The following is a 230,686-nucleotide window of genomic DNA, read 5'->3' as shown; positions in this document are numbered from 1 at the left end:
CGTTGCCGGTGGCGACGAGCATCTTGCGGAACGTCTCGGGCTCGGCGGCCGCCCCGTAGTCCACCTTTTCCAGCTTGGTGACGCCGTCCACGAGATAGCAGACCTCGTCGCCGAACTCCTCGCGTACCTGATCGAGGGTCACTTCCGTGTCCTCGACGGTGTCGTGGAGCAGGGAGGCGGTCAACGTCGTGGTCTCCGCGCCAAGTTCGGCGAGGATCAGGGTCACGGCGAGCGGGTGGGTGATGTACGGCTCACCGCTCTTGCGCATCTGGCCGCGGTGCGAGGACTCCGCCAGTACGTAGGCCCGGCGCAGCGGTTCCATGTTCGCGTCGGGGTGGTGCGCGCGATGTGCCTCGGCCACGTGACCGATCGCGTCGGGCAGCCGGTCGCGGGGCGTCGTACCGAGCAGCGCGGCGCGGCCGAGGCGGCGCAGATCGATCCGGGGACGGCTCTTCCTGCGGTGCGATGGGGGTGCCCCCTGCTCATGGGGGTCCCCCCGCTCGAGCGAAGTCGAGAGTGGGGGAGAGGCCGAGAGCTCGGGGGAGGGCGTTGCAGGGGCTGGCGTCGCGGGGTTCGTCGCCTCCGCACTCATGGGCACCTCCGGCTGCGTAGACCGGCGGACGGGGCGCCCCATGGCGTACACGGCTCAGGGGTTGGTCCCGATTCCCCCGTCCGGGCCGGTGCTTGATGCTACCGAGCCCATCACGCCCGGCTGACCGCCTCTCGCCGAGCGTGAAACGGATCACCCATTCGAGCGAAGGTTCAGGGGGTTTACGGACGCGAGGTTTTGGAAGGAACCGGGGTTACGACATCGTCCGGGACGTCCATTCAGAAGACGTCCGTTCAGAAGACGTCCATTCAGAACGGGACGGTGCCCAGCCACTCCGCGTCGAACTCGCCCTCGGCGACGATCACCGCGGGGCCGGTCATCTCGATCTCGCCGTCCGGGCGCTCGGTGATCACCAGACGGCCGCCGGGCACGTCGACGGTGTACGTCGACGGAGTCCCCGTCACAGCCGGGTCGGCTCCGTCACGACGGGCCGCCGCGACGGCCACGGCGCACGCGCCCGTACCGCACGACCGGGTCTCCCCGGAGCCGCGCTCGTGGACGCGCACGGCGACGTGCTGCGGCCCCCGGTCCACCACGAATTCGACGTTCACCCCGTCCGGGTAGGCCGCGGCCGGAGCGAACGGCGGCGGCGTGAACAGGTTGCCGGCGTGCGCGAGGTCGTCCACGAAGGCGACGGCGTGCGGGTTGCCCATATTGACGTTGCGCGCGGGCCAGCTGCGCTCGCCGACGCTCACGGTGACGTCCCCTTCGGGGAGGACCGCCTTGCCCATGCCGACGGTGACGGCGCCGTCACCGTCGAGGTGCACGCTCTTCACGCCCCCGCGCGTGGCGACCGCGATGTCTCCCTCGGCCACGTGTCCGGCACGCTGGAGGTAGCGCGCGAACACCCGCACTCCGTTGCCGCACATCTCCGCGACCGAGCCGTCGCCGTTGCGGTAGTCCATGAACCACTCCGCTTCGGCCGCCATCTCCTTGGCCTCGGGGTGCGCGGCGGACCGAACGACATGCAGCAGACCGTCGCCGCCGATGCCCGCGCGGCGGTCGCACAAAGCGGCCACGGCGGTCGGGGGCAGGTCGATGGCGTTCTCCGGGTCCGGGACGATCACGAAGTCGTTCTCGGTCCCGTGACCCTTGAGGAAGGCGATCCGCGTGCTCATTCCTCGATCCTAAGGGGTCGGTCCGACACACCCCGGTCCCGGCAGGGGGCCCAGGTGAAGGCGGACCTCAGCGGAGGCGGGCGACGCGCCCGACGGCGAGTACCGCCACCGCCGCGACCACCACGACGTACGCGAGCACGACACGCCAGTCCAGACGGCGGCCGGTGCCCCGCGGCGGCAGGCCCGGCCAGACGTAGCCGACCCGGCGGGCGGCCATCATGCCCCAGCCCGCGGCGCACGAGCAGATCAGCAGGCCGAGCATGGCGACCACCGCGCCGCCGTCACCGAACTCGAAGGCGAGCGGGAAGGCGAACATCAGGGAGCCCGTCGCGGCCAGGATGACGATCGGCGCGAGCTGCCAGATCCGCAGTCGACGCTGCGGGCGCAGCTCGACCTCGACCTCGGGCGGCACCATCTCGTCCGGTGCCGGCCCGTCGGCGCTCACACCGCCGGAAGGCTCGTCGGGCCCGTCGGAGCTCAGTGGAGCGGCGTCGCCACCGAGCCGCTCACCGTCGCCGCCCAGCAGGTCCCCGTCAGGGCCCAGTCGATCTCCGACGAAATCCTGACGTTCCAGCGGTTCCAGCCGTTCGTGCGGTTTCTGCTGCTCCTGCGCGGTGTCGTGCTCCGCGTCCTGTGCGGTGTCGCGAGGGCCGGCCTCCATCGCCACGCGCCCTCCCAACTCGGACTCCACTTGGTCGATCGAAGCTCGATGATGGCACGGCGCCGAAGGCCCGGACGGCGGCCGGAGCGTCCCGATGCCATGACGTGATCAGGCTGTGACCGGTCGTTCGACCAACGCCAGGGCGAGCTGCGGGAGTTCTGTGAGATCCGCCGCAGCGCCGCTCAGCCAGTGCACCCGGGGATCGCGCCGGAACCAGGAGTCCTGACGCCGCGCGAAGCGTTTGGTGGCGCGTACGGTCTCGGCGCGCGCCTCGGCGTCGGTGCACTCCCCGGCGAGCGCCGCGAGCACCTGCTGGTACCCGAGCGCCCGCGATGCCGTACGCCCCTCACGCAGTCCGTGCGCCTCCAGCGCACGCACCTCCTCGACGAGCCCCGCCTCCCACATTCGGTCGACGCGGCGCGCGATGCGGTCGTCGAGCTCGGGGCGCGTGACGTCGACGCCGATCTGCAGGGTGTCGTAGACGGAGTCGTGGCCGGGGAGGTTCGCGGTGAAGGGCTTTCCGGTGATCTCGATGACCTCGAGGGCGCGGACGATACGGCGGCCGTTGCTGGGCAGGATCGCGTGCGCGGCCTCCGGATCGGCCGTGGCCAGACGCGCGTGCAGCGCTCCGGGGCCACGCAGCGTGAGCTCCTCCTCCAGCCGGGCCCGCACCTCGGGGTCGGTGCCGGGGAACTCCAGATGGTCCACGGCCCCACGGACGTACAGCCCGGAGCCGCCCACCAGGATCGGCCAGCGGCCGTCGGCGAGCAGCGCGTCGATGCGGGCGCGGGCGAGCCGCTGGTACTCGGCGACGCTGGCCGTGACGGTCACGTCCCAGATGTCCAGGAGGTGGTGCGGGATCCCGCCGCGTTCCTGCGGCGTCAGTTTGGCGGTACCGATGTCCATCCCTCGGTACAACTGCATGGAGTCGGAGTTGACGACCTCGCCGCCGAGCCGTTGGGCGAGGTAAACGCCCAGATCGGACTTTCCAGCGGCGGTCGGTCCTACGACGGCGATGACCCGGGGGGCGGGGGGTGCGCTACTCACCACCCCAGTCTCGCAAACCTCGGGGCCTCTCCTCGAACGAGCTACGTGACGCCACGGGCCCGGGGTCGTTGCCTGTTGCGAGGTTCCAGCCGCCGGTTTTCGAAAGCCGGTGACCCGTGCGTCGCAATGGGACGCACCGGGTGACGCGGAATTTCGCCCTCACGAGTACCGTATGGAGTGGATATGGGCGTTTTTGCACGACTTCTTGGAAGGTCGAAGGCTACGGAGGAGGCGTCAACCGCCGCGGTGCAGGCCGACACACAAACGGCCGATACCGAGGTGGAGGTGACGGAGGAGGCGAAGGGTTCGTCCGAGAAGTCCGAAGGCTCCGAGAGCCCGGGAGGCCCCGAGAGCGATGGCGGGCCCGCGGCGACCGAGCCCGCGGAGGCCACCGCCAAGGATGACGTCGAGATCCCCCAGCAGCAGACCGCCGAAAAGGCCGCGGACAACGAGGCCGGCGAAAGCGCCCGCACGTAACTGTCCCGCGAGGGAAGGTGGACCATGAGTCTCCTGGACAATTTGAAAGCCAAGCTGGCACCCGCCAAGGACAAGGTCTCGGACCTCGCGCAACAGCACGGGGACAAGGTCACGCACGGTCTCGACAAGGCCGCGAAGGTGGTCGACGAAAAGACCAAGGGCAAGTACAGCGACAAGATCCAGACGGGCACGGGCAAGGCCAAGGGCGCCATGGACCGACTCGCGCACAAGGAATCCGACGGCGCCACGCCGCCGCCGGACGTGCCCCCACCGCCTCCGACCCCCTGACGGGCACACATCGGCACACATCGGCGGACGGCCGCGGAGCACATCGGGCTCCCGGCCGTCCGCCGTGTCCGGGGGCCGCTGTATCCGGGCCACCTTGTCCGGGCCACCTTGTCCGGCCGACCGTATCGAGGCTCGGCTCTGTCGGCCGGCGGCCTGCTCGGGCGCAGCCCCAGGACCGCTCGGACCACCAGGACCGCTAGGACCCTGGGACTCCCAGGCCCCTAGGACTCCCAGGGCCTCGGGGACCGCCCCCTAGGACCAGGCCGCCACCAGGTACCCCACCCCGTACGGCGCGTCCTCGTACAGCAGGGCCCCGCCCAGATCCGCGCCCTCGGCCGCGCCCGCGAGGACCTGCCAGGGGGCCCGCCCCGAGACCTTCAGTTCGTACGCCAGCTCGGCGTCCAGCGCCTTCAGGGCCGCCACGTCCGCCGTACCCAGCGCCCGCGCGACCTCCGCGTCGAAGCCCGCCGCGCGTTCGTCGAGATAGCCGGGTGCCTTGAGCGTCCGGCACGCGCTGGCGTCGCCCATCACCAGCAGGGCCACCCGGTCGGCCCGAGCGACGATCCCCGCCCCGGCCTGGACGCACCGCTCGACCTCGAGAGGTTCCCCCACTCCAAGGCCTTCGACGGGGGCGTCGGACCAGCCCGTGCGCTCCAGCAGCCAGGCGGCGACGGCGAGCGAGGGCGGAAGCGGACGCTCCGGCGACCCGGCAGGCGACGCCCCTCCCCCGAGGCGCACGTCGAGGTCCACACCGAACCCGCGGAAGGAGCCCGGCGTCCCCTCCGGGAACGGCCCGCGCCCGCTCTCCTCGGCCGGCCCGACGACGACCAGCAGGTCGGGGCGCGAGGCTGCCAGCACCCCCAGAGCGTCCGTGCAGGCCGCGCGCGCGGCGGCCAGTTCCGGTGCCGCACCGGCGGCGACCTCGGGGACGAGCAGCGGCGGACAGGGGCAGACTGCGGCGGCTACAAGCATGATCGGCAGCGTAACCCCGCGCGGCCGGTCCAGGAGCCCCCCGTCCCGGGGTCAGTCGCAGCCGCACCCGCTGCCGGTGGCGACCGGCAGCGGCTCCGGGGCACCGATCTTCGGCAGCCCCAGCATCACACCGGCGGACTTCGGCGCCTCGGCCGCGTTGCGCTTCCCCCAGGCGTCCCCCGCGCGCGTGCGGCGCACGTCCAGGACGGCGCCCTCGGCGAGCAGGTGGTGCGGGGCGGCGTAGGTGACCTCGACGGTGACCACGTCGCCGGGGCGTACTTCCCGGTCGGGCTTGGTGAAGTGGACCAGGCGGTTGTCGGGGGCACGACCGGAGAGGCGGTGGGTGGCACCGTCCTTGCGGCCCTCGCCCTCGGCGACCATCAGCTCCAGGGTGCGGCCGACCTGCTTCTTGTTCTCGTCCCAGGAAATCTGCTCCTGGAGGGCGACGAGACGCTCGTAGCGCGCCTGGACGACCTCCTTGGGGACCTGGTTCTCCATGGTGGCGGCCGGGGTGCCGGGGCGCTTGGAGTACTGGAACGTGAACGCCGCCGAGAAGCGGGCCTCCCGCGCCACGTGCATGGTCTGCTCGAAGTCCTCCTCGGTCTCGCCGGGGAAGCCCACGATGATGTCGGTGGTGATGGCGGCGTGCGGAATGGCGGCGCGCACCTTCTCGATGATCCCGAGGTAGCGGTCCTGCCGGTAGGACCGGCGCATCGCCTTCAGGATCGGGTCCGAACCGGACTGCAGCGGCATGTGCAGCTGCGGCATCACGTTCGGAGTCTCGGCCATGGCGGCGATGACGTCGTCGGTGAAGTCACGGGGGTGCGGGGAGGTGAACCGGACCCGCTCCAGGCCCTCGATCTGCCCACAGGCCCGCAGCAGCTTGCTGAACGCCTCGCGGTCGCCGATGTCGCTGCCGTACGCGTTGACGTTCTGCCCGAGCAGGGTGATCTCGGAGACGCCCTCGCCGACCAGTGCCTCGATCTCGGCGAGGATGTCACCGGTCCTGCGGTCCTTCTCCTTGCCGCGCAGCGCCGGGACGATGCAGAAGGTGCAGGTGTTGTTGCAGCCCACGGAGATGGAGACCCAGGCCGCGTACGCGCTCTCGCGGCGGGTCGGCAGCGTGGACGGGAACGCCTCCAGCGACTCGGCGATCTCGACCTGCGCCTCTTCCTGCACGCGGGCGCGCTCCAGGAGGACCGGCAGCTTGCCGATGTTGTGCGTACCGAAGACGACGTCCACCCAGGGCGCCTTCTTCACGATGGTGTCGCGGTCCTTCTGGGCCAGGCAGCCGCCGACGGCGATCTGCATCCCGGGGCGCTTCGTCTTCATCGGCGCGAGGCGGCCGAGGTTGCCGTACAGCCTGTTGTCGGCGTTCTCCCGGACGGCGCAGGTGTTGAAGACGACGACGTCCGCGTCCCCGTCGGACCCTTCGGGCGCGCGCACGTAACCTGCGCCTTCGAGGAGCCCGGAGAGCCGTTCGGAGTCGTGGACGTTCATCTGGCACCCGTAGGTGCGCACCTCGTAGGTCTTGGGTTCCTGAACGTCCACTGCCTGACTCCGGTCGCTGCTGCTGGTCATGCCTCCAAGGGTAGGCGGTTTCGGGAGAGCCCCCGCCCGAGGGTTTCGAGGAGCGGGCCGAGCCCGACCACGAGGTCGGCGGCCGTCCCCACCGGGCCGGGGCGGCCCGTGATGCAATGGGGCACCACAGAACTGATCTCGGGGTGGAGTGGGGCGTGTTGAGCGACGGTGGGGCCGATGTGGAGAGTTTCCAGCCTCTGGAGGACGGTGATCCTCGGGTCGTCGGCGGCTACCGGCTGGTGGCACGGCTCGGGTCCGGGGGCATGGGACGGGTCTATCTCTCGCACACGCCGGGCGGGCGGGCCGTCGCGGTCAAGGTGATCCGGCCGGAGCTGGCCGAGAACGCCGAGTTCCGGAAGCGGTTCCAGGCCGAGGTGGCCGCCGCGAGCCGGGTGCACGGGCTCTACACGGCTCCGGTCGTCGACAGCGACACCGGGGGGTCGATCCCGTGGTGCGCGACCGCCTATGTGCCGGGGCCTTCCCTCGCCGACGCGGTACGCGATCACGGGCCGCTGCCCCTCGACACCGTGCTGCGACTGATCGCCGGTGTCGCGGAGGCCCTGCAGGCGGTGCACCGCGAGGGCATCGTGCACCGGGACCTCAAGCCGTCGAACGTGCTGCTCGCCGCCGACGGCCCGCGGGTCATCGACTTCGGTGTCGCACGGGCCGCGGACGCCACGTCGGTGACGATGAGCGGCACGGCCCTCGGAACCGTCGCCTACATGGCGCCGGAGCAGGTGCTCGGCGGGGATGCCATGCCGTCGGCCGACGTGTTCGCGCTGGGGCAGACCGCGGTGTTCGCGGCGACGGGCGGCGCCGCCTTCGGGGACGGGGATCCGCACGCGGTGCTCTACCGGGTGGTCCACGAGGAGCCCGACCTCAGCCGCGTGCCGGCGGAGATACGGGAGCTGGTGGCACGGTGTCTGCGCAAGCCCGCCGCCGAGCGACCTTCCGTCGAGGAGGTCATACGCTCCGTCCAGACGATCCAGGCGGATCTCGGTGCCGAAGCGCGGTCCGCGTCCGGGGCGTGGCTGTCGGGTGAGCTGGCGGCGGGTATCGCGGCTCGGGCCGAAGGCGCCGATCGGGCCAGGGCGGAGGCGGTTGCGGACGCTCACGCTTCGGGGACCTCCGGGGCTGCGGAGGCCGCGGGGGCTTTCGGACCCGCTGGATCCGGCGCCTTCGCTCCCGCCGGTCCCAGCGGTCCGGCCGGTCCCAGCGGTCCCGGCGTTTTCGGGCCTCCGATGGCCTACTCCCCCGCTGCGCCGTCCCATGCCGCGCTGCGCGGACCCTTCGTGAGGGGGCCGGGGGCCGCGCCGGGTCCGTACGCTCCGCACCCCTGGCAGCAGCCGCAGGAACCGGACTCCGCACAGACCTCCTCGGTGGGCACGGACGGCAACGGCCGCAAGGCCCGGGGCTGGGTATGGGCCGCAGCCGCGGTCGTACTCGTCGCCGGTGGGGCGGCCGCCGCGCTGCTGCTCGTCCCGCGGGACGGCGACAAGAACGACCACCGGGCTCAGGACGTCGCCGCGTCGCAGTCGGCCACGTCCGCGGAGGCTTCGCCGTCGGCGTCCGGCTCCCCGTCACCCCGGGCCTCGAAGAAGCCCAAGACGGCCAAGTCCGCTCTGCCGCCGAGCCCTTCGGGGCCCCCGACGCCCACGCGGACCGCTACCTCGGCTCCTCCGACCGTCGCGTCCAGCAAGCCCGCGGCCCCGACGGCCCCCGTCCCGGTGACGTACTCCGGGATCCGGATGACCGCGAGCCACGACCTGTATCTCGCGGACACTCCGGTGCGGTCCAAGGCGGACACCGGGACCTCCGACGAGGATCTGACGTACGCCGTCTACTCCTCGGGGGCGGTCCTCGCCCCCGGCACCGACTCCGGCAGCTCCCTCGCCCTGCTGCCCGTGGGGCGGCAGGGAAGCCTGGACGCGTGCAAGGCGGCGACCGGCTACAAGAGCTACATCTGGGTCAAGGACCTCACCGTCGGCCAGCAGATGTGCGTGGTCAGCGGGACGGGGCACGTGGGGCTCGTGACGTATCGGGGTTCGTCCGGGACGACGTACGCCACCTTGGACGTGAGGGTCTGGCGCAACGCGGCCTAGGAGCGGACCTCTTCATCCCGCACCGGTCGTCGCACCATGAAGACGTCGATCGGGTCCTGAACCTCCACGGTGAACCCGTGGCGCTCGTACAGTCGCCGGGCGGCGCTGCCCTGCAGGACGTTCAGACGGACGGGCAGGCGGTCGGCGTCGGTGCGGTCCAGCTGGGCGCGCAGGACGGCCGAACCGAGCCCCCGGCCCTGCAAGTCCGGGACGAGATAGAAGTGCTCCAGCCACAGCCCGTCCTCGGCCGGCCTCAGCGTGACACAGCCCGCGAAGTCGCCGTCGACGATGACGACCGACGTGTGCCCCGGGAAGAAGGACTCCCGCAGCCGCCGACGGACCCGGCACTCGTCGAACCGGCCCAACCGCTCCAGGTCCGGGCGCATCACCGTCGCCCGCAGCTCGGCGATCACCTCCACGTCCGCCTGCTCCGCGGGGCGCAGCGCCCATTCCACGGAACGGCCCGGCCCTTGGCCCGCCCCTTGGCCCGACCCGTTCCCGGGCAGCGCCCGCCCCGGCCTTGTCAGGTCCGCCCCCGCACTCGTGTCCATGGTGGGAGTCTCTCAGTGGCCTGCCGAGACGTTGAATCCTCATCCCGAAGGGGCTGAAGTGACCGAAGTACCCGAAGCACGCGAAGTTCCCGAAGAGACCGGCGACCGTGACGCGTCCCGGTGGTCGCGCGCCGAAGCCTTCCTACGTGCGCGGGGAACCGCCGAGATGCCGCATCCGGGCGGCACGCTGCTGGAGCACCTCGGCCGTGTCCGACGGCTCCTGGCCGACTGGGGCGGTGACCCCGCGATCCAGGCGGCGGGGCTGTGCCATGCCGCGTACGGAACCGACGGCTTCGACCCGTACCTGCTGCCGGTCGCCGAGCGGGCGACCCTGGCGGAGCTGATCGGCGACCGGGCCGAGGCACTGGTGTACCTGTACGCGAGTTGCGACCGCGACACCGTCCTTCCCCGGATCGGGCGCGATCGGCCCGTGGTCTTCCGTGATCGCTTCACCGGCCGCGAGCACATCCCCGCGGACGACGACCTGCGAGCGTTCTTGGAGATCACCGCCGCCAACGAGCTCGACGTACTGGCCCACAACGCGGAACTGGCCGAGCGGTACGGCCCGTCCCTGTACCGGCTGTTCACCGGAGCGGGCGACCTGCTGTCCGCCCCGGCACGGGACGCCTTCTCCCGGCAGCTCGGCCCGCACGCCGCGCTCCCGGATCACTGATCGCTCATCACTGATCACTGAGTTCGACCGACTCGTACCGACCACGGCCGTGGGCGGAGCCCGAACACTTCAGGTCAGCGAACACTTTTACCCGTCACTGATGGCATGCCCCGGTCAAATCTGCCAGGCTTCCCGCAGCCGTAGCCCTGACCACAGGGAGACGCAACGGAAATCTCACCCCAGCGATCGCGCAAGCGATGCGCGCAGCCCCCGGCTGCCCCCGGCGCACCCAGGCCGTCAGGGCGGCCACCGAGCAGGCCGGAATCCCGGCCGCCTCAAAGGAGTTTCGTGTGAGACCGACCCCCCACAAGGCCCTCGCCGCGAGCGCACTGGGCATCGCCGCGTTGGCCGCAGCCCTGCTCCCCGTCACCCCGGCGGCGGCCACGCCGCCCACGGCACCACTGGCCGCCGACTGCACTCCGGCCCAGGTGGTCACCAACGGTGGTTTCGAGAGCGGGACTTCACCCTGGACCCAGTCGTCGTCGACCGTGATCACCAGCCGTTCCGGTCAGAGCGCCCACGGCGGCACCAGCTTCGCCTGGATGAACGGTGTCGGCAGTACGCACACCGACACCCTCTCGCAGAGCGTCACGATCCCGTCCGGGTGCAGCAGCGCCACGCTCACCTTCTGGCTGCACATCGACACCGCCGAGACGACCTCGTCGACCGCGTACGACAAGCTGACGGCGAAGATCGGCAGTACGACACTGGCGACGTACTCGAACCTCAACAAGGCCACCGGTTACGTACAGAAGTCGTTCGACGTGTCGGCGTTCGCGGGCCAGACCGTGAGCCTCGCCTTCACCGGGACCGAGGACTCCAGCCTCCAGACGAGCTTCGTCCTCGACGACATCGCCCTCGACACCTCCGGCGGCACGACCCCGCCGGCGGACTCCACGCGCACGCCGGCCGCCCCCTCGTACACCGTCAGCCTGAGCAGCAACACGAGCGGCACGGTCTGGACGGGCCACGAGAGCGCGACGTTCACCAACGCCTCCTCCACCGCGCTCAGCGAGGTGTACCTGAGGCTGTGGGACAACTACCACGGCACCTGCTCCGCGATGCCGATCGCGGTCAGCAACGTCACCGGGGGCACCGCGGGCGCCCTGTCGGTCGGCTGCACCGCGCTCCGGATCGCCCTCCCGACCCCGCTGGCGCAGGGCCAGTCGACCACGATCGGCTTCGACCTGGGGATCACCGTCCCCAGCGGCGCCGACCGGTTCGGCTACGACGGCGCGTTCAGCATGATCGGCAACGCGCTGCCGGTTCTCGCCATCAAGGACGGCTCGGGCTGGCACCTGGACCCGTACACCAACAACGGCGAGTCGTTCTACTCCCTGGCCGCCGACTTCAAGGTGACCCTCGACCATCCGACCACCCTGCTGGTCCCGGCCACGGGCACCTCGGTGGACACCCCCGGCTCCAGCGGACGCACGGTCACCACGGCCACCGCCTCCAAGGTCCGTGACTTCGCGTGGGCGGCGGGCCCGTTCAGCAAGATCTCGGGTACGTCGGCGGCGGGCACCCCGATCAACATCTACTCGGTCTCGGGGATCAGTTCGTCCAGCGCACAGTCCATGCTCACCACCGCGAAGACCGCGGTGGACGCCCACGCGGGCCGCTTCGGCGCCTACCCGTACGGCGAGTTGGACGCCGTGATCGACAACAACTTCTGGTTCGGCGGCATGGAGTACCCGGGGTTCGTCCTCGACCTGGTCTCCACCACGGCGCTCACCCATGAGATCGGGCACCAGTGGTTCTACGGGATCGTCGGCGACGACGAGTACAACAGCCCGTGGCTGGACGAGGCGTTCACCGACTACGCCACCGACCTGGCGCTGGGCAGTACCGGCACGAACTGCTGGAACAGCGTCTCCTGGGCCTCGACGGCGGAGAAGATCACCAACTCGATGGCCTACTGGGACGCCCACTCGTCCCGGTACTCCACCGTCGTCTACGGCTACGGCAAGTGCGCCCTGCACGATCTGCGGCGCGTCCTCGGTGACACCGCCATGGCGAAGTTGCTGAAGGACTACGCCACGTCGCACTGGTACGGCGTCTCGACCACGGCCGAGTTCAAGGCGGCCGCCCAGGCCGCCACGACCACGGACCTGACCTCGTTCTGGACCCAGCACCGCATCGACGGCTGATTCGACGTCGGTTCGCCGCGGTCGACCCCTTGGGGTGTCGTCCGCGGCGGACCGACGACCGGGCGGGCGTGATCAGGGTCGTGACGTCCCACCACGCCCCCGTGGCCCCCGACATCGGCCAGTGCCGGAGGAACTGATGGCTCATCACGTCTCGGGCCGTCGCCTCACTCAGCGGCTGAGTGGCGCAGTTCCCGGACGACGTGACGATCGCGGCCAAGACCGGGACCCTGCCCGGGCTGTACAGCGGGAGGCGTCCGGTACCCCGGCGGCGGGAGCTACGCGGTGTCCGTCTTCGCCCGTACCCGTGAGCCGAACGCCATCCGGCCGGCGGTGGACGCCGCGATGGTCGCCGTGCCCTCCAGCACCGCCACCCACCACTACGTACCCCGGCTGCTGCGTACCCTGGGCAGCGCCGGCGTCGTCGCACCCGTCCACCGGGACAACTTCGAGGAGCCCCTGCGCGAGCCACCGCGCCGCGACCCGTCGCTGGACCTGGACGGCTTCCTCGCCCAGGGGCACCGGGAGTTTCCGGCGAGCCGGATCGTCGTCCCGGACCACCGCACGGTGTACGGCGCGGACATGCGCCGTCGCTCCTGACGTCCGCGGACGTCCGCGGACTCGTCGGCCAAGGCGACGGGGCGGGGGCGCTGCCCGGAGCGATCACCTCGGAGCGATCACAATGGACGCTGGGTAAGAAGTTGGTAACCCTCCGCAGGCGGCGCCGACCAGGCGTTTTTGTCCGATAGTGAGGGTTTTTTGACGCTTTTCCCACAAGGATCGAACCCTCGTCCGGTCGCAGGCTCGGCCCTGACGTGGATAACCTCAAAAGCGAACATTTCGCCCATACGGGCGTGATCCGTTTGTGGGGGGACCCGCCACGTCAGGAGTCACACGTGAATTCCACACTCCGCAGCCGCTGTGCCAAGGCGATCGGCGCCGGCGCGCTCTCCGTCGCTCTGCTGTCGGCCGGGACGGCGGGCGCTTTCGCCGCGTCCCCGAGCGCGGCCTCACCGAGCCCGATGCCGAGCATGACCGGCAGCGCGAAGCCGACCAGGACCGGAACCGCCAAGCCCACCAGGACCAGCACCGCGAAGCCGACCAGGACCGGCATGCCCATGGCCAACGGTTCGATCACCGCCAGGGCGAGCAAGACCCAGGTGAAGGCCGGCCAGTCGGTGACGTTCACCGGACGCGCCAAGGGAGTGAAGGTCGGCACCAAGGTGGTGCTGCTGCGCATGCACAACGGTAAGTGGACCGCTCTGAAGTCCAGCACCGTGCTCAAGAACGGCAGCAGCTACTCCCTGGTCACCAAGTTCAACAACAAGGGCACGGAGCAGCTTCGGGTCATGGCGGGCAAGGTCGTCTCGCCCACCGTCGTCGTGACGGTGAAGTGATCCGGCGGCACCACCAAGAGAGGGCCGACCCGTGCACGGGTCGGCCCTTTCCATGTCCAGTGCCTGTCCAGTTCCTGTCCGGCCCGGGTCACGGCTCGATGAGCCCGGCCCGGATCGCGTACCGGGTGAGTTCGAGGCGGTCGCGCAGGCCGAGCTTGTGCAGCAGGTTCGCCCGGTGGCTCTCCACGGTCTTGGCGCTGATGTAGAGCAGTTCGGCGATCTCCTTCGTCGTATGGCCCTCGGCGACCAGCTTGAGCACCTCCTCCTCGCGGTCGGTGACGGTCCGCACGGGCAGTGCCTCGCCGCGCCGCATCCGCTCCAGATAGGTGCGTACGAGCGCGGTCTCGGCGCCGGGATAGATGAACGGCTCGTCGCGCATCGCCGCCCGGCACGCCTCGACCAGATCGCGGTCGGCGACCGACTTCAGTACGTAACCGCAGGCCCCGGCCTTGAGCGCCTCGAAGAAGTACTGCTCGTTGTCGTACATCGTCAGGATGAGGATGCGCAGGCCGGGAAGGCGGCGGGAGAGTTCGCGGGCCGCCTGGAGTCCGGTCATCCGGGGCATCGCGATGTCGAGGACGGCGAGGTCCACGTCCGTGTCTCGGGCCCGCGCGACCGCTTCGGCACCGTCCCCGGCCTCGGCCACGACGCCCAGGTCCAGTTCGCCGTCCAGGATGAGCCGTACGCCACGGCGCACGAGCGTGTGATCGTCGGCGAGCAGAACCCGGGTGGGCCGCCCCCCACCGGGCCGCCGGTCGGGCTCGGACGACATGGCCGGAACGGACGACATGGGCGGCACGGACGTCATCGGTCTCCCTCGAAAGCGGTAGCGGCGCGGAGCTGCGGCGGTACGCCGGTCGTCGACGCGCCTGTCGTGGATGCGCAGGTCTTCGATGCCCCGGTCTTCGATGCGCCCGTCTTCGATGCGCCGGTCTCCGTCGAGATGCGCAGCCGTACGTCGGTGCCCGCCCCCGGCCCGGCCCCGACAGAGAGCGCGGCGCCGACCAGCAGGGCCCGCTCCCGCATACCGCTGATCCCCGCCCCCTCCCGCAGCCGGCCGGGGCCCTTGCCGTTGTCCCGCACGAGGAGCTCGATGCCGTCGCCACCGTCCACATCCACGACCCGCCGCAAGCGCAGTTCGGCGTGATCGGCGCCCGCGTGCCGGGCCGTGTTGGTGAGCCCTTCCTGAGCCACCCGATAGACCACGAGTTCCGTCTCCTCGGTCAGCGGCGGCAGATCTCCGTCGAGGTGGTGGCGTACGGACAGGCCGTGCGGGGTGAACTCGGCCGCCAGCGACCGCAGCGCGCTGTGCAGACCGAGTTCCTCCAGGACCCCGGGGCGCAGCCGACGGGCGATACGGCGGATCTCGTCCAGGCTGCCGCGGGTCGCCTCCTGCGCCTGCCGCACCTCCTCCCGCAGCTCCCCGGGCACCTGGTCGGCGACCCGCTTGAGCTGCAGCAGCACGGCGGTCAGGGTCTGGCCCACCTCGTCGTGGAGCTCCTGGGAGATACGTCGGCGCTCGCCCTCCTGCGCGCAGAGCGCGCGGGCCGAGCTGGTGGCGCGCTCGGTCTCCAGCCGGTCGAGCATGGTGTTGTACGTGGTGATCAGCCCGGCGACCTCCGCGGGGCCGGTGACCGGTGCCCGGGCCCCGGGATGCAGCAGGTCGGCGGTGGCCATGGCCCGGCCGAGCCGTTGCAGCGGGGCCAGTCCTATCCGCAGCACGAGGGCGTTGACGACGAGCAGCGCCGCGAGCCCCGCGACGACGACCAGCACCTCGCCCGGCAGTATTGGCGTCGACACGGTGACCGGGCCCAGCAGCAGCGCGGTGGCCACGGTCAGGCCCGCGGCATTGAGCAGGAAGATCCGCCGGAACAGCGACACGTTCTTCTGTCCGTCCCTTCCTGTCCCTCCAACCCTTCCGAGCTGCGGCGACGCCGCTGTCCCGATCAGCTTCGCGCCTGCCGAGCGGTCGTGTCCATCCGTGCCAACACCCATGTCGCCACCGTACGGGGGATGGCAGCATGACCGTTTTGCACGGGAACGCACGACCGCGACTCGACGCGAATCGACGCGACGCGACGCGACTCGACGAACGACACGACGCGATGAGCAACCGACTCGATGAACAAGGGGAGATCATGTCCACGCCACGCCTTCGGGCGACGCCACTGCCGGGCATCGGGGTCCAGTACGACCTCATGACGCGCGAACAGCGCCACCTGTCGGTGGTGGCGCACCGCGACGGCGCCCGCACCGTGAGCGTGTACCGCGCCGACGACCCCGACTCCTGCGCCCAGTCGCTGCGGCTGACGAGCGGTGAGGCGGCCTCGCTGATCGACGCGCTGAAGCCCTCCCACCACAGCCCGAGCCTGCTCTACACCACTGACCTCGGGCTGATCGCCGAGCGCATCGAGATCGCCGCGACCTCCCGCTGGAACGGCCGAGTGCTGGGCGAGACCCGGATGCGGACCGAGACCGGCGCGTCGGTGGTGGCGGTGCTGCGCCGCGCCGAGGCCATCCCCTCGCCGACGCCGGACTTCCGGCTGGCGGGCGGGGACACCCTGATCGTCGTCGGCACCCGCGAAGGCGTCGACGGCGCCGCGGCGATACTCGGACGGGAGTGAGCGGGTGCACTCTGCTGTTCTGCTGATCGAGTTCGGCGCCATCATCCTCTGTCTCGGGCTGCTGGGGCGGGCCGCCGCCCGTCTGCGGTTCTCCCCCATCCCGCTGTATCTGCTGGCCGGCCTCGCCTTCGGCGAGGGCGGGCTGCTCCCGCTCGGCGCGAGCGAGGAGTTCGTCGCCACCGGCGCCGAGATCGGCGTCATCCTGCTCCTGCTGATGCTCGGCCTGGAGTACACGGCCAGCGATCTGGTCTCCAACCTCAAGGCCCACTACCCCTCGGGCCTGGTCGACTGCACCCTGAACGCCCTGCCCGGCGCGGCCGCCGCGCTGCTGCTCGGCTGGGGTCCGGTGGCCGCCGTGGTCCTGGCGGGCGTCACCTGGATCTCCTCGTCCGGTGTCATCGCCAAGGTGCTGGGCGACCTGGGGCGGGTGGGCAACCGGGAGACACCGGTGATCCTCAGCATCCTCGTCCTGGAGGACCTGGCGATGGCGGTCTACCTGCCCATCGTCACCGCGCTGGTGGCCGGGGTCGGGCTGGCCGCGGGCAGTGTGACACTCGCGATCGCCCTGGGAGCCGCCGGACTCGTCCTGTTCGTGGCCGTCCGCTACGGCCGTGTCATCTCCCGCTTCGTCTCCAGCGACGACCCCGAGAAGCTGCTGCTCGTCGTGCTGGGCCTGACGATCCTCGTCGCGGGCATCGCGCAGCAGCTCCAGGTCTCCGCCGCCGTCGGGGCGTTCCTGGTCGGCATCGCCCTGTCCGGCGAGGTCGCGGAGGGCGCGCACACGCTGCTCAGCCCGTTGCGGGATCTCTTCGCGGCGATCTTCTTCGTCTTCTTCGGGCTGCACACCGACCCGGCGAGCATCCCGCCGGTGCTGCTGCCCGCGCTCGCGCTGGCCGTCGTCACGGCTCTGACGAAGATCGCCACCGGGTACTGGGCGGCGCGCCGGGCCGGTATCTCCGTGGGTGGCCGGTGGCGAGCGGGCGGTGCGCTGGTCGCGCGCGGCGAGTTCTCCATCGTCATCGCCGGGCTCGCGGTCACGGCCGGCATCGAACCCTCACTCGGCCCGCTGGCCACGGCGTACGTGCTGATCCTGGTCGTGCTCGGCCCGCTCACCGCCCGCTACACCCAGCCGCTGGCCGAACGGCTCACGGCCCGGTTCGGTCTCCCCGAGCGCCGGGGCCCCGTGGCGCAGCCCGAGGGGGCCGCACCGGAACAGCCCGAGGCGGAGGGTGAGGCACGACAGCAGACCGCCGTCGGGGACTGAGCCGGGCCGATCGAGCAGAGGGGTCTACGCGTCCCCGCCCCTCCACCCCTGCCCCCGCAGCACCTCCGACACGTCCGGCGCCCGGTAGTGCTCCCCCTTGAGGACCTTGCCGTCGGCCCGGCGGGCGACGCGGCCGTCGGGGCCCAGCTTCGTCATGTTGGAGCGGTGGACCTCGGCGATCACCGCGTCGAGGTCGATGCCGTGGACGAGCGCGGTGCCGTACGCCACGTACACGACGTCGGCCAGCTCGTGCGCCAGCCGGTCCAGCGGGCCCGAGACCGAGACCTCGGCGACTTCGGCGGCCTCCTCGGCGAGCAGTTCACCGCGGTGGGCGGCGAGCGCCGGGGAGACCTCCGCCGGCGTGCTGCGCGCGTCGAGCCCGAAGGCGAGGTGGAACTCACGGACCAGGGAAGCGGGGGACGGAGATGCGGGGCAGCGATCGGGAGACGCGGAAGAAGTGACCGGGGAGTCGGGCGAGGTCTGCATCCGCCGACCATACCGAGCCCGGTTCCACGCCCCCGCCGACCTATCCGAGTCCGGTTCCACGCCCCCCGCCGACCCATCCGAGTCCGGTTCCCCGCCCCCGCCGACCCGCGGCCGCTCTCGGCCCCTCTCGCCCCCCTCTCTGCCTCTCCCGGCCCCGCCCTGGTCAGGACTGCCCCCGGCTGGCAGGATCGCGCGCATGTTCCTGCCACTCCCCCGTATCGACCGGCGCCGCGCGCTGTTCGGCTCGGCCGCCGCCCTCGTGGTGTTCGGGCTGCTGTTGTGGTGGCTGCTGCCGCTGGGCGAGGAGTCGCCGGGCGGCAGGATCACGTTCAGCACGGGCACCCCGACCGGGGTGTACCAGAAGTACGGCACGCTCCTGCAGACCGCGCTCGCCAAGGACATGCCGCGCCTGGACGTCCGGCTGAAGAACAGCGACGGCTCGCAGGAGAACGTCCGCCGGGTGGCCACGGGCCAGGCCGACTTCACCATCGCGGCGGCCGACGCGGTGGAGACGTACATCCTGGAGAACAAGCCCGGGGCGGGCCAACTGCGCGGCTGCGCCCGGCTGTACGACGACTATGTGCACCTGGTCGTCCCGCGCTCCTCGTCCGTCCAGTCGGTGGCGGACCTGCGGGGCAAGAGGGTCGCCGTGGGGCCGGACGGTTCCGGGGTACGGCTGATAGCGGAGCATGTTCTGCAGGCGGCCGGGCTCGACTCCGCGAAGGACATCAAGCCGTTTCCGGACGGCATCGGCACCATGCCGGACCTGCTCGAACAACGCAAGATCGACGCCTTCTTCTGGTCGGGCGGCCTGCCGACGAGCGCGGTGCAGCAGCTCTCGAAGCGCTTCGCCGTCAGGCTGGTGCCGATCACCGGCGACCTCGTCGCGAAACTGCACGAGCAGGGCGGCGCGGCCCGCTACTACCGGTCCGCGGTGATGCCCGCCGACGCCTACCCCGAGGCCCAGCAGGGCTCGTCCGTGCAGACGCTGGCGGTGGCGAACTTCCTGATCACACGGGAGGACTCGGACGCCCGGCTCACCGAGGAGCTCACCCGCACGGTGATCAACAGCCGCGACGGCATCGGCCGTCAGGTGCACGCGGCCCAGCTGGTGGACCTGCGCACGGCCATCTACACGGATCCGCTGCCCCTGCACGAGGGCGCCCGGCGCTACTACCGCTCGGTCAAGCCGTAGCGCCGACCACCACGTCGGCCCCGGTGGCCCTGGCCGCCCCGCTCACGACTCGGGCCGCGACCTCGGCACCGTCACCGTCACCTTGAGGCCGTGCGGCTCGTGACGGGCGTACGCGATGGAGCCGCCGCCCGCCGAGAGCAGCACCCGCGAGATGGACAGGCCGAGGCCCGAGCCCTTGATGTTCTGGTGCCCCGCGCTGCGCCAGAAGCGGTCGCCGATGCGGGCCAGTTCCTCGTCGCTGAGGCCCGGACCGCGGTCGGTGACGACCACCGTCGAGACCTCGCCGTTCGACGCGACCGCCACCTCGACGTCCTCGCCCTCGGGCGTGAACTTCAGCGCGTTGTCGATCACCGCGTCCAGAGCGCTGGACAGGGTGACCGGGTCGGCCCAGGCGGTGGTGGCCGGGCAGGTGCCGGTCAGGCGTACGCCCCTGCTGTCGGCCAGTGGTGACCAGGACGCGACGCGCTCGGCCGCCAGCTCACCGATGTCGGTCAGCCGCAGGTCCGCCTCGGCGTGCTCGGCGAGCGCCAGGTCGAGCAGGTCGTCCAGGACCTCGGCGAGGCGCTTGCCCTCGGTGCGGACCGACGCGATCTCCTCGTTGTCCTCCGGTAGTTCCAGCGCGAGCAGTTCGATGCGCAGCAGCAGCGCCGAGAGCGGGTTGCGCAACTGGTGCGAGGCGTCGGCGACGAAGGCGCGCTGCTGCTCCAGGACGTCTTCGACGTTGTCCGCCATCTCGTTGAACGACCGGGCCAGGCGCCTGAGTTCCGGCGGACCGCCCGCGACCGCGACCCGCGACTTCAGCCGGCCGGTCGCGATGTCGTGGGTGGTGGCGTCGAGGACACGTACGGGCCTGAGCACCCAGCCGGTCAGCCGCAGCGCCGCGCCGAGGGCGAGGAGCATCGCCGCGACCTCGCCCGCGCCGATGATCACCCAGCCGTGCAGGATCTTCGAACGCATCTGTCCGGTGGGCGAGTCGGTGACCACGACCGCGATGACGTCACCGTCCCGGATGACCGGGGACGCGACGACGAGCCGGTTGCGCTGCCACGGCCAGACCTGCTCCGGGTCGTGGCTGCGGCGGCCCAGGAGCGCCTCGTTGAAGGCCTCGCGCCCCTCGCCCTTCGCGACCACGTACCAGTTCTCGGGTGCGTTGGCCATGGGCGCGAGGTCGCGGTAGAAGACGCCGACACGGATGCCGTACACCTCGTAGTACGCGACGAGTTCCTTGCGCAGGGTCTCCCCGCGCTCGTCCGTCGTGCCCACTCGGGAGCCGCCGGCCGGCTGGTCGGTGACGAACTGCGCGAGGGCGGCGAAGCGTGCCGTGTCGTCGATGCGGTCGACGACCACACGCTGTTGCTCGGCGGCCGCGACGCTCACGGCGAGCGGGATGCCGAGCGCGAGCAGCACGGCTGCCATCAGGACGATGAGCAGCGGAAGGAGGCGGGTGCGCACCGGTGCACGCTACGCCGTGGGAGCGACGAGCCGGTACCCCACGCCGCGCACGGTCTCGATCAGCGCCGGCATGCGCAGCTTGGAACGCAGGGACGCTACATGCACCTCCAGGGTGCGCCCGGTCCCCTCCCAACTGGTGCGCCACACCTCGCTGATGATCTGCTCCCGGCGGAAGACCACCCCGGGCCGCTGGGCGAGCAGCGCGAGCAGGTCGAACTCCTTGCGGGTCAGTTGGACCACCGAACCGTCGACGCTGACCTGGCGGGTGGGCAGTTCGATGCGGACCGGCCCGAGCCGCAGCGCGCTGTCCCCGGAGCCGCCGGCGTCGTCGGGGACGCTGCGCCGGCTGACGGCGTGGATACGCGCGAGCAGCTCCCCGGTGTCGTAGGGCTTCACCACGTAGTCGTCGGCGCCGAGGTTGAGGCCGTGGATCCGCGACCGTACGTCGGAGCGGGCGGTGACCATGATCACCGGAGTGCTGGTGCGTTTGCGGATCTTGCCGCAGACCTCGTAGCCGTCCTGGTCGGGCAGGCCCAGGTCGAGCAGGACCACACCGAAGCCGTCGCTCTCCGGCACCAGTGCCTGCAGTGCCTCCTCGCCGCTGCGGGCGTGCGTGACGTCGAAGCCGTGTCGCGCCAGCACCGCGGACAGGGCCGCCGCGACGTGGTTGTCGTCCTCGACGAGCAGCAGTCTCATTCCGGCCCCCTCCGGTTCATCGGTCGTACGGTCCGATCCTGTTGGATCGCGGCGCACACACGTGTGCACCAAGGAAGTCACGCCGATGGATCACGACCGCGTCAAGAGGCTTCGGGTCGGGGAGGGCTTCCGTTACCCAGCCGGTACGCGGCAGGTACGCCGTCGCGCAGCGGCTGCTACGACACGTGTCCGGTTGCTACCGGATCGTGATGCTCAAGTTCCCCTCAGATGTAATGACGCTGGTCGCACGGGGTCACTACTGTCCACCGAAACCGAGGAGGACGGAGCCCCAGAGCGATGACCGAAGTATCGGTGGCCAAGGATGCCGTGGCCGCGACCGAGGACCTGGTCGTCCTGAAGAGCGTCAACAAGCACTTCGGCGCGTTGCACGTGCTCCAGGACATCGACCTGACGATCGCGCGTGGCGAGGTCGTCGTGGTCATCGGGCCCTCCGGGTCCGGGAAGTCCACCCTGTGCCGCACCATCAACCGCCTGGAGACGATCGATTCGGGCGACATCACCATCGACGGCAAGCCGCTGCCCGACGAGGGCAAGGCGCTGGCCCGGTTGCGGGCCGACGTGGGCATGGTCTTCCAGTCCTTCAACCTCTTCGCGCACAAGACGGTGCTCGAGAACGTGATGCTGGGGCAGATCAAGGTCCGCAAGGCCGACAAGAAGGCGGCCGAGGAGAAGGCCCGCCGGCTGCTGGACCGGGTGGGCGTGGGCACCCAGGCGGACAAGTACCCCGCGCAGTTGTCGGGCGGTCAGCAGCAGCGGGTCGCGATCGCGCGTGCGCTGGCGATGGACCCCAAGGTCATGCTCTTCGACGAGCCGACCTCGGCGCTCGACCCCGAGATGATCAACGAGGTCCTGGAGGTCATGCAGCAGCTCGCGAGCGACGGCATGACGATGATCGTCGTCACGCACGAGATGGGCTTCGCTCGCTCGGCTGCCAACCGGGTGGTCTTCATGGCCGACGGTCGCATCGTCGAAGAGGCCGTGCCGGACCAGTTCTTCAGCAATCCCCGCAGCGACCGGGCCAAGGACTTCCTGTCGAAGATCCTGCACCACTGACGGCCTGCGCTTCGTCATCACTGAAGTTCGTTCCTGAACCGAGTTCCTGAGCCGGCGTTCATCGCTGACGTTGATCGCTTGCGTTCATCGCCGACGTTCATCGCCTGCGTTCATCGCCTGCGTTCATCACTGAAGCCCATGCCTGAAGACCATGCCTGAAGACCTGCATCTCCTCCCCACCCAAAGGATGTTCACCATGAAGCTCCGCAAGGTCACCGCCGCCTCGGCCGTCGTACTCGCGCTCGCCGTGACCGCCACGGCGTGCGGCTCCGACAACAAGAAGGACAGCGGATCCTCGGGCAGTGGCGGCGGCAAGATCACCGTCGGCATCAAGTTCGACCAGCCGGGCATCGGCCAGAAGACCCCGCAGGGTTACGCGGGCTTCGACGTCGACGTCGCCACGTACGTCGCCGGGAAGCTCGGCTACAAGCCCGACCAGATCCAGTGGAAGGAGACGAAGAGCGCCGACCGCGAGAACGCGCTCTCGCGCGGTGACGTCGACTTCATCGCCGCCTCCTACTCGATCACCCCCGAGCGTCAGCAGAAGGTCGACTTCGCCGGCCCTTACCTGCTCGCCCACCAGGACGTGCTGATCCGCGCCGACGACACCGCCATCAAGTCGCCGTCGGACCTCAACAGCAAGAAGCTGTGTTCCGTGACGGGTTCGACCTCGGCGCAGAACGTGCACGACAAGCTGGCGCCCAAGGCCCAGCTCCAGCAGTACCCGACGTACTCGGCCTGCCTGACGGGTCTGCAGAACAAGGCGATCGACGCCCTGACGACGGACGACTCGATCCTCGCCGGCTACGCCTCGCAGGCCGCCTTCAAGGGCAAGTTCAAGCTCGGCGGCTTCAAGATGACCAACGAGAACTACGGCATCGGCGTCAAGAAGGGCAGCGACCTCAAGGCCAAGATCAACACGGCTCTCAAGGCGATGGTGTCCGACGGTTCCTGGCAGAAGGCCGTGGACAAGAACTTCGGTCCGGCGAGCTACAAGAACGAGCCCGCTCCGAAGATCGGCAACATCGTCAGCTGATGTAGGGCCCGCCGGTGCGCCGCCCTCGGGGGGCGGCGCGCCCGGGCATCACCACACGCGGAAGCGCGGGAAATCGTGTTCGACTTTCTTCAAGGTTACGACCTGCTGGGAGCGTTCTGGATGACGGTGAAGCTCACCGTCCTCTCAGCCGTCGGCTCCCTGATATGGGGAACCGTGCTGGCCGCCATGCGGGTCGGTCCGGTGCCTCTCATGCGCGGATTCGGCACCGCCTACGTGAACATCGTGCGGAACATCCCGCTGACCGTGATCATCCTGTTCACCTCGTTGGGCCTGAACCAGACCCTGGGGGTGAGTCTCGGCGCGGACAAGTTCGAGACGGTCAACTTCCGGCTGGCCGTGCTCGGTCTGATCGCCTACACCTCGGCCTTCGTCTGCGAGGCACTGCGCTCCGGCATCAACACCGTGCCCGTCGGGCAGGCGGAAGCGGCCCGCGCCATCGGTCTGAACTTCACCCAGGTCCTCACCCTGATCGTGCTTCCCCAGGCGTTCCGTTCGGTCGTCGGTCCCCTGACGAACGTGCTGATCGCCCTGACGAAGAACACCACGGTGGCGGCCGCGATCGGCGTCGCCGAAGCGGCCACCCTGATGAAGTCCATGATCGAGAACGAGGCCCAACTCATCGCGATCTCGGCCGTCTTCGCCTTCGGGTTCATGTGTCTGACGCTGCCGACCGGCCTCCTCCTCGGCTGGGTGGGCAAGAAGGTGGCGGTGAAGCGATGACGTCCGTCCTGTACGACGCCCAGGGCCCCCGCGCCAAGCGGCGCAACATCCTCTACTCGGCGCTGTTCCTGGTCGCCTTCGCGGCCCTGTTGTGGTGGGTGATCACCAGCCTCAACGACAAGGACCAGCTCGCCTGGGAGAAGTGGAAGCCCTTCGTCCATGGCGAGGCGTGGAGCACGTACCTCTGGCCGGGACTGCTGAACACCCTCAAGGCCGCGGCCCTCGCCATGGTCATCGCCCTGCCGCTCGGCGCCGTCTTCGGCATCGCCCGGCTCTCCGACCACGCCTGGATCCGGATACCCGCGGCCGCGATCGTGGAGTTCTTCCGCGCCATCCCGGTGCTGGTCCTGATGATCTTCGCCGTCGCCGCGTACTCCGAGTACACGAACATCAGCTCGGACGACCGTCCGCTCTATGCGGTCTTCACGGGACTGGTGCTCTACAACTCCTCGGTCCTCGCGGAGATCGTCCGCGCGGGCATCCTGTCGCTGCCCAAGGGGCAGTCCGAGGCGGCCATGGCCGTCGGTCTGCGCAAGAACCAGGTCATGCGGTTCATCCTGCTGCCGCAGGCGGTCACCGCGATGCTGCCCGCGATCGTCAGTCAGCTCGTCGTGATCGTGAAGGACACCGCGATCGGCGGCGCGATCCTCACCTTCCCCGAGCTGCTCGCCTCCGTCGGCCCGATGAGCGCCTACTACGGCGCGAACACCATCGCCAGCTTCACCGTCGTGGCCCTGATCTACATCGCGCTCAACTTCAGCCTCACGAGCTTCGCGAGCTGGCTCGAGGGACGACTGCGGCGCGGCAAGAAGTCGACGGGCGCGGTGCTTGCGCCGGCCGCGGTCGGGGGCACGGAGTCGACCGGCGCGGGCGGCGGCATCTCCATCTGACGGATCCTCACCCTTCGTCGACGTCAACGGGGGCAGTGGCATGATCGCCACTGCCCCCGTCACTTGACGCAAGCACCGGCAATGGGTTGCATACGTTCTGTGATCGTGCACCCCGTTCCAACTGCCTGTTCCCGACCGTTCCTCAGGACACCGCTCCGGGCAGGGGGCCGCGCGCCGTGGACCCGGTGATCATCGTCGGCGCGGGGCCCGTGGGCCTCACGCTGGCCCTTGCGCTGGCCCGCCAGGAGGTCCCCTGCGTGGTCCTCGACGAGGGGCCGGGCAAGGACGAACAACGGCTCGCGCGAACGGTGGTGCTGCGCGAGGACACCGCCGCGCTCGTCGAGCGCCTGACGGGCCCGCCCCTCACCGATGCCGGTTTCCGTTGGGCCGGATGGCGGTCGATGCGACGCAAGCAGGTGATGCGCGAGATCGGATTCGATGCCGGGGGATCCGGCACGGACCCGTTGGACTTCGCATCGGATCTGCGAGGCCTCGGGGGCGCGGCGCACGGCTCGGAAAGCGGTGCGCAGGCCTCCGGGGGCGGCGCGCACGGCTCGGCGAGCGGCGCCCAGCGCTCCGAGGGAAGTGCGCGGAACCCGAAGGGAAGCGCGCAGCGCCAGAAAAGCGCCGGGGTCGGCGCGACCGGGGACGCGCAGGACTCCGACGGCGCCCACGCACCCGCCCCGCTGCACCTAACCCAGCACGCGCTGACCGGCGCCCTGCGCGAGGCCATCCTCCACGAGCGGCTGATCAAGGTCGCCGTGGGCAGCCGCCTCGACTCGATCGAGCAGGAGTCCTCGGGCGTCACGGCGCACACCCGCGGCCCCAACGGCACGTGGTGGCGCGGCAGTTACCTGGTCGGCTGCGACGGACCGCGCTCGACCGTGCGCAAGCTCCAGGACATCCGCTTCCCCGGACGTACAGCCGTCGAACGATACGCCGTGGCGGCGCTGCGTACGGAACTCCCCTGGCCCGGCCAGGCGTTGCTGCACCGGATGCCTCCGTGGCGGACGTCGGGCCCCGCGAGCGGGGAGGTGACCGCGCGCCCCCTCGCCGACGACGTGTGGCGGCTGGACTGGCTGCTGCCGCCCGGCAAGGACCTGGTCACGCCCGACCTGCTGGTGGCGCGCATCCGCGAGACCCTCGCGGGCTGGAACGCGGGCTCCACACCCCCGTACGAGCTGCTCGACACCGGAGTCCACACCGTCCACCACCGCCTCGCCCGCCGCTGGCGGTCCGGCCGGGTCTTCCTCGCCGGGGACGCCGCGCACCTGCTCGGCGCGCTCGGCACCCAGGGGCTGGACGAGGGCCTGCGGGACGCCGACAACCTCGCCTGGAAACTCGCGCTCGCCTGGCACCACGGCCCGCACGAGGCACTGCTCGACAGCTACCAGGCGGAGCGGCGGGCCGTCGTCGCCGCCCGGCTGCGCGCCGCCGACCAGGCGCTGCCACTGCTGCGCAGCGGCGGAGGCCTGCGCTCGTACGTCCCCGGGTCGGCCCGTGGCCACGACGCGCTGCTCACGGACGGCCACCTGGGACGCGGCCCGCTGGGTGCGCCGGGGGTGTACGCCGACTCGCCGCTCGCGCCCGCGCACACCGAATCGGCGACGCCTGTGGACACGGCCCCCGGTGCGCCGGTCGTCGACGTACGCGTGACCGCGGAGGACGGCTCGTTCGTACAGCTGCGGGAGCGGCTCGGTCGCGGGGTGCTGCTCGTCGTACTGATCGCTCCGGGTACGGGCGTGTGGGCGCGCAAGCACTGGGTCACGGCCGGGATCATGCCCCGGCTCGCGGCCGCCGTGACCGCGCTGCCGCACCGCGCCGAGCTGCTGGTCGCCGAGAGCTATCCCGGCGCGGCGGCACACACCGTGCTCCTGGTGCGCCCCGACGGCCACCTGGTCACCGCGCTGAGCGGGGTGCGCCCGGCCGACCTGTACGCGGCGGCCGAGACGACACTGGGCGGCCCCGCCACGGCGGAGGCGGAAGCGGAGACCGCGGCCAGTAGGACCTGACGACCCTGGTGGTCCGGCCCGTCCCGGACCACCAGGCTCAGGTAGCCGAACCCGTCCGGGGGGGCGGAGCCACGGCCAGCGCGGCACCCCCGGTCACCAGATGGTCCACATGGTGACAGTGAGTTGACCGGCCCGGACCGCCATGGTGTACTCCGGATCGTGACCGACACCTGTGTGCGCCTGTGGCGGAGGGTCCATATGGACCTCGTCCGCTACGCGGGCTGCGTGTGTCGCCCGTCCTGCTGAATTCGCAGCTGTTCTCTCCCCGCGCGCCGCCCCTCCCTGTCGGCTGCCGCGCGCACCCACGCGAACGCCCAGGACGGTACCCGTGTCTGTGTCCACCCCCTCCACCACGCCTTCCGCCTCCGCACCGGTCCAGGCCCCCGCCCAGGCCGACCTGTTCGACTTCGTGCGCCGCACCGCCGCCGACGCCGAACTGATCGCCTCCCTCCCCCTCGACCCCGAGGGCCGCACCTGGGTGCGCCTGGAGGGCCCCGGCGGCAGCGAGGCCTGGCTCATCGGCTGGCCCCCCGGCACCGGGACCGGCTGGCACGATCACGCCGACTCGGTCGGCGCCTTCGTCGCCGCCGCGGGCGAACTCAAGGAGTACTCGCTCGCCGCCCGCCTGCCCACCGACGGCTGGAAGACCCTCGAACTCTCCGAGGACGTCGACCGCGAACGTCGGATGCCGGCCGGCCAGGGCCGCTCCTTCGGCCGCCACCACGTGCACGAGGTGCTCAACGAGTCCACCGAGGAGCACGCGATCTCCGTCCACGCGTACTACCCGCCGCTGCCCCGGATCCGCCGCTACAGCCGCACGGGGCAGGTGCTGCGCCTGGAGCACGTCGAGCGTCCGGAGGACTGGCAGTGAGCGCACCCCGCCCGGTGGGCATCGACACGTTGCTGGAACGGGTCCGCGAGGGACTCGACCGGGTGGAGGCCGAGGAGGCGTACTCCGCCGCACAGGCCGGCGAAGCCCTCCTCGTCGACATCCGGTACTCCGCCCTGCGCGAGCGCGACGGACTGATCCCCGGCGCCCTCGTCGTCGAGCGCAACGAACTGGAGTGGCGGCTCGACCCCCAGGGCAGCCACCGCGCCCCGGAGGCCACGAGCCATGATCTGCGGGTCGTGGTGGTCTGCAACGAGGGGTACGCGTCCAGCCTCGCCGCCGTCTCCCTCCACCAGCTCGGACTGCACCGGGCGACCGACCTGGTGGGCGGCTTCCAGGCGTGGAAGGCGGCCGGTCTCCCGGTGACGGCCTAGCTCCGGGCTCACGATCACCGTGCGGCGGCACGTAGTTGGTCGCGGCACGTACTTGGTCGCGTTACGCACTTGGTCGGCGGTACGCAGTTGGTGGGCGCCCCCTGATGTAAGGGGCGCCCACCATCGCGTACCGCTCCTCACTCCTCCGCGTACCGCCCCCTACTCCTTGGCCGTGGCCACCGTGACCGGGCGCACCCGCAACGCCACCCGGCCCGGCAGCGCGGTGGCGACGAGCGCCAGCAGCCCGGCGAGCGCGACCACGGCGACGTACACCAGGGGGGTGACCGCCGGAGCTGCCTCGCCCGTCATGCCGACGCTGAACGCGGTGAGGACGGCGAGCGCGATTCCACTGCCGAGCGCGGTGGCGAGCAGCAGGACCGAGAGCGCCTCCGTGCGCAGCATCCCCAACACCTGGCGCCGGGTCGCCCCGGCGAGGCGCAGCAGCGCGAACTCGCGGACACGCTCCGCGACCGACATGGCCAGCGTGTTGACGACGGCGATGGCAGTGAAGGCCAGGACGAGTCCCATGGCGAGGTAGTTGACCTCGGCGTTCGCCTGCTGCCGTGCGGCCTGGATCGAGTCGGCGGCGGCCGGGGCGAGGACGTGGACCCCCGGGAACTCACGGAGGGCAGCCGCGAGTTGTGTCTGTGTACGGGCGGTGCTGACGAGGACGGAGGTCGCGAGTGGGTTGTCCACATGGCGGGCGACCAGGTCGTGGGCGAAGGTGAGGTCGCCGAAACCGAGGCCTCTGGCGTAGACGGCCACCACGGTCGGCGTGGCGGGTGTTCCGTCGCCCAGCGTGAGCTTCAGGGGACTGCCGGGCTTCAGGTGGAGCTGGTCGGCGGCGAGTTCGCTGACGGCGACGGTGTCCTCGGTGAGCTTCGTCAGGGAGCCGGCGGTGACGTCCGGGTCCCAGGTGCGGGTGAGGCCCCCGGGTGTGACGCCCTGCGCCGCGTACTTGTCGAGTCCCACACGGACGGTCGTGCGGACCACTTCGGTGACGGTGTCGTGCTGCGTACGCAGCCGCCGTGCGGCCTCGGCCGGTACACCCGGGCCCTGGGCGGCCACCACCCAGTCGGCGCGGATGCCCTCGCGGGCCTGGGCGCGGGCCGCGTTGCCCAGGGTCGGCTGGACGAAGAGAACGGTGCAGGTCATGCCGATGAGGAGGGTCAGAGGGGTGACTACGGAGGCCATCCGGGCGGCGTGGCCACGGAGGTTGGCACGCGCCAGCCGACTGCTGGGTCCGGTCAGCGCGAGCGGACCTCCGAGTACGGCTACGGCCGCTCTGACCAACAGCGGACCGAGCAGCGCGACGGAGGAGGCGAGGACCACGACGGCCAGGAAGGTCACGGGAGTCGAGGCGGGTTCCGTGCGCAGGACGCTGAGCACGGCGACGAGGGCGACACCGCCGGCGAGCAGGGCGAGACCCGCGAGGATCCGGCCCCACGCCGGGCGGGTGCGCTCGGCGTGGGCTTCGGCGAGCGCCTCGGCCGGGCGGATCCGGGCGATCCGGCGCGAGGAGATACGGGCGGCGGCCCACGCACCGAGCAACGTCGCGGCGAGCGCGGCGAACGGCGGGAAGACGCTGACGGTGTGCTGAAGCGTGGCCGGCACGGCGCCCATGGCCACGAACCGGCCGTGCAGCCAACTGCCCAGCGGCAGCCCCGCGAGCGCGCCGGCGGTGCCCGCGGCGGCCCCCACGATCAGTGCCTCACGGCCGAGGAGCGCCCGGATCTGGCCCGGCGTTGCGGCGATGGCGCGCAGCAGGGCGAGTTCGCGATGGCGCTGCTGCACGGAGAGCGCGAAGGTCCCGACCACCACGAGGACGGCCACGAGCAGTGAGGTGCCGCCCATCGCACCGCCCATGCTGACCAGCTTCGTGCGCGCGGCGGCCGCGTCCAGGAACTCCACGGGCCCTCGGCCGTCACCGGCGCTGACCTGCGCGGTCGTACCGTGCGGCGTCTTGGTTCCGTGCAGCGCCGTGCTGACCGATCGCTTGAGCACGGCCGCGTCCGTGCCCTTGGTGGGAAGCACCCCGAAGGCGGTGACCTGTCCGGGGTGGGCGGCGAGGCGGCGGGCCTCGGCGGTGGAGAAGAAGAGGGCGGTCTGGTACCGCACCTCCTGGGCGGGGGCGGCGATTCCGGTCACCCGGTAGGTCCGTGGGCTCTGCGTCGACTGGACGGTGAGCCGGTCACCGGGCTCGAGGTGGGCGCGCTCGGCGAGACGGCGGTCGATGACGAGATCGCCGTCTGCCTCGGGGGCGGTGCCGGTGGTGAGGGTGTACGGGGTCAGCGCGGCGGAGTCCCAGGCGTGCCCGTAGGCGGGCCGGTCCTTGTCGACGGCTCCGCCGGGTGCCAAGGGTTCGGCCAGGAAGGTCAGTTCGGGGATGACCTCACGTACGCCGGGCGCCTTCCGGAGTTCGGTGGCGAGGTCGCCCGGGAGCCAGGACCGTTCGGCGATCGGCTTCGCCTTGTGTTTGACCTTGGTCTTGCCCTTCTTGTGTTTGACGGTGGTCTGGTGGACGTTCTGGTCGGCGGAGACCACGACGGGCGTCGCGGCATACCGCTCGGTGGCGATCGTGCCGCGCAGGCCCGTCTCCAGGAGGGTGCCGCAGGCGGTGATGAGAGCGGCCGCGCACATCAAGGCGAAGAAGGCACCGAGGAAGCCACCTTTGCGGGCTTGGACGGTCCGCAGGGCGTAACGCAGCATCATGAGGGTTCGCTCCCTGGTCTGTCGTGGGGTGCCGGACGGTTCCCGGGCGCGGCGTCGGGCGCGGCGTCGGGCGCGGCGTCGGGGGCCGGGAAGGCGAGGAACCGGGTGAGCACGGTGCGGGCGCCGGGCGGGGTGTCGGCCTCGGGGCGCTTGTAGCGGTTGAGGAGCGCGATGTACTCCTCGAAGAACGCGCGGAGTTCGGGGAGCGTCAGCCGGATGCTGCCGCGCGAGCAGGGGAAGGCGTCGACCCAGGGATCGGCTTCGCCCACCTCCCCGTCCGCCCCCCGCGTCCGTAACTGCCTCTGCGCCTGCACCTGCATCTGCTCGAAGAGTTCGAGGTCGGCGGCGTACACGTGGTGGTTCAGCTCGTCCATGACGAGCCGCATCTCGGCGCTCTGCCGACTGCGCGGCGGGAAGCGGCGGTCACCGGGGACGGCCCGCCACCAGCGCTCCCTGCCGTGGCCGCCCGCCTCGGCCGGTCGGTCGACTTCCTCCACGAAGCCGTACCGGGCGAGCTCACGCAGGTGATAGCTGGTGGCTCCGGTGTTGAGCCCGAGTGCCCGGGCCAGCGTCGCCGAGGTGGCGGAGCCGTGCACGGTGAGGTGCTGAAGCATGCGCTGCCGACGGGGCTGCGCGAGGGCCTTGAGCGTGGCGAGGTCGGAGAGCTCGGTGGAGCCGCGCGAAGTCTCCTCGCTCCGCCTCACCAAGCGTTCCGCGCCGGGTTCCTGTGCCATGCGTACACAGTCCTCTGTGCACAGACACCTGTGCATTGCGGCAACCCGGCGTCTCCCTCCGGGGGTTAACCCCACCCTCACAAAGGGGAGTTGGACAGTCCTGGGTCGGGCGAGGGTGGGAAGACGGGAGAAGGGGAGGGCCAGGAGCCGGGTTCAGGGCCGGGTTCGGAGACCTGCCACCCCCTGAACGCGATCGGCCCCCCGTGCGCCCACCGCATTCGGTTCCCCGCCCCCACCCCCAAGGCTCAGAACCCCTCGTCCCCCAGACCCTCCGTGGCCTCCCCCTCTTCCTCCAGCGCCTGGCGAACCACGCGCAGCGCCATCCCCTCGGAGTAGCCCTTGCGGGCGAGCATGCCCGCAAGACGTCGCAGCCGCTTGTCGCGGTCGAGACCGCGCGTGGAACGGAGCTTGCGCGCGACGAGCTCACGCGCCGTCGCCTCTTCCTGCTCGGAGTCGAGCTGCCCGACGGCCTCGTCGATCAGCGTCGAGTCCACGCCCTTGGTCCGCAGCTCCCGCGCGAGCGCCCGCCGGGCCAGACCCCGGCCGTGGTGCCGGGACTCCACCCAGGCGTCCGCGAAGGCACCGTCGTTGATCAGCCCGACCTCCTCGAACCGTGACAGCACCTCGTCCGCCACATCGTCGGGGATCTCACGCTTGCGCAACGCGTCCGCGAGCTGTTTCCGCGTGCGCGGGGTCCCGGTGAGCAGGCGCAGACAGATCGCCCGCGCCCGCTCAGCCGGGTCCCCTGGGGGCTCCCCCTTCTCGGCCCTCGACGAGGAAGGAGTGCCTCCGTCCTGTGGGTCGTCGGACGGCTCACCGAAACCGCCACGCCTCCGACGCCCTCGTCCACCTCGCGGCCCCCCGTCGCCGCGCCCCCTGTCGCCGCGCCGCCCACCGCCACGGCGCGATCCACCGTCCATAGAACCGTGACCGTCCGTCAGGCCGTCACCTTCACCGTCGCCCGCCGGACCGTCACCGCCGTACGGATCCCCGCCATGAAACCCTTCGGGGCCATACGTGCCACCGGAGTACGCGGAGGAGCCGCCGTGCGTCTCGTCCCCGTACGGCCCGTCCCCGCCGTGCGCTCTTTCACCGTCTCCGGCCGAGTCGCCGTTCCCCCCGTGCCCCTGCCCCCGCGGGGGACGGGGTAGGCGTACTCGGCCCAGTCGGTTCGTCGCGTCATGGACTAGCTCTTGGCCGCCGCGGCCTTGGACTTGGTGGCCTTGGCCGCCGGAGCGGGCACCGTCTTCGCGGCCTCGTCCGAGGCGGTCGAGACCGCCGCGTCCGCGCCCGGCTCGGCGGTGGGCTCCGTCGGCCTCACACCGACGCCCAGCTTCTCCAGGATCTTCTTCTCGATCTCGTTGGCGAGGTCGGGGTTGTCCTTCAGGAAGTTGCGCGCGTTCTCCTTGCCCTGGCCGAGCTGGTCGCCCTCGTACGTGTACCAGGCGCCGGCCTTGCGGACGAAGCCGTGCTCCACGCCCATGTCGATCAGACCGCCCTCGCGGCTGATGCCGTGCCCGTAGAGGATGTCGAACTCGGCCTGCTTGAAGGGCGGCGCGACCTTGTTCTTGACGACCTTGACGCGGGTGCGGTTGCCGACCGCGTCGGTGCCGTCCTTCAGCGTCTCGATGCGGCGGATGTCGAGTCGCACCGAGGCGTAGAACTTCAGCGCCCGGCCACCCGTCGTGGTCTCCGGGGAGCCGAACATCACGCCGATCTTCTCGCGCAGCTGGTTGATGAAGATCGCGGTGGTCTTCGACTGGTTGAGCGCGCTGGTGATCTTCCGCAGGGCCTGGCTCATCAGACGGGCCTGCAGACCCACGTGCGAGTCGCCCATCTCGCCCTCGATCTCCGCGCGCGGCACCAGGGCGGCGACGGAGTCGATGACGATCAGGTCGAGCGCGCCGGAGCGGACGAGCATGTCCACGATTTCCAGCGCCTGCTCGCCGTTGTCCGGCTGGGACAGGATCAGGTTGTCGATGTCGACGCCGAGCTTCTTCGCGTACTCGGGGTCGAGGGCGTGCTCGGCGTCCACGAAGGCCACCTGACCGCCGGCCTTCTGCGCGTTCGCCACCGCGTGCAGCGTCAGCGTCGTCTTACCGGAGGACTCCGGGCCGTACACCTCCACCACTCGGCCGCGCGGCAGGCCGCCGACACCGAGGGCCACGTCGAGCGCGGTCGACCCGGTGGGGATGACCTCGATGGGCTCGTTCGGCCGCTCGCCCAGGCGCATCACCGCGCCCTTGCCGAATTGCCGTTCAATCTGTGCGAGCGCGGCGTCGAGCGCCTTCTCGCGGTCCGTACCTGCCATGGGTTCCACCCGATTTGCTTGAGTCGATCGCTTCACGTCAAAGACGCTAACGCCTGCCACTGACAATGCGCCCCGACGCCCGTCCAGCCTGTGGATAACTCGGGTACATCTCTGTGAAAACCCTGCCGAAATCCCCGCCGAGAGCCCAGCCGGAGATTCCATGAGAATGGATGTTCGATTTTGGTGTCAAGCGCACCATGCGGCACCTCCGAGCCTACGTTCGCGGACCGACAACGACCGGGATCCCCGCCTACTCCCCAGGGCGTACCACCGAAGTCTTCGGCCGTACGACGACCTCAGGGCCCTGGCCGCCGAAGCTTGGACCTCATGGAGAGCCACAGCGGAACCCCCGATCCCGCCGTGACCACCGCCGTCGCCCCACCGGCACGACCGTCTCCGGTGCGCTCCGGGTGGCGTGGGGCGTGGCGCGGAGTGCGTCCCACCGAGCGGCTCTGCCATGTGACCGGCGCCGTGCTGGTGCTCTCCGGGCTGGCGCATCTGGTCGTCTTCGCCGTGGACGGCGGCCCCTGGGACGGGCCCGTCTCCTGGCGCAAGCCCGTCACGTTCGGGCTCTCCTTCGGGCTGACGCTGATCGCGATCACATGGGTCACGTCGTATCTGCGGGTCGGAACGCGTCTGCGCTCGGCGCTGCTCGTCGTGTTCGCCGCCGACTGTGTCGTGGAGGTGGGCGGGATCACCCTTCAGGCGTGGCGCCGGGTGCCCTCGCACCTCAACATGGAGACCGGCTTCGACACGGCGGTGTCGATGACGCTCGCGGTGGGCGGCGGGGTTCTCGTGGTGCTGCTCACCGTGTTCGCGGTGGCCTCCTTCCAAAACCGGCCCACGGGCCCTCTGGGGATGCCGCTCGCGCTGCGCTCCGGGTTCGCGATCCTGCTCGTCGCGCTGGCGTCGGGCGCCGCGATGATCGCGCGCGGGGTCGTCCTCACCCGCACCGGTCACCAGGAGGCGGCGTACCACTCGACGGCCCCGCTCAAGCCGCTGCACGGAGTGAGCCTGCACGCCGTGCTGGTCCTGCCCGCACTGGCCTGGCTGCTGTCGCACACACCATGGAGCGACCGGACACGGCAGCGGGTCATCCAGGCGGCGGTCGGCTGCTACGCGGCGGCGGTCCTGGGCGCCGGAGTGTGGGCGGCCCTCACCTGGTGAACCCCGGTGAACCTCATCGGCCTCATCGGGCGAGCAGTTCCCGCAGACGGGTGCGGAAGGAGGGCGACCTCCTGGTCCGGTGGCCGTGCACCCGGGGGTCGTCCGTGACGTCGTACCGCTTCACATAGGCCCCCAGGAAGGCCTGGAGAGTGGCGACCGCGGGGATGGCGATCAGGGCGCCGACGGCCCCGAGGAGGGCCGTGCCCGCGATGACCGAGCCGAAGGCGACCGCCGGGTGGATGTCCACGGTCTTGGCGGTCAGCTTGGGCTGCAGTACGTAGTTCTCGAACTGCTGGTAGACCACGACGAAGATCAGCACCCACAGCGCGTACCAGGGGTCGATGGTGAAGGCGATCAGCATCGGCAGGGCGCCTGCGAGATACGTACCGATGGTGGGGATGAACTGCGAGACCAGACCCACCCAGACGGCGAGCACGGGCGCGTAGGGCACGCCCAGGGCCTGCAGCAGGATGTAGTGCGCGACGCCGGAGATCAGCGCCATCAGACCGCGCGAGTACAGATAGCCGCCGGTCTTGTCGACGGCTATCTCCCACGCGCGCAGCACCTCGGCCTGTCGCGCGGGCGGCAGCACCGAGCACAACGCGCGCCGCAGCCGGGGCCCGTCGGCCGCGAAGTAGAACGAGAACAGCGTGATCGTCAGCAGCTTGAAGAGACCGCCGAGCACCTGCGCGGACACGTCCAGGACGCCGGTCGCGCTGTTCTGCACGTACTTCCGCAGCCAGTCGGAGTGCACCAGGCTGTCCTGGACGTCCACCCGTCTCACGTGGGTGTGGAAGCTCGAGTTGATCCAGTTGATCACCGAGTCCAGGTACTCGGGGAAGCCCTCGATCATCTTGATGATCTGACCCGCGAGCATCGAGCCGAGCAGCGTGACGAATCCGGCCGTCGCGATCAGCAGACCGAAGAAGACGAGGAAGGTGGCCAGCCCCCGGCGCATACCGTACGAGGCCATCCAGCTCACCGCGGGCTCGATGGCGAGCGCCAGGAAGAACGCGATCAGAATGTTGATCAACAGCCCGATGAGCTGGTGGAACGCCCAACTGCCCAGTTGGAACAGGGCGACGAGGGTGAGTGCGAGCACCATCGCGCGCGGCAGCCAGCGCGGCATGCGCGCGCCCTGCCCGGAGGCGTCCCCGCCCGGGGGCGAAGGGGGCGGCGTCGTGCCGAAGGGGGATGTCTGCTGGTCGACCTGCGCGGTCTCGTCTGTCGGGGCCACGGGGCAAGTGTCGCCGACTCCACCGACAATCTGTGCCCCGCCCCGGATCTTCGGGGTTCGTCAGCGGTTCTCGTACGGAACGTTCATGGTCGCGCACACCACGCGCCACACGTCCTTGGCCTCCCAGCCGGCGTTCAGCGCCTCGTTCACGGTCCGTCCGCCGAGCTCCGTCATCACATGATCGCGCGCGAAGGTGTCGGCGTACGCCTCACCGAAGTGATCCGCCATCCGCTGCCAGAAGACCGTCAACCGCATGACTCCAGTATCCCGCCCCTGAGAGTGGGCCCGGGCCGGGACCCCTTGCCGAGACCGCTTTCCGTCCTACGGTCTGAGACATGGCCGAATCAGGAGCATCCCCACTCCCCCCGACGCCCCCGGCGCACACCCCGCTCTCGCGCGCCGAGCACTTCATCTGGCTCACCGCACGCGTGCTGGAGCAGCGCCGTTTCGCGTACCACTTCCTGGACAGCGACGTCGGCGCGGCCGACGCGGTGGAGACCGCGCTGGCCGCCTACCGCAACGACGACGAGGGATATGGTCACGCGCTCGAACCCGATCTCCGCGGCCCGGTCAGCCAGCCGCTGCACACCGGGCACGCGCTGCGCGTCCTGGACTCGATCGGGCGGTGCGGCGGACAGCGCGTGGAGCGCGTGTGCCGCTACTTGACCTCGGTGTCGACGGCGGACGGCGCACTGCCGGCCATCCATCCCAGTCAGCGTGGCTACCCGCACGCTCCTTTCGTGCCCGTCGTCGACGACCCGCCGAGTGAACTCCTCGCCACCGGCCCCGTGGTGGGCCTGCTGCACCGCAACGAGGTGTGGCACGCCTGGCTGTTCCGGGCCACCGACTTCTGCTGGCGGGCGGTCGAGTCCCTGGACAAGTCCCACCCGTACGAGATCGAGGCGGCCGTGGCCTTCCTGGACTGGGCCCCCGACCGCCCGCGCGCGGAGGCCGCCGCCGACCGGCTGGGCCGTCTGGTGCGCGAGCACCGGCTCGCGGCACTGGACCCGGCACACCTGGAGGCGTTTCCGGTGGCGCCCGGATACGCGCCGGACGAGCACCACTTCCCGCACGACTACGCGAAGGCCCCGGGGTCGCTCGCGCGCGCATGGTTCACCGACGAGGAGATGGCGCGCTCACTCGACTTCCTGGCGGGCGAGCAGCGTGAGGACGGCGGCTGGCCGATCCGCTGGCGCCAGTGGGCACCGGGTACCGCCCTGGAGTGCCGCCCCATGGTGACGATCGAGGCCCTGCGCACCCTACGGGCGTACGGACGGCCCATCGGTTGAGCGCCCCCGACGGTTCCCGGCCCGCACACACGCGTGCGGGCCGCCCGCGTACCGGGCGTCAGCCTGTCAGCGCCCGCACTCCCGCCGTCACGACCACGGCCGCGCCGACCACGAGCAGGAAGGGGGCGCGCAGGAGCAGGGCGACGGCGGCCGCGGCGAGTCCTGCGACCCTCGCGTCCACGACCAGGACGGGCCCGTCGGCGAAGGTCTGCTGAGCCGTGAGCGCGGCCAGGAGGGCGACGGGCAGCAGAGCGGCGAGGCGCTTGACGAGCGGCCGCTCCAGGACGCCGTCGGGGACCAGCAGGCCGATGAGCTTGACGGCGTAGCAGCCGACGGCGGTCGCCCCGATCGCGATCCAGATGTTCAACGGTCGTCCCTCGGTGCGTCGTTGTCGGCCTTCATACGACCGGCGGACTTCGGAGCGCGTCGCCCCTCCATGTAGAGGGCGGCGGGAGCGGCCAGCGCCGCCACCAGGACGGGGACTCCTGCGGGCAGCACCGGCAGCAGACCGAGCCCCAGAAGAACCGCGGCACCGGCGACCGCGCGCTCCGTGGTGGTCTTCAGCATCGGTGCGAGCAGCGCGAGGAAGACGGCGGGCCCGGCGGCGTCCAGCCCCCACGCGTCGGTGTCCCCGATGGCCTCGGCCCCGACGGCGCCCAGCAGCGTGGTGAGGTTCCACAGCACGTACAGGGTGAGCCCGGTGACGGTGAAGCCGATCCGGACACTGCGGCGGGAGGGCTGGGCGAGCGCGACGGCCGTGGTCTCGTCGATGACCCACTGCGCGGCGAACGGACGCACCGCGCGCGGGAGGGCCAGCAGTTGTGACAGCCGCAGTCCGTAGAACGCGTTGCGCACCCCGAGGAAGAACGCGCCCGCGGCCGCCGTGAGCGGGTTGCCGCCGCCTGCGAGCGCGCCCACGAGCGCGAACTGCGAGGCACCGGTGAACACCAGGAGGCTGAGCGCGCAGGTCTGCAGCACGGTGAGCCCGCTGCCGGCCGAGGTCACTCCGAAGGCGAACCCGGACAGTCCGACGGCGACCCCGACTCCCAGGGCGTCCCGAACGACGGCCGCGTCGGGTTTTCCGCCGCCTTCTTCACTGCGTATGTCTGCGAGAGTTGTCTGTTCTGCCACACCCCGGACGGTAGGTGCGGCCGCCCGTCGACGTCTTGTACGTTCTTGCGCTCGCGCTGGTAGGCGCCCGGAGGCACGCCCACGATCCGGGTGAAGTGACGATTGAGATGGGGCTGGTCGGTGAAGCCGACGGCGACGGCCGCCTCGGCGGGCGCGGAACCGGCATCCAGGAGGTGGCGTGCCCGGCGTACCCGGGCGTCGGTCAGCCAGGTGTGGGGCGGCATGCCGTAGGTCTCGCGGAACGCGCGCAGCAGGGCGAACGGGCTGGTGCCGAGGTCGGCGGCGAGCCGTTCCAGGGTCGGAGGCTCGGCCATCCGCTCCTCCAGCACGGCACGCGCGCGTGCGGCGACACGGGCGCCCGCGGTGTGCACACCCCGCTGCGGCAGCGGACCGCCGTTCAGGCGCAGCAGCCGGGTCACCGCAACCCGGAGCAGCGTGTCGGCCGCGAGCGCGTTGCCCTCCTCCGCGGCCCGAAGCACTTCGTGAACCAGACCCGCCGCGTACGGATCGTCGAGCACCGGGCTGACGAATCCGGGGGTGCCACGAATCGTGGTGATCTCCGCGGCGATCTCCGCCACCAGCTCGGGCGAGGGGTACACCGCCCCGTACCGCCAACCCTCGGGAACACCCGCCCGGCCCGTGTGCGGGGTGTCGGGGTTGACCAGCGCGAGCGCGCCCGGACCCGCGTACTGGTCGGCGCCGCCGTGGTGGAAGACCTCGACACCGTCGGAGATGGCGGCGATCACGAAGTTCTCGTGGGTGTGCCGCACAAATATCTTCTCGACGAACCGCGCCCGCAGCAGATCGACACCCGGCAGCTCCGCGTACCGCCAGTGCCGCGCCCGCTCCTGCCCCGAACCTGCCACCCATTCATTCTCCGGCATGACACCACGGACGACCGGCTCGGGTGGTGCACCCCCACGCCGCCGTCGGCCGCCCACGGCGGCGAGGGGTCGTGTCGGGGGGCGCCCGCAGCGGCTGGCGCGTCAACGCCGCCAAGTCGGTGATCGACCGATTCCGCGCCTGCCCGAGGACGGATACCCCCGGCGCGGCCCCGCCCCGTCACCGAGCCGCAGGCGTCCCACTAGGCCACCGGCCACATTTCCGCAGGTCAGAGCGATTGTCAGTGGCGGGGTGCAGGATGGACGCATGGTCAGCTCCGCACACCGAGCCCTGGACGGCTTCTCACCCGCGACCCGCGGCTGGTTCACGGGGGCCTTCTCCGCGCCCACCGCGGCCCAGGCCGGCGCGTGGAAGGCCATCGGCGAGGGCTCGGACGTGCTGGTGGTCGCCCCGACCGGCTCCGGCAAGACCCTGGCCGCGTTCCTCGCCGCACTCGACCAGCTGGCCTCGACCCCGCCCCCGGCCGACCCCAGGAAGCGCTGCCGTGTGCTGTACGTATCGCCGCTCAAGGCCCTCGCGGTGGACGTGGAGCGGAATCTGCGCAGCCCTCTGACCGGCATCCGGCAGGAGTCGGTGCGCCTCGGGCTGCCCGAGCCCGAGGTGAAGGTCGGCATCCGCTCCGGCGACACCCCCGCCGCCGAGCGCCGCGCGCTGGCCACCCGCCCGCCGGACATCCTGATCACGACCCCCGAGTCGCTGTTCCTGATGCTGACGTCGGCGACGCGCGACGCGCTGACCGGTATCGAGACGGTGATCCTGGACGAGGTGCACGCGGTCGCGGGCACCAAGCGCGGCGCCCATCTCGCGCTGACCCTGGAGCGCCTCGACGAGCTGCTGCCCAGGCCGGCGCGCCGCATCGGCCTCTCCGCGACGGTACGTCCGGTGGACGAGGTGGCGCGCTATCTCTCGCCCCGCCGCAAGGTGGAGATCGTCCAACCGCCGTCGGGCAAGGAATTCGACCTCTCCGTGGTCGTCCCGGTCGAGGACCTGGGCGAGCTCGGCGGCTCCCCGGTCGCCGACGGCGGCGAGGGCGCGGAGAAGCCCTCCATCTGGCCCCATGTCGAGGAGCGGATCGCCGACCTCGTCCAGTCCCACCGCTCCACGATCGTGTTCGCCAACTCCCGCCGCCTGGCGGAGCGCCTGTGCAACCGGCTGAACGAGATCGCGTACGAGCGGGCAACGGGCGAACCCCTCGCGGAGGCGCACGCCCCGGCCCAGCTGATGGGGGGCTCCGGCGCGGCCCAGGGGGCGCCGCCCGTCATCGCGAGGGCCCACCACGGCTCGGTCTCCAAGGAACAGCGGGCCCTGGTCGAGGAGGACCTGAAGGCGGGGCGCCTGCCCGCCGTGGTCGCCACCTCCAGCCTCGAACTCGGCATCGACATGGGCGCGGTCGACCTCGTCGTCCAGGTCGAGTCACCGCCCTCCGTGGCCTCCGGCCTCCAGCGCGTGGGCCGCGCGGGCCACCAGGTCGGCGCGGTGTCCACCGGCGTCGTCTTCCCCAAGTACCGCGGCGACCTGGTCCAGGCGGCGGTGGTCACCGAGCGGATGCGCACCGGCTCCATCGAGTCCCTGCGGGTCCCCGCCAACCCCTTGGACGTGCTGGCGCAGCAGCTCGTCGCCATGACCGCACTCGACACCTGGCAGGTCGACGACCTGCTCGCCACGGTCCGCCGGGCGGCGCCCTTCGCCTCGCTGCCGGAGTCGGCGTTCACGGCCGTGCTCGACATGCTCGCGGGCCGCTATCCGTCCGACGCCTTCGCGGAGCTCAGGCCCCGCGTGGTGTGGGACCGCGTCGCGGGTACGATCACGGGCCGCCCCGGCGCTCAGCGCCTCGCCGTCACCTCCGGCGGGACCATCCCCGACCGCGGGCTGTTCGGGGTCTTCCTCGCGGGATCCGACCCCAAGAAGGGCGGCGGCCGGGTCGGTGAGCTCGACGAGGAGATGGTCTACGAGTCCCGCGTCGGGGACGTCTTCACGCTCGGCACGAGTTCCTGGCGCATCGAGGACATCACCCGCGACCGCGTCCTGGTCTCCCCCGCCCCCGGTGTCCCGGGCCGGCTCCCCTTCTGGAAGGGCGACCAGCTCGGCCGCCCTCTCGAACTCGGCCGGGCGGTCGGCGCGTTCCTCCGCGAGGTGGGCTCGCTCCCCAAGGACGACGCCCGCCTGCGGCTGCTGGCCGCGGGACTGGACGCCTGGGCCGCCGACAACGTGCTGTCGTACCTCACCGAACAGCGCGAGGCGTGCGGGCACGTCCCGGACGACCGCACGATCGTCGTCGAGCGGTTCCGTGACGAACTGGGCGACTGGCGGGTGGTCGTGCACTCTCCCTTCGGCGCCCAGGTGCACGCCCCCTGGGCCCTCGCGCTGGGCGCCCGGCTCTCCGAGCGCTACGGCATGGACGCCCAGGTCATGCACGCCGACGACGGCATCGTGCTGCGCCTGCCCGACGCCGACGTGATGAGCCTGGACCTGCTCGACCAGGAGCCCATGAAGCTGGGCACGGAGTACGACACGGAGCAGGCGCCCGTCGGCGCGGCGGACGTCGCCTTCGACAAGGGCGAGGTCGACCAGATCGTCACCGACCAGGTGGGCGGCTCGGCACTGTTCGCGGCCCGGTTCCGCGAGTGCGCGGCCCGCGCGCTGCTGCTGCCGCGCCGCAGCCCGGGAAAGCGCACCCCGCTGTGGCAGCAGCGGCAGCGCGCCGCCCAACTTCTCCAGGTGGCCAGCGAGTTCGGATCGTTCCCGATCGTCCTGGAGGCGGTCCGCGAATGCCTCCAGGACGTCTTCGACGTTCCCGGGCTCACCGAGCTGATGGGCGACATCGAGTCCCGCAAGGTGCGGCTCGTCGAGGTCACCACGCCCGAGCCCTCCCCCTTCGCCCGCTCCCTCCTGTTCGGATACGTCGCCCAGTTCCTGTACGAGGGCGACTCCCCGCTCGCCGAGCGGCGCGCCGCCGCCCTGTCCCTGGACTCCCGCCTGCTGGCCGAGCTCCTGGGCCAGGCCGAGCTGCGCGAGCTGCTCGACGCCGAGGTCCTGGCCGAGCTGGAGCGGGAGCTCCAGTGGCGCACCGAGGACCGCCGGGTCAAGGACGCCGAAGGCGTCGCCGACCTGCTGCGCCTGCTGGGCCCGCTCACGGATGCCGACCTGGCCGAGCGCGGCGCCGAGCCGCAGTGGGCCAAGGAACTGGCCTCCGCCCGCCGCGCCATCAAGGTCCGTATCGCCGGCGCCGACCACTGGGCGGCCATCGAGGACGCCGGCCGCCTGCGGGACGCTTTGGGCACGGCGCTGCCCGTCGGCGTCCCCGAGGCCTTCACGGAGCCGGTCAAGGACCCCCTCGGCGACCTCCTCGCGCGCTACGCCCGCACCCACGGCCCGTTCACCTCCACCACCGCCGCCGCCCGCTTCGGTCTCGGCACGGCCGTCACGGACGGAGCACTGCAACGCCTCGCGGCGAACGGCCGCGTCGTCCAGGGGGAGTTCCATCCGGCGGGCATCGGCCAGGAGTGGTGCGACGCGGCCGTGCTGCGCAGACTCCGGCGCCGTTCGCTCGCGGCCCTGCGCCACGAGGTGGAGCCGGTCCCGCCCGCCGCGCTCGCACAGTTCCTGCCGCAGTGGCAGCACGTCGACAGCGGGCACGGTCTGCGCGGCATCGACGGACTGGTGCGCGCCATCGAGCAGTTGCAGGGCGCCTCGGTGCCCGCCTCCGCCCTGGAGAAGCTTGTCCTGCCCTCCCGCGTCTCCGGTTACGCCCCCGCGCTGCTCGACGAACTCACGGCCGCCGGAGAGGTGGTCTGGGCCGGGGCCGGGGCGCTGCCGGGCAAGGACGGCTGGGTCTCGCTCTATCTCGCGGACGCGGCCCCGCTGCTCCTCCCGGACCCGAACCCCCTGGAGCTGACCGCCCTGCACCAGTCGGTGCTGGACGCCCTCTCCGGGGGCTACGGCCTGTTCTTCCGCCAGATCACCGACCAGGTCCGCGCCACCACCCACCCCGACGCCACCGATCCCCAACTCGCCGACACGGTCTGGGACCTGGCCTGGTCCGGTCGGCTCACGAACGACACGCTCGCACCGATGCGTGCGCTCCTGGGTTCGGGTCGCACCGCCGGGTCCACGGCGCACCGCGCCAAACGCACGGTGCCGCGCGGCCGCTACGGCTCCCTGACCGGCGCCGCACGCCCCCAGTCCCGTACGGGCCCGCCGACGGTGGCCGGCCGCTGGTCGCTGCTGCCCGCCCGGGAGCCCGACGCCACCGTGCGCGCCCACGCCCTGGCCCGCACGCTGCTCGACCGGCACGGCGTGGTGACCCGGGGCGCCGTCGCCGCGGAAGGGGTCGAGGGCGGCTTCTCCGCCGTGTACCGCATCCTGTCCGCCTTCGAGGACAGCGGCCAGGCCCGCCGGGGTTATGTGGTGGAAGGACTGGGTGCCGCCCAGTTCGCGATGGACGGAGCGGTGGACCGCCTGCGCGCGGCGGCGAACGCACGGGACCGGGGCGAATCCCTGACCGCCCAGGAACCCCGGGACAGCTTCCCGGCGCCGACCGGTTTCCCGGACACTCCCGGCCGCTCCCACTCCAACGGATTCCCCGTCGGCCGCGACCCCGCGCACACCAACGACTTCCTCGACGGCCACGACGATCCCGCGCACACCCACGCCTTCCCCGACGACCTCGACCTCGACGCGACGAGCCCCCCGGGCTTCCCCGAGACCGAGGACTCCGCCTTCGCCGGCAACCACGGCTTCGCGAGCGACGCCGCGCTCTCCCCCAACCGGTTCCGAGCCCGTTCCTCGTCCCGGTCCACCTCCCAGGCCGTGGTCCTGGCCGCCGCCGACCCCGCGAACGCCTACGGCGCGGCCCTTTCCTGGCCCGAGCCCCCCACCGGCGCCGGGCACAAGCCGGGCCGCAAGGCGGGCTCCCTGGTGGTGCTCGTCGACGGCGAGCTGACGCTGTACATGGAGCGCGGCGGCAAGACCCTGCTGGCCTGGCCCTCGGACCCGGACGGCTCGATCATGGACGACGCCCGTCTGCGTGTCGCCGCCGAAGCCCTCGCCGCGGCCGCCCTCGCGGGCTCCCTCGGCACGGTCACGGTGGAGCGCGTCAACGGCGCCTCCGCCCTGACATCACCGTTCGGCACCCTCCTGGAAGGTGCCGGCTTCATCGCGACCCCCCGCGGCCTGCGCCTGCGCGCCTGAACACCCCACCCACACGCACCCCACATACCCGCATCCCACCTGACGCCGCCCCCACCCCGCCGCACCCCACCCCACTCGTGCCACCCTGGAACCCATGCCCGAAGGAGACACCGTCTGGCAAGCCGCGAGGCGGCTGCACACCGCCCTCGCGGGCAACGTGCTGACCCGCTCCGATCTGCGGGTGCCCAAGTACGCCACCGCCGACCTCACCGGCCGCGCCGTCCTGGACGTCACCCCGCGCGGCAAGCACCTCCTGACCCGGATCGAGGGCGGCCTGACCCTGCACTCGCATCTGCGGATGGACGGCTCCTGGAAGGTGTACGAGAACGGCCGGCGCTGGAGCGGCGGCCCCGCCCACCAGATCCGGGCCATCCTCGGCACCGCGGACCGCACGGCCGTCGGCTACCGGCTCCCCGTCCTGGAGTTGCTCCGCACCGCGGACGAGGACCGCGCCGTCGGCCACCTCGGCCCCGACCTCCTCGGCCCGGACTGGAACCCCGACAGCGCCTTGGAGAACCTCCTCCAAGACCCCGCCCGCTCCCTCGGCGAGGCCCTCCTCGACCAGCGCAACCTCGCCGGGATCGGCAATGTCTACAAGAGCGAGCTGTGCTTCCTCCTCCGGGTCACCCCCTGGCTGCCCATCGGTGAGCTTCCCGCCGACCGTGCCACCCTGCTCCCGCCCCTGGCCAAGAAGCTCCTGGAGACCAACCGCGACCGCCCGACCCGCATCACCACCGGCCGCCGCGACCAGAACCTCTTCGTGTACGGCCGCGCACCCCGCCCCTGTCTGCGCTGTGGCACCTCGATCCGCCGGGCCGACCAGGGCGACGGCTCCCGAGAGCGCCCCACGTACTGGTGTCCGACGTGCCAGACGGGCCCGACTCCGCCCCTGGGCCGTATCCCGCCCTCCGAGCGCCGGCCCCTCCCGTAGACCACCCGCCGCACAACTACCCGCCGTACGACCAACTCCTTGCCGTACAACTAATTGACGGCCCGTCAGAAACCCTCGTACCGTCCCTTCATGCCCGTCAAGGCGTACGACCTCACCGGACGCACCGCATTCGTCACCGGCGCCGCCAGCGGGATCGGCCGCGCGTCAGCCGTCCTGCTGGCGGAGGCGGGAGCCGCCGTCCACTGCGCGGACCGGGACCCGCAGGGCCTGCACGAGACGGCGACCCTCATCAAGGCCCAGGGCGGTACGGCCCACACACATCCGCTCGACGTCGGCGACCGTGCGCAACTCCGACAGGCCGTCGCGTCCTGCGAACGGCTCGACGTCATGGCGGCGGTCGCCGGGATCATGCACAGCAGCCCGGTCCTGGAGACCCGGGACGAGGACCTCGACCGCGTACTGGGCGTCAACTTCAAGGGCGTGCTGTACGCCTGCCAGGAGGCCGCCCTCCTCATGATCGAGAAGAGCGTCCGCGGGAGCATCATCACGATGGCGTCCGGCGCCATCGACACCGGCGGCCCCGGCCTGCTCTGCTACGGCGCGTCGAAGGCGGCCGTCGTGCAGCTGACGAAGACCCTGGCGACCGAGATCGGCCCGCACGGCATCCGTGTCAACGCGGTCGCGCCCGGCTGGACACGTACGCCGATGACCGACCGTCACGGGGACGCCCAGGCGCGCACGGAAGCGGTCATGGCCCGGCTGTCGCCACTCGGCCGGGTCGGCGAACCCGAGGACATCGCCCACGCCGTGCTGCACCTGGCCTCCGACGCTTCGGCGTTCACGACGGGGCAGATCCTGCGCCCGAACGGCGGCGTAGCGATGCCTTGGTAGCCCCCAGCAGCACCTCCACGCCGCCCCCAGCAACCCCAGCGGCACCCCCACGCCGCCACCCCCGGGCATCCGCCCTGCGGCGTCTCCCCTCTGCACCCGCCCCCGCTGAGCCCAGCCCCCTCCCGCACCGAGCCCCAGGCACCACGCGCCCCCCAACGCGCCGCACCCGTCCCCCGCCCCTTCCACCAAGCGCCCCGCCCCTACGAAGCCCCCGGCTCGCGCTCCCGACGCGCCCCACGCCGTAGCCACCCCTCCCGCCGCCCGTGCGCCCCGGCGTCGGCGCGCACGACCTCCGCCTTCGGCACACAGTGCACCGGTAGCAGGCTCAACCCCCATCCCCCGGCCACGACCGCCCCTTCCAGCGCCCCGGCATCGGGCGCCAGCGCGAGCCGGAGGACGCCCCACCACCACAGCGCACCGAGCCCCAGCACTGCCCCCCAGCGCCCTATCCGCCCTGCCATGGTGTCCACCTCCAGCCCGAAGCTAGACCCGCGCTCTCACCCACCGGCAGGGCGCACCAACGGCACAGAGGCGCACCCAAGGCACATCCGAAGCCGACCATGGCGCCCCGCGGCCCCCACGGAGCGCCCGGCGGTCACCACCGTGAGCCGCCCGCCTCCGGGCGTCACCCGTTCTCCGCCTGGAACATCCAGTGATGCTTCTCGAGGTCGGCGGTGATCTGGATGAAGATGTCCTGGCTCACCGGATCGGCTTCGCCCGTCGCGTCCACTCGCACCCGCATCCGGCTGATCACCGCGCTCAGCGCGTCCACGAGCTCCCCCACGGCGTCGGTGTCCTTGATCCAGCCCTCGGGCGTCACACCGATGCCGCTGGTGGTGGCCACGGTCGCGGCCCGTCCGTCGGGCGGGACCCCGAGCGTCGAGGCGCGCTCCGCCACCGTGTCGGAGTGCAGCCGTGCGGTGTCCACGACCTCGTCGAGCTGGAGGTGGATGGAGCGGAAACGCGGTCCGACCACGTTCCAGTGGACCTGCTTCGCCACCAAGGAGAGATCCACCAGGTCGACCAGCGCTCCCTGGAGGGCGCCGGACACGGTCTTAAGATCCGCGTCGGACAACGGGCTCTTCACGACGTACATCGGGATTCTCCGATCCACTCGGCCTCATCAACAACGGTCTCATCCATCACGACCTCATCAACCATGGCATAGACGCACAATTCGGGTCACCTGGAGCGAGTGGACCCGGAGACATCGAAAGCCCCGGCCGAAACCGCTCCAGACTTCCCTGGAGCAGCCCCGGCCGGGGCTTTCACAAGCATGCTCAGCTCATGAGCGAGAACTCGTGAGCGTCAGGCGGCGACGACGTCGACCGCCTCGGCTGGCGCCTTGATGGTGACCCGTTCCGGTGGTACGCCGGTGACCGATACGGAATTCAGCATCGGACGGCGCACCGGTGTGGGCACCGGCTCGGTGGCCGCTGCAGACTGGGCCAGCTCGGCGAGAGCGAGCTCGTCGCTCACTTCCCGCATGAGCTCGGACATCCGTACGTCCAGCGCGTCGCAGATGGCGGAGAGCAGCTCGGAGGATGCCTCCTTCTGCCCCCGCTCCACCTCGGAGAGATAGCCGAGTGAAACTCGGGCGGACGAGGAGACTTCGCGCAGAGTACGGCCCTGGCGCTGGCGCTGCCGACGCAGCACGTCACCAAGCAGGCGACGGAGCAGAATCATCGGTGGCTCCCTCCTCGGACCGCGTAGCCGCATCCTTCACGCCCCACCGTACCGCCTTGCGCCGCGGCCGTGCGGGGAGCGATGTCGTGTTCACTCAGGGCTGCAAACATCAAAACCCCCCGTTCTGTTCCGTATCCTGTGCCCGCTCATTCCCGGTCTGTTCGCCCGCCAGCTCCTTCAGGAGCAGGGCGAGTACGCTCCGTACACTCTCCATACGGATTTCCGTCCGGTCGCCGTTCAACCGCAGCGGTATCACTTTCCCGCCGCCGGCAGCATGAAAAGATGCTCGGGACGGGCCGTCGACGGCCACGAAAACCGTCCCGACCGGCTGCCCGTCCTGGGGTTCGGGACCGGCGACACCGGTGGTGGCGATCCCCCAGTCCGCGCCGAGCGCCTTGCGCACCCCGGCCGCCATCTGGGCCGCGACCTGCGGATCCACCGCACCACGCTCGGCCAACAGAGTGGCGTCGACTCCCAGCAGTTCGTGCTTGAGTTCGGTGGCGTACGCCGTCACGGAGCCCCGGAAGGCCTGGGAGGCCCCGGGCGTCGCGGTGATCTCCGCCGCCACCAGACCACCGGTCAGCGACTCGGCGACGGCGAGCGTCTCGCCCCTCACCGTGAGTAGTCGCAGCACTTCGGCGGCCGTAGAACTCACCGCTCAGCCTCCTCGGCCGCCGCCTGCCGCTCGGCGATCCCGCTCCTGCGCAGCACAACGGCCTGTCTTACGTAGTCGAGCCCGGTGACGACGGTCAGGACGACCGCCACGGCCATCACCCAGAATCTCAGGGTGGCCAGCGGCCCCGTCAGCGCCAGGACGTACATCCCGACCGCGGTGCCCTGCGCGAGCGTCTTCAGCTTGCCGCCACGGCTGGCCGGAATGACCCCGTAGCGGATCACCAGGAAACGCATCAGAGTGATCCCGAGCTCGCGCCCGAGGATCACTCCCGTCACCCACCACGGCAGATCACCGAGGTAGGACAGGCAGACCAGCGCCGCACCCATGATCGCCTTGTCGGCGATGGGGTCCGCGATCTTCCCGAAGTCGGTGACCAGGTCGTACGTACGCGCCAGGTGCCCGTCGAAGATGTCGGTGATCATGGCGACGGCGAAGGCCGCCCACGCCCAGGCTCGCCAAGCGGGGTCGTACCCGCCCTCGGCCAGCATCAGCGCCACGAAGCCCGGCACCAGGACGAGCCGGATCATGGTCAGGATGTTCGCGATGTTCCAGAGGCTGGCCTGATTGACGGCCACAGCGCCCAGCTTCCCGCCCCGCGCCGGCTTGGAGCCCCCGGGAACGCCGGGAGCGCCCGCCGCGCCGTTCGCGCTGGGGGAGCCGCCCGCCGCGGACGCCGGGGCTCCGGTCATCTGGCCGCCTCCTCAGTACACGGGAGCGAGCCCAGGAGCGGCTCGGCCACCAGGTCGACACCTTCCGTACCGACCACCTTCGCCTCGACGATACGGCCCACCGTCAGACCTTCGCCGCTCGTGAACTGCACCTGACCGTCGGTCTCGGGCGCCTGGTGCGCGGCACGGCCGACCGCCCCCCACTCCTCCCCGTCGACGGAGCCGACCGACTCGACGAGCACATGGACGGTCTCACCGACGCGCTCCTCGGCGCGCTGCGCGACCAGCTCCTCGGCGAGCCGGGACACGCGCGCGAGGCGCTCGTCGACCACGTCCTGGTCGAGCTTGTTCTCGTACGTCGCCGCCTCCGTGCCGTCCTCGTCGGAGTACCCGAAGACGCCGATGGCGTCGAGGCGCGCACCCGTGAGGAAGCGCTCCAGCTCCGCGAGGTCGGCCTCGGTCTCGCCGGGGAAGCCCACGATGAAGTTGGACCGCACGCCGGCCTGCGGGGCCTTGGAGCGGATGGTGTCGAGCAGCTCCAGGAAGCGGTCCGTGTCGCCGAAGCGCCGCATCGCGCGCAGCACGTCGGGCGCGGAGTGCTGGAAGGACAGGTCGAAGTAGGGCGCGATGTTCGGCGTGGAGGTCAGCACGTCGATGAGCCCGGGGCGCATCTCGGCGGGCTGGAGGTAGCTCACGCGCACGCGCTCGATGCCGTCGATCTCGGCGAGCTCGGGCAGCATGGTCTCCAGGAGGCGGATGTCGCCCAGGTCCTTGCCGTACGAGGTGTTGTTCTCGGAGACCAGCATGATCTCCTTGACGCCCTGCTCGGCCAGCCAGCGGGTCTCGTTCAGCACGTCGCTGGGGCGGCGCGAGATGAAGGAGCCGCGGAAGGACGGGATGGCGCAGAAGGAGCAGCGCCGGTCGCAGCCGGAGGCGAGCTTCACCGAGGCCACCGGGGAGCCGTCCAGGCGGCGGCGCAGAGGCGCACGCGGGCCGGAGACCGGGGCGACGCCCTCCGGGAGGTCCGAGGGGGCGCCGTGGCCGGGAAGGGCCACCTCCTCGCCCGCGCTCTGCCGCTCGGCGGGGCTGATCGGCAGCAGTTTGCGCCGGTCGCGGGGGGTGTGGGAGGCGTGGATGCCGCCGTTCAGGATGGTCTGGAGGCGGTCCGAGATGTCCGCGTAGTCATCGAAGCCGAGCACACCGTCGGCCTCGGGGAGGGCCTCGGCGAGCTCCTTGCCGTACCGCTCGGCCATGCAGCCCACCGCCACGACGGCCTGGGTTCTGCCATGCCCCTTGAGGTCATTGGCTTCCAGGAGGGCGTCGACGGAGTCCTTCTTGGCGGCTTCGACGAAGCCACAGGTGTTGACGACGGCGACGTCCGCTTCTTCGGCGTCCTCCACGAGTTGCCAGCCGTCCGCCTCCAAGCGGCCTGCGAGCTCCTCCGAGTCCACCTCGTTACGGGCGCAGCCAAGGGTGACGAGTGCGACGGTACGGCGTTCAGGCATGGGCTCAAGACTACTTTGTCTCACTGACAGCCCACGTCGACGGGGTTGGCCGATCTTGGCCAACCCCGTACCCGCCTGTGCGGTGAGCCCTTTGTGCGCCCGCTTCGTGAGCCCGTTGTGCGACCCTCACGGCCGTCCGAAGTCATCCGACGACGGGGTCGCCCTTCGTGTACGTCAGTCGCTCGACCTGGCCGGGCTGGAACTGGTCGTCGATCTTCTTGCCGTTCACGTACAGCTTGATGGCGCCCGCGTCGCCGAGGACCAGGTCGATCTTCGTCTTGTCCTGGAAGGTCTTGGACTCGCCCTGCTTGAGCAGACCGTCGAAGAGCAGTCGGCCGTTGTGGTCCTTGGCGGAGATCCAGCTGCGCCCGTCGGGGGCGCTCACCTGGACGGTCACCTTGTCCTGCGGGGCCGCCGCGATGGCGCTGTCGGTGGGCTCGGGCTTCGGGTCGGCGGGCTTGCTGATCTTGGAGCTGGCCGAGGTGGTGGACGTACTGGCGGTCGGTGTGGAGCCTTCGGCGACCGACGACTTCGCGTCGCTCCCGCCGTTGCCCTTGACCACGGTGAACCCGACGAAGCCGATCACGGCGACGATCGCCGCGACCATGGCGGCGGTCCAGTTCGGCCCGCGGCGCTCGGGACGGATACGTTCCGCCTCGAACATCGGGGCGGCGGGGGTGGGCGCGGGTCGCCCGCCGTGTTCGGCGTCGTAGCGGGCGAGCAGCGGGGCCGGATCGATGCGCACCGCCCGGGCCAGCGTCCGGATGTGGCCGCGCGCGTACACATCACCGCCGCAGGGGGCGAAGTCGTCCTGCTCGATCGCGTGCACGATGGCGATACGGACCCGGGTGGCGTTGCTGACGTCGTCAACGGTCAGTCCTGCCTCGATGCGGGCCTGCCGCAAGGCACGACCGACCGAGAGGCCTTCTTCGCGGTGCTCTTCGAACGGGCGCTCGTCTTCAGGGGAGTTGCCGTCAGGGAAGTTGCCGATGGACACGGGGGCGCCTTTCGAGCGTGTAGCCACCTGTGCTGGAGGTTCAGTTTAGGGGGGGTACGAAAGGGTGGGGCAACCGGGCGGTGGGACTTTGTACGCCATCAGAATGGCCGGTCACCATGATGTTGGGACAGGGACCTGTCCCCTCGCTCAACTTGACGTACGACGAAGGGAAACGGTTGCCCGTATTTCCCTTACGGGTGAGTCACGTTCGAATATCCCCGTGTCACGGAGCGAACCGTCCGCGCCATGACCGAGCCGCCGAGATCTCACCCGTACGGTGACCGACCTGTCCCGTTTCCCTCCGCCAAAAGCTCTACGCTTCAGCTTCCCCACGCATCACGGCGAGCACTCCGTCCAGCTCGTCGGCCTTCACCAGAACATCACGCGCCTTGGATCCCTCGCTGGGCCCGACGATGCCACGGGACTCCATGAGGTCCATCAGCCGCCCTGCCTTGGCGAAGCCGACCCGCAGCTTGCGCTGGAGCATCGAGGTGGACCCGAACTGCGAGGTGACGACCAGTTCGGCGGCGGCGCACAGCAGGTCGAGGTCGTCGCCGATGTCCTCGTCGATCTCCTTCTTCTGCTTGGTGCCCACGGTGACGTCGTCCCGGAAGACCGGCGCCATCTGGTCCTTGCAGTGCTGCACGATGGCCGCGACCTCGTCCTCGGTGACGAAGGCACCCTGCATACGGGTGGGCTTGTTGGCCCCCATCGGCAGGAAGAGCCCGTCACCCTTGCCGATCAGCTTCTCGGCGCCCGGCTGGTCGAGGATGACGCGCGAGTCCGCCAGCGACGACGTGGCGAACGCGAGCCGGGACGGCACGTTCGCCTTGATCAGACCGGTGACGACGTCCACGGACGGTCGCTGCGTGGCGAGCACCAGGTGGATGCCGGCGGCACGCGCGAGCTGCGTGATGCGCACGATCGCGTCCTCGACGTCGCGCGGGGCGACCATCATCAGGTCGGCGAGCTCGTCGACGATCACCAGCAGATACGGGTACGGCGTCAGCTCGCGCTCGCTGCCCTCGGGCAGCTTCACCTTGCCGTTCCTGATGGCCTCGTTGAAGTCGTCGATGTGCCGGTAGCCGAACGCCGCGAGGTCGTCGTAGCGCAGATCCATCTCCCGTACGACCCACTGCAGCGCCTCGGCGGCCCGCTTCGGGTTGGTGATGATCGGCGTGATCAGGTGCGGGATGCCCTCGTAGGCGGTCAGCTCGACCCGCTTGGGGTCGACGAGGACCATCCGGACGTCCTCGGGGGTCGCCCGGACCATGACGGACGTAATCAGGCAGTTAATGCACGAGGATTTACCGGAACCGGTGGCTCCGGCCACGAGCACGTGCGGCATCTTCGCCAGGTTGGCCATCACATAGCCGCCCTCGACGTCCTTGCCGAGCGCGACCAGCATCGGGTGGTCGTCCTCCGCCGCGTCCGCGAGGCGCAGCACGTCACCGAGGTTGACCATCTCGCGGTCGGTGTTGGGGATCTCGATGCCGACCGCCGACTTGCCGGGGATCGGACTGATGATCCGCACGTCGGGGCTTGCGACGGCGTACGCGATGTTCTTGGTGAGCGCCGTGATCCGTTCGACCTTCACGGCGGGGCCGAGCTCGACCTCGTAGCGCGTGACCGTCGGACCACGCGTGAAGCCGGTGACGGCGGCGTCGACCTTGAACTCCATGAAGACGTTCTGGAGCGAGGCGACCACGGCGTCATTGGCGGCGCTGCGCGTCTTGCCGGGCCCGCCGCGCTCCAGGAGGTCGAGCGACGGCAGGGAGTAGGTGATGTCGCCGGACAACTGGAGCTGCTCCGCGCGCGGGGGCAGGTCGCGGGGCGCGTCGGGCGCGGACTTGGTGAGGTCGGGCACGACGGACTCGACGGCCAGGGCCTCCTGCTTGGGCCGCTTGGCGCCCGGGACGACCTTGGCGCGCGCGGCCGGCACCGGGGACGTCTCCTCGTAGCCGTCACGCTCCGCCGTGACGCCCTGCGTCAGATCGGCGACCAGCGGGGAGGGCGGCATCCCATGCAGCACGGCGCCGTCGAGCGCGGCGGCGGCCGCCGCGGCGACGTCCACCGCGTCCATGGGCCGGTTCATGTCGGGCTGCTGCACACCGGGCCGCCGGGGACGGCCACGGCGCTTGGTGAGCGCCTCCTCCTCCGCGCTCTCCGCGTCGTACCCCTCAGGGGCGCGTGCACGCCGCCGGGAACGGGCGGGAAGCGCCTCACGCCACTGCTCGTCGTAGCGCTCGTCGTCCTCACCGAAGGCGTCCTCGTCGGGGTCGGCCTGGACGACGCCCAGCTTCTGACCGAGCAGCCGCAGCCGCTGCGGGATCGCGTTGACAGGGGTCGCCGTGACGACCAGCAGGCCGAAGATCGTGAGCAGCACGAGCAACGGCACCGCGAGGACGTCACCCATCATGTACGTCAGCGGCGTCGACGCCCCCCAGCCGATGAGCCCGCCCGCGTCCCTTATCGCCTGCATGCCGTCGCTGCGCGCGGGCGCCCCGCAGGCGATGTGGACCTGGCCGAGGACGCCGATGACGAGCGCGGACAGGCCGATCACGATGCGCCCGTTGGCCTCCGGCTTCTCGGGATGCAGGATGAAGCGGGCGGCGATGACCGCGAGCAGTATCGGCACCAGCAGGTCGAGGCGGCCGAAGGCACCCGTCACCAGCATCTCGACGAGGTCGCCGACGGGACCGTGCAGGTTGGACCAGGTGCCTGCCGCGACGATCAGCGCGATCCCGATCAGCAGCAGCGCGAGTCCGTCCTTGCGATGCGCCGGGTCGAGCCCCTTCGCGCCCCGTCCTATGCCGCGGAACATCGCGCCGACGGCATGCGCGAGCCCCAGCCACACGGCGCGTACGAGCTTGTACACACCCGCGGTGGGGTTGGGCGCCGACGCGGGTGGGGCCTTCTTCGCCGCGACCTTCTTGGCGGGCGCCTTCTTGGCGGCTGCCTTTTTCGCGGGGGCCTTCTTCGCCGGAGCCTTCGTCGGAGCGGCCGCCTTCTTCGCGGGCGGCTTCTTGGCTGCGGACTGACGTGAGGCCATGAGTGTGAGGTTACCGGTGGAGACGACAGCGGACACGTGTGCCTACTGCTTCACCCGTTCGTGTCGCCCGCACCAGGGACCAGAACTGACGCGCGCTCACCGCGAACGGCGGACTCCTCGGAGGTCAGTTCTGCGACGGCACCGACGGTGCGCCGCTTCCCGTGCCCGGCTCCAACGCGTCCAGCGCCCGGCGCAGTCCCGTGAGTTTGCGTTCGAGATGGGCCGCGGTCGCCACCGCCGCCGCGTCCGCCGAGTCGTCGTCGAGCTGCTTGGACAGCGCCTCGGCCTGCTCCTCAACGGCCGCGAGCCGCGCGGAGAGTTCGGCGAGGAGACCGGCCGGCTCCTTGGCCGAGCCGAGCGCCGTCTTGCCGCCGCCCTCCAGCTGCAGCCGCAGCAGCGCTGCCTGCTCGCGCAGTTGGCAGTTCTTCATGTAGAGCTCGACGAAGACCGAGACCTTCGCACGCAGCACCCATGGGTCGAACGGCTTGGAGATGTAGTCCACCGCACCCGCCGCGTACCCCCGGAAGGTGTGGTGCGGGCCGTGGTTGATCGCCGTGAGAAAGATGATCGGGATGTCCCGAGTCCGTTCACGCCGCTTGATGTGCGCCGCGGTTTCGAAACCGTCCATTCCAGGCATCTGGACGTCCAGCAGAATGACCGCGAAGTCGTCGGTCAGTAGCGCTTTGAGCGCTTCCTCTCCGGACGATGCCCGTACCAGTGTCTGATCGAGCGCGGAGAGGATCGCCTCCAGCGCCAGCAGATTCTCCGGCCGGTCATCGACCAGAAGGATCTTGGCCTTCTGCACCATGGCCCGCCCTCCTCGCCCCGGCAGTGCACCGGGCGCCGCCCCAGGGGACGACTCCCTTGCGTCGCCCGTCCTTGTGCCGGTCATGGTAGCCGCACCCCGCCTGTCGCCACACCCTGTCACCGCGATGTCACTGTGCACGTAGCAGAAACGTAGCGGGAGACCAGAAGGTTCCCCGAATCCCGCACTTCTACACGGCCTCGGCCACCGTCAGTTATACGACGTCGGACGCCCCGCGCCGCCGACTCGGCGCGCACAGCACGGCCTCCCGGCCGCCGACACCACCCGGCGACACCCATCCCGCTCACTCCTCGCGCATCCACTGCTCCATCACGGAGAGCAGATGGTCGGGATCGACCGGCTTGGTGACATAGTCGGACGCGCCGGACTCGATGGCCTTCTCCCGGTCGCCCTTCATCGCCTTCGCCGTGAGCGCGATGATCGGCAGGCCGGCGAACTGCGGCATCCGGCGAATCGCCGTCGTCGTGGCGTAGCCGTCCATCTCGGGCATCATGATGTCCATCAGGACGACCGTCACGTCGTCGTGCTGCTCCAGCACCTCGATGCCCTCACGGCCGTTCTCCGCGTACAGCACCGACAGGCCGTGCTGCTCCAGGACGCTGGTGAGCGCGAACACGTTGCGGATGTCGTCGTCGACGATCAGCACCTTCTCGCCCTCGAACCGGATGCCTCGGCGCGGCTGCGGCGCCGCCTCCTGCTGCGCCCCGGCCGCCCACTGCTCCTGAGCGGCACCCGCGGCCCCGTTCGGCCCCGGCAGCCCCGGGCGCTGCTCGGTCGAGGGCAGCGCCCTGCGGCGCCGCCTGAAGAGCGCGGCGGGCCCGTTCTGCGTCTCCTGGTACGACTTCACCTCGGCCGGCGTCTCGATGTCGACCCCGGACAGCTCCGCCTCCGAGGCGAGCAACTCCCCGGCTTCCAGGGCGGGCGCGAGCTGCCCGTAGCCCTGCGGGGGCAGTTCGCTCGGGTGCAGCGGCAAATACAGCGTGAACGTCGAACCGCGTCCCGGCTCGCTCTGGGCGTGGATCTCACCGCCCAGCAGACGCGCGATCTCCCGCGAGATGGACAGCCCCAGACCCGTACCGCCGTACTTCCTGCTCGTCGTACCGTCCGCCTGCTTGAAGGCCTCGAAAATCACCCGCATCTTGCTGGCGGCGATCCCGATGCCGGTGTCGGTCACCGAGAACGCGATCAGACCGGCGTCCGCGTCCCGCAGCGAACCCGCCTCCAGGAGCTGCTCCCGGATCGCCACCGGGACATCCGCGCCGGCGGGCCGGATCACCAATTCGACCGCTCCGGAGTCGGTGAACTTCACCGCGTTGGAGAGCAGGTTGCGCAGCACCTGAAGGAGGCGCTGCTCGTCGGTGTGCAGCGTGGCGGGCAGTTCCGGCGACACCCGGACGGAGAAGTCGAGGCCCTTCTCCGCTGTCAGAGGACGGAAAGTGGCCTCTACGTAGTCGACGAGTTGGACCAGCGCGATGCGGGTCGGCGACACGTCCATCTTGCCCGCCTCGACCTTCGACAGATCGAGGATGTCGTTGATCAGCTGGAGCAGGTCGGAACCCGCTCCGTGGATCGTTTCCGCGAACTCGACCTGCTTCGGAGTCAGGTTCGACTCGGCGTTGTCGGCGAGCAACTTCGCGAGGATCAGCAGGGAGTTGAGCGGCGTCCGCAACTCGTGCGACATGTTCGCCAGGAACTCGCTCTTGTAGCGCATGGAGACCGCGAGCTGCTCGGCACGCTCCTCCAGGACCTGCCGCGCCTCTTCGATCTCGGTGTTCTTGACCTCGATGTCGCGGTTCTGCTGGGCCAGCAGCTCGGCCTTGTCCTCCAGTTCCGCGTTGGAGTCCTGAAGGGCCTTCTGCCGGTTCTCCAACTCCGCCGAGCGCTCCCGCAGCTGCTCGGTGAGCTCCTGCGACTGCTTGAGCAGAACCTCCGTCTTGGTGTTGACGGAGATGGTGTTGACGCTCGTCGCGATCATCTCGGCGATCTGGTTCAGGAAGTCCCTCTGGATCTGCGTGAACGGCGTGAAGGACGCCAGCTCGATCACACCCAGCACGGTCCCCTCGAAGAGCACCGGAAGCACGATCACCTGCGCCGGGGGCGCCTCGCCGAGCCCGGACGAGATCTTCAGGTAGCCGCTCGGCGCGTTCTCCACCAGGATCGTGCGCTTCTCCTGCGCGGCCGTCCCGATCAGCGCCTCACCGGGCCGGAACGACGTCGGCATGGAGCCCATCGAGTAGCCGTACGAGCCGAGCATGCGCAGCTCGTACGCGTCCTCGTCGTTGCCCGCCTCCTTGCCGTCGACCAGCGGCATGGAGAGGAAGAACGCGCCGTGCTGCGCCGAGACCACCGGCGTCAGCTCACTCATGATCAGCGAGGCCACGTCGTCGAGGTCGCGGCGCCCCTGCATCAGGGCGGAGATACGGGCGAGGTTGCCCTTGAGCCAGTCCTGTTCCTTGTTGGCGATGGTGGTGTCGCGCAGGTTGGCGATCATCTTGTTGATGTAGTCCTGAAGTTCCTGGATCTCGCCCGAGGCGTCCACGTCGATCTTCAGGTTCAGGTCGCCGCGGGTCACCGCGGTCGCCACGCGCGCGATGGCACGCACCTGCCGGGTCAGGTTCCCGGCCATCTCGTTCACCGACTCGGTGAGGTCGCGCCAGGTGCCGTCGACGTCACGCACGCGTGCCTGACCGCCCAGTTGCCCCTCGGTACCCACCTCGCGGGCGACTCGGGTGACCTCCTCGGCGAAGGACGACAGCTGGTCGACCATCGTGTTGATGGTGGTCTTCAGCTCCAGGATCTCGCCGCGCGCGTCGATGTCGATCTTCTTGGTGAGGTCGCCCTTGGCGATGGCCGTCGTGACCATCGCGATGTTGCGCACCTGACCGGTCAGGTTGGACGCCATCCCGTTCACGGACTCGGTGAGGTCCTTCCACGTACCGGCCACACCCGGGACGCGCGCCTGCCCGCCGAGGATGCCGTCCGTGCCCACCTCGCGGGCCACCTTGGTGACCTGGTCGGCGAACGAACTCAGCGTCTTCACCATGGTGTTGAAGGTGTCGGCGAGCTGCGCGACCTCGCCACGCGCCTCGATCGTCACCGTACGGGTCAGATCGCCGTTGGCGACGGCCGCGGCGACCTGGGAGATGTTGCGCACCTGCATGGTCAGGTTGTTGGCCATCAGGTTCACGTTGTTGCTGAGGTCCTTCCAGATGCCCGTGACACCGGGCACATGGGCCTGCCCGCCGAGGATGCCCTCGGTGCCCACCTCGCGGGCCACCCGGGTCACCTGCTCGGCGAAGGACGACAGCTGGTCCACCATCGTGTTCACGGTGGTGACGAGTTCGAGGATCTCGCCCTTGGCGTCGACGGTGATCTTCTTCGACAGGTCGCCCATGGCGACCGCCGTCGTGACCTCGGCGATGTTGCGGACCTGGATGGTCAGGTTGTTCGCCATGAAGTTCACGGACTGCGTGAGGTCCTTCCAGGTGCCGGAGACACCCTGCACCTCCGCCTGACCCCCGAGCATGCCCTCCGTCCCCACTTCACGGGCCACCCGCGTCACCTGCTCGGCGAAGTTCGAGAGCTGGTCCACCATCGTGTTGAGGGTGTTCTTCAGCTCCAGGATCTCGCCGCGCGCGTCCACGTCGATCTTCTGCGACAGGTCGCCCCGCGCCACCGCGGTCGCGACCTGCGCGATGTTGCGCACCTGGGCGGTGAGGTTGCCCGCCATGCCGTTCACCGAGTCCGTCAGGTCACGCCACACACCGGCGACGCCGGGCACCTGTGCCTGACCGCCGAGACGGCCCTCCGTACCCACCTCACGGGCCACCCGCGTCACCTGGTCCGCGAAGGCGGAGAGCTGGTCGACCATCGTGTTGATGGTGTTCTTCAGCTCCAGGATCTCACCGCGCGCGTCCACGTCGATCTTCTGCGACAGGTCACCCCGCGCCACCGCCGTGGTGACCTGGGCGATCTGTCGTACCTGCGAGGTCAGGTTCCCCGCCATGAAGTTGACGGAGTCGGTGAGTTCCTTCCACGTGCCGGACACGCCGTCCACGCGGGCCTGACCGCCGAGGCGGCCCTCCGTGCCCACGTCCCGGGCCATCCGCGTCACCTGGTCGGCGAACGAGGACAGCTGGTCCACCATCGTGTTGACGGTGTTCTTCAGCTGGAGCATCTCTCCCGAGACGTCGACCGTCACCTTCTGAGACAGGTCACCGTTCGCGACCGCCGTCGTCACCTGCGCGATGTTGCGGACCTGGCCCGTCAGGTTCCGGAACGCCGTGTTGACGGAGTCGGTGAGGTCCTTCCACGTACCGGCCACACCCGGCACCTGCGCCTGGCCGCCCAGTTCACCCTCGACACCGACCTCGCGCGCCACGCGCGTGACCTCGACACCGAACGACGAGAGCTGGTCGACCATCGTGTTGACGGTGTTCTTCAGCTCCAGCATCTCGCCGGCCACGTCGACGGTGACCTTCTGCGACAGATCACCGTTGGCCACCGCCGTCGTCACCGCGGCGATGTCCCGTACCTGGGTCGTGAGGTTCCGGAAGACCGTGTTGACGGAGTCCGTCAGGTCCTTCCACGTCCCCGCCGCGCCCGGCACGTTCGCCTGACCGCCGAGCCGCCCCTCGCCACCGACCTCGTTGGCCACACGCGTGACCTCGTCCGCGAACGTCCGCAGCGTCTCGGTCATCTGGTTGATCGTCTCGGCGAGCTGCGCGACCTCGCCGCGTGCGGAAACGGTCACCTTCTGCGACAGGTCACCGCTCGCGACGGCCGTCGTCACCTGCGCGATCCCGCGCACCTGGGCCGTGAGGTTGCCGGCCATCAGGTTCACCGAATCGGTGAGGTCCTTCCACACACCGGCCACACCGGGCACCTGCGCCTGGCCGCCGAGCTCGCCCTCGGTGCCCACCTCACGTGCGACGCGCGTCACCTCGGAGGAGAACGAGGACAGCTGATCCACCATCGTGTTGACGGTGTTCTTCAGCTCCAGCATCTCGCCGGCCACATGGACCGTGACCTTCCGGGACAAGTCGCCCTTCGCGACCGCCGTCGTCACGAGAGCGATGTCACGTACCTGTGCCGTCAGCCGGTACGCCATGGTGTTGACCGAATCCGTGAGGTCCTTCCACGAACCGGACATTCCACGCACCCGGGCCTGCCCGCCCAGTTTGCCCTCGGTGCCCACCTCGCTGGCCACCCGCGTGACCTCGTCGGTGAACGTCGACAGCTGGTCGACCAGGTTGTTGACCGTCCGTCCGACCTTCAGGAACTCCCCGCGCAGCGGATGCCCGTTGCCGTCCGCCGCCTGCGCCCGCAGTTCCATACGCGGCGACAGATCGCCCTCCGCCACCGCGGACAGCACCCGGCCGACCTCGGAGACCGGTCGTACGAGGTCGTCGACGAGCGCGTTCGACGCGTCGATCGCGGTACCCCAGGAACCCTCGCAGGCGCCCGACTCCAGCCGCTCCGTGAGCTTTCCCTCACGCCCGACCACCCGCCGCACCCGCGACAGCTCACCCGTCAGATGCAGATTCCGGTCCGCCACCTCGTTGAAGACAGCCGCGATCTCCGACATCACGCCATCACCGGAGACCGTGAGGCGCTTGCGGAAATTGCCGTCCCGCATCGACACCAGAGCCGTCAGCAGCCTGTTCAGGGCAGCCGTATCCACCTCGGTGGTGCCATTGCGTGGTGTGCGCCGGTTGTTCAGGGACTGTCCGTCTTCTGCGCGCGTCTTACCGCCCCGCGTCGCTGCGCCAGACTCCACTGTGTCCCTCCCGCAAGGGTCGACCATTACTGCTCGGCGTACTCGGGTACTGCTTGCTCGGGTACTACTGCTCGTGCTCAGGTACTACTTGCTCGGCGAACCTGGCAGGCACTCGGCCTGTCCGACCTTCTCACTGGAGCTTGCCCAGTGTTTCACCCCGGCTGAACCAGGCCATAACAGTTCGGCAGCTTCGCACATCGTCCGCACACCGCCCGGAGGCGGGCACAGCCTCGTCAGGACGGAAACACAGGCACCTGTCCGAACGGAAACTCTGCCCCTCTCCCGACGGAAACACCGGTGACCGGCATCCGCATGGACGGCGAAGGTAAGTAACCTTGCATGCGGCTGTCCAGCCACACCGGTTTGTCCGGCCTGGGCGGTGGCACAAGAACGAGCGGGCAGGCATCGGAGGGGCACCGCACCATGACCACCGGACTGCATCCTGGGGGACAGCCCCAGGATCCTCGGCCGACGGGGAACCAGGCACTGCCCCGGCAGGAGCGGGTCGCCCACGGGGCCCCGCACGCCGACAACCGGACAAGGAGTGCTGTGATCACCGCGCGCGCGGCCGCCAGTTTCGATCCCGTCGGGCGATCGGTCGCGACCGCCAGATCCTTCGTCCGCGACACCCTCCAGGGCTGGGGCTTCGCCGACATCGTCGACGACGCGGTCGTCCTGACCAGCGAACTCGTCACCAATGCTGTCGTGCATGCGGGCACCTCCGCGGACGTTCTGTGTCTGCGCAGCGACGAAGGCGTACGCATCGAGGTGGCGGACCGCTACCCGGAACGTGAAATTCCACTCCAGGCGACGGCTGTGAATATGAGCAGCCCCGACCGTGAGGGCGGGCGCGGACTCCAGTTGTGCGCCGCCCTGGCCGGCCGCTGGGGCGTCGACTACTCCCCCACGCACAAGCAGGTCTGGTTCCACCTCGACCTCCCCGATCGCCCGGTCGGCACCCGCACCGCGGGCCCCTCCCTCCCCGCCCACCTCCTTCCGCTCGCCGACGGCCGCGTCCGCGTCGCGGTGATCCAGATCGACCGCGTCGGCGCCATCTCGGCCTGGAACGAGGACGCGGAGGACCTCTTCGGGTACGCCGCCGAGCAGGTCATCGGCAAGCCCCTCACCGACCTCGCGGCCTGGCCGCACACCCCGGGCACCAGCACCGGCATCGTCGAGGCCCTCCAACTCTCGCGCTGGGAGGGCAGTTACGGGCTCCGGGCCGCGAGCGGCCGCGTGACCCCGGTCTACGCCTCCCACCTCCGCGTCCGCGACACGGGCGGCGAGCCCTCCACGGTCTGCCTCCTCGTACGCGACCACGAACGCGCCGTGCTTCAGACCCCGTTGCGGGCGTCGGCCACCGACACGACGACCAGCTCCGAGGGCCAGGCCACGGACCCTTTCGAGGTCTTCATCGGCTCCCCCGCCCCGGACGACCTGGACGGCCTCCTCCAGCGCACGGTGGAGCGCGCCCGCGACATGCTCGACGGCGACTCCGCCTTCCTGCTCCTCGCGACCGACGACGAGACGGAGTTGGAGGTACGCGCCTCGACGGGCCTGCCCTCCGCCCGCCAGCGCTTCGCCCGCGTCCCCGTCGAGGCGGGCCCCGGCCGCTACGGCTCGGCCCGCATGCCCGCCGTCCACGAGGACCTGACGGTCGTCCCCGGCGCCGTACCGCTGCTGGCCGGCACCGGCATGCGCTCGGTCGTCACGGTCCCGCTGAAGGTCGAGGGCCGCCTCACCGGCTCCCTCGGTGTCGCGGCCGAGGGACCCTCCCGCTACTCGAACGAGGAGGCACTGCGCCTCCAGTTCGCCGCCGACCGCATCGCGCTCGCGGTGGAATCGGCCCGCCTGGGCGAGCTGGAACGCCTGCGCCGCGGCTCGCTGAGCTTCCTCGTCGAGGCCTCCGACCTCCTCGCCGGCACCCTGGACCGCGACCAGACCCTCGCCCTCATGGCCCAGATGACGGTCCCGACCCTCGCCACCTGGTGCGCGGTCTACACGATCGCCGACCAGGCCTCGGACCCGTACCTCTCGTACGTCCTGCACGAGGACGAGGAACGCATCGACGGTCTCAAGGCCCTGCTCTCGAAGATCGCCCCACCGGACCCGGTCCCCACCCCCGGCGCCCGCGTCTGGGCGGCCCCGGGCGAGGCGGCCCACCAGGCCGCCCTGCGCACCTCCATGCGCAGCCTGGGCCTCGGCGAGCCCGCCTCGGTCACCTCCGGCATCGGTACGACCCTGGCGACGGCCGCGGCGGTCGGCGGCGAGACCGTCGTCCTGCCCCTGGTCGCCCGCAACCGCGTCATCGGCATGCTGACGCTCGGCAAGCCCTCCGACGAACACTTCCGCCAGGAAATCCTGGAACTGGCCGAGGACCTGTCCCGCAGGGCCGCCTTGGCCCTCGACAACGCCCGCCTGTACTCGGAGCGCACGGCCATCAGCCAGTCCCTCCAGCGCAGCCTCCTGCCGCCCGACCTCCCGCACATCGACGGCGTCGAGGTCGAGGTCATCTACCGCGCGGCCGGCGAGGGCAACGAGGTCGGCGGCGACTTCTACGACCTCTTCCCGATCCGTGACGGCGTCTACGGCTTCGCCATCGGCGACGTCTGCGGTACGGGCCCGGAGGCGGCGGCGGTCACGGGCCTCGCCCGGCACGCCCTGCGCCTCCTGGCCCGCGAGGGCTTCGGCGGCCCCGCGGTCCTGGAGCGCCTGAACTCCGCGATCCTGGACGAGGGCGCCCGCAGCCGCTTCCTGACCCTGCTCTACGGCGAGTTGTGGCCCCAGGAGGACGGCAGCGCCATGCTGAAGGTGGTCTGCGCGGGCCACCCGCTCCCGCTCCGCCTGCGTCAGGACGGCACCGTAGAAGCGGCCGCCGAACCGCAGCCCCTCCTGGGTGTCATGGAGGACCTGGAGCTGTACGAGCAGACCATCACCCTCGACCCGGGCGACGTACTGCTGTGTGTGACGGACGGCGTCACCGAACGCCGTGAGGGCACCCGCATGTTGGGCGACGACGGCCTCGCGGACGTCCTCACCACGTGTACGGGCCTCACGGCGGGAGCGGTGGCCGCCCGCATCATGCGCGCGGTCGAGCGCTTCGCCTCCGACGCCCCGTCCGACGACATGGCGATTCTGGCGATGCGGGTGCCGGGCCTTCAGCGGGACTGAGGTCGGACGCGACTCCGGGGCACTCCCGGACATGCGAAAGGCCCCCGCCCGTAAGGGCGGAGGCCTTTTCTGCTGGAGCCCCCCAACGGAATCGAACCGTTGACCTTCTCCTTACCATGGAGACGCTCTGCCGACTGAGCTAGGGGGGCCGGTCGCCTTTTCGAGGTTTCCCTCGCGGCAACGAAATAGATCATACCCCGAACAGGAGCGTGCTCCCAACCAGTCCCGTCGGATCAGAAGGCGGGCTGCAGCAATCCCCCGAGCGCATTGCACGCGGAGACGATCCGCTGCATCTCCCGCTTCGTCAACGACGCGTCCACGGGCAGCGCGAGAGTCTCGTCGGCGGCCCGCTCCGTCTCCGGGAGGTGCACGTCCCGACGGAACCCGGGCAGCCGGTGCACGGGCGTCTTCACCGGCACCGGGCATTCAATTCCCTTGGCCCGTACGGCCCGTGCGAAGGCGTCCCGGTCCGGCCGGCCGTTGCCGGGCACGCGCACGACGTACTGCTGGTACGTGTGCCCGTCGCCGCCGTCCGGCGTGCGCACTCCGCTCAGCCGCGCGTCGAGATAGGCGGCCCGCTCCCTGCGCTGTGCGATCTCGTCGAACGGCGCCTCGGACTCGCCCAGTTCCAGCACCAGAAGCCCGTGCCGCTGCCCGACGTCCCGCAGCCGCGTCATGTCGGCCGACCGACCGAAGCGGTGTACGACGACGACAGCGGTCGACCGCGGGGTCACGGCCGCCTCGACAACGCCGGCGTCAAGGCAGTACGTCACCGGGTCTATGTCGGCGAAGACGACCGACGCACGGACCTGGGTCACGGCCTCCGCGACCTCGACGTTCCCGAACGCCGGCACGATGACCTCGTCGCCGGCTCCGACGCCCGCGGCCCTGAGCATTGCAGCTGTACCCATGCCGCGGATGCTTGTCGCGCAAAGTGAACGCAAAGTGTCGGACAACAAAAAAGAGCTGGTCCCCGAACCGAAGTTCGGGGACCAGCTCTTTTAATATGAGTTCGGCGGCGTCCTACTCTCCCACAGGGTCCCCCCTGCAGTACCATCGGCGCTGTGAGGCTTAGCTTCCGGGTTCGGAATGTAACCGGGCGTTTCCCTCACGCTATGACCACCGAAACACTATGAAACTGTGAATACCGCACCACACCCAGTGGCCCTGGGAATGGGGTTGTTCGTGGTTTCAGAACCAACACAGTGGACGCGAGCAACTGAGGACAAGCCCTCGGCCTATTAGTACCGGTCACCTCCAGCGGTTACCCGCCTTCCAGATCCGGCCTATCAACCCAGTCGTCTACTGGGAGCCTTAACCCCTCAAAGGGGGTGGGAATACTCATCTCGAAGCAGGCTTCCCGCTTAGATGCTTTCAGCGGTTATCCCTCCCGAACGTAGCCAACCAGCCATGCCCTTGGCAGGACAACTGGCACACCAGAGGTTCGTCCGTCCCGGTCCTCTCGTACTAGGGACAGCCCTTCTCAATATTCCTACGCGCGCAGCGGATAGGGACCGAACTGTCTCACGACGTTCTAAACCCAGCTCGCGTACCGCTTTAATGGGCGAACAGCCCAACCCTTGGGACCGACTCCAGCCCCAGGATGCGACGAGCCGACATCGAGGTGCCAAACCATCCCGTCGATATGGACTCTTGGGGAAGATCAGCCTGTTATCCCCGGGGTACCTTTTATCCGTTGAGCGACGGCGCTTCCACAAGCCACCGCCGGATCACTAGTCCCGACTTTCGTCCCTGCTCGACCCGTCGGTCTCACAGTCAAGCTCCCTTGTGCACTTACACTCAACACCTGATTACCAACCAGGCTGAGGGAACCTTTGGGCGCCTCCGTTACTCTTTAGGAGGCAACCGCCCCAGTTAAACTACCCATCAGACACTGTCCCTGATCCGGATCACGGACCCAGGTTAGACATCCAGCACGACCAGAGTGGTATTTCAACGACGACTCCACAACAGCTGGCGCTGCCGCTTCAAAGTCTCCCACCTATCCTACACAAGCCGAACCGAACACCAATATCAAACTGTAGTAAAGGTCCCGGGGTCTTTCCGTCCTGCTGCGCGAAACGAGCATCTTTACTCGTAGTGCAATTTCACCGGGCCTATGGTTGAGACAGTCGAGAAGTCGTTACGCCATTCGTGCAGGTCGGAACTTACCCGACAAGGAATTTCGCTACCTTAGGATGGTTATAGTTACCACCGCCGTTTACTGGCGCTTAAGTTCTCAGCTTCGCCACCCCGAAGAGTGACTAACCGGTCCCCTTAACGTTCCAGCACCGGGCAGGCGTCAGTCCGTATACATCGCCTTACGGCTTCGCACGGACCTGTGTTTTTAGTAAACAGTCGCTTCTCGCTGGTCTCTGCGGCCACCCCCAGCTCAGAGTGCAAGACTCATCACCGGTGATGGCCCCCCTTCTCCCGAAGTTACGGGGGCATTTTGCCGAGTTCCTTAACCATAGTTCACCCGAACGCCTCGGTATTCTCTACCTGACCACCTGAGTCGGTTTAGGGTACGGGCCGCCATGAAACTCGCTAGAGGCTTTTCTCGACAGCATAGGATCATCCACTTCACCACAATCGGCTCGGCATCAGGTCTCAGCCTTGATGTGCGACGGATTTACCTATCGCACGGCCTACACCCTTACCCCGGGACAACCACCGCCCGGGATGGACTACCTTCCTGCGTCACCCCATCACTCACCTACTGCAGGTCTGGTCCGTCGGCTCCACCACTCCCCTTTGCCCGAAGGCTCCGGGGCGGCTTCACGGACTTAGCATCGCCTGGTTCAATGTTTGACGCTTCACAGCGGGTACCGGAATATCAACCGGTTATCCATCGACTACGCCTGTCGGCCTCGCCTTAGGTCCCGACTTACCCTGGGCAGATCAGCTTGACCCAGGAACCCTTAGTCAATCGGCGCACACGTTTCTCACGTGTGTATCGCTACTCATGCCTGCATTCTCACTCGTGAACCGTCCACCACTGCCTTCCGGCGCGGCTTCACCCGGCACACGACGCTCCCCTACCCATCACAGCCGCCGTTGGGCGTATTGCTGCAATGACACGACTTCGGCGGTACGCTTGAGCCCCGCTACATTGTCGGCGCGGAATCACTAGACCAGTGAGCTATTACGCACTCTTTCAAGGGTGGCTGCTTCTAAGCCAACCTCCTGGTTGTCTGTGCGACTCCACATCCTTTCCCACTTAGCGTACGCTTAGGGGCCTTAGTCGATGCTCTGGGCTGTTTCCCTCTCGACCATGGAGCTTATCCCCCACAGTCTCACTGCCGCGCTCTCACTTACCGGCATTCGGAGTTTGGCTAAGGTCAGTAACCCGGTAGGGCCCATCGCCTATCCAGTGCTCTACCTCCGGCAAGAAACACACGACGCTGCACCTAAATGCATTTCGGGGAGAACCAGCTATCACGGAGTTTGATTGGCCTTTCACCCCTAACCACAGGTCATCCCCCAGGTTTTCAACCCTGGTGGGTTCGGTCCTCCACGACCTCTTACAGCCGCTTCAACCTGCCCATGGCTAGATCACTCCGCTTCGGGTCTTGAGCGCGCTACTAAATCGCCCTATTCGGACTCGCTTTCGCTACGGCTTCCCCACACGGGTTAACCTCGCAACACACCGCAAACTCGCAGGCTCATTCTTCAAAAGGCACGCAGTCACGACGCACTGAGCAAACTCAATGCGCGACGCTCCCACGGCTTGTAGGCACACGGTTTCAGGTACTATTTCACTCCGCTCCCGCGGTACTTTTCACCATTCCCTCACGGTACTATCCGCTATCGGTCACCAGGGAATATTTAGGCTTAGCGGGTGGTCCCGCCAGATTCACACGGGATTTCTCGGGCCCCGTGCTACTTGGGTGTTTCTCAAACGAGCCGTTGACGTTTCGACTACGGGGGTCTTACCCTCTACGCCGGACCTTTCGCATGTCCTTCGCCTACATCAACGGTTTCTGACTCGTCTCACGGCCGGCAGACCGTGAAAGAGAAATCCCACAACCCCACATACGCAACCCCTGCCGGGTCTCACACGCATATGGTTTGGCCTCATCCAGTTTCGCTCGCCACTACTCCCGGAATCACGGTTGTTTTCTCTTCCTGCGGGTACTGAGATGTTTCACTTCCCCGCGTTCCCTCCACATACCCTATGTGTTCAGGTATGGGTGACAGCCCATGACGACTGCCGGGTTTCCCCATTCGGAAACCCCCGGATCAAAGCCTGGTTGACGACTCCCCGGGGACTATCGTGGCCTCCCACGTCCTTCATCGGTTCCTGGTGCCAAGGCATCCACCGTGCGCCCTTAAAAACTTGGCCACAGATGCTCGCGTCCACTGTGCAGTTCTCAAACAACGACCAACCACCCATCACCCCGAACCTTCCGGATCGAGTGCACTGGGGCCGGCACTGAAGGCAGCCAACAATCGGCCGTGCCCTCAGACACCCAACAGCGTGCCCGGCAACCCCCGCCACTCATGATCAGCTTTCCACGCCCCGAAGAGCAGTACTCACAGCCTGAGATGACTGAAGATGCCGAATAATCAACGTTCCACCCATGAGCAACCAGCATCAGACATTCGCCGATGTACTGGCCTCTGACCTCACCCCGGAGGGATCGGTAAGAAGTGCTCCTTAGAAAGGAGGTGATCCAGCCGCACCTTCCGGTACGGCTACCTTGTTACGACTTCGTCCCAATCGCCAGTCCCACCTTCGACAGCTCCCTCCCACAAGGGGTTGGGCCACCGGCTTCGGGTGTTACCGACTTTCGTGACGTGACGGGCGGTGTGTACAAGGCCCGGGAACGTATTCACCGCAGCAATGCTGATCTGCGATTACTAGCAACTCCGACTTCATGGGGTCGAGTTGCAGACCCCAATCCGAACTGAGACAGGCTTTTTGAGATTCGCTCCGCCTCACGGCTTCGCAGCTCATTGTACCTGCCATTGTAGCACGTGTGCAGCCCAAGACATAAGGGGCATGATGACTTGACGTCGTCCCCACCTTCCTCCGAGTTGACCCCGGCAGTCTCCTGTGAGTCCCCATCACCCCGAAGGGCATGCTGGCAACACAGAACAAGGGTTGCGCTCGTTGCGGGACTTAACCCAACATCTCACGACACGAGCTGACGACAGCCATGCACCACCTGTACACCGACCACAAGGGGGGCACTATCTCTAATGCTTTCCGGTGTATGTCAAGCCTTGGTAAGGTTCTTCGCGTTGCGTCGAATTAAGCCACATGCTCCGCTGCTTGTGCGGGCCCCCGTCAATTCCTTTGAGTTTTAGCCTTGCGGCCGTACTCCCCAGGCGGGGAACTTAATGCGTTAGCTGCGGCACCGACGACGTGGAATGTCGCCAACACCTAGTTCCCACCGTTTACGGCGTGGACTACCAGGGTATCTAATCCTGTTCGCTCCCCACGCTTTCGCTCCTCAGCGTCAGTAATGGCCCAGAGATCCGCCTTCGCCACCGGTGTTCCTCCTGATATCTGCGCATTTCACCGCTACACCAGGAATTCCGATCTCCCCTACCACACTCTAGCTAGCCCGTATCGAATGCAGACCCGGGGTTAAGCCCCGGGCTTTCACACCCGACGTGACAAGCCGCCTACGAGCTCTTTACGCCCAATAATTCCGGACAACGCTTGCGCCCTACGTATTACCGCGGCTGCTGGCACGTAGTTAGCCGGCGCTTCTTCTGCAGGTACCGTCACTTTCGCTTCTTCCCTGCTGAAAGAGGTTTACAACCCGAAGGCCGTCATCCCTCACGCGGCGTCGCTGCATCAGGCTTTCGCCCATTGTGCAATATTCCCCACTGCTGCCTCCCGTAGGAGTCTGGGCCGTGTCTCAGTCCCAGTGTGGCCGGTCGCCCTCTCAGGCCGGCTACCCGTCGTCGCCTTGGTGAGCCACTACCTCACCAACAAGCTGATAGGCCGCGGGCTCATCCTTCACCGCCGGAGCTTTTAACCCACCCAGATGCCCGGGCAGGTGTTATCCGGTATTAGACCCCGTTTCCAGGGCTTGTCCCAGAGTGAAGGGCAGATTGCCCACGTGTTACTCACCCGTTCGCCACTAATCCACCCCGAAGGGCTTCATCGTTCGACTTGCATGTGTTAAGCACGCCGCCAGCGTTCGTCCTGAGCCAGGATCAAACTCTCCGTGAATGTTTTCCCGTAATCGGGACGACACCACGAGAGCGGAACCGAAGGGAGGAATAATCCCCACGGTTCACAGCGTCCTCGCTGTGCGCCCACCGAGACCATGCCCGGCAGGACTTTTTCAAAGGAACCTCGCCCCAGCCGATCGGCCGGAGACGGGGTATCAACATATCTGGCGTTGATTTTTGGCACGCTGTTGAGTTCTCAAGGAACGGACGCTTCCTTTGTACTCACCCTCTCGGGCTTTCCTCCGGGCGCTTCCCTTCGGTCCTGCTTTGTTCTTGCGTTTCCGACTCTATCAGACCGTTTCCCGATCCGATTTCCTCGGCGCTTTCCAGGTTTCCGCTTTCGCGTTTCCCCTTCCGGCGGCTCCGACTTTATCAGAGATTCTGAGTCGGAATTTCCGTCCCGCTCGGGGTGGTTCCTGGCACACGGTCGTGCCGGGTTCCCGTTCAGGCGGAGCCGTAAACGTACTGGAGCGGGGCGCCCCGATGCAAATCGAGGGGCCCCGCTCCGGAGTTGGCGCGTGCGAGGGGTCAGACCTCGACGACGACCGGCAGGATCATCGGACGGCGGCGGTAGTTGTCCGAGACCCACTTGCCCAGCGTGCGGCGGATGAGCTGCTGCATCTGGTGGGGCTCGACCACGCCGTCCTGGGCCGAGCGCTCCAGGACCTCCGTGACCTTCGGGATGACGTCCGCGAAGGCGGAGTCGTCGATGCCCGAACCGCGCGCGTGGATGTGCGGGCCGGCGGTGATCTTGCCCGTACTCGAGTCGATCACCACGAAGACCGAGATGATGCCCTCGTCGCCGAGGATCTTGCGGTCCTTGAGCGCCGGCTCGCCCACGTCACCGACCGAGAGTCCGTCGACGTACACGTAACCCGCCTGGACCTTGCCGGAGATCTTCGCCTTGCCCTCGATGAGGTCGACGACGATTCCGTCCTCGGCGATCACGATGCGGTCGTGCGGGACGCCGGTGAGGGCGCCGAGCTCGGCGTTGGCGCGCAGATGGCGCCATTCGCCGTGGACCGGCATCAGGTTCCGCGGCTTGCAGATGTTGTAGAAGTACAGCAGCTCGCCCGCGGAGGCGTGGCCGGAGACGTGCACCTTGGCGTTGCCCTTGTGGACGACGTTGGCGCCCCAGCGGGTGAGGCCGTTGATGACGCGGTAGACCGCGTTCTCGTTGCCCGGGATGAGCGACGAGGCCAGGATCACCGTGTCGCCCTGGACGATCCGGATCTGGTGGTCCCGGTTGGCCATCCTCGACAGGGCCGCCATCGGCTCGCCCTGCGAGCCCGTGCAGACCAGGACGATCTCGTGGTCCGGGAGGTCGTCGAGCGTCTTGACGTCCACCACGAGGCCCGGCGGGACCTTCAGATAGCCCAGGTCGCGTGCGATGCCCATGTTGCGGACCATCGAGCGGCCGACGAAGGCGACCCGGCGGCCGTACTCGTGGGCCGCGTCCAGGATCTGCTGGATGCGGTGAACGTGGCTGGCGAAGCTCGCCACGATGATCCGCTTGCGGGCGCTCGCGAAGACCGTGCGCAGTGCGTTCGAGATGTCGCGCTCGGGCGGGACGAAACCCGGGACCTCGGCGTTGGTGGAGTCGGAGAGAAGAAGGTCGATGCCTTCTTCGCTCAGACGTGCGAACGCATGCAGGTCCGTGAGGCGGTTGTCCAGCGGGAGCTGGTCCATCTTGAAGTCGCCGGTGTGGACGACCATGCCCGCTGGGGTGCGGATGGCGACCGCGAGGGCGTCCGGGATGGAGTGGTTGACCGCCACGAACTCGCAGTCGAAGGGGCCGATGCGCTCGCGGTGGCCCTCCGCGACTTCGAGGGTGTACGGGCGGATGCGGTGCTCCTGGAGCTTCGCCTCGATGAGGGCGAGGGTCAGCTTGGAGCCGATCAGCGGGATGTCCGGCTTCTCGCGCAGGAGGAACGGGACAGCGCCGATGTGGTCCTCGTGGCCATGGGTGAGGACGATGCCCTCGATGTCGTCGAGGCGGTCCCTGATGGACGTGAAGTCCGGCAGGATCAGGTCGATTCCGGGCTGCTCCTCCTCGGGGAAGAGCACTCCGCAGTCGACGATCAGCAGTCGGCCGTCGTACTCGAAGACCGTCATGTTCCGGCCGATTTCGCCAAGGCCACCGAGCGGGGTGACCCGCAGGCCTCCCCTGGGGAGCTTCGGCGGCGGGCCAAGTTCAGGATGCGGATGACTCAAAAGACTCTCCTCACCACACGCGCCACGTACCTGGCAAGGCACGTGGCGCGCATGACGTTCGTGCAGTAGCAGTTGTCTGTGTGGGGTGCAGGCCCCTGGCCTGCGTTGTCGTGCATATTCAGTTGTGAAGTCCGTATTTAGAGTTCTACCCCGCCGGCAGCAAGATCGATCTTGAGCTGGGCGGTCTCCTCGGGCGACAGCTCGACCATCGGGGCGCGCAGCGGTCCGGCGGGCAGGCCCTGGAGGGCGAGCGCGGCCTTGGTCGTCATGACGCCCTGGGTGCGGAACATGCCGGTGAAGACGGGGAGCAGCTTCTGGTGGATCTCGGTGGCCTTCTGTACGTCGCCCGAGACGTACGCGTCCAGCATGGCGCGCAGCTCCGGGGTGACGACGTGGCCGACGACGGAGACGAAGCCGACCGCGCCCACGGAGAGCAGCGGCAGGTTCAGCATGTCGTCGCCGGAGTACCAGGCGAGTCCGGAGCGGGCGATGGCCCAGCTGGCTCGGCCGAGGTCTCCCTTGGCGTCCTTGTTCGCGACGATACGCGGGTGCTCGGCCAGCCGCACGAGGGTTTCGGTGCTGATCGGTACGCCACTGCGACCGGGGATGTCGTACAGCATCACCGGCAGCTCGGTCGCGTCGGCGATGGCCGAGAAGTGACGGTACAGGCCCTCCTGCGGGGGCTTGTTGTAGTACGGCGTCACGGTCAGCAGGCCGTGCGCGCCGGCCTTCTCGGCGGCGCGGGCGAGCTCGATGCTGTGACGGGTGTCGTTCGTCCCGACGCCCGCGACGATGTGGGCGCGGTCGCCGACCGCCTCGAGTACGGCTCGTACGAGATCCGATTTCTCCGCGTCACTGGTGGTCGGTGACTCACCGGTGGTGCCGTTGATGATCAGGCCGTCGTTGCCTGCGTCCACCAGGTGGGTGGCGAGCCGCTGTGCGCCGTCGAGGTCGAGTGCGCCGTCCGCCGTGAAGGGCGTGACCATGGCGGTGAGGACCCGCCCGAAGGGGGTCTGCGGAGTGGAGGTCGGAGCCATGGGTAACACGCTACTCGCTGCTCAGGGCGGGGTCTGCCCTCGGGGGACACGACAAAGCGCGACAAATGCGGAGCCCGGCACTGCCTGCTCGGGGGTTCAAGCAGTGCCGGGTCCGTTTGATCAGGCTAGATGAACTTCTCGAAATGCCGCAATACGGACACCTCGCTCGGTCGATCCGCACATCTGTGCCGAACGGCGCGCGGGAGCGCCTTACGGCGCCACGCGCCCGTTGGCATTGAAGGCCGCGTAGGTGAGCGGCATGAGCTTGGCCCACTCCGCCTCCATCTTCTCGCCGACCATCTCGATCTCCCGCTGCGGGAAGGACGGGACCTTGGCGAGCTCGTGCTGGGTGCGCAGACCGAGGAAGTGCATCAGGGAGCGTGCGTTGCAGGTGGCGTACATCGAGGAGAAGAGGCCGACGGGGAGGACGGCGCGGGCCACCTCGCGGGCCACACCGGCGGCCAGCATCTCCTGGTACGCCTCGTACGCCTGTCGGTAGGAGTCCTCCATCACACGGCCCGTGAGCTCCTGCTGCGCCTGGGTGCCCTCGACGAAGACGTACTTGCCGGGGCGGCCCTCCTGGACCAGCTTGCGGGACTCGTCCGGGACGTAGAAGACCGGCTCGAGCTCCCTGTACCTGCCCGACTCCTCGTTGTACGACCAGCCCACACGGTGCCGCATGAACTCGCGGAAGACGAAGATCGGGGCGCTGACGAAGAAGGTCATCGAGTTGTGCTCGAAGGGGCTGCCGTGCCGGTCCCGCATCAGGTAGTTCAGCAGGCCCTTGGAGCGCTCCGGGTCCTTCTGGAGCTCGTCGAGGGACTGCTCACCGAGGGTCGAGACGCGGGCGGCGAACAGCACGTCCGAGTCGGACGCGGTGTGCTTGACCAGCTCGACGGTGACATCGCTGCGGAAACTGGGCTTGAGGTCGTCGGCGGGGGTGTCGGTCACGGTGCGGAGGGTCCTTCCCATCACATCTCTCGGGCGGCGCCCACTCTACGGCCCGCCACCGACAACGGGGCGTTCGGTGCCGTGCCGCGACATTCGTCGGCGAACTTCAGCGAATTCGGTGATTCCGGGCACCTCTTGGGGCATTCGCTCGTCTGTATTGGTGACAGTGATCCGTTCGAGCCTCCAGAGGAGAAGCAACCCCCATGTTCCGTCGGCGCGAGCCCGTACCGTTCGCCTTCATCGCAGAAGCCGACCAGTTCCGCAGCAATGTCGCTCCCCCACCCCGCCGACGCTCGTCGGCCGGCGAGATATTCGGCCGCTGGCTCCTGGGCCTCACCGTGGTCGCCGGGCTGGTGGGCGCGCTGATCGTCGGGATGCCGGCCCTGTCGCTCGACCAGTCGTCCGCGACGACCCAGCATTCCGAAGCCTCCAACGGCCGCTGACCCTCCCCCGCTGCCCCATGGGCGTGGGGGCACCCCCATGGCCCCCCAAGGGTGGTGAGCGGGGACCCCGCTCGATAGCCTCACCGGGCACAGCCCCTGCGTGGATTGAGTGAGGATCAGTCGTGCCCCTGCCCTTCCTGACGGCGGACCGTGACTTTGACGAGGTGGCGGCCGAACTCGCCCTGCCCTTCGACGACCGCGGCCGCTGGCGGCGCCCCTACCGGCCCGGGCCGTGGCGGGTGGCCCTCGCCGCGCTCGTGCTGCTGCTCGCCTCCTACGTGCTCGTCGCGGCCGTGCTCGTCGCGCTCACGGGGAGCCGCTCCGCCGCCCTGCTCTGCTTCGGTGGGTCCGTGCTCGTGATCCTGTGCGCGTTGCGGCTGCTGCGGATGGGCGTCTGGGTGAGTGCGCGGGGGCTGCGCCGCGTGGGCTTCCTGAGCACGAGTACGGCGTCCTGGGAGCAGGTCGTCGCCGTACGCACCGTCCAGCAGCCGGTGCGCTGGCTCGGGCTGCCGCGCACCGTGCAGGGACAGGCGCTGATCCTCGTACGCAAGGGTCGGGCGGCGGACAGCGTGCCGCCGCTGCTCACCTCGCACAACTCCGACTTCCTGGCGCGCCCGGAGGCCTTCGACCGGGCGGCGGACGCCGTCGAGGTGTGGGCCGACGAGTACCGGCGGGATTGAGCCCCAGCGGTCATGGCGGGGTGCCGTAGCAGGGCTTCGTGGCCGGGCATCTCGTGGCAGGGCCAAGGGGCCGGCCCGCACTCCGCGGGCCGGCCCCTTCGACGTCCTTCTCGCCGTGCGCTGGTCGCACGCCTCGTGTGCGCCGTGGCTCTCAGGCCTCGGCGGGCCGCCTGCCCTCGCGCAGGGCGATCGCCCGCTGCATCGCCTTGCGGGCGCGCGGGGTGTCGCGGGCGTCGTGGTAGGCGATCGCGAGGCGGAACCAGCTGCGCCAGTCGTCCGGGGCGTCCTCGGTCTCGGCCTTGCGCCTGGCGAAGACCTCGTCGGCCGAGTCACGGTCGATACGGCCGCCCGGGGTGCGCTTCAACTCGTCGACGGGCAGGCCGCCCTCGGCGTCGAGCTCGGCGGCGAGCCGGTTGGCCTTGCGGACGAACTGGGTGTTCTTCCACAGGAACCAGATGCCGATGACCGGCAGGATCAGCACCGCGACACCGAAGGTGACGGTGATCAGGGTGCCGTTCTCGATGAGCAGCACGCCTCGGCTGCCGACCAGGACGAAATAGACGACCAGGACGGCTGCCGTGACGGCGTAGGTGATCTTCGCACGCATGTCTGCCGGCTATCTGTTGTACGTCCCTCGGCTCAGCCGAGGTCCAGGAAGTGTTCCAGGCCGAAGGTGAGGCCCGGGGCGGTCACCACGCGGCGGACGCCGAGCAGGATGCCCGGCATGAAGCTGCTGTGGTGGAGGGAGTCGTGGCGGATGGTGAGGGTCTCGCCCTCACCGCCCAGCAGGACCTCCTGGTGGGCGAGGAGCCCGCGCAGACGGACCGCGTGCACCGGGACGCCGTCGACGTTCGCGCCGCGGGCGCCGTCCAGGGCGGTCGCCGTGGCGTCGGGCTGGGGGGCGCTGCCCGCGCGCTCCCGGGCCGCGGCGATGAGCTGGGCGGTGCGCGTGGCGGTGCCGCTGGGGGCGTCCACCTTGTTCGGGTGGTGCAGCTCGACGACCTCGACGGACTCGAAGTACGGCGCGGCGACCTCGGCGAACTTCATGGTCAGTACGGCCCCGATGGAGAAGTTGGGCGCGATGAGCACGCCCGTCTCGGGGGACGCGGCCAGCGAGGCGTTGAGCTGCGCGAGCCGCTCGTCGGTCCAGCCGGTCGTGCCGACCACGGCGTGGATGCCGTGCCGTACGCAGAAGTCGAGGTTGCCCATCACCGAGGCCGGGGTCGTCAGTTCGACCACGACCTGGGTGCCGGTGGCGACCAGCGCTTCCAGCTCGTCGCCGCGGCTCAGCGCGGCCACCAGCTCCAGGTCCTCGGCGGCCTCGACGGCTCGCACCGCCTCGGCCCCGATCCGGCCCTTGGCACCGAGGACCGCCACGCGCAACTTGCTCATTGCTTCGTTCCTTACCGAGACGGGAATTACGCGACCGCGTCGTGCAGACGGGAGGCCTGCTTGTCCTTGAGCGGGCCGATGACCGACAGCGAGGGCCGCTCTCCCAGGATGTCGCGGGCGACCGAACGGACCTCGTCCGGGGTGACCGACGCTATCCGGACCAGCATGTCGTCGACCGACATCTGCTCGCCCCAGCACAGCTCGCTCTTGCCGATACGGTTCATCAGCGCGCCGGTGTCCTCCAGGCCGAGGACGGTGGAGCCCTGCAGCTGACCGATGGCGCGGCCGATCTCGTCGTCCGAGAGGCCGTGCTCGGCGACGTGGTCGAGCTCGTCGCGGCAGATCTTGAGCACGTCGTGGACCTGGCTCGGCCTGCAGCCCGCGTACACGCCGAAGAGGCCGCAGTCGGCGAAGCCCGAGGTGTACGAGTACACGCTGTAGGCCAGGCCGCGCTTCTCGCGGACCTCCTGGAAGAGGCGGGAGGACATGCCACCGCCCAGGGCGGTGTTCAGGACGCCCAGGGCCCAGCGGCGCTCGTCGGTGCGGGCGAGGCCCGGCATGCCGAGGACGACATGGGCCTGCTCGGTCTTGCGGCCGAGGAGCTCGACGCGGCCCGCGGTGCGGATGGCGCGGCGGCCGTCGCGCGGGGCGATCGGCTCGACGGCGCTCTCCCTGAGGGCGCCGGCCTTCTCGAAGGCGGCGCGGACCTGGCGTACGACCTTGTTGTGGTCGACGTTGCCCGCGCAGGCGACCACGAGGTGCGTCGGGTCGTAGTGCTTCTTGTAGAAGCGGCGGATGCGGTCGGCGCTGAGGGCGTTGACCGTGTCGACCGTGCCGAGGACCGGGCGGCCGAGGGGGGTGTCGCCCAGCATGGTGTGCGCGAACAGGTCGTGCACGCAGTCGCCCGGGTCGTCCTCGGTCATCGCGATCTCTTCGAGGATCACACCGCGCTCGGCGTCCACGTCGCCCTGCTCGATCAGTGAGCCGGTGAGCATGTCGCACACGACGTCGATGGCGAGCGGGAGGTCGGTGTCGAGCACACGCGCGTAGTAGCACGTGTATTCCTTGGCGGTGAACGCGTTCATCTCGCCGCCGACGGCGTCGATGGCGGAGGAGATGTCCAGGGCGCTGCGCCGGGAGGTGCCCTTGAAGAGCAGGTGCTCCAGGTAGTGCGTGGCGCCGTTCAGCGTCGGCGTCTCGTCGCGGGAGCCGACGTGCGCCCAGATCCCGAAGGTGGCCGAGCGTACGGAGGGGAGGGTCTCGGTGACGATGCGCAGGCCGCCGGGGAGGGTGGTCTTACGGACCGTACCGATGCCGTTCTCGCCCTTGATGAGGGTTTGGGTACGGGCGACGGCCCGCGCCTCCGAAGAGGTGCGGGCCGTCGCCGTGGAGCTACGAGACGTCACTGGTCGGTGTCGTCCTTCTTGTCGTCGTCGCCTTCGCCCTCGATCACGGGGATGAGGGAGAGCTTGCCGCGGGAGTCGATCTCGGCGATCTCGACCTGGACCTTCTGGCCCACACCGAGGACGTCCTCGACGTTCTCCACGCGCTTGCCGCCGGCGAGCTTGCGGATCTGCGAGATGTGCAGCAGACCGTCCTTGCCCGGGAGCAGCGACACGAACGCGCCGAAGGTCGTCGTCTTCACGACGGTGCCCAGGTAGCGCTCGCCGACCTCCGGCATGGTCGGGTTGGCGATGCCGTTGATCGTGGCGCGGGCGGCCTCGGCGGCCGGGCCGTCGGCGGCACCGATGTAGATGGTGCCGTCGTCCTCGATCGTGATCTCGGCGCCGGTGTCCTCCTGGATCTGGTTGATCATCTTGCCCTTGGGGCCGATGACCTCACCGATCTTGTCCACGGGGATCTTGACGGTGATGATCCGCGGGGCGTTCGGGGACATCTCGTCCGGCGTGTCGATCGCTTCCATCATCACGTCGAGGATGTGGAGGCGGGCGTCGCGGGCCTGCTTGAGGGCCGCGGCCAGGACGGAGGCCGGGATGCCGTCCAGCTTGGTGTCGAGCTGGAGGGCGGTCACGAACTCCTTGGTGCCGGCGACCTTGAAGTCCATGTCGCCGAAGGCGTCCTCCGCACCGAGGATGTCGGTGAGGGCGACGTAGTGCGTCTGGCCGTCGATCTCCTGGGAGATCAGACCCATGGCGATGCCGGCGACGGGGGCCTTCAGCGGCACACCGGCGTTCAGCAGCGACATGGTGGAGGCGCAGACCGAGCCCATGGAGGTCGAGCCGTTGGAGCCGAGGGCCTCGGACACCTGACGGATCGCGTAGGGGAACTCCTCGCGGGTCGGCAGGACCGGCACGAGCGCGCGCTCGGCGAGGGCGCCGTGGCCGATCTCGCGGCGCTTCGGGGAGCCCACGCGGCCCGTCTCACCGACGGAGTACGGCGGGAAGTTGTAGTTGTGCATGTAGCGCTTGCGGGTCACCGGGGAGAGGGTGTCCAGCTGCTGCTCCATGCGGAGCATGTTGAGGGTGGTGACGCCCAGGATCTGGGTCTCGCCACGCTCGAACAGCGCCGAGCCGTGCACGCGCGGGATGGCCTCGACCTCGGCGGCGAGCGTACGGATGTCCGTGACGCCGCGGCCGTCGATGCGGACCTTGTCCTTGATGACGCGCTCGCGGACCAGCTTCTTGGTCAGCGCGCGGTACGCGGCGGAGATCTCCTTCTCGCGACCCTCGAACTGCGGGAGCAGCTTCTCGGCGGCGATGTCCTTGACGCGGTCCAGCTCGGCCTCGCGGTCCTGCTTGCCGGCGATGGTGAGCGCCTGGGCGAGCTCGCTCTTGACCGCGGCGGTCAGGGCCTCGAGGACGTCGTCCTCGTAGTCGAGGAAGATCGGGAACTCGGCGGTCGGCTTGGCGGCCTTCGCGGCGAGGTCCGACTGCGCCTTGCACAGGACCTTGATGAAGGGCTTCGCGGCGTCGAGGCCGGAGGCGACGACCTCCTCGGTCGGCGCCTCGGCGCCACCCTTGACCAGCTGGATGGTCTTCTCGGTGGCCTCGGCCTCGACCATCATGATCGCGACGTCGCCGTCCTCCAGGACGCGACCGGCGACGACCATGTCGAAGACGGCGTCCTCGAGCTCGGTGTGCGTCGGGAACGCGACCCACTGGCCGTTGATCAGCGCGACGCGGACGCCGCCGACCGGGCCGGAGAAGGGCAGACCGGCCAGCTGCGTGGACGCGGAGGCGGCGTTGATCGCCACGACGTCGTACAGGTGGTCGGGGTTGAGGGCCATGATCGTGGCGACGACCTGGATCTCGTTGCGCAGGCCCTTCTTGAAGGACGGGCGCAGCGGGCGGTCGATCAGACGACAGGTGAGGACGGCGTCCTCGGAGGGACGACCCTCGCGGCGGAAGAAGCTGCCGGGGATCTTGCCTGCGGCGTACATCCGCTCCTCGACGTCCACCGTGAGGGGGAAGAAGTCGAGGTTGTCCTTGGGCTTCTTGGAAGCACTGGTGGCCGACAGCACCATGGTGTCGTCGTCCAGGTACGCCACGGCGGAGCCGGCGGCCTGCTTGGCCAGGCGGCCCGTCTCGAAGCGAATGGTGCGGGTGCCGAAGGAACCGTTGTCGATAACGGCCTCGGCGTAGTGGGTCTCGTTCTCCACTAGCGTTTTCTCCTCGTCTTCGTCCCGGCCTGCCCGTGTGGCAGGGGGACGGTGGCGGAGAGGCGCTCCGTCTGGTGCGGGCCGGTCTTCGATCGAAGCACCCGGGATCTCATTCCCCCGGGGGCCACTACCGAGGACCGGCGGCGGTGCGGTGCGCGTCTCCTCGTTCGTTGACGTGACGGTCCCTACCCGGCGGGTACGGAGTCATCACGCTGTGTCGTACGTGCTGTGTCCTGCGTATTGCGTTGTGCTACCACACTACAAAGCGTCGGTGACACTCCGCACGTACAGAGACGTACGGTACTCACGGCATCGGCACGTACAGCAAAAGGAGCGGCTCCCAAGAGGTGGGAACCGCTCCCTTCACGGCGTCTTACTTGGCGCCCGCCGCACCGCGGCGGATGCCCAGGCGGTCGACCAGCGCACGGAAGCGCTGGATGTCCTTCTTGGCCAGGTACTGCAGCAGCCGGCGGCGCTGACCGACCAGGATCAGCAGACCACGACGGGAGTGGTGGTCGTGCTTGTGGGTCTTGAGGTGCTCGGTCAGGTCCGAGATGCGGCGCGAGAGCATGGCGACCTGGACCTCGGGGGAGCCGGTGTCGCCCTCCTTCTGACCGAACTCGCTGATGATCTGCTTCTTCGTAGCGGCGTCGAGCGACACGCGTACTCCTCGTAGTCTCTGAGTAGCCACCGAGTGCCCCTGGTCCACATCTCAGGGGAGCTTCCGTTACTCGGGAGGCGGGGATCCGCTGGGCGCGGCCTCCAGAGCTATGGGCTCCGGGGGTGCGTACACAAACGGCCGTCACACAGCGTACCAGCCTGGCCGGATGCGTCTGTCCGGGTCTCCGAACCTTCCTGGTGACGCGGGCCTGGCCACTAGGGTGACCGCACAGGTCATTCGTACGTGGGGAAGGGGCCGCTTGAACATGGCCGAGGCAGCGGACGCAGCGGGCGTAGCGGACGAGGACAGCGCGGCGGAGACGGCCGCCGACGTCAAGGCGCGCAAGGAGCGGGAGAAGGACGAGCTCTACGCCCTGGACATCTCCGACGTCGAATGGCACAGCGCGCCGGGCACGGAGGAACACGAGGAGCGGGTCGAGATCGCGTACCTGCCCGAGGGCGCGGTGGCCATGCGTTCGTCCCTCGACCCGGACACGGTCCTGCGGTACACGGAGGCGGAGTGGCGAGCCTTTGTGCTGGGGGCGCGGGACGGGGAGTTCGATCTGGAGCCGACGCCGCACAAGGGCGGCCTTGCGGCGCAGTAGGCGACGCGCTGAGCGACAGAGACGGGGAGGGCGGTCGGCCGGTGAGCCGACCGCCCTCCCCGTTCTCGGCCCGGTGATCAGCTGGTCATGGACCGGGCCGCGCCGTACACGTCGAAGACGGCGAGGGCCAGCGGGATCAGGGTGAGCAGGACGAAGCCTTCGGCGACTTCCAGGAAGCGGCCCCAGAACGGGGTGAGGCCGCCGCGCGGCAGGATCAGGCCGAGTGAGGTGACCAGTGCTGCCGCCGCCGCGATCGCCGCGACGAGCCAGATCGTGCGGATGTCGAGGTCCGCACGGTCGCCGGTGAGGGCGTCGCGCATCAGGGCGTGCGGCGGGTTGAGCGCCAGGCCGAGGCCGAGCAGGACGAGAGCGCCGAGGCCAGCGGCCAGGACGGGCGCGACCTGGGTGGTGTAGCGGAAGAGGTGGGCGCGCATCAGCATGGCGACGCCGGTGGCGAAGGCGAGCAGCTGTCCCCAGACGTTGTCGGAGAAGCCGAGCACCACCGAGGCGCCGACGGCGAGCAGCGCGCAGCCGCCCACGAGCCCGACGAGGAGTTCGTGGCCTCGGCGGGCCTGCGCCTCGATGCGTTCGGCGTCGACCGGCTCCGGCGGGGCGGGATCGGCGGCGTACGCGCTGCGCGGAGTGGCGTTCGGCGGGTCGAAGCCGATCGGCAGGCGGGCAAAGCGCATGGACATGCCCGGCAGGAAGGCCAGTGCTCCCACGGCGACGGGCGCGCACAGCGCGGCGATCTCGGTGGGTGTCCAGTGCACGAGCAGTGCCACGAACACCACGACCAGGGCGATGGCGGAGGCGAACACGAAGGCGACGAACGGGCCGTCGCCGCGCGGCGAGCACAGGGTGAGAACCACCGAGGCCACCAGCACCGCCGCGCAGGCCAGCAGGAACTGCAGCTTGCCGATGCCCTCGCCGCCCGCCAGCGACAGCAGCCCGGAGCCCGCCACGCCCACGTTCGGGAGCGCGCCTAGTCCCAGCGCGACGGCGGAGGCCCGGTCGTCGTAGATCCGTGCACGGATCGCGGCGAGGACGACAAGAAGTACACCGGTGACGCCCGCGAGGATGCCGGGCAGGCTGTGCATGTCGTGGCGCGGATCGGCGGTCCAGGCGACGAACGCGAGCAGCGTCGGCAGGACGCCGCCGCCGACGAGTCCCGCGGCGCGCGTCAGGTCGCCGCTCCACAGGGTGCGTTCACGGGTGACCGCGGATGCGACCGCCTCTGACACGTCGTCGAAGACGGCGGGGGGCAGCGACTCGGAGAAGGGGCGCAGGGTGAGGAGTTCGCCGTCGAGAATCCGCTGCGCGGCGAAGGAGCGCGAGCTGTCGAGGACAGTGCCGTCGCGGCGTACGAGGTGGTAGCCGACCGGAGCGCCCTGGGCGGGACTCTGCTGGGAGAGCCTGAGGATCTCCGGATAGATGTCGGCGACCGGGATGTCGTCGGGCAGTGCCACGTCGATCCGGCTGTCGGGCGCGACGATGGTGACCCGGCAGAAGCCGAGGCCCGTGTCCGCCCCGTGAGGGGCTCCGGGTCCCGGCCCTCCGGCTCCGGTGGTTGTCGCGGAGGCCGTCATGCTCACCTGCTGCTCCCCCTCAATGATGGTCCTGCGTCTGCGATTTCGGTCATGCTCGTGCGTCTGCGTCGGTTGCGCGGACGTGATGGCGCCGGCCGCGGTGGTTCTGCGGCCATGGTGTGAAGGTCCTGCGTCTCTTTGTCCGGACCGCCCGGCCGACGGTGCGGCAAGGCGGCGGAAAGAGGTCCGTGCGGCCGGTTCTCGGGTTCCGCACACCACCACATCGCGCGGAATGCCCTGATTTTCCGGCCTCGTTCGCGTGTGCTCACGCGAACATCCGGCACCCTACCGCCCACCCGTCTCCCATGAAGTCAGTAGCAAGTCAGTAGGATCACGCGGCGGCCTGCGTCCGCCTGACACGGGGCGGCGGGCGGAAGACCCTGGGGCCGGCAAGGGAATTGGTGAGCAGTGAGCCAAATCATCGTCAAGCGCCCTCCTCGGGCGCTGCCGTCCGAAGTGCCCACGGAAGAGGTCGTCCTTCAGCCGCCGCCGGAGCTTCCGCGCGGGCATCAGGAGAGCGTCCTCATGCAGCTGCTGCCGACGCTCGGCATGGGCGGCTCGGTGGTCTTCTTCTTCACGAACGGGCAGCCGTTCATGAAGATCATGGGCATGGTGATGATCGCGTCGACGGTGGCCATGTCCGTCGCGATGGTCGTCCGCTTCCGTCGCGGCTCCCAGGGCCAGCTCGCGGACTTGCGCCGCGACTATCTGAGCTATCTGTCGCAGACCCGGCGCACGGCCCTGGACACGGGGAAAGCGCAGCGCGACGCCCAGTACTACCTGCATCCTTCTCCCGAGCAGTTGTGGGCGCTGGTCGCCGAGGGCAGCCGGGTGTGGGAACGGCGGCCGGGGGACGAGGACTTCGCCCAGGTGCGCATCGGCCTCGGTCCGCAGTCGCTGGCCACTCCGCTGGTCTCCCCCGAGACAGGTCCGGTCGACCAGCTGGAGCCGCTGACCGCGGGCGCGATGCAGCGCTTCGTGGCCACCCACGGCGTCCTGGACGCGCTGCCGATGGCCGTCTCGCTGCGCGCCTTCTACCACGTCACGGTCAGCGGCGATCCGCAGTCCGTGCGTGCCTCTGCGCGTGCTGTGGCCGGTTCGCTGGCCTCGCTGCACTCGCCCGAGGACCTGGTGATCGTGGTCGCGGCCGGGCGTGCGGAGCTCTCGCACTGGGAGTGGGCCAAGTGGCTGCCGCACGTGCAGCTCCCCGACACGGTGGACGGCGCGGGCAGCCGCCGGCTGATCGGCAGCGACTCGCGCGAGCTGGAACAGTTGCTGGCCACCCGGCTGACGGGGCGCCCACGCTTCCACCCGAACGCCTCTCCGCTCCCGGACGAACCGCACATCGTCGTCGTACTCGATGGCCTGTCGCTACCACCGGACTCCGTCCTGGCCGCCCCCGAGGGACTGCAAGGGGTGACGGTCCTCGAGGTCGTCCCCGAGGAATTGTCCGGAGCGCGCGGTGACCTCTCCATCGTCGTGCAGCCGCACGCGCTGCATCTGGAGTCCGGGCACGGCATCGTCTACGAGGGCACACCGGACGCCCTCTCGTACGAGTCCGCGGAGGCGCTGGCGCGGCAGCTGGCGCCGCTGCGCATGGCCTCGGGCGGGGACGACGACGAACCGCTGCTCGCCAACCTGGAGTTCACGGATCTGCTGAACCTCGGAGACGCGGCCTCGGTGGACACCAAGCGCACCTGGCGGGCGCGCTCGCTCGCCGAGCGGCTGCGCGTGCCGATCGGCGTCGGCGAGGACGGGCGGCCCGTGATGCTGGACCTCAAGGAGGCCGCGCAGGAAGGCATGGGCCCGCACGGTCTGTGCGTGGGCGCGACGGGTTCGGGCAAGTCGGAGCTGCTGCGCACGCTGGTGCTGGGTCTTGCGGTGACGCACTCGTCGGAGACGCTGAACTTCGTCCTCGCGGACTTCAAGGGTGGTGCCACCTTTGCCGGGATGGCGCAGATGCCGCACGTGGCAGCCGTGATCACCAACCTCGCGGACGATCTGACGCTGGTCGACCGCATGGGCGACTCCATCCGCGGTGAGCTCAACCGCCGCCAGGAGATGCTGCGCGACGCGGGCAACTACGCGAACATCCACGACTACGAGAAGGCGCGCGCGGCCGGGGCCCCGCTCCAGCCGATACCGTCCCTCGTCCTCGTGATCGACGAGTTCAGCGAACTGCTGACCGCCAAGCCGGACTTCATCGAGATGTTCGTGCAGATCGGCCGCATCGGCCGTTCGCTGGGCGTGCACCTGCTGCTGGCCTCGCAGCGCCTGGAGGAGGGCCGGCTGCGCGGTCTGGAGACGTACCTCTCGTACCGGATCGGCCTGCGGACGTTCTCCGCCGCCGAGTCGCGTGCGGCGCTGGGCGTCCCCGACGCGTACGAACTGCCGAACGTGCCCGGTTCCGGCTTCCTGAAGTTCGGCACCGACGAGATGGTGCGTTTCAAGGCGGCGTACGTCTCCGGGGTGTACCGCACGGGTCCGACCCGGTCCGCGCTCGGCGGCGCGCTGCCGGTGGACCGGCGGCCGGTGCTGTTCACCGCGGCGGAGGTGCCGGTGCGGTACGTCGCCGTGCCCCAGCAGCGCGAGGAGACGCCGGAGACGGACGACGCCCTGGCCGACACCGTGCTCGATGTGATCGTGCGCCGTCTGGAGGCGCAGGGCCCGGCGGCCCACCAGGTGTGGCTGCCGCCGCTGGACAGCCCGCCGTCGCTGGACGGGCTGCTCCCGGGACTGGCGGCGGTGCAGGGGCGCGGGCTCACCCAGCCCGGCTACGAGGGGGCGGGGCGGCTCGTCGTACCCGTCGGTCTCGTCGACAAGCCGTACGAGCAGCGCCGCGACCCGCTGTGGGTCGACTTCTCGGGCGCGGCCGGCCATATGCAGATCGTCGGCGGTCCGCAGTCCGGCAAGTCGACGCTGCTGCGCAGCCTGATCGCCTCCTTCGCGCTCACCCACACCCCCCACGAGGTCCAGTTCTACGGTCTCGACTTCGGCGGTGGCGGCATGTCGGCCGTGGCCGGACTTCCGCACGTCGGCGGTGTGGCCTCGCGCCTCGACCCGGAGAAGGTGCGGCGTACGGTCGCCGAGGTGTACGGCGTCATGACGCGCCGCGAGGAGTACTTCCGCTCCTCCGGCATCTCGTCGATCGCCGAGTTCCGCACGAAGCGGGCGCGCGGCCAGATCTCCCTGACCGACCAGCCGTGGGGTGATGTCTTCCTGGTCATCGACGGCTGGGGCAACTTCCGCGCGGACTACGAGGCCGTGGAGGGCATCGTCCTGGACATCGCCGCACGGGGCCTCGGCTACGGCATCCACCTCGTCCTGACCGCGTCCAGGTCGATGGAGGTCCGGGCGAACCTCAAGGACCACCTGATGAACCGCCTGGAGTTGCGCCTCGGCGACACGATGGACTCCGAGCTGGACCGCAAGGTGGCGGTGAACGTCCCCACGGGCGTGCCCGGCCGCGGCCAGGCGCCGGGGAAGCTGCACTTCATGGGCGCCGTTCCGCGCATCGACGGTCTGATGTCGGACACGGACCTCGCCGACGCGACGGCGGCGCTGGCGACGGAGGTGTCCCGCCACTGGCAGGCGCCCGGCGCCCCCGAAGTCCGGCTGCTCCCCCGCGAGTTCCCGGCGCAGCAACTGCCTCCGGGTGACCACTCCCCGCACCGCGGCGTGGCCTTCGCGCTCGACGAGGACAACCTCGAACCCGTCTTCGTCGACTTCGAGCAGGACCCGTTCTTCCTCGTCTTCGGAGAGAGCGAGTCGGGCAAGTCGAACCTGCTGCGTCTGCTGATCAAGCAGCTGACGGAGCGCTACTCGGGCGACGACTGCAAGCTGTTCGTGGTCGACAACCGGCGCTCACTGCTGGACGTCACCCCGTCCACGCACCTCGCCGAGTACATCCCCATGTCCAACGCCATGGACCACCACATGAGCGCGCTGGCGGAGCTGATGCAACGCCGGACACCCACGGCGGACGTGACCGCGCAGCAGCTGCGGGAGCGGAGCTGGTGGCGCGGCCCGACGGTGTACGTCGTGGTCGACGACTACGACCTCGTGTCCACGTCGAGCGGGAACCCGCTGGGCGGTCTGACGGAACTGCTTCCGTTCGCGCGGGATGTGGGCGTGCGGTTCATCATCGCCCGGTCGACCGCCGGAGCGGGACGCGCCTCGTACGAGCCGTTCATGCAGCGGATGAAGGAGCTGGGTGCGCAGGGCGTGGTGCTCGCCGGCGATCCGGGCGAGGGAGACGTCCTGGGCGGAGTGCGGCCTCGGGCGATGCCTGCGGGTCGGGGCGTCTTTGTCTCTCGTAAGCGGGGAAAGCCATTGGTTCAGACCGGGTTGATGAGTGTGGAGTACTGATGAAGTGCGCGCGAAAGTCTTCGCACTCGACAGCTCCGAGGCGACAGATCTGTTCCATTGGTACGTTGAAGTAGCCCGGCGGCCGTCGGTCCGACGGCCGCGTACACGGGAACAACGGGGAGGATCCGGACGTGGCTTGGGACGAATGGGAGCAGCTGAAGAACCAAGCAGCGCAGAGGCAATCCGCGCGCATGCAGCTCAATCAGCTGCCGGCCGACGGTGGCGGTGGCAGCACCCCGCAGGGTGATCTGACCGTCGACCAAAAAGATCTCGCCGCGATCGGCGACCGGGCATTCAAGCTGTGGGAAGACTTGGGCCGGTATGGGCGTGACGCCTGGTCCAGCAGCCAGACAGCGGCGTCGGATCTCAAGACCCAGGGCTTCACGCTGGGTGGGGCGGTCGACCGCGTGCAGAGCCGCTGGGAAGAACAACTGACGTCGCTCCTCGACGCGTGCGCCCATATCTCCAACCATATGGACTTCACGAAGAAGGTCCATCAGGGCGACGAGTACTACATCGGCGGCCAGATCAGTAGCATCTCCACGCTCGACAAGGGCTTCGACGGGGGGAAGGGGCACTGATGGATCTGGATACGCTCCGTTGTGGGAACTTCGCGTCGCTCGGTACCGCCATAGCCGACTGGACTCGGGTTGTCGGGAACCTGGAGACCCTTGAGAAGAACGCCCGTGAGGGACTCAAAGGCCTGGCGGACAAGGCCAATTGGGCCGGCGTGAACGCCACCGTCTCGCGCGAGTTCATCACCAAGACGGCGGGCGAGTTCACTGACGCCCACGCCGAGGCCAGCACCATCCGCAACATCCTCAAGGACACTCACGAGGAGCTCGTCAGCTACCACGAGCAGCTCAACGAGGCGATAGCACGCGGGCTCAAGAAGAACCTCACCGTGATGGACACCGGCAACGGCTCCTTCACCGTCACCATGAACATCCATCCCGATCGTGCGGCCAGGGGAACCACGGTCCCTGACCACAGCGAACAGGATGTGACCGAGCTGCGCGATGACGTCCAGCGCATTCTCGGCAGAGCCACGCACAGCGACGAGACCGCGTCCGAGGCGCTGCGCGCAATCGTCGAGCAAGCCGAGTACGGGTTCTCCGGCGCCTCCTACATCGACAGGGATTCGGCGACCAAGGCCCTGGAGGACGCCGAGAAGTACGCGAATCTCATCAAGAACAAGGGAGATTCGATGTCTCCCCAGGAGTTCGACGAACTCAACCGGAATCTCGCCGGCTACAAGAACGACCCGCTCTTCCAGGAGAGGTTCGCCACCACCCTCGGTCCGAAGGGGACGTTGGATTTCTGGGCCGACCTCTCGGATCCCTCGGACGGCGGAGATCTGCAGCGGGCGCGCCTCGATCAGCTCGGCGAATTCCAGAAGAATCTCAGTCTCACTCTCGCAGGAGCGACACAGTCGGATTCCCCCGCGATGCGGCACTGGGAGGACGACATGGTCCAGTTGGGTGACGATCGCATCCAGACCCGTGGAACACAGGTCTACGGTTTCCAGCTGATGAGCAACCTCATGCGAGTCGGGGACTACAACGACTCGTTCTTGGACAAGTACGGTGACGCCCTGGTGTCGACCGAGAAGAAGATGAAGGTACCGGACCACTACTGGAACGGTGGCGTGGGCGGACCTGCCATGCCCAAGATGAACTTCGTGGGCGACGAGTTCGGCCGGGATCCGATGACCGGATTCATGACAGCTCTCTCGAACAGCCCTGACGCCGCGACCGACTTCTTCAACAGGACGGATCCCCAGGACAACGCCGAGTGGGTCCTCAAGGATCGCCCCACATTCGACGACACGCCCCTGAACAGCAACGATGGAAACCAGTCGCGTGACGCGACAGGGAATGCCCTCGTCGCCGCCGCCACGGGCGTCAATCCCAACGACCCCCATGCCGTTCCCGTGGAGCACACGGCCGAGAACCGGCACGTCCTCGATCGCTCACTGAAGATCATCTCGGGTGTGGGCGACGACTTCGCTCCCGAGATGCGCGATGACATGGCCAAAGTGCTGGTGAACTACGGCGACGAGGTCAATCACACCGCGAGTTCCCTCGCAGACGATCACGGCGACCCGAGACAGCTCGATCGACATCAGCTGTTGGAAGTGACGAAGCAGGTGTCACGTGATCAGAACGCCTACGGAATACTCAACGACGGCCTGAACCGGGAGATGGTGCGCGACATCTACACGGACCATCCGAGCGACCCGAAGGAAACGCTGCTCCGGGCAGGCCACACCGTCGGATTCCTCGAAGAGGCCCGCTATGAGGCCCTCAAGACGGACAAGCACGACCCTTCGTGGGACGCCAAGTGGCTGTATCACGGCTTCGGTGGTGCCGTGAACTTCATCCCGGTGGTCGGTGATGCCGCGCAGCGAGGCGTCGACGCCCTTGCCTACCAATGGCAATTGGACGAGCAAGCACGCATCAACGAGGAGACCGCCCGGCAGAACGGCGAAGTCTTCACCGCGCGGGAGAACCAACTGCAGAAGCTGGCCGACCTGTGGATGGACGCCAACCCGAACCACGGCAACAACAACAGGTACACGATTACATCGGAGATCAACGGCGCCGCCTTCGACGGCAATGGCCGTGCTCAGGGACTGGCAGGCGATCAGTGAACAACGGTACTTCTCTGCTTCCGGGTCGGCTCGCGGCACGTACGGGAGCATCTCAGCGCTGTACGCGAAGTGTCGCCGCCGCTGCTGTGACCGCAGTCCTTCTGACGGCGACAGCTTGTTCGGGATCTCGCGACTACGCGGTCCCGGACAAGGCATGCGGTGTGACCGTCGATTCCGACTCGCTGTCCCCCTCCTTCCGAACGGGAAGAAACTCACCGAGAAGTCGTACGACGCCGGCCCGGAGAGTCCCCGTTGCCGTCTGCTGGTGGACCAGAAGCTGGTCGTCTATCTTTCGGGAGATGTCGTTGCCGGCGACACCGATCCCCTCAAGGTCCAGGATCGGGCACTCGTACGCCTGGGGAGTCCCGCGGCTGCCGACATCGGCGACGACGCCGTGATCGCCGACCGTGGAGCAATGGCGGTCGCCGGCTGCGCCTACAAGGGGAAGCAGCAAAAGTTCGCCGTGCTGGTTCAGCTGCAGAAGAACGTTCCTGAGAAGGTTTCGGAACGGCGCGACGCCCTGCGCTCCTTCCTCCGTTCTTATTTCCCGAAGGCCATGGAGAAGCAGGGCTGCCGGTAGCGCGGCGCGCGGAATGCGCGGGTGTCCGGCTGTGTCCGTGTGAGCGCCCGTGGCTGCCGATGCGGGGGTCAGCGATAACGGATGACGTGCAGACCACGGATTCCGACCTGATCGAACGCCACGGCAGAATCCGTGGAACCGTCGACCAGCATCACGCCGTGCGCCGTGTGCACCGCGTTCAACAGTCGGCCGACAGACTCCCGGCCGCTCGCGTCGACTCGACGGACCCAGATCACGGCTCGGGCCTCGACCGGGAAACCCGAGAGTTCGTCCATCACCGTTGCCCAGTCCGCGTGTTCGGTCGCGGACAGGACGGACCCCAGGCCGGACAGGGTGGGTTCGAACCATGCCGCGTGACCGGGAGGCGGCGAGACGGGGAATCCCGCGGATCCGGGAGTCTCGCCGGCGTCCCAGCGTTGCAGCCAGGTCCATGGGTCGGAGTTGGGAAGGCCGAACGGAGCGGTTGCTTCCCTGGGTACGACCAGCGCGGCGTCGAGCATGGCGTCCTGCCAGCGTCCGTCGCGCAGATGGCGTTTTGTGTTGCACGCGAAGACCCAGCCTCGCCGGATCTCGTCCTGCGGTGCGGGATCGACCAGTTCGGCCTCTCCGTGATACGCCTGGTCCAGCCAGAGTTGCGCCTTGCGGAGCGCGGACGAGTAGTCGTGTGCCTCCGCTTCCCAGGGCCGGCGCGGGGGCTGTGCCCGAGGTACGGCGCGCATGAGGACCACGTCGCGCAGCGCGTCGGACGGGTCGAGCTTCGCCAGACCCCCTACCTGGGCGTCCAGGAACACGACCTGGCCCTTGTGGTTGTGCGCGTACAGCAGATTGCCGGTCGCCTCGGCGCCGCCCAGTTCCCGGCGGACCCAGACCAGGCCTCGGGTGTCCGGGCCCGGTTCGGCCACCGCCCTGATCACCGAGTCCCAGTCGCTCACTGCCACCTGCTCGAAGGCCGGGAAGTAGCGCCGCGTGAGCCTGGCCCACCACCCGGGGGCCTCGTCCGACGGCTGCCAGGGCAACGGGGTCGACGGAGCGCCGTCAATGGCGGAGTGCACGGTCACCACGCAACCGCGTGCGTTGATCCTGCGGGCCTGGTCGGCGACCCTCGCGGCCGCCTTCTGCCCGTCGGCCGGGTCCAGGTCCGCGAGGGGATCGCTGGCCGACGGGTGGAACGGCGAACTCCCGTCCTTCGGGACCACGACCGAGGCCGCCAGCATGGGCGTGGCGGGGTAGCCCGGTTGGTTCAGGGTGCGGCAGGCGAACATCCAGGCGGTGGGGGTCTCGTGCACCGGACGGGGGACAGACAGTTCGACGAGGCCGCGGTAGGTGTGGGCCAGCCAGACCGCGGCCCGCTGGTCGGGGCGGTCCATGTCAGTAACCCCCGGAGCGCCGGTCGACGCTCGGCCAGTCGCCCACCTCGCGTCGGCGCATGTACTCCGCCACCGGAAGCGCGGTCGGCGGCCAATGCGCCGCCTCACCATGGTGTGGCACGACGACGACGGAGGTGAAGGGCGCATCCACGGGATTCCCCGTCTCGAGGTGCTCCTTCCAGTCGAACCGAATGGCCCAGGCGAAGCCGTATTCCTCGCACTTGTCCGGGAGCATCACCAAGGAAGCCACCTTGTCCGGATACATCGCCTTGACGAATTCGGCGGCCAATGCGACTGCTTCGGACTTGCTCAACATTTACTTGACTCCGTCGCGATATGGAATATGGCCGATCGACGACACATTCTTTTCGAGTACTCCCAGGGTCCCGGACTGGCCGTCGAGGAAAACCACTCCGTGCGGGGTGTTCACCGCGTTGAACACATGCGCCGAACCATCGGAACGGCTGATGTACATGACGCTCCTCGAACCCTCGCCCCTGGCCTGCAGGTCGCGAATGACGTCATCGTAACTGTTGACCATGTCGTAGTGGCCCTTGGGCCTGTCCTTGAGCCCGAGCACCTCCGGCGGCACGTGATCCGGACTCTGCTTCGGAGCCGCGCCGACCTGTTCGCCGTCCAGGTTCCTGTTCACGGCATCCACATTGTGACTGCAGTTCTGGGTGTAGCCGGGATGTCCCGTCCGATTGACGTCCTTGAGCCAGGGAAACTGATCGTCGGTGAATTCCTGGGCGAGTTTCGGATCCACCGAGTCGGCGTGGATCGCCTTCTCGGACACATGGTCCGTGCTGCGGGCGAGATTGCTCCAGTCCTTCGGCGCGGCGGCGAGTTCGTCGCCGTACTTCAGCCCGTTGGTGGCCATGTTCGCCGCACCGGTCTCCACCCCCTCCCTGACCGCGGTCCGCAGACCTCCTACCGCCAGCCCCGCGCCGTCGGTGCCGATGAGCTGAGGAACGAGCCTGCCGAGGGCTTCCGAGGGGTCCTTCTTGAAGCTGTCGATGAGGGCTTCGGGAACGCGCTCCGGGTGCGCGGCCGTCGAGACCAGACCGGACAGGGTCATGCTGACGTGCTGCAGGTAATCGGCCGGGTGAGTGATGTTGTAAGGGTCTTGGGGGTTCAGACCGCGGACAAAGTTGATCAGCCCCGCGCTCCCCTTGATCACTCCGCCCGTGAAGTGGAGGACCTCGGTGTTGACCGCGCCGTAGCCGTCGAGCGCGTCGGACTCCAGCCGGTCGAGCGGCGGCGGCTCGGCCGGGGCGTGCTTCAGGGCCGCGGTGACCGCCTGCGTGGCGACACGACCGGCTTCGTCCCGCTGGCGGCGCGCGTCCGCCAGGATCTGGCGGGCGCTCTGGATGTCGCTGCGGCCGGGGTCCTTGAACTGCTCCAGAGGGGGTCCGGGGTCCTTGTCCGCTTTGATCGCGGCGTTGTACGCGTCGACGCGCTTGTTGTAGGCCTCCACCGCCTGCTCGGAGGCCTTCTTGCCCTTCTTGTAGAGGCCGATCGCCTCCTGGGCCCGACCCTGCGCCCACTTGACCGTGTCCGCGTAGCCGTCCAGCGCCTTGCCGGCGGCCTCGCAGGCGTCCGCGGCGTGCAGCCACTTGGGGGGATGCATGGCGAACTTCTCGCGGAAGGTGTCGGCGGACTCGCCCTGCCAGTGCGAGGAGTCCAGCGAGCGCATTCCCTGGCCGACCGAGTCGAAGGCGGCGTGAAAGCCCGTCAGGTGCTTGGCGGCGGCCCGGATCGACGCCGGATTGCCGTGTACCAGCTCGTTCGCCTGGTCGGTCTCACCGAGCTGCTGCTCTCCGACACTCGCGCCCAGGTCGGAGGCGATGTTGTCGCCGAGGTCCTCGACCTTGTCGGCCCACCCGTCGGCCCCGACGGCCTGCAGACCGTCCCCGACCTTGTGGGCGCCCCACTCGACGCCCTCGCCGACGAGCTTCTTGCCCGCGTCGACGCCGTCCTCAAGCTTGCCCAGCCCGGCGTTGACCAGATCCCCGAGCCCCATCAGCCGCCGCTCCCACCCTGCTGTGCCTGCTGTTGAGCCGCCGCCTGGGCCCGTTCCTCGGGCGACGGGCCGAAGGTGTCGTCGAGCACCTGGTTGTACTCGCTGTCGCTCACCCCGAACGCGCCGTGCAGGTTCTCAGGGTTCAGTCCCATCGGCCCCAGCGTGTGCGAGGTCATCACGTCCCGGCCGGCGTCCTTCCAGCCCTGCTCGCTGTTCTGCAGGGCCCGATCGAAGGACTCCTTGCTGTAGTCGGCGTGCGCGAGCGCGTTGTTCTGGGCCAGCTCGCCCCAGCTCATCCGTGTGATCTCGTCCTCGGAGGCGTTCGGGTTGCCCATCAGCGAGTTCGCGCCGATCTTCAGCGTGCCCTCGACGTACTGGTCAGTCTCGTACAAGGTGCCGGCCGAAAGACCCACGGCCTGGGCGAAGTGGTTGCCCTCTCCCACCAACGCCCGCACACCCCATTCCCAGCGCTCGCAGAACGACTTGAGGGCCGATGTCAGCCCGTCGTGGCCCAGTTCCAGACCGGACAGTTCCAGGTTGGAGAACCCTCGGCCGAACCCGGCCGCGCTGTCGATGCCTATTCCCTTGAGCTCGCTCAGGGTCAGCGTGATGCCCTGCGCGATCTCGTTCAGCCCGGTCGCCTTGATGTCCTTGCCGCCGCCGTTGTTCACCACGGTCGTTCACCGCTTCCGTTCGCTTCGGCGTCCACCGCCGCCGCGTCCGGCACGATGCCCACCACCGGCGGCAGGAGCACGCCGTCGTCGCCGCTGCCCACGTCCAGGGCGACACCGCACGGCACGCCCATCGCCGGGATCACCACGTCCAGCAGGCGCCATCCCCGCACCGCCATGAAGTCTCGCCGGGCCTTCGGGGCGTCCTGCGCCTCGTCGAACCTGGCGGCGGCCGACTCGTCGGTGAAGACATGGATCCACCGCACGCCGCCGAAGTCGGCCGTGAGGAATCCCCGGCCGCCGCCGTCGAGCGGAACAAGGGGGACCAGGACGGTGGTGTCCTGGAAGCGGTCGATCGTGTGCCTGATCCGGTCCATCCGCCGCGCTGCCCCGAGTCCGTCGGGTGCGGCCGTGTCGGAGTGGACGGGGCCGGTGGCTGCCTCGGCCTCCGGGGAGTCGCCCGTGAGGTGCGCCTTCGGCTGCCGCCGGGCGGCCCCGGGCTCTTCGGCGGTGCCGTTCCGCATGGCGCCGGTCACATGGTCCGGGCCGGGTTCGGCGCGCTCAGCGGCTTGCTTCTTCAGTTGCTCCCACTCGTCCCAAACCACGTGTGGATCCTCGTGACCTTTCGAAGGTGACGGTTTGTCTGGAAGGGGCCTCGATGACGCAACGCGGGGTGGGCACCTCCCGTGCGTGCCCACCCCGGTGCCTTTGAGCCGGCCCGTCTCAGTCGAAGAAGCTGGCCGCCTTCTTGTCGCCGCCGCGGTAGTCGCCGCCGGCCTGGTGCACCTTTTGCGTGATGGAGAGCAGTGCCTGGTGGATGGCGCTGGTGTGGTTGTCCCACTCCCTCGACTTCCGCTGGAAGGCGTCGTAGGCGTCGCCGGCCCAGCCCTCGGCCGCGTTGTGTACGCCCTGCTTCAGCTCGGTGAGATCGCTCTCGAGTTGCTTGGCCAGGCCGCCGAGTTCAGTGGCGAGCGCGTCCAGGACGCCGTACTTGACGGCAAGATCCTGGAGGTGTGGCGTGCCGGTCATATTTCCTCATCTCCTTGACGATGTGAGAGGGACCTCACGGTCCGGGGGCGCGACTCGGGGCCCGTCAGTAAAGGTTGAGCGCCGACGTCTTCGCACCGGCGTCCACTTCGATGCTGGAGATCGTGGAGTGGAGTTCGTCCTCGAGCTTGTTCTTGTCCTGCTTGGTGAGCTGGATTCCATTCAGGAAGTCGTCGAGCATGCGCCCGATCCCGGCCATGTGCTCGTTGATTTCGTGCTGCTTGGTCTTGAACGCGTTGGCGCCGAAGCCCGTCCAGTTGGCCTCGATCATGTCGATGCATCCCTGGAGCTTCTGCAGGTGCTTCTTGACGTTGTCGTACCGGTCGATGACGTTCGTCTGGAGCTTTTGTACGTGTGCGTCATCTAGCTTGCGGCCGTCAGCCATCTCGGCGCTGCCTTTCGTGAGAGGGATTGTGTTCCTGGCGCTTCACCGGGTGGTGAGGCGCTCGTTCGTCGCGCGACCCGTTGTCCATCACGGGTGGTGGGCCATGACAGTCATACGCCTCGCCGTGAGCGAATCACCGCGAAGGCCCCGCCGCCGATCACCACGACCGCCGCCGCGGCTCCGAGAGCGACCCACAGCGTGGTGTTGCCGGAGGAATCCGAGCTTGATCCTGCCGCTGAAGTCCGGCCGTCAGAAGTGGAGTTCGAGGCTTGTGACGAGGTTGATGCGGAAGCGGAGGGCGAAGCGCCGACGGACGGGCCGGGCGTCTTCTTGTTCGTGACGGGGTCGACGTCGGCGGCTCCGGGAACGCCCTTGCCCTTCAGGAGAACCTGCGCAGGACGGATCGTGCCGTAGCCGAGGTACCGGCTCGGAGTGCTCTTCGGCCAGTCCCGGCCGGCGGTGTCGATCATCACGCGGAGGACCTGGTTGGCGGTCCACTTGGGGTGGGCGGCCCAGATGAGGGCTGCGGCGCCGGAGGTGATGGCGGCGGCCTGACTCGTGCCATTGCTCTGCGCGCAGTAGGACTTGAAGGTCTTGTCACACCAGGTCGGTACGTCCACGCCCGGCGAGGCAAGGTCCACGTACGCGCCGTCCTGCGAGAACTTGGCTACCTCGCCGTTTTCGTTGATCGCCGAGACTCCGACCACGCCGGGGTATTTGGCGGGATAGCCGATGTAGTTCTTTGCGATATCGGCAGCGTTACCCACAGCGGCGATGAGCAGCTTCCCCTTGCTCTGCGCGTACTGCACGGCTTCACGTTCACCGTCGTCCTCGGAATACGTACCGAACGACATGTTGATGATCTTTGCGTCGGAATCGGCAGCAGCTCGGATGGCCTTCGCTGAAGTGTCGCCCTTCTGCTCACCCTTCTTGCCAATTCCGAGGAGTACCGTGCGGATTGGGATGATCTTGGCTCCGGGTGCCACTCCCTTGAGCCCACCACCACGGCCGGTCCCTGCGATCAGCTCGGCCATCGACGTGCCGTGGCCGGCGTAGTCGTCCGTTTCGTCACCTGTGGTTCCCGTGGCGTCGACTCCAGGCAGTACCTGGCCCTTCAACGAATTCGTGTCCGGGTTCACACCGGTGTCGACGACAGCGACCGAAATGCCCTTGCCCGTGCTGACTTTCCACAGCCCCTGGGCGTTCATCGCGTCCAAGTACCACTGCTGTGACTGGATGTCGTCGGCAGCCGCAGCGGGGGCCAGCCCGACGGACATGACGGCCAAAGCACCCAGCGTCGCGCCCACGGTGGTCACATGTCTCCGGGCATGCCTGGCCCACAGCGCGGCCCGCATACGGCGTACGCCAGTCCCTGAATTCATGCTTCTGTACGTCCTCGGTCGTTTCGGTCAGTCGGTCGCCGACGGCGCATCGCCGCGCCGTGCGTCATCACGTGAGCGCTTCTTGCCTTCGGCAGAGTGCTGCTGACGCTGCGTTCTCCCGCCGGCCGCACGATCAGGGCCCCGGCCCTCCGCCGAACCGGACACCAGGCCAGAACCACCGGACGCGGCTCCGTTGCCCCTGCCGCCGGCCCGACTCGCGGGCGCGCCGACCACACTGTCCGCACTACCGGGAGACCGGCGCTGAGACTGTCCCTGCCCCGTGCCCGACGCCGGGTTGTTCGCACCGATCACTCCGCGCTGCCCCGGCCTTTCACCCGCTGTGCGAGCGCCGGTTGCGCCCTCGCCGCCGATGACCGTGCCGCGTGGAACCCTGGCGCCAGTCGCACTCGGGCCGACTTCGGAAGTGGGCCTGCCACCGACCACGCCGCCCGTACGCGCAGCGCCCGTGGCTCCGGGGCCGGTCCGTGCCGCAGGCTGACCGGGCAGGCCGCCCACCCGCCCGCCCGGCGTGCCGCCGGTGCGTGAACCGGTCGTACCCGCGCTTCTGGGCATGCCGCCGGTGACACCCCGCCCCATGGGCGACCTGCCCGTCGCGGATGCGGGCCCACGGGTACCCTGCTGGCCCACCGCGGATGCGCGGCCGATCGGTCCCGTGGGGCCGCGTCCTGTGCGGCCTCCGGCAGTGGTTCCCTCAGAGGTGGTGACCCGCCCCTGAGCCGATCCGGGAGTCCTGCCGCCCGCTCCTCCGCCAAGTCCGACCGCGCGCGCGACCTGGCCTCCGAAGGCGGGAGGTACCACGCCTGTCCCTAGGGGCGGGAGCATTCCCCCAGAAGGCGCACCGGGTCCCGTTGCCGTGGAAGGGGGAGCACTGGCGCCGGCTTCGCGGTTTCTGGCGGCAGCGTGCCAACGCTGTTGATCTCCGTACCGACAGGGGGGCGGTGCGGATCGACACCTGTGTCCACAGCGGGATGCGCAGAGGGAAGACGGCCGTTCCCGGAATCGCTCTCGCTGTGGGACACATGGCTGCCTTCGCTCACACCCGCAACCGGCTGGTGCACTGAGCTCAGGTCGGAGTGGCGCGTGTGACCATTGGTGCCTCCACTCGGCGCCTCGTACGCAGGCGGCATCCCCACATCCGGCATCGACTGAAAGGCCGGCGGGTCCAGCTTCGCCAGTTCGGACCCGGACACCGAGTAGAAGGAGGCGAGGCGGTTCATCTGGTTGATCGCCTCTTGCCGGTCCTTCTCGACCTGGACCGCCTCGGCATACTGCTTGTTGCCCTCGAACTGCTGGAGTAGCGGGAGCTGCCCCGGCTTCTTCTGGTCGAGGGCGGGGCGGGTGTCCCGGGGCGGCAGCGAGCTGCGCACGGATGCGAGCCCCGTCGCGGCGGCCGTGACCTGCACCCCGGCGCCGTCGGCGTACGTGGCCAGGCTCTCGGTGTGCGTGGCGAGGCTCTCTCCCCACTTCTGGAAAGCCTCACCGGCCACGCCCTGCCAGTCCTCACCCGCATGCTTGAGGTGACGTCGGAGCTCCACGGCGGCTTCGTTGATCGCCTTGCTCGCCTTCGCCAACGTCTCGCCGGCGTGCTCCAGATCGGCGGGGTTCGCCTGATGGACCAGGTCGATCATGGCGTTGAGCTGGTGGTCCTCGAAGTCCGTGACCTTCCCGTACGTCAGCAGGCGGACGCGCTTGAATCCGAACGCGTCGTGCATCACGTTCGACACCCCGGACACCGCGTCGACCTGGCCGACCTGAACGTCGACGCGCTGCCGGTCAGTCAGCTCCTTCGGCGCCTTGTCGTCCCCGCTCACTACTGGAGTCCCTTCGTGGACTTCTTCGCGTCGCTCAGCTTCTTCTCACCCTCGCCGGACTTCTCCTGCTGGGTTTCGCTGTACAGGCGGTCGGTCTCGATCTGGATCTCCCAGAAACGGCGTCGCTGGTCGTCATCGAGGCTGTCGAAGCCGTTCTGCGCGCCCTGCGTCGCGATGCCCATGGCCTCGATCTGGAGCCCGAGCGTCTTGGAGAGCTGCGTGATGTGCTCGTGAACCTGTTCGTACTGAGTGAACAAAGCGTCAGCCTCATGGAAGGGGCTGCCGTGCCCGCTGAGAGAAGTACGCGAGACGCGATGCGCACCCACCTTGGACGCGCTGCCCGCCGAGTCCTCGAACTCGGACAAGAGCTTGTCGATGCGCTGCTTGAACGTCATCAGCACGTCGGCGCCGACCTTGAGGTCCGCCGCGGTGCTCGGCGACGCCCCGCCTGTCATGTCCGCAGGAAGCATGATGCCTTCCCTCCCCGTTTTCGTCGCTCGCTCCGGGCGACTGCACCCCTCAAGCGTTCATCTCCGCAACGAAATCACTCTAGTCGCTTCCTATGACAGTCCCAACTGCCATATGCAACAGGCGTGCTACCACTCAGCGAAGCTTCACTGCTTCTTCACCGCGCCCTCTCGCTCGCCCGAGCCCGTGCCGCCACTCGACACTACGTGGCCCACAGAGCGAAGGACCTGAGTACTCCTACTCATTCGGCGTTGCTGTGTAGCCATGGCGAACTCGCAAGGGACGGGCACCCGCTCGACGATCTACCCCGCACTCCCCACCCCGAGAACCAGCCACTCCCACACCTTCTTCTTGTCAGTACTCGGCCCACTCGCCTGCTTCGTGCCGAAGAAGAGCCGTCCGTTCTGCACGATGATGTCGTTCAGCGTCGGGGCTGTGAGCGTCCAGGCTTCGGAGGGCAGATCGAAGTAGAGGTACGGGGTTTCCTTGCCGGTTCGCGGGTTCAGGCTGACGAGTCCCATGGGCGAGATGTGGTCGCTGCTCTCACGAAGTGCCAGGAGCTGGTCACCGCTCATCCGCAGGGGATACAGCAATTGGTCACGACCTGATTCGAACTTCTTGACCGTCTTCCCTGTCGCGAGGTCGAATCCGATGATCCAGTTGGAGTTGTTCACGATGGTTCCGTCGGGGTCCTCCCTGCTCGTCAGGAAGACCTGGCCGTCTCCGACCACGATCGTCGGGCAGTTGTCCACCGCCCCGTCCTCCTCGCCGTCGACACAGTCGGCGACGTAGTGGCCCCCTTCGACACGAATCGTGGCGCGGTACTTGCCGTGGTCGTCGAGGGAGATCAGGTCGGTGATCTCGACGTCACCCGCCGCCACGGCGAGGACGGCGGGTTCGGCGGACACCAGGTAGACGCTCTGGACGCCCTCGGCGACCTGATACGTCCATGTGACCTTGCCCGTGCGGGGGTCCACGTTCCGGACCCGATACGACTCGGCGAGGCTCTTCTCGTCGAAGCAGTCGGTCCGGATGAGCAGGGCACGTCCGCCGGCCAGGCCCCCGTCCTTGCACTTGGGGGTAGGGGTACTCGTCCAGAGCAGTTTTCCCTGGTCCATGTCATACGCCTGCGAGCCCTTGCCCCACGCCACGACGACCGTGGCACGCGTCATAGTCACACTCGGCGTGTCGTAGAGGGCGTTCACCTTGGAGAACCGGGCCTCCCAAAGCTTCTTGCCCGTGTCGAGGTCGACGAAGGCCAGGTGGTCGCAGGGTGCATGGGTGCCGACACCGGCCCGGAACAGGACCGCCGTGCGGTCCCCAACGGTCACATGACGCGTCGTACCGCAGATCGGTCCGGCGAGTCGGATGCGCCAGTTCTCGTCGCCCGTGGTGGCATCCTTGCCGATCTTGAAACCCACGAGGGTTCTGTTGATGCCCTTGGCAAGGATCTTGTCCGTCGCCCACATGCCCGGCATCGCGTGCGATTCACCGGCCTGCATGTCATCGGCGGAGAACCGGAAGGCCATGCGTCCAGCTATGTTCGCGGGTCGGTTCTCGACCGTCTCCCTGATGTCCAGGGGGCCTTGCTTCGAGAGGGCCGCCGGTTTGCCGGCTGCCCCGGCCGAGCCGTCGTCACCGCGCCAGAGGAGCCAACTGCCCACGCACAGCGCCCCGATCAGGAGGACTGCCACCCCACCGAACCGTTTCCAGCGGCGCTTCTTTCGTATGTCGTCCGCTGTCACAGCGGACTGTGTGTACATGGAAGGAGGTGGGCCGAAGCTCACGCGGAAAGGTCCTTTCGATGACCGCGATGAATGTGTGACAAGTCAGTGGCCAGGAAACGGAGATGTGGAGAACAGCCATGTCTCAGGCCGTCACTCCGCCCCCGCCACCCGCCGCTTCCTGCGCCGCGCGTCCCGCACCGCCACCGCCGTCCCGCTGAGCCCCGCCAGCAAGACCGCCGCCCCCACGGCCACATACGTCGCCAGTCGTGCGTTCCGTTCGTCCGGGGTTTCGCCCAGTTGCAGTTTTGCCGGGGTCGGGGCCTCGGCCTTCGAGAGGCCCTCGTGAGGGTCGGGGGACTCGATGGGGTGGTCGTCCTCCGTCAGGGCGCGGACCGGGTCGACCACTCCCCAGCCGACCAGGCGGTCATGGCCCGCCACCGAGCGTTCGGCGGTCTGTTCGATCTGGGCCACGATCTGCTGTTGGGTCCAGTCGTGGTGCTTCGCCTTGATCAGAGCGGCGACTCCGGCGACGTACGGGGCCGAGAAGCTGGTGCCGTTGTCGGAGCAGTGGCCGCCCTTGGGGACGGTGGAGATCATGTCCACGCCGGGGGCCGCCACGCCCACGAAGTCGCCGGACTGCGAGAAGGAGGCGCGTTCGTTGTTGCGGTCCGAGGCGGCGACCGCCAGGACGCCGGGGTACGAGGCCGGATAGGTGTCCTTGTCGTTGCCGCCCAGGCCGTCGTTGCCCGCCGAGGCCACGACCACGATGTCGGCGGCCAGTGCCTCGTCCACCGCCCGTTGCAGGTCCGGGGCCGGTTTCACCGCGTTCGAGGTGTCCTGGGAGATGTTGATGACGTTGGCCTTGGCCCGGATCGCGTCGCGGATGGCCTCGGCCAAGGTTTTGGCCGTGCCGTGCCCCTCCGCGTCGTTCTGCTGGATGGGGATGATCGTGGACTCGGGAGCCAGGCCCACGAATCCGGTACCGGAGAGGGGCCGGGCCGCGATGATGCCCGCGACGCGGGTGCCATGGCCGACGGTGTCCGTCGTGCCGTTCTCCTTGCCGCGTGGGATCGGGTCTCCGTTGTCGTCCTTCAGTTTCTTCGGGAGGAGGTTGAGACCGGCCGCCGTGTCCACGGCGTGGGTGAGCTGCGGGTTCTTCACGTCCACGCCCGTGTCGATCACGGCCACCCGTACGCCCTTGCCCTTTGACTGGCTCCACAGTTCGTCCAGCAGGACGCGTTGCAGCGCCCAAGGGCGGCCCGCGTACTTCTTGTTCGGGAAGGTGCACTGGTCCGTGGACGTGTCCGCGGCCGCGAGCGGTGCGAGGGCGACGCCGGCAGTGGAAGCGAGCAGTGTCGCGGCCATGACGACCACGGTACGAAGAGGCCTTGCGGCCGGTGCGTACGACATGGACTCCCCCTACGAGCCCTGCGGCTGGCGTGCCGCCGATGTCGACAGACGGGGGCCGGTGGGCAGGAACTGGGACCAGGCGGCCGGGATGGGCGCCGGGTCCACGTCGGAGTAGCCCAGGCTGATCTGGGCCAGGCGGGCCTCCTGCTCGAGTTGCTTGCGCTCCTTGGCCGTGGTGCCGATGCCCGCGTCGTTCGTGGCGCTGTCGTCGTTGGACTGCATCGCGTAGCGCAGTCCGGTGTCGGTGACCAGGAAGACACCGCCCGCCGTGGTCTCCTCGCCCTGGAACTGGCGGTAGAGCTGACCGGAGCCAGGCGTGACGTACGCGCTGGAGGACCCGGTCGGGAGGGTGGCCGGGAATTCCGTGCCCGCCCAAGTGCTGAGCGTCGTCCTGCCCTTGTCCTTGTCGACGTCGCGCAGGACGTTGCAGACGGTGTTGCGGTGCCCGTCCGACGCGTCCGCCTCGTTGACGGGGACGGGCATACGGCTCGGCCAGGTGTGGTCCGCGGCGAACCCGGCCGCACTGGGCACGAAGGCTCCGGCGCTGACATCGAGGGCCGTGCCGGCCTGGCCGAGGCCGACCAGGTCACTGCTGTTCAGAAGCAGTTTGGCGGTGAAGTCCGAGACGGGAGCCACCTTGCCCCGCTCGACGAGGTAGTACTGCTCGCTCGCGCCGTTGGGCGCCTTGAGCACCATGCCGACCTTGTTCGCCTCGGCGGACAGGCTGCCCTGGACACCGGCGGCGGTGCCGATCTGCCCCTCGACCTTCGGGAAGGTGATGGGGTCGCCCTGATGCAGGGTCTCCAGCCACTCCTTGGACACCCGCTGCGGTTCGCGGCCGGAGCCGACGAGCGTGCGCAGCAGCAACTCGTCGTTCTTGTCGACCTCGTACGACGTTCCGCTCGCGTCGACGATGTAGCGGGTCTTGTCCGGGCCTACGACGTACAGCAGTTCGCCGCCCCCCAGCTTCTGCTTGCTTCCTTCGGTCTTGTCCATGTCGCGTGAGGCCAGGACGAACGCGGCCTTCTGGATGGACCCGCCGCCCGCGCTGGGGCGTTCGCAGACGGCCCAGCGCTTCGCGGAGCCCGCCTCGGACGCGGCGGGAAGCCGGTCGGGGGCGTAGGGGATGCCGATGGTGACCCCGCGCGGGATGGTGCCCCTGTCGAGGATCGACTCGTCGACGGTGACGACGTCACCCTTGCCCGTCTTGAGCAGGAGCTTCGCGGAGGCCATGTTGAGGACCGGGTGCAGTTGGACCTTGCCGTCGGTCTTGAGCACCACGTAACGGGTGGTGGACTTGCTGGCGATGATCACCTTCTCGCCGACGGCGTTCCAGCCTTGCGGCGCGGTCGGTTTGAACATCCCCCACGCTCCGAACGCGGCCATGATGATCACGCCGACGAGGGTGCCCGGCAGCACGGCACGCAACGGGCGCGGTGCCCCTTCCTCCGAACCGTCGGGAGACGACTGGACGAAGGACGCCAGCATGCGTCGCTTCGCGAAGGTGTAGGCGTTGAGCTGGTCCCGCCGAGATGCCATGTGTGCCTGTTTCTCCCCGTGTATCGCCCGGCGGCGCTGGGGGGTACACCGTCCCCCGCCCTCCGTTGTCAGACCGGCCCCCTACTATGCCTGGTAAGGGATCGGTCTTGTGGAGCGGGTAGGGTATCGGGGCCCTCAAGGGCCCTGTGTGGTGGCGTTGTTCCAATGAGTTGTGAGGAAAACGGGGGGATGCAGTGATGGCTTCCGGAACGCGGTTCCGGTCGCGTGACCGGTCGCGGGAGCAGGGCTCCTCGGCACCCCGGTCGCAGCGGTCCGCGCCGCCCGCGCGGGCGCAGGGACAGACGGGGGCGCTGCATCTCAAGGTGCGTCCCGGGCAGTCGGGGTCGTTCCGGTTGCAACGGATCGTTCTGTTGGAAATCGCCGCCGCCGCACTGCTCGTCGGGTGGATCGTCGGTCCGTTCGCGCTGATGCCGGCCGCTGTCGTCGCGGTCACACTCGTCCTCCTCGCCTTCGTGCGGCGCCGGGGCCGCTCGTTGCCCGAATGGCTCGCTACGGCAAGGGCGTTGCGGGCGCGGCAGCGGCGCGCGGCGAGTACGCCGATACCGCCCGGGACGGAGCCCGGTCTCGCCCCCGCCGTGGAGTGCGATCCGGGCCTGCGGACCTCCGCGTACAGCGCCCGGGACCGACGGCCCGTCGGCGTGATCGGGGACGGTACGTTCGTGACCGCCGTCCTTCAAGTGGAGGCCGACGCGACCGCGTTGCGCGCCGAGCGAAGCCGGCAGCCGCTTCCCCTGAGGCTGGTGCGGGACACGCTGGACGTGGACGACATCCGTCTGGAGTCGGCGCAGATCGTGCTGCACACACAGCCCGCGCCCGCGCTGCACCTGCCACAGCAGTCCGTGGCCGTCAGCAACTACGCGCCGCTCCAGGAGCAGACCGGGGCACCCGCCGTGCGCATCACCTGGATCGCCTTGAAACTCGATCCGGAGCTGTGCCCGGAGGCGGTGGCCGCGCGCGGGGGTGGACTCGTCGGTGCGCAGAAGTGCGTCGTGCGCGCGGCGGACCACCTCGCGAGTCGGCTCACGGGGGCGGGTTTTCGTACCACGGTGCTCAACGAGGAGGAGTTGACGGCCGCGGTGGCGACCTCGGCGTGTGCCAACCCTCTGGTGACGGCCGAGGCGGGACGCACCGACCTGCCGGCGCGGCGGACCGAGGAGTCCGGCCGCAGCTGGCGTTGCGACAACCGCAGACACACGACGTACTGGGTGCGGCGCTGGCCCCAACTGGGCGGTGGCGGCGGGCCTTCGCTGCCGCAACTCGTCGCGCTGCTCACGGCCGTGCCCGCGCTGGCCACCACCTTCAGCCTGACGCTGCGGCGTGGAGAGCGCCAGGAAGTGTCCCTGTGCGGGCACATGCGGGTGACCGGCCGCAGCGACGACGAACTGGTCGCGGCGCGCCGCTCGTTGGAGCACGCCGCCCGCCAGGCCGGCACGGGGCTGGCCCGACTCGATCGCGAGCAGCTGCCCGGCGTGCTCGCCACGCTGCCTCTCGGGGGTGTTCGCTGATGGCCATGACCACAGGTGGAGCCACCGCCTCGGGGGCGTACGGGAACGGGAATTCGGGCGGGTTCGGGGCTTCGGGACCGTACGGGGCTTCGGGGGATCCGGGGGTTCGTGGAGCTGCGGGGCCGGCTCCCCCGGCTCGGTCCCGGAGTCGGGGCGTGGGCGTCTGCGCAGCGGGTTCGGGCTGCTCGGGCCTCGGCACGGGCGGCACTCGCTGTCCGTGGCGCAGGTCGACTCCCTCGCGCTGCCCATCGGGGACGACGGGGTCGTCATCGGGGTGGACGCCGAGGGGCAGCCTGCCGTGCTGGGGCTCAACCGGCCGACGCCGTACGACGTCGTCCTGATCGGTGGCCTCTGGACCGCGCAGGTGCTCGCCCTGAGAGCGGCGGCCACCGGGGCGCGTGTGGCCGTGGAGACGGGGCGCGCGCCGGCCTGGATGCAGATGGTGCACGCCATGGGCGGCGGGCAGAACGGCATGAGCGTGCACGACGTGGGGCGGGTTCCGCCGCAGGGCTCCTCGGCCGGCAACCCGGTGCTGGTGGTGCGCGACTGCGGGATGCGGCCGCCTCGCGGGCGTGTGGTCTCCGGCCCCTGGCAGTCGGTGCTGACGCTGTTGCCGTATCTCAGCCCGGTGGCCCCCCGGTTGCTGCGGCAGGCGCGGCTCGTCGGCGTGCAGCGGGTCTCACCGGACGAAGCCGCCGAAATTGGGCGGGCGTTGGCGCTGCCCCGAGGCGATGTGGACTCACTGCCCACGCTCGCCGACGGGGTCACGCTCTGGTGCGCCGACCGCGACCGGCAGTACGTGATGACTCAGCCCACGGACGCCGAGACCGGATTGTTCGGTACGCCGCGCAGGATGGACTGACCGAGCGTCCCCGAGCGTCGCCGCCTCAACATCGGTCCGTAATTGGACCTTTGAGAACGATTTCCCCCGGGTCGCGCCCGGTTCGTTCACCACGATTGTCCGGTTTGCCAACTCCCTTGATGCGTGCGGATTCCGCTTCTGGGCAAGGTGTGACGGAGCGGACCCGTGCGGAGGGGCGGACGGGCCTGCCGTCGTGGCGCTCGTGGTGATTAGGCTGGGACCGGGCGCGACCCGTATCCCTCGACCCACCCGTCGACGGACCCGCCCACGCTTCGCACGAAGAGACGCGAAGACAGACGCGAAGCGAGCGGTCGCGTCAGCACGGCATTTGAGGGTGCTTGACCACACCAGGAGGAATTGTGAACAGCGATCGGGACGGGATCCGCGGGGGCTGGGCCACACCCGGCGATGACCAGTCCGACGCGGAGTCCGCCGTCGAGGCGACGGGCGAGTTCACCATCGACTACGCGCCACCCGCCTGGTACACGCAGAACGCGTCGGGCCATTCGGCCCAGGCCTCGCCGACCCCACCTCCCCCGGCTCCTCCCGCGCCGTCCACTCCGCCGGTGTCGTTCGACCCGGCCGCACCGGTTGCTCCGGCCGCGCACGTTCCGCCGGTGGCACCGGTGCCTCCGGCCGTGCCCGCGTCCGGACCACAGCCCGCCTGGACGCCGCCGACCGTACCGGCCGACGAGGCGGGTCTCGGGAACGGTGACATCGAGAGCGGCGCGACCATGCGGTTCTCCGCCGCCGCGCTCAAACGTGAGTTCGCGGAGCGGGAGGCCGCGGCCCGGCCCGCCGAGGAAACGTCCGCGGGCCCGACCGGGGGCGCGGCTGTCGCCGAGGGCGCGCCGGTCGGTGACGGACCGGACGGCGAGGACACGACCGGCGGTGACTTCGAGTTGAGCGCGCCCGCCGTGCCGGCCGGGGAGCAGCAGTCCGCCGAGGCCTCCGGTGAGGTCGCGGCAAACGGCGAAGCGCCCTCGTCGGCGGAAGGCGCGGACGCGGGCACGAACGAGCACGACGGCGCCGGCGCCGCCGCTGCGGACGACGGCTCCGACAACAGCCCTGTGGGCGACGGCTCCGACGCCACCTACTCCGCCGCGGCACACGGGCAGGAGTCCACGGACGTCGGGGCCGACGTCACGGACCCGACCGGTGGTGAAGACGGCCCGCACGGTGAGGTCGAGGCGTCGCAGGTTCCGGCCGACGCGGGCGACGACGACTCCGAGGACGCCACAACCGCAGCCGCAGCCGCCACCGCTGGTGGCCACAAGGAGCCCGCGGGTGCCTCTGACGGCGACGTCGAGGGTGCCGAGGGTGCCACCGCCGCGGAGGGCGAGCCGCCCGTTGCCGCCGCGACGGCGGAGACCGCGGCTCAGGACTCCGCTCCCGAGGCCCCCGTATCCCAGGACGCGGCGGCGCACGAAGCCGATGACTTCGACGACTGGCCCCAGGACATCGCGCCGGACACCTCGCCGGACGCCGGGACCGACGTACCGCAGGACGCGCGGACGGCCGCACCCGCCTGGGCTCCCCCGCCGCTGCCGCAGAGCGGACTGCCGCCGCTACCGCCCGCCTACCAGCCGGCAGCCCCGGCCCCGGCGGCCCAGTGGCCCTCCCCCAGCCGGTCGTGCCAGCGCAGTCCGGGCCCCCTCAGCAGCCGCAACCGACGGCCGCGCAGGGCCATGCACCCGTCCCACCGCAGCCCTCGGCCGCGCAGGGACAGCCGACCGTCCCGCCGCAGCCGACCGCCGCACAGGGACAGCCGCCCCTGCCGCCGCAGCAGGGTGGCTACGGCTTCCCCCATCAGCAGCCGCAGCAGCAGCCCTACCCGGGGCCGCCGCCCGCCCGGCCGACGGTCCGGCCGACCGTCCCGCCGCAACAGCCGGTTGCCCAGCCGCAGCCGCCGTTCCAGCCGCAGGCTCCGCAGCCCGCGCCCGCCGCCTGGCATCCGCAGGGCACGCCGCCCGCGCCGGGCCCCGTGGCCCCTCCGGTCGCCGACGCTCCCGTACCCGCGCCGCCCGCGCCGCAAGACGGTTACGGCTTCCCGCACCCCGGGATTCCGGCTCCCGCCGCGCCCAACCCCCCGGCCCCGCCGACCGGTTACGGGTTCCCGCAGCCGAGCGCCCCCGCTCCCCAGTCGACCCCACCGCAGGCCGGCGCGCCCCAGCCCCCCGCACCGCAGGCCCCCGGCCCGCAGTCGGGCTACGGTTTCCCCCAGCCCCCGGCTCCGAACGCGCCCCAGGAGGGCGGCTACGGCTTCCCGCAGCAGCCCCACCCGGGACCGCAGCCAGAAGCGCAGCAGGCGCAGCCCCAGCCGCCGGTGGACCCCCGTACCGGAGCCGCCTGGCCACAGCCCATCCGGCACGACCAGCGTCAGCCCACCAACCCTGCCGCCGCCCCGCTCGGGTACACGGCCGCGGTGGAGTTGTCCTCCGACCGGCTGCTCAACAACAAGAAGCAGAAGGCCAAGAGCGGTCGCCCCTCCGGCGGCTCCTCGCGGTTCAAGCTCGGCGGTAAGAAGGAAGAGGCCGAGCGGCAGCGGAAGTTGGAGCTGATCCGGACGCCGGTGCTGTCGTGCTACCGGATCGCCGTCATCAGTCTCAAGGGCGGTGTCGGCAAGACGACGACCACCACCGCGCTCGGCTCCACGCTGGCCACCGAGCGACAGGACAAGATCCTGGCGATCGACGCCAACCCGGACGCGGGCACGCTCGGGCGCCGGGTGCGCCGCGAGACCGGGGCCACCATCCGCGACCTCGTGCAGGCGATCCCGTACCTGAACTCGTACATGGACATCCGGCGGTTCACCTCGCAGGCCGCCTCCGGTCTGGAGATCATCGCCAACGACGTCGACCCGGCCGTCTCCACGACCTTCAACGACGAGGACTACCGGCGCGCGATCGACGTGCTGGGCAAGCAGTACCCGATCATCCTGACCGACTCGGGCACCGGTCTGCTGTACAGCGCCATGCGTGGAGTGCTCGACCTCGCCGACCAGCTCATCATCATCTCCACGCCGTCCGTCGACGGTGCCAGCAGTGCCAGTACGACGCTGGACTGGCTGTCGGCGCACGGGTACGCGGATCTGGTCTCGCGGTCCCTCACCGTCATCTCCGGGGTGCGCGAGACCGGCAAGATGATCAAGGTGGAGGACATCGTCGGCCACTTCGAGACGCGCTGCCGCGGTGTCGTGGTCGTGCCGTTCGACGAGCATCTGGCCGCGGGCGCCGAGGTCGACCTCGACATGATGCGGCCCAAGGTGCGGGAGGCGTACTTCAACCTGTCCGCGATGGTCGCCGAGGACATCGTGCGGCACCAGCAGTCGCACGGGCTGTGGACGAACGACGGCAACCCGCCACCGGTGGCCGCCCCGCCGATGCCGGGTCAGTACCCCTACCCGCAGGGCCAGGGCGCGCCGGGAGTGCCAGGAGCGCCGATGCCGGGACAGCAGCCCCATCCCCAGCAGCCGGGCCAGCCGTACGCGGGGCCACCACAGGCCGGCCAGCCCTATCCGGGGCCTCCCCAGCCGGGCCAGCAGTTCCACCCGGGGCAACCGGGGCAACCGGGGCAACCGGGGCAACCGGGGCAACCGGGGCAACCGGGGCAACCCTATCCGCCGTACCAGGGCCAGCCCCCTCAGACCCCTCCCCCGCCCGCACCCCCACAGCAGTGACCGGACATCGAAGCCGGACGTCGACAACCGGACATCAGTAGCCCGATCGGGCCCTTCAGGGGCACCGTTTCTCGCCGAGGCCCGCGCCCTTCCCCCAGGGTGCGGGCCTTCGCGCGTCCCGGCAGGAAACAGGGCGTCACCCCCTGGCCAGGAGGGCTTCACCGGTCTGAACCAATGAGCGAAAAATTCGCGCCAACTCGTTATTTCCGCAGGCCACACGGGGTTCACGCGCCGTTGACGCGCCGAGACCGCCGCTGATAGACACACACATCAATCCCGCCGGCGTCCCCCGATCACCCTGATCCAGTAGGTCAACCAGCCATCCCTGTGCGAGCGATGACGCGAGGTCACCGACCCATGAACAGACACGATCAGCCCAACAGAGGACGTCTGCGCCCCCGGCTCCTCGCCGCCGCAGCCGCCGCCGCGCTCACCCTCACCGCCGGTCTCGCGACCCCGCTCAACCCGGTCCCGCAACAGGCCCAGGCCAAGGGGAGCCAGCAGGCCAAGGAGAGCAAGAAGGTCCTCACCGTCGCGGTCGCGCAGAGCGTCGACTCGCTGAGCCCCTTCCTGGCCTCGCGCCTGCTCAGTACGAGCATCCACCGGCTCATGTACGAGTACCTGACCAACTACGACCCCGCGGACAACCACACCGTCCCGGGCCTTGCCACCAAGTGGGAGCCGTCCGCCGACAAGCTCACCTGGACCTACACGATCCGCTCGAACTCCACGTGGTCGGACGGCCGGCAGGCCACCGCCGCGGACGCGGCGTGGACGTTCAACAAGATGATGACGGACCAGGGCGCGGCCACCGCCAACGGCAGTTTCGTCACCAACTTCAGGAAGGTCACCGCCCCGAGTCCCACCCAGCTCGTCATCGAGCTGAAGAAACCGCAGGCCACGATGGGCGCGCTCGATGTGCCGATCGTCCCCCAGCACATCTGGGAGAAGGTCAAGGACTTCTCGAAGTTCAACAACGACCAGAGCTTCCCGATCGTCGGCAACGGGCCGTTCGTCCTGACCGACTACAAGCCTGACAGCTATGTGCGGCTGAAGCCGAACAAGACCTTCTGGCGCGGCGCCCCCAAGTTCGACGAGCTGGTCTTCAAGTACTTCAAGGACCAGGACGCCGCGGTGGCCGCCCTGCGCAAGGGCGAGGTCTCCTTCGTCGCGGGCTCCCCCGCGCTGACCCCCGCCCAGGCGGCGTCCCTCAAGGGCGAGCCGAACATCAAGGTCAACGACGCTCCGGGCCGTCGCTTCTACGCCCTCGCCACCAACCCCGGCGCCCAGGCCAAGGACGGCAAGCACTTCGGTGACGGCGCCGAGTCGCTGCTGAACCAGAAGGTGCGCCAGGCGCTCTTCATGGCGATCGACCGCAAGACCCTCGTCGACAAAGTCTTCCAGGGCCACGCCGTCGAGGGCGAGGGATACATCCCGCCGCGCTTCTCCACGTACCACTGGAAGCCGTCGGCGAGTCAGGAGCTCGCGTACGACCCGGCGAAGGCGGCTCAGCTCCTCGACGCGGCGGGCTACAAGAAGAACGCCGACGGCAAGCGCGTCGAGAAGAACGGCAAGCCGATCGACTACCGGATCCTCTGCCACGCCACCGACCCGAACGACAAGGCGGTCGGGCAGTACGTGAAGGAGTGGTTCGGCAAGCTCGGCATCGGTGTCACCCTCAACTGCCTCGACAACGTGACCGACCCCTGGCTGGCCGGCAAGTACGACCTGGCCTTCGACGGCTGGTCCGTCAACCCGGACCCGGACTTCGTGCTGTCCATCCACACCTGCGGGGCACTGCCCGCCACTGCCAAGGACACGGGCGCGACGGACAACTTCATCTGCGACAAGAAGTACGACGAGCTGTACGACCAGCAGCTCGCCGAGTACGACACCGCCAAGCGGGCGGACCTCGTCAAGCAGATGGAGTCACGGCTCTACGACACCGGGTACATGAACGTCATGGCGTACCCGAACGCGGTCGAGGCCTACCGCACCGACCAGATCAAGTCGATCGAGACGATGCCCAAGGCCGCGGGCAACATCTACGGCCAGGACGGTTACTGGAGCTGGTGGTCGGCGGTTCCCGCCGACGCCTCCGGTGCGTCCTCCGACGGATCGAGCTCGACGGGCGTCATCATCGGCATCGTCGCGGGCGTCGTCGTTCTCGTGGGCGTCGGGGCGTTCTTCGCGATGCGACGCCGCGCCACGGCCGAGGACCGCGAGTAGACCTCTCCGTCCGCCGTCCCCGTACCCCGTCGCCCGACACCCACGGGGACCCCATGAACGTACGAGCGAATGAGTAGTTCATGACCGCTGAGGCAACACCCTCGCTGGTCGAGGCGACCGACGGTCCGGCCCAGGCCGGGCCGTCGGTCCGCGGGCCACGGGCGCGCACCACCACCGCGTATCTGCGGTACGTGGCGGGCAAGTTGGGCGGCGCGGCCGTCTCGCTGCTGGCCGTCCTCGTCACCAGCTTCTTCCTCTTCCGGCTCATCCCCGGCGATCCGGTGAAGTACATGACGGGCGGCCGTCAGGTCTCCGCCGGGCAACTCGCCTACTACCGCGTGGAGTTCGGGCTCGACCTGCCGCTGTGGCGGCAGTTCACCGACTACTGCGGCAAGGCCCTCACCGGCGACCTGGGCACCTCGTACCAGTTCCGGGCCCCCGTCATAGACAAGATCTCCGAAGCGCTGCCGAACACCCTCCTGCTCACCGGCACGGCGTTCGTCCTGTACACCGCGCTCGGCATCTTCCTCGGCACCCGCTCCGCCTGGCGCAACGGCGGCACGAGCGACCGCCTCAACACCGGTCTGGCCCTGACGCTGTACTCGATCCCGTCCTTCTGGCTCGGTCTGCTGCTCATCATCGTCTTCTCGGTGGGCATGGGGCCGATCCCAGGCCTGTTCCCGACCGGCGGCATGGAGTCGGGGGGCAAGGAGGGCTTCGCGTACGTCCTCGATGTCGCCCACCATCTGATCCTGCCGGTGGTGACGCTGGTCGCCGTCGAGTACGGGCAGACCCTGCTGGTCACGCGCTCGGCGCTGCTCGACGAGATGGGCAGCGACTATCTGACGACGGCGCGCGCCAAGGGCCTTCGGGACGATCTCGTCCGCCGTCGGCACGCCGTGCCGAACGCGCTGCTGCCGACCGTCACCCTCATCTTCATCAACCTCGGCCGGACGGTCGCGGGAGTGATCCTCGTCGAGACCGTCTTCTCCTGGCCGGGGCTGGGCGGGCTCTTCTACCAGGCGCTGAGCGTGCCCGATCTGCCACTGGTCCAGGGGCTGTTCTTCGTCTTCGCCTCGGCGGTGATCGTGATGAACACCCTGGCCGATCTGATCTATCCGCTGCTGGACCCACGGGTGGGCCGATGACCACGACCGAGTCGGACGGGCCGATGACAACCGAAGCAACCCCGCAGGTGGCCGCAGTCGGCCCGCGCACCCTCGCCTGGCAGCGCCGCCGCCACTCCGCCGTCCGCTTCTGGCGGCAGTACCGCACCCACCGGGCGGGCGTCTTCGGACTCGCCGCCCTCTCCCTCTTCGGGCTGATCGCCCTGACCGCGCCGCTGACCGTCGGCTCCGACGTGCAGAGCGTGACCGACGCGCCGGGCGGCCCGATGGAGAGCCCCAGCGCCCGATTCCCACTCGGCACCGACCAGTTCGGGCGCAATCTGCTCGGGCTCGTGGTGTGGGGTGCCCGGGTCTCGCTGCTCGTCGGACTGCTCGCAGCCGTGCTCTCCGTCGCGATCGGCGCGCTCATCGGGATCACCGCGGGCCACTTCCGCGGCTGGTACGCGACCGTGATCATGCGGATCACGGACTGGTTCCTGGTGATGCCGACGCTGGTGCTCGCGATCGCCCTGATGACCGTGATGTCGCGTTCGATCGGCACGATCATCCTGGCGATCGGCGTCACCACCTGGCCGACGACGGCCCGGCTGGTGCGGGCGCAGACCCTCGCCGTGGAGTCGCGGCCCTACATCGAGCGGGCGAAGGCGCTCGGCGGCGGGCACTGGCACATCATGTCCCGGCACGTGCTGCCCAACGTGATGCCCCTGGTGCTGGCGCAGACCACCCTGATCATCTCCTCCGCGATCCTCGCCGAGGCGACCCTCGCCTTCCTCGGCCTCGGCGATCCGACGGTCGTGTCCTGGGGCGGGCTGCTCCAGGACGCGCGGGAGGCGGGCGCGGTCAGCGCGGGCAAGTGGTGGTACCTGGTGCCGCCGGGGGTCGCGATCGCGGTGGTGGCGCTGGCGTTCACGCTGTGCGGACGCGCGGTCGAGTCGGTCCTCAATCCCAAGCTGGGGGTGACCCGATGAGCACTCCGGCGAAGCGGCGTCTGCTGGAGGTCAGGAACCTCGAGGTGACGTACGCGGGCGGAGCTGCCGCCGTGCGCGGCGTGGACCTCTCCCTGAACGCGGGCCAGAAGCTCGGTATCGCGGGCGAGTCCGGCTGCGGCAAGTCCACACTGGCACTCGCGCTGCTGCGACTGCTGCCCACGGGCACCCGTACGAGCGGGAAGATCCTGCTCGACGGCGAGGACGTGCTGACGATGAAGTGGGGGCGGGTGCGGGCGGTCCGCTGGGCGGGCGCCTCGATCGTCTTCCAGGGCGCGATGCACTCCCTGAACGCCGTGCACCGCATCGGCGACCAGATCGCCGAGCCGATCCTGCTCCACAAGAAGGCGACCCCGGCGGGCGCGAAGAAGAAGACCGGCGAGCTGCTGGAGCACGTGGGTCTGCCCGCCGCCCGCGCGAACGCCTACCCGCACGAGCTGTCCGGCGGGCAGCGCCAACGCGTCATGATCGCCATGGCCCTGGCCTGCGACCCCCGGCTCGTCATCGCCGACGAACCGACCACGGCCCTCGACGTGATGATCCAGGCCCAGATCCTGCGCCTGATCGAACAGCTCGTCGCCGAGCAGGAGTTGGGCCTGATCATGATCAGTCACGACCTCGCCGTGCTCGCCGACACCTGCGACCGGCTCGCGGTGATGTACGCGGGCCGTGTCGTCGAGGAGGGCCCGGCCCGGCAGGTGTACGAGGCGGCCCGGCACCCGTACGGCAAGGCGTTGTCGGCGGCGTTCCCGCGCATCGGCGACGCCGCCTCGCGGTTCGCGCCGCGCGGGCTGCCGGGCGACCCACCGGACCCGTCGGCGCTGCCGTCCGGCTGTACGTTCCACCCCCGCTGTGCGGTGGCGCTGGACAGCTGCGCCACCGAGGATCAGGCACTGCGGGAGGCGGGTGCGGGGCGGTCGGCCGCCTGTGTGCACGCCGGCGTGACCGTCCCCGAGCCGGGCACCCCGGCGGAAGAAGCCAGGAGCAGCGCCCCATGACCACCACCCCTGTGACCTCGCCCCCCGTGACCGCGGCTCCCCTGCTCCGGGCCGAGGGCCTGCACATCGCCTTCCCCGGACGTCACGGCGCCGCCCGCGCGCGTGCCGTCGACGGGGTCGACCTGGACATCCGCCCCGGCGAGATCGTCGCCCTGGTCGGCGAGTCCGGCTGCGGCAAGACGACGCTGGCCCGCTCCCTGCTCGGTCTGGTGCCGCCGACCGACGGCCGCGTCACCTTCGACGGGGCGCCGCTCGACTACTCCGCACGCGCCCTGAAGGCCTACCGCAAGCGCGTCCAGCTGGTCCTGCAGGATCCCAGCGGCTCGCTCAACCCCCGGCACACGGTGTACGACGCGGTCGCCGAGGGGCTGCGCATCCACAGGTACGGCGGCGACGAACGGGCGGCGGTCGCCGAAGCCCTCTCCCGGGCCGGTCTGCGCCCGCCGGAGCGCTTCTTCCTGCGCTACCCGCACGAGCTGTCCGGCGGCCAGCGCCAGCGCGTCGTCATCGCGGGCGCGCTGGTCCTGGAGCCCGAACTCATCGTCGCCGACGAGCCGGTGGCCTCCCTCGACGCGTCGGTACGCGGCGAGATCCTCGCCCTGCTCCTGCGGCTGCGCACCGAACTCGGCCTGTCCGCCCTGGTGGTGACCCACGACCTGGGGCTGGCGTGGAACATCGCCGACCGGGTCGCGGTGATGTACCTGGGCCGGATCGTGGAGACCGGCGAGGTGGAGCAGGTCCTGACCGCGCCCCGGCACCCTTACACCCAGGCCCTGTTGTCCGTCCTCCCGGAGGCCCCGGGCGACCCCGTGGTCCTCACCGGCGAACCCCCGGACCCCTCCCGCATCCCCGCCGGCTGCCGCTTCCACGCGCGCTGCCAGATCCTGGCGAGCGGAGCGGCCGATCGGGCGGGCGTCGCGGACGCGTGCCGGGGCGAGGACCTGGAGGTACTGAACGGCGGCGGCGAGGCACAGGTGGCGTGCCACTGGGCACGGCTCGGCAGGTGAAGCGGGCGGCGTGGGGACGGACGCCCAGTACGTGAAAGGGGCGCCCGGTGCTTTTGAGAGCACCGGCGCCCCTGTGCCGTACGACGAGTCACTCCCCGTCGTAGGCCTCGATCAGCTCGCGCGAGCGCTTCACATCGTCGGCGATGGCTTCCAGCAGCGCCTCGATGGAGTCGAACTTGGCCATGCCGCGGACGTAGGCGAGGAAGTCGACGGCGACGTGCAGGCCGTACAGGTCGAGGCCGACGCGGTCGATGGCGTACGCCTCCACCGTGCGCTCGGTGCCGTCGAACTGCGGGTTGGTGCCGACGGAGATCGCGGCGGGCATCGCCTCACCCTCGACGTGCAGCCAGCCGGCGTAGACGCCGTCGGCGGGGATCGCGGTGTGCGGGAGGGTCTCGACGTTGGCGGTGGGGAAGCCGAGCTCGCGGCCACGCTGGGCGCCGCGGACGACGATCCCCTCGACGCGGTGCGGGCGGCCCAGGATCTCGCGCGCGCCCTCCACATCACCCTCGGCGACCAACCGCCGGGTCAGGGTCGAGGAGAACGGCTGACCGCCCCCGGCGGAACCGCTCACGTACAGCTCCACCACCTCGACGTCGAAGTCGTACGTCTCGCCCTGCTCGCGCAGGAAGTCGACATTGCCGGCCGCCTTGTGGCCGAAACGGAAGTTCGGGCCCTCGACGACGGCCTTGGCGTGCAGCTTGTCGACGAGGACCTTGGCCACGAAGTCGGCGGGCGACAGCTTCGAGAACTCGGTGGTGAAGGGGAGGATGAGCAGCGCGTCCACACCCAGATCGGCGCACAGCTCGGCGCGGCGGTGGTGCGGGGCGAGCAGCGGGGGGTGGCTGCCGGGGCGGACGACCTCGCTCGGGTGCGGGTCGAAGGTCACCACGACGGAGGGAACGCCCAGCTCACGCGCGCGGTCCACGGCATGCTTGATGATCAGCTGGTGTCCGCGGTGCACCCCGTCGTAGGAACCGATGGTGACGACGCTGCGCCCCCAGTCCTCGGGGATGTCCTCCAAGCCACGCCAGCGCTGCACTGTGACCGCTCCTTGTCGAACCCGTGTCCGTGATTGCCTCATTCGCAGCTCTAAGGGTGCCATGCCGAGTGCGCTCGGTTCGCATCGGCATCGGGGTGTGACGCATCGCGCACGGTTCAGGCCGGAACCCGTGGCCCGGCGAGGTTCTCGATCATGCGGCGGCTGCCCGGGCCGACCACCCCCGCCCACTCGTCGGGGGAGTCGGTCAGCCAGCGCGCCATCAGGGTCGCGAAGCCGGGAACCCGACGGGCCAGCTCGACCAGACCGCGGTCGAATCCGGTGGCTCCGGCCGGGGTGCGGACGAGGAGCAGGCCCGTGCGGTGCACCAGCTCCCGGGTGAGTTCCTCGCCCCGGCGGGCCGCGCCGTCCGCGGCGGCCCGCAGCAGGGTGTCGAGAACGGCCGGGTCCTGCTCGTGCGCGAGCAGCAGGTCCAGCAGCTCGCGCCGCAACGGGCCGCAGTCCCGGCTGCCCGGCGCCGCCAGGACGACCGCGAGGGCCGCCCGCACCGGAGCCGGGCAGCCGACCAGCAGACCGCTGACCAGCGGGAAGAGGACAGATCGTGCCGCGGAACCATGTTCGAGGCGCCGGTCGACATACGCGGCCACGTGCCCGGCGGCCTCGGGGCACAGCTCCACCACTTCCCTGACCAGCACGCCGACGCGGCGGGCGAGCGCGGGCGTGGTGACGTCGGCGAGCGTGCGCAATGCCTCCGAGGTGTCCGCGCCCGGCCGTCGCAGCCGGACCCGGAAGGCTTCGAGCACCGGGTCGGGATGCGTGTTCAGGGCCGCGACCAGCGCACTGGCGGGCAGCTGCGGATCGCCGGCGGCGAAGCGCTCCAGCGCCTGCGGCAGGTGCCGGGCCCGGGTCCACGGGTCCCGTACGAGCAGGCCGAGCGCGGCGCCGTGCAGCATGCGGTCGGCGGGGCGGGCGAGCAGGGTCAGCGCCGCGAAGCGCAGCAGCTCGCGGTCGGCCTCGGTGCGTACGTGCGGCGCGGCGCGCAGCCCGTAGACCATCGCCGCCACCCGCCGGGCCGGGCGCTCGTCGTGCGCCCACCGGTCCACCGCGCGGCACACGGCCGAGGGCTCCTCCTCGGCGAGCGCGGCCAGCAGTTCGTCCCCACGCCGGTGGGCACGGTCGATCAGGGCCTCCGTGAGGTCGTCCAGGGCGCGCCGCCGGTGTGCGTACAGCAGGGCCTGCGCGGCGGTCGCCACGGTCGCGTGAGGCGTCGCGGGCAGCGGCCGGTCGTCGTCGAACCAGGGGATGAGGTGGGGCTGTACGGCCGTGGGGTCGGCGGCGAGGAGTCGGGCGACGGCGTCCAGGTGGCGCGGGGCCTCCGCGGGACGGCGGCGGTGGGCGCCGGAGGCGGCGCGGGACCCCTCGGCCGGGCTCGCCTGTCGCGGCGCCCCGTCCGCCACGACCAGGCGCCTGAGCAGATCGAACCGCTCCGCCTCCGGCAACGGCAGCGCCTCCCAGAAGGAGGGCCCGAACTCCGCCGGCACACCCCGGCCTTCGGTCCGCCACGCCACGATCCGCTCGGCGAGCAGCCTCAGCACCCGGGTGTACGGGGTGGCGTCGGGCACGCGCACGAGGACGTCCACGAGGAGGTGGGTGGCCCACCAGATGCCGTCCGCAGCCGGACCATCGTCCCCGGCCGGGTCATCGTCCCCGGCCGGGATGGACTCCTCCGCCAGCAGGTCGTCGACGGCCTCGACGAGGTCTGCGAGGCGGCGGCCCAGCGCACCGGCGCCCTGGTGCCGGGCCAGCAGGAGGAGGGCCTGCACGACGGGGCCGATGCGGTGGCGCGGGACGGGCACGGAACCGCTCTGGGCGGATGGGTGTACGGGGGCCGGCACCCGCTCGGTACGCCAGGCTTCGCGGCGCCGGTGGACCAGGGCGTGCAGGGCCGGGTCCAGGTCCAGGTGGGTGCCCTGGATCCAGTCGGCGAGCTCCTCGTGGGCGAACCGGTAGCCGCTCCCGGCGGGCACCAGGAGGCCCTCGGTGAGGACGGCGGAGGCCCAGCCGGAGACACTCCCCGGGCGGCCTCCGGGGGCGGGCCCCCAGGGGAAGACGGCCTCGAAGGACACACGGTCCAGCCGGCCCTGGCCGGGCCCCAGACAGCGCCGCGCGGCCTCGTGCACCTGGCCGGAGACCTGGGCGGCGAGCCTTCGTACGGCCGTGCCACGCAGCCCGTTCGCCGCCGCGAGCCGGACCGCGACGCGCAGGCACATCAGGTCCAGATGGGCGGTGAAGACCTCCTCCCGGTGGAGTGGCCGGGCCGGCGGGTCCGGCAGCACGGCGCGCAGTTCGGCCAGCAGCCGCAGCGTCAGCGGATGCCGTGCGTCGGCGGCCACCAGCGCGTCCTCGGGGATCCCGGCCCGCGACCGCAGCCGCCGCGCCTCCTCCTCGGTCAAGTCGCCCAGCCGGACGCAGGGCGGAAGCTCCGGGTCGGCGCCGGCCCGGTGCAGCGACTCCGCCGGGAACCGGGTCCCCACCAGCTCCCAGTACTCGGCGCGGCAGGCGACGACGAGCCGCGCCCCGCTCGACCGCAGCCACTCGGCCGTGCCCGCGGTCCACTCGGGCAGCCGGTCGGCGAGGTCGGGCGGCATCTCCTCCGGTCCGTCGAGCAGGAGCAGCAGGGGCCGTCCGGCGGCCCCTGCCAGCCGGGCCAGCCGGTCGGGACCGATGTCGCCGAGCTCTCCGTCGTACCCGCCGGGCGGCAGCACCCCCGGCCCCCGGTGCGCCCCCTCCTCCGGGGCCGCCACGATCCGCCCCGCCCGCTCCAGCGCCCGGGTGGCCGCGTCGGCGACGGAGGTGTCCGTGGCGAGCAGGTCGGCGCCGCGCAGCCAGAGTGTGGGGGCCGGTTCGGTGCCCCGGGTGCGGCGGGCGGCGAGCACCGCGAGCTCCGTCGTACGGCCGCTGCCGGGTGGGCCGACGAGTCCGAGGACGGCGGCCGACCCGCTCTCGAAGGCCGTGAACTCCCGTACGACAGCGGCCCGTTCGACGGTGGCGGGCGCCACGCCGTCGGTGCCCGGGGAGGTCGCGGCTCCGGCGCCGTCCGAGCCCACCGAGGTCGCCGTGAGTGCGAGTACACCTGCCGGATTGAGATCGGCCCCGTACGCGGGAACCGTGGTGGCGTTGCGGTCGAGGAGTTCGGCGAGCGGACCCGTGACGCCGGGAGTGCGCAGGGGGACCGCGAAACCCGCGGCCCGGTGCTCGGTGTGCAGCGCGGTGCCGAGTACCCCGATCACCGCTCCGGTCGAGGCGTCGAGGACCGGTCCCCCGGCCGCCCCACCGCCCAGCCGGAGCGCGTCCGCACCGGCCGTGCCGATCGCCAACTCCAGCGCCTCGTCCAGGAGATGGAGGCGATCGGTCGCCGTGTACGTCACGGTGGTGCTGCCCAGCACCCGGGCCTCGCGCCAGCCGCCCGCGGGGATCCGGACATACGTGCCGGTCTCGACCCGCTCGCGCACGGTGACCGGGAGCGGGTCGAGACCGAGGCCCTCGGTGCGTACGAGCGCCAGATCGGTTTCGGGGAGCGGGGTCACGGCGTCGGCGGTCACCACACAGCTGCGGCCGCCGGGCGCGTGCAGCACGAGGCGGGCCAGACCGTCGACGGCCTCGTGGCTGGTGATCACCGTGCCGTGGTGGTCGGCGACGAAACCCGTGCCGCGCGGACGTCCGGCCAGGTCGCAGACGCGCACCAGAGTCTCGTCCCGCGCGCGGCGGGCATCGTCCGGTGTCTGCTCGTTCCCGGTCCGCAGGCCCCGTCCCGCCATGCTCGAACCTCCCCGCCGTGGTCCTTCCTCCGACGGTAGGCGCCAAATGATCAGCGGGACAGATCACGCGAGAAACGCGCCCCCTTCCGCTCCCTCGGTTCACTCCGAGCGCCTGCCCGAAGGGGTGAATAGGGCAGGGCGGATGGATACACCCTTGGGTGGGGGAACCGAGGGGGACCGTGGAGCGGCGGGCACGAAACCCCGTGACCGCCGCTCCATGGGCAGGCGCCCGAGCTGAACGGGCCTCACCCTCAGCCTGCGCCTCGGCCTCAGCCGAACACGGCGAGGCTCTTCGCCTTGCCCTTCTCTTCCTCCACCAACGCGAGGAACCGGCCCTCGGCGTCGAACACGGCCACCGCGCCCACCCCCGCGTACTCCTCGGGGATCTCCAGGCGTACGCCGTTGAGCAGCAGCCTGGCCCGCTTGGCGTCCACGTCCCAGCGCGGGAACGCGGCCGCGGCGGCCTCGGCGATCGGCATCACGGCCAGCTCCTCCTGGAGCTGGTCGAGGGTGCGCGCGGAGTCGAGCTTGTACGGGCCGACGCGGGTGCGGCGCAGGGCGGTGAGATGACCGCCGACGCCCAGGTCCGCGCCCAGGTCCCGGGCGAGCGCCCGGATGTACGTCCCGGACGAGCAGACCACGGAGACGACCAGGTCGAGCACCGGCGTGCCGTCCTCGGCCACGGCGTCCCGGATGTCGTACACCGCGAAGGAGGAGACCGTCACCGGGCGGGCCGGGATCTCGAAGTCCTCGCCCTCGCGTGCCCGCTTGTACGAGCGCACGCCGTCGATCTTGATGGCGCTGACCTTGGACGGCACCTGCATGATCCGCCCGGTGAGCTGGGCGACCCCGGCGTCGATGGCCTCCCGGGTCACCCGAGAGGCGTCGGTGGACGAGGTGATGTCGCCCTCGGCGTCGTCCGTCAGCGTGTCCTGGCCGAGCCGGATGGTCCCCAGGTACTCCTTCTCGGTGAGCGCGAGGTGCCCGAGGAGCTTGGTCGCCTTCTCGACGCCGAGGACGAGCACGCCCGTCGCCATGGGGTCGAGGGTGCCGGCGTGTCCGACGCGGCGGGTCCTGGCGATCCCGCGCATCTTGGCGACCACGTCGTGCGAAGTGAAGCCCGACGGCTTGTCGACGATGACAAGCCCGTCGGGCGTCTTGGTCTTCTGCGTCATTCCGCGGCGTCGCCGTCCGTCTCGTCGTCCTCGCCCGGCTTCTTGTACGGGTCCGCGTCACCGGCGAAGGTGGCACCGGCCGAGACCTCGCGCACCTTCGCGTCCGAGGCCCGCGCCTTGTCGAGCAGGTCCTCGATCGTCTTGGCGGTGTCCGGCAGGGCGTCCGCGACGAAGGTCAGCGTCGGTGTGAACTTCACGCCCGCCGCCGCGCCGACCGCCGAGCGGAGCACGCCCTTGGCGCTCTCCAGGCCCGCGGCCGCGGCAGCGCGCTCCTCGTCGTCCCCGTAGACCGTGTAGAAGACGGTCGCCTCCCGGAGGTCCCCGGTGACCCGGGTGTCCGTGATGGTGACATGGGTGCCGAGCCGCGGGTCCTTGATCCCACGCTGCAGCTTCTGGGCCACCACCTCTCGGATGAGGTCCGCCAGCCTCTTGGCACGCGCGTTGTCGGCCACTGGTCCGTCTCCTTCTTCGCCTTGCTTGTTCCGTCAGTCTTCGTCTGTATGAAGTCTGCGCCGTACCGACAGCAGCTCCACCTCCGGTCGCGCCGCGACGAACCGCTCGCACCGGTCCAGTACGTCGGTGAGGTGCTCGGTGTCTCCGGAGACCACCGCCAGGCCGATCTCGGCCCTGCGATGAAGGTCCTGGTTGCCCGTCTCCGCCACGCTCACCGCGTACTTCCGCTGGAGTTCAGCGACGATCGGCCGGACGAGAGAGCGTTTCTCCTTGAGCGAGTGCACATCGCCGAGGAGCAGGTCGAAGGACAGCGTCCCCACATACATGTGTAACCGGATGTCCCGCCGGTACGGGATAGATGGCCTGCCAATGCGCTTGGCAGGGACATCAGAACCGTACAACGAACCCCTGGCTCGCTCGACGGAGTTTCGCCCCCGCACCGGCGAGGGGCCGTTCACACAGTTCCCCGCGTCCCTGAAAGGGGCGCGGGGAACTGCGCGATCTTCCAAACGGCAAGCTGGCCGACGGTGACTTCTCACCGTCGGCCAGCTCGAGCCACTGCTTACGCCCGCGGCTTCTCGCGCATCTCGTACGTCGCGATGACGTCGTCGACCTTGATGTCGTTGAAGTTTCCGAGGTTGATACCACCCTCGAAGCCTTCGCGGATCTCGGTGACGTCGTCCTTGAAGCGACGCAGCCCGGAGATGTTGAGGTTCTCCGCGATGACCTTGCCGTCGCGGACGAGTCGCGCCTTGGTGTTGCGCTTGACCTCGCCCGAGCGGACCAGGACACCGGCGATGTTGCCCAGCTTGGACGACTTGAAGACCTCGCGGATCTCCGCCGTGCCGAGCTCGACCTCCTCGTACTCCGGCTTGAGCATGCCCTTGAGGGCCGCCTCGATCTCCTCGATGGCCTGGTAGATCACCGAGTAGTACCGGACGTCGACGCCCTCGCGCTCCGCCATCTGCGCCGCGCGGCCCGCAGCGCGGACGTTGAAGCCGATGACGATGGCGTCGGAGCCGGTCGCCAGGTTGATGTCGGACTCGGTGACCGCACCCACACCGCGGTGCAGGACACGGATGTCGACCTCGTCGCCGACGTCGAGCTGGAGCAGCGAGGACTCGAGGGCCTCCACCGAACCGGACGCGTCGCCCTTGATGATGAGGTTGAGTTCCTGTACCAGACCGGCCTTGAGGGCCTCGTCCAGGTTCTCCAGGGAGAACCGGACACCCCGGCGGGCGAAGTTGGCGTTGCGCTCACGCGCCGCGCGCTTCTCGGCGATCTGACGCGCCGTGCGGTCCTCGTCGACAACCAGGAAGTTGTCGCCGGCGCCCGGGACGTTGGTGAGACCCAGGACCAGGACGGGGGTCGACGGACCCGCTTCCTCGACGTTGTTGCCGTTGTCGTCGAGCATCGCCCGGACACGGCCGTACGCGTCGCCGACCACCATCGTGTCGCCGATGCGCAGCGTGCCGCGCTGGACCAGGACCGTCGAGACGGCACCACGGCCGCGGTCGAGGTGGGACTCGATCGCGATGCCCTGCGCGTCCTGCTCCGGGTTGGCCCGCAGGTCGAGCGAGGCGTCCGCGGTCAGGACCACGGCCTCCAGCAGCTGGTCGATGTTCAGACCCTGCTTGGCGGAGATGTCGACGAACATCGTGTCGCCGCCGTACTCCTCGGCCACCAGACCGAACTCGGTGAGCTGACCGCGCACCTTGACCGGGTCCGCGCCCTCGACGTCGATCTTGTTGACCGCGACCACGATCGGCACGTCGGCCGCCTTGGCGTGGTTCAGCGCCTCGATCGTCTGGGGCATCACACCGTCGTTGGCCGCCACCACGAGGATCGCGATGTCGGTCGACTTGGCACCACGGGCACGCATGGCGGTGAACGCCTCGTGACCCGGGGTGTCGATGAAGGTGATGCGACGCTCTTCTTCGTTGACCTCGGTCGTGACCTGGTACGCACCGATGTGCTGCGTGATACCGCCGGCCTCGCCCGCGACGACGTTCGTCTTGCGGATGGTGTCGAGAAGGCGGGTCTTACCGTGGTCGACGTGACCCATGACGGTCACGACCGGCGGACGCGCGACGAGGAACTCCTCGCCACCCTCGTCCTCGCCGAACTCGATGTCGAAGGACTCGAGCAGCTCGCGGTCCTCCTCCTCGGGGCTGACGATCTCGAGGACGAAGTTCATCTCGTCCGCGAGGAGCTTCAGCGTCTCGTCGGAGACGGACTGCGTGGCAGTGACCATCTCGCCGAGGTTCATCATCACGCCGACGAGCGACGCCGGGTTGGCGCCGATCTTCTCCGCGAAGTCGGTGAGGGACGCACCGCGCGACAGGCGGACGGACTGTCCGTTGCCGCGAGGCAGCATCACGCCGCCGACCGACGGGGCCTGCATGGCCTCGTACTCCTGGCGCCTCTGCCGCTTCGACTTGCGACCACGACGCGCCGGACCGCCGGGACGGCCGAACGCACCCTGCGTGCCACCACGGCCACCGGGACCACCCGGACGACCGCCGAAGCCGGGACGGCCACCGCCGCCACCGCCGGGACCACCGGGACGACCGGCGAAACCGCCGCCGCCACCGCCGGGACCGGCCGGACGACCGGCGAAACCGCCACCGCCGCCACCGGGACGACCGGCGAAGCCGCCGCCACCCGGACGACCGCCGCCGCCACCGGGACCACCGGGACGACCGCCGCCGCCACCCGGACCGCGGCCACCGGGGCCACCGCCGGGACGCGGACTGCCCGCAGCGGGACGCTGCGGCATCATGCCGGGGTTGGGACGGTTACCGGCGGGGCCACCGCCGGGACGCGGAGCGCCACCCTGCGGACGAGGCATGCCGCCCGGAGTCGGACGGGCACCGCCCGGACCGCCCTGCGGGCGCGGAGCGCCGCCGGGACCGCCCTGGGGACGGGGACCACGGTCCTGACCCGCGCCCTGCGGACGCGGAGCGCCGCCGGGACGGTCACCACCGGGACGCGGGGCACCGCCCGGACGGGGCGCCTGCGGGCGCGCCATACCGGTGGAGCCACCAGAGGTGAACGGGTTGTTGCCCGGACGCGGGCCGGCCGGACGAGCGCCGGGACGCGGTGCCTGGCCGCCGGGACGCGGGGCGCCCTGACGGTCGCCGCGCTCGGGACGGTCGCCGCGACCCTGACCACCCTGACCGGGACCACCGGCCGGACGGGCACCGCCCGGACGCGGAGCCTGGCCGCTGGGACGCGGGGCGCCCGGACGGGGACCTGCGGCGGGAGCCGCGGGAGCCGACGGGGGCGCGGTGAACTCGGCCGCGACCGGAGCCGGAGCCGCCGGAGCGGGCTTCGGGGCGGGCTTGGGACCCGGAGTCGGGCGCGGACCCGCAGCAGCCGGGGTGACCGGAGCCGCCGGAGCTGCCGGAGTGACCGGAGCAGCGGCCGGGCGCTCGGCCACGGCCGGCTTCGGGGCCGGCGGGCGCGGGGCGGCCGGACGGGCAGCCTGCGCCGGAGAGGGGGCACCCGGCTTCGCCGGGGCAGCCTTACGTGCGGGGGCGGGCTTGCCGCCACCGCTGCCCTGCTGCAGGGCGTCAGTCAGTTTGCGTACAACGGGCGCCTCGATCGTCGAGGACGCCGAACGGACGAATTCACCGAGCTCCTGGAGCTTGGCCATGACGACCTTGCTCTCAACCCCGAACTCCTTGGCGAGTTCGTATACCCGGACCTTAGCCACTTCGCTCCTTTTAGGTCCGGGTTGCGTCCGGACCGTCGCTACTTCATGGGCGTACTCATCGCGTGCTCATCGAGTGCTCATCGCAATCTCGACCTACTTCCAACTCGCGGGGTACCAGGGCCGCACGGGGGTTCCGTACGACGCTCCTTACGGTGTTGCCTGCTCGACGTAGAGGCGCAACGCCGCTGTGTCGAGCGGTCCCGGGGCACGCAGCGCCCTTGGGAACGCCCGGCGGCGTACCGCCAGGTCGAAACAGACCAGGGCGGGGTGCACATAAGCGCCCCGGCCGGGCAGCGTACCGCGATGATCGGGGACGCATTCACCCTCGACCGCCACGGTCCGCAGCAGATCAGTCTTGGCCGCTCGCTCCCGGCACCCCACACAGGTGCGTTCAGGGCATGCGCGGGCTCGCGTCCGGCCAGACACTCTTAAGTCTACCTCCCCGCACCGACCTCACCCCTTTGGGGCAAGAATCGAACGGTTGTTGTCGTGATCTAAGCCACCTACGGCTCAGAACTATTCCCGGTGCTGGTCCGCGCCGCGCCGAGCGGTCTCGTCGGACGGCTGCTCGGTGTCCGGGCGGATGTCGATGCGCCAGCCGGTGAGGCGGGCCGCGAGGCGGGCGTTCTGGCCCTCCTTGCCGATCGCAAGCGACAGCTGGTAGTCCGGGACGGTCACGCGCGCGGAGCGGGCCGCGAGGTCCACGACCTCGACCTTGGAGACACGGGCCGGGGAGAGCGCGTTCGCCACCATCTCGGCCGGGTCGTCCGACCAGTCGACGATGTCGATCTTCTCGCCGTTCAGCTCGGCCATCACGTTGCGCACCCGGCCGCCCATGGGGCCGATGCAGGCGCCCTTGGCGTTCAGACCCGAACGGGTGGACCGGACGGCGATCTTCGTACGGTGACCGGCCTCGCGTGCGATCGCGGAGATCTCGACGGACCCGTCGGCGATCTCCGGAACCTCCAGCGCGAAGAGCTTCTTCACCAGATTGGGATGCGTACGCGACAGGGTGACGGACGGACCGCGTACGCCCTTCGCCACCCGAACGACGTACGAGCGCAGCCGCACCCCGTGCTGATACGTCTCTCCTGGGACCTGCTCCTGCACCGGCAGGATGGCCTCCAGCTTGCCGATGTCGACGAGCACGTTCTTGGGGTCGCGTCCCTGCTGCACGACACCCGTGACGATGTCGCCCTCACGCCCGGCGTACTCACCGAGCGTCGCGTCGTCCTCGGCGTCCCGCAGGCGCTGCAGGATGACCTGCTTGGCGGTGGTCGCGGCGATCCGGCCGAACCCCGACGGGGTGTCGTCGAACTCGCGCGCCTCCTGCCCCTCCTCCAGGTCCTCGGGGTCCTCCTTCGCCCACACGGTCACATGGCCGGTCTCCCGGTCGAGCTTGACGCGCGCGTGGCGGCGGCTTCCCTCGGTGCGGTGGTAGGCGATGAGGAGGGCCGACTCGATCGCCTCGACCAGCAGGTCGAAGGAGATCTCCTTCTCCCGCACCAAGCCCCGCAGGGCACTCATGTCGATGTCCACGGCTACGCCTCCTCTGCGTTCTCTTCGTTCTTGTTCTTACGGTTGAACTCGACCTGGACGCGGGCCTTGGCGATGTCCTGGAAGACGAGCCGCCTGGCGGTGGGCTTGCGCCCCTTCACGCCCGGCACCTCGACATCGACTCCTTCTTCGTCCACGTCGAGGATTCTCGCGATCAACTCGCCGCCGTCTCCCAGCTGGAACTTCACCAGGCGGTCCATGGCGCGTACGTAGTGACGGTGCTCCTTGAGCTCGCGCTCGGCACCGGGGGTTCCGACCTCGAGGGTGTACTCGCCCTCGCCCATCGCGTCCGTCTCGTCGAGCTTCGCCGAGAGCGCGCGGCTCACATCGGCGATCGCGTCCAGGTCGGCGCCTTCGTCCGAATCGACGACTACACGCAGCACACGCTTGCGTCCGACCGAGTCCACTTCGACCTCTTCGAGGTCGAGTCCCTGAGAGCTGACGAGCGGTTCCAGCAGTACTCGCAGCCTCTCGCTCTGGGTGGTGCTCATCCGGGTGACTCCTCGGCCGCGTGTGCTGTTGTGGGTTGGTCGTGTGTCTGCTCAAAGGGTATCCGGTCGCGGAGGGTGTTGCCGTCCACCGTCCCCCGCCCCCGACGGGGCTCTCCCAAGGGGCGCGGGGAATGGCGCACCCGACAGGTCCCGGGCCGAGCGGCGGTGGCGAGCCCATGGGGGTCGATCGCGTGGGGCACGGGTACCGTGATCACGGGCGTGCCGCCCTCCCTTTCGTACGAGCCTGCCGAGGACGTCTGCCGTGCCGTTCACCCTGCCGTCGCGCACCCTCTCGGGGCCGCGCCGAAGGAGCCTGCTCGCCTCCGCCGCGGGCGCCTTCGTGCTCGTGGGCTGTTCCGCCCCCGAGCCGTCCACCGTCACCACCGTCCGGAGCCCCTCGGCCGCCGACCGGACACGCGCGCGTGCGGCCCGCGACAGCGAGTCGCTCGCGGCGCGCTACTCCGCCGTGATCACCGCCCATCCCCCATTGGCGGCCCGGCTGAAGCCACTGCGGGCGGAGGTCGTACGGCACGCGCAGGCGTTCGGGGGCAGCGGAACCGCCGGCAGTCGGCCCTCCGCCTCCGGCTCGCCCTCGTCCTCCGCCTCGGCGCACCCCAGCCCCTCCCCCACCGTGCCCGCCCAGGAGAAGGACGCCCTCGCCGACCTCGCGACCGCCGAGCGCACCTTGGCCGACCAGCGGACGAAGGCCCTGCTGACGGTCCCGGGCGAGCTGGCCAGGCTGCTCGCCTCGGTGGCCGCGGCCGGAGCCGCACACGCGTTCCTGCTGACGGAGGGTGCCAAGTGAGCACGACCGAGGACACGAAGAGCGCCAAGGCCGCCGAGCTCGGCGCGTTGCAGGCCGCGCTCGCCGCCGAGCACGCCGCCGTCTACGGGTACGGCGTCGTCGGCGGCAGGATCGACGAGGCTCGCCGGGGCGAGGCCCGGTCGGCGTACGACGCCCATCGGGCGCGGCGCGACGAACTCGCGCGCGCCGTACGGGACCTGGGCGGCAGGCCGGAGGCCTCGGCGGCGGCGTACGCGCTGCCGTTCGCCGTGAAGGGCTCCGCCGCGGCCGTACAGCTCGCGGCCGACCTGGAGGAACGCGTGGCCGGGGTGTACTCCGACCTCGTACGCGCCTCCTCGGGCGATCGGCGGCGCTCGGCCGCCGAGGCGCTGCGGGAGGCGGCGGTGCGGGCGGTGCGTTGGCGCGGCGAGAGCGTAGCCTTCCCTGGTCTCGCCGAGCGGGCGGCCCCCTCGGCCACCCCTGCCGCGGCGACGCCGTCGCCCTCGTGACGCGCCCCTGACGACCCGGACGAGACGACCCGGACGACCTGGACCAGCTGGAAAGGAACACCTCGCGCAATGGACTCGCGCATGGCCTTCGAACCGCCGCGGCGCCTGGTACGGGCACTCGGCGAGACGCAGCGGAGCGCGTCCAACGGCTCCGGCGGGTCCAACGGGACGGGCGAGTGGCTGGACAAGCTGCCCGTGCTGGCGCAACAGGCGGTCGATCTACGCGAGTTGACCGTGGAGCGGGTGCAGGCACCCGGCGGTCGCAGCAGCCTCGTCCTGCTCGTCCGGCAGGCCGACGGGACGCCCGCCGTGCTGAAGCTGGCGCCGCCGCGGGCCCGTCCGGAGAGCGAGCGGGCCGCTCTCGCCCACTGGGACGGACGGGGCGCCGTACAGCTCCTCAACCCCGCCGACGCGCAGGGCGACACCCACGGCGTACTGCTGTTGGAGCGCTTGCGTCCCGATCTGTCCGTGCGTTCGCTGCCGGAGGCGAAGGCCCTGCTGGAGGCCGCCGGGACGCTGCGGCGGCTGTGGGTCGAACCGCCCGCCACTCATGTCTTCGAGACCGTCGCCGAGCGGACCGGGCGGCAGGCCGAAGCGATGCGGGCGGCGGCGAGTGCCGACACCGAGGTCGCGCCACTGGTCGACGCGGCGCTCGCGGCCCGCGAGGAACTTCTCGCCGGACCGCCCGAGGAGCGGCTGCTGCACGGCACCTTCCGGCAGAGCAAGGTGCTCGCCGGTGAGCGCATGCCCTGGCTGGCCGTGGGCCCGGACCCGGTGGTCGGCGAGTGCGCCTTCGACCTGGCCCGGCTGGTCCGGGACCGGGTGGAGGACCTGATCGCATCCCCTTCGGGGTCGTCGATCACACGGCGACGGGTGAAGCGGCTCGCCGAGTCCCTGGAGGTGGACCAGGAGCGGCTGCGGGGCTGGACGTTGTTCCGGGCGGTCGAGTCCGGCGTACGGGCGGGGCGAGTCGGGCGTCCGCGGGACGCGGAGCTGTTGCTGGAGTTCGCGGGCTGGCTCTGACTGACCGCCCCGACCCCTAACTTCCCCGTGCGGTGGCGAGTTTGAGGGCCAGTACGGGGCAATCGGCGGCGGCTCCGCGGGCGTGTTTCAGGGTGGTGGGCGGAAGGAGGACCTCGCCCAGGCGCGGGTAGCCCCACTCGTCGAGCGTGAGGGTGTTCGGGGAGGAGTTCCGCGCACAGGCCGTGGCCCTGGCAGGCGGTCCAGTCGACCTCCAGGCGGTGCGTGCGGTCCGCACGGTCGGTGCGGTGGGCGTGGCGGGCCATGTCAGCTCCTGTTCGCGGGGACGGGCAGCAGCGGGGAGTGGTCGGTCGCCGTGCAGTGGCCCGCGGCGTGCGCGTCGAGTTCGGCGGCGAAGGTCGTGAGTGCGCTGCGCACCAGGCGGACCGTGCCGTCGGGGTGGTGGCAGGCGCCGCGGCCCTCGACGAGTCCGGCCCAACGGGCGATGTCCTCGCGGGTGCCGCCCTGCGGCCCCGGTGCGGCCAGGGTCGGGAAGGTGGCGGCGATACGGGGCAGACCGTTGAGGCAGGGTCCGCACTGGCCGGCCGATTCGAGGGCCAGGTAGCGCAGCACACGGGCGGTCTCGGCGAGGCCGCAGCGGCTGGGGGGCAGCGCGGCGAGGACGCCCGCGCCGATCGCTGTCGCTGCCCGTGGTCGACGACCCCGAACCGGACGACTCTGTACGCGTCGCACTCGTCGTGCCGCTCGTAGCCGTGTCCGCGTCCGCCTGCATCGTGCCGACCAGGGCGAAGACCCCGGCCGCCGCCGCCAGCGTGACCGCCGCCGCGGCCGCCGCCGTACGCCGTGCTCCTCTGCGGACCGCCTCGGCGGCCCCCCGCTCGCTGCCTGTCATGGCTGCTCCCCTCCGCATGACGCTCTGTCACGTCCTACGGTCGGGGAGCAGCCTGAGAGAAGTCTGTGAGGCGGCCGTACGCCTCGGAAGAAGTCTCTGAGAGACGTCTTCAATTGCAGACTTCAAGCAGTTTGGCTACTGGGCCGGTTCTGCTACTCGGCCGCCAGGCGGGCGATCGCCTCGTCCACGGTCAGTTCCTCGCGCTCGCCGGTGCGGCGATCCTTCAGCTCGAGGACACCTTCGGCCGAGCGACGCCCGGCCACCAGGATCTTCGGTACGCCGATGAGCTCGGCGTCCGTGAACTTCACGCCCGGGGAGACCCCGGCGCGGTCGTCCACGAGGACGCGTACGCCCGCCGCGCCGAGCTTCTCCGACACGTCGAGGGCCAGCTCGGTCTGCAGGGCCTTGCCGGCGGCGACGACGTGGACGTCGGCGGGAGCGATCTCCTTGGGCCAGCACAGCCCCTGCTCGTCGGCCGACTGCTCGGCGAGCGCCGCGACCGCGCGGGAGACACCGATGCCGTACGAGCCCATGGTCACGCGAACCGGCTTGCCCTGCTGGCCGAGGACGTCGAGCTGGAAGGTGTCGGCGTACTTGCGGCCGAGCTGGAAGATGTGGCCGATCTCGATGGCGCGGTCCAGCTTGAGGCCGGTGCCGCACTTGGGGCACGGGTCGCCCTCTTCCACCACGACGACGTCCAGGTAGTCGTCGACTTCGAAGTCGCGGCCGGCGACGACGTTCTTCGCGTGCGTGTTGACCTTGTTGGCGCCGGTGATCCAGGCGGTGCCGGGGGCCACCCGCGGGTCGGCGATGTAGCGGACCTTCTCCAGGCCCTGCGGGCCGACGTAGCCGCGGACGAGGTCGCCGCGGCCCTCGAAGTCCTCGGCGGTGACGAGTTCGACGACGGCGGGGGCGAGGTGCTCGCCCAGCTTGCCGAGGTCGACCTCGCGGTTGCCGGGGACGCCTACGGCCACGATCTCGCCGTCGACCTTGACCAGGAGGTTCTTGAGGGTGGCGGAGGCGGGGACACCGAGGTGCTCGGCGAGCGTCTCGATGGTGGGGGTGTCGGGGGTGTCCAGCTCCTCGACCGGGCCGACGCCGGAACCGTCCACCGGCTTCAGGGCGAAGGTGACGGCCTCCGTGTTGGCCGCGTAGTCGCAGGACGGGCAGTCCACGAAGGTGTCCTCACCGGCCGCGGCGGGGGCGAGGAACTCCTCCGACGCCGAGCCGCCCATGGCGCCCGAGACGGCCGACACGATGCGGTAGTCCAGGCCCAGGCGGGCGAAGATCTTCTGGTAGGCGGCGCGGTGCAGCGCGTACGACTGCGCGAGGCCCTCGTCCGTCGTGTCGAAGGAGTACGAGTCCTTCATCTGGAACTCGCGGCCGCGCAGCACGCCGGAGCGCGGGCGGGCCTCGTCGCGGTACTTCGTCTGGATCTGGTACAGCATGACCGGCAGGTCCTTGTAGGACGCGACCTGGTCCTTCACGACGAGCGTGAAGATCTCCTCGTGGGTCGGGCCGAGCAGGTACTCGCCGCCCTTGCGGTCCTTCAGGCGGAAGAGGAGGTCGCCGTACTCCTCCCAGCGGGCCGAGGCCTCGTAGGGCTCCTTGGGCAGCAGGGCCGGCAGGAGGACCTCCTGCGCCCCGATGGCGTCCATCTCCTCGCGTACGACGCGGGAGATGTTGTCGAGGACCTTCTTGCCGAGCGGCAGCCAGGTCCAGATGCCGGCGGAGTTGCGGCGCACGTAGCCGGCGCGGACGAGCAGCTTGTGGCTGAGCGTCTCGGCGTCCGCCGGGTCGTCACGCAGTGTCTTGACCATCAAACGGGACATGCGCTGGACCTGGGCCATGGTTCTCGACTCCTGCTGCGTAAGGGTGATGGCTAGGAGGTTAGCCGGGCGGCCCATCCCGGTGGAAATCGGTTGGCGCCGTGCGCCGATCCGGAGGGCAGTCCCAGGCGCTCAGCGCCTGCGGAGGGGCAGCGGGGCGCCCATGACGGCGTACGGCTTGGGTGCGCTGGGGAAGAGAACCTGTCGCGCGAGGTCCTCGTACCCGAGCGAGCGGTAGAGGCCGCGGGCCGGGCTGTCGGTGTCGATGGCGGAGAGGATCGAGCGGGGTTCGGTGGCGCTGTCCGTGATGCCGGTGATCAGGGACCGGCCCACGCCGTGGTTCTGGTAGTGCGGGTGGACGTGGAGTTCGGTGATCACGAAGGAGTGGTCGAGCCAGGCGTCGCGTCCCTGGGCGCGCAGATACGGTTCCACGACGGTGGACCACCAGTGGGTGCGGTCGTTGGGCATGCCGTAGACGAAGCCGACGAGCCGTCCGTCGACCGTCGTCGCGCCGAGTGCGCGGGCTCCCGGGTAGGTGAGGTGACGCAGCACGATCTGCCGGCGTACGGCGATCTCGTCGGCGCCGAGCCCGAAGGCGAGGGCCTGCACGGCGAGCGCCTCGTCGACGCGCGCCGCGAGATCCAGCGGGCCGACGACCACGTCGTCGGGGTTGCGGGGGCCCTGACCGGGAAAGCGCAGCATGTCGGGGAGACTACCGGGGCGGTTCGCCGGATCGCGCCGGGACTACGGGAGGTTGTGTCGCGTGCGGCCGGGTCGGGGGCCGATCGGGAGTCGGCCTGGGGCCGGTCCGAGGTCGGTCGGTGGCCGGTCCGAGGTCGGTCGAGGAGTTCCCCGGGCCTCTGCGAGCGCTAGAACAGCACGCTCATGAACGCGCCGATCTCCTGGAAGCCGACACGGTGGTACGTCGCCCGGGCCGGGGTGTTGAAGTCGTTGACGTAGAGGCTGACGAGCGGGGCGATGTCGGCGAGGGCGTAGCGCATGACGGCCGCCATGCCCGGGGCCGCCAGCCCCTGTCCCCGGTACTCGGGGTCGACCCACACCCCCTGGATCTGGCAGGCCTGCCGGGTGGCGGCGCCGATCTCGGCCTTGAAGACGACCTTGCCGTTCTGGTCGAGACGGGCGAACGAACGGCCGGTGCCGACGAGTTCGGCCACCCGCGCCTGGTAGAGCAGGCCGCCGTCACCGGCGAGCGGTGAGACGCCCACTTCCTCGGTGAACATCGCCACACACGCCGGCATGATCGTTTCCATCTCGTCCTTGCGGATGCGGCGGACGTACGGATCCGGGGCGATGTCGGCGGGGAGGCGGTCGGTGACCATCAGGGGCTGGTGGGCACGGACCTCGCGGGCCGGGCCCCAGCTGGGTTCGAGCAGCCGCCACAGCTGGGCGGTGGCCTCGACGGGCCCGACGATCGAGGAGCAGCGGCGGCCGGCCCTTCGCGCCCGGTCCGCGAAGCCGCGGACGGCACGAGGGGTGGCGCAGATCGGGACCAGGTTGGCGCCCGCGTAGCAGAGGGACCGCAGCATGCCGTCCTCGTACCAGCCCCACATCTCGCCGCCGAGCCGCCAGGGGTCGAGGCCCGCGACCTGTACCCGGGACGCGACGAATGCGTTCGCGACCGGGTCGCGGTCGAGGACGGCGAGCGCGGCGTCCAGGTCACTCGGTTCGAGGACCCTGGTGGTGGTCTGGGTCAACACGTGCGGGGGCCTCACCATACGGTCTGCTGATCTCCGCACTGTACCTGGCGAGTTTGTGGCTCGCCGCCCCTTGTACCGGCCCGGGCTTCGGCCGCGGGCCGGCGGGAACGGCGCGCGCGGTTTCCCGCGCCCCCTGGACCGGGGCTCCGCCCCGGATACCCGTTCGTGCGGAGTCGTCCGTCCGCGGCTGGGTGGGGGCTGGGCGCGCAGTTCCCCTCGCCCCTTGGGACGGGGCTGCGCCCCGGATACGACGACGGCCCGGGATCGCTTGTCTGCGGGTGCGTGGGGGCTGGGCGCGCAGTTCCCCGCGCCCCTGAAAGCCCCCGGTCGCCCGGTGTTCGAGAGCGTGGGCCGCCCGCCATCCACCCCGGCCCGCGCCTTTCAGCCCGTCGGGCGCGTGAGGACGAGGTCGGGGCCGACGCCCCACCCGCCCCCGGTCCGCCCGCCCACTCGGGCCCGCGCCCGTATCACTCAGCCCGTCCGGCGTGTGAGGACGAGGCCGTTCAGGCCCATGCGGAGGTCCAGGGGGCGCAGCGCCCCCGGGCGGGGTCGAAGGGGCGGAGCCCCTGGGGATGATGCGGGTGCACCCTGCTCGGGCGAAGCCGAGAGCTGGTGGGAGGGTAGGGGCGGCGGGGGCGGGACACGGTGGTTCCGCCCGTGGATCAGCCTGCCACCGACACCGAAGGCTCGCCGGAGGCGATGCCGGCGGCCTCCATCTGCTCGGCGAGCTTCATCGCTTCCTCGATGAGCGTCTCGACGATCTTCGACTCGGGGACCGTCTTGATGACCTCGCCCTTGACGAAGATCTGCCCCTTGCCGTTGCCGGAGGCGACGCCGAGGTCGGCCTCGCGGGCCTCGCCCGGACCGTTCACGACGCAGCCCATGACGGCGACGCGGAGGGGGACCTCCATGCCGGTGAGACCGGCGGTGACCTCTTCCGCCAGCTTGTACACGTCGACCTGGGCGCGCCCGCAGGACGGGCAGGAGACGATCTCCAGGCCCCGCTGCTTGAGGTTCAGCGACTCCAGGATCTGGAGACCGACCTTGACCTCCTCGGCGGGCGGCGCCGACAGGGACACCCGGATCGTGTCGCCGATGCCCTCGGAGAGCAACGCTCCGAACGCCACCGCCGACTTGATCGTGCCCTGGAAGGCGGGGCCCGCCTCCGTCACACCGAGGTGCAGCGGATAGTCGCACGCCGCCGCCAGCTGGCGGTACGCGTTGACCATGACCACCGGGTCGTTGTGCTTGACCGAGATCTTGATGTCCCGGAAGTCGTGCTCCTCGAAGAGGGACGCCTCCCAGAGGGCGGACTCGACGAGCGCCTCGGGGGTCGCCTTGCCGTACTTCTGGAGGAGCCGCTTGTCGAGCGAGCCCGCGTTGACGCCGATCCGGATCGGGGTGCCGGTGTCCTTCGCGGCCCGCGCGATCTCCTTGACCTGGTCGTCGAACTGCTTGATGTTGCCGGGGTTCACACGGACGGCCGCGCAGCCCGCGTTGATCGCCGCGAAGACGTACTTCGGCTGGAAGTGGATGTCCGCGATGACCGGGATCTGGGACTTGCGGGCGATCGTGGCGAGCGCGTCGGCGTCGTCCTGGGTCGGGCAGGCCACCCGCACGATCTGGCAACCGGAGGCCGTCAGCTCGGCGATCTGCTGCAGCGTGGCGCCGATGTCCGACGTACGCGTGGTCGTCATCGACTGCACCGAGACGGGTGCGTCTCCACCCACGGCCACGGTTCCGACCTGGATCTGCCGGCTCTTCCGACGCTCGGCGAGCTTGGTCGGAACGGACGGCATGCCGAGAGAAATCGCAGTCATCTGCTGTGCAACCCCAAGTTGTGGATCAAGGTCCCGGAATCGTGGGCTCCAGGCTCCGAGATTACGGCACCGGCGCACGCCCGAGCACATCACGCCCCTAAACCCACCCAACGGATGGCGGCCGGACACCCAGGGTGCCCGGCCGCCACGAACGGTGTCCTGCCAAGAGACCGTCTAGGAGATTTTCACCGGGTTAACAACGTCCGCGATCAGGACGAGGATCGTGAAGCAGACGAAGATTCCGGCCACCACATAGGCCACCGGCATCAGCTTGGCCACGTCGAACGGGCCCGGGTCCGGCCGCCTCAGCACCTTCGCCGCGTTCCGCCGCAGCGACTCCCACAGCGCGCCCGCGATGTGACCGCCGTCGAGCGGGAGCAGCGGGAGCATGTTGAACAGGAACAGGGACAGGTTGAAGCCCGCGACCAGCAGCAGCATCATCGCGACCTGCTGCGATGCCGGGATGTCGAGGGTGAAGACATCACCGCCGATCCGGGCCGCGCCGACCACGCCCATCGGGGAGTCCGCCTTGCGCGGTCCGTCGCCGAAGGCCGCGTTCCACAGGTCAGGGATCTTGCCGGGCAGCGAGACCAGCGACTCGACGCCGTTCTGCATCATGTCGCCCATACGGTTCACGGACTGGCCGAACGACTGCTGGACGATGCCGGAGGCGGGCGTGAAGCCGAGGAAGCCGGCGTACACGTACTTGCCCTCGACATAGCCACCGTTGCCGTCGGTCTTGCTGACCTGGTTCTTGATCAGGTGAGCGGTCAGGTCGACCTTCTGGCCCCCCCGCTCAACGGTGAGCGTGACGTCCTTGCCGGGGTTGGAGCGGATGTCGGACTGCAGCGCCGCCCAGTCGTCGATCACCTTGCCGTTGAACGCGACGATCTTGTCGCCGCCCTTGAGCCCGGCGGCCTTGGCGGGTGCGGCCTGGTCGCTCGCCGCGCACTTCGACCGGTTCTCGCTCTGCTGGATGACACAGTCCGAGACCTTGCCGACCGTGGTGGTCTGGGTCTGCACCCCGAACGTCATCATCACGCCGAGGAAGATCGCGACGGCCAGGACGAGGTTCATGAACGGGCCCGCGAACATCACGATCACGCGCTTCCACGGCTTGCGCGTGTAGAAGAGGCGGGTCTCGTCGCCGGGCTGGAGCTCCTCGAAGGCGGCCGACCTGGCGTCCTCGATCATGCCCCGGAAGGGGGAGGTGGAGCGCGCCTCGATACGGCCGTCCGGGCCGGGCGGGAACATCCCGATCATGCGGATGTAGCCGCCGAGCGGAACCGCCTTCACCCCGTACTCGGTGTCGCCCTTCTTCCGTGACCAGATGGTCGGCCCGAAGCCGACCATGTACTGCGGCACCCGGATGCCGAAGAGCTTGGCCGTCGACAGATGTCCCAGCTCGTGCCAGGCGATCGAGATGAGCAGGCCGACCGCGAAGACGACTATGCCGAGGATCATCATCAGGGTCGTCATGCACGAGCCTCCGCGGTTGTCGTCTGTGCCATTGGCGCTGTCGGTGCCGTCTGTGCGGTCAGTTCACGGGCCCGGGCGCGCGCCCAGGTCTCCGCTTCGAGGACGTCCGCCACGGTCAGGGAAGTTCCCGTTCCGGGTGTGCCGTGTTCCTCGACCACCCGGGTGACGGTCTCCATGATCCCGTTGAACGGCAGGGCGCCGTTCAGGAACGCGTCCACGCACTCCTCGTTGGCGGCATTGAACACCGCCGGGGCCGTACCCGCGAGCTGCCCCACGTGCCGGGCGAGCCCGACGGAGGGGAACGCGTCGTTGTCGAGCGGGAAGAACTCCCAGCTCGACGCCTTGGTCCAGTCGAAGGCGGGCGCCGCGTCCGGGACGCGTTCGGGCCAGCCGAGACCGATGGCGATCGGTCCCCGCATGTCGGGGGGCGTCGCCTGGGCCAGTGTCGATCCGTCTGTGTACTCAACCATCGAGTGGACATACGACTGCGGGTGCACGACCACCTCAATGCGATCGAAGGGAATGTCGTAGAGGAGGTGCGCCTCGATGACTTCCAGCCCCTTGTTGACCAAGGTCGCGGAGTTGATGGTGATCACCGGGCCCATGGCCCACGTGGGGTGCGCGAGCGCCTCGGCGGGAGTGACGTTCGCCAGCTCCGCCTTCGTACGCCCCCGGAAGGGTCCGCCGGAGGCGGTCACGACCAGTTTGCGCACATCGGCGCGCGTGCCGGCCGCCAGTGCCTGGAAGAGCGCCGCGTGCTCGGAGTCGACCGGGATGATCTGGCCGGGCTTGGCCAGCGCCTTCACCAGCGGGCCGCCGACGATGAGCGATTCCTTGTTGGCGAGCGCGAGGGTGCGGCCCGCTTCCAGGGCGGCGAGGGTGGGGGCGAGGCCGATGGAGCCGGTGATGCCGTTGAGGACGGTGTGGCAGTCGGAGGCGGCGAGCTGGGTGGCGGCATCCGCGCCGGCCACGATCTCGGGAAGGGTCTCGCCGGATGCGTACTCGGCCGTGAGCGCCTCCCGCAGTGCCGGTACGACGTCCTCGCGCGCGACCGCGACCGTGCGTACGCGCAGCCGGTGGGCCTGCTCCGCGAGCAGTGCGACCCTGCCGCCGGCCGCGGAGAGCGCGGTGACCCGGAACCGGTCGGGGTTGCGCAGCACGAGGTCGATGGCCTGGGTGCCGATCGAGCCGGTGGAGCCGAGGATCACGACGTCCCGGACTCCGTCCACGGGGTCGAAGACGAGATGCGGATCAGCGAGGGGGGCTGGACTGTCGCTCATCCCCCCATTGTGGCCGCTGCGCGACCCGCGCAGGACAGGGCTCCCCACTTCTCCTCCCTTCTCCTCTCTTCTGGCCCCATTAGCACCTCGACGTACCGGAGGAAGTGAAATCACCCTTTGTGAAACCAACGTGAAGATCACGTGATAGCACTTCATGCACGTCGTCACTCTCACTGGCCGGTGGACGACCGGCCGGGGGGCGACACCCTGGGGGGGTTCTCATGCGGATACGCGCTGCCCTGCCCGCGCTCGCGGGCGCCGTGGCACTGACGGGCACGTTCCTTCTCGGCACTCCGGCACAGGCGGCCGGCGGTGTGACCATCTACCACGTCTGGTTCGACAGCCCCGGTTCGGACAACCGCTCCAACGCGAGCCTCAACGCCGAGTGGGTACAGATAAAGAACACCAGTTCGACAGCGATCTCGCTCAAGGGCTGGATCCTGAAGGACGTCTCGAACCACAGGTACACCTTCCCGAACGTGAAGATCGCGGCGCACAAGACCATGAAGGTGCACACGGGCAGCGGCAGGGACACCGCGGGGGACACGTACCAGAATCGCCGCGCGTACGTCTGGAACAACACCAGCGACACCGCCACGCTCACCAAGGCGAACGGCGGCAAGGTCGACGCGTGCTCGTGGACGACGCGGGACCCCAGCGACAAGTACTGCTAGCCCCTGCCTCCGCGCCGGCCCCCGCGCCCTCACCGCTTGCGGCGGCGCCGCGCCTTGGACCTGCCGGGGCGCGCGCCGCCGCGTGAGGGCGCGGGGACCGGCGCGGAGGCAGTCGCGGGCGCGTCGGCGTCCGCCGGGGCGAAGTCGCCCTCGAGCACGCCCTCCGCCGTGTCCATGGTGGGAGCCGTGAAGTGCAGGTCCTCGACCCGGTCGCGGCGTTCGAGGGCCCCGGGCGCACCGCCGGAGGCGTCCAGGTTGAAGACGTAGCCGACGGACTCCTCCTTGATGGCGTCGGTCATCGCGCCGTACATGTCGAAGCCCTCACGCTCGTACTCGACGATGGGTTCCCGGCCGAGCGTCCAGCGCAGACCGATGCCGTCGCGGAGGTAGTCCATCTCGTAGAGGTGTTCGCGCCATTTGCGGTCGAGGACGTTGAGGACGACCAGGCGTTCGAGGTCGCGCAGGGCCTCGGTGCCGAGTTCGGCCTCGCGGTCCTCGTAGCGGTCGTGGATGTCCCGGGTCACGGCCTCGACCAGGTCCTCGGCGGTGAGGTTCGCGCGGTCGCCGGCCGCCTCCTCCAGGCCCTCGATCGTGACCCGCACCGGATAGAGCTGTGCGAAGGCGCCCCAGAGCCGCTCCAGATCCCATTCCTCGGGGAAGCCCTCGCCGGTCTCCTGTCCGATGTACGCCCGCACGGTGTCGTCCATGAAGTGCAGGAGCTGTTCGCGCAGGTCCTCCCCCGCCAGGACGCGGCGGCGCTCGGCGTAGATGAGGGTGCGCTGCCGGTTGAGCACCTCGTCGAACTTCAGGACGTCCTTGCGGGACTCGAAGTGCTGCTGCTCGACCTGGGCCTGGGCGGAGGCGATGGCGCGGGTGACCATCTTGTTCTCGATGGGGATGTCGTCGGGGACGTTCGCCATGGCCATCACGCGGTCCACGACCTGGGCGCGGAACAGGCGCATCAGGTCGTCCTCCAGGGAGAGGTAGAAGCGGGAGGCCCCGTTGTCGCCCTGACGCCCCGAACGGCCGCGCAGCTGGTTGTCGATACGGCGGGACTCGTGGCGCTCGGTGCCCAGCACATAGAGCCCGCCGAGTTCCTTGACCTCCTCGTACGCCGCCCCGACCGCGGCGGTGACGCGCTCACGCACCTCGCGGCAGGCGTCGGGGTGCTCCTCCTCGGTGAGTTCGCTCTTCTCCAGCTCGGCGGCTATGAGGGACTCGGGATTGCCGCCGAGCATGATGTCGGTGCCGCGGCCCGCCATGTTGGTGGCCACGGTGACGGCGCCCTTGCGGCCCGCCTGGGCCACGATCTGGGCCTCGCGCTGGTGGTTCTTGGCGTTGAGCACCTCGTGCCGGATACCGCGTTTCCTGAGCAGCCCGGAGAGCAGTTCGGACTTCTCCACCGACGTGGTGCCGACGAGGATCGGCTGCCCCTGGGCGTGCCGCTCGGCGATGTCCTCCACGATCGCGGCGTACTTGGCGTCCGCGGTGCGGTAGATCTGGTCGGGGTCGTCGGCGCGCCTCGGGGGCCGGTTGGTCGGGATCGGCACGACCTGGAGTTGGTAGATCTGGTGGAACTCGGCCGCCTCCGTCATCGCCGTGCCGGTCATGCCGGCGAGCTTCTCGTAGAGGCGGAAGAAGTTCTGCAGGGTGATCGTGGCGAGGGTCTGGTTCTCGTCCTTGATCGTCACTCCTTCCTTCGCCTCGATCGCCTGGTGCAGCCCCTCGTTGTAGCGGCGGCCCGCGAGGATGCGGCCGGTGTGCTCGTCGACGATCAGCACCTCGCCGTCCACGACCACGTAGTCCTTGTCCTTCTTGAAGTGCTCCTTGGCCTTCAGGGCGTTGTTGAGGTGTCCGATGAGGGAGGTGTGGTCGGACTCGTACAGGCTCTCGATGCCGAGCTGGTCCTGAAGGTACTCGACGCCCCGGTCCAGGATCGCTACGGTGCGCTTCTTGGGGTCGTACTCGTAGTCGTACGTGGCCCGCAGCGCCGCCAGTTCCTCCTTCTCGGCCGGCCGGGTGAAGAGCTCCTCCTGGACGCGGACACCCTTCATCCGTCGTACGATCCCCGCGAACGCCTCGTACCACTGGGTGGGCTGGTCGGCGGGACCGGAGATGATCAGCGGGGTGCGGGCCTCGTCGATGAGGATGGAGTCGGCCTCGTCGACGATCGCGAAGTGGTGGCCGCGCTGCACGAGTTCGTCCCTCGACCAGGCCATGTTGTCGCGCAGGTAGTCGAAGCCGAACTCGGTGTTGGTGCCGTAGGTGATGTCGCAGGCGTACTGGGCGCGGCGTACGGCGGGCGTCGACTCGGACTTGATGACACCGACGGTCAGGCCCAGGAAGCGGTAGGCGCGGCCCATCCACTCGGCGTCCCGCTCGGCGAGGTAGTCGTTGACCGTGACGAGGTGGACTCCCTTGCCTGCCAGCGCGTTCAGATAGACGGGGAGGGTGGCGACGAGGGTCTTGCCCTCCCCCGTCTGCATCTCCGCGATGTTGCCGAGGTGCAGCGCCGCGCCGCCCATCACCTGGACGTCGAAGTGACGCATGCCCAGGGTCCGCCGGGCCGCCTCGCGCATCGTGGCGAAGGCCTCCGGCAGCAGGTCGTCCAGGCTCTCGCCGTCGGCGTGGCGCTGTTTGAACTCCGGGGTGAGGGACCGGAGTGCCTCGTCGGACAGGGCCCTGAACTCCTCGTCCAGGGAGTTGACCTGATCGACGACGCGCTGGAGCCTGCGCAGCACCCGGCCCTCGCCGGCCCGCATGATCCTGCCGGTGATGACGTCCAGACCTTTGCCCGGCATAGGAATTCCCCCAGAACTAGACGGCCTCCGCGAGCAGCCGAATCCAGTGGTTGGCTCGTTGCAGAATGTGGACGCCCTGCTGATTCGCTTTGATCACCTCGCGCAGGACGGGATCGTCGACCACATCGAGCGCGCTCTTGAAGAGTTGTTGGATGACGGGCCGTTCCCCCGGCCGTCCGGCGTCCAGCAGACCGTCGACGTCACGGAGGTCGATGCGCCGGATCCGTACGGCGTCGAAGGAGGGCACCGGAGGGCGCGGCTCCGTGTCGACCAGGGCGAGCGCGCAGTCGTTGAGGAGAACCGCGAGGGCGTCGCGGTGCGCCTCGAAGGTCTCGGGCGCGACTTCGCGCAGCTTCTGCGCCAGCGGCCGCACCTCTTTGCGGACGGTCCGCAGAGCCCGTACGAGATCCGGTTCGTCGAGCTGGAGCCGGGCCTCGGCGCGGGCGCGCGTCAACTGCACGGAAAGGCCTTGACCGTGTTCTTCCCCGATTCCTTGGCGCATCTGCCGTCCCCGTTCGCCATTCTCCTCATTGTTGACGCACATATTCGGTGCGGCAAGCGGCGGAATGGCGAACCGGGACGGCAGTGAATTCCTGGGGAAAAGGTCAGCGAATGGGGCGGTGGACGTTTTCCTTCCGGCTCGGGCCGGGCGTCGCGTCGGCGATCCAGGGGCCATCCCCGGACGGGTCGATCACGCCCTGCTCCAGCCACTCGTACGTGCCCGCCAGTACGCCCTTGACGACCTTGCGGTCGAGGTCGTCGGTGTTGCTCCACAGGCGGCCGAAGAGTTCGTCGACGCGGATGCGGGACTGGCGGCAGAAGGCGTCGGCGAGCTGGTAGGCCTCGCGGCCGTGCTGCCCGGTGAGACGCAGGTGTTCGGCGCGCACACAGGCCGCGCTCATCGCGAAGAGCTCGGCGCCGATGTCCACGATCCGGCCCAGGAAGCCCTGCTTGGTCTCCATCCGGCCCTGCCAGCGGGACATGGCGTAGAAGGTGGAGCGGGCGAGCTTGCGGGCGTTGCGCTCGACGTAGCGCAGGTGCGGGGAGAGATCCACGTGCCGGTTGAACTCGCCGTACGAGCGCGGGAGCTGCCCCGGGCCCGCGACCAGTTTCGGCAGCCACTTCGCGTAGAAGACACCCGCGTTCGCGCCTGCCTTCGCCTTGTCCGAGAGGGACTTGTCGGGGTCGATGAGGTCACCGGCCACGGAGAGGTGGGCGTCCACGGCCTCACGGGCGATCAGCAGGTGCATGATCTCCGTCGAGCCCTCGAAGATGCGGTTGATCCGCAGGTCGCGCAGGATCTGCTCGGCGGGCACCGCCCGCTCGCCGCGGGCGGCGAGCGACGCGGCGGTCTCGAAGCCGCGGCCACCGCGGATCTGGACGAGTTCGTCGGCCATCAGGCAGGCCATCTCGGAGCCGTACAGCTTGGCGAGGGCGGCCTCGATGCGGATGTCGTTGCGGTTCTCGTCGGCCATCTGCGACGACAGGTCGACGACGGCCTCCAGCGCGAACGTCGTCGCCGCGATGAAGGAGATCTTCGCGCCGACGGCCTCGTGCAGGGCGACCGGCTTGCCCCACTGCTCGCGGGCCGCCGACCATTCGCGGGCGATCTTCAGACACCACTTGCCCGCGCCGACGCACATGGCGGGCAGCGAGAGGCGGCCGGTGTTGAGGGTGGTGAGGGCGATCTTCAGGCCCGCGCCCTCCGGACCGATCCGGTTCGCCGCGGGGACCCGGACCTGGTGGAAGCGTGTGACGCCGTTCTCCAGGCCGCGCAGCCCCATGAAGGCGTTGCGGTTCTCGACGGTGATGCCCTCGGAGCCGGCCTCCACCACGAACGCCGTGATGCCGCCCTTGTGGCCCTCGGACTTCGGGACGCGCGCCATGACGACGAGCAGATCGGCGACGACTCCGTTGGTCGTCCAGAGCTTCACCCCGTCGAGGACGTAGTCGTCGCCGTCCGGGACGGCGGTCGTGGCGAGCCGCGCCGGGTCGGAACCCACGTCCGGCTCGGTGAGGAGGAAGGCCGAGATGTCGGTGCGGGCGCAGCGCGGCAGGAAGACGTCCTTCTGCTCCTGGGTGCCGAAGAGCTTCAGCGGCTGCGGTACGCCGATCGACTGGTGCGCGGACAGCAGGGCGCCGATCGCCGGGTTCGCGGAGCCGACGAGGGCGAGCGCCTTGTTGTAGTACACCTGGGTGAGGCCGAGGCCTCCGTACTTGGTGTCGATCTTCATGCCGAGGGCGCCGATGTCCTTGAGGCCGTCGATGACCTCGTCGGGGATCTGTGCCTCGCGCTCGATCCGGGCCGAGTCGATCTTCGTCTCGCAGAAGTCGCGCAGCTTGGCGAGGAACTCCTCGCCGCGCTGTACGTCGTCCTCGGCGGGCATGGGGTGCGGGTGGATCAGGTCGAGGCGGAAGCGGCCGAGGAACAGTTCCTTGGCGAAGCTGGGCTTGCGCCAGTCCTGTTCGCGGGCCGCCTCCGCGACCTGTCGTGCCTCACGTTCAGTGACGGTGGGCTGGTGGGGTGTTGCGGACATGAGGCTCACCTCGCCGCGCATAGGGATCTTGGGGACCTTCGTTACCGATCGGTGCTACTCGATCGTATTTACCCGAATACGGGTGACCCCACCAGTCCTCGCGCGCATTCGCGTGAACGCGTACCCCATGGGTTTGAGCCGATGCCGGCCGATGCCGGCCGATGCCGACGGATCTCAGCCGATGTCGACGGAGTACGCCTTGGTGTCCAGCCGTCCCGAACCCCGGAAGACCTCGCTGCCCGACTCGATGCCGGAGAGGTACTTGTCGTTGCCGAGCAGCTTGCGGCGGACCAGGGCCTGGGTGAAGTCGTCGAGGTCGAGGGAGGCCTTGGTGGTGTTGGCCCGGCGGACGAAGGAGTACACCTTCCAGCCGATGTCGCCCTGGTAGATGTCCCACATGACGCCGTCGAGGCTCACACTGCCGTACCTGGTGCCGGGGTGCCCGCAGTTCGGTGGCCGCCCTGTCGGTCTTCCAGCCCCAGTGCCAGCCGAGCACGGTGCTGGCGTACGACTTGACGCTGTTCTCCTTGCCGGCCTTGCTGGTCCAGGTGTAGTTCGTGCCCCAGCCGATGGTGTCGCCGGAGCGCGAGGTGTCCCAGACACACTGGGTGCCCGTGCCGTCGTCCTGCCCCCAGAGGTTGTTGTTGACGTACGCCGTCTCTGTGACCACCGGCCCTCAAAAGGTTGCCGCCGCACGGCGAAGTCCGGCGCGGGAAACGCACCGGCACACGACACTGGAAACACGCCCGAGCACGGCACCGCGAACATGCCGTCGCGCGGCACGACAACGACTCCCGACGCGCACCGCAAGAATCCTGTCGAAGCGCTTCGACAACCTATGGACACCCACCACCCGTCGAGCTACTGTCGAGCCACCCTCACACGCCCTTATCCGCACTGCGCACTGTCGAAGCGCTTCACACAATGCTTGGAGAGCTGGATGGTCACCCTCGCCGAGGTCGCCCAGCACGCCGGAGTCTCGGCGAGCACGGTGAGCTATGTCCTCAGCGGCAAGCGGTCCATCTCCGCGGGCACCCGGCAGCGGGTCGAGCGGAGCATCCAGGAGCTCGGATACCACCCGAACGCGGGCGCCCGGGCCCTGGCGAGCAGCCGGTCCAACATCATCGCGCTGATGGTTCCGCTCCGTACCGACATGTACGTACCCGTGATGATGGAGATCGCCATCGCGGTGGCGACCCACGCCCGCACGCACGGCTACGACGTGCTCCTGCTCACCGGCGAGGAGGGTCCCGACGCCGTGCGCCGCGTCACCGGCAGCGGGCTCGCCGACGCGATGATCCTGATGGACGTGGAGCTCGACGACGAACGGCTCCCGCTGCTGCGCCAGACGGACCAGCCCTCCGTACTGATCGGCCTGCCCGCCGACACCTCCGGCCTGACCTGCGTCGATCTCGACTTCGGCGCCACGGGCGCGCTGTGCGCCGAGCACCTCGCGCTGCTGGGCCACCGTGACATCGCTGTCATCGGCGAGGCCCCCGCGGTCTACGAGCGGCACACCGGCTTCGCCGAGCGCACCCTCGACGGGCTCCGGTCCCGTTCACGGGAGTTGGGCCTGCGCGTGCTGCACCGCCCCTGCGAGGGCGGGTACGACGCGATGGCCCTGACTCTCGCCCGCATCCTCGACGAGCGCCCCGGCACCACGGGCTTCGTCGTGCAGAACGAGTCCGCGGTCGAGCCGCTTCTCGCGCTGTTGCGTCAGCAGGGCCGGGCCGTCCCCGAGGACGTGTCGGTGATCGCGATCTGCCCGGACCAGGTCGCGACACAGGCCTCGGTGCGGCTGACCTCGGTCGCCATCCCGGCGCAGGAGATGGGCCGACTCGCCGTGGAGCATCTGATCGCCAAGTTGGAAGGGCACGGCAAGGACGAAGTCGTGCTCATCGCACCCGAGTTGACGGTACGGGCGAGCACGGGCCCGGCGCCGACCGCCGCCTGACCGGAGCCCGGCCGCACCATTCCCCCGCCCGGCCTTCACCGCACCGCATCACACCGCACCGCACCGCACCGCACCAGCCTCAGCCCCCCGGCCCCAGCGTCGTGCCCTCCTCGCCGGGCACCCCCATGTCTGCATGCCTGCATTCCTCATGTCTGCATTCCTTCAGGAGCGCCCCCGTGAATCAGCCTGCCGAAAACCAGACCCAGTCAGGCGCAGTCAGCCTCGCGCAGTCCTCCCCGACCGTCGGCACGTTCCGTGAGCGGGACGGCGCGCTGGAGTGGAGCGGCCGTCAGGAGACCGTCCGCATCGAGCCCTGGGGCCCTGACGCGGTCCGGGTCCGCGCGCGCCTGGGCGGCCCGGTCCTCGAAGGCCTCCCCGGCGCGCTCCTCGACGAGCCGCAGGTGACCGAGAGCACCGTCGAGATCCAGGACGGCGAGGGCCGGTTGACGGTCGGCGCACTGACCGTCGAGGTCGATGCCGAGGGCCAGCTCCGCTTCCTCCGCACGGCCGACGGCACGGAACTCCTCGCCGAGGAGCGCGCCCACTTCTGGTGGCCGGGCCCGCGCCTGTACACCCCGACGGGCAACGGCCACCACCGCCTGGAGCAGCGCTTCGCCGCGTACGAGGGCGAGAAGCTGTACGGCCTCGGCCAGCACCAGCACGGGCTGTTCGACCAGAAGGGCGCGGTCCTGGACCTGATCCAGCGCAACGCCGAGGTCACCGTCCCGGTGCTCACCTCCAGCCGCGGCTACACCTTCCTGTGGAACTCCCCCGCGATCGGCCGGGTCGAGCTCGCGGGCAACGGCACCCGCTGGGTCGCCGACTCGGCCCGCCAGCTCGACTACTGGATCACCGCGGGCACCCCGGCCGACGCCCAGCGCCGCTACAGCGCCGCCACCGGCCGTACGCCGATGCTGCCCGAGTGGGCGGCCGGCTTCTGGCAGTGCAAGCTGCGCTACCGCACACAGGACGAACTCCTCGACGTGGCACGGGAGTACAAGCGCCGGGGCCTGTCCCTGTCCGCCATCGTCTGCGACTTCTTCCACTGGACCCACCTGGGCGACTGGAAGTTCGACCCGGCCGAGTGGCCGGACCCGGCGGCGATGCAGCGCGAACTCGCCGAACTCGGCGTCAGGCTGGTCGTGTCCGTGTGGCCGTCGGTCTCCCCGCTGTCCGAGAACCACCCGCTCATGGAGCAGCGCGGCTACTTCATCGGCACCCAGTACGGCCCGATGGCCCACGCCGACTGGCCCGACAAGGAGGTCGCCTCCACCGTCCAGGTGGCGTTCTACGACGCGACGAACCCCGAGGCCCGTGACTTCCTGTGGTCGCGCGTGAAGGACAACTACCTCGATCCGTACGGCATTTCGGCCTTCTGGCTGGACGCCTGCGAGCCGGAGCTGAAGCCGGGCTTCCAGGAGAACCTGCGCTACCACGCGGGTCCGGGTCTGGAGGTCGGCAACCTCTACCCCCGCGAGAACGCCCGCACCTTCTACGAAGGCATGCTCGCGGCCGGCGAGACCGAGGTCGTCACCCTCAACCGCTCGGCGTGGGCGGGCAGTCAGCGCTACGGTGCCGCCCTGTGGTCCGGCGACATCGGCACCGACTTCGCGACCCTGCGCCGCCAGATCGCCGCGGGCCTCAACACCGCGCTCTCCGGCATCCCCTGGTGGAACACCGACATCGGCGGCTTCCACGGCGGCGACCCCGGCGACCGGGCGTACCGCGAGGTGATGGTCCGCTGGTTCCAGTTCGGCGCGCTCTCCCCGCTGATGCGCCTGCACGGCTTCCGCGACCCCGGTATGCCGCTGGGCCCCGACATGACCGGCGGCCCCAACGAGGTCTGGTCCTACGGCGAGGAGGCCGGCGCGATCCTGGAGAAGTACCTGCGGCTGCGCGAGCGGCTGAAGCCCTATGTACTGGACGTCATGCGGGAGGCCCACGAGGAGGGGCTGCCGGTGATGCGCCCGCTGTTCCTGGAGTTCCCCGAGGACCACGCGGCCTGGTCGGTCGACGACTCCTATCTCTTCGGCTCCGACCTCCTGGTCGCGCCGGTGCTCACGGCGGGTGCGACGGTGCGTACGGCGTACCTTCCGGCGGGCGCCTGGTGGACCGACGCGTGGACCGGTGAGACGTACGAGGGTGGCGCGGCCGTCACCGTCGACGCCCCGCTGGACCGCATCCCGCTGTTCCTGCGGGACGGGGCCCGACTGCCGGTGGCGGAGTAGCCACGCGCGTGTGGGGGAGGCCGGCCCGGCCTCCCCCACACGCCCTGTGACCGCACTGTTGCCGGAACTGTGGCCTCCATCACAGCCGAGGCGACCTCGGGCTGCTGAAGTCACCGGATGGTGTACCTGCTCCTGCTACTCGTCCCCGGGGGACTGGTCGCGGCCTTCGCCTTCGTCGGGTACTGCTTCGGCACCCTCGGCCGGATCGGCCTGCGGCAGGCCGACCGCGTGGTGTGGCTGCGCGTCGTCGCCGCCCTCATGGGGGCCGCCACGGCCCTCCTGTACGTGTGGGGCCTGGTCCATCTGGTCGGCGCGGTCATGGACGCGGCGGAGAACGGCGCCGACTCGGCACCGCTGCGGCCCTGTCGTGCACCGGGCTGGGAGGAGCGGGCGCAGGACCCCGGCGGCGTCGACTACACGGTGCGCTACCTGCCGATCCGGTTCGTCTGCGAGACGGGGGACGGCGACAGCCATGTCACCGACGCCGTCCCCGACTACCTGAACCCCGGCGTGCTGGGCTTCGCGCTGGCCGGCGCCGGGTGCGCCGGTGCCGCGCGGCTCGTATCGCGACGGCCCGGCCCCCGCGCGACGCGGGAACCGAGCCGCTGATGCCCCTGGGTTGTCGGTCAACCACTGCTGACCGAGAGGCTGTTGGTCACGAAGTCCAGGCCACCGGACGAGGACGTGATCTCGAAGCCGAACTGGAGGTCGCCGATGGTCACGTTGCCGAACCAGCCCTTGGTGTCCTTGATCCACTTGAGGATCGGCAGGACGTCGACGGTGCCGGAGCTGGAGTTCGAGGTGCGCACGAAGGAGAACACGTCGTTGGATCCGTTGTTGCCCTTGTAGACGGTCCAGGTGTGGCCGCCGAGGGTGAGGGTGCCCTGCGAGGTGCCGAGCGGGCCGACGGCTCCGGTCTTGTTCACCCAGAGCATGACCTCGTACTTGTAGCCGGTGTCCCAGATGTCGTACGACGTGTTGTACGCGCCGGACGACGGGACCGTGACGTTGTAGCCGCTGGTGAGCGAGCCGAGCGAGGTGATCGACTTGTTGATCACCTTCTTGGCGTTGGGGTACGACTTGATGCCGCCGGTGTTGGGGTGATTGGCCCACACTCCCCAGTTGGTACCGGAGTTGGCCCAGATGCACTGGCTGCCCGCGCCGGAGCCCCAGATGTTGTTGTAGAGCGTGTACCCGTTGAGGCTGGTGTTCCCGTACTGCTCGCAGGAGTTCCAGACGGCCGCCTGGGCGGGGGCGGAGGCGAGGCCGACGGTGGCGCCGAGCGCGAGCGCGGGGGCCAGCAGGGCCTTGGCGGCCCTGCCGAGTGTCCGTGGTGCCATGGTGTCCCTTCCATGGGTGGGGGAACTGCGGGTGCTACTGCGGCCCCAGGGTGAGGACGCAGTCTTCTCCGGCGCTCAGGGAGAGCGGTCGCGCGCCGGCGGAAGTTCTGAGATCGATCCGCGTGCTGCGGGTGGGGCGGATGACGGCCGTGCGCTCCTCCGGGCTCCAGGTCAGGTCGACCTCGGCGCCGAACCGGGTGCGGATGCCGTGGAGCCGGCCGCTCGGGTACGCCGTGGGGAGCGCGGGGAAGAGGACCAGCCGGCCGGGCGTGGAGTGGACGAGCATCTCGATGAGCACGGCGGGCAGCGTGTGGGCGGCGTCCGCGTTGTAGACGTGCCGGTTCGGGTAGTGGCCGCTCATCAGGGAGACATGGAAGAAGTCTCCGGCGAGGACGTTGTCGAGGGCTCCCGCCACCCCCTGGGCGTCCCGCAGCCGGGCCGCCACCAGGGCGTGGTGGAGGTGGCCGTGCGCGGAGTCGTTCTCGGCGCCGCGCAGTACGAGGGCGCGGTGGGCCGCCGCGGCGAGCTCGGGGGTGTCGTACGGGTTGATCTCGTCGAGCGGCCAGACGCCGTAGAGGTGGCTGAGGTGCCGGTGGTCGTAGGCGTCGTCGAGGCCGGGCCAGGCCCACTCGGCGAGTGCCCCGTCGGCGTTGACGCGGTGCGGCGGCAGCCGGTCGGCGAGGGCGCGCCAGCGCTCGGCGTCGGGTCCGGGGTGGTGGTCGGCGGCCGTGCGCAGGGCGTGGCGCGCCGCGGAGAGGTCCATGGCGGCGTTGAGGGTGATCCAGCGCGCGGTGGCGGGCCGGTTCTCCGGCGAGTACGACGGCACGATCACGACGTGGCCGTTCTCGTCGGTCCGGGTGAGGAAGTCCTCGTAGAAGCGGGCCACTTCGGCGAGCGCGGCGGCCAGGCGCGGGTCGCGTGCGCCGCGCGTCTCGTCGTGGTCCACGAGGGGTTTCAGCAGCCAGTCGGCGCCCGCGGTCCACACGTGCAGCGGGTACTCGCGGCTGAGGTGGTAGATGTGCCCGGACTCGCCGTCGGTGTGCGCGGGGGCGACGACGCCCCGGGTGCCGAAGATCGCCCGGGCGTTGTCGCGCCAGTGCGGCAACTGGCCGTGGATCAGGGTGGCATGGGCCTCGGACACCTCCGGGAGCGCCGCCGCGGCGGCCGACGCCGTCTGGAGGTTGACGTTGGCGTCGGTGGTGAAGGCCCCCGACCAGGCGGTGTCCCAGTCTCCGGTCCACAGCCCGGTCAGCCGTGGCGGCAGCATTCCGGCGGCGGACAGCAGGTGGTAACGACCGGCCGCGAAGAGCCGTTCCAGCAGGGCGGGACTCTTCGGACGGCGGACCAACTCCGAGCCGGGGAGAACCCGTTCGGCCGGTTCGGCACCCAGCTCCAGGCCCGCCCGCAGGTAGGCGGGTCGGTGCAGGGCGGTGTGCCGGGCGAGGAGACGGTCGTACGCGTCCTCGTCGCCGTCGGGCAGCAGGGCGCGCAGCTCACGGGCCTCGGCGAGCGTGTCCCACTCCCCCTCGTGCCGCCGTACCCGCGTGAGCAGCAGCACCGAACGCGCGCCCTCGACCCGTATCCCGGGCGGCGCGGTGAGCGTCCGGCCCCCGGTGACCACGGCGAGCGTCACGCCCGTGTACGCCCGCTCGCTGCCCGGATAGCGGGCCCGCAGGGTGAGGAGAGCGCCTTCGGGCGTGCGCACGCAACCGTGGCCCACCGCCAAGTCGACGGGTACGCCCGGCAGTCGGTGGTCGAGCGTCACGTCAACGGTGAGGTCGGCCTCCGTCACGTACTGGACGATGACGTCGTCCGCGCGCGACACGAAGACCTCGCCGCGCCGGCCTCCGCACTCGGCCCGGACGACGCCGGTGGCGAAGTCGACCTCGCGCCGGTACGCGCGCGACTCCCGTGGCGCCCGGCGCAGCCGCACCTGGAAGGCCGGGTGGAAGGGCCGTACCCACAGCAGGGGTCGCCCGTCGGTGAAGTCCTCCCCGGCGTCGACGTCACCGGCCAGCAACCGGTCCTGGACGCTCCTCAGCCGTGCGGCCAGCTCGGGCGGCCGGGAGTGTTCACCGCCGTTCGGACGGACCAGGGAGTGGTGGTTGACGATGACCCGGTCGTCGTTCGGATCACCGAACACCATGACGCCGTGTCGGCCGTTCCCGCTCAGGAAGGCGTCCTCCCAGCGGGCGGCGGGGGCGGGCTCCCAGGTGCCGTGGACGGGGGCGTCGGTGGAGCCGTGGACGGGGGCGTCCGTGGGGCCGCCCGCGGGCTCGCTCATGGCGCTGCCTCCAGTACGACGACGCCGTACCGCCCCAGCTCCACGGCATCGACGACGTCCTCGCCGGTCAGCAGGTCGCGGTGGCGTCCCGGCACCGGCACGGTCACCGTGTCCCGCCCGTGGTGGAGCAGGAACAGCAGTTCGCCCCGGCGTACCGCCTCCACGTCCGCCGGAAGGTGGTCGAGTGGCGGCCGTACGCCCGCGTCCTCGGCGATCCCGGCGAGCAGCGGCCACAGCGCCTCGGGCTCGGGGAGGGTGGACAGGTACCAGGCGCGGCCCTTGCGCAGTACGGCCGGAAGACCGTCCAGCTCACCGCCCTCGTACCGGACGACGGCGTAGGTGTCGTCCGCGGCCTCGATCTCCTCGGACCACAGCGTGCCGCGGAAGCCCTCGGCCTCGGCCTTCTCGTCGGCGTCCAGCGGCCACCATTCGTGCAGGGTGCGGATGCCGAAGAGTGCGCGCAGCCGCTGGTCCATGCCGCCGGGCCGCACCCGGTCGTCCTGGTCGGCGACGCCGGTCAGGAAGCCGGAGACGAGGGTGCCACCGCCGCGTACGTATCCGACGAGGTTGTCGATCGCCCTGTCCGTCAGCAGATACAGCTGCGGGACGACGACCAGCTTGTACCCGGACAGGTCGTGCTCGGGGTGGGCGAAGGAGGTGGTGGTGTTCGCCTCCCACAGGGCGCGGTGCCAGGCGCGTACGACGCTCTGGTGGTCGACCTCGGAGGACAGCCGCCCGTCCTGCTGACTCGCCCACCAGGCGTTCCAGTCCAGCAGTACGGCGACGTCGGCGCCGACGACCCGGGTGCCCGTCACCTTGTCGCTCAGCAGGGCGAGTTCGGCCCCGATCCGCTTGACCTCCTGGAAGGTGCGGCCCCGCTCCCCCGCGTGGCTGACCATCCCGGAGTGGAACTTCTCGGCGCCCTGCCGGGACTGCCGCCACTGGAAGTAGCAGACGGCGTCCGCGCCGCGCGCGACGGCCTGGAGGGACCAGAGCCGGTTGAGACCACGGGGCTTCGGGTGGTTCACACCACGCCAGTTCACGGGCCCCGCCGCCTGTTCCATGACCATCCAGGGCCCGCCGTGGGCCTGTGAGCGGGTCATGTCGTGGATGAGCGCGCCGTACTGGGCGCCGAGCGGGTCGCGCGGGTCCGGATAGATGTCGACGGAGACCACGTCCTCCCGCTCGGCCCACGCCCAGGCGTCCTGGCCCTGCCAGAACGGCATGAAGTTGGTGGTCACGGGGATGTGCGGAGTGTGCCGGGCGACGATGTCGCGTTCGGCGAGATAGCACTCCAGGAGGGCGTCGGAGGTGAAGCGCTTGAAGTCGAGGACCTGGGTGGGGTTGTTCATGTAGTGGGCGTGGCGCGGCGGCAGCACGCCTTCCCAGTCGTCGTAGCCCTGACTCCAGAAGGCCGTGCCCCAGGCGGCGTTGAGGGCGTCGAGCGTGCCGTACGTGTCCTGGAGCCAGCGGCGGAAGGCGGCGGCCGCCTCGTCGCCCCAGTCGTAGGTGCAGTACTCGTTGTTGATGTGCCACATCGTCAGGGCCGGATGACCGCCGTAGCGGGCGGCGAGGTCCTCGGTGAGGGCGGCGGCGTGGCGCCGGTAGGTGGCGCTGGAGTGGGCGAAGTGCTGGCGGCCGCCCCACCACTCGACACGGCCGTCCGCGTCGCGGGGCAGGGTCTCCGGGTGGAGCCGGCCATCCAGGGCGGGGGCGAGGAGGTGGGGGTGGCGAGGACGACCCCGACGCCGTTCTCGTGCAGCAGGTCCATCAGCCGGTCGAGCCAGCCGAACTCCCGTGCACCGGGCGTCGGTTCGAGCTTGGCCCAGGAGAAGACGCCGACAGTGACGGAGTTGACGCCGGCCTCCTTCATGAGCCGCACGTCCTCCGGCCAGAGCTCCTCCGGCCACTGCTCGGGGTTGTAGTCGCCGCCGAAGAGGATGCGGCCACGCGTGGCGTCTGCGAGCGTCGGCATCAGACCGGCTCCCCGTACTGGATGCCACGTCCGTTCGTACCGAGGTACACACGGCCGTACACGCGCGGGTCTCCGGTGATGACCTCGCCGATCCAGCCCCACTGGTGGGCGTCGTCGTTGATCCGCACCCAGGTCCCGGCCGCGTCGTCGGAGCGGTAGACGGCGGTGATCGTCTCCGTGGAGCCGACCTGATAGACGGCCGGGTAGTCGGCGCCGTCGGCCGCCTTGCCGAAGCCGAGGGTGTACGAGGCCCAGCAGCCGGCGACCTTGGCGAAGGTGACTCCACCGTCGGTGGACCGGTAGAGCCCGTTCCACTTCAGGCTCAGCCACAGGTCACCGCTGCGCCCGGGTGCGGCGGCCAGCTGGAACTGGTCGTCCCCGGAGGGCAGTCCACCGGCACGGGCGGTGAAGGAGCGGCCACTGTCGGCGCTGGCGTACAGCGTTCCTGTGTCGGTGTCGTACGCGTAGAAGAGCGTCGGGTCGGCCGGGTCGGCGACCGGCGTGGCGCCCTTCGGGAAGGAGGAGACCTCGGACCAGGTCGCGCCGTTGTCCGTCGAGCGGTGAGCCGCGTACTTCGTGCCGTCCCAGTGCACGAAGGACCACAGCAGCGTACCGCCGTCGGCGCTGGTGGCGATCGGCCCCGGCGCGTTCTTGGCGATGTCGGGCTGGGCCGTGAAGGGCGCCCAGGTCCGCCCGCCGTCGTGGGAGTACGCGCCGTTGCCGTGGTCGCCCCAGCCCGCCCGGACGACGTACGACGGCTTGGCCGCGGCCTGCGCGAGTCCCGTCGCCGACCCGAACACGGGGTTCGTCGCCATGCCGCGTGACGGGGACGCCGTGAGCCGCTCGTGGTACATCACGCCGATGTCCCCGAGTCCGCTGATCAGATGCGCTTCCCCGGCCGGGGGCGAGATCAGCCGGCGCACGGCCGTCTCCTCCAGACCACGGATCCGTGGCGCCCAGCGTCTGAGGTCGCGGGTGCCGTAGAGGGTCGCGCCCGTCCCGTACACGAGGTGCTTCGAGTCGTACGGGTCGAGGGCGAGCGCCTGGATCCACCAGCCGAACTTCGGCCGGTCTTCACCCCAGTCGAGGAAAGGAGTCTCGGACACGTCGAAGACCGCCACGTCCTTGAGGGACGCCCAGGTACGGCCACCGTCGGTGGACCGGAACACGGTGTCGCCGTCGGCCCACCGGTTGTTGGTGGAGACGACGACGGTGCCCGCGCGGCGGGCGCCGGTCGCCACGCCCCCGTAGGCGAAGGTGTCCGCCGAACCGTCGTCCGTGGTGCCTCCCGGCTTCACGGGAGTGACCTCGGTCCACGTTCCGGTGGCCGTGCGCAGCTTGTGCACACTGCCGTCGGACTGGCCGCCCGGGCCGGGCGCGTCGCCGTAGGTCACGTACAGCTCGCGGGTGAGCCTGTCGTACGCGGCGCGGAGCGGGACCTTGGCGGCGGTGCCGGACGGCTGTCCGGGGACGGCCTCCCAGGTCGTGCCGTCGGAGGTGCGGTACAGGTTCGCCGTGCCCGTGGTGCCGTCACCGTCGCCCCAGCCGGCGTAGACGGTGCGCCCGGCCGCGACGAGGAGCGTGATGCCCTGCCCGGCGGAGTTCGCCTTCGCCGGGAAGGCGCTCACGCCTGCCCAGGTGGCCCCTCGGTCGGTGGACTTGAGCAGTCCGTCGTGCCTGGTCCCCAGCCACAGGGTGTCGCCGTCGCGCGGGTCGGCGAGGAGCCGCTCACCGGCCCCTCGTCCGTCCTCGTTGGCGCCGAGCTTCACGTTCAGGTCGGTGCGGGTCCAGGTGGCACCGCGGTCCTCGGAGCGCAGGACCGCACCGTTGCCCGCCCACGCCTGGGCGTAGGTGCCGAGGGCGAGGTAGAGCCGGTCCGGGTGCGCGGGGTCGACGGCGAGCGACTCGACACCGAGCAGGTTCCAGTCGTCCCAGCCGAGGTGGTCGGTGAGCGGGGTCCAGCGGGCGGCTCGCTCGTCCCAGCGGTAGGCGCCGCCGATGTCGGTCCGGGCGTAGGCGAGCCCTCGTACGGCCGGATGGAACAGCACACCGGTGATGAATCCGGTGCCGCCGATGACGGCGTTGCGCCAGCGGTAGGAGGGGGTGGCGGCGGTGACCCCGGCGGCGTGCGCGCGGCCCTGGAGAGGCGGCACGGTGGTGAGCGCGGCGGCGGCCGCAGTCCCGGCGAGAACGGCCCGGCGGCTCGGTCGGGACGCATGCATGACATACCTCGTTCTACGGAGAGACGGTCAGGGGAGATACCTGAGGGGCGCGGGGCTGTACCGACATGCGGCTCCGCCGCGTGGGCGCGGCCGGCCATGAACGACCCGCGGTCGCCGAACAACCGCAAAGCCCTCTTCGACAGACGCCGGTCAGCCCTTCACCGCGCCCGTCAGCATGCCCTTCTTGAAATGCCGCTGCACGAACGGCGACAACACGGCCACCGGCAGCAACGCCATCACCATGACCGCCATCTGCACCGCCAGGCCGGACAGTTGGCCGGTCTTGATGGCCTGGCCGAGGCCCACCGGGGCCTCCTGCTTCTGCACGAGCTGGATCATGACGTTCTGCAGCGGCATCATGTCCTGGTCGTTGAGGTAGAGCGAGGCATTGAACCAGGCGCTCCAGTACCCGACGGCGTAGAACAGGGTGATCACCGCGAGGACCGCGCGGGAGAGCGGCATGACGATCTGCCACAGAATGCGGACGTCACCGGCGCCGTCGATGCGGGCGCTGTCGATGAGTTCCTGCGAGATGCCCATGAAGAAGCCGCGCAGCACCAGGATGTTGAAGACGCTGATCGCGCTCGGGAGGATCAGCGCGAGATAGCTGTCGGTCAGGCCCAGCGACTGCACCAGCAGATAGGTCGGGATGAGACCGGCGCTGAAGAACATGGTCGCCAGCAGCGCCAGCAGGATCCAGCGGTGGCCGAGCGAGCCGATGCGCGAGAGGCCGTAGGCGCACAGGACGGACACCGCCATGGAGAACAGCGTGCCGACGAGGGTGATCAGGATGCTGATGACCGAGGCGCGGGTGACCTGGCCGCCGCTGAGGAGTTCCTTGTAGGCGACGAAGGTGATGCCCTTGGGCACCATCACCAGGCCGCCGGCCTCGTCGATGGTCTTCCGTGAGGAAAGGCTGGTGACGATGACGATCCACAGCGGGAAGAAGATCCCCAGGCAGGCGAGGGTCAGCACGAGTCCCTTGCCCGCGAGGCCGGCCTTGCTGGGCTCCTCCTCCCACGTCGGTCGGGGCGGCGGCGCCCAACGGCTGGGGCCGCGCACGGGTTTGTCGATGACGGCGGTCACTTCTTGTACACCCCCTGCTCGCCCATGAGATGGGCCACCTTGTTCGCGGCGAGGACCAGGCCGAGGCTGACCACGCCCTTGATCAGTCCGGCGGCCGCCGCGTAGCCGAAGTCCTGGTTGCGGACGCCGTTCCACCAGACGAAGGTGTCGAGGACCTCCGCCGCTCCTGGTCCGACGGCGTCGCGCTGGAGCAGGATCTGTTCGAAGCCGACGGTGAGGGCGTCACCGACGCGGAGCACCAACAGCAGGGCGATCACCGGGCGCAGCGCGGGCAGCGTGATGTGCCACATGCGGCGCCAGCGACCCGCGCCGTCCATCGCGGCGGCCTCGTACAGGTCCGGGCTGACCGAGGACAGCGCGGCGAGGAAGACGATGATCCCCCAGCCGGCGTCCTTCCACACGCTCTGCGCGGTGATCAGGAACTTGAAGGTGTTGGGGTCGGTCATGATGTCGAGACCGTCGTACCCGTGCTGCCGCAGCAGCTGCGAGAGGATTCCGGCGCCGCCGAAGAGCTGCTGGAAGACGGCGATGACCAGCACCCAGGAGAAGAAGTGCGGCAGGTAGAGGATCGCCTGTGAGAGCGCCCGGACCCTGGGCCTGACCACGCTGTTGATGAGCAGCGCGAGCGCGATCGGGATCGGGAAGTACAGGACGAGCTGGAGGAAGAACAGCACGAGGGTGTTCTGCACGGCATCCCAGAACGCCGAGTCCTCGAAGACCCGTTGGAAGTTCTCGATGCCCACCCAGGGGCTGTGCAGCATGGAGACGATGCCGTTGTCGCTGATGTACGGGTCGTAGTCCTGGAAGGCGACGATGTTGCCGAGGATCGGCACGTAGTTGAAGAGCAGGACCAGCAGGACCGCCGGCAGCGTCATCAGGAGCAGGACGCGGTCGCGTCTGAACCTGAGCCGCAGGCTCACCTTTCCGGAGGGGCGTTTCTCCTGGGAGCCGGTGGCGCGGCCGGATGCCACCGGGGTCTTCTCTGTCGTGTCGGCCTCGGTCCCGCTCCGAGGCACCGTGCTGTGGGACACGGCCGTTCTCCTTGCCTCGGTACCCGGTCAGCTCGCCGCCGGGCCGTTCTCGTCGAGCAGCTTCTTGTACCAGTCGCGCAGTTGGTCGCCACCCTTGCTCTTCCAGTCGGAGACGGCCTGCTGCATGTCGCTGATCTTCTTGCGGCCGCGGACGATGTCGTCCTCCAGCTGCTCGAAGTCGTTGGAGAGGTTGGTGTAGCGGCTGGGTTCGGTGATCTGCATGCCGTAGAAGGAGGACTTCTTGGTGAAGGCGCCCATCCGCTGCTGCCACTCGACCTGCGCCTTGGCGACCTCGGGGAAGTCGGGGTGGGCGATGGTCGCGGTGGGGCTCGCGACCATGACGTAGGCGTTGATGACCTCGTTGTTGCCCTGGTCGGTCTTGGTGGGAACGCCGTTCTTGACGGTGTAGTGGGTGCCCTCGACGCCGTAGTTGGTGAGCATGTACTCCTTGGTGCCGTACGGCGCGGCGGTGACGTTGGCGACGGCCAGCACGTCACGGACGACGGACTCTGAGGCCTTCTTGCTGACGAAGGCGAAGATGTTGGCCGGCTCACCCGCCCAGAGGGTCGGTGAGCCGCCGTCGTGGCCGAAGATGTCCATGCCCCAGATCTTGTAGTCCGGGTTCTGGGTGGCCTGTTCGGCGGTGCGGCTCCACCACTGCGAGATGTCCTGGTTGTAGATGAGGAACTCGCCGGCGGCGAACTTGGGACCAGGGTCGGTGGACTGGCTCTTGCCGAGCTTGGCGTCGGGGTGGACGTACCCGGCGGCGAAGAGCTTGCGGGTCCACTCCAGCGCTTCGAGGTACTCCTGGGTCTCGACGCGGTAGATCAGCTTGCCGTCCACCATGTTCCAGCCGAGCGCCTTCTCGCTGCCGGAGAGCACGCCCCAGGCGTTGAAGGCGGTCCACTTCATGTCCAGGCAGGCCCAGCGCTTGGCCTTGGCGTTGGTGATCTCCTTGGCCAGGGCCATGAACTCGTCGGCGGAGGTGGGGACTTGGTATCCCTCCTTGTCGAAGATGTCCTTGCGGTAGAGGGGCACGATGTTGGCGACATACGAGGACGGCATGGGCAGGCCGCGCAGCTTGCCACCGAAGATGCAGCGCTGCCAGGCATCGGACGGGATCCCGGCCAGGTTCGGGTAGTCCTTGACCTTGTCCCCGGAGAGGTACGGGCCGAGGTCCGCGAACTTGCCGATGATGGCGCTGGGTATCTTGCCGCCCATGTTCCAGCCGGGGACGACCACGACGTCCGGGATGTCGCTGGAGGCCAGGACCGCGCCGAGCTTCTGGTCGTAGGTGTTGCCGTCCTGGTTCTGCCACTCGACGTCGACACCGCTCAGGTCATTCATCGCCTTGTAGTAGGCGTTGTCCGACTTCGGCGGCGACCCCCAGAACGGGGACATGATGCTGACCTTGCCGCCCTTGCCGAGCTTCTTCGGCACCGAGGTCCTCAGGGAAGCGATGTCGAGCTTGCTGGTGAAGCCGACCGCGGAGCCGTTCTTGGCGGCGATGTCAGGGGTCACCACGTTGGTCGCGACGTAGGCCGGCAGCAGCTTCTTGGCGCTCTTGCCCGCCGACGTGCCCCCGCCCGAGCCGCTGTCCGAGCCGCCGCAGGCGGCGAGCAGCGGCATCCCTCCCGCGACCGCCGCGGCGGCGACCGCCGTGGAGGCGAGGAAGCTTCTCCGGCTGGGAGCGGAGGGGGCGGTGTTCGGCGTCATTGCGTCAACCCTTCGTGGCGCACAGCAGGACACCCGGCGGTGGAGCCGTCGGCTGCGGTGTCTTGAGTGGAACTGGCTGAGCTGAAGCGGTCCTCGGAGGACTGCGTCGAAGACTGCGTGCCCCGAGGGAGCCGCTCCACTAGTCGAAGCGCTTCGATGTTGCTGCGAGGTTAAGTGAACACCTGGGGGTGCACAAGAGCCGATTCCAAGATTCCTCGGAGGTGTGGAGGACCTGACCGGCCTCGCCGGGTGCTTGAAATGCCAATGAGGAAACGGAGTTGTGCGTCGAGGTGTCTTGACACCCGCCCCTCGGGCGATCGAGCATCGAAGCGCTTCGAAAGCACCCCGTCGCTCCACCGCAAAGGGATCACCACGTGACCGCACAAACGCCGCCTACGCCGCCTTTTCGCGATCCGCAGCTGCCGTTCGCGAAGCGCATCGACGATCTGCTGGCGCGGCTCACGCTCGACGAGCGCATCGCGTTCCTGCACCAGTTCGCGCCCGCCGTGGAGCGGCTCGGGGTGGCCGCGTTCCGCACCGGCCAGGAGGCGCTGCACGGTGTGGCCTGGATGGGCCCGGCGACGGTCTTCCCCCAGGCCGTCGGCCTCGGCGCGACCTGGAACGACGAGCTCGTACGCCGCGTCGGCGAGGCGGTCTCGGCCGAGGTCCGCGCGATGCGCGCCCGCGACGACCGGGTGGGGCTCAACGTCTGGTCCCCCACGGTCAATCTGCTGCGTCACCCGCTGTGGGGCCGCAACGAGGAGGGCTACTCGGAGGACCCGAAGCTCACCTCCGCGATCGCTACGGCGTACACCCGGGGCCTGCGCGGCGACCACCCCGACTACTGGCGCACGGCCCCCGTCCTCAAGCACTGGCTCGCCCACAACAACGAGACGGACCGGGACACCACCTCCTCCTCGGTCCGTCCGCGCGTGCTGCACGAGTACGACCTGCGGGCGTTCCGCGCGACCGTCGAGGCGGGCGCGGTGGCGGGTGTGATGCCGGCGTACAACCTGATCAACGGCCGCCCCAACCACGTCTCCCCGCACCTCGGGGAACACCTGCGCACCTGGACGGACCAGGACCTCCTGGTCTGCTCCGACGCGGGCGCCCCCTCCAACCTGGTCGACTCCGAGCACTACTTCGACACGCACGAGGAGGCGACCGCCGCCGCGATCCTCGCCGGGGTCGACAGCTTCACGGACCACGGCGAGGACGGTTCGAAGATCGCGGACCGGGTCCGAGGGGCCTTGGAGAAGGGCCTGTTGAGCGAGGCGGACATCGACGCGGCGGTCCGCCGCCAGCTCGCGATCCGCTTCCGGCTCGGCGAGTTCGACCCGCACACGGACCCCCACGGCGGCACCTCGGACTTCGACACCCCGGCCCACCGCGCGCTCGCCCGGGAGGCGGCCGAGCAGGCGATCGTCCTCCTCAAGAACGACGGCCTGCTGCCACTCGGTCCGGGCGTGCGCGTCGCCGTCGTGGGCCTCCTCGCCGACGAGTGCAAGCTTGACTGGTACAGCGGCACACTCATCCACCGCTCCACTCCGCTGGAGGGCCTGTACGAGCGCTTCGGCGCCGAGCGCGTCGACTTCGCCGAGGGCGTGGACCGGGTACGCCTGAGGACCTCCTCCGGTGCGTATCTGTCGGTGCCCCTCGCCGGGGACGCGGACGACGAGGTGCGCGGCGCCGAGGGCGCGCTGGATCCGGCCCTGCTCGCGGGGCGCACGGACCTGCCGCCCCTCACCACCGACGCCACCGGCACCGACCTCGCGCTGATCGACTGGGGCGAGGGACTGCTGACCCTGCGGGCCCCCGACGGGCGCTACCTCTCGGTCGCCGAGGACGGTTACCTCCGCGCGTCCGCCGACCAGCCGGGCGGCTGGGTCGTCCAGGAGACGTTCCGTCTCGAACCGGCTGGTTCCCGCTCCGGATCCCATGGGAGCGGCCACCTCCTGAGGCACGTCGGGACGGGTGGGCATCTCTCTGTCGCCGCCGACGGCGTCAGGGTTGCCGACGACGCCCCGGAGATTTTCGAGCTGGAGTTCGCCGAGCGCGGCGAGGACGCCGTGGCCCGGGTGGCGGAGGCGGCCGACGTCGTCGTGGTCGTGGCGGGCAACGACCCGCACATCAACGGGCGCGAGACGGAGGATCGCACCACCCTCCGGCTCCCCGCCCATCAGGAGCGCCTGCTGCGCGCCGCCCGCGCCGCGAACCCGGACACCGTCCTCGCCCTGGTCTCGGCGTATCCCTACGCGGTGGACCCCACCGACCTCCCCGCCGTCCTGTGGACCGCACACGGCGGCCAGGCGGCGGGCACCGCCCTGGCCCGCGTCCTGGCCGGCGACGTCTCCCCCGCCGGCCGTCTCCCGCAGACCTGGTACGCCTCCGACGCGGACCTGCCCGACCTGCTCGACTACGACGTGATCGGCGGCCGCCAGACGTATCTGTACTTCGAGGGCCGCCCGCTGTTCCCGTTCGGCCACGGCCTCGCGTACACGACGTTCGCGTACGAGGATCTGGAGGTCACCGAGGCGGAAACCACGCTGATGGCCTCCTTCACGGTCACGAACACGGGCGAGGCACCGGCGGACGAGGTGGCCCAGCTCTACGCGCGCGCCGTGGACCCGTCGGTGCCGCGCCCCCGCCGCGAACTGCTGGCTCACCGGCGCCTCCACCTCACTCCCGGTGCCTCGGAGCGCCTGACCTTCGAACTCCCCCTCTCCGCACTGGAGTTCTGGGACGTGGCGGTCGGCAGGACCCGTCTGGAGCCGGGCGCGTACGAACTCCTCGCGGGCACATCGAGCGAGGACATCCGGCTGCGCACCACGATCGCCCTCACCGGCGAGCCCGCCACCCCCCGCCCGGTGCGCGAAACGGGCCTGAACGCGGCCGACTTCGACGAACAGCGGGACACCGAGATCGTCGACCGTACGAAGGTGTCGGGTGACGCGGTGTCGCCGAGGGCCGACGCGACGGGCGAACTCGTCCACCGCGGCTGTGATTTCGGAACGGGTGTCACGCGGGTCGAGGTCGAGGCGTCGGGCGGGGGAGCCGTCGAGGTGTCGCTGGACGGGGGCCCCTCACTCGCGACGGTCAGCTTCGGCGGGACGAAGGGCCCGTACGACTACACCACCATCGGCGCCGAGTTCGCGGCCCACGGTGTGCACGACCTGCATCTCAGGCTGCGCGGCCCACTGCGGCTCGCGCGGGTGGGCTTCTCCGGTTGAGGGTCCGGACAGGCCGACCACCAGGGGCCCGGCACCGGAAGGCATCGGTGCCGGGCCCCTTCGGGAGACTATCTGAAAATGATTGTCGTTAGCCAGAGAGTGGCGCGGAGTGCGCCACACCCTTAGAGCGCGAGGCCCGTCAGGACGAGGACCCGCTCGTAGGTGTAGTCGTCCATCGCGAACTTGACGCCCTCGCGGCCGACACCGGACTGCTTCACACCGCCGTACGGCATCTGGTCGGCACGGTAGGACGGCACGTCGCCGACGACCACGCCACCGACCTCCAGCGCGCGGTGGGCGCGGAAGGCGACCTGCAGGTCGTGCGTGAACACGCCCGCCTGGAGGCCGTACTTGGAGTCGTTGACGGCGGCGAAGGCCTCCGCCTCACCATCCACCTTGCGCACGGTGAGGACCGGTCCGAAGACCTCCTCGCAGGAGATCGTCGCCTCGGCCGGTACGTCGGTGAGCACGGTCGGCGCGTAGGAGGCACCGTCGCGCTTGCCGCCGGTGAGGAGGGTGGCGCCGGACCGGACGGCCTCGTCGACCCAGGACTCCACACGCTGGGCGGCGTCCTCGCTGACCAGCGGGCCGACGTCCGTCTTGTCGTCGGACGGGTCGCCGGTGACCTGGGCCTCGACGGCGGCGACGATGCGCGGCAGCAGCCGGTCGTACACCGACGCGTCCGCGATCACGCGCTGCACGGAGATGCAGGACTGGCCGCCCTGGTAGTTGGAGAAGGTCGCGATCCGCGTCGCGGCCCAGTCCAGGTCCTCGTCGCTCGCCCAGTCGGCGAGGACGACGGCCGCGCCGTTGCCGCCGAGCTCCAGGGTGCAGTGCTTGCGCGGCACCGAGTCCATGATCGCGTAGCCGACCTTCTCGGACCCGGTGAAGGAGATGACCGGGAGCCGCTCGTCCTGGACGAGGGCGGGCATCCGGTCGTTGGAGACCGGGAGGATCGACCAGGAGCCGGCCGGCAGCTCCGTCTCGGCGAGCAGGTCACCGATGATCAGGCCGGAGAGCGGGGTCGCGGGCGCCGGCTTCAGGATGATCGGCGCGCCGGCGGCGATGGCCGGGGCGATCTTGTGGGCGCACAGGTTGAGGGGGAAGTTGAAGGGCGCGATGCCGAGGACGACGCCCTTCGGGAAGCGGCGGGTGAGGGCCAGGCGGCCCTGGCCGCCGAGGTCGGTGTCGAGGCGCTGGGCCTCGCCGCCGTTGAAGCGGCGGGCCTCCTCGGCGGCGAACCGGAAGACGGACACCGCGCGGCCGACCTCGCCGCGGGCCCACTTGATCGGCTTGCCGTTCTCGGCGGAGATGAGCTGCGCGATCTCCTCGGTGCGCTCGACGAGACGCTTGCTGACGTGGTCGAGGGCGGCGGCGCGGACGTGGGCGGGGGTGGCGGCGAATTCGTCGCGCACGGCGTACGCGGCGGCGACGGCCTCCTCGACCTGTGCCTCGGTCGGGACGCTGACCTGTCCGACGACCCGGCCGTCCCACGGCGAGGTGACATCGAAGGTGGTCTCACCGGTGGCCTGGCGGCCGGCGAGCCAGAAGGCGTGGGTGGAAGTCATGTCGAGTCCCGGCCCTTCCGAGGTTGAGGTGTCCTTGGCGTTCGTGGTCCACGGTAGGGCCGCGGCGGCGGGAGGTCGTTTGTCCGGGACGTAGCAGTGGCGGGGCGGGGCACTCCGCTTTGGCGCGATCGAGATGACCGCCACGTTTCCCTCGCCCCCGCCGCCCCTACCCGTCCCCCCCCCCGGGGGCCACGCCCCTGGACCCCCAAAAGACCGCGCACAGACGCCCCGCAGCCGAACGAATCCGAGCCGGCGCGGCACGCGGGGCGCAGCCCCGCCCCAGCCCCCACCCACCCACCCACAGCCGAACAAACGAGGCCGAGCGGGAAATCCGGGGCGCAGCCCCGGACCGAGGGGGCGGGGAACTGCGCGACCAGCGACAGACGGCCCGCAGCCGAGGAACCCGCCCCGGGGGCCGGGGCGGAGCCCCCGGGGCGGCGGCAGCGCGCGCCCGCCCGCGGACGTGGAACCCACCCGGGGTTCCTACTCCCCCGCCGCCGCCGTCGCCTTCAGCGCCAGCCACAGTTCCATGCGGACGTCGGGATCGTCGAGGGAGCGTCCGAGGATCTCCTCGACGCGCCGCATCCGATAACGCAGGGTGTGCCGGTGCACACCCAGGTCGGCGGCGGCGGCGTCCCACTGACCGTGCCGGGACAGCCACGCCCGCAGCGAGGCGACCAGATCCCCCCGCCCGGTGGCGTCGTGCTCGTTCAGCGGACGCAGCAACCCGTCCGCGAACGCCCGCACCGCGTCATCGGCGAGCAACGGCAGCACGGACCCCGCGGCCAGCTCCTCGTGCTCGACCAGCGACCGCCCCCGCCGCCGGGCCACGGACAGCGCCTGCTCGGCCTGCTTGTAGGCGGCGGCCGCGGCGATCGGCCCGGCGGGGGCCGACAGGCCGACGACCAGTTCGTCCTCGTCGCCCACGGGCTGCTCCCGGGCGGCGATCCGCGCGGCGTCCAGCGCGGCCGCGTACTCCCCGCACGCCGTCACCGCCGCGCCTCCGTCCACGGCGAGCACGACCAGCCGCTCCCCGTCGGGCACGACGAGCACGGACTCACCGGAGCGGGCTGCGGCGGACTCGACGATCTCGGCGAGCCCGCCGAGCGGGTCGCCGTTCGTCGGGTCCGGCACCACGACGGGGGCCTTGGACGGCTTCGCGGTGGCCACCCGCGCGTGCCCGTCCGCGTGCGCCCGCGCGGCCGAAGCGGACGCCGACTCGGCGAGGATCAGCCGGAAGGGCGCGTCGAGCAGTTCCCCGTAGAGGTCCCCGGCCACGGTGCGCGCGTGCTCGGGCTGCCCGGCGAGCAGCATGCGCAGCACCGCCGCTCCGATGCGCTGCTCGGCGGCGTGCAGCGACCGTGAGCGTTCGGTGGTGAGGGTCAGCAGTGCGATCGCGGAGTGCACGGCGTAGCGCTCGGCGGTGCCGAGGGCGGCGGCCGTTCCGACGGCGAGCGCGGCGCGGGGGCGGCGGCCGGTGCCGAGGGAGTGGAGTTCCACGCGGTCCTCGCCGCCGACGACGGAGCTGGCGGGCGCGGGACGCTCGCGCAGCCGCTCCACGTCGGGGGTGATGCGTGCGGCCCGCCGTCCGGCCCACTCGGGCGCGGTGGCGACGACAGCGCCGGACGCGTCGTACAGGGCCGCCCAGCCGTCCACCTGTCCCGCGAGCGCCGACAGCAGCCCCTCGGGGCCGTCGTTCAGGGCCTGCTTCGTCAGTTCGCGCTGCGCGGCGAAGCCCGCCGTCACGGCCCGGTACTGGTCCGCGGCGATCGCGGCGGACACCGCCTTGCTGATGGCCAGGAAGGGGGTGCGGCGCGGGACCTCCAGGAGCGGCAGTCCCTCTTCCTCCGCCGCGTCGACCAGGGCCTTCGGGATCTCGTCGTAGTTGACCCCGACGGCGAAGCCGAGCCCGACGACGCCGGCTCCCACCAGCCGCTTCACATAGCGCCGCATGACGTCCGGATCCTCCGCGTCCAGCTGGAGCGCGGTGATCAGCAGCAGTTCCCCGCCCTCCATGTACGGCACGGGGTCGGCGAGCTCGCTGACGTGGGCCCAGCGGACGGGTACGTCCAGACGGTCCTCGCCCGCCCGCACGGTCAGTTTGAGCGCGGAGTGGTGGACGATCGAGGCGAGCGTGGGGCGCATGGGACCTTCAGGTCTTCACAGGATCTTCGACGGTCACGGGCAGTGTGATCTTTTGGCCGCAACGTATGAACGACCTATGTCGATTCTGCCTCACCGTACGGTCGGCCGGTGACCTTGTGTCCAGACACCTAGCTCCGCAGGTCCACCAGCAACGGCGGCGCGTGTTCTCCCCCACCCTGGTGAGCGACAGCACCGCGTGCCCCGGCGGCACCTCGTGCGCCAGCTCGGACGCCGACCACCGCTCCCGCTCGACCTTCCTTATGGTCACCGCGTCCGTGGTGACGGCCTTTCCGGTGACCAACTTGCGCAGAGCGTGGATGGCCCGGGTCATCGGCTGGTCCGCGAAGACGGTGTGCTTGGCCACGTCACGGGTCTCGACCCACTCCGTTCCCCAGGCGTGGGCGAAGCGGCTGCCGTCCCAGGTCGTGACGCCGGAGAACGCCATCCGGCAGCCCACGGCCCCGAACAGCGGCCCGTGCAGCGCCTCGGGGATGTCGCCGATCGTGCGCAGGGCGAGCACCACCCCCGCGTTCTGGGAGCGCAGGCGCTGGATGCGACGTACGGAGTCGGGGGTCAGCGTTCCGGTGGCGTCGTCGAGGACCAGGCAGACGAAGTGCGGGCGCTCGCCGCCGCGGACGACGGCGGTGAACTGGGCCAGTACGAGCCGGGCGAGCAGCCTGGCGGCCTCCTCGTGCCCGTGCTCGGGCAGGTCGATCCGTACCCGGAGCGGGTGGTGGGCCACGGCGCGCAGCGAGAAGGCGCGGGTGGTGCCGCCCGCGCCGAAGAAGTCGGCGAAGGCCGGCCGGTCCAGGAGCGCCAGCCGGTCGGCGAGCGCCGGGCCCGCGTCGGCCGGGCTGCCGACCTGCCGCATACGGGCTTCCAGTTCGCGGCGCATCCCGGCGTGCTGCGGCCCGGAAAGGGCTTCGTGCAGGGCGGTCAGGGCCTCCGGCACGCCTTCCAGGAGTTCCCGCAGGACGGACATCGGCGGGAACGTGCCGTGCACCGCCCGGTAGGGGCCGAGGAGTTGGGCGAGCGCGGTGGTGGCCCGCTGGCCGGCCACCGCGTCGAGGTCCCCGGCCAGCCCTTCGGCGAGGAAGGAGGCCGCTTCGTCGGGGTCGTCGGAGTCCGCGTACAGATCGAGGTCGTGGACGGAGGCTGGGTCGCCGATCTTCACCACGACGTCGAAGGCCGAGTCCGGGCCGAGCGGCGTCCCGGCGGCGGCGACCGCGACGACGGCGCACCGCCCGGTGAGCGCCTGCAGGGCGAGCGACTCGACGACGGGTCCGACCAGGTGCCGGGTCTTCCCGGAGCCGGAAGGACCGACGGCGAGCAGGGAGGTGCCCAGGGCTTCCGGGTCGAGGGCCGCGCCCCCGCCGTCGTAGGCCTCCGGGGTACGGTCCCCGGTCGTCCACCGCCCGATGCGCACCTGTCCCACGAGCACGTCGTGCGCCGCGGTGCGCGCGGGCAGGTCCCGGGCCCCGGAGGGGTGGGTCCAGGCCGCCCCGCCCCGCCGCAGCACGGTGTCGGCGAAGGCCGCCAGGCGCGTGGCGTCCCACTTCGCCGTGGTCCACGCGCGCCGCACCCGGGCGCAGTCCACGTCGTTCATCCGGCCGCCGAGCACTTCGGCGGTGAGCAGGTCCGCCGCCTCGTGCTGTCCGGCGTCACGGAGTTCGGGCCACTGGGCGGCGGGCAGGTCCGGCGCGAACTTCGCGGTGCCGGCCTCCTGTGCCTCGTGGCGCGCGGCTCGGGCGGCGAGCCACTCCCTGGCGTATCCGCGCCAGGCGCCGATCCGGGCGAACGGCCACAGGACGAGCAGGGTGATCAGCGTGTAGAGCCCGTCGGTGATCAGCTGCGACTGGAACAGGTCATAGCCGCCGGAGACCAGGGCGACGAGGGAGAACAGCGGGGCGACGACCGGCAGGGCGTCCCAGCCGACCCCGGGGAAGGCGTCCGGGAAGACGAACGTCAGGGCGATCAGTGCGCCGAGCGCGGCGAGGGCGGCGCGCAGGGGCTGGGGCCGGCCGGTGACGTAGTGGCGGACGACCTCGGGCCAGCTCCCCAGCCGGCCCATGGTGTACACCAGCACGCCGAAGAAGACCCCGTTGTAGACCTCGACGGCCTCCACCCCCTGCCACACCTTGGGCGAGGTGGTGCCGCTCCACCACCAGTCGTCCGGTGTGAACACCTTCAGCACGACCCACATGTAGGGGACGCTGCCGTGGCGCCACAGCGACCAGACGACGAGTGCCACCACGAGCGGGACGGCGAGTCCGACGATCGTGACCGGCGAGAGCCGCTCCCGCCCCTTCGACGGGCGACGCACCCGGTATCCGTACCGCCAGATCCCGGGTCCGGCGGCGGGTCGCGGCTTGTCGAGCCAGTCGGCGACGGTGGGCCGGGGAGCCGGGGACTGCTCCGGTACGGACGGCAGACCCGCGGGTCGTGGCGGTGTCCCCCTCGGCACCGGGGGTACTCCGGGCGGCGGAGACGCGGGTGCCCTGCCGGGTGGCGGCGGCACGGCGGGTCCCGGCACGGCACCGGTATGCCCGCCCCGTGCGTCCTGCGTCCCGTCGCTGTCCATCGCCCTGCCCCCTGACCAGCCGCTCCGTGCTTCGTCCGCGAGTCAATCTAGTGCCCCTGCGGGGGGAGTTCACCGTTTACGCGGCCGGGTCCGCGCCTTGCCCGGACGGAGCGGCGGCGGGAGCGGCGGTGGACATAGAGGGACCGGGACCATCGGCCCCTCGCCCTTCTATGTCCACCGCGGACAACGGAATCCTCCGACAACGCCCACATGGAGCATGCCGACCCTCCGTTCCCGGCCCTAGCCTGCGAAGAAAGAAGTCAAGAGTCCGAAAACACCCCGCCCGGCACACCCCGTCCGCCGCGGGGACCGTCCGGTTCGCAAGATCATCAGGGAGCCCCTCATGACCGCACTTCCGCAGGAGCGCCGCGTCGTCACCGCCATCCCCGGCCCGAAGTCGCAGGAACTGCAGGCCCGACGCATCGCCGCGGTCGCGGCCGGTGTGGGTTCGGTGCTCCCCGTCTTCACCACGCGCGCCGGCGGCGGCATCATCGAGGACGTCGACGGCAACCGTCTGATCGACTTCGGCTCCGGCATCGCCGTGACCTCCGTCGGCGCGAGCGCCGAGGCCGTCGTACGCCGCGCCTCCGCGCAGCTCCAGGACTTCACCCACACCTGTTTCATGGTCACGCCGTACGAGGGCTACGTCGCCGTCGCCGAGGCCCTGGCCGAGCTGACCCCGGGTGACCACGCCAAGAAGTCGGCCCTGTTCAACTCAGGCGCCGAGGCCGTCGAGAACGCCGTCAAGATCGCCCGTGCGTACACCAAGCGCCAGGCCGTCGTCGTCTTCGACCACGGCTACCACGGCCGTACGAACCTGACGATGGCGCTGACCGCCAAGAACATGCCGTACAAGCACGGCTTCGGCCCGTTCGCGCCCGAGGTCTACCGGGTGCCGGTGGCGTACGGCTACCGCTGGCTGACCGGCCCGGAGAACGCCGGCGCCGAGGCGTCCGCCCAGGCGATCGACATGATCAACAAGCAGATCGGCGCCGACAACGTCGCCGCGATCATCATCGAGCCGGTGCTCGGCGAGGGCGGCTTCATCGAGCCCGCGAAGGGCTTCCTTCCCGCGATCAGCAAGTTCGCCAAGGACAACGGCATCGTCTTCGTCGCGGACGAGATCCAGTCCGGCTTCTGCCGCACCGGCCAGTGGTTCGCGTGCGAGGACGAGGGCATCGTCCCGGACCTGATCACCACCGCCAAGGGCATCGCGGGCGGTCTGCCGCTCGCCGCCGTGACCGGCCGCGCCGAGATCATGGACGCCGCGCACGCGGGCGGCCTGGGCGGCACCTACGGCGGCAACCCGGTGGCCTGCGCGGGCGCGCTCGGCGCGATCGAGACGATGAAGGAGCTCGACCTCAACGCCAAGGCGAAGAACATCGAGGCCGTCATGAAGGCTCGCCTCGGCGCGATGGCCGAGAAGTTCGACGTCATCGGCGACGTCCGTGGCCGTGGCGCCATGATCGCCATCGAGCTGGTCAAGGACCGCGCCACCAAGGAGCCGAACCCCGAGGCGACCGCCGCGCTGGCCAAGGCCTGCCACCAGGAGGGCCTGCTGGTCCTGACCTGTGGCACTTACGGCAACGTCCTCCGCTTCCTGCCGCCGCTGGTCATCGGCGAGGACCTGCTGAACGAGGGCCTCGACATCATCGAGCAGGCCTTCGCCCGTATCTGACGCCCCACCCGCCCCAGCCCCGGACCCAGGACGGCCGCTCCGAGCGGATTCCGCTTGGTTCCGGGGCCACGGCGACCGGGGGCAGAGCGTGTGAAGAACGTGTGCGAGGTGCATGACGGGACGCGATTGCGTCTGTCGAAGCCGGATCCCCTGCCGTAGGTTCTACCCAGATGAGAGATACACCCCGCCCACAGGGGACTGTGGGTGACACCGGGTCGAGGCCTCCCCAGCTTCGCCCTGGTCGTGCCCTCGCGCACACACCCGGAGCTTCCGGCTCCGGATCTCCTCACCGATCGGACAGTCGCTCGCCCCAAACCCCCCGGGGCGCGCGACGACCCGATCTGGACGGCCGCCTCGGAACTACCCCCCTGTTCCGGGGCGGCCGACCTTCCTCCTCGGACGTCGCGGCCTCTTCGGACCTCTCGGCTCCCTCGGCCTTCCGGCCCTCCTCTTCGCGCTGATCACCTGGCAGGTCGCGGCCCACGGCCCCCTCGCCCGCGCGGACGAACACCTCAGTGACCGTCTCGTCCACCCCGACCGCGTCTCCGGACTCCTGGCCGACCTGGGCGATGTCACCGTCGCGGTGCCGGTCCTGGCCGTCGTGCTCGGGTACGTGGCGTGGCGGGCCCGCGCGGCCGGGCGGGAGCGCTGGTGGCTGCCGTCCCTCGCGACGGCGGCCTTGATGGCGGTCGTACCGGCATTGATCGTGCCTCTGAAAGAACTGGTCGCCCGGCCGGGCCCACCGGTCACGGGCCCGGGCACGGGCTTCTATCCCTCGGGCCACACCGCCACCGCCGTCATCGCGTACGGCGGCGCGGCCCTGGTGCTGATTCCGTGGCTGCGGCGCGCCGGGGCCCGCCGCGCCCTGCTCGTCGGCTGCCTCGCCCTCAACCTCGGTGTCGCCTTCGGCCTGGTCCGGCGGGGCTACCACTGGCCGCTGGACGTGGCGGCCAGTTGGTGCCTCTGCGCGGTGCTGCTGCTCTCGCTCCGGCTCCTCCTCGGCCGGAACACGTCAGTCGGCACAGGCGTCGGCCGAGACAGCCGTCGGCGGACGTAGACGTCAGCCGAAATAGCCGTCGAAGGTCCGCTGGAACTCCCAGCTCCCGTAGCGGTCCCAGTTGATCGACCACGTCATCAGGCCGCGCAGTCCCGGCCAGGTGCCGTGGGTCGTGTACGAGCCGCAGTTGGTCTTCCTGGTCAGGCAGTCCAGGGTCTTGGTGACCTCGGACGGCGCCACGTAACCGTTGCCCGCGTTCGTCGACGCCGGCATGCCGATCGCCACCTGGTCGGGACGCAGCGGCGGGAAGACGTTGTTCGCGTCGCCCGCGACGGGGAAGCCGGTCAGCAGCATGTCGGTCATCGCGATGTGGAAGTCCGCGCCGCCCATGGAGTGGTACTGGTTGTCGAGGCCCATGATCGAGCCGGAGTTGTAGTCCTGGACGTGCAGCAGGGTCAGGTCGTCGCGCAGGGCGTAGATGACGGGGAGATAGGCGCCGGCCCGCGGGTCCTGGCCGCCCCACTGGCCCGTGCCGTAGTACTGGTAGCCGAGTTGGACGAAGAAGGTCTCCGGGGCCATCGTCAGGACGAACGTGGAGCCGTACTTGGCCTTCAGGGTCTTCAGGGCCGAGATCAGGTTCACGATCACCGGCGTGGTCGGGCTCTTGAAGTTCGTGTCGGCGGCGTCGAGCGAGAGCGAGTGGCCCTCGAAGTCGATGTCCAGGCCGTCCAGGCCGTAGGTGTCGATGATCTTCGAGACGGAGGACACGAAGGTGTCGCGGGCGGCCGTCGTCGTCAGCTGCACCTGGCCGTTCTGGCCGCCGATCGAGATCAGCACCTTCTTGCCCGCGGCCTGCTTGGCTTTGATCGCGGCCTTGAAGTCGGCGTCGCTCTCGACCGTCGGGCACTCGGTGACGGGGCAGCGGGTGAAGCGGATGTCGCCGGAGGTGGTGGAGGTCGGCTCGCCGAAGGCCAGGTCGATGATGTCCCAGCTGTCGGGGACGTCGGACATGCGGGTGTAGCCGGAGCCGTTGGCGAAGCTCGCGTGGAGGTATCCGACGAGGGCGTGCCCGGTGGAGCCTCCCGAGCCCGTGGACGTCGTCGCCGTGACCGTCGCCGACTTGGCCGACTCCCCCGCGTCGTTCACCGCCGCGACCTGGAAGGCGTACGCCGTGGAGGGCGCGAGGCCGCTCACGGTGGTCGAGGTGCCGGTGGCCGTCTGTACTTTCACCCCGTCGCGGTAGACGGCGTAGCCCGTCGCACCGGTGACCGGTGACCAGGACAGGGCGACGGTGGAGGACGTGACCGTGCCGACGGCCAGGCCGGCGGGCGCGGCCGGGGGCTGTCCCGGGTCGGCGCCGGGGCCCACGAGGGAGACGTCGTCGGCGTAGTACGCGCCGGTGCCGTACCAGCCGTGGGTGTAGAGGGTGACCTTGGTGGTGGACGGGCCGGTGCGGAAGGTGGTGGTGAGCTGCTGCCAGTCGGGGGCGGACTGGGTCCAGGTGGAGACGTCGGTGGTGCCGGTGCCGCTCGCGCCGAGGTAGACGTAACTGCCCCGGACGTATCCGGCGAGCGTGTACTGGGAGTCGGGTCTGACGGTCACCGTCTGGGAGCACTGCGCGTTGTCGCTGCCGGCCGGGGTCGCCCGCAACGCCGAACTTCCGCTGCGTACCGGTGAGTTGACGACGGCGCCCGCCGTACAGGTCCAGCCGTCGAGGCCCGCCTCGAATCCGCCGTTCCTGACCAGGTCCGCGTCGGCCGCGCGGGCGGCCGACGAGAGTGCGGCGAGGCCGGGTACGGCCAGAACGGTGGCCGTGCACACGGCGAGCAGCCTTTGACGCGTGGACGGTCCGGTGCGTTCGGTGCGATCCACAACTGCCTCCGGGCATGGGGGGATTCAGGAGAGTGGAGCGCGCCCAACTTGGTCCAGACCAATCCTGTTGTCAAGACCTTCGACCGTTGACGGGGGCCGTTGCCGGGGGCCACGACCCGGGTCCGTCACCGGAGTCCGCCCCGTGGTGGCTGTCGACCCTCGTTCCCGGCGATGCCCGCCGCCGCCTCGTGCATGGCCAGTTCCAGCAGCGCCGGATCGGTGAGCGTGCCGGTGCCGTCCGGCGGGACCAGCCAGCGGACCCCGCCGTTGGTCCGTCCCGGGTACGGCACCACGATCCAGGTACCGCGCCCCGCCGTGCGCACCCCCGTGCCGAGCCAGCGCGCCGCGGTGCCGGGCGGCACGAAGAAACCCATCCTGGCGTCGCCGAAGTCGACGAGCACCGGGCCGAGTCGGTCGATCACCCGGGTCAGCACGTCGAGCGTGGGATAGCCGAGCTCGCCCGGCAGGATCAGTACGTCCCAGAGCCTGCCGGCCGGCAGCAGTGCGACCCTCAGCGGATTGCGCTCCCATTCCCGGCGGCAGGCCTCGGGATCCGGCGCCACGGATGCCAGCCACTCGACCGCCGTCTTGGCCCCTGTCATGGCGGAACCTCCCTCTGTCCTCGTGTCGACGCTGGTCGCGTCACAGAGGGGAGGGAGGTTCGGCCCGGGCATTACGCGGGTTCCGTCACCTTTTGGTGGTGAGCCGGATCACAGTGGATGAGCTGGGCGTACGCCTGTGGATCAGCCGCTGCGGCGCACGCCCCGCCGGCGCGGCTCAGCTGTCGAAGCCCAGTCCCAGCTTGTCCATCGTCCTGAGCCAGAGATTGCGCCGTCCGCCGTGCGCGTCCGCCCGCGCCAGCGACCACTTGGTGAGCGCGATGCCGGTCCAGGCGAAGGGCTCGGGCGGGAACGGCAGGGGCTTCTTGCGGACCATCTCCAGTTCCGTGCGCTCGGTGCGCTCCCCCGCCAGCAGGTCGAGCATCACGTCCGCGCCGAACCGGGTCGCGCCCACGCCCAGGCCCGTGTAGCCGGCCGCGTACGCGACCTTTCCGTGGTGCGCCGTGCCGAAGAAGGCCGAGAAGCGCGAGCAGGTGTCGATCGCACCGCCCCAGGCGTGGGTGAAGCGGACGCCCTCCAACTGCGGGAAGCAGGTGAAGAAGTGCCCGGCGAGCTTCGCGTACGTCTCCGGGCGGTCGTCGTACTCGGCGCGCACCCGGCCGCCGTACGGGTAGATCGCGTCGTAACCGCCCCACAGGACGCGGTTGTCCGCGGAGAGCCGGAAGTAGTGGAACTGGTTCGCCGAGTCCCCGAGGCCCTGCCGGTTCTTCCAGCCGACGGACGCCAGCTGGTCGGCGGTCAGGGGTTCGGTCATCAGCGCGTAGTCGTAGACCGGGACGGTGTACGCGCGCACCCGCTTGACCAGGTTCGGGAAGATGTTGGTGGCGAGCGCCACCTGGCGGGCACGGACGGACCCGTACGGAGTGCGTACGGCCATGCCGGCGCCGTACGCCTTCAGGGCGAGCGCGGGCGTGTGCTCGTACACCCGCACCCCGAGCCGCAGGCAGGCCCGCTTGAGACCCCAGGCGAGTTTGGCGGGGTGGAGCATGGCGACGCCGCGGCGGTCGTGCAGGCCCGCGAGGAAGGTCGGCGAGTCGACCTGCTCGCGGACCGCGTCGGCGTCCAGGAACTCGATGCCGTCCGCCAGGCCCCGCTCCCGCAATTCCTCGTGCCACTCGCGGAGTTCGGCCGCCTGGTGCGGCTCGGTGGCGACGTCGATCTCGCCGGAGCGCTCGAAGTCGCAGTCGAGGGAGTAGCGGGCGACGGCCGCCTCGATCTCGTCGAGGTTGCGGGCGCCCAGCTCCTCCAGCTTCCTGATCTCGTCCGGCCAGCGGGTGAGTCCGTTGGCCAGGCCGTGGGTCAGGGACGCGGCACAGAAGCCGCCGTTGCGGCCCGAGGCGGCCCAGCCCACCTCGCGGCCCTCCAGGAGCACCACCTCACGCTGCGGGTCGCGCTCCTTGGCGATCAGCGCGGTCCACAGTCCGCTGTAGCCACCGCCGACGACGAGCAGGTCGCAGGTCTCGGCGCCGGTGAGGGCGGGCTCGGGGTGGGGCTTGCCCGGGTCGTCCAGCCAGTACGGAACCGGCTGGGCTTCGGAAAGAGACGTGGTCCAACGGGTCATGGCGCTCGGGGCCATGATTTCAACTCCCTACAGCTGAATTACCCACCGAAATTTCTCTGTGGGTGATGCCTTCCGCGATGTCTTTCGCTATGCCTTTTGCTTGTTGCGACGGTTGCTGACGACCATTCCGGCCAGGACGAACAGTACGGCGACGATGAACATGGCCGTACCGATGACATTGATCTGAACGGGTGTTCCGCGCTGCGCCGAACCCCACACGAACATGGGGAAGGTGACGGTCGAACCCGCGTTGAAGTTGGTGATGATGAAGTCGTCGAAGGAGAGTGCGAAGGCGAGCAGCGCACCCGCCGCGATGCCGGGGGCCGCGATGGGCAGGGTGACACGCAGGAACGTCTGCGCCGGGCCGGCGTAGAGGTCCTGTGCCGCCTGCTCCAGGCGCGGGTCCATCGACATCACACGCGCCTTGACGGCCGTCACGACGAAGCTGAGGCAGAACATGATGTGGGCGATCAGGATCGTCCAGAAACCCAACTGAGCACCCAGGTTGAGGAACAGGGTGAGCAGCGAGGCGGCCATGACGACCTCGGGCATCGCCATCGGCAGGAAGATCAGCGAGTTCACCGCGCCGCGCGCCCGGAAGCGGTAGCGGACGAGGGCGAAGGCGATCATCGTGCCGAGGATCGTGGCCCCGATGGTCGCCCAGACGGCGATCTGGAGGCTGATCGAGAGCGAGCCGCACATGTCGGCGACCCCGCACGGATCACGCCAGGCGTCGAGGGAGAACTGCTGCCACTCGTAGTTGAAGCGCCCCTTCGGTTTGTTGAAGGAGAACACCGTGACGATGACATTGGGCAGCAGCAGATATCCCAGCGTCAGCAGCCCACCGATGACGACGAGATTCCGCTTGAACCAGCGTACGAAGGCCATTTAGACCAGATCCTCCGTCCCGGACTTGCGGATGTAGAGGGTGACCATGATGAGGATCGCGGCCATGAGGATGAAGGAGAGCGCGGCGGCCGTCGGATAGTCGAGGATCCGCAGGAACTGCGTCTGGATGACGTTGCCGACCATCCGGGTGTCCGTGGAGCCGAGCAGGTCGGCGTTCACGTAGTCACCGCTGGCCGGGATGAAGGTCAGCAGCGTGCCGGAGACCACTCCGGGCAACGACAGCGGGAAGGTGACCTTGCGGAAGGTCGTGAACGGCTTCGCGTACAGATCGCCCGCCGCCTCGTGGAGGCGTCCGTCGATCCGCTCCAGCGAGGTGTAGAGCGGCAGGATCATGAAGGGCAGGAAGTTGTACGTGAGGCCGCAGACCACCGCCAGTGGTGTGGCCAGGACGCGGTCGCCGGAGGTGAAGCCGAGCCAGTTGGTGACGTCCAGGACGTGCAGCGTGTTGAGGGCGCCGACGACCGGGCCGCCGTCCGCGAGGATCGTCTTCCAGGCCAGCGTGCGGATCAGGAAGCTGGTGAAGAACGGCGCGATGACCAGGATCAGCACGACGTTGCGCCAGCGGCCCGCGCGGAAGGCGATCAGATACGCCAGCGGGTAGCCGAGCACCAGGCACAGGATCGTCGCGGCGCCCGCGTACAGCACCGAGCGCAGGAACTGGGGCCAGTAGTCGGCCAGCGCGTTCCAGTACGTCTGGAAGTGCCAGGTGACCTTGAAGCCCTCCTCCAGGGAGCCCGTCTGCACGGACGTGGAGGCCTGGTAGACCATCGGCAGCGCGAAGAAGATCAGCAGCCAGAGGATGCCGGGCAGGAGCAGCCAGTACGGGACGAGACGGCCGCGCTTGCGGGGCGGCTTCTTGTCGGGCTGCGGCGCGAGGAGTGGCGCCTCGGTGACGCTGGCCATCAGGCGGCCTCCTCCTCGACCGTTTCCACGCCGGCGTCGATGTCCTGCGCCGCGTCGAGGCCGAAGGTGTGCGCCGGGCTCCAGTGCAGGACCACCTCGGCGCCGGGGGTGAGCCGGGCGTCGCGGTCGATGTTCTGGGAGTAGACCTCGAACTCGGGGCAGACGGCGCTGTCGACGACGTACTGAGTGGAGACGCCGATGAAGCTGGAGTCGGCGATCCTGCCGGTGATCCGGTTGCGGCCGGCCGGTATCTCGCCCGCGTCGTCGACGTGTGTGAGCGATATTTTCTCGGGGCGGACTCCGACCAGGACCTTGCCGCCGGTCGTCGTGGGCGCCGAACATCGCGCCTGCGGCAGGACCAGCTTGCCGCCGCCCGCCGCCAGGACGATGTCGTCGCCGTCCTTGCTGTCGACGGCGGCCTCGATGAGGTTCGAGGTGCCGAGGAAGTTGGCGACGAACGTGGTCTGCGGGTTCTCGTAGAGGTCCGCGGGGGCGCCGAGTTGCTCGACGCGGCCCGCGTTCATCACGGCGACCGTGTCGGCCATCGTCATGGCCTCCTCCTGGTCGTGCGTGACGTGTACGAAGGTGATGCCGACCTCGGTCTGGATGCGCTTGAGCTCCAGCTGCATCTGGCGGCGCAGCTTGAGGTCGAGGGCGCCGAGCGGTTCGTCGAGGAGCAGCACCTTGGGGTGGTTGATCAGGGCGCGGGCCACGGCGACGCGCTGCTGCTGGCCGCCGGAGAGCTGGTGCGGTTTCTTGCGGGCCTGCTCGCCGAGCTGGACGAGCTCCAGCATGTCCTCGACCTGCTTCTTCACCGACTTGATGCCGCGCCGGCGCAGACCGAAGGCGACGTTCTCGAAGATGTCGAGGTGCGGGAAGAGGGCGTAGGACTGGAAGACGGTGTTCACCGGCCGCTTGTACGGGGGCAGGTGGGTCACTTCCTGGTCGCCGAGGAAGACGGTGCCGGAGGAGGGTTCCTCCAGACCCGCGATCATCCGCAGGGTGGTGGTCTTGCCGCAGCCCGACGCCCCGAGAAGGGCGAAGAAGGAGCCTTCGGGGACGGTCAGGTCGAGGGGGTGGACGGCCGTGAAGGAGCCGTACGTCTTGCTGATCCCGGAGAGGCGGACGTCGCCGCCGTTGTCTGTCGTCATGGTGTGGTCCCTGGATGTCGGGGTCGTCTTTGGTTCCAGGCGAGGACGCGGTCGCCGCGCGAGTCGCGACCGCTCGGCCGCCGGAGGCGTCACGCCCCTGTGAGCTTCGCGAACTTCTGCTGGTAGGCCGTCTCTTCCTTCGAGCTCAGTGAGCGGAAGGCGTGGGACTTGGCCTGCATGGCCTTGTCGGGAATGATCAGCGGGTTGTCCGCCGCCGACTTGTCGATCTTGGCGAGATAGGGCTGCACTCCCGCGACCGGGCTCACGTAGTTGATGTAGGCGGCGAGTTCGGCGGCCGGTTCGAGCTCGTAGTAGTAGTCGATGAGCCGCTCGGCGTTCGTCTTGTGGCGCGCCTTGTTGGGGATCAGCATGTTGTCGGTCGACGTCATGTAGCCGCTGTCCGGGATCACATAACCGACGTCAGGGCTGTCCGCCTGGAGCTGGACGATGTCACCGGCCCAGGCGACGCATGCGGCGAAGTCGCCCTTGGTGAGGTCCGACGTGTAGTCGTTGCCCGTGAAGCGGCGGATCTGGCCCTTGTCGACGGCCTTCTGGAGGCGGGCGATCACCGCGTCGTAGTCGTCGTCGGTGAACTTCGCCGGGTCCTTGCCCATGTCGAGCATGGTCATGCCGATGCTGTCGCGCATCTCGGTCAGGAAGCCGACGCGGCCCTTGAGTTTGGGGTTGTCGAGCAGGTCGGAGACCGACTTCACTTCGACGCCGTCGAGCGCTTTCTTGTTGTATGCGATGACGGTCGAGATGCCCTGCCACGGGTACGAGTACGCCCGGCCGGGATCCCAGTCGGGGCTGCGGAACTGGTCCGACAGGTTGGCGAAGGCGTGCGGCAGGTTGGACGCGTCCAGTTTCTGGACGTAGCCCAGACGGATCATGCGGGCGGCCAGCCAGTCGGTGACCACTATGAGGTCGCGGCCGGTGTCCTGACCCGCGGCGAGCTGCGGCTGGACCTTGCCGAAGAACTCGTCGTTGTCGTTGATGTCCTCGGTGTACTTGACCTGGATACCGGTCCGCTTGGCAAAGGCGTCGAGCGTGGGACGGTGCTTGCCGCTGTCGTCCACGTCGATGTACTCGGGCCAGTTGGAGAAGTCGATGACCTTCTCCTTGGCCGAGTGGTCGTCGGCGGAGACGCCGCCCTGGGTCTTGCCCGCGGCCGGGATCCCGCAGCCGCTCAGCGCGCCGAGCCCGCCGACGGCGAGCGCGCCGCCCGCGGAGGCGCGCAGCAGCGAGCGGCGGCTGAGCGCGGCCCTGCCATTCGTGAAACTGCGCCGCATGGCGGCCACTTGGGCCGGGGAGAGGCGGTCCGGCTCGTACTGCTCCATGCTCGTGATGCCCTTTCGGAAGGGTCGCGGCCGTGGTCTGGCGGCCTGGTCTGCCACTCGGCGATAGTCGGAAGCCGACGCGCGGCCGGCTCCGGATCGACTAGGGCCGATCCCCGAAGATCGTGCGGTGCCAGTCCTTCCTGGCGACCGCGGTGTTGTCGAACATGACGTGCTTGATCTGGGTGTACTCCTCGAACGAGTACGCCGACATGTCCTTGCCGAAGCCGGACGCCTTGTAGCCGCCGTGCGGCATCTCACTGATGATCGGAATGTGGTCGTTGACCCACACGCAGCCCGCCTTGATCTCGCGGGTCGCACGGTTGGCCCGGTACACGTCCCGGCTCCACGCGGAGGCGGCGAGACCGTACGGAGTGTCGTTGGCGAGCCGGATTCCCTCGTCGTCGCTGTCGAAGGGGAGCACCACCAGGACGGGACCGAAGATCTCGGACTGGACGATCTCGCTGTCCTGGGGAGCGTCGGCGACGAGCGTGGGCCGGTAGTAGGCGCCGTCCTTGAGCTCTTCGGGGATCTCTCCGCCGGTCACCACACGTGCGTAGCCGCGGGCCCGGTCGACGAATCCGGCCACGCGGTCGCGCTGGGCGTGCGAGATCAGCGGGCCGAGGTCGGTGCCGGAGGCGAACGGGTCGCCGAGGCGGACGCTCGCCATCAGGGCGGCCGTCCTGGCGACGAACTCTTCATAGAGGGGCCTTTGTACGTACGCGCGCGTGGCGGCGGTGCAGTCCTGCCCACTGTTGATGAGCGATCCCGCGACCGCGCCGTTCACGGCCGCGTCCAGGTCCGCGTCGTCGAAGACCACGAAGGGGGCCTTGCCGCCCAGTTCCAGATGGAGTCGCTTGACGGTCGAGGTGGCGATCTCGGCGACGCGCTTGCCGACCGCGGTGGACCCGGTGAAGGAGGTCATCGCCACGTCGGGGTGGCCGACGAGGTGCTCGCCGGCGTCCCTCCCGGCCCCCGTCACTATGTTGATCACGCCGTCCGGGATGCCCGCCGCGGTGGCGGCCTCGGCGAAGAGGAGCGAGGTCAACGGGGTCAGCTCGGCGGGCTTCAGCACGATCGTGTTGCCCGCGGCGATCGCCGGGAGGATCTTCCAGGCGGCCATCTGGAGGGGGTAGTTCCAGGGCGCGATGGAGCCGACGACACCGATGGGCTCACGGCGTACGTACGAGGTGTGGTCGCCGGAGTACTCGCCCGCGGACTGCCCTTGCAGATGCCGGGCCGCGCCCGCGAAGAAGGCGATGTTGTCGATGGTGCCGGGCACGTCGAACTCGCGGGTCAGCTTGAGGGGCTTTCCGCACTGGAGCGACTCCGCCCGGGCGAACTCCTCGGCGCGGTCGGCGAGCACGGCGGCGAAGCGGTGCAGGGCGTCGGAGCGCTCGCCGGGGGTGACGCCCGCCCAGCCGGGGAACGCGTCGAGGGCGGCGGCGACGGCCGCGTCCACGTCGACGGTGCTCGCCAGCTCGTATGTGTAGACCTCGTCGCCGGTGGCGGGGTCGACGACCGCGTGCGTACGGCCCGATGTGCCCTTGGTCAACCGGCCCGCGATGTACTGCGCGCCGTCCGCGAAGCGGTCCTGCGCCTGGAAGCGATGGCCCGGATTGTGCATGTCGCTCTCCTCCGCCGTTCTCCCCGCTGCCGCAGGGGTGGGCGTAGCTCCAGCTCGATTTGAGTGCCGATCCTGACAGAGCGAAGGGACTCCAACAAGTGATTCCGTTGTTGCCTTTTGGTTACGCGACGGAATCTGTCGACCAGGTGTCGAGTCCCCATGGAAAAGGCGGGACGGAATGTCAGTGGTGCGTGCCACAGTGGCGTGCATGGCGAAGATCGATTCTTGGGAAGCGCTGGTCAGCGCGGTCCGCTCGGGGGCAAGGGTCAAGTACCTGCACTTCTGGGGGCACCGTCCGCGACCGGACGGTCAGGTGAGTGCGAGCTGCCTGAGCCAGTGGTGGCCGTCACCGTTCGTGGTGGACGGTGTCTCCTACGCGACCGCCGAGCACTGGATGATGGCGGGCAAGGCGCGGCTCTTCGGCGACGCGGAGGCGCAGCGGCGCGCGATCGAGGCGTCCAGCCCCGCGCTCGCCAAGAAGGTGGGGCGGCTCGTGCGCGGCTTCGACGAGGCGACCTGGGAGCGCGAGCGCTTCGGGATCGTCGTCGAGGGCAGCGTGCACAAGTTCGCCGCCCATCCCGAGCTGCGCGCGTTCCTGCTCGGCACGGGCACGCGGGTGCTGGTCGAGGCCAGCCCCATGGACCGGGTCTGGGGCATAGGACTCGCGGCGGACGACGAGCGGGCGGCGGATCCCGAGCGGTGGCGGGGGCCGAACCTGCTGGGATTCGCCTTGATGGAGGCGCGGGAGCGACTCCTGGGGGACGACTAGTCGAGGCGCGGGAGCGGTTGGCGGTCTAGCCGAGGTGCGGCACGACGAGTGAAGTGGAGTAGCCGTCGTCTCCGTTGAACGGGTCGCTGTTGCCGCTGTTGTCCGGGAGGACGAAGAAGACCACGATCATCGCGATGCCGAGCGCGATGCCGACCGCTCCGCAGATGATCCCGGCCAGCGCCTGACCGGGGTTGTTCGCCTCCCCGCGGTGCGCCCTGCGTCGCCCCAGCACCCCGAAGATCACCGCGAGGATCCCCAGGATGATCGCGATCGGCCACAGACAGAACACGACGGCCGAGATGATGCCGAGCACCAGCCCGGCGGTGCCCATGCCGTTGCTCGGCTCCGGGGGCATCATCGGCCAGCCGTAGCCGGCGCTGCCCGGGTATCCGGGTCCCGGCATGGGGTAGGCCGGGTAGCCGTATCCGTAGCCGTACGGGACCTGGCCGGGGCCCTCGGGAGCGATGGGCGGCGGGGGAACCGGCTCTCCGGGCCCGGGCCGGGGGTGGGGCGCGGGTGCGGCGGCGGGAGACGCGAAGGGGTTGTCCCAGGACTGGGGCGGGGACTGGGGATGGGGCTGGGTGCCGGTTCCGGGGAGGGCGACGACCGTCGGCTGGCTGTGCACCGAGGGGGGTGTGGGGGCACCGGGCGCGTGGGAGGGTGCCTGGTCCGCGGGCGGTGCCCAGGGGTTCGGCTCGGGTCGCGGTCCGGCGGCGCCGTTGTCCGGGGAGCCGCCGGGCGGGGAACCCGGCTGGGGGTTCCCGCCGGGTATCGCGTCCTCGGGACCGGCGGCCGACGGCATGTCGATCTGGGTCGGCGGCGGAGCCGACTGGTCCGGGGATGCCCACGGGGTCGCGGCGGCGTCCTGCGGCACCTGTGGCGCCTGCGCGTCGTCGGACATGCGTGAGGTCCCCTCCTCTGTCGTACCTGCCGTCATGCTACGGCCCGGGGCTTCACCCCGTGAGCGGCGGCCTACGATGATCCCCGAATCACCGATCAGCCGATCACCCGCGTCGCCCGATCACGGTCCGGGGACGCCGTTCCGGGAGGAATCCTTGACCGACCAGCTCAGTACCCGCGAGGGCGTCCGCGACCTGCACGCCTTCATCGCCGGACTGCCCAAGGCCGAACTGCACGTGCACCACGTCGGATCCGCCTCCCCCCGCATCGTCTCCACCCTCGCCGCCCGCCACCCCGACTCCCAGGTGCCGACGGACCCCGAGGCCCTCGCGGACTACTTCACGTTCACCGACTTCGCCCACTTCATCCAGGTGTACCTGTCCGTCGTCGACCTGATCCGCACCCCCGAGGACGTACGGCTGCTGACGTACGAGGTCGCCCGAGACATGGCCCGGCAGCAGGTCCGTTACGCCGAGCTGACCATCACCCCGTGGTCCTCCACCCGCCGCGGCATCGACGAGCGCGCCTTCATGGATGCCATCGAGGACGCCCGCAAGGCGGCGGAGGCCGAGTTCGGCGTCGTCCTGCGCTGGTGCTTCGACATCCCCGGCGAGGCGGGGCTCGAGGCGGCCGAGGAGACCCTGCGGCTCGCGACCGACGACCGGCTGCGTCCGGAGGGTCTGGTCTCCTTCGGACTCGGCGGCCCCGAAATCGGCGTACCGCGGCCGCAGTTCAAGCCCTACTTCGACCAGGCGATCGCGGCCGGACTGCGCTCGGTGCCGCACGCGGGTGAGACCACCGGGCCGGAGACCGTCTGGGACGCGCTGAACGAGCTGCGCGCCGAGCGCATCGGACACGGCACCAGCTCCGTGCGGGACCCGAAGCTGCTCGCCCACCTCGCCGAGAACCGCATCGCGCTGGAGGTCTGCCCGACCTCCAACATCGCCACCCGCGCGGTCCGCACCCTCGACGACCACCCGATAAAGGAGTTCACCCGGGCCGGGGTCCTCGTCACGATCAACTCCGACGACCCGCCGATGTTCGGCACCGACCTCAACAACGAGTACGCGGTCGCCGCCCGGCTTCTCGACCTCGACGAACTCGGCCTCGCCGCGCTCGCCAAGAACGCGGTGGAGGCGTCCTTCCTCGACCCGGCCGGCAGGACGCGCCTCGCCGAGGAGATCGACACCTACGCCTCGGCGTGGCTCACGCTCTGAGCGACCAGCACAATGGGCCCATGCGCACCGTGACTGCCGTGGCCCACCGCGGCGACCCCTATCGCGTCCGCGAGAACACCATCGACTCGCTGCGTTCCGCGCTCCAACTGGGCGCGGACGCGGTCGAGATCGACGTACGGCTCACCCGCGACAAGGTGCCCGTGCTGTTGCACGACGAGACACTGAAGCGGCTGTGGGAGCTGGAGCGGCCGCTCGGGTCACTCTCCTCGGACGAGGTGCGCGGGCTCACGGGCGGCGGGGTGCCGACGCTCGCGGAGGTCCTCCATGCGACCAAGGACAGCCGGGTCCTGGTCGACCTGCCGGGAGAGCCCGACGGCCCGGCCGTACGCCGGATTGTCGAGGTCATCCGTGAGTGCGGAGCCCAGGACCGGGTGTACTACTGCGCGGGCGCCCCGGCCATGCTGGCCGTGCGCGCCGCCGACCCCGCCGCCGAGATCGCGCTGACCTGGACGAGCGTCGCACCGCCACGCCCGGCGCTCCTCGAAGCCGTACGGCCGCGCTGGCTCAACTACCGTTTCAGCCTGGTCGACCGCGCCCTCACAGCCCGCGTCCACCGCGGCGGCCATCTGCTCTCCGTCTGGACACCCGACACCCGCCGTTCCATGCGCCGGCTGCTGGACATGGGCGTGGATTCGATCACCACGAACCGCATCGACGCGCTGTGCGCGCTGCGCAAGGCCTGATGCGCGCCGCGCGAGGCCTGAGGGGGAGACGCGGGCGGCACGGTCAGGAGGTGACCTGCGAGCGCGCGCTCACCGTCGCCGGGTCGGTGGGGGTCGAGCGGGTCAGGTACTGCGGCACCGGGGCGGTGTCCTCGCCGTTGTCGCGGACGAGGCCGTAGCGGATCACTCCCTGGGCGGGACCGGTGCGGACGTCCTCGGTCACCTTGTCCCAGGTCGAGGGCTGGACGAAGAGGTTGTAGTCGGCGGGGCCCTCGTTCTGATGGAGGGTGACGGTGCCGTCGATCCAGAAGTACTCGTTCTGCCACATCTGTTGGGTGCCGGAGGGCAGGACGGCGTAGCCCACGGACGGGCCGCCCATCCAGGTCGTGCCGTCCGTCGAGCCCGACTGCACGTCGTCCATGCGGTGACCGCCGCCCGAGGCGACGTGGAAGAGCTTGCCGCTCAGCCCGGTCCAGGTCGGCATGAGCAGGGCGCCGGTGCGCTGCTGGGGCAGGACCTGCCAGCGGACCCGGAAGTAGCCCTGCCCGCTGAGGGTGACCGTCTCCCCGCGGTGGGTGAGGCCGGTGGCGGGCGCCCCGGTGGCGGTGACGCCCTTCTCGGCGCGCCGGGGCAGCGCGGCCGGGAGCGCGCTCGCGGCGGGCGCGCTGTCGACGGCGTCGACGACGGTGCCGTACAGCTGGACGCGGGTCTTCGAAGGCGAGGGCGACGGGGAGGCGGAGGGGGACGGTGAGGGGGTCGCGGAGGCGGACGGCGCTCCCGTACGTCCCGACGGTGGACGTGCGGTGCTCGCCGCCGTGGGCGCGGCGAGGACCGGGGGCGGGCCGTCGGGCGCCCGGGTGACGACGTACAGGCCGCCCGCCGCGAGGGTGGCGCCGGCCGTGACGGCGACGGCGGGCTTGGTGAGCAGGCCGAGGACCTTGGCGGACCAGCCGACGGAGGTGGCGGCGACCGCCGTCTTGCCGCCGAGCGCGAGCGACAGCGTGAAGCCGACCGGCAGCGGAACGAGGGTGATCCCGACGAGGAGGCGTTCGGCCGGTACGACGGCCTCGCGGGCGCCCGAACAGTACGCGCAGCCCCGGATGTGCCGGGCCAGCCGCTTGCGCCACACCGAGTCGGGCCGCCCGTCCCAGCGGGCGGTCACCAACCGCAGGTCGGGGCAGGGCGAGTTGCCCGCGCCGGGGTGGTGGCCGTCGAGCGCCCGCACGATGTCCCGCGCGATCTCCAGCCGCTGCTTCATCCGCTGCACCCGCACCGCCGCGTGCTGCCTGCTGATCCCGACCGCCGCCGCCAGCTCGCGCCGGGTGAGTTCGCCCGCGACCTCCAGCCACCACAGCGAGAGCAGTTGGCGGTCCTCGTCGTCGAGCCAGCGCACCGCCTCCGCGACCTCTCGGCGCTGCCCCTCCAACTGGAGCCGCAACACGGTCAGTTCGGCGAAGTCGGCGGCCTGCTCACCGGCGCCGTCGGCCAGCGGCTCGGCCGTCCGGCGGCGCGAGCGCTCCCGTATCTGCCGCATCGTGATGGCGACCAGCCAGGACCGGAAGCTGTCCGGGTCGCGCAGCGAGCCGAGGTTGTCGACGGCGCGCAGCATGGTCTCCTGCACGACGTCGTCGACGTCCGCGTGCCCGTTCAGGGCGCGGCCGACGATGTTGTAGACGAGCGGCAGCCAGCCCGCGACGAGTTCGTCGAGGGCGCGTCGGTCGCCGGCCTGCGCGCCCTCGATGATGGAGCGCCACTGCCGCCCGTCCACGTACGTCCCTCCGATGCCACGGTGACCGCCCGTGTCATTGAGCACACACGGGCGGGAGTGCAGGATCCCCCACCCCGGCGAGCCTGTCCGCGCGCTATGTCGCGGATCACAGCCGTTCGTCGGTCCTGACACACAGGAGACGGAGAGCCGCCCTCCGCGATAACAGTTTTTTGCCCTTCCCGGCCTTCGAAACTTCCACCACGCCCCACCTAAGGGCGATCCCCCACACCACCCTTACGCAGCAAGGCAGTTGATCCGGGTCAGCGCCAGGGAGCGGGCCGTCCTCGGGGAGGATCCGCCCTCGGGTGGGCGACCGCAGGATGATCTCACCGTCCCGTCCACACCAGGAGGAAGCGGGCGACGGCACGACGGAGTTCGTCGACGTCACCGAGTGGAACCAGGCGGACCGCTGGGCGGCGGGCGACATGATCTCCACGACGGCGGACCTGGAGCGGCTGCCCCTCCACCTCTTCCGTGGCGAGCTGGTCCCGGAGCCGCAACTGAAGGAGATGTTCACGGTTCCGTCGGGCATCGACGGGGCCACCATGAGCGCCGGGCTCGAGCGCTTCGAGTACGGCGGGCGGGTCTACTGGCTCAAGTCGGGCGGGCGGTACGGATACACCACGGTCATGGCGGCCACCCGCGATCTCTCCCGCACGCTCGTCTACTCGGTCAACGCCACGGACGCGAAGGGCGAGGAGATGAACCCGGTCGCCCGGCGCATCGCGATGGCGGCACTCAAGCAGTAGCGGTTCCGGCCACCGGATGCGCCCCTGGATGCACTTCCGGACTCGCTGCCGCGTTCACCGTCGGACGCGTCTTGGGACTCGCTGCCGGACTCGCTGCCGGATTCGCCGTCAGATTCGTCGTCAGATTCGTCGTCACGAGATGCACGTTCATACCGCACGGGACGATCCCGTTCGGCGCCGTGAGCTTCTTCGCCCCGGTGAGGAAGTCCACACGCAGGGACTCCACGGTGGCCGCGTCGAGGGGGCCGACGTCATAGACACCCGCCAGGGCGGCCCACACCTGCTCGACCGGTCCGCTCAGGTCGATGGGGACGGTCTCCCAGTCGACCGGAGCGAATCCCGCCGGCGCGAGAACACTGTCGAGCCCCGTACGGCTGCGGGTCCTCCGGTCCCCGAGAGCGGGGATGCGCTGCTCGACGGGAGCCGTCCCGATCGCGGACCGCAACAGCCCGACGAACAGCTCGTACGCCTCACCACCCACGGCTCCGCCGCCGATCACGCAGGCCAGCATGCCGCCGGGGCGCAGCACCCGGGCCACTTCCGCGGCCACCTGTTCCACCTCGCCCATCAGCATCAACGCCATGTGGGAGACACAGGCGTCGAAGGTGTCGTCGGCGAAGGGAAGGTGCTGGGCCCGGCTCTCCGACAGCGTCGTCCCCGCGGGCAGCGGTCGGCGTCGCGCCAGCGCCAGGGCTTCCGGGGAGAGGTCCACCCCGGCCGGCCGGCATCCCTCGGTCCGGGCGAGCAGTTCGAGCAACAGGCCGTCGCCGCAGCCGAGATCCAGTACCCGCCCGTGTCCGGCGACCCGGTCGCGCAAGATCTCGTAGCTGGACCGGCCGTCCGCGGCGCGGGCACCGGCGAACGCGTCCGTCGTCACCGCCGGCCGTTCGGCGTGGAAGGCCCGCAGGAAGGCTTCTTGCGATGTCGTCGTCATACCCGCGAACCTATCCGCCGCGCGGGTCTCCAGGTCGGTGGCCTCACACCTCCTGAGAGCAATCACGGAAATCCCGGGAAACCGGGTGCGGAATGTCGAATTTCCAGGTTTCCCCCGCCGTGGCTGGCTCCGGCCCGCAGGCGGCCCCGAAGGTGAGCGCCGTATCGAGCGATCGCGGTGCGGTGCGCCGCAGGGGAGAGGGAGTTCCGTGAACGTCACGACAACGGCGCACGAGCCGCGGGAACGGCGGGCGGCCACGCTCGTCATGGCCTGCGTGGGCGTGTTCGTCGCGTATCTGCCGGTGACCACCGTCTCGGTGAGCCTGCCGGCCATCCAGCGGGCGCTGAACGCGTCGACCGCCCAACTGTCGTGGGTCTCGGACGCGTTCGTGCTGCCCATGGCCGCGCTGATCCTGACCGCCGGTGTCTTCGGCGACGTCCACGGCCGCAAGAAGGTCTTCCAGGCGGGCCTCGCGTTCAGCGCGGTGGGGGCGGCCATCGCGCTGTGCGCGCGGTCGATCGAGGTCCTGTGGGTGGGCCAGGCGTTCGCCGGACTGGGCGCCGCCGCGCTGCTGCCCACGACGCTGGCGCTGATCAGCCACGCCGTGCCCGACCACCGCGAGCGCGGCAAGTTCGTCGGGCTGTGGGCCACCGCCCTGATGGCGGCGCTGGCCGTCGGCCCGGTGATCGCGGGACTGATCCTGGAGCACTTCTCCTGGCGCTGGATATACCTGCTGCCCGTCCCCGCCTCGCTCCTCGCGATGGCCTTCGCGGCCCGGCTGGTGACCGACTCGCGCGCCCCCGGCTCACGACGTCTGGACTGGCCCGGCCAGATCACCGCAGCGGTGGCGATCACCGCGCTGGTCTACGGCGTCATCGAGGGCGGCGCCGGCTCCTTCACCGACGGGAAGGTGATCGTGGCCCTGGTGGCGGCGGCGGTCGCGGCCGTCGCGTTCGTCCTGGCGGAGCGGCGCAGTGACAGCCCGATGCTGGACCTGACGCTCTTCCGCAGCCCCGCCTTCACCGCCACGACGCTCGTCGCCATGATCAGCTTCCTGGGCCTGATCGGCTTCTTCTTCGCCCTCAGCCTCTACTTCGGCATGGTGCAGCAGCTCAGCACCCTGGAGGCGGCGGCCCGGATGCTGGTGGTCACGCTGATGTGCATCCTCGTCGGGGCACCGGCCGGGCGGCTGATGCACAAGGTGTCGCCCCGCGTCCTGATCACCGGCGGGCTGCTGGTGACCGCGGCCTCGCTGCTGTCGCTGACGTCCGTCGACGCCGGTACGTCGTTCGGTTCGCTGGCCTGGCGGCTGGCCCTGCTGGGCCTCGGCCTGGGCTTCGTCATCACGCCGATGACGGCCGCGGCCGTCGCCTCCGTACCGTTCCGCCAGGCCGGTATGGCGGCTGCCGGGAACAGCGCGTTCCGGCAGGTCGGCGGCGCGCTCGGCCCGGCCGTCCTCGGCGCCGTGCTGTCCACCAAGGCCGGGCACACCCTGCCGGGCCACCTCACCGACGTCGGCCTGCCGGCGGCGACGATACGGAGCGTCACCTCCGTGGTGGACGCGAACGGCCTGGGCGCGGTCGCGGGCATGAACCTGGGCGCCGACCGGGGCCGTGCCCTGGGCGCCCTGTCCGAGGCCTTCCTCGACGGCCTCCACCTGTGCCTGATCATCGCCGCGGCACTGACGCTGGTCGCCGCGGCGGTCGGTGCCGTCCTGCTGCGCAGCCCGCGGCAGCCGGCCACCGGGCCGGTGGCCGGATCCGGCGCCGCCCCGGCGGCGCCGCAGGAGACCGGGGCGGCGGAGCCCCGGCTGGGGCAGCGCGGCTGACCCCGGCGCCAGGGCGCGTCTGCGGCACGGTCCGCCGGACAGGCCCTGGGGACGCCCTTTCGTGGGGACGGAACGGGCGCCCGTACGAGGCCCGGGACCACACTGGTCCCGGGCCTCACCGTCATGCTCGATCATTGACTCCGGGAGTCCGCATGGAGCGAGAGGAGGCGGAGCCGATGCCGTCCCGCGCGCTCGACGCACTCGACCTGAGACTGCTCCAGTGCCTCCAGATCGACGGACGGGCACCGCTCTCCCGGATCGCGGAGGTGCTCGGGGTCTCCGACCAGACCGTCGCCCGGCGGCTGCGGCGGTTGCGCACCACGGCACGGCTGCGGGTGCTCGGCGTGATCGACGAAAGCCGGCTCGGCCGCACCAACTGGATCGTCCGGCTGCGCTGCACCCCGGACGTGGCCGAACAGCTGGCGGGCGCGCTCGCCCGGCGCCCCGACACCTCGTACGTCTCGCTGATATCCGGCGGCACCGAGGTGATGTGCGCGATGAAGCCGCGCAGCCGGCAGGCCCGGGACGAACTGCTCTTCGACCGGTTGCAGCGCACCCCCCGTGTCGTCTCGGTCAGCGCCCACTGCGTGCTGCACTCGTTCTACGGCGGACAGCTGGACTGGCTCAACAAGGCCAACGGGCTCACCCCCGACCAGCAGGCGGCCCTGCGCCCACCGCCGGTCGAGCCGGTCACCGGCCCCCTCACGCTGGAGGCGGCCGACGAGGCGCTGCTGGCCGTACTCGTCCGGGACGGGCGCGCCACGCTCACCGAACTCCAGGCGGCCACCGGCCAGTCGGAGTCCGTGGTCAAACGGCGTCTGGAGCGCATGCGGACCACCGGGGTGCTCTACTTCGACGTCCAGTTCGACCAGGAACCCCTCGGTCACGAGGTGGAGGCCATGCTGTGGCTCACCGTGGCCCCGGCCGCCCTCGCCGACGTCGGACGGGCACTCGCCGCGCATCCCGAGGTGCGTTTCGCCGCGGCGATCACCGGCCAGGCCGGCATCGTCGCCGCGACCGTCTACCGCAACAGCGAGGAGCTGTACACGTATCTGAGCGAGAAGATCGGCGCTCTCGACGGCGTCCAGGCCGTCGAGACCGCCCTGACCCTGCGCCTGGTCAAGCAACTCGCCTACGACCCGGGCCGCTGACTTCGCCCAGGACGGGCACGGGGTACCCGGAGCGTCAGCCGCGAGCCGTGGCGCCGAGGGCCTCGGCCCGCTGGTCGAGCCTCCTGAGGACCGTCTCGCCCCACTGGAGGTTCGCCTCCTCCAGGGCCATGCCGCCGAGCAGGGTGAGGTAGGGGCCCACGCGTTCGACGGTGACGAGGTACTCCTCCTCGCTGCGGCCGGCCAGCATGCGTTCCTGTGCGCGCCGGTAGCGGGCCAGTTTGACGCCCGCCCGCTCCACACGCTCGACGACCCCGGCCCGTACGGCTTCGGCGTCTCCGATGTCGACGCAACTCACCTTGACCATCAGCTCGTCCCGGATCGCCGTCGGCCTGCTGGGGACTTCGGCCGTGTAGGCGCGCATCGCGTCGAGTCCGGCCTCGGTGAGCGAGAAGAGCCGCTTGTTGGGCCGACGTTCCTGCTGGACGACGCGGGCGGAGACGAGCCCTTCGTTCTCCATGCGCTCCAGCTCGCGGTAGATCTGCTGAGGGGTGGCCATCCAGAAGTTGGCGACCGAGGCCTCGAACCCCTTCGCGAGGTCGTATCCGGACGCCTCGCCCTCCAGAAGCGCGGCCATCACCGCGTTGCGCAGAGCCATTTCCCCAAATTAACACCCTGTATCCACACTCCATTGATTAGTCAACGGAGTGAAGGTCGTCCGGTCAGCGGCGGGGAGAGCTGCTCGGCGCGATCGACGGCTGGGCGACGGGCGTGGTCGGTGTCGACGACGGTGTCGACGACGGCGTCGACGACGGTGCCGGGGTGGGGACGGCCGGCCGGGTCGTGGCGCGGCCGGTCGTCCGGGGCGCCTGGGTGGGAATGGTCGTCCGATGCTCCGGGGTGCGGCTGGGGTCGGCGGGCGCGGGGGACGCCGACGGACTGGGGGGCACGGACGAAGGACGGCCCTCGGAGGGCGGGGCGAGCGGGACCGTCGGGGACACGGGTGCCTGGGACGTCGACAGGCCGATCGGCAGCGCGACGAGGGCGGCGACGGCGCACACCGACCCGACCCCGACCGCGGTGCGCAGCAGCCGGCGGCGGGCCGCGCCGCGGCGGATCGCCTCGTAGTGTCCGGGCGGTGGGCCGAGGTAGTCGGAGGTGGGCCGCAGGATGACGGCGAGCGGATCGTCGGGCTCGAAGTCCGGACCCTCGTCAGAGTGTGTGATCAAGACTTCTCCTCAGGTGGGCGCGGAGCAGTTCGCGGGCCGCGTGGAGGTCGGCCTTGATGGTTCCTTCCTTGCGTCCGGTCAGCACGGACACCTCCCGGATCGGCATGTCAGCGTAGTAGTGCAGGAGGATCGGGACGCGCAGTCGTTCCGGCAGCGACTGCACGAGCAGGCGTACGGACGGGTCGGACTGTTCGGTGTGCGGGCGGACGGCGGCCTCGGCGGTGGCACGGTATACGGCTCTGCGTTCGCGCTCCAGCTTGCGCCAGTGGTCCCGGACGAGATTGGCCGCGGTGACGTAGAGGAACCCCCGGGGCTCCGCCACGGAGGTCCAGCGGGCCCAGAGCCGGGTGAACGCCTCCGAGGCGATCTCGTGGGCCGTCTCGTCGTCGTCGACGAGACGGCGGCACCAACCGGCGAGGCGCGGATAGAGGGCGGCGAACAGCTCGGACGCGGCCTTCTCGCGGGACCGTTTCAAAGCTCTCCATGGTCGTGACGTCGTGCGGGCACTCGTGGGAAAGAGCCCGGGCCGACGGCGTGCGTTCCATCGGCCCGGGATCGGACCCGGCGGGTCAGGGCGTCGCCGAGCTCAGCGCGGCGAAGACGATCACGTTGTCGAGGTAGCCCGTACCGGTACGGGCCCCACCGCACGTGATGAGCCGTAGCTCGGGACGGTCCACGTCTCCGTACACCTCGTCCGAGGGGAAATCGGCCTTGGCGACCGTCCGTACGGCGTCGACCGTGAACTCCGCCGTCCTGCCGTTCTCCAGGCGCGCCACGATCCGGTCGCCCTTCCGCAACTGTGCGAGACGGCGGAAGACCCCGTCCCCGTAGGAACCGACCGTGACATGGCCGAGGATCACCGACGGACCGGTCTGACCCGGCGTCGGCGAGTTCCGGTACCAGCCCGCCCGGTCGTGCGCCGTGATCGGGGGCACCTGGACGCTGCCGTCCGCGGCCAGCCCCAGTTGCATGACCGGGGTGTCGACCCCGATGGCCGGGATCCGCAACCCCACCGGGACCGAACGCCCGAGAACGTGCGCGGCCTTCGCGGAGGTCCGCGAGGGCACCGGCGTACTCCCGGGGTGTTCGGGTGCGGTCGAGTCGGTCCCGTGGCCGCCGCAGCTCACGAGCAGCGAGGCCATCACCGCGGTGACGAACGCGCGCCTGGAGAGCGAGGTCATTCCCCGGTCGCCCGCCGGCGACGTACGACGAAGACCGCCGCGCCACCCATGGCGAACGCCGCGGCGGCACCCGCGCCGATCAGGCCGCCCTGGCCTCCGGACTTCGACGCCGTCGGCGCCACACCGGTGTCGGGCGCTCCCTTCGGCACGACGGCGACCTGCGCCGGGGACGGCGCCCGGGTCGGCCTGCCGACGCTCGGAACCGGGGACGGGGTGCCGGAGACCGGACGGGTGGTCGGCACCGCGCTCGGGGCGGCACTCGGGGTGGCGCTGCCGGTCGGCGCCTGGGACGGGGCGGCGGTGGCGGTCGGACGGACCGTCGGGACCGGGCTCGCCCCACTGGCGAAGGCGGGCACCGTGCTCGCCAGCACGGCGGTACACGCGAGTGCCATGGTGCTGAGGACAGTTCGGCGCATGAATCGCTCTCTTTCGTCGGTCCGCCCGCCCGGTGACCCGGCGGGCTGAGTTACGGATCGTGCGAAGAGACGAGGCAGCGGGAGACCGGGTTGTAAAGAGATGGCAAAGCCGTCAGAGTCCCGCGATCGCGTTCCAGCGCTTGGCGAACTCCGTGCGTTCCGTGGACGTGATGTCGCGCGCGATCGCCAGCCGCTTGCGCATGGTGGCGTCGGGGAAGATCAGCGGGTTCTCGGCGAGGGCGGCGGTGTCCTCGTCCTTGGCGGAGGCGAGGACGTGCTGGGCGGCCGGGACCGGGCAGACGTAGTTGACCCAGGACGCCAGTTCGGCGGCGACCTCGGGCTCGTAGTAGTAGTCGACGAGCTTCTCGGCGTTGGCCTTGTGACGGGCCAGGTTGGGGATCATCAGCGAGTCGGACCACAGCTCGGCGCCCTCCTCGGGGACGACGAAGCGGATGTCCGGGTTGTCCGCCTGAAGCTGGATCACGTCGCCCGAGTAGGCCTGACAGGCCAGTACGTCACCGCTGACCAGGTCCTTGGTGTAGTCGTTGCCCGTGAAGCGGCGGATCTGGCCGCTGTGCACGTACTTCTCGACCTGGTCGCAGATCTTGTGGAAGTCGTCGGCCTTCCACCGGGTGATGTCGACGCCGTTGCCCTGCATGAGCAGCGCGAACGCCTCGTCGAGGCCGGAGAGCAGGGTGACCCTGCCCTTGAGGTCGGGGGCCCACAGGTCCGAGACGTGGTTGATCTCGCGGCCGAGCTTGTGGCGGTTGTACGCGATGCCGGTGATACCGGACTGCCACGGCACGGTGGACTTGCGGCCCGGGTCGAACGCGGGCCGACTCAGCAGCGGGTCGAGGTACTTGGCGACGTTCGGCTGCCCCGCGCGGTCCATCTCCTGCACCCAGCCGAGCCGGACGAAGCGCGCGCACATCCAGTCGCTGATGACGATCAGGTCGCGGCCGGTCTGCTGGTGGTTCATCAGGGACGGGCTGATCTTGCCGAAGAACTCGTCGTTGTCGTTGATCTCCTCGATGTAGTCGACGGAGATCCCGGTGCGCTCGCGGAACGCGTCCAGCGTGGGCCGCTTCGTGTGGTCCTTGTCGTCGGTGTCTATGTAGAGCGGCCAGTTCGCCCAGGTCAGCTTCTTGTCGCGGGCCGAGAGGTCGGCTCCGGCGCGGTCGCCGGGTGACACGTACGCGGCGGGCACCCCGCAGCCCGCGAGCGCCCCGAGCGCCGTACCCCCGCCCAAGGAGCGCAGCAGGGACCGGCGGGACAGCGGCGAGGTCTTCCGAATCTCTGGCACCCCGGCAGCATGCCTGCTGCGACTCGGCGCGAACAATGGACGCTGCGTCGAGCGGTCGCGCGCCGGCCCGACACCGTGTCGATCGCCTCATTTCCGGGCGGTCACCTCGGGCAGGACGGGACCGGGACCGTCGCACCCCCGTACACGTTCGACGCCGAGCCGGCGACGGCTGGAACAACTCGGTCACCCGGTCCGGCGGGATCACCCGCCCGCTGTTGGCTATCCGCAGGACCGGTCGCCCGCCGTCCAGTCCGGTCCGCAGCCGGATCCAACTCCCCGCCCCGTCCCGGTGGTTGTGGCGTACGGCGTTGTCGACGAGGTTGGCCACCAGACGCCCCATGAGCTGCGGATCCCCGAGCACGACACGCACGACGGGACGTGAAGGTGACCGGCAAGGCGTTCGACCCCACGCCGGATGCCTACAGGCGGGCCCTGGACACCTGCGCGCCGATCCTGAAGAAGGCCGGCATCACCTTCCCGGACCCCTCCGGCCTGCCGCCGGTGCCCGAGCCGGGCAAGGGGGCGCGGGCCCGGGCCCTGGTATGTCCCTGCACATCGAGCCCGCCCCCCCGTGAACCGGGCCTTCCGTCACTCACGACCAGCGGTATCAGGCACGTCCGAGTCCCACGAGGGGGACACCGCGGCCCCGGACGGATCAACTCCCGTCCGGGGCCGCGCGGTTCACACCGTACGCACTACGCGTCCAGCGACGTCATCACGTGCTTGATCCGCGTGTAGTCGTCGAAGCCGTACGCCGACAGGTCCTTGCCGTAGCCGGACTTCTTGAAGCCGCCGTGCGGCATCTCGGCGACCAGCGGGATGTGGGTGTTGATCCACACGCAGCCGAAGTCGAGGGACTTCGACAGACGCATCGCGCGGCCGTGGTCCTTCGTCCAGACCGAGGAGGCCAGGGCGTAGTCGACGCCGTTGGCCCACTCGATGGCCTGGGCCTCGTCCGTGAAGGACTGGACGGTGATGACCGGCCCGAAGACCTCGTTCTGGATGATCTCGTCGTCCTGCTTGAGGCCGGAGACGACGGTCGCGGCGTAGAAGTAGCCCTTGTCGCCGACCTGCTGGCCGCCCGCCTCGACCTTGGCGTGCGCGGGCAGGCGCTCGATGAACCCGGCGACCTGCTTGAGCTGATTCGGGTTGTTCAGCGGGCCGTAGAGCACGTCCTCGTCATCCGGCTGACCGGTCTTCGTCTCGGCGGCGGCCTTGGCGAGCGCGGCGACGAACTCGTCGTGGATGGACTCCTGGACGAGGACGCGGGTGGCGGCCGTACAGTCCTGGCCCGCGTTGAAGAAGCCCGCGACCGAGATGTCCTCGACGGCCTTGGCGATGTCGGTGTCCTCGAAGACGACGACCGGGGCCTTGCCGCCCAGCTCCAGGTGGACCCGCTTGAGGTCCTTGGACGCCGACTCGGCGACGGACATGCCCGCGCGGACGGAGCCGGTGATGGAGGCCATCGCCGGGGTCGGGTGCTCGACCATCGCGCGGCCGGTCTCCCGGTCGCCGCAGATGACGTTGAAGACGCCCTTGGGCAGGATGCCGCCGATGATGTCGGCGATCAGGACGGTGGAGGCGGGGGTGGTGTCCGACGGCTTCAGGACGACCGTGTTGCCGGCCGCGAGCGCCGGGGCGAACTTCCACACCGCCATCATCATCGGGTAGTTCCACGGCGCGACCTGCGCGCAGACGCCGATCGGCTCGCGGCGGATGATGGAGGTCATCCCCTCCATGTACTCGCCGGCCGAGCGGCCCTCGAGCATCCGCGCCGCGCCCGCGAAGAAGCGGATCTGGTCGACCATGGGCGGGATTTCCTCGGACCGGGTCAGCCCGATCGGCTTGCCGGTGTTCTCGACCTCGGCGGCGATCAGTTCCTCGGCCCGCTCCTCGAACGCGTCCGCGATCTTCAGGAGGGCCTTCTGGCGCTCGGCGGGGGTCTGGTCGCGCCAGGCCGGGAAGGCCGCGGCGGCGGCCGCCATGGCGGCGTCCACGTCGGCCTGACCGGACAGCGGCGCGGTCGCGTACGCCTCGCCGGTCGCGGGATTGACGACCTCGGTGGTCCGCCCGTCGGCGGCGTCCCGGAACTCACCGTCGATGTAATTGCGCAGACGACGCAGCTCGGTGCTCACTGCCGGCCCTCCAAGTTCAGGTGTCCAATCGCTGAGACACCCACCCTAATCCGTGGGCCCACGTTTTCAACACCCCTAGTCACCCCTTGACTGCGAAATCCGCAAGCTACGTCCTCGTAAACAACGAATTTCATCGCTACAGCCTTGCGGAACCGTCGAGACCTCGTGCACAGTGAGCTCGTGGCCAGTCGAAGCGCAGACCCCAGGGACTCCACCCGCGAGTCCAGGAACGGCAGTCCCCAGCTGGACTCCGTATCCCTCGCCATCATCGAGCAGCTCCAGCAGGACGGACGCCGTCCGTACGCCGCGATCGGCAAGGCCGTAGGCCTGTCGGAGGCGGCCGTGCGCCAGCGCGTCCAGAAGCTGCTCGACCAGGGCGTGATGCAGATCGTCGCCGTCACGGACCCGCTCACCGTGGGCTTCCGCCGGCAGGCGATGGTCGGCGTCAATGTCGAGGGCGACCTCGATCCAGTGGCGGACGCGCTGACAGCCATGTCGGAAGTCGAGTACGTGGTGATGACCGCGGGCTCGTTCGACATCCTCGCCGAGATCGTCTGCGAGGACGACGACCACCTGCTGGACGTCATCAACAAACGCATCCGGGCCCTGCCCGGGGTGCGCTCCACCGAGAGCTTCGTCTATCTGAAGCTCAAGAAGCAGACCTACATGTGGGGAACCCGATAGCCGTGAGCACACAGGACCTGAGCAAGACCGCGTACGACCACTTGTGGATGCACTTCACCCGCATGTCCTCGTACGAGAACGCGCCCGTTCCCACCATCGTCCGTGGTGAGGGCACCTACATCTACGACGACAAGGGCAAGCGCTACCTCGACGGTCTTGCGGGCCTGTTCGTGGTCCAGGCGGGCCACGGCCGCGTGGAGCTGGCCGAGACCGCCTTCAAGCAGGCGCAGGAGCTGGCCTTCTTCCCGATCTGGTCCTACGCCCACCCGAAGGCCGTCGAACTCGCCGAGCGCCTCGCGCACTACGCCCCGGGCGACCTGAACAAGGTGTTCTTCTCCACGGGCGGCGGCGAGGCCGTCGAGACCGCGTGGAAGCTGGCGAAGCAGTACCACAAGCTCACCGGCAACCACACGAAGTACAAGGTCATCTCGCGTGCGGTCGCCTACCACGGCACCCCGCAGGGCGCCCTGTCCATCACCGGCCTGCCGGCCCTGAAGGCCCCCTTCGAGCCGCTCGTCCCGGGTGCGCACAAGGTGCCGAACACCAACATCTACCGCGCCCCGATCCACGGCGACGACCCGGAGGCCTTCGGCCGCTGGGCCGCCGACCAGATCGAGCAGGAGATCCTCTTCGAGGGCCCCGAGACCGTCGCCGCGGTCTTCCTGGAGCCGGTGCAGAACGCCGGTGGCTGCTTCCCGCCGCCGCCCGGCTACTTCCAGCGCGTGCGCGAGATCTGCGACCAGTACAACGTGCTGCTCGTCTCGGACGAGGTCATCTGCGCCTTCGGCCGCCTCGGCACGATGTTCGCGTGTGACAAGTTCGACTACATCCCGGACATCATCACCTGCGCCAAGGGCATGACCTCGGGCTACTCCCCGATCGGTGCCACCATCGTCTCGGACCGGATCGCCGAGCCGTTCTACAAGGGCGACAACACCTTCCTGCACGGCTACACCTTCGGTGGTCACCCGGTCTCCGCGGCCGTGGCGCTCACCAACCTCGACATCTTCGAGCGCGAGGGCCTCAACCAGCACGTGCTGGACAACGAGGCCAACTTCCTGCAGACCCTGCAGAAGCTGCACGACCTGCCGATCGTCGGCGACGTCCGCGGCAACGGCTTCTTCTACGGCATCGAGCTCGTGAAGGACAAGGTCACCAAGGAGACCTTCACGGACGAGGAGTCGGAGCGCGTGCTCTACGGCTTCGTCTCCAAGAAGCTCTTCGAGTACGGCCTCTACTGCCGCGCCGACGACCGCGGTGACCCGGTCATCCAGCTGTCGCCGCCGCTGATCGCCGACCAGTCGACCTTCGACGAGATCGAGGGGATCATCCGTCAGGTACTGACGGAGGCGTGGACGAAGCTCTGATCTTCCTCCGGGATGATCAACAACGGCCCCGGTGGCGCCCGTTCGAGTGAGAATGGGCGCCCCGGGGCCGCGTGCTGTCCGGCCTCCCGGCCCCGACTCCCTAGCGTGCCCAGTGACCGATCGGCCCTGCCTTCGTTCCCTCGTCCGGAGGATCGGCAGCGCAAATCAGATCTGAACCGAGGTGTACGCGATGGTGGCCCCGCCGGACAACGACGTGCTCTGGGCACGCGCCCTGCACGTCAAGCACAACGGCTCGCCCGCGCTCAGCGGTGTCTCGCTCGGCATCCGCGACGGCGAGATCCTCGCCGTCGGCGGCCCGCGCGGCAGCGGCAAGACGACCCTGCTCCGGTGTCTGTCGGGGCAGCTGCTGCCCCAGCAGGGCGAGGTCTGGTTCAACAGCACACCGGTGCACACCATGGACCCCGTCACCCGCGAACGGCTGCGGCGCGACCGCTTCGGCTGGATCGACCCCACGCCGGTCCTCGTACCGGAACTGAACGCCTGGGAGAACGCGGCGCTGCCCCTGATGCTGCGCGGCTGTGGCCGCCGGGCCGCCAAGACCGCCGCCCTCGAGTGGCTGGAACGCCTCGACATCCGCGACTGCGCCCGCAAACGCCCGCACGCCCTGCTCCAGACCGAGCGGCAGCGCGTCGCCATCGCCCGGGCGCTCGCCCTCTCCCCCAAGGTGCTCTTCGCCGACGAACCGTCCGCCCCGCTGCACCGCGCCGACGGCGCCCACGTCCTGCGCACCCTCACCTCGGCGGCCCGCTCCCACGGCATCACGGTCGTCCTCGCCACGCACTACGCGGACACCGCGGCCCTCGCCGACCGCACCGTGTCGCTGCTCGACGGACGGCGCGTGAACACCCTCCACCTGCCCCCGGTCGTCGAGGCGGAAGGCCGGGCCGCGTGCTCGCTCTCCGTCTAGCCCGCGGGGCCCACTCCCTCGTCCAGCTGCGCAGACTCCTGGTCGCCGCCGCCTCGGCGGGCACCGGCTTCCTGCTGCTGTGCACGCTGGGGTTCGCGCTGGCACACCCGGATCCCTCGGCCGGCGCGCTGCTCCGGCTCCTGTGGTGCCTCGCGCCCGCCGCCGCCACCGTGTACTTCGCGGTCGCGGTCGCCCGTACGGACCCGGGGACCCGGCCGCGCCCCGGGCTCTCGGCGGTCGGACTCGGCCCCGGCCAGCTGATGGCGATCTCGGCGGTCACCACCGCCCTGTCGACCACGCTCGGCTCGGTGCTCGCGCTGCTCGTCTTCCTGCACCTGCGCGGCGATCTCCCCGGCAGGCCCTTCGACGGCGACCCGGCGGCCTTCCTCGCCTCCGACCACCCGCTGCCCCTGCCCGCGGCCCTGACACTGCTGCTCCTGGTCCCGCTGGCCGCCTCCGCGGCGAGCGCGGTGGCGCTGCGACCGCGGGGCGCCCGGCCGAGCCGCCCCCGACGGCCGGGCGCCGACGGGGACTCCCCCCGTGAGCGGTCGGGTAGGCGCGCCGAGTCCGGCCCGTACGCCGACCAGGCGGGGCGCCCGCTGGATCCGCAGCAACCCGCCCCTCCGCTGCCCACCCCGGGGGACTGCCCTGGGGCACCGCCGTCCTCGCGGCGGGCCTTGCCGTGGAGGCGTACGCGAGCCGTTCGGGACCCGGCCTTGTGCTGCCGGGCCGTTTCACGGGCGGCCCCGCCCGGGTGTTCGGCGGCTGGTCCCTGACCGCGCTCGGGCTGATGCTGGCCGCCCCCGCGATCACGCACCTGTGCGGGCGGCTGCTCCAGGCCGTACGCCCCGGCGTGCTGCGGCTGCTCGCCGGGCGCGTCCTGCAGGAGGAGGCCCGGCGCATCGGGCGCCCGCTCGGCGTGGTGTGCGCGGTCGCGTCCGGCGCGTACGCCGTGGCGACCGTGTACTCGGGGGCGCGGCCCTCGTTCGGTCCGCTCAGCACGCTCGGGGCGCTGCTCGTGGCCGGGTGCACCGTCGCGACCCTGCTGACGGCGGCGGTCGAGGCCAAGCACGCGCGCGCCGACACCACGGCGGCGCTGCTGCGCATGGGGGCACCGACCACGGTGCTGCGAGGCGCCGCGCTGCTCCGCGCGGGCGCGCTGCTCGCCGCGTTCGGCCCGCTGACCTGGGTGGTCGCGGAACTGGCGGCGGTGCCGCTGGTGCGCTGAGCACGCGTACCCGCTTCCTCCTCGCTTCTCCTTGCTTCTCCTTGCTTCTCCTTGCTTCCTTCCCGCTTCTTTTCTTTCCTGTTTCTTCCCGCCGGGCGATGAGTTCCGCGCGGAGTGGCGGTCTACCTCTGCGAACGGCACCACATCACTGCACCCTCACCGGGAGAGACCCCTCATGTACCAGCAGATGATCTTCGTGAACCTCGCCGTGAACGACGTCGACACCTCGAAGAAGTTCTTCACCGAGCTCGGCTACACGATCAACCCGCAGTTCACGACGGACGACTGCGCCTGTGTCGTCATCAGCGACACGATCATCGCGATGCTGCTGAGCAAGCAGCGCTACGCGGACTTCACGAAGAAGGAGATCGCGGACCCGACGAAGACCAGCGAGGTGCTGCTGTGTCTGAGCGCCGAGAGCCGCGAGAAGGTCGACGAGCTCTGCGACAAGGCCCTCGCGGCGGGCGGCTCGGGGACTCGGGAGGCCCAGGACCACGGCTTCATGTACGGCCGCACCTTCGACGACCTGGACGGCCACACGTGGGAGGTCATGTGGATGGACCCGGCCGCGGTCCAGAGCTGAGCACCCCCGGGGGGGGGACCTACGTGCGTGTCCCCCTCAAAGGGGGGAGCCCCACTCCGGAGCGACAGCCCTTCTCCGGAGCAGGAGACCGCCGCCCGCCGCCCGCCGCCGAAGGACACACCCCTAGCATGGCCGCGTGCAGCCAACTCCCCTTCACGCCGCCCATGACCGCGAGATCGAGTCCCTCGCCGAGTTCGACAAGGTCGTCTCGGAGCACGGCTCGCTGGCCCGATTCCGCGTCCAGGCCGTGGATCTGACGGACCGTACGGACAACCTGCTCGCCGTGGACACCACGGGTGCCGTCTTCCTCGGCTGCCCGATGGAATCCGAGGCGGCGGCACGGGTACGGGTCACCGGCGCGCTCGTCTTCCCGCCCATACCCGGACTGCCCTTCGACCCCTACCGAGGGCTGCTCTACTCCCCGGACGAGCTCTTCGCGTCGCTCGACGACGGCTACGAGGCGACCCCGGACGCCCGCGCGTACGCCTGGTTCCGGCAGACCAAGGCCGACGGCGACGTGTACGCGTCGATGCTGCGCGCGATCCACGACGACTCGGTGTCGGACGCACTCGACGAACTCCTCGTCGGCACCCGAGTGGTGGGCGTGATGGGCGGTCACGCGATGGCACGCGGCACGGAGGCGTACGAGGGCGCCGCCCGCCTGGGGCGCGAACTGGCGCGTGCCGGACTCACGGTCGCCACCGGCGGCGGCCCCGGCGCGATGGAGGCGGCGAACCTCGGCGCGTACGCCGCCCCGTTCGACGACGAGATGCTCACCGAGGCGCTCCGGCTCCTCGCCGAGGCACCGTCGTTCACCCCCTCCATCGGCGACTGGGCGCGCGCCGCCTTCGCCGTGCGCGAGCGCTGGCCGGACGGCGGCCCCTCCGTCGGCATCCCGACCTGGTTCTACGGCCACGAGCCGCCGAACGCCTTCGCCGCCCACATCGCCAAGTACTTCGCCAACGCGACCCGGGAGGACGGTCTGTTGGCCCGTTCGAACGCGGGTGTCGTCTTCCTGCCGGGCGCCGCCGGGACCGTACAGGAGATCTTCGACAACGCGACCCCGAACTACTACGAGTCGCGCGGTGAGCCCACCCCCATGGTTCTCGTGAACCATGCGCATTGGACCGAGAAGCACCCCACTTGGCCCCTTCTCCAATCCCTTGCCCACGAACGGTCGATGGCGTCCCGGATCGCACTGGTGGACCGGATCGAGGAGGCCCCGGAGGCGCTCAAACGCCTCGGCGGTTAATGACAAGGCAAAGCCGGTGACACGGCTGGGCATATGCATTGACAGCCCTTAGGTGGCACTTATAAACCTGTGAGGCCCGAGGGGGCCCTGTTGACACAGCAGAACCCCCCTTAAACCCCCCGCAGTTGCGCATTCTGTGAAGGGCAATCGTGTCCATATCTCGCCGTACCGCACGTTCCGTGCGAATCCTCGGTGTTGCCTCCGCCACGGCCGCGCTCGCGCTCGGCGTCGCCGGCAACGCCCTTGCCTGCACCCTTCGTGACTTCTCGGCCGTCGCCTCCTGCGACGACAACGGGAAGGGCATCATCACCGTGACCGACACCGACGCCTCGGGCGTCGAGGCCACGGTCAGCGTGTACCTGGAGTCCAACGGAGCGGACGCCCGCATGGTGGGCTCCGAGACGGTCAAGGGCACCAAGAAGGGTGCCATCGTCACCTTCTCCGAGGACTGGGCCGCCAACGCCACGTACCGCGTGCGCATCAAGGCCGGGAACATCTTCGACAAGGACATCGCGCCGCAGCTGACCACGCCGTCCACGGCGTGCAAGACCTCCGGGTCGCCGTCGCCCTCGGCCTCGGGGACTCCGAAGCCCTCCGAGACCCCCTCCTCGCCCGCCTCCTCGGGGACGCCTTCCGCGAACCCGTCGGAGTCGGAGAGCAGCGCCGCGCCCGCGACGCCGGGCGACAACGCCCCGTCCCCCGCGGCCGGTAGCTCCAACCTCGCCGAGACCGGTGCGAACTCCAACACCCCGATGATCGCCGGTATCGCCGGTGCCCTCGTGGTGGTCGGCGGCGGAGCCGTGTTCTTCGGCATGCGTCGCCGCGGCGCCTCGAAGTCGAGCTGAACCGCACACCGTACGTCCGCGTGAAGCGTGTGGCCCGTCCCTCTCGAAGGGGGCGGGCCACACGCCTGTCGGGGGACGCCGGCTAGCCGAAGGTCGCCCGCTCCAGCCAGAAGTCCAGCAGCTCCCGCTCCCCCAGCACCTCCAACCGCCCGTCGTCCAGCGGCAGTCGGCGGTAGAAGGCGAGCAGGATGTCGGTGAGCGGGCCGCGCAGCGCAACGGTCGCCTTCTCGTGGTCCCGGCGCCAGACGACACCCTCCTCGGTGAGTTCGACGACCCACTCGGCGTCGAGTTCGGGCGGGGTGTCGGTGGCATGCAGGTGGATGCTGCGGCCCGGGCCGCGCAGTTCGGCCGCGGCGGCGTCGTGCGGCCGCGTCCGCTGCACGAACTCGATGATCCCCAGCCACTCGTCGATCGCGTCCGCGGCCACATCGGGCGCCACCTCGTACGGCAGCCCGGCCGCCAGCGTCGCGTCGGCTCGGTGGATCACCAGCTCGTGCGTCATCCGGCGGGCCCAGAAGCCGGAGCTGAGGTCCCCGGCCCAGGCCCACACCTCGGTGTCGGGCCCCGCCTCGCGCAGCGCGGCGACGAGCATCTCGCCGGTCTCGGCGAGCCAGGCGTCCAGCGCGGCGGGGTCGCCCTCGGCGGCGGGTCCCTCAAGGAGCGGCACCTGCTCGTCGCGGACGTTCTCCTGCGCCTTCGTGCGGACGATGAGCTCGACCCAGCGCAGCGCCCCGCCCGTGTGCCGCACGAGCCGCTCCAGCGACCAGTCCGGGCAGGTCGGCACGGTCGCGGACAGGTCGGCCCCGGACGTCACCACGTCCCTCAGCCGCCGCACCTCCAGCTCGATCGCGTCGCAGTAGCGGTCATGTGCGAGTAGCGTCATGATCCGCACCCTATGGCGCCGACGGCTCCCCGAGCACCACGATTTCGGCTGCCTCGAACGCCACGCCGACCTCGTCACCGGGGGCGGGCGCCTCCCGCAGCGCGCACGCCGCCTCGATGAGCGGCGCGCCTTCCGGCTTCAGCTGTACGGCGACGTGGGTGCCCCGGAAGGTGCGTGCGGCGACGGTGCAGCGCAGCCCGTCCGCGGGGTCGACCAGCCGCACCCCAGCGGGCCGTACGAGAAGCGTGCCGGGGCCCTGCGCGGTGCCCTGCGGCACCGGGACCTTCCCCCACGGGGTGTCCGCGAGCCGATCGCGCACCGTCGCCGCGACCACGTTGTCGAAGCCGAGGAAACGGGCCACGAACTCGTCCGCCGGGTACTGCCAGACCTCAAGTGGCGTGCCGGACTGGGCGATCCGTCCCTCGCGCATCACCACGACCCGGTCGGCGAGCGCGAAGGCCTCGCCCTGGTCGTGGGTGACGGCGAGCACCGTCGTGCCCAACTCGCCGAAGAGCTGCCGGAGTTCGACGACCAGCCGTTCCCGCAGCGAACGGTCCAGCTGGCCGAGCGGCTCGTCGAGCATCAGCAGCCGGGGGCGCGGGGCGAGCGCACGGGCCAGCGCGACCCGCTGCTGCTCACCGCCGGAGAGGGCGGCGACGGCGCGTGCCCGGGCTCCGGGCAGCCCCACCAGCTCCAGCAACTCCTCGACGCGTGCGCCCTGTTGCCGCTTCGACGCGCCATGCATCCGCAGCCCGAAGGCGACATTGCCGCCCACGTCCCGCTGCGGGAAGAGCTGGTGGTCCTGGAACATCAGCCCGACACCCCGCTTGTGCGCGGGTACCCCGGCCTGGTCGCGTCCCGCCAGTAGCACGCGGCCCGTGTCGAGCGACTGCAGTCCGGCCACCGCCCGCAGCAGCGTGGACTTGCCGCTGCCGCTCGGTCCGAGCACACACACGATCTCGTGCTCGGCGACGTCGAGGCCGACGGCGTCGAGCACCGGCCGGCCGCCGAAGCGTACGGTCGCGGCCTCGACCCTCAGCAGGGCGTCGTGCGTCCGGGTCCGGGTCTGGGTCTGGGTCTCGGTCCAGGTACGGGTCCGGGTGCGGTGATGCTCCGTCGTCCCCTCCTCCGTCTCCTCCGTCTCCTCCGTCGCCTGCGTCGCCTGCTTCGCGAATCGCGCCATCAGAACTCCCCCGTCCGGTCGGTGCGGATGCGTTCCAACAGCAGCAGGGCCGCCGCGCACACCACCATCAAGATCGTCGAAAGGGCCATCGCCTGGCCGTAGTTGAGGTCACCCGCGCGCCCGAGCAGCCGGGCCACGGCGACCGGCAGGGTCGGGTTGTCGGGCCGCGCGATGAAGACCGTCGCCCCGAACTCGCCCAGCGACACGGCGAAGGCGAACCCCGCCGCGATCAGCAGCGCCCGCCGCACCATCGGCAGATCGACCTCCCGCCACACCCGCCAGGGCGAGGCTCCCAGGACGGCGGCCGCCTCCCGGAGCCGTCCGTCCACCGCCCGCAGCACCGGCAGCATGGTGCGTACGACGAAGGGGACGCCCACCAGAGCCTGCGCGAGCGGCACCAGGATCCAGGAGGAGCGCAGGTCCAGCGGCGGTTCGTCGAGCGCGATCAGGAAGCCGAACCCGACGGTCACGGCGGACACGCCGAGCGGCAGCATCAGCAGCGCGTCGAAACCCCGTACGAGACGCCCGGTCATGGAGGTCCCCCCGGTCGGGCGAAGCCGAGACTGGGGGAGGGTGAGCGCGGCGGCCGCCAGACCGCCGATCACGACGGCGATGGCGGTGGCGGCCAGCGCGTACTCCAGCGAGTTGCCGATCGCCGCGATCGGCGCCACCAGGAAGATGCCGCTGTCGGCCGAGGTCAACGCCCTGTAGTACGCGAATCCGTAGCCGCCGGGTGCGTCCAGGGACCGCTGGACCAGTACCCCGAGCGGCAGGACGAGAAGAACGAGGATGCTCGCCAGGACCCCGCCCAGCAGCGCCCACTGGCCGGCGCCGCGCGGCCTGCGTACGGTCACCTCCGGGGCCACCAGGCGCAGGGCGGTCTCCCGGCGGCGTACGGTCCAGGCGTGCACGGCGAGGATCGCGCCGACCGCCACGAACTGGACGATCGTCAGCACCGCCGCGGTCGCGAGGTCGAAGATCTCCGAGGTCTGCCGGTAGATCTCGACCTCGAGGGTGGAGAAGGTCGGCCCGCCGAGGATCTGCACCACACCGAACGAGGTGAAGGTGAACAGGAAGACCATCAGCGCGGCGGCGGCCACGGCCGGGCTCAGCGCCGGCAGCGTCACCTTGCGCCAGGCCGCGAACCGCGAGGCACCCAGCATCCGCGCGGCCTCCTCCTGACGCGGGTCGAGCTGCGACCAGAGCCCGCCGACGGTCCGTACGACCACCGCGTAGTTGAAGAAGACGTGCGCGAGCAGAATCGCCCAGACGGTGGTGTCCAGCCGTACGCCCCACAGCTGGTCGAGGAGTCCGCCCCGGCCCACCAGGGCCAGGAACGCCGTACCGACCACGACCGTCGGCAGTACGAACGGGACGGTCACCACCGCCCGCAGCACCTGCTTGCCCCTGAAGTCGAAGCGCGCGAAGACATACGCGCCGGGGAGTGCGATCAGTAGCGTGAGCGCCGTGGAGGCGAGCGCCTGCCAGGTGGTGAACCACAGGACGTGCCGGATGTCGGACTGAGCGAGCACCTCACCGATCCGTCCGAACCGCCAGGCCCCGTCGATCTTGAGGCCACGGGTGACGATCGCGGTGACGGGATAGGCGAAGAAGACGGCGAAGAACGCGACGGGCAGGGCCATCAGCCCCATCCGCGTCGCGCTCTCCTTGCGGCTCCTTCGAGGCGCTACTTCAGTACGAGCGAGGTCCACGACTTGACCCACTGGTCACGGTTGTCGGCGATCTTGGCGGGCGCCAGGGTCTCGGGGTCCTTGGCCTGCGGGCCGAACTTCACGAACTCCTCGGGCACGTGGGCGGCCGTGCGGACCGGGTACACGAACATGTTCAGCGGCATGTCGTCCTGGAACTTGACGCCGATGAGGAAGTCGAGAAGCGCCTTGCCGCCCTTCGTGTTCTTCGCGTTGCTCAGCAGCCCCGCGTACTCGACCTGGCGGAAGCAGGTGCCGCTCGCGACCCCGGTCGGCGCGGTCTTCGGCTTCGGGTCCGCGTAGATCACCTCGGCGGGCGGGGAGGAGGCGTACGAGACGACCAGCGGCCGGTCGGCCTTGGCCTTCTTGCCGCCCGCGGACCCGGAGAACTCGTCGTTGTAGGCCTGCTCCCAGCCGTCGACCACCTTCACGCCGTTGGCCTTGAGCTTCTTCCAGTAGTCCGGCCAGCCGTCGTCCCCGTACCTCGCGGCGGTCCCGAGCAGGAAGCCGAGGCCGGGCGAGGACGTGGCCGCGTTCTCGGTGACGAGGAGGTTCTTGTACGCGGGCTTGATCAGGTCGTCGAAGGAGGCCGGCGGGGCCAGCTTGTGCTTGCTGAAGTAGGCCTTGTCGTAGTTGACGCAGATGTCACCGGAGTCGATGGGCGTGACCCGGTGCCTGTCCTGGTCGATCCGGTACTGCTGGACGATCTGGTCGGAGCCCTTGGCCTCGTACGACTGGAACAGCCCGTTGTCGAGCGCGCGGGACAGCAGGGTGTTGTCGACGCCGAAGAAGACGTCGCCCTGCGGGTTGTCCTTGGTGAGGATGGCCTTGTTGACGGCCTGCCCGGCGTCGCCGTCCTTGAGGACCCTGACCTTGTACCCGGACTGCTTCTCGAAGTCCTCCAGCACGCTCTTCGACACGGCCCACGAGTCGTGGCTGACGAGCGTGACGGTCTTGGAGTCCCCGGCACCGGCGCTGTCGGAGGACCCGCACGCGGACAGCGTGACGAGGCCCAGTCCGATGGCGACGGCCGTGGTCGTCCTCTTGGTGATCACTGAATTCCTCCTGGGGTGACCAGGAAGAGACGCGGCCCTGCCCGGGATCCTCGGAAGGTTCCCGGGCAGGGCGCAACAGCTTGAGTGATGCCCGAACTTCCTACCCAGAATGACCTGGGCAAGGTTCAGAGGGTCTGCGGCCCACCGGTGCTCCGGCTACCGCACTCTCAGCGCTGTGGCGCTCCCCTGTCGGAATATGAAGATGTGGGTGGACCTCGCCAGATTACCGCTCGGTGGCGGCGAGCTGACCACAGGCTCCGTCGATCTCCTGGCCCCGGGTGTCCCGGACGGTCACCGGCACCCCGTGAGCCGCGATCGCCTCGACGAACGCCTTCTCGTCCTCGGGCCGCGAGGCGGTCCACTTCGAACCCGGTGTCGGGTTCAGCGGGATGAGGTTGACGTGCACGGGCTTGCCCCTGAGCAGCCGCCCGAGCCGGTCACCACGCCATGCCTGGTCGTTGATGTCCCGGATGAGGGCGTACTCGATGGACAGACGGCGCCCGGACTTGGCCGCGTACTCCCAGCCGGCGTCCAGCACCTCGCGCACCTTCCACCGCGTGTTGACGGGGACGAGGGTGTCGCGCAGCTCGTCGTCCGGGGCGTGCAGCGAGATGGCGAGGCGGCACTTGAAGCCCTCGTCGGAGAACCGGTGGATGGCGGGCACCAGCCCGACCGTCGACACGGTGATCCCGCGCTGCGAGAGCCCGAGTCCGTCCGGCTCGGGGTCGGTGAGCGCGCGGATGGCACCCACGACCCGCTTGTAGTTGGCGAGCGGCTCGCCCATGCCCATGAAGACGATGTTGCTCAGCCGCGCCGGGCCGCCCGGGATCTCGCCGTCCCTGAGAGCCCGCATCCCGTCCACGATCTGGTGCACGATCTCGCCCGTGGACAGGTTCCGGTCCAGGCCGGCCTGTCCGGTGGCACAGAACGGGCAGTTCATCCCGCAGCCCGCCTGCGAGCTGATGCACATGGTCACGCGGTCCGGGTAGCGCATCAGCACGGACTCGACGAGTGTGCCGTCGAACAGGCGCCACAGAGTCTTGCGCGTGGTGTCCTGGTCGGTCGACAGATGCCGCACGACCGTCATCAGCTCGGGAAGCAGCGCCTCCTGGAGCTTGCCGCGCGCGGCGGCCGGGATGTCAGTCCACTCCGCCGGGTCGTGCGCGTACCGCGCGAAGTAGTGCTGCGAGAGCTGCTTGGCGCGAAACGGCTTCTCACCGATCGCGGCAACCGCCTCTTTGCGCTCGGCGGGCGTGAGGTCGGCGAGGTGCCGCGGCGGCTTCTTGGCTCCGCGGGGGGCGACGAATGTGAGTTCTCCGGGCTTAGGCATGGCCATACCAGTGTCGCAGATCGAATCGCGTGACCTGGGCCGCGAGCCGTGCAGGGCGCCGCCCTTGCTACCAGATCCACATTCCGCCGAGGACGGAAGCTTTCGTCTGATCACGCGTTCGACCAGGCGTCCGGCGTGGTCGGGGCAGCTGGAGGGGCGGTCGGTTCGTTGGGGAATTTGAGGGTATTTGCCTGATATGAGTACTGCATCGATGTATTTGGCGGAGCCCAGCGGTCTGATCAGCCTCGCGCTGTTCTTGATCGCCGTGGCGCTCATCACACTCCTGGGCGGCAGCTTCTGGCTGAGCTGCCGTATGCGGACCCGCGCACCGCGTCTGCCACGCGCCGAGGAACAGCCGCACATACCGCAGGGTGGTCCGGTCCGCGAGATGCGGGAGGTCCGGGAGCCCGCCGAGGTACCCAAGGTGGCCAAGGGCCAGCACGCTCTCACCCCGTACGAGCTGACCCATATGTCGACCCGCACCAGCCCGTCGCAGAAGCGCGAGCGCTGGCACGACGGCGGCAGCGGCTCGTTCGGCAGCGGCGGACTGGGTCACCACTGACCCCGGGCCGCCGGCCGCCCGACGAGAAGCCGTCGGCTGCCCGACGAAAAGGGGCCCGCCGTCCTGTGGACGACGAGCCCCTCAGTAGCATGCGCGCAGGTCAGCCGGATCCCACGAAGAGCACCAGCAGCAGCCAGACCACCGGCGCCGTCGGCAGGAGCGAGTCCAGCCGGTCCATGATCCCGCCGTGGCCCGGCAACAGGGTGCCCATGTCCTTGATGCCCAGGTCCCGCTTGATCATGGATTCGCCGAGGTCGCCGAGCGTGGCGGTGGCCGCGACCGCGAAGCCCAGGATCAGCCCCTGCCACCACGTGCCGTCCTCGATCAGGTACTGCATGCACAGCGCGCCCCCGGCCATCGCGAAGGTGACCGCACCGAACAGGCCCTCACGGGTCTTGCCCGGGCTGATGCGCGGCGCCAGCTTGTGCTTGCCGAAGCGCCAGCCGATCGCGTACGCGCCCGTGTCGCTGACGACCGTCAGCAGCAGGAACGTCAGGACGCGGCGCGGACCGTCGTCGGCGGTCAGCATCATGGCCACGAACGTCGCCAGGAACGGCACGTAGAAGGCCGCGAAGACGCCGGCCGTGACGTCCTTCAGATAGCCCTCGGGCGGTTCCGTCATCCGCCAGACCAGGACCGCCAGCGCGGTGAGCGCCATCGCCACCCACGCGCCCTCGGCGCCCCGGACGTAGCCGGAAACGACCATCGCCGCACCGCCCACCGCGAGCGGGACGAGCGGCGCCTTGATGCCCTTGCGCTCCTCGAGCCGTGACGTGAGCTCCCACAGGCCCACCACCACGGCGACCGCTATGACCCCGACGAACACGGCCTTGACGACGAACAACGACGCGACGATCACCGCGCCGAGCCCGACGCCGACCCCTATCGCGGCACCCAGATCGCGTCCCGCACTCTTCTTCTGCGGTGCGGGCGCGGGCTGTGGGACGGGGCTGGGCATGGGCTCCTGCGGCTTCTGCGACGGGGTCCCGAGGGATCCCGCCGACGGGGTGTCGTCGCGGAACAGGGGGCCGCTCAGCCGAGCGGCCCCCCGGTCGTCATCCTGGTCTCCGCCGTGTGCGGGTACGTCGGGCACGATGGGCACGGGGCGAGTCTGCTGCGCGCTATGCGCATCGTATGCGGGACCCGCCGGGGCTGCCCCCTGGGCAGGCCCCTGCTCGGACGGCCCCCAGTACCCGGCTTGTGGCGGCGCCCCCCAGGAAGAGTCGTTCATCAGACCTCGAGCAGCTCCGCTTCCTTGTGCTTCAGAAGCTCGTCCACCTGAGCGACGTACTTCGCGGTGGTGTCGTCGAGCTCCTTCTCCGCGCGACGGCCCTCGTCCTCGCCGACCTCGCCGTCCTTGATCAGCTTGTCGATGGCGTCCTTGGCCTTGCGGCGGACCGAGCGGATGGACACCTTGGCGTCCTCGCCCTTGGTCTTGGCGACCTTGATGTAGTCCTTGCGGCGCTCCTCGGTCAGCTCGGGGAACACCACCCGGATGATGTTGCCGTCGTTGCTCGGGTTGACGCCCAGGTCGGAGTCACGGATCGCCTGCTCGATGTTGCGCATCGCGCTCTTGTCGAACGGGGTCACCACGGCCATGCGCGGCTCCGGCACCGAGAACGAGGCCAGCTGGTTGATCGGCGTCAGCGCGCCGTAGTAGTCGGCCACGATCTTGTTGAACATCGCCGGGTGCGCACGGCCGGTGCGAATCGCGGCGAAGTCCTCCTTGGCGACCACGACGGCCTTCTCCATCTTCTCCTCGGCCTCGAGGAGGGTCTCTTCGATCACCACTTGCTCCTGCGTGTCTTGAGTAGGCCCGGCAGCTGCTCCTCGTCGGGGTGGCGGCCGGCTGCGTCGCGTCTTATTCCTGCACGGTTCCGGACCGGCAGGACATTGTCCATCCCCCGGTCAGGGTCCATCCTCGGCCCGGACTTGTCCCCGGCCGAGGTCGGTCCCGGTCAGGCCCGGCCGCTTTGGTCACCCACGAGTGTGCCGATCTTCTCACCCTTGACCGCCCGAGCGATATTGCCCTCCGCCAGGAGCTCGAAGACCAGGATCGGCAGCTTGTTGTCGCGGCACAGCGTGATGGCGGTCATGTCGGCGACCTTGAGGTCGCGCGTGATGACCTCGCCGTAGCCGAGCGAGTCGAACTTGACGGCCTCGGGGTTGGTCTTGGGGTCGGAGTCGTAGACCCCGTCCACGCCGTTCTTGCCCATCAGCAGGGCCTCGGCGTCGATCTCCAGGGCGCGCTGGGCGGCGGTGGTGTCGGTGGAGAAGTACGGCATGCCCATACCGGCGCCGAAGATGACCACACGGCCCTTCTCCAGGTGCCGTACGGCGCGCAGCGGGATGTACGGCTCGGCGACCTGGCCCATGGTGATGGCGGTCTGCACCCGACTGTCGATGCCTTCCTTCTCCAGGAAGTCCTGGAGGGCGAGGCAGTTCATGACCGTGCCGAGCATGCCCATGTAGTCGGACCGGGCCCGGTCCATGCCGCGCTGCTGGAGCTCGGCGCCGCGGAAGAAGTTGCCGCCGCCGATGACGACGGCGATCTGGGCGCCGCCGCGCACGACGGCCGCGATCTCGCGGGCGATCTTGTGCACCACGTCGGGGTCGACGCCCAGTCCGCCGCCTCCGGCGAACGCCTCGCCGGAAAGCTTCAGCAGAAAGCGGCCCGCGCCTTTGCCGTCGTCGGTCTTCTCGCCCTTGTCGGCCTGGGTGGTGGTCATGGAGATCTCCTCATGGTGCACATACGAAGAAGGCCATTGCCGGTGGGGTGTTGTCTCCCATACGCGGCAATGGCCTCCTCGTCAGATCTGCTGTCGTCCGTCACGCACGCGCGCGTGTCGGCGTACGCGGACGACTGCTGCCGACCCTATAGGGGCCGCGCGTCGATCGCGGTACGGACTCAGATGCCGACCTTGATGCGCACGAAGCGCTTCAGGGTGACACCGGCCTCGTCCAGGACCTTCTGGACGGACTTCTTGTTGTCGAGCGCGTACGGCTGACCGAGGAGGGTGGCCTCCTTGAAGAAGCCGTTGACGCGACCCTCGACGATCTTCGGGAGGGCGGCCTCGGGCTTGCCCTCGGCGCGGGTGGTCTCCTCGGCGACGCGGCGCTCGGACTCGACGACCTCGGCCGGGACGTCCTCCTTGGAGAGGTACTTCGGCGCGAAGGCGGCGATGTGCTGCGCGACACCCTTGGCGAGGTCGGCATCGGCCTTGTCCAGCTCGACCAGGACACCGATCTGCGGGGGCAGGTCGGGCATGGTGCGGTGCATGTACGCGGTCACGTAGGCACCGGAGAACTGGGCGAAGCGGTCCAGGACGATCTTCTCGCCCAGGTTGGCGTTGGCCTCGTCGACGAACGCCTGAACCGTCTTGCCGGGCTCGATCTCGGAGCCGAGCAGCGCCTCGATGTCGGCCGGCGACGTCTTGACGACGTGCTGGGCGATCTCGTTGGCGACGGTCTGGAACTTCTCACCCTTGGCGACGAAGTCCGTCTCGCACTTCAGCTCGACCAGGACACCGGAGGAGTTGTCGTCAGCGATGATGGAGACCACGGCGCCGTTCTCGGCGGAGCGGCCTTCGCGCTTGGCGACGCCCTTCTGGCCCTTGATGCGCAGCGCCTCGACGGCCTTGTCGACGTTGCCGTCGGCCTCGTCCAGCGCCTTCTTGCAGTCCATCATGCCGGCGCCGGTGAGCTCACGGAGCTTCTTGACGTCGGCGGCGGTGTAGTTCGCCATGATTCCTGGAATCTCTCTCGAAGTCTGAAGATCTACGGGCCGAACGGCGGGGGCTTCGGTGTGCCCCCGCCGTTCGTGACCCGAAGGGGTGAGGGGTCAGGCCTGCTCGGCGTCCGCGGCCGGGGCCTCGGCGACGGGGGCCTCGGCGGCCGGGGCCTCGACAACGGCCTCGGCCTCGGCGACAACCTCGGCCTGCTCGGCGTCGGCGACCTTCTCCGTCTCGGCGGAGGTCTGGACCTCGGCGTCGTCGGCCTTCTTCTCGCCCTCGAGCAGGTCGCGCTCCCACGCGGCGAGCGGCTCGCCCGCGGCCTTGTCACCCTCGGCCTTGCCGGCACCGGAGCGGGAGATGAGGCCCTCGGCGACGGCGTCGGCGATCACGCGGGTGAGCAGGGTGACGGAGCGGATCGCGTCGTCGTTGCCCGGGATCTTGTAGTCGACCTCGTCGGGGTCACAGTTGGTGTCGAGGATGGCGACGACCGGGATGTTGAGCTTCCGGGCCTCACCGACCGCGATGTGCTCCTTCTTGGTGTCCACGATCCAGACGGCGCTGGGCACCTTCTGCATCTCGCGGATACCACCGAGGGTCTTCTCCAGCTTGGCCTTCTCGCGCGAGAGCACGAGAAGCTCCTTCTTGGTCAGACCGGAAGCGGCGACGTCCTCGAAGTCGATCTGCTCGAGCTCCTTGAGGCGCTGCAGACGCTTGTAGACGGTGGAGAAGTTGGTGAGCATGCCGCCCAGCCAGCGCTGGTTGACGTAGGGCATGCCGACGCGGGTGGCCTGCTCGGCGATGGCCTCCTGCGCCTGCTTCTTCGTGCCGACGAACATGACCGTGCCGCCGTGGGCGACGGTCTCCTTGACGAACTCGTAGGCGCGGTCGATGTACGACAGCGACTGGAGCAGGTCGATGATGTAGATGCCGTTGCGCTCCGTGAAGATGAAGCGCTTCATCTTCGGGTTCCAGCGACGGGTCTGGTGACCGAAGTGGACGCCGCTTTCCAGCAGCTCCCGCATCGTGACGACGGCCATGGCCGTTCTCCTTGGTGTTCTCGGTTGTGCCGCGCGTGCCGGACGGCACTCGCGCCTGACGCCCGCGATGCGCCTTGCCACGAGGGACCGAGGGGCGCTGACACCGGCTTTTGATGGCCGGATGTCGGGGCGTGCGAAGTCGACCCGGTGACCCGGATCGCCACGAGAAGTGTACGGGACCCGGAAGGTGCAGGGTGACGCCGCTGTCCACAACCGGCCGGTGGTCCACAGATCCCGGCCATGATCCGTCAGATGCGGGACCGTTCTCGCATGCGAGCGAAACGATGTGTGCGTACGTGGCTGGGGTTGCTGTTGGGAATGACGGTGACCGTGCTGGGTGCGCTGACCCCCTCAGCCCTGGCCCGGGCGAACGGTCCGGCGCCGCCGTCCGCCGCCGGTCCACCGGCGCCCGACGCTACGGTTCCGCCGGTCGCCCGCCTCTGGCCGGTGGGTCTGCGCCCCTCGGTCCTGCGGGGTTGGGACCCGCCTGCGACGCCGTATGCCCGCGGCCATCGTGGAGTGGACCTCGCGGCACCCCCGGGCGTCCCGGTCCGCTCCGTCGCGGCCGGCCGCGTCTCCTTCGCTGGGCGGGTCGCGGGGCGTGGAGCGGTCGCCGTCGAACTGACGGGCACGGGCGCTCCGCCCCTGCGCACGACTTTCACCCCGGTACGGGCAACCGTGCACCAGGGTGACGAGGTGACCGCGGGCGAGGTACTGGGCACGCTCGAACCGGGCGACGCCCACTGCGGAACGCCATGCCTGCACTGGGGCCTGCGAAGAGAGAGAACGTACTTGAACCCCCTGTCCCTGCTCCCGCCCTGGCTCCTGCACAGGGACCCGTCCCGCCTGCTCCCGGTGACGAGCGTGCTGCCGTGAAAAACGCGAGAACCACGGGCCGCGGCCACGCTTCAGGCCTGGCTTGGTCAGGACACACAGGTGGGGGGCCAGGACATGTGTGGGGCCAGGAGAGGCGCATCCACCCGCGGCAGGAGAGGCGCATCCATCCGCGGCAGGAGAGTCATCTCCATCCGCACGGGGGAGCAACGCCTTCGGACAGAGCCCGCCGACCGGGCCTGGCCGTCCGCGCCGTCGCCCCGTCGGCGGGCACCCGGTGCGCAGGGGCTCAGCCGCGTACGCCCCGTAGTGCCATACCCACCGCGGCGTCCGTGATCACGCCGGGCTCCTCCGCGGCCCCCAGTTCGATCCTCCGGACCGCCGCGTCGACCACGCCCTGAAGGAGCATCGCGGCCAGCCGGGGCTCGGCGTGGCCCATCTGCCGCAGCGCGTCGACGATCATCGCCACCAGTCCGCCGTGCGCCGCGCGGATCTTCTCCCGGGCCCCGGCGTCGAGCTCACTCGCGGAGATCGCCACGACAGCCCGGTGCCGCCGGTCCCCGACCAGGGCCAACTGCTGCCGAACGTACGCCTCGACCTTGCCCTCGGGCCCGTCCGCCGCCGCCATCGCCGCCGAGACCTCCGCGGCCCAGACCGGAAAGTCCACCTCGCACAGCTCTTCGACCACGGCCGCCCGGGACCGGAAGTACTCGTACACGGAGGACCGCGCGAGCCCCGTGCGCTCGGCGAGGGCCGGGAAGGTCAGCGCCTCCGTCCCGCCCTCGGACAGCAGGGACCGGGCCGCGTCCAGCAGGGCGGCTCGCTGCATCGACCGGTGCTCGGCCACGGAGGCCGCTCGAATCCTTGGCACGTCCTCCACTTTACGGACGGACCGCCCCGGACGGCAGTCACTCCCACCACCCGACGGGAACGCGCCATCGAGGGGTGGCGACCGGGCAGGGACGATTCAGCAGCTTGCCCCGCTCGAGCTCAGCGCCCGAAACTCGCCAGCTTGGCGCGCAACTGGAGCACCGACTTGGTGTGGATCTGGCTCACCCGGCTCTCCGTCACTCCCAGCACGTTCCCGATCTCCGCGAGCGTCAGGCCCTCGTAGTAGTAGAGCGTGACCACGGTCTTCTCCCGCTCCGGCAACGTGTTGATCGCCCGTGCCAGAAACCTCCGCAGCTCCCGGTCCTCGGCGATCTCCACCGGATTGTCCGCCGCGGTGTCCTCCAGCGTGTCCATCAGACTCAGCCGGCCACCGCCCTCACCGCCGACGTGCAACAGCTCCTCCAGCGCCACCACGTTGGCCAGCGACAACTGGCTGAAGACCGCGTGGAGTTCCTCCACCCCGATCCCCATCTCGGAGGCCACCTCACCCTCCGACGGCGTCCGCCGCAGCCGCGCCTCGAGCGTCGCGTACGCACGCTCCACATTGCGCGCCTTCTGCCGCACCGACCGTGGGATCCAGTCCAGCGCCCGCAACTCGTCGATCATCGCGCCCCGGATCCGCGTGATCGCGTACGTCTCGAACTTGATCTCCCGCTCGATGTCGAACTTCTCGATCGCGTCGATCAGCCCGAACACCCCCGACGAGACGAAGTCGGCCTGCTCCACATTGGCCGGCAGACCCACGCTCACCCGCCCGGCGACGTACTTCACCAGCGGCGAGTAGTGCAGGATCAACTGCTCGCGCAGCCGCTCGTCCCCCGTCGCCTTGTACGACCGCCACAACTCGTCGAGCGTCGAGGGAGCGGGCGGCCGCACGCTACCGCCGTCGCGGGCGGCTGGGGGGATCGCCGCCCGATCGGACCCGGAGGTGTGCTGGGGCATTCGTCGCCTTGTGCCGTTCTGCCGTGAACTGGGGGTACCTGAGTGAGCTGTCGCGCTGATGTCGAGTTGCCTGTCCTGCGTCGGAATCCACGTGAGCGTAGCGTGACTGGAGCGTCGCAGTGCGCGAAGGGGAGCGGATCAACCGTGCGCAGATACGTTCCGCTGTGCGTCCCTCGGGGGCACGTTCGTCGCCCTCCGTGATCGCCGAGAGACATCAACTGCGGGAATTGCCAAGGCTGTCGGCGTTCGCCCGGACGGCCGAACACGCTCGGTCAACACCCGTGACGATCGCCGCGGACCGAGATCATTGCCTGGCGTGTCAACTTCCAGCCGTCGCCGTGTCGTTCGACGAAACCAAGTGATCGGAGTTCGTACAGCCTCCCGACCGCGTCGTCCGTGGTGGTCCCCGCCCCGCGGGCGATGTCCTCCGCTCCCGCCAGACCGCGCGCCGGCAACGCGGCCAGCACACGTCCGGCGCCTGGATCCAGCAGGTCACGCGGCAGCACGGGCCCGCGCCGGTCCGGGGCCAGCTCACCGATGTCGCCCACCAGTTCCGCGACCTCCGCGGCGTCCGTGACCAGGACCGCCTCCCCGCGCAGCAGCTCGTGCACCCCGGCCGACAGCCCGCTGGTGACGGGGCCCGGCACCCCCATCGCGAACCGCCCCAGCCGCTGCGCCGCCCGCGCCGTGACCAGCGCGCCACTGCGGTACGCGGCCTCGACGACCACGGTCCCCCGGGTGAGCGCGGCGATGACCCGGTTCCTGAGGATGAATCTGCTCGGCGTGGGATGGTCACCTGGCGGCAACTCCCCCACGACCAGCCCCTGTTCGGCGATCCTGCTGATCAACTCGGTGTGTCCGCGCGGATAGGGCCGGTCGACTCCGCAGGCCAGCACGGCGACGGTGGCGCCGCCCGCCCCGAGGGCGCCCCGGTGCGCGGCGCCGTCCACCCCGTAGGCACCGCCCGACACCACCACCCAGCCCCGCTCGGCGAGCCCGGCGCCGAGCGTGGCGGCCATATGGGCGCCGTACTCGGTGCAGGCCCGGGCTCCGACCACGGCGACCGAGCGCAGCGCCCATATCCGCAGGCTGGGCATCCCCCGTACCCACAGGCCGGTGGGACGTGTGTCGCCGAGATCGTCGAGTTGCGCCGGCCACTCGGGGTCCCCGGGGCACACGAACCGGGTTCCGGCCTCCCGCGCCACCGCGAGGTCCCGCTCCGGATCCGCTCGCTCCGCCCGGGCCCGCAGTCCCGCCCAGCGCTTGTCCGTCACTCCCCGTGGTTGCTCGCCGCCCACGACGAGCCGCCGGACCGCCTCCGCGGCACCGACCGCCCGCAGCCAGCGCCCGAAGACCTCGTCGCCCGGTTCGATCACCCGCGCGAGGAAGGCCCGCTGGAGCCTCTCGTCCTCCTGGCTCACGAGAGCGCGCCGATCGCCATCGGTACCCCACGGGGGACCCCGGTGCGCAGTTGCAGGGCGAGGGCGACGTCCGTCGCGCCGGGTCGGTCGTGTCCCACGAGGTCCGCGACGCTCCAGGCGACACGCAGCACCCGGTCGAGGCCGCGGGCGGTCAGGGCACCTCGCTCAAGGCTCCGCTCCGCCTCGTCCATCGCGCCCAGGGACGCGTACCAGCGGCTGCGCAGCTCCCGGCCCGGCACTTCGCTGTTCGTCCGCCAGGGCGTGCCCGCCAGCCGCACGGCGGCCCGCTCCCTGGCCGCCCGCACCCGGTCGGCGACCGTCTCGGTGGATTCGCCCCGCGCACCGCGCTCGGTCAGCTCGGACCTGGTGACGCGGTCCACCTCGACCCGCAGGTCGACGCGGTCGAGCAGCGGCCCGGAGAGCCTGGCCTGGTAGCGGCGGATCATGGAGGGCGGGCACTCGCACAGGTCGTCCCGCCGCGAGAAACGGCCGCAGGGACAGGGGTTCGCCGCCAGCACCATCAGGAACCGCGCCGGAAACCGCACCACCCCCGCACTGCGCGCGATCACCACATGCCCCGCCTCCAGGGGCTGGCGCAGCGCGTCGAGGGCCTGGCTGCTGAATTCGGGCGTTTCGTCCAGAAAGAGCACCCCGCGGTGAGCCAGGGACACCGCGCCCGGCCGTGCGATTCCCTGGCCGCCGCCGACGAGGGCCTGCATGGTCGCCGAGTGGTGCGGGGCGCAGTAGGGAGCGATGTCGACCAGGGGTTTGCCCGGTGGCAGCAGGCCGGCGACCGAGTGGACGGCGGTGACCTCCAGGGATTCACCCTTGGTGAGCCGCGGCAGGACGGCCGGCAGCCGCTCGGCGAGCATCGTCTTGCCGGCTCCCGGGGGACCCTCCAGGAAGAGGTGGTGACCGCCCGCCGCCGCGACCTCCACGGCGGTCCGTGCCGAGTGCTGGCCCACGACGTCGGCGAGGTCGTGACCGTGGTCGTGCTGGGCCGCGCCCATCCCGTGCATGCCGGTGGCGGCGCCCGTGCCCGGCATCCGCAGTCCCGCCATCAGCGGATCCGGTCGCCCCTGCTCGTCCGGATCCTCCTCGGGCACCGGCTCGTCCGTGAGCACCGCGATCAGCTGGCGCAGACTGCGCACCCCGAGCACCGAGATCCCCGGTACGAGCGAGGCCTCGGCGGCCGCGCACTCGGGCACCACCACCTGCTCGTACCCGGCGTCCGCTGCGGCCAGGACCGCCGGCAGCACGCCCCGCACCGGCCGTACACGTCCGTCCAGGCCCAGCTCGCCGATCATCACGATGTCGGAGAGCACCCGGGGATCGATGCGCTCGGCGGCTCCCAGCACCGCGCAGGCGACGGCCAGGTCGAAGCCGCTGCCGCCCTTGGGTACGGATGCCGGGCTCAGGCCGACCGTGAGCTTCTTCTGAGGCCACGCCGAGCCGGAGTTCACCACCGCCGCCCGGACCCGGTCCTTGCTCTCGGTCAGGCTCTTGTCGGGCAGGCCGACCAGGGTGAAGGCCGCGACGCCCGGCTCCAGGTCCGCCTGGACCTCGACGACCACGCCCTCGACGCCCACGAGGGCCACCGCACAGGTACGCGCGAATCCCATCAGGCCACCCCCCGCGCGTGCTCGACCACGGGCGCGCCGCGATCGGGGAGGACGACGCCGATCAGATCGATGCGGACGCCGCCGGGTGGTGCCCCGCCGTGTTCCTGGAGCCAGCGTTCGGCCAAGCCGCGCAGGCGCTGTGCCTTGGCCGGCGTGACGGCCTCCATCGGGTGCTCGAAGGCTCCCGCCTTGCGCGTCTTGACCTCGCAGACGACGAGCGCGTCGCCGTCCCGGGCCACGATGTCGATCTCGCCGGTCCTGCCGCCGCGCCAGTTGCGCGCCAGGACCGTCATCCCGGTCTCGGTCAGCCGTCGTGCGGCCAGATCCTCGCCGTACTTGCCCAGTGCGTTGCGTGCCTCGGGTGTGTTCATGTCGGCACCACCTCCGGCGCCAACACTGAGGCCACTTCGACCGGCTATTGGATCTTGGTGGACAAACGGCCGACTGTGGACAGCTCCCTCACCCACACGAGGGTTCCTGGCCCGCTATCGGTCGCCCGACCGGCCGCCCGCCGTCAACCGCCCGTCATCAACCGCCCGGCAGTTCCAGATCGCTCTTGTTCAGCTCCTCGATATTCACGTCCTTGAACGTAAGGACACGCACCTGCTTCACGAAACGAGCAGGTCGGTACATGTCCCACACCCAGGCATCCGCCATGGACACCTCAAAGAACACCTCGCCCTGGACCGAGTGCACCTGCATCTCGTAGTCGTTGGTGAGGTAAAAGCGCCGTTCGGTCTCGATCACATATTTGAACAGACCGACGACATCGCGGTACTCCCGATAGAGCTTCAGCTCCATCTCGGTCTCGTACTTCTCGAGGTCCTCGGCGCTCATGGCATGTTCCCCTTCAGCCGTGCGTCCCCCTATTGTGCGCCAGCCCCGCGAGCCTCTAGACGATTTCGGTGTCGAGGATCTCGGGCCTGGCCGGAGGACCCTCGTCGAGCAGCCTGCGCAGCAGCCCGGCGAGTCTGGTCGGATACACCGTCTCATGTGCCTCGGTCAGTTCCCGGCACGTCCACCAGCGTGCTCCGGCGACACTGCGCCGTTCCAGCTCCGTCAGCCCGGCGGCGACGGTTCCCTTCTGGCTCGTACGGGCCAGGAAGTACCACTCGTCCTGGTCCCAGCGCCGCCCCGCGAAGGGGAACGAACAGCTCCGCCGCCACAGCACCGGGCCCAGCTCGACCTCGGTGATGCCGGTCTCCTCCACGAGTTCCCGCAGCGCGGCCTGCTCCCGCGTCTCGTCGCCCTCGAGGCCTCCGCCGGGTGTGAACCACCAGTCGTCCGCCGGATCGTCCGGCTCGTGACCGTGCAGCAGCAGAATGCGGTCCTGCTCGTCGAGCAGCACGATCCTGGCCACCTTCCGGGGCCCGCCGGCGGAGTCCTCGAGCGGACCCCCGTACGACGCCTCAGGCGGCACCGGCGAGCTCCGTACGCGTCCGGCCGCGCCGCCTCAGTCGCGTGGCGATCGGCCCGTACGCCGCTCCGCCCAGCACCAGCACCGCGCCGACCACGATGGCGGTCAGGACCAGCCGCAGCGGCCCGGGCGACGAGATCCCGCCCAGCGTCTCGAAGCCCGTGGGGCGCGCCAGCATGCCGTCCATGGGCCAGGCGATGGCGTCCACCCGGCCCTTCACCGCGCTGCGCGCGACGGTGCCGTTGAAGGCCTCGGTGAGGTGGGCCGTGGAGTCCAGTGAGCCGCTGCGCTCGTCGCCGAGCAGGAAGAGCCGGCCCTTGGGCACCTCGACGGTCGGGATCTGGGTCGACTCCGCCGCCTGGCCCTTGGCGAGATACGGCTCGTCGATCTGCTTGCCGTTGACGGTCAGCTTGCCGTTCGTGCAGCACGCGACCGTGTCACCACCGACCGCGACGACCCGCTTGACGAGGAGCATGTCGCCCCAGCTCTTCTGCTTGAAGACGATGACATCGCCACGCTTGACGTCACCGCCGTCGATCCGCTGGGCCAGAATGCGATCGCCCGCCTTGATGGTCGGCACCATCGACTCGGTCGGCACGGTGTACGGCTGGTATTCGATCGCACCCCAGGCGAAGCCGCCGAGGAAGAGCACACAGCCGAGGGCCACGGCCAACCCCGACAGCACACTGCCGAGCCGCCCGCGGCCCTCGTCCGTACGACCTGACGTCCTGCTCATCCCAGTGCTCCCCAACTCGGAGAATCGATCCCACGGCCCCACCTGCGGGCCGCGGAAGATCGGCGATCTGGGACGGCACCCTACCCGGCGGTACCCCGACCAGAAACCCTCGGGTTTCCGGCGGTAAGGCGACGCCTGCGCCACAGCACCAGCGGCACCGCGCCGGCCAGCCCGAGCGCACCCGGAGCGGCCGCGCTGAGGTTCTGGTCGAAGGTGTCGGGAATCGGCAGCGTGTCCCAGCGGGTGGGCGGCCAGGCGATCACGATGGCGCGGCCGACGACATTGCCCACCGGCACGAAGCCCTGGTGGTCGTCCTGCTGGTGATAGCGCGAGTCCAGCGAGTTCTGCCGGTGGTCACCCATGACCCAGATTTTGCCCTTGGGTACCGTCACCTTGAACTGGCCGCCCTGGTCGTCGACGCTGCACGGGGTGTTCCCGGCGTAGACGTACGAGTCCTCGTTCAGTGCCTTGCCGTTGACCGTCACCGGGCCGGTGCCCTTGCACTCGATCGTGTCACCGGCGACGCCGATGACCCGCTTGATGAGGTCCTTCTCGTTGGCGGACGGCATCAGGCCGATCTTGCTGAGGAACGTCTGCACGGCGTTCGGGTTGGGCGTGGGCTCGCCCGCCAGCCAGTTGTCGGGGTCGTGGAAGACGACGACCTCGCCGCGCGAGGGCTCCGAACCGAACCACGGGGTGAGCTTGTCGACCAGGACCCGGTCGCCCTGCTGGAGGGTGTTCTGCATCGAGTCCGAGGGAATCGAGAACGCCTGGACCAGGAAGGTCTTGATCAGCAGCGCGAGAACGAGCGCGATACCGATGAGGAGCGGGAGTTCCTTCCAGAAGGAACGTGGCTTCTTGGGCTTCGGCTCCTGCTCGCCCTGCTCCTTCGTACTGCCGCCGCCGTCCCCCGAGTCACTCCCGGAGCCCGTGACGTCGGTCGTGGCCGGGGTGGCCGATCCGTCGGGTCGCTCCGGCTGCTCCTCGGGGCCATCGTGTCCGGATCGTGCGCCGACCGCCAAATCCCCCACATCCACTCCTCACTCCGTGCCGCCGCCTGCGCCGGATCCGGCGCAGGCCCACCACTCCCATAACGAGCGGGAGTTCCGCAGGGCTCGGGAGCGGGATCAATCGATTGAGATCCGCGGACGCCACCCTATGCGACGGGCCGAGGGCGGTTGCCGACCCGCTCGGTACGGACGCGAACGTGTCCGGTTCCTTCAGACGGGTCCAGTGCCCGAAGGGCCAGGCGATGACCATGGCTCTGCCGACGACCGAACTCTCGGAGACGGTACCGCCGTATTTCTCGGTGCGGTGGTAGCGGGAGTCGGCCGAGTTGGCTCGGTGGTCGCCCATCACCCAGAGACGGCCCTTGGGCACCGTCTCCTCGAAGGGGAAGTCCGACGGCTTGTTCCCTGCCTGGATGTACGGCTCGTTGAGCGGCATGCCGTTGACGGTCACGCGCCCTTGGGTGTCGCAGCACTTCACGGTGTCGCCGCCGACCGCGACGACCCGCTTGATGAGGTCCTTGTCGTTGTCGGAGGGCAGCAGACCGATGGCCGTCAGGCCCTCTTTGACCTGCTTGACGACGACGGGGTCGTTCTTCTTGGTGGTCTTCTCCCCTGCCAGCCAGTTGCCGGGGTCCTTGAAGACGACGACGTCGCCACGCTGGGGCTTGGAGCCGAACCATGGCGTGAACTTGTCGACGAGCACACGGTCGCCGATCTGGATCGTGTTCTCCATGGAACCCGACGGGATCACGAAGGCCTGGACGAGGAAGGTCTTGAGGACCAGGGCTATGAGCACCGCGACGCCCACGAGGAGGGGTATCTCCTTGATGGCGGAGCGCCGTCGGCGCCGCTTGACCTTGCGCTGGAGCTTGCGGCGTTCGGCACGGCCGGGTCGTACGGCGCCGCCGGCGGCGCGCCGGGTGCCGGTGGGCAGCAGGTTGTCGGCGGCGTGGTCGGAGACCCCACGTGGCCTGCCGCGGTTACCCATGGACGCCGTCCGCGGTGGGCACACGCGCGTAGGCGGCGGCACGCTGCAGCCGGGTCCAGTGGCCCGCGGGCCAGGCGATCCAGTCGGCCCTGCCGATCACATCACCGACGGGGACCATGCCGCCGCCAGGAGACCCCAGGTGGTCGCGGGAGTCGCTCGAGTCGCTGCGGTGGTCTCCGAGGAGGAACAGGCTGCCGGTGGGCACCACGACGTCGAAGGAGACGTCGGACGGGCTGTCCCCCGGGTACAGAAACGTCGACTCGTCGACCGACCGGCC

General features: G+C 70.1%; 182 protein-coding genes, 1 tRNA gene, 3 rRNA genes and 9 pseudogenes (2 of these 195 cut by a window edge). 65 read left to right on the top strand and 130 right to left on the bottom strand.

From position 1 onward, the window contains the following. The 4 genes from AAFF41_RS34405 to miaA all read right to left on the bottom strand — a co-directional run. A protein-coding gene (locus AAFF41_RS34405) for a RelA/SpoT family protein (protein ID WP_319748420.1) crosses the window boundary here: on the bottom strand, positions 1-592 show its 5' portion. Its footprint begins 1,697 nt before the window's first position; 592 of the gene's 2,289 nt are visible here — the first part of the coding sequence; it begins with the start codon at positions 590-592; its stop codon lies off the left edge, out of view. A gap of 266 nt (positions 593-858) precedes the next feature. Further along, positions 859-1,728, bottom strand: a complete 870-nt coding sequence (dapF, locus tag AAFF41_RS34400; protein ID WP_319748419.1) for a diaminopimelate epimerase — start codon at positions 1,726-1,728, stop codon at positions 859-861. Positions 1,729-1,795: 67 nt separating this feature from the next. Further along, positions 1,796-2,389: a hypothetical protein gene (locus tag AAFF41_RS34395; RefSeq protein ID WP_319748606.1), complete on the bottom strand. Its 594-nt coding sequence runs from the start codon at positions 2,387-2,389 to the stop codon at positions 1,796-1,798. A 108-nt stretch (positions 2,390-2,497) separates the two neighbouring features. Beyond that, entirely contained in the window at positions 2,498-3,436 is a 939-nt protein-coding gene (miaA, locus tag AAFF41_RS34390; protein WP_319748418.1) for a tRNA (adenosine(37)-N6)-dimethylallyltransferase MiaA, read from the bottom strand. A 246-nt stretch (positions 3,437-3,682) separates the two neighbouring features. On the opposite strand from miaA, the gene AAFF41_RS34385 reads away from it, so the two are divergent. Beyond that, positions 3,683-3,913, top strand: coding sequence for a gliding motility protein (locus AAFF41_RS34385; protein WP_319748417.1), 231 nt, complete (start codon positions 3,683-3,685; stop codon positions 3,911-3,913). Between the two features lie 24 nt (positions 3,914-3,937). Continuing rightward, positions 3,938-4,201 (top strand): antitoxin, encoded by a 264-nt coding sequence (locus tag AAFF41_RS34380; protein WP_097286505.1) that lies wholly within the window; start codon positions 3,938-3,940, stop codon positions 4,199-4,201. A gap of 252 nt (positions 4,202-4,453) precedes the next feature. Here AAFF41_RS34380 and AAFF41_RS34375 read toward each other — a convergent pair whose 3' ends face one another. Further along, the gene (locus tag AAFF41_RS34375) at positions 4,454-5,173 is read right to left on the bottom strand and encodes a class III extradiol dioxygenase subunit B-like domain-containing protein (protein ID WP_319748416.1); all 720 of its coding nucleotides are present in this window, start codon (positions 5,171-5,173) and stop codon (positions 4,454-4,456) included. A 51-nt stretch (positions 5,174-5,224) separates the two neighbouring features. Further along, the gene (gene miaB, locus AAFF41_RS34370) at positions 5,225-6,754 is read right to left on the bottom strand and encodes a tRNA (N6-isopentenyl adenosine(37)-C2)-methylthiotransferase MiaB (RefSeq protein ID WP_343325150.1); all 1,530 of its coding nucleotides are present in this window, start codon (positions 6,752-6,754) and stop codon (positions 5,225-5,227) included. 155 nt (positions 6,755-6,909) lie between these two features. Here miaB and AAFF41_RS34365 point away from each other — a divergent pair, with 155 nt between their 5' ends. Continuing rightward, positions 6,910-8,856: a serine/threonine-protein kinase gene (locus AAFF41_RS34365; protein ID WP_343325149.1), complete on the top strand. Its 1,947-nt coding sequence runs from the start codon at positions 6,910-6,912 to the stop codon at positions 8,854-8,856. Here AAFF41_RS34365 and AAFF41_RS34360 read toward each other — a convergent pair. Next, positions 8,853-9,407 (bottom strand): GNAT family N-acetyltransferase, encoded by a 555-nt coding sequence (locus AAFF41_RS34360; RefSeq protein WP_343325148.1) that lies wholly within the window; start codon positions 9,405-9,407, stop codon positions 8,853-8,855. The genes AAFF41_RS34365 and AAFF41_RS34360 overlap by 4 nt on opposite strands. Before the next feature lie 58 nt (positions 9,408-9,465). Between AAFF41_RS34360 and AAFF41_RS34355 the strand changes: the two genes are divergently transcribed. The 4 genes and pseudogenes from AAFF41_RS34355 (at position 9,466) to AAFF41_RS34340 (ending at position 13,624) form a co-directional block, all read left to right on the top strand. Continuing rightward, positions 9,466-10,080: a DUF6817 domain-containing protein gene (locus AAFF41_RS34355; protein ID WP_343325147.1), complete on the top strand. Its 615-nt coding sequence runs from the start codon at positions 9,466-9,468 to the stop codon at positions 10,078-10,080. 290 nt (positions 10,081-10,370) lie between these two features. After that, entirely contained in the window at positions 10,371-12,230 is a 1,860-nt protein-coding gene (locus AAFF41_RS34350) for a M1 family metallopeptidase (protein ID WP_319748411.1), read from the top strand. Positions 12,231-12,563: 333 nt separating this feature from the next. After that, a pseudogene (locus tag AAFF41_RS51750) lies at positions 12,564-12,827 on the top strand (MBL fold metallo-hydrolase); the annotation flags it as partial. A gap of 296 nt (positions 12,828-13,123) precedes the next feature. Beyond that, positions 13,124-13,624, top strand: a complete 501-nt coding sequence (locus AAFF41_RS34340; protein ID WP_319748410.1) for a hypothetical protein — start codon at positions 13,124-13,126, stop codon at positions 13,622-13,624. Positions 13,625-13,712: 88 nt separating this feature from the next. On the opposite strand, the gene AAFF41_RS34335 is transcribed toward AAFF41_RS34340, so the two are convergent. Both AAFF41_RS34335 and AAFF41_RS34330 read right to left on the bottom strand, forming a co-directional pair. Then, on the bottom strand, positions 13,713-14,396 hold the full coding sequence (locus AAFF41_RS34335; protein ID WP_343326394.1) for a response regulator: 684 nt from the start codon (positions 14,394-14,396) through the stop codon (positions 13,713-13,715). A gap of 32 nt (positions 14,397-14,428) precedes the next feature. Next, positions 14,429-15,505 (bottom strand): sensor histidine kinase, encoded by a 1,077-nt coding sequence (locus AAFF41_RS34330; protein ID WP_343325146.1) that lies wholly within the window; start codon positions 15,503-15,505, stop codon positions 14,429-14,431. Positions 15,506-15,762: 257 nt separating this feature from the next. Here AAFF41_RS34330 and AAFF41_RS34325 point away from each other — a divergent pair, with 257 nt between their 5' ends. Together AAFF41_RS34325 and AAFF41_RS34320 are read left to right on the top strand one after the other, a co-directional pair. Then, the gene (locus tag AAFF41_RS34325) at positions 15,763-16,248 is read left to right on the top strand and encodes a cation:proton antiporter regulatory subunit (RefSeq protein WP_054229957.1); all 486 of its coding nucleotides are present in this window, start codon (positions 15,763-15,765) and stop codon (positions 16,246-16,248) included. A 4-nt stretch (positions 16,249-16,252) separates the two neighbouring features. Further along, positions 16,253-17,512, top strand: coding sequence for a cation:proton antiporter (locus AAFF41_RS34320; RefSeq protein ID WP_319748408.1), 1,260 nt, complete (start codon positions 16,253-16,255; stop codon positions 17,510-17,512). 24 nt (positions 17,513-17,536) lie between these two features. On the opposite strand, the gene AAFF41_RS34315 is transcribed toward AAFF41_RS34320, so the two are convergent. Then, positions 17,537-17,998, bottom strand: a complete 462-nt coding sequence (locus AAFF41_RS34315; RefSeq protein ID WP_319748407.1) for a pyrophosphohydrolase domain-containing protein — start codon at positions 17,996-17,998, stop codon at positions 17,537-17,539. 196 nt (positions 17,999-18,194) lie between these two features. On the opposite strand from AAFF41_RS34315, the gene AAFF41_RS34310 reads away from it, so the two are divergent. Further along, positions 18,195-19,193 carry a TAXI family TRAP transporter solute-binding subunit gene (locus AAFF41_RS34310; RefSeq protein ID WP_319748406.1) on the top strand — a complete coding sequence of 333 codons (999 nt, stop codon included), beginning with the start codon at positions 18,195-18,197 and terminating at the stop codon, positions 19,191-19,193. 42 nt (positions 19,194-19,235) lie between these two features. Here the strand turns inward: AAFF41_RS34310 and AAFF41_RS34305 are convergent, their stop codons facing one another. Further along, a complete protein-coding gene (locus AAFF41_RS34305) occupies positions 19,236-20,645 on the bottom strand; it encodes a sensor histidine kinase (RefSeq protein WP_319748405.1) in 1,410 nt (469 codons plus the stop codon). 9 nt (positions 20,646-20,654) lie between these two features. Continuing rightward, positions 20,655-21,341, bottom strand: a complete 687-nt coding sequence (locus AAFF41_RS34300) for a response regulator transcription factor (RefSeq protein WP_319748404.1) — start codon at positions 21,339-21,341, stop codon at positions 20,655-20,657. Between the two features lie 297 nt (positions 21,342-21,638). Here AAFF41_RS34300 and AAFF41_RS34295 point away from each other — a divergent pair, with 297 nt between their 5' ends. The 8 genes from AAFF41_RS34295 to AAFF41_RS34265 all read left to right on the top strand — a co-directional run bounded on the left by AAFF41_RS34295 (position 21,639) and on the right by AAFF41_RS34265 (position 28,357). After that, positions 21,639-22,415 carry an amino acid ABC transporter ATP-binding protein gene (locus tag AAFF41_RS34295; protein ID WP_060897139.1) on the top strand — a complete coding sequence of 259 codons (777 nt, stop codon included), beginning with the start codon at positions 21,639-21,641 and terminating at the stop codon, positions 22,413-22,415. Between the two features lie 196 nt (positions 22,416-22,611). Beyond that, complete coding sequence (locus AAFF41_RS34290) at positions 22,612-23,451, top strand: glutamate ABC transporter substrate-binding protein (RefSeq protein WP_343325145.1); 840 nt, start codon at positions 22,612-22,614, stop codon at positions 23,449-23,451. Positions 23,452-23,526: 75 nt separating this feature from the next. Continuing rightward, positions 23,527-24,192, top strand: coding sequence for an amino acid ABC transporter permease (locus AAFF41_RS34285; RefSeq protein ID WP_319748402.1), 666 nt, complete (start codon positions 23,527-23,529; stop codon positions 24,190-24,192). Beyond that, the gene (locus AAFF41_RS34280; protein WP_319748401.1) at positions 24,189-25,082 is read left to right on the top strand and encodes an amino acid ABC transporter permease; all 894 of its coding nucleotides are present in this window, start codon (positions 24,189-24,191) and stop codon (positions 25,080-25,082) included. Before AAFF41_RS34285 ends, AAFF41_RS34280 begins: the two co-directional genes overlap by 4 nt. 176 nt (positions 25,083-25,258) lie before the next feature. After that, positions 25,259-27,094, top strand: a complete 1,836-nt coding sequence (locus AAFF41_RS34275) for an FAD-dependent monooxygenase (protein WP_343325144.1) — start codon at positions 25,259-25,261, stop codon at positions 27,092-27,094. A gap of 159 nt (positions 27,095-27,253) precedes the next feature. Continuing rightward, entirely contained in the window at positions 27,254-27,340 is an 87-nt protein-coding gene (locus tag AAFF41_RS51745; RefSeq protein WP_313960178.1) for a putative leader peptide, read from the top strand. Between the two features lie 88 nt (positions 27,341-27,428). Then, entirely contained in the window at positions 27,429-27,965 is a 537-nt protein-coding gene (locus AAFF41_RS34270) for a cupin domain-containing protein (RefSeq protein ID WP_343326393.1), read from the top strand. Continuing rightward, positions 27,962-28,357 carry a rhodanese-like domain-containing protein gene (locus tag AAFF41_RS34265; protein WP_388408632.1) on the top strand — a complete coding sequence of 132 codons (396 nt, stop codon included), beginning with the start codon at positions 27,962-27,964 and terminating at the stop codon, positions 28,355-28,357. The genes AAFF41_RS34270 and AAFF41_RS34265 overlap by 4 nt, the downstream gene beginning before the upstream one ends. Before the next feature lie 159 nt (positions 28,358-28,516). Here AAFF41_RS34265 and AAFF41_RS34260 read toward each other — a convergent pair whose 3' ends face one another. The 4 genes and pseudogenes from AAFF41_RS34260 to recA all read right to left on the bottom strand — a co-directional run bounded on the left by AAFF41_RS34260 (position 28,517) and on the right by recA (position 34,114). Further along, complete coding sequence (locus AAFF41_RS34260; protein WP_343325143.1) at positions 28,517-31,069, bottom strand: ABC transporter permease; 2,553 nt, start codon at positions 31,067-31,069, stop codon at positions 28,517-28,519. Next, positions 31,066-31,803, bottom strand: coding sequence for a helix-turn-helix domain-containing protein (locus tag AAFF41_RS34255; protein ID WP_343325142.1), 738 nt, complete (start codon positions 31,801-31,803; stop codon positions 31,066-31,068). Before AAFF41_RS34255 ends, AAFF41_RS34260 begins: the two co-directional genes overlap by 4 nt. Positions 31,804-32,048: 245 nt before the next feature. Beyond that, positions 32,049-32,986, bottom strand: a pseudogene (gene recX, locus AAFF41_RS34250) (recombination regulator RecX). Positions 32,987-32,989: 3 nt separating this feature from the next. Then, positions 32,990-34,114, bottom strand: coding sequence for a recombinase RecA (recA, locus tag AAFF41_RS34245; protein ID WP_060897132.1), 1,125 nt, complete (start codon positions 34,112-34,114; stop codon positions 32,990-32,992). A gap of 327 nt (positions 34,115-34,441) precedes the next feature. On the opposite strand from recA, the gene AAFF41_RS34240 reads away from it, so the two are divergent. Beyond that, entirely contained in the window at positions 34,442-35,281 is an 840-nt protein-coding gene (locus AAFF41_RS34240) for a hypothetical protein (protein ID WP_319748396.1), read from the top strand. Positions 35,282-35,303: 22 nt separating this feature from the next. Here the strand turns inward: AAFF41_RS34240 and AAFF41_RS34235 are convergent, their stop codons facing one another. Together AAFF41_RS34235 and AAFF41_RS34230 are read right to left on the bottom strand one after the other, a co-directional pair. After that, positions 35,304-36,518 carry an AI-2E family transporter gene (locus AAFF41_RS34235; protein ID WP_319748395.1) on the bottom strand — a complete coding sequence of 405 codons (1,215 nt, stop codon included), beginning with the start codon at positions 36,516-36,518 and terminating at the stop codon, positions 35,304-35,306. A gap of 60 nt (positions 36,519-36,578) precedes the next feature. Continuing rightward, positions 36,579-36,773, bottom strand: coding sequence for a DUF3046 domain-containing protein (locus AAFF41_RS34230; RefSeq protein ID WP_319748394.1), 195 nt, complete (start codon positions 36,771-36,773; stop codon positions 36,579-36,581). Between the two features lie 80 nt (positions 36,774-36,853). On the opposite strand from AAFF41_RS34230, the gene AAFF41_RS34225 reads away from it, so the two are divergent. Beyond that, positions 36,854-37,807, top strand: a complete 954-nt coding sequence (locus AAFF41_RS34225) for a hypothetical protein (RefSeq protein ID WP_319748393.1) — start codon at positions 36,854-36,856, stop codon at positions 37,805-37,807. A gap of 58 nt (positions 37,808-37,865) precedes the next feature. On the opposite strand, the gene AAFF41_RS34220 is transcribed toward AAFF41_RS34225, so the two are convergent. The 3 genes from AAFF41_RS34220 to AAFF41_RS34210 are packed head-to-tail and all read right to left on the bottom strand — an operon-like array spanning position 37,866 to position 39,804. Further along, entirely contained in the window at positions 37,866-38,174 is a 309-nt protein-coding gene (locus tag AAFF41_RS34220) for an AzlD domain-containing protein (protein ID WP_319748392.1), read from the bottom strand. Further along, positions 38,171-38,911 carry an AzlC family ABC transporter permease gene (locus AAFF41_RS34215; RefSeq protein WP_319748602.1) on the bottom strand — a complete coding sequence of 247 codons (741 nt, stop codon included), beginning with the start codon at positions 38,909-38,911 and terminating at the stop codon, positions 38,171-38,173. Before AAFF41_RS34215 ends, AAFF41_RS34220 begins: the two co-directional genes overlap by 4 nt. Next, positions 38,809-39,804 carry an AraC family transcriptional regulator gene (locus AAFF41_RS34210; protein ID WP_319748391.1) on the bottom strand — a complete coding sequence of 332 codons (996 nt, stop codon included), beginning with the start codon at positions 39,802-39,804 and terminating at the stop codon, positions 38,809-38,811. The genes AAFF41_RS34215 and AAFF41_RS34210 overlap by 103 nt, the downstream gene beginning before the upstream one ends. Positions 39,805-40,087: 283 nt before the next feature. Here AAFF41_RS34210 and AAFF41_RS34205 point away from each other — a divergent pair, with 283 nt between their 5' ends. From AAFF41_RS34205 to AAFF41_RS34195, 3 genes are all read left to right on the top strand, one after another. After that, positions 40,088-45,031, top strand: coding sequence for an ATP-dependent helicase (locus AAFF41_RS34205; protein WP_343325141.1), 4,944 nt, complete (start codon positions 40,088-40,090; stop codon positions 45,029-45,031). A gap of 94 nt (positions 45,032-45,125) precedes the next feature. Further along, positions 45,126-45,962 (top strand): DNA-formamidopyrimidine glycosylase family protein, encoded by an 837-nt coding sequence (locus AAFF41_RS34200; RefSeq protein ID WP_343325140.1) that lies wholly within the window; start codon positions 45,126-45,128, stop codon positions 45,960-45,962. A gap of 90 nt (positions 45,963-46,052) precedes the next feature. After that, positions 46,053-46,814: an SDR family NAD(P)-dependent oxidoreductase gene (locus tag AAFF41_RS34195; RefSeq protein WP_319748388.1), complete on the top strand. Its 762-nt coding sequence runs from the start codon at positions 46,053-46,055 to the stop codon at positions 46,812-46,814. A 200-nt stretch (positions 46,815-47,014) separates the two neighbouring features. On the opposite strand, the gene AAFF41_RS34190 is transcribed toward AAFF41_RS34195, so the two are convergent. The 10 genes from AAFF41_RS34190 to AAFF41_RS34145 all read right to left on the bottom strand — a co-directional run bounded on the left by AAFF41_RS34190 (position 47,015) and on the right by AAFF41_RS34145 (position 62,003). Then, positions 47,015-47,275: a hypothetical protein gene (locus tag AAFF41_RS34190; protein ID WP_319748387.1), complete on the bottom strand. Its 261-nt coding sequence runs from the start codon at positions 47,273-47,275 to the stop codon at positions 47,015-47,017. Between the two features lie 164 nt (positions 47,276-47,439). Next, complete coding sequence (locus AAFF41_RS34185) at positions 47,440-47,910, bottom strand: Dps family protein (protein WP_054228607.1); 471 nt, start codon at positions 47,908-47,910, stop codon at positions 47,440-47,442. A gap of 212 nt (positions 47,911-48,122) precedes the next feature. After that, positions 48,123-48,500: a helix-turn-helix domain-containing protein gene (locus AAFF41_RS34180; protein ID WP_054228608.1), complete on the bottom strand. Its 378-nt coding sequence runs from the start codon at positions 48,498-48,500 to the stop codon at positions 48,123-48,125. A 109-nt stretch (positions 48,501-48,609) separates the two neighbouring features. Beyond that, positions 48,610-49,155 carry a CinA family protein gene (locus tag AAFF41_RS34175; protein ID WP_097286480.1) on the bottom strand — a complete coding sequence of 182 codons (546 nt, stop codon included), beginning with the start codon at positions 49,153-49,155 and terminating at the stop codon, positions 48,610-48,612. Beyond that, positions 49,152-49,865 carry a CDP-diacylglycerol--glycerol-3-phosphate 3-phosphatidyltransferase gene (pgsA, locus tag AAFF41_RS34170; protein WP_343325138.1) on the bottom strand — a complete coding sequence of 238 codons (714 nt, stop codon included), beginning with the start codon at positions 49,863-49,865 and terminating at the stop codon, positions 49,152-49,154. The genes AAFF41_RS34175 and pgsA overlap by 4 nt, the downstream gene beginning before the upstream one ends. Continuing rightward, positions 49,862-51,349: a 30S ribosomal protein S12 methylthiotransferase RimO gene (gene rimO / locus AAFF41_RS34165; RefSeq protein WP_097286478.1), complete on the bottom strand. Its 1,488-nt coding sequence runs from the start codon at positions 51,347-51,349 to the stop codon at positions 49,862-49,864. The genes pgsA and rimO overlap by 4 nt, the downstream gene beginning before the upstream one ends. Before the next feature lie 142 nt (positions 51,350-51,491). Further along, entirely contained in the window at positions 51,492-52,346 is an 855-nt protein-coding gene (locus AAFF41_RS34160) for a helix-turn-helix domain-containing protein (RefSeq protein ID WP_343325137.1), read from the bottom strand. 313 nt (positions 52,347-52,659) lie between these two features. Then, positions 52,660-55,398: a DNA translocase FtsK gene (locus AAFF41_RS34155; RefSeq protein WP_343325136.1), complete on the bottom strand. Its 2,739-nt coding sequence runs from the start codon at positions 55,396-55,398 to the stop codon at positions 52,660-52,662. A gap of 124 nt (positions 55,399-55,522) precedes the next feature. Beyond that, positions 55,523-56,206, bottom strand: a complete 684-nt coding sequence (locus AAFF41_RS34150; protein ID WP_054228614.1) for a response regulator — start codon at positions 56,204-56,206, stop codon at positions 55,523-55,525. A 301-nt stretch (positions 56,207-56,507) separates the two neighbouring features. Then, positions 56,508-62,003, bottom strand: coding sequence for a HAMP domain-containing protein (locus AAFF41_RS34145; protein ID WP_319748384.1), 5,496 nt, complete (start codon positions 62,001-62,003; stop codon positions 56,508-56,510). Positions 62,004-62,426: 423 nt separating this feature from the next. Between AAFF41_RS34145 and AAFF41_RS34140 the strand changes: the two genes are divergently transcribed. After that, positions 62,427-65,174, top strand: coding sequence for a SpoIIE family protein phosphatase (locus tag AAFF41_RS34140; protein ID WP_319748383.1), 2,748 nt, complete (start codon positions 62,427-62,429; stop codon positions 65,172-65,174). Between the two features lie 73 nt (positions 65,175-65,247). Here the strand turns inward: AAFF41_RS34140 and AAFF41_RS34135 are convergent. From AAFF41_RS34135 to thyX, 8 genes are all read right to left on the bottom strand, one after another. After that, positions 65,248-65,323, bottom strand: a tRNA-Thr gene (locus tag AAFF41_RS34135). Positions 65,324-65,407: 84 nt separating this feature from the next. Beyond that, a complete protein-coding gene (locus tag AAFF41_RS34130; RefSeq protein ID WP_343326391.1) occupies positions 65,408-66,070 on the bottom strand; it encodes a DegT/DnrJ/EryC1/StrS family aminotransferase in 663 nt (220 codons plus the stop codon). A gap of 114 nt (positions 66,071-66,184) precedes the next feature. Then, a 5S ribosomal RNA gene (rrf, locus tag AAFF41_RS34125) occupies positions 66,185-66,301 on the bottom strand. Between the two features lie 94 nt (positions 66,302-66,395). Next, positions 66,396-69,519: ribosomal RNA gene (locus AAFF41_RS34120) — 23S ribosomal RNA — on the bottom strand. Between the two features lie 319 nt (positions 69,520-69,838). Next, positions 69,839-71,364: ribosomal RNA gene (locus tag AAFF41_RS34115) — 16S ribosomal RNA — on the bottom strand. Together the 16S, 23S and 5S rRNA genes form the textbook arrangement of a ribosomal RNA operon. A gap of 530 nt (positions 71,365-71,894) precedes the next feature. Beyond that, the gene (locus AAFF41_RS34110; protein ID WP_319747413.1) at positions 71,895-73,580 is read right to left on the bottom strand and encodes a ribonuclease J; all 1,686 of its coding nucleotides are present in this window, start codon (positions 73,578-73,580) and stop codon (positions 71,895-71,897) included. Positions 73,581-73,717: 137 nt separating this feature from the next. Further along, positions 73,718-74,617 carry a 4-hydroxy-tetrahydrodipicolinate synthase gene (gene dapA, locus AAFF41_RS34105; RefSeq protein ID WP_319747411.1) on the bottom strand — a complete coding sequence of 300 codons (900 nt, stop codon included), beginning with the start codon at positions 74,615-74,617 and terminating at the stop codon, positions 73,718-73,720. Positions 74,618-74,827: 210 nt separating this feature from the next. Beyond that, positions 74,828-75,568, bottom strand: a complete 741-nt coding sequence (gene thyX, locus AAFF41_RS34100; RefSeq protein WP_054232799.1) for an FAD-dependent thymidylate synthase — start codon at positions 75,566-75,568, stop codon at positions 74,828-74,830. A 203-nt stretch (positions 75,569-75,771) separates the two neighbouring features. Between thyX and AAFF41_RS34095 the strand changes: the two genes are divergently transcribed. Next, entirely contained in the window at positions 75,772-76,011 is a 240-nt protein-coding gene (locus tag AAFF41_RS34095) for a hypothetical protein (RefSeq protein ID WP_054232800.1), read from the top strand. 122 nt (positions 76,012-76,133) lie between these two features. After that, on the top strand, positions 76,134-76,691 hold the full coding sequence (locus AAFF41_RS34090; RefSeq protein WP_319747409.1) for a hypothetical protein: 558 nt from the start codon (positions 76,134-76,136) through the stop codon (positions 76,689-76,691). A gap of 151 nt (positions 76,692-76,842) precedes the next feature. Here AAFF41_RS34090 and AAFF41_RS34085 read toward each other — a convergent pair whose 3' ends face one another. From AAFF41_RS34085 to rpsO, 5 genes are all read right to left on the bottom strand, one after another. Then, entirely contained in the window at positions 76,843-77,298 is a 456-nt protein-coding gene (locus AAFF41_RS34085; protein WP_054232802.1) for a tetratricopeptide repeat protein, read from the bottom strand. 32 nt (positions 77,299-77,330) lie between these two features. Beyond that, positions 77,331-78,083, bottom strand: coding sequence for a 4-hydroxy-tetrahydrodipicolinate reductase (dapB, locus tag AAFF41_RS34080; RefSeq protein ID WP_319747406.1), 753 nt, complete (start codon positions 78,081-78,083; stop codon positions 77,331-77,333). Between the two features lie 26 nt (positions 78,084-78,109). Continuing rightward, entirely contained in the window at positions 78,110-79,489 is a 1,380-nt protein-coding gene (locus AAFF41_RS34075; RefSeq protein WP_319747404.1) for a M16 family metallopeptidase, read from the bottom strand. Continuing rightward, positions 79,486-81,702: a polyribonucleotide nucleotidyltransferase gene (locus AAFF41_RS34070; protein ID WP_054232805.1), complete on the bottom strand. Its 2,217-nt coding sequence runs from the start codon at positions 81,700-81,702 to the stop codon at positions 79,486-79,488. The genes AAFF41_RS34075 and AAFF41_RS34070 overlap by 4 nt, the downstream gene beginning before the upstream one ends. A 373-nt stretch (positions 81,703-82,075) precedes the next feature. Next, positions 82,076-82,363 (bottom strand): 30S ribosomal protein S15, encoded by a 288-nt coding sequence (gene rpsO / locus AAFF41_RS34065; RefSeq protein WP_037741887.1) that lies wholly within the window; start codon positions 82,361-82,363, stop codon positions 82,076-82,078. Between the two features lie 265 nt (positions 82,364-82,628). Between rpsO and AAFF41_RS34060 the strand changes: the two genes are divergently transcribed. Then, the gene (locus tag AAFF41_RS34060; RefSeq protein ID WP_319747401.1) at positions 82,629-82,967 is read left to right on the top strand and encodes a DUF397 domain-containing protein; all 339 of its coding nucleotides are present in this window, start codon (positions 82,629-82,631) and stop codon (positions 82,965-82,967) included. A gap of 77 nt (positions 82,968-83,044) precedes the next feature. Here AAFF41_RS34060 and eccD read toward each other — a convergent pair whose 3' ends face one another. Then, positions 83,045-84,553 (bottom strand): type VII secretion integral membrane protein EccD, encoded by a 1,509-nt coding sequence (gene eccD, locus AAFF41_RS34055; RefSeq protein WP_388411244.1) that lies wholly within the window; start codon positions 84,551-84,553, stop codon positions 83,045-83,047. A 408-nt stretch (positions 84,554-84,961) separates the two neighbouring features. On the opposite strand from eccD, the gene eccCa reads away from it, so the two are divergent. The 4 genes from eccCa (at position 84,962) to AAFF41_RS34035 (ending at position 92,154) form a co-directional block, all read left to right on the top strand. Next, on the top strand, positions 84,962-88,921 hold the full coding sequence (eccCa, locus tag AAFF41_RS34050) for a type VII secretion protein EccCa (protein WP_319747396.1): 3,960 nt from the start codon (positions 84,962-84,964) through the stop codon (positions 88,919-88,921). 131 nt (positions 88,922-89,052) lie between these two features. Next, positions 89,053-89,502 (top strand): hypothetical protein, encoded by a 450-nt coding sequence (locus AAFF41_RS34045; RefSeq protein ID WP_319747393.1) that lies wholly within the window; start codon positions 89,053-89,055, stop codon positions 89,500-89,502. Continuing rightward, entirely contained in the window at positions 89,502-91,574 is a 2,073-nt protein-coding gene (locus AAFF41_RS34040) for a DUF6571 family protein (RefSeq protein ID WP_343325135.1), read from the top strand. The genes AAFF41_RS34045 and AAFF41_RS34040 overlap by 1 nt, the downstream gene beginning before the upstream one ends. A gap of 265 nt (positions 91,575-91,839) precedes the next feature. Further along, the gene (locus AAFF41_RS34035) at positions 91,840-92,154 is read left to right on the top strand and encodes a hypothetical protein (protein WP_319747387.1); all 315 of its coding nucleotides are present in this window, start codon (positions 91,840-91,842) and stop codon (positions 92,152-92,154) included. 68 nt (positions 92,155-92,222) lie between these two features. On the opposite strand, the gene AAFF41_RS34030 is transcribed toward AAFF41_RS34035, so the two are convergent. From AAFF41_RS34030 to eccB, 13 genes are all read right to left on the bottom strand, one after another. After that, complete coding sequence (locus AAFF41_RS34030; protein ID WP_319747385.1) at positions 92,223-93,521, bottom strand: YrhB domain-containing protein; 1,299 nt, start codon at positions 93,519-93,521, stop codon at positions 92,223-92,225. Between the two features lies 1 nt (position 93,522). Continuing rightward, positions 93,523-93,837 (bottom strand): serine protease, encoded by a 315-nt coding sequence (locus AAFF41_RS34025; protein ID WP_319747383.1) that lies wholly within the window; start codon positions 93,835-93,837, stop codon positions 93,523-93,525. Then, on the bottom strand, positions 93,838-95,544 hold the full coding sequence (locus AAFF41_RS34020; protein ID WP_319747381.1) for a putative T7SS-secreted protein: 1,707 nt from the start codon (positions 95,542-95,544) through the stop codon (positions 93,838-93,840). Next, entirely contained in the window at positions 95,544-96,218 is a 675-nt protein-coding gene (locus tag AAFF41_RS34015) for a hypothetical protein (RefSeq protein WP_343325134.1), read from the bottom strand. Before AAFF41_RS34015 ends, AAFF41_RS34020 begins: the two co-directional genes overlap by 1 nt. After that, the gene (locus AAFF41_RS34010) at positions 96,212-96,820 is read right to left on the bottom strand and encodes a hypothetical protein (protein ID WP_319747378.1); all 609 of its coding nucleotides are present in this window, start codon (positions 96,818-96,820) and stop codon (positions 96,212-96,214) included. The genes AAFF41_RS34015 and AAFF41_RS34010 overlap by 7 nt, the downstream gene beginning before the upstream one ends. Before the next feature lie 118 nt (positions 96,821-96,938). Beyond that, the gene (locus AAFF41_RS34005) at positions 96,939-97,244 is read right to left on the bottom strand and encodes a WXG100 family type VII secretion target (RefSeq protein ID WP_319747376.1); all 306 of its coding nucleotides are present in this window, start codon (positions 97,242-97,244) and stop codon (positions 96,939-96,941) included. A gap of 64 nt (positions 97,245-97,308) precedes the next feature. Beyond that, the gene (locus tag AAFF41_RS34000) at positions 97,309-97,647 is read right to left on the bottom strand and encodes a WXG100 family type VII secretion target (RefSeq protein ID WP_060895424.1); all 339 of its coding nucleotides are present in this window, start codon (positions 97,645-97,647) and stop codon (positions 97,309-97,311) included. Positions 97,648-97,757: 110 nt separating this feature from the next. Further along, a complete protein-coding gene (locus AAFF41_RS33995) occupies positions 97,758-98,963 on the bottom strand; it encodes a S8 family serine peptidase (RefSeq protein WP_319747374.1) in 1,206 nt (401 codons plus the stop codon). 893 nt (positions 98,964-99,856) lie between these two features. Continuing rightward, entirely contained in the window at positions 99,857-100,861 is a 1,005-nt protein-coding gene (locus tag AAFF41_RS33990; protein ID WP_343325133.1) for a WXG100 family type VII secretion target, read from the bottom strand. Beyond that, complete coding sequence (locus tag AAFF41_RS33985) at positions 100,861-101,331, bottom strand: hypothetical protein (protein WP_319747370.1); 471 nt, start codon at positions 101,329-101,331, stop codon at positions 100,861-100,863. The genes AAFF41_RS33990 and AAFF41_RS33985 overlap by 1 nt, the downstream gene beginning before the upstream one ends. A gap of 300 nt (positions 101,332-101,631) precedes the next feature. Continuing rightward, on the bottom strand, positions 101,632-103,023 hold the full coding sequence (locus AAFF41_RS33980) for an outer membrane protein assembly factor BamB family protein (protein ID WP_319747368.1): 1,392 nt from the start codon (positions 103,021-103,023) through the stop codon (positions 101,632-101,634). A 183-nt stretch (positions 103,024-103,206) separates the two neighbouring features. Next, complete coding sequence (mycP, locus tag AAFF41_RS33975; RefSeq protein ID WP_319747366.1) at positions 103,207-104,421, bottom strand: type VII secretion-associated serine protease mycosin; 1,215 nt, start codon at positions 104,419-104,421, stop codon at positions 103,207-103,209. A gap of 54 nt (positions 104,422-104,475) precedes the next feature. Further along, entirely contained in the window at positions 104,476-106,005 is a 1,530-nt protein-coding gene (gene eccB / locus AAFF41_RS33970) for a type VII secretion protein EccB (RefSeq protein ID WP_319747363.1), read from the bottom strand. A gap of 197 nt (positions 106,006-106,202) precedes the next feature. Here eccB and eccE point away from each other — a divergent pair, with 197 nt between their 5' ends. The 3 genes and pseudogenes from eccE to AAFF41_RS51740 all read left to right on the top strand — a co-directional run. Then, complete coding sequence (gene eccE, locus AAFF41_RS33965; protein WP_319747361.1) at positions 106,203-107,531, top strand: type VII secretion protein EccE; 1,329 nt, start codon at positions 106,203-106,205, stop codon at positions 107,529-107,531. A 163-nt stretch (positions 107,532-107,694) separates the two neighbouring features. Further along, positions 107,695-108,393, top strand: a complete 699-nt coding sequence (locus AAFF41_RS33960) for a hypothetical protein (RefSeq protein WP_319747433.1) — start codon at positions 107,695-107,697, stop codon at positions 108,391-108,393. 359 nt (positions 108,394-108,752) lie between these two features. Continuing rightward, positions 108,753-108,833: pseudogene (locus AAFF41_RS51740) on the top strand (SCO5717 family growth-regulating ATPase); the annotation flags it as partial. 23 nt (positions 108,834-108,856) lie between these two features. Here AAFF41_RS51740 and AAFF41_RS51735 read toward each other — a convergent pair. Both AAFF41_RS51735 and AAFF41_RS51730 read right to left on the bottom strand, forming a co-directional pair. Then, positions 108,857-109,129: a hypothetical protein gene (locus tag AAFF41_RS51735; protein ID WP_425526183.1), complete on the bottom strand. Its 273-nt coding sequence runs from the start codon at positions 109,127-109,129 to the stop codon at positions 108,857-108,859. 843 nt (positions 109,130-109,972) lie between these two features. Then, on the bottom strand, positions 109,973-110,347 hold the full coding sequence (locus tag AAFF41_RS51730; RefSeq protein ID WP_425526182.1) for a hypothetical protein: 375 nt from the start codon (positions 110,345-110,347) through the stop codon (positions 109,973-109,975). A 30-nt stretch (positions 110,348-110,377) separates the two neighbouring features. Here AAFF41_RS51730 and AAFF41_RS51725 point away from each other — a divergent pair, with 30 nt between their 5' ends. The 6 genes from AAFF41_RS51725 to AAFF41_RS33930 all read left to right on the top strand — a co-directional run bounded on the left by AAFF41_RS51725 (position 110,378) and on the right by AAFF41_RS33930 (position 118,419). Continuing rightward, the gene (locus tag AAFF41_RS51725; protein WP_425526181.1) at positions 110,378-112,072 is read left to right on the top strand and encodes a MinD/ParA family ATP-binding protein; all 1,695 of its coding nucleotides are present in this window, start codon (positions 110,378-110,380) and stop codon (positions 112,070-112,072) included. 357 nt (positions 112,073-112,429) lie between these two features. Then, positions 112,430-114,301 carry an ABC transporter substrate-binding protein gene (locus AAFF41_RS33950; RefSeq protein ID WP_319747357.1) on the top strand — a complete coding sequence of 624 codons (1,872 nt, stop codon included), beginning with the start codon at positions 112,430-112,432 and terminating at the stop codon, positions 114,299-114,301. Positions 114,302-114,381: 80 nt separating this feature from the next. Further along, positions 114,382-115,449: an ABC transporter permease gene (locus AAFF41_RS33945; RefSeq protein ID WP_343325132.1), complete on the top strand. Its 1,068-nt coding sequence runs from the start codon at positions 114,382-114,384 to the stop codon at positions 115,447-115,449. A gap of 23 nt (positions 115,450-115,472) precedes the next feature. Then, a complete protein-coding gene (locus tag AAFF41_RS33940; RefSeq protein WP_319747353.1) occupies positions 115,473-116,396 on the top strand; it encodes an ABC transporter permease in 924 nt (307 codons plus the stop codon). After that, positions 116,393-117,412 (top strand): ABC transporter ATP-binding protein, encoded by a 1,020-nt coding sequence (locus tag AAFF41_RS33935; RefSeq protein ID WP_319747351.1) that lies wholly within the window; start codon positions 116,393-116,395, stop codon positions 117,410-117,412. The genes AAFF41_RS33940 and AAFF41_RS33935 overlap by 4 nt, the downstream gene beginning before the upstream one ends. Further along, positions 117,409-118,419 (top strand): ABC transporter ATP-binding protein, encoded by a 1,011-nt coding sequence (locus tag AAFF41_RS33930; protein ID WP_319747349.1) that lies wholly within the window; start codon positions 117,409-117,411, stop codon positions 118,417-118,419. The genes AAFF41_RS33935 and AAFF41_RS33930 overlap by 4 nt, the downstream gene beginning before the upstream one ends. A gap of 88 nt (positions 118,420-118,507) precedes the next feature. Here the strand turns inward: AAFF41_RS33930 and AAFF41_RS33925 are convergent, their stop codons facing one another. The 9 genes from AAFF41_RS33925 to rimP form a co-directional block, all read right to left on the bottom strand. Further along, positions 118,508-119,461 carry a bifunctional riboflavin kinase/FAD synthetase gene (locus tag AAFF41_RS33925; RefSeq protein ID WP_067371263.1) on the bottom strand — a complete coding sequence of 318 codons (954 nt, stop codon included), beginning with the start codon at positions 119,459-119,461 and terminating at the stop codon, positions 118,508-118,510. Between the two features lie 116 nt (positions 119,462-119,577). Then, positions 119,578-123,237 (bottom strand): trypsin-like peptidase domain-containing protein, encoded by a 3,660-nt coding sequence (locus tag AAFF41_RS33920; protein WP_343325131.1) that lies wholly within the window; start codon positions 123,235-123,237, stop codon positions 119,578-119,580. A gap of 269 nt (positions 123,238-123,506) precedes the next feature. Further along, positions 123,507-124,412, bottom strand: a complete 906-nt coding sequence (gene truB / locus AAFF41_RS33915; protein ID WP_343325130.1) for a tRNA pseudouridine(55) synthase TruB — start codon at positions 124,410-124,412, stop codon at positions 123,507-123,509. Then, positions 124,409-124,864: a 30S ribosome-binding factor RbfA gene (gene rbfA / locus AAFF41_RS33910; RefSeq protein WP_054232827.1), complete on the bottom strand. Its 456-nt coding sequence runs from the start codon at positions 124,862-124,864 to the stop codon at positions 124,409-124,411. The genes truB and rbfA overlap by 4 nt, the downstream gene beginning before the upstream one ends. Positions 124,865-124,897: 33 nt before the next feature. Next, complete coding sequence (locus tag AAFF41_RS33905; RefSeq protein WP_143609353.1) at positions 124,898-125,191, bottom strand: DUF503 domain-containing protein; 294 nt, start codon at positions 125,189-125,191, stop codon at positions 124,898-124,900. A 236-nt stretch (positions 125,192-125,427) separates the two neighbouring features. Continuing rightward, positions 125,428-128,583, bottom strand: a complete 3,156-nt coding sequence (gene infB / locus AAFF41_RS33900; RefSeq protein ID WP_143603085.1) for a translation initiation factor IF-2 — start codon at positions 128,581-128,583, stop codon at positions 125,428-125,430. 147 nt (positions 128,584-128,730) lie between these two features. Further along, positions 128,731-129,009 carry a YlxR family protein gene (locus AAFF41_RS33895; RefSeq protein ID WP_082417223.1) on the bottom strand — a complete coding sequence of 93 codons (279 nt, stop codon included), beginning with the start codon at positions 129,007-129,009 and terminating at the stop codon, positions 128,731-128,733. 90 nt (positions 129,010-129,099) lie between these two features. Continuing rightward, positions 129,100-130,122 (bottom strand): transcription termination factor NusA, encoded by a 1,023-nt coding sequence (gene nusA, locus AAFF41_RS33890; protein WP_054232831.1) that lies wholly within the window; start codon positions 130,120-130,122, stop codon positions 129,100-129,102. A 2-nt stretch (positions 130,123-130,124) separates the two neighbouring features. Further along, positions 130,125-130,631: a ribosome maturation factor RimP gene (gene rimP / locus AAFF41_RS33885; RefSeq protein ID WP_319747342.1), complete on the bottom strand. Its 507-nt coding sequence runs from the start codon at positions 130,629-130,631 to the stop codon at positions 130,125-130,127. A gap of 262 nt (positions 130,632-130,893) precedes the next feature. Here rimP and AAFF41_RS33880 point away from each other — a divergent pair, with 262 nt between their 5' ends. From AAFF41_RS33880 to AAFF41_RS33870, 3 genes are all read left to right on the top strand, one after another. Then, entirely contained in the window at positions 130,894-131,436 is a 543-nt protein-coding gene (locus AAFF41_RS33880; protein ID WP_319747340.1) for a hypothetical protein, read from the top strand. Further along, entirely contained in the window at positions 131,433-131,924 is a 492-nt protein-coding gene (locus tag AAFF41_RS33875; protein ID WP_319747335.1) for a ferritin-like domain-containing protein, read from the top strand. Before AAFF41_RS33880 ends, AAFF41_RS33875 begins: the two co-directional genes overlap by 4 nt. Before the next feature lie 81 nt (positions 131,925-132,005). Further along, positions 132,006-132,947 carry an aminoglycoside phosphotransferase family protein gene (locus AAFF41_RS33870; RefSeq protein WP_319747431.1) on the top strand — a complete coding sequence of 314 codons (942 nt, stop codon included), beginning with the start codon at positions 132,006-132,008 and terminating at the stop codon, positions 132,945-132,947. 264 nt (positions 132,948-133,211) lie between these two features. Here the strand turns inward: AAFF41_RS33870 and AAFF41_RS33865 are convergent, their stop codons facing one another. From AAFF41_RS33865 to dxr, 7 genes are all read right to left on the bottom strand, one after another. Continuing rightward, entirely contained in the window at positions 133,212-133,637 is a 426-nt protein-coding gene (locus AAFF41_RS33865) for an NADH-ubiquinone oxidoreductase-F iron-sulfur binding region domain-containing protein (RefSeq protein WP_343325129.1), read from the bottom strand. 312 nt (positions 133,638-133,949) lie between these two features. After that, positions 133,950-135,647 carry a proline--tRNA ligase gene (locus AAFF41_RS33860; RefSeq protein ID WP_168511704.1) on the bottom strand — a complete coding sequence of 566 codons (1,698 nt, stop codon included), beginning with the start codon at positions 135,645-135,647 and terminating at the stop codon, positions 133,950-133,952. 111 nt (positions 135,648-135,758) lie between these two features. After that, on the bottom strand, positions 135,759-136,328 hold the full coding sequence (locus AAFF41_RS33855; RefSeq protein ID WP_075031289.1) for a GNAT family N-acetyltransferase: 570 nt from the start codon (positions 136,326-136,328) through the stop codon (positions 135,759-135,761). A gap of 167 nt (positions 136,329-136,495) precedes the next feature. Beyond that, positions 136,496-137,344: a GNAT family N-acetyltransferase gene (locus tag AAFF41_RS33850; RefSeq protein ID WP_319747331.1), complete on the bottom strand. Its 849-nt coding sequence runs from the start codon at positions 137,342-137,344 to the stop codon at positions 136,496-136,498. Between the two features lie 662 nt (positions 137,345-138,006). Next, complete coding sequence (ispG, locus tag AAFF41_RS33845; RefSeq protein ID WP_319747329.1) at positions 138,007-139,164, bottom strand: flavodoxin-dependent (E)-4-hydroxy-3-methylbut-2-enyl-diphosphate synthase; 1,158 nt, start codon at positions 139,162-139,164, stop codon at positions 138,007-138,009. A 174-nt stretch (positions 139,165-139,338) separates the two neighbouring features. Further along, positions 139,339-140,643, bottom strand: coding sequence for a M50 family metallopeptidase (locus AAFF41_RS33840; RefSeq protein WP_054235298.1), 1,305 nt, complete (start codon positions 140,641-140,643; stop codon positions 139,339-139,341). Further along, positions 140,640-141,923 carry a 1-deoxy-D-xylulose-5-phosphate reductoisomerase gene (gene dxr / locus AAFF41_RS33835; protein WP_319747327.1) on the bottom strand — a complete coding sequence of 428 codons (1,284 nt, stop codon included), beginning with the start codon at positions 141,921-141,923 and terminating at the stop codon, positions 140,640-140,642. Before dxr ends, AAFF41_RS33840 begins: the two co-directional genes overlap by 4 nt. Before the next feature lie 221 nt (positions 141,924-142,144). Here dxr and AAFF41_RS33830 point away from each other — a divergent pair, with 221 nt between their 5' ends. Next, on the top strand, positions 142,145-142,597 hold the full coding sequence (locus AAFF41_RS33830) for a lamin tail domain-containing protein (RefSeq protein ID WP_343325128.1): 453 nt from the start codon (positions 142,145-142,147) through the stop codon (positions 142,595-142,597). A gap of 29 nt (positions 142,598-142,626) precedes the next feature. On the opposite strand, the gene secA is transcribed toward AAFF41_RS33830, so the two are convergent. The 4 genes from secA to AAFF41_RS33810 form a co-directional block, all read right to left on the bottom strand. Further along, positions 142,627-145,398 carry a preprotein translocase subunit SecA gene (secA, locus tag AAFF41_RS33825; protein ID WP_319747323.1) on the bottom strand — a complete coding sequence of 924 codons (2,772 nt, stop codon included), beginning with the start codon at positions 145,396-145,398 and terminating at the stop codon, positions 142,627-142,629. A 16-nt stretch (positions 145,399-145,414) separates the two neighbouring features. After that, a complete protein-coding gene (locus AAFF41_RS33820) occupies positions 145,415-145,858 on the bottom strand; it encodes a hypothetical protein (RefSeq protein ID WP_343325127.1) in 444 nt (147 codons plus the stop codon). 145 nt (positions 145,859-146,003) lie between these two features. Beyond that, on the bottom strand, positions 146,004-147,935 hold the full coding sequence (locus AAFF41_RS33815; protein ID WP_319747319.1) for an acyl-CoA dehydrogenase family protein: 1,932 nt from the start codon (positions 147,933-147,935) through the stop codon (positions 146,004-146,006). Positions 147,936-148,109: 174 nt separating this feature from the next. Continuing rightward, positions 148,110-148,352, bottom strand: a complete 243-nt coding sequence (locus tag AAFF41_RS33810; RefSeq protein WP_319747317.1) for a GH12 family glycosyl hydrolase domain-containing protein — start codon at positions 148,350-148,352, stop codon at positions 148,110-148,112. A gap of 523 nt (positions 148,353-148,875) precedes the next feature. On the opposite strand from AAFF41_RS33810, the gene AAFF41_RS33805 reads away from it, so the two are divergent. The 3 genes from AAFF41_RS33805 to AAFF41_RS33795 all read left to right on the top strand — a co-directional run bounded on the left by AAFF41_RS33805 (position 148,876) and on the right by AAFF41_RS33795 (position 152,726). After that, a complete protein-coding gene (locus AAFF41_RS33805; protein ID WP_060901179.1) occupies positions 148,876-149,889 on the top strand; it encodes a LacI family DNA-binding transcriptional regulator in 1,014 nt (337 codons plus the stop codon). Positions 149,890-150,065: 176 nt separating this feature from the next. Then, positions 150,066-152,117, top strand: a complete 2,052-nt coding sequence (locus AAFF41_RS33800; RefSeq protein ID WP_343325126.1) for a glycoside hydrolase family 31 protein — start codon at positions 150,066-150,068, stop codon at positions 152,115-152,117. A gap of 117 nt (positions 152,118-152,234) precedes the next feature. Next, entirely contained in the window at positions 152,235-152,726 is a 492-nt protein-coding gene (locus tag AAFF41_RS33795; protein WP_319747313.1) for a hypothetical protein, read from the top strand. A 17-nt stretch (positions 152,727-152,743) separates the two neighbouring features. Here the strand turns inward: AAFF41_RS33795 and AAFF41_RS33790 are convergent, their stop codons facing one another. From AAFF41_RS33790 to AAFF41_RS33760, 7 genes and pseudogenes are all read right to left on the bottom strand, one after another. After that, entirely contained in the window at positions 152,744-153,457 is a 714-nt protein-coding gene (locus AAFF41_RS33790) for a glycoside hydrolase family 12 protein (RefSeq protein WP_343325125.1), read from the bottom strand. Positions 153,458-153,491: 34 nt separating this feature from the next. Next, positions 153,492-155,741 carry a glycosyl hydrolase family 95 catalytic domain-containing protein gene (locus tag AAFF41_RS33785; protein ID WP_343325124.1) on the bottom strand — a complete coding sequence of 750 codons (2,250 nt, stop codon included), beginning with the start codon at positions 155,739-155,741 and terminating at the stop codon, positions 153,492-153,494. After that, positions 155,738-157,716: pseudogene (locus tag AAFF41_RS33780) on the bottom strand (beta-galactosidase). The gene AAFF41_RS33785 and the pseudogene AAFF41_RS33780 overlap by 4 nt, the downstream one beginning before the upstream one ends. Continuing rightward, the gene (locus AAFF41_RS33775) at positions 157,716-159,938 is read right to left on the bottom strand and encodes a 1,4-beta-glucanase (RefSeq protein ID WP_343325123.1); all 2,223 of its coding nucleotides are present in this window, start codon (positions 159,936-159,938) and stop codon (positions 157,716-157,718) included. The pseudogene AAFF41_RS33780 and the gene AAFF41_RS33775 overlap by 1 nt, the downstream one beginning before the upstream one ends. A 150-nt stretch (positions 159,939-160,088) precedes the next feature. Beyond that, entirely contained in the window at positions 160,089-161,024 is a 936-nt protein-coding gene (locus AAFF41_RS33770; RefSeq protein WP_319747302.1) for a carbohydrate ABC transporter permease, read from the bottom strand. After that, the gene (locus tag AAFF41_RS33765) at positions 161,021-162,055 is read right to left on the bottom strand and encodes an ABC transporter permease (protein ID WP_319747300.1); all 1,035 of its coding nucleotides are present in this window, start codon (positions 162,053-162,055) and stop codon (positions 161,021-161,023) included. Before AAFF41_RS33765 ends, AAFF41_RS33770 begins: the two co-directional genes overlap by 4 nt. A 27-nt stretch (positions 162,056-162,082) precedes the next feature. Beyond that, positions 162,083-163,771 (bottom strand): extracellular solute-binding protein, encoded by a 1,689-nt coding sequence (locus AAFF41_RS33760; RefSeq protein WP_319747298.1) that lies wholly within the window; start codon positions 163,769-163,771, stop codon positions 162,083-162,085. A 374-nt stretch (positions 163,772-164,145) separates the two neighbouring features. Between AAFF41_RS33760 and AAFF41_RS33755 the strand changes: the two genes are divergently transcribed. After that, positions 164,146-167,001: a glycoside hydrolase family 3 C-terminal domain-containing protein gene (locus AAFF41_RS33755; protein ID WP_343325122.1), complete on the top strand. Its 2,856-nt coding sequence runs from the start codon at positions 164,146-164,148 to the stop codon at positions 166,999-167,001. A 122-nt stretch (positions 167,002-167,123) separates the two neighbouring features. Here AAFF41_RS33755 and AAFF41_RS33750 read toward each other — a convergent pair whose 3' ends face one another. From AAFF41_RS33750 to AAFF41_RS33740, 3 genes and pseudogenes are all read right to left on the bottom strand, one after another. Beyond that, positions 167,124-168,569 (bottom strand): aldehyde dehydrogenase family protein, encoded by a 1,446-nt coding sequence (locus AAFF41_RS33750; RefSeq protein WP_060901188.1) that lies wholly within the window; start codon positions 168,567-168,569, stop codon positions 167,124-167,126. Between the two features lie 483 nt (positions 168,570-169,052). Then, positions 169,053-170,714: a PucR family transcriptional regulator gene (locus AAFF41_RS33745; RefSeq protein WP_319747294.1), complete on the bottom strand. Its 1,662-nt coding sequence runs from the start codon at positions 170,712-170,714 to the stop codon at positions 169,053-169,055. 128 nt (positions 170,715-170,842) lie between these two features. Continuing rightward, positions 170,843-173,295 (bottom strand): annotated as a pseudogene (locus AAFF41_RS33740) (ATP/GTP-binding protein). Between the two features lie 343 nt (positions 173,296-173,638). Between AAFF41_RS33740 and gabT the strand changes: the two are divergent. Both gabT and AAFF41_RS33730 read left to right on the top strand, forming a co-directional pair. Continuing rightward, positions 173,639-174,973, top strand: coding sequence for a 4-aminobutyrate--2-oxoglutarate transaminase (gene gabT, locus AAFF41_RS33735; protein ID WP_060901190.1), 1,335 nt, complete (start codon positions 173,639-173,641; stop codon positions 174,971-174,973). 583 nt (positions 174,974-175,556) lie between these two features. Further along, entirely contained in the window at positions 175,557-176,030 is a 474-nt protein-coding gene (locus AAFF41_RS33730) for a phosphatase PAP2 family protein (protein WP_343325121.1), read from the top strand. A gap of 3 nt (positions 176,031-176,033) precedes the next feature. On the opposite strand, the gene AAFF41_RS33725 is transcribed toward AAFF41_RS33730, so the two are convergent. The 8 genes from AAFF41_RS33725 to AAFF41_RS33690 form a co-directional block, all read right to left on the bottom strand. Further along, positions 176,034-177,842: a chitinase gene (locus AAFF41_RS33725; protein WP_343325120.1), complete on the bottom strand. Its 1,809-nt coding sequence runs from the start codon at positions 177,840-177,842 to the stop codon at positions 176,034-176,036. A gap of 125 nt (positions 177,843-177,967) precedes the next feature. After that, a complete protein-coding gene (locus AAFF41_RS33720; protein ID WP_319747286.1) occupies positions 177,968-178,444 on the bottom strand; it encodes a hypothetical protein in 477 nt (158 codons plus the stop codon). Positions 178,445-178,619: 175 nt separating this feature from the next. Beyond that, the gene (locus AAFF41_RS33715) at positions 178,620-180,038 is read right to left on the bottom strand and encodes an NAD(P)/FAD-dependent oxidoreductase (protein ID WP_319747284.1); all 1,419 of its coding nucleotides are present in this window, start codon (positions 180,036-180,038) and stop codon (positions 178,620-178,622) included. A gap of 72 nt (positions 180,039-180,110) precedes the next feature. Further along, positions 180,111-180,911: an ABC transporter permease gene (locus tag AAFF41_RS33710; RefSeq protein ID WP_319747282.1), complete on the bottom strand. Its 801-nt coding sequence runs from the start codon at positions 180,909-180,911 to the stop codon at positions 180,111-180,113. Then, positions 180,912-181,835: an ABC transporter permease gene (locus AAFF41_RS33705; protein WP_319747280.1), complete on the bottom strand. Its 924-nt coding sequence runs from the start codon at positions 181,833-181,835 to the stop codon at positions 180,912-180,914. Further along, positions 181,835-182,986: an ABC transporter ATP-binding protein gene (locus AAFF41_RS33700; RefSeq protein ID WP_075031262.1), complete on the bottom strand. Its 1,152-nt coding sequence runs from the start codon at positions 182,984-182,986 to the stop codon at positions 181,835-181,837. The genes AAFF41_RS33705 and AAFF41_RS33700 overlap by 1 nt, the downstream gene beginning before the upstream one ends. Before the next feature lie 89 nt (positions 182,987-183,075). Then, entirely contained in the window at positions 183,076-184,323 is a 1,248-nt protein-coding gene (locus AAFF41_RS33695) for a polyamine ABC transporter substrate-binding protein (RefSeq protein ID WP_343325119.1), read from the bottom strand. Positions 184,324-184,423: 100 nt separating this feature from the next. Further along, positions 184,424-185,947 carry a gamma-aminobutyraldehyde dehydrogenase gene (locus AAFF41_RS33690; RefSeq protein WP_343325118.1) on the bottom strand — a complete coding sequence of 508 codons (1,524 nt, stop codon included), beginning with the start codon at positions 185,945-185,947 and terminating at the stop codon, positions 184,424-184,426. 178 nt (positions 185,948-186,125) lie between these two features. On the opposite strand from AAFF41_RS33690, the gene ybiA reads away from it, so the two are divergent. Then, positions 186,126-186,716, top strand: a complete 591-nt coding sequence (ybiA, locus tag AAFF41_RS33685) for a riboflavin biosynthesis intermediates N-glycosidase (RefSeq protein WP_097286427.1) — start codon at positions 186,126-186,128, stop codon at positions 186,714-186,716. 25 nt (positions 186,717-186,741) lie between these two features. On the opposite strand, the gene AAFF41_RS33680 is transcribed toward ybiA, so the two are convergent. Beyond that, positions 186,742-187,617, bottom strand: coding sequence for a DUF4190 domain-containing protein (locus AAFF41_RS33680; RefSeq protein WP_319747273.1), 876 nt, complete (start codon positions 187,615-187,617; stop codon positions 186,742-186,744). Between the two features lie 87 nt (positions 187,618-187,704). Between AAFF41_RS33680 and AAFF41_RS33675 the strand changes: the two are divergent. Beyond that, positions 187,705-188,833, top strand: a pseudogene (locus AAFF41_RS33675) (adenosine deaminase). A gap of 20 nt (positions 188,834-188,853) precedes the next feature. Next, positions 188,854-189,537, top strand: coding sequence for a glycerophosphodiester phosphodiesterase (locus AAFF41_RS33670; protein ID WP_319747272.1), 684 nt, complete (start codon positions 188,854-188,856; stop codon positions 189,535-189,537). Positions 189,538-189,580: 43 nt separating this feature from the next. Here AAFF41_RS33670 and AAFF41_RS33665 read toward each other — a convergent pair whose 3' ends face one another. Beyond that, complete coding sequence (locus AAFF41_RS33665; protein ID WP_343326390.1) at positions 189,581-191,284, bottom strand: RNA polymerase sigma factor; 1,704 nt, start codon at positions 191,282-191,284, stop codon at positions 189,581-189,583. Positions 191,285-191,640: 356 nt separating this feature from the next. Here AAFF41_RS33665 and AAFF41_RS33660 point away from each other — a divergent pair. Next, a pseudogene (locus AAFF41_RS33660) lies at positions 191,641-192,033 on the top strand (serine hydrolase); the annotation flags it as partial. Here AAFF41_RS33660 and AAFF41_RS33655 read toward each other — a convergent pair. Then, positions 192,023-192,967 (bottom strand): class I SAM-dependent methyltransferase, encoded by a 945-nt coding sequence (locus tag AAFF41_RS33655; protein ID WP_343325117.1) that lies wholly within the window; start codon positions 192,965-192,967, stop codon positions 192,023-192,025. The pseudogene AAFF41_RS33660 and the gene AAFF41_RS33655 overlap by 11 nt on opposite strands. Before the next feature lie 208 nt (positions 192,968-193,175). On the opposite strand from AAFF41_RS33655, the gene AAFF41_RS33650 reads away from it, so the two are divergent. Further along, positions 193,176-194,795: an MFS transporter gene (locus AAFF41_RS33650; protein WP_319747268.1), complete on the top strand. Its 1,620-nt coding sequence runs from the start codon at positions 193,176-193,178 to the stop codon at positions 194,793-194,795. Positions 194,796-194,947: 152 nt separating this feature from the next. After that, the gene (locus tag AAFF41_RS33645; RefSeq protein ID WP_319747266.1) at positions 194,948-195,946 is read left to right on the top strand and encodes an Lrp/AsnC family transcriptional regulator; all 999 of its coding nucleotides are present in this window, start codon (positions 194,948-194,950) and stop codon (positions 195,944-195,946) included. A 34-nt stretch (positions 195,947-195,980) separates the two neighbouring features. Here AAFF41_RS33645 and AAFF41_RS33640 read toward each other — a convergent pair whose 3' ends face one another. The 8 genes and pseudogenes from AAFF41_RS33640 to AAFF41_RS33605 all read right to left on the bottom strand — a co-directional run bounded on the left by AAFF41_RS33640 (position 195,981) and on the right by AAFF41_RS33605 (position 202,168). Next, on the bottom strand, positions 195,981-196,562 hold the full coding sequence (locus AAFF41_RS33640) for a PadR family transcriptional regulator (protein ID WP_319747264.1): 582 nt from the start codon (positions 196,560-196,562) through the stop codon (positions 195,981-195,983). A 64-nt stretch (positions 196,563-196,626) separates the two neighbouring features. Beyond that, the gene (locus tag AAFF41_RS33635; protein ID WP_343325116.1) at positions 196,627-197,133 is read right to left on the bottom strand and encodes a hypothetical protein; all 507 of its coding nucleotides are present in this window, start codon (positions 197,131-197,133) and stop codon (positions 196,627-196,629) included. Continuing rightward, positions 197,117-197,608 carry an RNA polymerase sigma factor gene (locus AAFF41_RS33630; RefSeq protein ID WP_266629138.1) on the bottom strand — a complete coding sequence of 164 codons (492 nt, stop codon included), beginning with the start codon at positions 197,606-197,608 and terminating at the stop codon, positions 197,117-197,119. Before AAFF41_RS33630 ends, AAFF41_RS33635 begins: the two co-directional genes overlap by 17 nt. 94 nt (positions 197,609-197,702) lie before the next feature. After that, positions 197,703-198,314, bottom strand: coding sequence for a class F sortase (locus AAFF41_RS33625; RefSeq protein WP_343325115.1), 612 nt, complete (start codon positions 198,312-198,314; stop codon positions 197,703-197,705). Further along, positions 198,311-198,730 (bottom strand): sortase-dependent protein, encoded by a 420-nt coding sequence (locus AAFF41_RS33620; protein ID WP_319747260.1) that lies wholly within the window; start codon positions 198,728-198,730, stop codon positions 198,311-198,313. The genes AAFF41_RS33625 and AAFF41_RS33620 overlap by 4 nt, the downstream gene beginning before the upstream one ends. Positions 198,731-198,842: 112 nt before the next feature. Beyond that, positions 198,843-200,033 carry an ABC transporter substrate-binding protein gene (locus tag AAFF41_RS33615; protein ID WP_343325113.1) on the bottom strand — a complete coding sequence of 397 codons (1,191 nt, stop codon included), beginning with the start codon at positions 200,031-200,033 and terminating at the stop codon, positions 198,843-198,845. Between the two features lie 169 nt (positions 200,034-200,202). Next, positions 200,203-200,394, bottom strand: a pseudogene (locus AAFF41_RS51720) (sensor histidine kinase); the annotation flags it as partial. 334 nt (positions 200,395-200,728) lie between these two features. After that, positions 200,729-202,168 (bottom strand): gamma-aminobutyraldehyde dehydrogenase, encoded by a 1,440-nt coding sequence (locus AAFF41_RS33605; RefSeq protein ID WP_054235337.1) that lies wholly within the window; start codon positions 202,166-202,168, stop codon positions 200,729-200,731. A 165-nt stretch (positions 202,169-202,333) separates the two neighbouring features. Between AAFF41_RS33605 and AAFF41_RS33600 the strand changes: the two genes are divergently transcribed. From AAFF41_RS33600 to AAFF41_RS33570, 7 genes and pseudogenes are all read left to right on the top strand, one after another. Continuing rightward, positions 202,334-202,852, top strand: coding sequence for an Lrp/AsnC family transcriptional regulator (locus AAFF41_RS33600; protein ID WP_054235338.1), 519 nt, complete (start codon positions 202,334-202,336; stop codon positions 202,850-202,852). After that, positions 202,837-204,219, top strand: coding sequence for an aspartate aminotransferase family protein (locus tag AAFF41_RS33595; RefSeq protein ID WP_319747256.1), 1,383 nt, complete (start codon positions 202,837-202,839; stop codon positions 204,217-204,219). Before AAFF41_RS33600 ends, AAFF41_RS33595 begins: the two co-directional genes overlap by 16 nt. Positions 204,220-204,409: 190 nt before the next feature. Continuing rightward, the gene (locus AAFF41_RS33590; RefSeq protein ID WP_168496091.1) at positions 204,410-205,147 is read left to right on the top strand and encodes an ABC transporter ATP-binding protein; all 738 of its coding nucleotides are present in this window, start codon (positions 204,410-204,412) and stop codon (positions 205,145-205,147) included. Further along, a pseudogene (locus tag AAFF41_RS33585) lies at positions 205,129-206,375 on the top strand (hypothetical protein). The gene AAFF41_RS33590 and the pseudogene AAFF41_RS33585 overlap by 19 nt, the downstream one beginning before the upstream one ends. A 175-nt stretch (positions 206,376-206,550) precedes the next feature. Further along, a complete protein-coding gene (locus AAFF41_RS33580; RefSeq protein WP_075031245.1) occupies positions 206,551-206,958 on the top strand; it encodes a VOC family protein in 408 nt (135 codons plus the stop codon). Between the two features lie 136 nt (positions 206,959-207,094). Continuing rightward, positions 207,095-208,210, top strand: a complete 1,116-nt coding sequence (locus AAFF41_RS33575; protein WP_319747252.1) for an LOG family protein — start codon at positions 207,095-207,097, stop codon at positions 208,208-208,210. 179 nt (positions 208,211-208,389) lie between these two features. Beyond that, positions 208,390-209,055, top strand: a complete 666-nt coding sequence (locus AAFF41_RS33570) for an LAETG motif-containing sortase-dependent surface protein (protein WP_319747250.1) — start codon at positions 208,390-208,392, stop codon at positions 209,053-209,055. A gap of 82 nt (positions 209,056-209,137) precedes the next feature. On the opposite strand, the gene AAFF41_RS33565 is transcribed toward AAFF41_RS33570, so the two are convergent. The 5 genes from AAFF41_RS33565 to rlmN all read right to left on the bottom strand — a co-directional run bounded on the left by AAFF41_RS33565 (position 209,138) and on the right by rlmN (position 215,215). After that, positions 209,138-209,938 (bottom strand): maleylpyruvate isomerase family mycothiol-dependent enzyme, encoded by an 801-nt coding sequence (locus AAFF41_RS33565; RefSeq protein WP_343325112.1) that lies wholly within the window; start codon positions 209,936-209,938, stop codon positions 209,138-209,140. A gap of 10 nt (positions 209,939-209,948) precedes the next feature. Then, a complete protein-coding gene (locus AAFF41_RS33560; RefSeq protein ID WP_319747245.1) occupies positions 209,949-211,121 on the bottom strand; it encodes an ABC transporter ATP-binding protein in 1,173 nt (390 codons plus the stop codon). Further along, positions 211,121-212,773 (bottom strand): ABC transporter permease, encoded by a 1,653-nt coding sequence (locus AAFF41_RS33555; protein WP_343325111.1) that lies wholly within the window; start codon positions 212,771-212,773, stop codon positions 211,121-211,123. Before AAFF41_RS33555 ends, AAFF41_RS33560 begins: the two co-directional genes overlap by 1 nt. Before the next feature lie 35 nt (positions 212,774-212,808). Beyond that, positions 212,809-213,882 (bottom strand): thiamine ABC transporter substrate-binding protein, encoded by a 1,074-nt coding sequence (locus AAFF41_RS33550; protein WP_319747427.1) that lies wholly within the window; start codon positions 213,880-213,882, stop codon positions 212,809-212,811. A gap of 226 nt (positions 213,883-214,108) precedes the next feature. Then, complete coding sequence (gene rlmN, locus AAFF41_RS33545; protein ID WP_054235438.1) at positions 214,109-215,215, bottom strand: dual-specificity RNA methyltransferase RlmN; 1,107 nt, start codon at positions 215,213-215,215, stop codon at positions 214,109-214,111. 196 nt (positions 215,216-215,411) lie between these two features. Here rlmN and AAFF41_RS33540 point away from each other — a divergent pair, with 196 nt between their 5' ends. Beyond that, positions 215,412-215,777, top strand: a complete 366-nt coding sequence (locus tag AAFF41_RS33540) for a DUF6479 family protein (RefSeq protein WP_107437991.1) — start codon at positions 215,412-215,414, stop codon at positions 215,775-215,777. Between the two features lie 100 nt (positions 215,778-215,877). Here AAFF41_RS33540 and AAFF41_RS33535 read toward each other — a convergent pair whose 3' ends face one another. The 5 genes from AAFF41_RS33535 to rpsB form a co-directional block, all read right to left on the bottom strand. Next, a complete protein-coding gene (locus tag AAFF41_RS33535; RefSeq protein WP_343325110.1) occupies positions 215,878-217,008 on the bottom strand; it encodes a phosphatidate cytidylyltransferase in 1,131 nt (376 codons plus the stop codon). Next, complete coding sequence (gene frr / locus AAFF41_RS33530; protein ID WP_054235439.1) at positions 217,008-217,565, bottom strand: ribosome recycling factor; 558 nt, start codon at positions 217,563-217,565, stop codon at positions 217,008-217,010. The genes AAFF41_RS33535 and frr overlap by 1 nt, the downstream gene beginning before the upstream one ends. A gap of 170 nt (positions 217,566-217,735) precedes the next feature. After that, a complete protein-coding gene (gene pyrH, locus AAFF41_RS33525) occupies positions 217,736-218,506 on the bottom strand; it encodes a UMP kinase (RefSeq protein ID WP_054235346.1) in 771 nt (256 codons plus the stop codon). 179 nt (positions 218,507-218,685) lie between these two features. Continuing rightward, entirely contained in the window at positions 218,686-219,522 is an 837-nt protein-coding gene (gene tsf / locus AAFF41_RS33520; RefSeq protein ID WP_060901200.1) for a translation elongation factor Ts, read from the bottom strand. Positions 219,523-219,618: 96 nt separating this feature from the next. Continuing rightward, positions 219,619-220,548 carry a 30S ribosomal protein S2 gene (gene rpsB, locus AAFF41_RS33515; protein WP_099920447.1) on the bottom strand — a complete coding sequence of 310 codons (930 nt, stop codon included), beginning with the start codon at positions 220,546-220,548 and terminating at the stop codon, positions 219,619-219,621. A 270-nt stretch (positions 220,549-220,818) separates the two neighbouring features. Here rpsB and AAFF41_RS33510 point away from each other — a divergent pair, with 270 nt between their 5' ends. Then, a complete protein-coding gene (locus AAFF41_RS33510; RefSeq protein ID WP_343325109.1) occupies positions 220,819-221,424 on the top strand; it encodes a peptidoglycan DD-metalloendopeptidase family protein in 606 nt (201 codons plus the stop codon). A 247-nt stretch (positions 221,425-221,671) separates the two neighbouring features. Here the strand turns inward: AAFF41_RS33510 and AAFF41_RS33505 are convergent, their stop codons facing one another. From AAFF41_RS33505 to lepB (AAFF41_RS33455), 11 genes are all read right to left on the bottom strand, one after another. Beyond that, the gene (locus AAFF41_RS33505; protein ID WP_054235350.1) at positions 221,672-222,229 is read right to left on the bottom strand and encodes a TetR/AcrR family transcriptional regulator; all 558 of its coding nucleotides are present in this window, start codon (positions 222,227-222,229) and stop codon (positions 221,672-221,674) included. Between the two features lie 143 nt (positions 222,230-222,372). After that, positions 222,373-223,215, bottom strand: a complete 843-nt coding sequence (gene whiG / locus AAFF41_RS33500) for an RNA polymerase sigma factor WhiG (RefSeq protein ID WP_319747237.1) — start codon at positions 223,213-223,215, stop codon at positions 222,373-222,375. 272 nt (positions 223,216-223,487) lie between these two features. Then, complete coding sequence (gene dprA / locus AAFF41_RS33495; RefSeq protein ID WP_343325108.1) at positions 223,488-224,636, bottom strand: DNA-processing protein DprA; 1,149 nt, start codon at positions 224,634-224,636, stop codon at positions 223,488-223,490. After that, entirely contained in the window at positions 224,633-226,258 is a 1,626-nt protein-coding gene (locus tag AAFF41_RS33490; RefSeq protein WP_319747233.1) for a YifB family Mg chelatase-like AAA ATPase, read from the bottom strand. Before AAFF41_RS33490 ends, dprA begins: the two co-directional genes overlap by 4 nt. After that, positions 226,258-226,629, bottom strand: coding sequence for a YraN family protein (locus AAFF41_RS33485; protein WP_343325107.1), 372 nt, complete (start codon positions 226,627-226,629; stop codon positions 226,258-226,260). Before AAFF41_RS33485 ends, AAFF41_RS33490 begins: the two co-directional genes overlap by 1 nt. 157 nt (positions 226,630-226,786) lie before the next feature. Next, complete coding sequence (locus AAFF41_RS33480; protein ID WP_003965949.1) at positions 226,787-227,095, bottom strand: DUF2469 domain-containing protein; 309 nt, start codon at positions 227,093-227,095, stop codon at positions 226,787-226,789. A 55-nt stretch (positions 227,096-227,150) separates the two neighbouring features. Next, on the bottom strand, positions 227,151-227,678 hold the full coding sequence (locus AAFF41_RS33475; protein ID WP_319747231.1) for an NUDIX hydrolase: 528 nt from the start codon (positions 227,676-227,678) through the stop codon (positions 227,151-227,153). Beyond that, positions 227,668-228,411, bottom strand: coding sequence for a signal peptidase I (gene lepB, locus AAFF41_RS33470; RefSeq protein ID WP_319747229.1), 744 nt, complete (start codon positions 228,409-228,411; stop codon positions 227,668-227,670). The genes AAFF41_RS33475 and lepB (AAFF41_RS33470) overlap by 11 nt, the downstream gene beginning before the upstream one ends. An 80-nt stretch (positions 228,412-228,491) precedes the next feature. Then, positions 228,492-229,442, bottom strand: a complete 951-nt coding sequence (lepB, locus tag AAFF41_RS33465) for a signal peptidase I (protein ID WP_097286409.1) — start codon at positions 229,440-229,442, stop codon at positions 228,492-228,494. Then, positions 229,327-230,409 (bottom strand): signal peptidase I, encoded by a 1,083-nt coding sequence (lepB, locus tag AAFF41_RS33460; protein ID WP_054235357.1) that lies wholly within the window; start codon positions 230,407-230,409, stop codon positions 229,327-229,329. The genes lepB (AAFF41_RS33465) and lepB (AAFF41_RS33460) overlap by 116 nt, the downstream gene beginning before the upstream one ends. Then, positions 230,402-230,686 carry the end of a signal peptidase I gene (gene lepB, locus AAFF41_RS33455; protein ID WP_343325106.1) on the bottom strand. Its footprint extends 432 nt past the window's final position, so 285 of the gene's 717 nt are visible here — the last part of the coding sequence; its start codon lies off the right edge, out of view; it ends in the stop codon at positions 230,402-230,404. Before lepB (AAFF41_RS33455) ends, lepB (AAFF41_RS33460) begins: the two co-directional genes overlap by 8 nt.

The organism is Streptomyces mirabilis, from assembly GCF_039503195.1.
Lineage (GTDB): Bacteria > Actinomycetota > Actinomycetes > Streptomycetales > Streptomycetaceae > Streptomyces > Streptomyces mirabilis_D.
This window is presented reverse-complemented; position numbering and strand designations above follow the sequence as displayed.

Coding starts and splice junctions, on each gene's coding strand:
- dapF (WP_319748419.1), bottom strand. CDS start 1,728: ATGAGCACGCGGATCGCCTTCCTCAAGGGTCACGGGACCGAGAACGAC.
- AAFF41_RS34395 (WP_319748606.1), bottom strand. CDS start 2,389: ATGGAGGCCGGCCCTCGCGACACCGCACAGGACGCGGAGCACGACACC.
- AAFF41_RS34380 (WP_097286505.1), top strand. CDS start 3,938: ATGAGTCTCCTGGACAATTTGAAAGCCAAGCTGGCACCCGCCAAGGAC.
- AAFF41_RS34375 (WP_319748416.1), bottom strand. CDS start 5,173: ATGCTTGTAGCCGCCGCAGTCTGCCCCTGTCCGCCGCTGCTCGTCCCC.
- miaB (WP_343325150.1), bottom strand. CDS start 6,754: ATGACCAGCAGCAGCGACCGGAGTCAGGCAGTGGACGTTCAGGAACCC.
- AAFF41_RS34360 (WP_343325148.1), bottom strand. CDS start 9,407: ATGGACACGAGTGCGGGGGCGGACCTGACAAGGCCGGGGCGGGCGCTG.
- AAFF41_RS34335 (WP_343326394.1), bottom strand. CDS start 14,396: ATGTCGTCCGAGCCCGACCGGCGGCCCGGTGGGGGGCGGCCCACCCGG.
- AAFF41_RS34325 (WP_054229957.1), top strand. CDS start 15,763: ATGTCCACGCCACGCCTTCGGGCGACGCCACTGCCGGGCATCGGGGTC.
- AAFF41_RS34315 (WP_319748407.1), bottom strand. CDS start 17,998: ATGCAGACCTCGCCCGACTCCCCGGTCACTTCTTCCGCGTCTCCCGAT.
- AAFF41_RS34310 (WP_319748406.1), top strand. CDS start 18,195: ATGTTCCTGCCACTCCCCCGTATCGACCGGCGCCGCGCGCTGTTCGGC.
- AAFF41_RS34300 (WP_319748404.1), bottom strand. CDS start 21,341: ATGAGACTGCTGCTCGTCGAGGACGACAACCACGTCGCGGCGGCCCTG.
- AAFF41_RS34295 (WP_060897139.1), top strand. CDS start 21,639: ATGACCGAAGTATCGGTGGCCAAGGATGCCGTGGCCGCGACCGAGGAC.
- AAFF41_RS34290 (WP_343325145.1), top strand. CDS start 22,612: ATGAAGCTCCGCAAGGTCACCGCCGCCTCGGCCGTCGTACTCGCGCTC.
- AAFF41_RS34280 (WP_319748401.1), top strand. CDS start 24,189: ATGACGTCCGTCCTGTACGACGCCCAGGGCCCCCGCGCCAAGCGGCGC.
- AAFF41_RS34260 (WP_343325143.1), bottom strand. CDS start 31,069: ATGATGCTGCGTTACGCCCTGCGGACCGTCCAAGCCCGCAAAGGTGGC.
- AAFF41_RS34255 (WP_343325142.1), bottom strand. CDS start 31,803: ATGGCACAGGAACCCGGCGCGGAACGCTTGGTGAGGCGGAGCGAGGAG.
- recA (WP_060897132.1), bottom strand. CDS start 34,114: ATGGCAGGTACGGACCGCGAGAAGGCGCTCGACGCCGCGCTCGCACAG.
- AAFF41_RS34240 (WP_319748396.1), top strand. CDS start 34,442: ATGGAGAGCCACAGCGGAACCCCCGATCCCGCCGTGACCACCGCCGTC.
- AAFF41_RS34230 (WP_319748394.1), bottom strand. CDS start 36,773: ATGCGGTTGACGGTCTTCTGGCAGCGGATGGCGGATCACTTCGGTGAG.
- AAFF41_RS34225 (WP_319748393.1), top strand. CDS start 36,854: ATGGCCGAATCAGGAGCATCCCCACTCCCCCCGACGCCCCCGGCGCAC.
- AAFF41_RS34205 (WP_343325141.1), top strand. CDS start 40,088: ATGGTCAGCTCCGCACACCGAGCCCTGGACGGCTTCTCACCCGCGACC.
- AAFF41_RS34200 (WP_343325140.1), top strand. CDS start 45,126: ATGCCCGAAGGAGACACCGTCTGGCAAGCCGCGAGGCGGCTGCACACC.
- AAFF41_RS34195 (WP_319748388.1), top strand. CDS start 46,053: ATGCCCGTCAAGGCGTACGACCTCACCGGACGCACCGCATTCGTCACC.
- AAFF41_RS34190 (WP_319748387.1), bottom strand. CDS start 47,275: ATGGCAGGGCGGATAGGGCGCTGGGGGGCAGTGCTGGGGCTCGGTGCG.
- AAFF41_RS34185 (WP_054228607.1), bottom strand. CDS start 47,910: ATGTACGTCGTGAAGAGCCCGTTGTCCGACGCGGATCTTAAGACCGTG.
- AAFF41_RS34180 (WP_054228608.1), bottom strand. CDS start 48,500: ATGATTCTGCTCCGTCGCCTGCTTGGTGACGTGCTGCGTCGGCAGCGC.
- pgsA (WP_343325138.1), bottom strand. CDS start 49,865: ATGACCGGAGCCCCGGCGTCCGCGGCGGGCGGCTCCCCCAGCGCGAAC.
- rimO (WP_097286478.1), bottom strand. CDS start 51,349: ATGCCTGAACGCCGTACCGTCGCACTCGTCACCCTTGGCTGCGCCCGT.
- AAFF41_RS34155 (WP_343325136.1), bottom strand. CDS start 55,398: ATGGCCTCACGTCAGTCCGCAGCCAAGAAGCCGCCCGCGAAGAAGGCG.
- AAFF41_RS34150 (WP_054228614.1), bottom strand. CDS start 56,206: ATGGTGCAGAAGGCCAAGATCCTTCTGGTCGATGACCGGCCGGAGAAT.
- AAFF41_RS34140 (WP_319748383.1), top strand. CDS start 62,427: ATGACCACCGGACTGCATCCTGGGGGACAGCCCCAGGATCCTCGGCCG.
- AAFF41_RS34130 (WP_343326391.1), bottom strand. CDS start 66,070: ATGCTCAGGGCCGCGGGCGTCGGAGCCGGCGACGAGGTCATCGTGCCG.
- dapA (WP_319747411.1), bottom strand. CDS start 74,617: ATGGCTCCGACCTCCACTCCGCAGACCCCCTTCGGGCGGGTCCTCACC.
- AAFF41_RS34095 (WP_054232800.1), top strand. CDS start 75,772: ATGTTCCGTCGGCGCGAGCCCGTACCGTTCGCCTTCATCGCAGAAGCC.
- AAFF41_RS34085 (WP_054232802.1), bottom strand. CDS start 77,298: ATGCGTGCGAAGATCACCTACGCCGTCACGGCAGCCGTCCTGGTCGTC.
- dapB (WP_319747406.1), bottom strand. CDS start 78,083: ATGAGCAAGTTGCGCGTGGCGGTCCTCGGTGCCAAGGGCCGGATCGGG.
- AAFF41_RS34060 (WP_319747401.1), top strand. CDS start 82,629: ATGGCCGAGGCAGCGGACGCAGCGGGCGTAGCGGACGAGGACAGCGCG.
- eccD (WP_388411244.1), bottom strand. CDS start 84,553: ATGACGGCCTCCGCGACAACCACCGGAGCCGGAGGGCCGGGACCCGGA.
- AAFF41_RS34040 (WP_343325135.1), top strand. CDS start 89,502: ATGGATCTGGATACGCTCCGTTGTGGGAACTTCGCGTCGCTCGGTACC.
- AAFF41_RS34030 (WP_319747385.1), bottom strand. CDS start 93,521: ATGGACCGCCCCGACCAGCGGGCCGCGGTCTGGCTGGCCCACACCTAC.
- AAFF41_RS34025 (WP_319747383.1), bottom strand. CDS start 93,837: ATGTTGAGCAAGTCCGAAGCAGTCGCATTGGCCGCCGAATTCGTCAAG.
- AAFF41_RS34020 (WP_319747381.1), bottom strand. CDS start 95,544: ATGGGGCTCGGGGATCTGGTCAACGCCGGGCTGGGCAAGCTTGAGGAC.
- AAFF41_RS34005 (WP_319747376.1), bottom strand. CDS start 97,244: ATGACCGGCACGCCACACCTCCAGGATCTTGCCGTCAAGTACGGCGTC.
- AAFF41_RS34000 (WP_060895424.1), bottom strand. CDS start 97,647: ATGGCTGACGGCCGCAAGCTAGATGACGCACACGTACAAAAGCTCCAG.
- AAFF41_RS33985 (WP_319747370.1), bottom strand. CDS start 101,331: ATGCTTCCTGCGGACATGACAGGCGGGGCGTCGCCGAGCACCGCGGCG.
- mycP (WP_319747366.1), bottom strand. CDS start 104,421: ATGGCCGCGACACTGCTCGCTTCCACTGCCGGCGTCGCCCTCGCACCG.
- eccB (WP_319747363.1), bottom strand. CDS start 106,005: ATGGCATCTCGGCGGGACCAGCTCAACGCCTACACCTTCGCGAAGCGA.
- eccE (WP_319747361.1), top strand. CDS start 106,203: ATGGCTTCCGGAACGCGGTTCCGGTCGCGTGACCGGTCGCGGGAGCAG.
- AAFF41_RS51735 (WP_425526183.1), bottom strand. CDS start 109,129: ATGGTCGCGCCGCTCTCGATGTCACCGTTCCCGAGACCCGCCTCGTCG.
- AAFF41_RS51730 (WP_425526182.1), bottom strand. CDS start 110,347: ATGCCAGGCGGCGGGCGCGGGCTGCGGAGCCTGCGGCTGGAACGGCGG.
- AAFF41_RS33950 (WP_319747357.1), top strand. CDS start 112,430: ATGAACAGACACGATCAGCCCAACAGAGGACGTCTGCGCCCCCGGCTC.
- AAFF41_RS33945 (WP_343325132.1), top strand. CDS start 114,382: ATGACCGCTGAGGCAACACCCTCGCTGGTCGAGGCGACCGACGGTCCG.
- AAFF41_RS33940 (WP_319747353.1), top strand. CDS start 115,473: ATGACAACCGAAGCAACCCCGCAGGTGGCCGCAGTCGGCCCGCGCACC.
- AAFF41_RS33935 (WP_319747351.1), top strand. CDS start 116,393: ATGAGCACTCCGGCGAAGCGGCGTCTGCTGGAGGTCAGGAACCTCGAG.
- AAFF41_RS33930 (WP_319747349.1), top strand. CDS start 117,409: ATGACCACCACCCCTGTGACCTCGCCCCCCGTGACCGCGGCTCCCCTG.
- AAFF41_RS33920 (WP_343325131.1), bottom strand. CDS start 123,237: ATGGCGGGACGGGGCCTGCGGACCGGGAACGAGCAGACACCGGACGAT.
- truB (WP_343325130.1), bottom strand. CDS start 124,412: ATGACGCAGAAGACCAAGACGCCCGACGGGCTTGTCATCGTCGACAAG.
- AAFF41_RS33905 (WP_143609353.1), bottom strand. CDS start 125,191: ATGTATGTGGGGACGCTGTCCTTCGACCTGCTCCTCGGCGATGTGCAC.
- rimP (WP_319747342.1), bottom strand. CDS start 130,631: ATGAGCACCACCCAGAGCGAGAGGCTGCGAGTACTGCTGGAACCGCTC.
- AAFF41_RS33870 (WP_319747431.1), top strand. CDS start 132,006: ATGGCCTTCGAACCGCCGCGGCGCCTGGTACGGGCACTCGGCGAGACG.
- AAFF41_RS33860 (WP_168511704.1), bottom strand. CDS start 135,647: ATGGCCCAGGTCCAGCGCATGTCCCGTTTGATGGTCAAGACACTGCGT.
- AAFF41_RS33855 (WP_075031289.1), bottom strand. CDS start 136,328: ATGCTGCGCTTTCCCGGTCAGGGCCCCCGCAACCCCGACGACGTGGTC.
- ispG (WP_319747329.1), bottom strand. CDS start 139,164: ATGACTGCGATTTCTCTCGGCATGCCGTCCGTTCCGACCAAGCTCGCC.
- AAFF41_RS33840 (WP_054235298.1), bottom strand. CDS start 140,643: ATGACGACCCTGATGATGATCCTCGGCATAGTCGTCTTCGCGGTCGGC.
- dxr (WP_319747327.1), bottom strand. CDS start 141,923: ATGAGCGACAGTCCAGCCCCCCTCGCTGATCCGCATCTCGTCTTCGAC.
- AAFF41_RS33830 (WP_343325128.1), top strand. CDS start 142,145: ATGCGGATACGCGCTGCCCTGCCCGCGCTCGCGGGCGCCGTGGCACTG.
- secA (WP_319747323.1), bottom strand. CDS start 145,398: ATGCCGGGCAAAGGTCTGGACGTCATCACCGGCAGGATCATGCGGGCC.
- AAFF41_RS33815 (WP_319747319.1), bottom strand. CDS start 147,935: ATGTCCGCAACACCCCACCAGCCCACCGTCACTGAACGTGAGGCACGA.
- AAFF41_RS33805 (WP_060901179.1), top strand. CDS start 148,876: ATGGTCACCCTCGCCGAGGTCGCCCAGCACGCCGGAGTCTCGGCGAGC.
- AAFF41_RS33795 (WP_319747313.1), top strand. CDS start 152,235: ATGGTGTACCTGCTCCTGCTACTCGTCCCCGGGGGACTGGTCGCGGCC.
- AAFF41_RS33790 (WP_343325125.1), bottom strand. CDS start 153,457: ATGGCACCACGGACACTCGGCAGGGCCGCCAAGGCCCTGCTGGCCCCC.
- AAFF41_RS33785 (WP_343325124.1), bottom strand. CDS start 155,741: ATGAGCGAGCCCGCGGGCGGCCCCACGGACGCCCCCGTCCACGGCTCC.
- AAFF41_RS33775 (WP_343325123.1), bottom strand. CDS start 159,938: ATGCATGCGTCCCGACCGAGCCGCCGGGCCGTTCTCGCCGGGACTGCG.
- AAFF41_RS33760 (WP_319747298.1), bottom strand. CDS start 163,771: ATGACGCCGAACACCGCCCCCTCCGCTCCCAGCCGGAGAAGCTTCCTC.
- AAFF41_RS33750 (WP_060901188.1), bottom strand. CDS start 168,569: ATGACTTCCACCCACGCCTTCTGGCTCGCCGGCCGCCAGGCCACCGGT.
- AAFF41_RS33745 (WP_319747294.1), bottom strand. CDS start 170,714: ATGCGCCCCACGCTCGCCTCGATCGTCCACCACTCCGCGCTCAAACTG.
- gabT (WP_060901190.1), top strand. CDS start 173,639: ATGACCGCACTTCCGCAGGAGCGCCGCGTCGTCACCGCCATCCCCGGC.
- AAFF41_RS33720 (WP_319747286.1), bottom strand. CDS start 178,444: ATGACAGGGGCCAAGACGGCGGTCGAGTGGCTGGCATCCGTGGCGCCG.
- AAFF41_RS33715 (WP_319747284.1), bottom strand. CDS start 180,038: ATGGCCCCGAGCGCCATGACCCGTTGGACCACGTCTCTTTCCGAAGCC.
- AAFF41_RS33710 (WP_319747282.1), bottom strand. CDS start 180,911: ATGGCCTTCGTACGCTGGTTCAAGCGGAATCTCGTCGTCATCGGTGGG.
- AAFF41_RS33705 (WP_319747280.1), bottom strand. CDS start 181,835: ATGGCCAGCGTCACCGAGGCGCCACTCCTCGCGCCGCAGCCCGACAAG.
- AAFF41_RS33700 (WP_075031262.1), bottom strand. CDS start 182,986: ATGACGACAGACAACGGCGGCGACGTCCGCCTCTCCGGGATCAGCAAG.
- AAFF41_RS33695 (WP_343325119.1), bottom strand. CDS start 184,323: ATGGAGCAGTACGAGCCGGACCGCCTCTCCCCGGCCCAAGTGGCCGCC.
- AAFF41_RS33690 (WP_343325118.1), bottom strand. CDS start 185,947: ATGCACAATCCGGGCCATCGCTTCCAGGCGCAGGACCGCTTCGCGGAC.
- ybiA (WP_097286427.1), top strand. CDS start 186,126: ATGTCAGTGGTGCGTGCCACAGTGGCGTGCATGGCGAAGATCGATTCT.
- AAFF41_RS33680 (WP_319747273.1), bottom strand. CDS start 187,617: ATGTCCGACGACGCGCAGGCGCCACAGGTGCCGCAGGACGCCGCCGCG.
- AAFF41_RS33670 (WP_319747272.1), top strand. CDS start 188,854: ATGCGCACCGTGACTGCCGTGGCCCACCGCGGCGACCCCTATCGCGTC.
- AAFF41_RS33655 (WP_343325117.1), bottom strand. CDS start 192,967: ATGACGACGACATCGCAAGAAGCCTTCCTGCGGGCCTTCCACGCCGAA.
- AAFF41_RS33645 (WP_319747266.1), top strand. CDS start 194,948: ATGGAGCGAGAGGAGGCGGAGCCGATGCCGTCCCGCGCGCTCGACGCA.
- AAFF41_RS33640 (WP_319747264.1), bottom strand. CDS start 196,562: ATGGCTCTGCGCAACGCGGTGATGGCCGCGCTTCTGGAGGGCGAGGCG.
- AAFF41_RS33625 (WP_343325115.1), bottom strand. CDS start 198,314: ATGACCTCGCTCTCCAGGCGCGCGTTCGTCACCGCGGTGATGGCCTCG.
- AAFF41_RS33620 (WP_319747260.1), bottom strand. CDS start 198,730: ATGCGCCGAACTGTCCTCAGCACCATGGCACTCGCGTGTACCGCCGTG.
- AAFF41_RS33590 (WP_168496091.1), top strand. CDS start 204,410: ATGGTGGCCCCGCCGGACAACGACGTGCTCTGGGCACGCGCCCTGCAC.
- AAFF41_RS33580 (WP_075031245.1), top strand. CDS start 206,551: ATGTACCAGCAGATGATCTTCGTGAACCTCGCCGTGAACGACGTCGAC.
- AAFF41_RS33565 (WP_343325112.1), bottom strand. CDS start 209,938: ATGACGCTACTCGCACATGACCGCTACTGCGACGCGATCGAGCTGGAG.
- AAFF41_RS33560 (WP_319747245.1), bottom strand. CDS start 211,121: ATGGCGCGATTCGCGAAGCAGGCGACGCAGGCGACGGAGGAGACGGAG.
- AAFF41_RS33555 (WP_343325111.1), bottom strand. CDS start 212,773: ATGGGGCTGATGGCCCTGCCCGTCGCGTTCTTCGCCGTCTTCTTCGCC.
- rlmN (WP_054235438.1), bottom strand. CDS start 215,215: ATGCCTAAGCCCGGAGAACTCACATTCGTCGCCCCCCGCGGAGCCAAG.
- AAFF41_RS33540 (WP_107437991.1), top strand. CDS start 215,412: ATGAGTACTGCATCGATGTATTTGGCGGAGCCCAGCGGTCTGATCAGC.
- AAFF41_RS33535 (WP_343325110.1), bottom strand. CDS start 217,008: ATGAACGACTCTTCCTGGGGGGCGCCGCCACAAGCCGGGTACTGGGGG.
- pyrH (WP_054235346.1), bottom strand. CDS start 218,506: ATGACCACCACCCAGGCCGACAAGGGCGAGAAGACCGACGACGGCAAA.
- tsf (WP_060901200.1), bottom strand. CDS start 219,522: ATGGCGAACTACACCGCCGCCGACGTCAAGAAGCTCCGTGAGCTCACC.
- rpsB (WP_099920447.1), bottom strand. CDS start 220,548: ATGGCCGTCGTCACGATGCGGGAGCTGCTGGAAAGCGGCGTCCACTTC.
- AAFF41_RS33510 (WP_343325109.1), top strand. CDS start 220,819: ATGCGAGCGAAACGATGTGTGCGTACGTGGCTGGGGTTGCTGTTGGGA.
- whiG (WP_319747237.1), bottom strand. CDS start 223,215: ATGCCCCAGCACACCTCCGGGTCCGATCGGGCGGCGATCCCCCCAGCC.
- AAFF41_RS33490 (WP_319747233.1), bottom strand. CDS start 226,258: ATGGGATTCGCGCGTACCTGTGCGGTGGCCCTCGTGGGCGTCGAGGGC.
- AAFF41_RS33485 (WP_343325107.1), bottom strand. CDS start 226,629: ATGAACACACCCGAGGCACGCAACGCACTGGGCAAGTACGGCGAGGAT.
- AAFF41_RS33480 (WP_003965949.1), bottom strand. CDS start 227,095: ATGAGCGCCGAGGACCTCGAGAAGTACGAGACCGAGATGGAGCTGAAG.
- lepB (WP_319747229.1), bottom strand. CDS start 228,411: ATGAGCAGGACGTCAGGTCGTACGGACGAGGGCCGCGGGCGGCTCGGC.
- lepB (WP_054235357.1), bottom strand. CDS start 230,409: ATGGGTAACCGCGGCAGGCCACGTGGGGTCTCCGACCACGCCGCCGAC.